Annotated in this window: 211 protein-coding genes and 4 pseudogenes (1 of these 215 only partly in view); 87 read left to right on the top strand and 128 right to left on the bottom strand. The window is 71.1% G+C overall.

From position 1 onward, the window contains the following. A pseudogene (locus CHC05_RS43500) lies at nt 1-138 on the top strand (IS701 family transposase); the annotation flags it as partial. Nucleotides 139-313: 175 nt separating this feature from the next. On the opposite strand, the gene CHC05_RS29990 reads toward CHC05_RS43500, so the two are convergent. Both CHC05_RS29990 and CHC05_RS29985 read right to left on the bottom strand, forming a co-directional pair. Further along, on the bottom strand, nt 314-586 hold the full coding sequence (locus CHC05_RS29990; RefSeq protein ID WP_089253954.1) for a hypothetical protein: 273 nt from the start codon (nt 584-586) through the stop codon (nt 314-316). Nucleotides 587-615: 29 nt separating this feature from the next. After that, nucleotides 616-1,029, bottom strand: coding sequence for a hypothetical protein (locus CHC05_RS29985; RefSeq protein ID WP_089253953.1), 414 nt, complete (start codon nt 1,027-1,029; stop codon nt 616-618). A gap of 165 nt (nt 1,030-1,194) precedes the next feature. On the opposite strand from CHC05_RS29985, the gene CHC05_RS29980 reads away from it, so the two are divergent. The 5 genes from CHC05_RS29980 to CHC05_RS29960 all read left to right on the top strand — a co-directional run bounded on the left by CHC05_RS29980 (nt 1,195) and on the right by CHC05_RS29960 (nt 5,822). Then, nucleotides 1,195-2,472 (top strand): ABC transporter substrate-binding protein, encoded by a 1,278-nt coding sequence (locus tag CHC05_RS29980; RefSeq protein ID WP_089253952.1) that lies wholly within the window; start codon nt 1,195-1,197, stop codon nt 2,470-2,472. After that, nucleotides 2,469-3,416 carry a carbohydrate ABC transporter permease gene (locus CHC05_RS29975; RefSeq protein ID WP_089253951.1) on the top strand — a complete coding sequence of 316 codons (948 nt, stop codon included), beginning with the start codon at nt 2,469-2,471 and terminating at the stop codon, nt 3,414-3,416. The genes CHC05_RS29980 and CHC05_RS29975 overlap by 4 nt, the downstream gene beginning before the upstream one ends. Beyond that, a complete protein-coding gene (locus CHC05_RS29970; protein WP_089253950.1) occupies nt 3,416-4,255 on the top strand; it encodes a carbohydrate ABC transporter permease in 840 nt (279 codons plus the stop codon). The genes CHC05_RS29975 and CHC05_RS29970 overlap by 1 nt, the downstream gene beginning before the upstream one ends. A gap of 8 nt (nt 4,256-4,263) precedes the next feature. After that, nucleotides 4,264-5,457: an ABC transporter ATP-binding protein gene (locus CHC05_RS29965; protein ID WP_089253949.1), complete on the top strand. Its 1,194-nt coding sequence runs from the start codon at nt 4,264-4,266 to the stop codon at nt 5,455-5,457. A gap of 77 nt (nt 5,458-5,534) precedes the next feature. Next, a complete protein-coding gene (locus tag CHC05_RS29960) occupies nt 5,535-5,822 on the top strand; it encodes a muconolactone Delta-isomerase family protein (protein WP_089253978.1) in 288 nt (95 codons plus the stop codon). Here the strand turns inward: CHC05_RS29960 and CHC05_RS43165 are convergent. Next, a complete protein-coding gene (locus CHC05_RS43165; RefSeq protein WP_089253948.1) occupies nt 5,785-6,711 on the bottom strand; it encodes a LysR family transcriptional regulator in 927 nt (308 codons plus the stop codon). The genes CHC05_RS29960 and CHC05_RS43165 overlap by 38 nt on opposite strands. Nucleotides 6,712-6,804: 93 nt before the next feature. Here CHC05_RS43165 and CHC05_RS29950 point away from each other — a divergent pair, with 93 nt between their 5' ends. Further along, nucleotides 6,805-7,167, top strand: coding sequence for a YybH family protein (locus CHC05_RS29950; protein WP_245871283.1), 363 nt, complete (start codon nt 6,805-6,807; stop codon nt 7,165-7,167). Here CHC05_RS29950 and CHC05_RS29945 read toward each other — a convergent pair. Next, entirely contained in the window at nt 7,160-8,170 is a 1,011-nt protein-coding gene (locus CHC05_RS29945; protein WP_089253947.1) for a TerC family protein, read from the bottom strand. The two genes, CHC05_RS29950 and CHC05_RS29945, sit on opposite strands and share 8 nt — an antisense overlap. Before the next feature lie 51 nt (nt 8,171-8,221). Next, nucleotides 8,222-9,511, bottom strand: a complete 1,290-nt coding sequence (locus CHC05_RS29940; RefSeq protein ID WP_179266438.1) for a hemolysin family protein — start codon at nt 9,509-9,511, stop codon at nt 8,222-8,224. Nucleotides 9,512-9,603: 92 nt separating this feature from the next. Here CHC05_RS29940 and CHC05_RS29935 point away from each other — a divergent pair, with 92 nt between their 5' ends. Next, on the top strand, nt 9,604-10,317 hold the full coding sequence (locus tag CHC05_RS29935; RefSeq protein WP_089253945.1) for a hypothetical protein: 714 nt from the start codon (nt 9,604-9,606) through the stop codon (nt 10,315-10,317). Here the strand turns inward: CHC05_RS29935 and CHC05_RS29930 are convergent. After that, nucleotides 10,297-11,364 (bottom strand): hypothetical protein, encoded by a 1,068-nt coding sequence (locus tag CHC05_RS29930; protein WP_089253944.1) that lies wholly within the window; start codon nt 11,362-11,364, stop codon nt 10,297-10,299. The two genes, CHC05_RS29935 and CHC05_RS29930, sit on opposite strands and share 21 nt — an antisense overlap. 3 nt (nt 11,365-11,367) lie before the next feature. Next, nucleotides 11,368-11,667, bottom strand: coding sequence for a hypothetical protein (locus CHC05_RS29925; RefSeq protein WP_089253943.1), 300 nt, complete (start codon nt 11,665-11,667; stop codon nt 11,368-11,370). 58 nt (nt 11,668-11,725) lie between these two features. Here CHC05_RS29925 and CHC05_RS29920 point away from each other — a divergent pair, with 58 nt between their 5' ends. Continuing rightward, on the top strand, nt 11,726-11,971 hold the full coding sequence (locus tag CHC05_RS29920) for an NUDIX domain-containing protein (RefSeq protein ID WP_218824712.1): 246 nt from the start codon (nt 11,726-11,728) through the stop codon (nt 11,969-11,971). Nucleotides 11,972-11,982: 11 nt separating this feature from the next. Here CHC05_RS29920 and CHC05_RS29915 read toward each other — a convergent pair whose 3' ends face one another. The 9 genes from CHC05_RS29915 to CHC05_RS29875 form a co-directional block, all read right to left on the bottom strand. After that, nucleotides 11,983-14,847 (bottom strand): LuxR C-terminal-related transcriptional regulator, encoded by a 2,865-nt coding sequence (locus tag CHC05_RS29915; protein WP_245871282.1) that lies wholly within the window; start codon nt 14,845-14,847, stop codon nt 11,983-11,985. Next, entirely contained in the window at nt 14,844-15,425 is a 582-nt protein-coding gene (locus tag CHC05_RS29910) for an RNA polymerase sigma factor (protein ID WP_179266437.1), read from the bottom strand. The genes CHC05_RS29915 and CHC05_RS29910 overlap by 4 nt, the downstream gene beginning before the upstream one ends. Next, nucleotides 15,415-15,687 (bottom strand): hypothetical protein, encoded by a 273-nt coding sequence (locus CHC05_RS29905; protein WP_089253940.1) that lies wholly within the window; start codon nt 15,685-15,687, stop codon nt 15,415-15,417. Before CHC05_RS29905 ends, CHC05_RS29910 begins: the two co-directional genes overlap by 11 nt. 124 nt (nt 15,688-15,811) lie before the next feature. Continuing rightward, entirely contained in the window at nt 15,812-16,516 is a 705-nt protein-coding gene (locus CHC05_RS29900) for a hypothetical protein (protein WP_089253939.1), read from the bottom strand. Further along, complete coding sequence (locus CHC05_RS29895; RefSeq protein WP_144022832.1) at nt 16,513-17,388, bottom strand: hypothetical protein; 876 nt, start codon at nt 17,386-17,388, stop codon at nt 16,513-16,515. Before CHC05_RS29895 ends, CHC05_RS29900 begins: the two co-directional genes overlap by 4 nt. An 86-nt stretch (nt 17,389-17,474) precedes the next feature. Further along, nucleotides 17,475-19,958 (bottom strand): ATP-binding protein, encoded by a 2,484-nt coding sequence (locus CHC05_RS29890; RefSeq protein ID WP_179266436.1) that lies wholly within the window; start codon nt 19,956-19,958, stop codon nt 17,475-17,477. A gap of 55 nt (nt 19,959-20,013) precedes the next feature. Next, nucleotides 20,014-20,589 (bottom strand): hypothetical protein, encoded by a 576-nt coding sequence (locus CHC05_RS29885; RefSeq protein WP_089253936.1) that lies wholly within the window; start codon nt 20,587-20,589, stop codon nt 20,014-20,016. Then, nucleotides 20,589-22,244: a serine/threonine-protein kinase gene (locus tag CHC05_RS29880; protein WP_179266435.1), complete on the bottom strand. Its 1,656-nt coding sequence runs from the start codon at nt 22,242-22,244 to the stop codon at nt 20,589-20,591. The genes CHC05_RS29885 and CHC05_RS29880 overlap by 1 nt, the downstream gene beginning before the upstream one ends. 102 nt (nt 22,245-22,346) lie before the next feature. Next, the gene (locus CHC05_RS29875; protein WP_089253934.1) at nt 22,347-23,669 is read right to left on the bottom strand and encodes a glycosyltransferase family 4 protein; all 1,323 of its coding nucleotides are present in this window, start codon (nt 23,667-23,669) and stop codon (nt 22,347-22,349) included. A gap of 241 nt (nt 23,670-23,910) precedes the next feature. Between CHC05_RS29875 and CHC05_RS29870 the strand changes: the two genes are divergently transcribed. Both CHC05_RS29870 and CHC05_RS29865 read left to right on the top strand, forming a co-directional pair. Then, nucleotides 23,911-26,562 carry an MGH1-like glycoside hydrolase domain-containing protein gene (locus CHC05_RS29870; RefSeq protein WP_089253933.1) on the top strand — a complete coding sequence of 884 codons (2,652 nt, stop codon included), beginning with the start codon at nt 23,911-23,913 and terminating at the stop codon, nt 26,560-26,562. Between the two features lie 16 nt (nt 26,563-26,578). Continuing rightward, the gene (locus CHC05_RS29865) at nt 26,579-27,562 is read left to right on the top strand and encodes an MBL fold metallo-hydrolase (RefSeq protein ID WP_089253932.1); all 984 of its coding nucleotides are present in this window, start codon (nt 26,579-26,581) and stop codon (nt 27,560-27,562) included. Here CHC05_RS29865 and CHC05_RS29860 read toward each other — a convergent pair. Together CHC05_RS29860 and CHC05_RS29855 are read right to left on the bottom strand one after the other, a co-directional pair. Further along, on the bottom strand, nt 27,559-27,777 hold the full coding sequence (locus CHC05_RS29860) for a hypothetical protein (protein ID WP_089253931.1): 219 nt from the start codon (nt 27,775-27,777) through the stop codon (nt 27,559-27,561). The two genes, CHC05_RS29865 and CHC05_RS29860, sit on opposite strands and share 4 nt — an antisense overlap. Nucleotides 27,778-27,817: 40 nt before the next feature. After that, the gene (locus CHC05_RS29855; RefSeq protein ID WP_089253975.1) at nt 27,818-28,402 is read right to left on the bottom strand and encodes a nucleotidyltransferase family protein; all 585 of its coding nucleotides are present in this window, start codon (nt 28,400-28,402) and stop codon (nt 27,818-27,820) included. Between the two features lie 201 nt (nt 28,403-28,603). On the opposite strand from CHC05_RS29855, the gene CHC05_RS29850 reads away from it, so the two are divergent. Then, the gene (locus CHC05_RS29850; RefSeq protein ID WP_089253930.1) at nt 28,604-29,296 is read left to right on the top strand and encodes a DUF6193 family natural product biosynthesis protein; all 693 of its coding nucleotides are present in this window, start codon (nt 28,604-28,606) and stop codon (nt 29,294-29,296) included. 13 nt (nt 29,297-29,309) lie between these two features. On the opposite strand, the gene CHC05_RS29845 is transcribed toward CHC05_RS29850, so the two are convergent. The 8 genes from CHC05_RS29845 to murD form a co-directional block, all read right to left on the bottom strand. Next, the gene (locus CHC05_RS29845; RefSeq protein WP_089253929.1) at nt 29,310-30,974 is read right to left on the bottom strand and encodes a bifunctional 3'-5' exonuclease/DNA polymerase; all 1,665 of its coding nucleotides are present in this window, start codon (nt 30,972-30,974) and stop codon (nt 29,310-29,312) included. 29 nt (nt 30,975-31,003) lie between these two features. Then, a complete protein-coding gene (locus CHC05_RS29840) occupies nt 31,004-31,957 on the bottom strand; it encodes a carbohydrate ABC transporter permease (RefSeq protein WP_089253928.1) in 954 nt (317 codons plus the stop codon). A 9-nt stretch (nt 31,958-31,966) separates the two neighbouring features. Then, complete coding sequence (locus CHC05_RS29835; RefSeq protein ID WP_089253927.1) at nt 31,967-32,908, bottom strand: carbohydrate ABC transporter permease; 942 nt, start codon at nt 32,906-32,908, stop codon at nt 31,967-31,969. 14 nt (nt 32,909-32,922) lie between these two features. After that, nucleotides 32,923-34,350, bottom strand: a complete 1,428-nt coding sequence (gene ngcE, locus CHC05_RS29830) for an N-acetylglucosamine/diacetylchitobiose ABC transporter substrate-binding protein (RefSeq protein WP_089253926.1) — start codon at nt 34,348-34,350, stop codon at nt 32,923-32,925. Nucleotides 34,351-34,378: 28 nt separating this feature from the next. Further along, on the bottom strand, nt 34,379-35,146 hold the full coding sequence (locus CHC05_RS29825) for a sugar isomerase domain-containing protein (protein ID WP_089253925.1): 768 nt from the start codon (nt 35,144-35,146) through the stop codon (nt 34,379-34,381). Beyond that, nucleotides 35,143-36,069 carry a MurR/RpiR family transcriptional regulator gene (locus CHC05_RS29820; protein ID WP_089253924.1) on the bottom strand — a complete coding sequence of 309 codons (927 nt, stop codon included), beginning with the start codon at nt 36,067-36,069 and terminating at the stop codon, nt 35,143-35,145. The genes CHC05_RS29825 and CHC05_RS29820 overlap by 4 nt, the downstream gene beginning before the upstream one ends. A 166-nt stretch (nt 36,070-36,235) precedes the next feature. After that, on the bottom strand, nt 36,236-37,534 hold the full coding sequence (locus tag CHC05_RS29815) for an aspartate aminotransferase family protein (protein ID WP_089253923.1): 1,299 nt from the start codon (nt 37,532-37,534) through the stop codon (nt 36,236-36,238). Between the two features lie 38 nt (nt 37,535-37,572). Next, nucleotides 37,573-38,910 (bottom strand): UDP-N-acetylmuramoyl-L-alanine--D-glutamate ligase, encoded by a 1,338-nt coding sequence (gene murD / locus CHC05_RS29810; RefSeq protein ID WP_089253922.1) that lies wholly within the window; start codon nt 38,908-38,910, stop codon nt 37,573-37,575. A 58-nt stretch (nt 38,911-38,968) separates the two neighbouring features. Between murD and CHC05_RS29805 the strand changes: the two genes are divergently transcribed. Continuing rightward, nucleotides 38,969-40,309, top strand: coding sequence for a MurL-like N-terminal domain-containing (locus CHC05_RS29805; RefSeq protein ID WP_089253921.1), 1,341 nt, complete (start codon nt 38,969-38,971; stop codon nt 40,307-40,309). A gap of 7 nt (nt 40,310-40,316) precedes the next feature. Here CHC05_RS29805 and argG read toward each other — a convergent pair whose 3' ends face one another. The 3 genes from argG to CHC05_RS29790 are packed head-to-tail and all read right to left on the bottom strand — an operon-like array spanning nt 40,317 to nt 43,250. Next, a complete protein-coding gene (gene argG, locus CHC05_RS29800; protein WP_089253920.1) occupies nt 40,317-41,768 on the bottom strand; it encodes an argininosuccinate synthase in 1,452 nt (483 codons plus the stop codon). Nucleotides 41,769-41,808: 40 nt separating this feature from the next. Continuing rightward, on the bottom strand, nt 41,809-42,615 hold the full coding sequence (locus CHC05_RS29795; RefSeq protein WP_089253974.1) for a TrmH family RNA methyltransferase: 807 nt from the start codon (nt 42,613-42,615) through the stop codon (nt 41,809-41,811). Nucleotides 42,616-42,638: 23 nt separating this feature from the next. After that, nucleotides 42,639-43,250, bottom strand: coding sequence for a TetR/AcrR family transcriptional regulator (locus CHC05_RS29790; RefSeq protein WP_089253919.1), 612 nt, complete (start codon nt 43,248-43,250; stop codon nt 42,639-42,641). Between the two features lie 105 nt (nt 43,251-43,355). On the opposite strand from CHC05_RS29790, the gene CHC05_RS29785 reads away from it, so the two are divergent. After that, nucleotides 43,356-44,273 carry an NADP-dependent oxidoreductase gene (locus tag CHC05_RS29785; protein ID WP_089253918.1) on the top strand — a complete coding sequence of 306 codons (918 nt, stop codon included), beginning with the start codon at nt 43,356-43,358 and terminating at the stop codon, nt 44,271-44,273. Further along, nucleotides 44,273-44,956, top strand: a complete 684-nt coding sequence (locus CHC05_RS29780) for an SDR family NAD(P)-dependent oxidoreductase (RefSeq protein ID WP_089253917.1) — start codon at nt 44,273-44,275, stop codon at nt 44,954-44,956. Before CHC05_RS29785 ends, CHC05_RS29780 begins: the two co-directional genes overlap by 1 nt. Before the next feature lie 63 nt (nt 44,957-45,019). On the opposite strand, the gene CHC05_RS29775 is transcribed toward CHC05_RS29780, so the two are convergent. From CHC05_RS29775 to CHC05_RS29765, 3 genes are all read right to left on the bottom strand, one after another. Continuing rightward, a complete protein-coding gene (locus tag CHC05_RS29775; protein ID WP_089253916.1) occupies nt 45,020-47,296 on the bottom strand; it encodes a hypothetical protein in 2,277 nt (758 codons plus the stop codon). Nucleotides 47,297-47,511: 215 nt separating this feature from the next. Next, nucleotides 47,512-48,624, bottom strand: coding sequence for an SPFH domain-containing protein (locus CHC05_RS29770; protein ID WP_089253915.1), 1,113 nt, complete (start codon nt 48,622-48,624; stop codon nt 47,512-47,514). Nucleotides 48,625-48,626: 2 nt separating this feature from the next. Continuing rightward, nucleotides 48,627-49,100: an NfeD family protein gene (locus CHC05_RS29765; RefSeq protein ID WP_089253914.1), complete on the bottom strand. Its 474-nt coding sequence runs from the start codon at nt 49,098-49,100 to the stop codon at nt 48,627-48,629. 129 nt (nt 49,101-49,229) lie between these two features. Between CHC05_RS29765 and CHC05_RS29760 the strand changes: the two genes are divergently transcribed. Next, complete coding sequence (locus CHC05_RS29760) at nt 49,230-50,573, top strand: serine hydrolase domain-containing protein (RefSeq protein ID WP_089253913.1); 1,344 nt, start codon at nt 49,230-49,232, stop codon at nt 50,571-50,573. Here the strand turns inward: CHC05_RS29760 and CHC05_RS29755 are convergent. Then, nucleotides 50,570-51,376 carry a DUF3097 domain-containing protein gene (locus CHC05_RS29755; RefSeq protein WP_089253912.1) on the bottom strand — a complete coding sequence of 269 codons (807 nt, stop codon included), beginning with the start codon at nt 51,374-51,376 and terminating at the stop codon, nt 50,570-50,572. The two genes, CHC05_RS29760 and CHC05_RS29755, sit on opposite strands and share 4 nt — an antisense overlap. Nucleotides 51,377-51,538: 162 nt before the next feature. On the opposite strand from CHC05_RS29755, the gene CHC05_RS29750 reads away from it, so the two are divergent. After that, complete coding sequence (locus CHC05_RS29750; protein ID WP_089253911.1) at nt 51,539-52,321, top strand: hypothetical protein; 783 nt, start codon at nt 51,539-51,541, stop codon at nt 52,319-52,321. Nucleotides 52,322-52,493: 172 nt separating this feature from the next. Here the strand turns inward: CHC05_RS29750 and CHC05_RS29745 are convergent, their stop codons facing one another. The 6 genes from CHC05_RS29745 to CHC05_RS29720 all read right to left on the bottom strand — a co-directional run bounded on the left by CHC05_RS29745 (nt 52,494) and on the right by CHC05_RS29720 (nt 56,587). After that, nucleotides 52,494-52,982 (bottom strand): hypothetical protein, encoded by a 489-nt coding sequence (locus CHC05_RS29745; RefSeq protein ID WP_089253910.1) that lies wholly within the window; start codon nt 52,980-52,982, stop codon nt 52,494-52,496. A 280-nt stretch (nt 52,983-53,262) separates the two neighbouring features. Then, on the bottom strand, nt 53,263-54,015 hold the full coding sequence (locus CHC05_RS29740; RefSeq protein ID WP_089253909.1) for a maleylpyruvate isomerase family mycothiol-dependent enzyme: 753 nt from the start codon (nt 54,013-54,015) through the stop codon (nt 53,263-53,265). A gap of 117 nt (nt 54,016-54,132) precedes the next feature. Then, complete coding sequence (locus tag CHC05_RS29735) at nt 54,133-55,107, bottom strand: NAD(P)-dependent alcohol dehydrogenase (protein ID WP_089253908.1); 975 nt, start codon at nt 55,105-55,107, stop codon at nt 54,133-54,135. Beyond that, complete coding sequence (locus CHC05_RS29730; RefSeq protein ID WP_089253907.1) at nt 55,104-55,328, bottom strand: helix-turn-helix transcriptional regulator; 225 nt, start codon at nt 55,326-55,328, stop codon at nt 55,104-55,106. Before CHC05_RS29730 ends, CHC05_RS29735 begins: the two co-directional genes overlap by 4 nt. Then, entirely contained in the window at nt 55,322-55,750 is a 429-nt protein-coding gene (locus CHC05_RS29725) for a hypothetical protein (RefSeq protein ID WP_089253906.1), read from the bottom strand. Before CHC05_RS29725 ends, CHC05_RS29730 begins: the two co-directional genes overlap by 7 nt. A gap of 93 nt (nt 55,751-55,843) precedes the next feature. Beyond that, nucleotides 55,844-56,587 (bottom strand): SDR family NAD(P)-dependent oxidoreductase, encoded by a 744-nt coding sequence (locus tag CHC05_RS29720; RefSeq protein WP_089253905.1) that lies wholly within the window; start codon nt 56,585-56,587, stop codon nt 55,844-55,846. Nucleotides 56,588-56,714: 127 nt separating this feature from the next. Here CHC05_RS29720 and CHC05_RS29715 point away from each other — a divergent pair, with 127 nt between their 5' ends. Beyond that, nucleotides 56,715-57,689: an aldo/keto reductase gene (locus CHC05_RS29715; protein WP_089253973.1), complete on the top strand. Its 975-nt coding sequence runs from the start codon at nt 56,715-56,717 to the stop codon at nt 57,687-57,689. Here the strand turns inward: CHC05_RS29715 and CHC05_RS29710 are convergent. From CHC05_RS29710 to CHC05_RS29690, 5 genes are all read right to left on the bottom strand, one after another. After that, the gene (locus tag CHC05_RS29710) at nt 57,686-58,771 is read right to left on the bottom strand and encodes a WD40/YVTN/BNR-like repeat-containing protein (protein WP_089253904.1); all 1,086 of its coding nucleotides are present in this window, start codon (nt 58,769-58,771) and stop codon (nt 57,686-57,688) included. The genes CHC05_RS29715 and CHC05_RS29710 overlap by 4 nt on opposite strands. Then, nucleotides 58,764-59,267, bottom strand: coding sequence for an RNA polymerase sigma factor (locus CHC05_RS29705; protein ID WP_245871281.1), 504 nt, complete (start codon nt 59,265-59,267; stop codon nt 58,764-58,766). Before CHC05_RS29705 ends, CHC05_RS29710 begins: the two co-directional genes overlap by 8 nt. Before the next feature lie 63 nt (nt 59,268-59,330). Beyond that, nucleotides 59,331-59,972: a hypothetical protein gene (locus CHC05_RS29700; protein WP_089253903.1), complete on the bottom strand. Its 642-nt coding sequence runs from the start codon at nt 59,970-59,972 to the stop codon at nt 59,331-59,333. Nucleotides 59,973-60,016: 44 nt separating this feature from the next. Further along, complete coding sequence (locus CHC05_RS29695) at nt 60,017-60,724, bottom strand: transglutaminase domain-containing protein (protein ID WP_089253902.1); 708 nt, start codon at nt 60,722-60,724, stop codon at nt 60,017-60,019. Nucleotides 60,725-60,731: 7 nt separating this feature from the next. Continuing rightward, nucleotides 60,732-61,658, bottom strand: coding sequence for a carbohydrate kinase family protein (locus CHC05_RS29690; protein ID WP_089253901.1), 927 nt, complete (start codon nt 61,656-61,658; stop codon nt 60,732-60,734). Nucleotides 61,659-61,902: 244 nt separating this feature from the next. Here CHC05_RS29690 and CHC05_RS29685 point away from each other — a divergent pair, with 244 nt between their 5' ends. Continuing rightward, complete coding sequence (locus CHC05_RS29685; RefSeq protein WP_089253971.1) at nt 61,903-62,961, top strand: lytic polysaccharide monooxygenase auxiliary activity family 9 protein; 1,059 nt, start codon at nt 61,903-61,905, stop codon at nt 62,959-62,961. A 33-nt stretch (nt 62,962-62,994) separates the two neighbouring features. Here CHC05_RS29685 and CHC05_RS29680 read toward each other — a convergent pair whose 3' ends face one another. From CHC05_RS29680 to CHC05_RS29660, 5 genes are all read right to left on the bottom strand, one after another. Beyond that, entirely contained in the window at nt 62,995-63,882 is an 888-nt protein-coding gene (locus tag CHC05_RS29680) for an MBL fold metallo-hydrolase (RefSeq protein WP_089253900.1), read from the bottom strand. After that, the gene (locus tag CHC05_RS29675) at nt 63,879-64,298 is read right to left on the bottom strand and encodes a thioesterase family protein (RefSeq protein WP_089253899.1); all 420 of its coding nucleotides are present in this window, start codon (nt 64,296-64,298) and stop codon (nt 63,879-63,881) included. The genes CHC05_RS29680 and CHC05_RS29675 overlap by 4 nt, the downstream gene beginning before the upstream one ends. A 75-nt stretch (nt 64,299-64,373) precedes the next feature. Continuing rightward, nucleotides 64,374-65,759 (bottom strand): PH domain-containing protein, encoded by a 1,386-nt coding sequence (locus CHC05_RS29670; protein ID WP_089253898.1) that lies wholly within the window; start codon nt 65,757-65,759, stop codon nt 64,374-64,376. A gap of 4 nt (nt 65,760-65,763) precedes the next feature. Next, a complete protein-coding gene (locus CHC05_RS29665; protein WP_425426862.1) occupies nt 65,764-66,153 on the bottom strand; it encodes a PH domain-containing protein in 390 nt (129 codons plus the stop codon). A 141-nt stretch (nt 66,154-66,294) separates the two neighbouring features. Next, nucleotides 66,295-66,492, bottom strand: a complete 198-nt coding sequence (locus CHC05_RS29660; RefSeq protein WP_089253896.1) for a hypothetical protein — start codon at nt 66,490-66,492, stop codon at nt 66,295-66,297. 255 nt (nt 66,493-66,747) lie between these two features. On the opposite strand from CHC05_RS29660, the gene CHC05_RS29655 reads away from it, so the two are divergent. The 3 genes from CHC05_RS29655 (at nt 66,748) to CHC05_RS29645 (ending at nt 69,826) form a co-directional block, all read left to right on the top strand. Further along, a complete protein-coding gene (locus CHC05_RS29655) occupies nt 66,748-67,899 on the top strand; it encodes an AAA family ATPase (RefSeq protein WP_425426860.1) in 1,152 nt (383 codons plus the stop codon). A gap of 77 nt (nt 67,900-67,976) precedes the next feature. Beyond that, the gene (locus CHC05_RS29650) at nt 67,977-68,879 is read left to right on the top strand and encodes a DUF58 domain-containing protein (RefSeq protein WP_245871287.1); all 903 of its coding nucleotides are present in this window, start codon (nt 67,977-67,979) and stop codon (nt 68,877-68,879) included. After that, nucleotides 68,876-69,826: a VWA domain-containing protein gene (locus tag CHC05_RS29645; RefSeq protein WP_089253895.1), complete on the top strand. Its 951-nt coding sequence runs from the start codon at nt 68,876-68,878 to the stop codon at nt 69,824-69,826. The genes CHC05_RS29650 and CHC05_RS29645 overlap by 4 nt, the downstream gene beginning before the upstream one ends. A gap of 254 nt (nt 69,827-70,080) precedes the next feature. On the opposite strand, the gene CHC05_RS29640 is transcribed toward CHC05_RS29645, so the two are convergent. The 4 genes and pseudogenes from CHC05_RS29640 to CHC05_RS43160 all read right to left on the bottom strand — a co-directional run bounded on the left by CHC05_RS29640 (nt 70,081) and on the right by CHC05_RS43160 (nt 74,906). Then, nucleotides 70,081-71,430, bottom strand: coding sequence for an acyltransferase family protein (locus CHC05_RS29640; RefSeq protein WP_089253894.1), 1,350 nt, complete (start codon nt 71,428-71,430; stop codon nt 70,081-70,083). Continuing rightward, nucleotides 71,427-72,163: pseudogene (locus tag CHC05_RS29635) on the bottom strand (alpha/beta hydrolase). The gene CHC05_RS29640 and the pseudogene CHC05_RS29635 overlap by 4 nt, the downstream one beginning before the upstream one ends. A gap of 224 nt (nt 72,164-72,387) precedes the next feature. Further along, nucleotides 72,388-73,053, bottom strand: a complete 666-nt coding sequence (locus CHC05_RS29630) for a response regulator (RefSeq protein WP_089253893.1) — start codon at nt 73,051-73,053, stop codon at nt 72,388-72,390. Then, complete coding sequence (locus CHC05_RS43160) at nt 73,050-74,906, bottom strand: histidine kinase (protein ID WP_281257741.1); 1,857 nt, start codon at nt 74,904-74,906, stop codon at nt 73,050-73,052. The genes CHC05_RS29630 and CHC05_RS43160 overlap by 4 nt, the downstream gene beginning before the upstream one ends. Before the next feature lie 168 nt (nt 74,907-75,074). On the opposite strand from CHC05_RS43160, the gene CHC05_RS29620 reads away from it, so the two are divergent. The 8 genes from CHC05_RS29620 to fxsT all read left to right on the top strand — a co-directional run bounded on the left by CHC05_RS29620 (nt 75,075) and on the right by fxsT (nt 86,769). Continuing rightward, nucleotides 75,075-75,779 (top strand): beta-ketoacyl-ACP reductase, encoded by a 705-nt coding sequence (locus CHC05_RS29620; protein WP_089253892.1) that lies wholly within the window; start codon nt 75,075-75,077, stop codon nt 75,777-75,779. 39 nt (nt 75,780-75,818) lie between these two features. Further along, on the top strand, nt 75,819-76,601 hold the full coding sequence (gene fabI / locus CHC05_RS29615) for an enoyl-ACP reductase FabI (RefSeq protein ID WP_089253891.1): 783 nt from the start codon (nt 75,819-75,821) through the stop codon (nt 76,599-76,601). A gap of 22 nt (nt 76,602-76,623) precedes the next feature. Further along, complete coding sequence (locus CHC05_RS29610) at nt 76,624-77,661, top strand: ferrochelatase (protein WP_144022831.1); 1,038 nt, start codon at nt 76,624-76,626, stop codon at nt 77,659-77,661. Between the two features lie 2 nt (nt 77,662-77,663). Further along, complete coding sequence (locus CHC05_RS29605; RefSeq protein ID WP_089253889.1) at nt 77,664-78,443, top strand: HAD-IIA family hydrolase; 780 nt, start codon at nt 77,664-77,666, stop codon at nt 78,441-78,443. A 217-nt stretch (nt 78,444-78,660) separates the two neighbouring features. Next, complete coding sequence (locus CHC05_RS29600) at nt 78,661-78,975, top strand: CU044_2847 family protein (protein WP_089253888.1); 315 nt, start codon at nt 78,661-78,663, stop codon at nt 78,973-78,975. Between the two features lie 8 nt (nt 78,976-78,983). Beyond that, on the top strand, nt 78,984-81,377 hold the full coding sequence (locus CHC05_RS29595; protein WP_179266434.1) for a VMAP-C domain-containing protein: 2,394 nt from the start codon (nt 78,984-78,986) through the stop codon (nt 81,375-81,377). Beyond that, nucleotides 81,374-82,393 carry an AAA family ATPase gene (locus CHC05_RS29590; protein ID WP_089253886.1) on the top strand — a complete coding sequence of 340 codons (1,020 nt, stop codon included), beginning with the start codon at nt 81,374-81,376 and terminating at the stop codon, nt 82,391-82,393. The genes CHC05_RS29595 and CHC05_RS29590 overlap by 4 nt, the downstream gene beginning before the upstream one ends. After that, entirely contained in the window at nt 82,390-86,769 is a 4,380-nt protein-coding gene (gene fxsT / locus CHC05_RS29585; protein WP_089253885.1) for an FxSxx-COOH system tetratricopeptide repeat protein, read from the top strand. Before CHC05_RS29590 ends, fxsT begins: the two co-directional genes overlap by 4 nt. Here fxsT and CHC05_RS29580 read toward each other — a convergent pair. The 4 genes from CHC05_RS29580 to CHC05_RS29565 form a co-directional block, all read right to left on the bottom strand. Next, entirely contained in the window at nt 86,766-88,046 is a 1,281-nt protein-coding gene (locus CHC05_RS29580) for an aKG-HExxH-type peptide beta-hydroxylase (protein ID WP_089253884.1), read from the bottom strand. The genes fxsT and CHC05_RS29580 overlap by 4 nt on opposite strands. Next, on the bottom strand, nt 88,043-89,185 hold the full coding sequence (locus CHC05_RS29575) for an FxsB family cyclophane-forming radical SAM/SPASM peptide maturase (RefSeq protein WP_245871279.1): 1,143 nt from the start codon (nt 89,183-89,185) through the stop codon (nt 88,043-88,045). Before CHC05_RS29575 ends, CHC05_RS29580 begins: the two co-directional genes overlap by 4 nt. 29 nt (nt 89,186-89,214) lie before the next feature. Further along, entirely contained in the window at nt 89,215-89,412 is a 198-nt protein-coding gene (gene fxsA, locus CHC05_RS29570) for an FxSxx-COOH cyclophane-containing RiPP peptide (RefSeq protein ID WP_144022830.1), read from the bottom strand. 174 nt (nt 89,413-89,586) lie between these two features. After that, the gene (locus tag CHC05_RS29565; protein ID WP_089253881.1) at nt 89,587-91,068 is read right to left on the bottom strand and encodes an aminopeptidase P family protein; all 1,482 of its coding nucleotides are present in this window, start codon (nt 91,066-91,068) and stop codon (nt 89,587-89,589) included. A 142-nt stretch (nt 91,069-91,210) separates the two neighbouring features. On the opposite strand from CHC05_RS29565, the gene asnB reads away from it, so the two are divergent. From asnB to CHC05_RS29540, 5 genes are read left to right on the top strand one after another with little or no spacing between them, the layout of a single operon-like run. Next, a complete protein-coding gene (gene asnB / locus CHC05_RS29560; protein ID WP_089253968.1) occupies nt 91,211-93,154 on the top strand; it encodes an asparagine synthase (glutamine-hydrolyzing) in 1,944 nt (647 codons plus the stop codon). 58 nt (nt 93,155-93,212) lie between these two features. Then, the gene (locus CHC05_RS29555) at nt 93,213-94,940 is read left to right on the top strand and encodes a RyR domain-containing protein (RefSeq protein WP_089253880.1); all 1,728 of its coding nucleotides are present in this window, start codon (nt 93,213-93,215) and stop codon (nt 94,938-94,940) included. A gap of 9 nt (nt 94,941-94,949) precedes the next feature. Further along, nucleotides 94,950-95,417, top strand: coding sequence for a hypothetical protein (locus CHC05_RS29550; protein WP_089253879.1), 468 nt, complete (start codon nt 94,950-94,952; stop codon nt 95,415-95,417). Nucleotides 95,418-95,477: 60 nt separating this feature from the next. Beyond that, on the top strand, nt 95,478-96,056 hold the full coding sequence (locus CHC05_RS29545; protein ID WP_089253878.1) for a LemA family protein: 579 nt from the start codon (nt 95,478-95,480) through the stop codon (nt 96,054-96,056). After that, nucleotides 96,057-97,943, top strand: a complete 1,887-nt coding sequence (locus CHC05_RS29540) for a DUF2207 family protein (RefSeq protein WP_089253877.1) — start codon at nt 96,057-96,059, stop codon at nt 97,941-97,943. 219 nt (nt 97,944-98,162) lie between these two features. On the opposite strand, the gene CHC05_RS29535 is transcribed toward CHC05_RS29540, so the two are convergent. The 3 genes from CHC05_RS29535 to CHC05_RS29525 form a co-directional block, all read right to left on the bottom strand. Continuing rightward, entirely contained in the window at nt 98,163-99,302 is a 1,140-nt protein-coding gene (locus tag CHC05_RS29535; protein ID WP_179266433.1) for a winged helix-turn-helix domain-containing protein, read from the bottom strand. A gap of 422 nt (nt 99,303-99,724) precedes the next feature. Further along, entirely contained in the window at nt 99,725-102,337 is a 2,613-nt protein-coding gene (pulA, locus tag CHC05_RS29530) for a pullulanase-type alpha-1,6-glucosidase (protein ID WP_089253875.1), read from the bottom strand. A 39-nt stretch (nt 102,338-102,376) separates the two neighbouring features. Beyond that, on the bottom strand, nt 102,377-102,766 hold the full coding sequence (locus tag CHC05_RS29525; protein WP_089253874.1) for a hypothetical protein: 390 nt from the start codon (nt 102,764-102,766) through the stop codon (nt 102,377-102,379). A gap of 62 nt (nt 102,767-102,828) precedes the next feature. Between CHC05_RS29525 and CHC05_RS29520 the strand changes: the two genes are divergently transcribed. Continuing rightward, complete coding sequence (locus CHC05_RS29520) at nt 102,829-104,046, top strand: serpin family protein (RefSeq protein ID WP_089253873.1); 1,218 nt, start codon at nt 102,829-102,831, stop codon at nt 104,044-104,046. Nucleotides 104,047-104,753: 707 nt separating this feature from the next. Here the strand turns inward: CHC05_RS29520 and CHC05_RS40945 are convergent. From CHC05_RS40945 to CHC05_RS29505, 4 genes are all read right to left on the bottom strand, one after another. Further along, on the bottom strand, nt 104,754-105,281 hold the full coding sequence (locus CHC05_RS40945) for a HEPN domain-containing protein (protein WP_245871278.1): 528 nt from the start codon (nt 105,279-105,281) through the stop codon (nt 104,754-104,756). Beyond that, a complete protein-coding gene (locus tag CHC05_RS29515; protein ID WP_179266432.1) occupies nt 105,278-106,423 on the bottom strand; it encodes a DUF262 domain-containing protein in 1,146 nt (381 codons plus the stop codon). The genes CHC05_RS40945 and CHC05_RS29515 overlap by 4 nt, the downstream gene beginning before the upstream one ends. A 268-nt stretch (nt 106,424-106,691) precedes the next feature. Beyond that, a complete protein-coding gene (locus tag CHC05_RS29510; RefSeq protein WP_089253967.1) occupies nt 106,692-107,954 on the bottom strand; it encodes an alpha/beta fold hydrolase in 1,263 nt (420 codons plus the stop codon). Nucleotides 107,955-107,964: 10 nt separating this feature from the next. Continuing rightward, nucleotides 107,965-108,621 carry a hypothetical protein gene (locus CHC05_RS29505; protein ID WP_089253871.1) on the bottom strand — a complete coding sequence of 219 codons (657 nt, stop codon included), beginning with the start codon at nt 108,619-108,621 and terminating at the stop codon, nt 107,965-107,967. A gap of 18 nt (nt 108,622-108,639) precedes the next feature. Here CHC05_RS29505 and CHC05_RS41735 point away from each other — a divergent pair, with 18 nt between their 5' ends. After that, the gene (locus CHC05_RS41735; protein WP_179266431.1) at nt 108,640-108,789 is read left to right on the top strand and encodes a hypothetical protein; all 150 of its coding nucleotides are present in this window, start codon (nt 108,640-108,642) and stop codon (nt 108,787-108,789) included. Here the strand turns inward: CHC05_RS41735 and CHC05_RS29500 are convergent. Next, nucleotides 108,782-109,270, bottom strand: coding sequence for a hypothetical protein (locus tag CHC05_RS29500; protein ID WP_089253870.1), 489 nt, complete (start codon nt 109,268-109,270; stop codon nt 108,782-108,784). The two genes, CHC05_RS41735 and CHC05_RS29500, sit on opposite strands and share 8 nt — an antisense overlap. Nucleotides 109,271-109,305: 35 nt before the next feature. Further along, nucleotides 109,306-109,665 (bottom strand): VOC family protein, encoded by a 360-nt coding sequence (locus CHC05_RS29495; RefSeq protein ID WP_089253966.1) that lies wholly within the window; start codon nt 109,663-109,665, stop codon nt 109,306-109,308. A 139-nt stretch (nt 109,666-109,804) separates the two neighbouring features. On the opposite strand from CHC05_RS29495, the gene CHC05_RS29490 reads away from it, so the two are divergent. Then, complete coding sequence (locus CHC05_RS29490) at nt 109,805-112,579, top strand: aconitate hydratase (protein ID WP_089253869.1); 2,775 nt, start codon at nt 109,805-109,807, stop codon at nt 112,577-112,579. Between the two features lie 56 nt (nt 112,580-112,635). Next, nucleotides 112,636-112,881 (top strand): DUF2630 family protein, encoded by a 246-nt coding sequence (locus CHC05_RS29485; RefSeq protein WP_089253868.1) that lies wholly within the window; start codon nt 112,636-112,638, stop codon nt 112,879-112,881. Here the strand turns inward: CHC05_RS29485 and CHC05_RS29480 are convergent, their stop codons facing one another. From CHC05_RS29480 to CHC05_RS29470, 3 genes are read right to left on the bottom strand one after another with little or no spacing between them, the layout of a single operon-like run. After that, nucleotides 112,882-113,394, bottom strand: coding sequence for a pyridoxamine 5'-phosphate oxidase family protein (locus CHC05_RS29480; protein ID WP_089253965.1), 513 nt, complete (start codon nt 113,392-113,394; stop codon nt 112,882-112,884). Between the two features lie 58 nt (nt 113,395-113,452). Then, nucleotides 113,453-115,114, bottom strand: a complete 1,662-nt coding sequence (locus tag CHC05_RS29475) for a lipase family alpha/beta hydrolase (protein WP_089253867.1) — start codon at nt 115,112-115,114, stop codon at nt 113,453-113,455. Continuing rightward, nucleotides 115,111-115,569, bottom strand: a complete 459-nt coding sequence (locus CHC05_RS29470) for a hypothetical protein (protein WP_144022828.1) — start codon at nt 115,567-115,569, stop codon at nt 115,111-115,113. Before CHC05_RS29470 ends, CHC05_RS29475 begins: the two co-directional genes overlap by 4 nt. 350 nt (nt 115,570-115,919) lie before the next feature. Here CHC05_RS29470 and CHC05_RS29465 point away from each other — a divergent pair, with 350 nt between their 5' ends. From CHC05_RS29465 to CHC05_RS29455, 3 genes are all read left to right on the top strand, one after another. Continuing rightward, nucleotides 115,920-116,444 (top strand): helix-turn-helix transcriptional regulator, encoded by a 525-nt coding sequence (locus CHC05_RS29465; protein ID WP_089253865.1) that lies wholly within the window; start codon nt 115,920-115,922, stop codon nt 116,442-116,444. Nucleotides 116,445-116,508: 64 nt separating this feature from the next. Beyond that, nucleotides 116,509-117,198: a hypothetical protein gene (locus CHC05_RS29460; protein ID WP_089253864.1), complete on the top strand. Its 690-nt coding sequence runs from the start codon at nt 116,509-116,511 to the stop codon at nt 117,196-117,198. Between the two features lie 20 nt (nt 117,199-117,218). Beyond that, nucleotides 117,219-118,133 carry a tetratricopeptide repeat protein gene (locus tag CHC05_RS29455; protein WP_089253863.1) on the top strand — a complete coding sequence of 305 codons (915 nt, stop codon included), beginning with the start codon at nt 117,219-117,221 and terminating at the stop codon, nt 118,131-118,133. A 13-nt stretch (nt 118,134-118,146) separates the two neighbouring features. Here CHC05_RS29455 and CHC05_RS29450 read toward each other — a convergent pair whose 3' ends face one another. The 10 genes from CHC05_RS29450 to CHC05_RS29405 all read right to left on the bottom strand — a co-directional run bounded on the left by CHC05_RS29450 (nt 118,147) and on the right by CHC05_RS29405 (nt 126,955). After that, nucleotides 118,147-118,725 (bottom strand): hypothetical protein, encoded by a 579-nt coding sequence (locus tag CHC05_RS29450; protein WP_144022826.1) that lies wholly within the window; start codon nt 118,723-118,725, stop codon nt 118,147-118,149. Between the two features lie 94 nt (nt 118,726-118,819). Then, nucleotides 118,820-120,445 carry a thiamine pyrophosphate-binding protein gene (locus CHC05_RS29445; RefSeq protein WP_089253861.1) on the bottom strand — a complete coding sequence of 542 codons (1,626 nt, stop codon included), beginning with the start codon at nt 120,443-120,445 and terminating at the stop codon, nt 118,820-118,822. Beyond that, nucleotides 120,445-121,218, bottom strand: a complete 774-nt coding sequence (locus tag CHC05_RS29440; RefSeq protein WP_089253860.1) for a cyclase family protein — start codon at nt 121,216-121,218, stop codon at nt 120,445-120,447. Before CHC05_RS29440 ends, CHC05_RS29445 begins: the two co-directional genes overlap by 1 nt. 58 nt (nt 121,219-121,276) lie before the next feature. Beyond that, nucleotides 121,277-122,014, bottom strand: coding sequence for an SAM-dependent methyltransferase (locus CHC05_RS29435; RefSeq protein ID WP_089253859.1), 738 nt, complete (start codon nt 122,012-122,014; stop codon nt 121,277-121,279). A 121-nt stretch (nt 122,015-122,135) separates the two neighbouring features. Beyond that, nucleotides 122,136-123,065 carry a serine protein kinase RIO gene (locus CHC05_RS29430; protein ID WP_089253858.1) on the bottom strand — a complete coding sequence of 310 codons (930 nt, stop codon included), beginning with the start codon at nt 123,063-123,065 and terminating at the stop codon, nt 122,136-122,138. A 179-nt stretch (nt 123,066-123,244) separates the two neighbouring features. Next, on the bottom strand, nt 123,245-123,889 hold the full coding sequence (locus tag CHC05_RS29425; protein ID WP_089253857.1) for an HAD family hydrolase: 645 nt from the start codon (nt 123,887-123,889) through the stop codon (nt 123,245-123,247). Between the two features lie 122 nt (nt 123,890-124,011). Next, nucleotides 124,012-124,707: an ABC transporter permease gene (locus CHC05_RS29420; RefSeq protein ID WP_089253856.1), complete on the bottom strand. Its 696-nt coding sequence runs from the start codon at nt 124,705-124,707 to the stop codon at nt 124,012-124,014. After that, nucleotides 124,704-125,582 (bottom strand): ABC transporter ATP-binding protein, encoded by an 879-nt coding sequence (locus CHC05_RS29415; RefSeq protein ID WP_089253855.1) that lies wholly within the window; start codon nt 125,580-125,582, stop codon nt 124,704-124,706. The genes CHC05_RS29420 and CHC05_RS29415 overlap by 4 nt, the downstream gene beginning before the upstream one ends. Before the next feature lie 70 nt (nt 125,583-125,652). Then, nucleotides 125,653-126,012 carry a GntR family transcriptional regulator gene (locus CHC05_RS29410; RefSeq protein ID WP_089253854.1) on the bottom strand — a complete coding sequence of 120 codons (360 nt, stop codon included), beginning with the start codon at nt 126,010-126,012 and terminating at the stop codon, nt 125,653-125,655. Between the two features lie 91 nt (nt 126,013-126,103). Continuing rightward, nucleotides 126,104-126,955, bottom strand: a complete 852-nt coding sequence (locus CHC05_RS29405; RefSeq protein WP_089253853.1) for a carbon-nitrogen hydrolase family protein — start codon at nt 126,953-126,955, stop codon at nt 126,104-126,106. A gap of 29 nt (nt 126,956-126,984) precedes the next feature. Between CHC05_RS29405 and CHC05_RS29400 the strand changes: the two genes are divergently transcribed. From CHC05_RS29400 to CHC05_RS29360, 9 genes are all read left to right on the top strand, one after another. Continuing rightward, a complete protein-coding gene (locus CHC05_RS29400) occupies nt 126,985-127,779 on the top strand; it encodes a thioesterase family protein (protein ID WP_089253852.1) in 795 nt (264 codons plus the stop codon). 62 nt (nt 127,780-127,841) lie between these two features. After that, nucleotides 127,842-128,420, top strand: coding sequence for a TetR/AcrR family transcriptional regulator (locus CHC05_RS29395; protein WP_089253851.1), 579 nt, complete (start codon nt 127,842-127,844; stop codon nt 128,418-128,420). 104 nt (nt 128,421-128,524) lie between these two features. Continuing rightward, nucleotides 128,525-129,439, top strand: a complete 915-nt coding sequence (locus CHC05_RS29390; RefSeq protein WP_089253850.1) for a TIGR04222 domain-containing membrane protein — start codon at nt 128,525-128,527, stop codon at nt 129,437-129,439. Next, nucleotides 129,436-130,359: a TIGR04222 domain-containing membrane protein gene (locus tag CHC05_RS41730; protein ID WP_179266430.1), complete on the top strand. Its 924-nt coding sequence runs from the start codon at nt 129,436-129,438 to the stop codon at nt 130,357-130,359. Before CHC05_RS29390 ends, CHC05_RS41730 begins: the two co-directional genes overlap by 4 nt. Further along, nucleotides 130,356-131,171, top strand: coding sequence for an MbnB/TglH/ChrH family RiPP precursor modification enzyme (locus CHC05_RS29380; protein ID WP_089253848.1), 816 nt, complete (start codon nt 130,356-130,358; stop codon nt 131,169-131,171). The genes CHC05_RS41730 and CHC05_RS29380 overlap by 4 nt, the downstream gene beginning before the upstream one ends. Continuing rightward, nucleotides 131,168-131,608: an SCO6045 C-terminal-like domain-containing protein gene (locus tag CHC05_RS29375; RefSeq protein ID WP_089253847.1), complete on the top strand. Its 441-nt coding sequence runs from the start codon at nt 131,168-131,170 to the stop codon at nt 131,606-131,608. The genes CHC05_RS29380 and CHC05_RS29375 overlap by 4 nt, the downstream gene beginning before the upstream one ends. Then, nucleotides 131,581-132,198, top strand: coding sequence for an ABC transporter ATP-binding protein (locus tag CHC05_RS29370; protein ID WP_089253846.1), 618 nt, complete (start codon nt 131,581-131,583; stop codon nt 132,196-132,198). The genes CHC05_RS29375 and CHC05_RS29370 overlap by 28 nt, the downstream gene beginning before the upstream one ends. Then, entirely contained in the window at nt 132,195-133,598 is a 1,404-nt protein-coding gene (locus CHC05_RS29365) for a DUF6297 family protein (RefSeq protein ID WP_089253845.1), read from the top strand. The genes CHC05_RS29370 and CHC05_RS29365 overlap by 4 nt, the downstream gene beginning before the upstream one ends. 3 nt (nt 133,599-133,601) lie before the next feature. Continuing rightward, nucleotides 133,602-133,892, top strand: coding sequence for a hypothetical protein (locus CHC05_RS29360; protein ID WP_144022825.1), 291 nt, complete (start codon nt 133,602-133,604; stop codon nt 133,890-133,892). A 7-nt stretch (nt 133,893-133,899) separates the two neighbouring features. Here the strand turns inward: CHC05_RS29360 and mug are convergent, their stop codons facing one another. The 3 genes from mug to CHC05_RS29345 are packed head-to-tail and all read right to left on the bottom strand — an operon-like array spanning nt 133,900 to nt 135,805. Beyond that, nucleotides 133,900-134,475 carry a G/U mismatch-specific DNA glycosylase gene (gene mug / locus CHC05_RS29355; RefSeq protein ID WP_089253843.1) on the bottom strand — a complete coding sequence of 192 codons (576 nt, stop codon included), beginning with the start codon at nt 134,473-134,475 and terminating at the stop codon, nt 133,900-133,902. Next, a complete protein-coding gene (locus CHC05_RS29350; RefSeq protein WP_089253842.1) occupies nt 134,472-135,233 on the bottom strand; it encodes an SDR family oxidoreductase in 762 nt (253 codons plus the stop codon). The genes mug and CHC05_RS29350 overlap by 4 nt, the downstream gene beginning before the upstream one ends. A 41-nt stretch (nt 135,234-135,274) precedes the next feature. Then, nucleotides 135,275-135,805 carry a helix-turn-helix domain-containing protein gene (locus CHC05_RS29345; RefSeq protein WP_089253841.1) on the bottom strand — a complete coding sequence of 177 codons (531 nt, stop codon included), beginning with the start codon at nt 135,803-135,805 and terminating at the stop codon, nt 135,275-135,277. Between the two features lie 53 nt (nt 135,806-135,858). Between CHC05_RS29345 and CHC05_RS29340 the strand changes: the two genes are divergently transcribed. Beyond that, entirely contained in the window at nt 135,859-136,695 is an 837-nt protein-coding gene (locus CHC05_RS29340) for an alpha/beta fold hydrolase (RefSeq protein ID WP_089253840.1), read from the top strand. On the opposite strand, the gene CHC05_RS29335 is transcribed toward CHC05_RS29340, so the two are convergent. After that, nucleotides 136,681-137,460 (bottom strand): helix-turn-helix domain-containing protein, encoded by a 780-nt coding sequence (locus CHC05_RS29335; protein WP_089253839.1) that lies wholly within the window; start codon nt 137,458-137,460, stop codon nt 136,681-136,683. The two genes, CHC05_RS29340 and CHC05_RS29335, sit on opposite strands and share 15 nt — an antisense overlap. A 118-nt stretch (nt 137,461-137,578) precedes the next feature. On the opposite strand from CHC05_RS29335, the gene CHC05_RS29330 reads away from it, so the two are divergent. Continuing rightward, nucleotides 137,579-137,950 carry a nuclear transport factor 2 family protein gene (locus CHC05_RS29330; RefSeq protein WP_089253838.1) on the top strand — a complete coding sequence of 124 codons (372 nt, stop codon included), beginning with the start codon at nt 137,579-137,581 and terminating at the stop codon, nt 137,948-137,950. On the opposite strand, the gene CHC05_RS29325 is transcribed toward CHC05_RS29330, so the two are convergent. Further along, nucleotides 137,937-138,590: a DNA alkylation repair protein gene (locus tag CHC05_RS29325; protein ID WP_089253837.1), complete on the bottom strand. Its 654-nt coding sequence runs from the start codon at nt 138,588-138,590 to the stop codon at nt 137,937-137,939. The two genes, CHC05_RS29330 and CHC05_RS29325, sit on opposite strands and share 14 nt — an antisense overlap. A gap of 74 nt (nt 138,591-138,664) precedes the next feature. On the opposite strand from CHC05_RS29325, the gene CHC05_RS29320 reads away from it, so the two are divergent. Together CHC05_RS29320 and CHC05_RS29315 are read left to right on the top strand one after the other, a co-directional pair. Beyond that, nucleotides 138,665-139,036, top strand: coding sequence for a VOC family protein (locus CHC05_RS29320; RefSeq protein WP_089253836.1), 372 nt, complete (start codon nt 138,665-138,667; stop codon nt 139,034-139,036). A 2-nt stretch (nt 139,037-139,038) separates the two neighbouring features. After that, a complete protein-coding gene (locus CHC05_RS29315; protein ID WP_089253835.1) occupies nt 139,039-139,830 on the top strand; it encodes a methyltransferase domain-containing protein in 792 nt (263 codons plus the stop codon). Nucleotides 139,831-140,053: 223 nt separating this feature from the next. Here CHC05_RS29315 and CHC05_RS43155 read toward each other — a convergent pair whose 3' ends face one another. After that, nucleotides 140,054-143,494, bottom strand: coding sequence for a tetratricopeptide repeat protein (locus CHC05_RS43155; protein ID WP_144022824.1), 3,441 nt, complete (start codon nt 143,492-143,494; stop codon nt 140,054-140,056). A 141-nt stretch (nt 143,495-143,635) separates the two neighbouring features. Here CHC05_RS43155 and CHC05_RS41720 point away from each other — a divergent pair, with 141 nt between their 5' ends. Next, nucleotides 143,636-143,797 (top strand): hypothetical protein, encoded by a 162-nt coding sequence (locus CHC05_RS41720; RefSeq protein WP_179266429.1) that lies wholly within the window; start codon nt 143,636-143,638, stop codon nt 143,795-143,797. 605 nt (nt 143,798-144,402) lie between these two features. Here CHC05_RS41720 and CHC05_RS29305 read toward each other — a convergent pair. From CHC05_RS29305 to CHC05_RS29295, 3 genes are all read right to left on the bottom strand, one after another. After that, on the bottom strand, nt 144,403-146,337 hold the full coding sequence (locus tag CHC05_RS29305; RefSeq protein ID WP_089253834.1) for an ABC transporter ATP-binding protein: 1,935 nt from the start codon (nt 146,335-146,337) through the stop codon (nt 144,403-144,405). 107 nt (nt 146,338-146,444) lie between these two features. Continuing rightward, on the bottom strand, nt 146,445-147,197 hold the full coding sequence (locus tag CHC05_RS29300) for an enoyl-CoA hydratase/isomerase family protein (RefSeq protein WP_089253833.1): 753 nt from the start codon (nt 147,195-147,197) through the stop codon (nt 146,445-146,447). A 46-nt stretch (nt 147,198-147,243) separates the two neighbouring features. Continuing rightward, on the bottom strand, nt 147,244-147,471 hold the full coding sequence (locus CHC05_RS29295) for a helix-turn-helix domain-containing protein (RefSeq protein WP_089253832.1): 228 nt from the start codon (nt 147,469-147,471) through the stop codon (nt 147,244-147,246). A 139-nt stretch (nt 147,472-147,610) separates the two neighbouring features. Between CHC05_RS29295 and CHC05_RS29290 the strand changes: the two genes are divergently transcribed. Continuing rightward, the gene (locus CHC05_RS29290; protein WP_089253831.1) at nt 147,611-148,924 is read left to right on the top strand and encodes a hypothetical protein; all 1,314 of its coding nucleotides are present in this window, start codon (nt 147,611-147,613) and stop codon (nt 148,922-148,924) included. A 3-nt stretch (nt 148,925-148,927) separates the two neighbouring features. Here the strand turns inward: CHC05_RS29290 and CHC05_RS29285 are convergent, their stop codons facing one another. Then, complete coding sequence (locus CHC05_RS29285) at nt 148,928-150,532, bottom strand: ABC-F family ATP-binding cassette domain-containing protein (protein WP_089253830.1); 1,605 nt, start codon at nt 150,530-150,532, stop codon at nt 148,928-148,930. A 373-nt stretch (nt 150,533-150,905) separates the two neighbouring features. Here CHC05_RS29285 and ypfJ point away from each other — a divergent pair, with 373 nt between their 5' ends. Further along, nucleotides 150,906-151,814, top strand: a complete 909-nt coding sequence (ypfJ, locus tag CHC05_RS29280; RefSeq protein WP_089253829.1) for a KPN_02809 family neutral zinc metallopeptidase — start codon at nt 150,906-150,908, stop codon at nt 151,812-151,814. 6 nt (nt 151,815-151,820) lie between these two features. On the opposite strand, the gene CHC05_RS29275 is transcribed toward ypfJ, so the two are convergent. Beyond that, nucleotides 151,821-152,240, bottom strand: a complete 420-nt coding sequence (locus tag CHC05_RS29275; protein ID WP_089253828.1) for an Rv0361 family membrane protein — start codon at nt 152,238-152,240, stop codon at nt 151,821-151,823. A 182-nt stretch (nt 152,241-152,422) separates the two neighbouring features. Further along, the gene (locus CHC05_RS29270; protein ID WP_089253827.1) at nt 152,423-153,076 is read right to left on the bottom strand and encodes an acVLRF1 family peptidyl-tRNA hydrolase; all 654 of its coding nucleotides are present in this window, start codon (nt 153,074-153,076) and stop codon (nt 152,423-152,425) included. 32 nt (nt 153,077-153,108) lie between these two features. Here CHC05_RS29270 and CHC05_RS29265 point away from each other — a divergent pair, with 32 nt between their 5' ends. Beyond that, on the top strand, nt 153,109-153,768 hold the full coding sequence (locus CHC05_RS29265) for a DNA alkylation repair protein (RefSeq protein ID WP_089253826.1): 660 nt from the start codon (nt 153,109-153,111) through the stop codon (nt 153,766-153,768). On the opposite strand, the gene CHC05_RS29260 is transcribed toward CHC05_RS29265, so the two are convergent. After that, nucleotides 153,765-154,133, bottom strand: coding sequence for a winged helix-turn-helix transcriptional regulator (locus CHC05_RS29260; RefSeq protein ID WP_245871277.1), 369 nt, complete (start codon nt 154,131-154,133; stop codon nt 153,765-153,767). The genes CHC05_RS29265 and CHC05_RS29260 overlap by 4 nt on opposite strands. Before the next feature lie 89 nt (nt 154,134-154,222). Here CHC05_RS29260 and CHC05_RS29255 point away from each other — a divergent pair, with 89 nt between their 5' ends. Next, nucleotides 154,223-155,323, top strand: coding sequence for an NAD(P)/FAD-dependent oxidoreductase (locus CHC05_RS29255; RefSeq protein WP_245871276.1), 1,101 nt, complete (start codon nt 154,223-154,225; stop codon nt 155,321-155,323). A gap of 3 nt (nt 155,324-155,326) precedes the next feature. On the opposite strand, the gene CHC05_RS29250 is transcribed toward CHC05_RS29255, so the two are convergent. Beyond that, complete coding sequence (locus tag CHC05_RS29250) at nt 155,327-155,953, bottom strand: LysE family transporter (protein ID WP_089253824.1); 627 nt, start codon at nt 155,951-155,953, stop codon at nt 155,327-155,329. Nucleotides 155,954-156,172: 219 nt separating this feature from the next. Here CHC05_RS29250 and CHC05_RS29245 point away from each other — a divergent pair, with 219 nt between their 5' ends. Then, the gene (locus CHC05_RS29245) at nt 156,173-156,502 is read left to right on the top strand and encodes an HPF/RaiA family ribosome-associated protein (protein WP_089253823.1); all 330 of its coding nucleotides are present in this window, start codon (nt 156,173-156,175) and stop codon (nt 156,500-156,502) included. A 48-nt stretch (nt 156,503-156,550) separates the two neighbouring features. On the opposite strand, the gene CHC05_RS29240 is transcribed toward CHC05_RS29245, so the two are convergent. The 3 genes from CHC05_RS29240 to CHC05_RS29230 all read right to left on the bottom strand — a co-directional run bounded on the left by CHC05_RS29240 (nt 156,551) and on the right by CHC05_RS29230 (nt 159,397). Continuing rightward, nucleotides 156,551-156,934 (bottom strand): DUF6069 family protein, encoded by a 384-nt coding sequence (locus CHC05_RS29240; RefSeq protein WP_089253822.1) that lies wholly within the window; start codon nt 156,932-156,934, stop codon nt 156,551-156,553. Next, nucleotides 156,931-157,887, bottom strand: coding sequence for an RNA polymerase subunit sigma-70 (locus CHC05_RS29235; protein WP_089253821.1), 957 nt, complete (start codon nt 157,885-157,887; stop codon nt 156,931-156,933). Before CHC05_RS29235 ends, CHC05_RS29240 begins: the two co-directional genes overlap by 4 nt. A 64-nt stretch (nt 157,888-157,951) precedes the next feature. Then, nucleotides 157,952-159,397: a DHA2 family efflux MFS transporter permease subunit gene (locus CHC05_RS29230; protein ID WP_089253820.1), complete on the bottom strand. Its 1,446-nt coding sequence runs from the start codon at nt 159,395-159,397 to the stop codon at nt 157,952-157,954. Nucleotides 159,398-159,484: 87 nt separating this feature from the next. On the opposite strand from CHC05_RS29230, the gene CHC05_RS29225 reads away from it, so the two are divergent. Then, nucleotides 159,485-160,222 (top strand): TetR/AcrR family transcriptional regulator C-terminal domain-containing protein, encoded by a 738-nt coding sequence (locus CHC05_RS29225; protein WP_218824711.1) that lies wholly within the window; start codon nt 159,485-159,487, stop codon nt 160,220-160,222. On the opposite strand, the gene CHC05_RS29220 is transcribed toward CHC05_RS29225, so the two are convergent. From CHC05_RS29220 to CHC05_RS29185, 8 genes are read right to left on the bottom strand one after another with little or no spacing between them, the layout of a single operon-like run. Continuing rightward, on the bottom strand, nt 160,192-160,542 hold the full coding sequence (locus tag CHC05_RS29220) for a metal-sulfur cluster assembly factor (RefSeq protein ID WP_218824710.1): 351 nt from the start codon (nt 160,540-160,542) through the stop codon (nt 160,192-160,194). The two genes, CHC05_RS29225 and CHC05_RS29220, sit on opposite strands and share 31 nt — an antisense overlap. Next, nucleotides 160,539-160,997: a Fe-S cluster assembly sulfur transfer protein SufU gene (gene sufU / locus CHC05_RS29215; protein ID WP_089253818.1), complete on the bottom strand. Its 459-nt coding sequence runs from the start codon at nt 160,995-160,997 to the stop codon at nt 160,539-160,541. Before sufU ends, CHC05_RS29220 begins: the two co-directional genes overlap by 4 nt. After that, nucleotides 160,997-162,274 carry a cysteine desulfurase gene (locus tag CHC05_RS29210; RefSeq protein ID WP_089253817.1) on the bottom strand — a complete coding sequence of 426 codons (1,278 nt, stop codon included), beginning with the start codon at nt 162,272-162,274 and terminating at the stop codon, nt 160,997-160,999. Before CHC05_RS29210 ends, sufU begins: the two co-directional genes overlap by 1 nt. 25 nt (nt 162,275-162,299) lie before the next feature. Then, nucleotides 162,300-163,073 carry a Fe-S cluster assembly ATPase SufC gene (gene sufC / locus CHC05_RS29205; RefSeq protein ID WP_089253816.1) on the bottom strand — a complete coding sequence of 258 codons (774 nt, stop codon included), beginning with the start codon at nt 163,071-163,073 and terminating at the stop codon, nt 162,300-162,302. Next, entirely contained in the window at nt 163,070-163,405 is a 336-nt protein-coding gene (locus tag CHC05_RS29200; RefSeq protein ID WP_089253815.1) for a non-heme iron oxygenase ferredoxin subunit, read from the bottom strand. Before CHC05_RS29200 ends, sufC begins: the two co-directional genes overlap by 4 nt. Next, nucleotides 163,402-164,568, bottom strand: coding sequence for a Fe-S cluster assembly protein SufD (gene sufD, locus CHC05_RS29195; protein ID WP_089253814.1), 1,167 nt, complete (start codon nt 164,566-164,568; stop codon nt 163,402-163,404). The genes CHC05_RS29200 and sufD overlap by 4 nt, the downstream gene beginning before the upstream one ends. Next, nucleotides 164,569-166,002, bottom strand: a complete 1,434-nt coding sequence (sufB, locus tag CHC05_RS29190) for a Fe-S cluster assembly protein SufB (protein WP_089253813.1) — start codon at nt 166,000-166,002, stop codon at nt 164,569-164,571. Beyond that, nucleotides 165,999-166,715, bottom strand: a complete 717-nt coding sequence (locus tag CHC05_RS29185; RefSeq protein ID WP_089253963.1) for a helix-turn-helix transcriptional regulator — start codon at nt 166,713-166,715, stop codon at nt 165,999-166,001. Before CHC05_RS29185 ends, sufB begins: the two co-directional genes overlap by 4 nt. 142 nt (nt 166,716-166,857) lie before the next feature. On the opposite strand from CHC05_RS29185, the gene CHC05_RS29180 reads away from it, so the two are divergent. Then, a complete protein-coding gene (locus CHC05_RS29180) occupies nt 166,858-167,925 on the top strand; it encodes a COX15/CtaA family protein (RefSeq protein ID WP_245871275.1) in 1,068 nt (355 codons plus the stop codon). Nucleotides 167,926-168,654: 729 nt separating this feature from the next. Here CHC05_RS29180 and CHC05_RS29175 read toward each other — a convergent pair. After that, a complete protein-coding gene (locus tag CHC05_RS29175; RefSeq protein WP_089253811.1) occupies nt 168,655-168,987 on the bottom strand; it encodes a hypothetical protein in 333 nt (110 codons plus the stop codon). Between the two features lie 237 nt (nt 168,988-169,224). Beyond that, nucleotides 169,225-170,163, bottom strand: coding sequence for a heme o synthase (locus CHC05_RS29170; protein WP_425426859.1), 939 nt, complete (start codon nt 170,161-170,163; stop codon nt 169,225-169,227). A gap of 335 nt (nt 170,164-170,498) precedes the next feature. Between CHC05_RS29170 and tkt the strand changes: the two genes are divergently transcribed. The 6 genes and pseudogenes from tkt (at nt 170,499) to pgl (ending at nt 178,785) form a co-directional block, all read left to right on the top strand. Then, nucleotides 170,499-172,541 (top strand): transketolase, encoded by a 2,043-nt coding sequence (gene tkt, locus CHC05_RS29165; RefSeq protein WP_218824714.1) that lies wholly within the window; start codon nt 170,499-170,501, stop codon nt 172,539-172,541. Nucleotides 172,542-172,555: 14 nt separating this feature from the next. After that, nucleotides 172,556-173,668, top strand: coding sequence for a transaldolase (gene tal / locus CHC05_RS29160; RefSeq protein ID WP_089253808.1), 1,113 nt, complete (start codon nt 172,556-172,558; stop codon nt 173,666-173,668). After that, complete coding sequence (locus CHC05_RS29155; RefSeq protein WP_144022823.1) at nt 173,665-175,365, top strand: glucose-6-phosphate isomerase; 1,701 nt, start codon at nt 173,665-173,667, stop codon at nt 175,363-175,365. The genes tal and CHC05_RS29155 overlap by 4 nt, the downstream gene beginning before the upstream one ends. Before the next feature lie 5 nt (nt 175,366-175,370). Next, on the top strand, nt 175,371-176,888 hold the full coding sequence (gene zwf / locus CHC05_RS29150; RefSeq protein WP_089253807.1) for a glucose-6-phosphate dehydrogenase: 1,518 nt from the start codon (nt 175,371-175,373) through the stop codon (nt 176,886-176,888). Further along, nucleotides 176,885-177,856, top strand: a pseudogene (locus CHC05_RS29145) (glucose-6-phosphate dehydrogenase assembly protein OpcA); the annotation flags it as partial. The gene zwf and the pseudogene CHC05_RS29145, both read left to right, overlap by 4 nt. Before the next feature lie 155 nt (nt 177,857-178,011). Next, the gene (gene pgl, locus CHC05_RS29140; protein ID WP_089253805.1) at nt 178,012-178,785 is read left to right on the top strand and encodes a 6-phosphogluconolactonase; all 774 of its coding nucleotides are present in this window, start codon (nt 178,012-178,014) and stop codon (nt 178,783-178,785) included. 31 nt (nt 178,786-178,816) lie between these two features. On the opposite strand, the gene CHC05_RS29135 is transcribed toward pgl, so the two are convergent. The 11 genes from CHC05_RS29135 to CHC05_RS29080 form a co-directional block, all read right to left on the bottom strand. Continuing rightward, nucleotides 178,817-180,358, bottom strand: coding sequence for a hypothetical protein (locus CHC05_RS29135; protein WP_144022822.1), 1,542 nt, complete (start codon nt 180,356-180,358; stop codon nt 178,817-178,819). 385 nt (nt 180,359-180,743) lie between these two features. Next, nucleotides 180,744-181,184 carry an RNA polymerase-binding protein RbpA gene (locus CHC05_RS29125; protein WP_425426858.1) on the bottom strand — a complete coding sequence of 147 codons (441 nt, stop codon included), beginning with the start codon at nt 181,182-181,184 and terminating at the stop codon, nt 180,744-180,746. Nucleotides 181,185-181,246: 62 nt separating this feature from the next. Further along, on the bottom strand, nt 181,247-181,501 hold the full coding sequence (gene secG / locus CHC05_RS29120; RefSeq protein WP_089253801.1) for a preprotein translocase subunit SecG: 255 nt from the start codon (nt 181,499-181,501) through the stop codon (nt 181,247-181,249). 85 nt (nt 181,502-181,586) lie between these two features. After that, nucleotides 181,587-182,378, bottom strand: coding sequence for a triose-phosphate isomerase (tpiA, locus tag CHC05_RS29115; protein WP_089253800.1), 792 nt, complete (start codon nt 182,376-182,378; stop codon nt 181,587-181,589). After that, a complete protein-coding gene (locus CHC05_RS29110; protein ID WP_089253799.1) occupies nt 182,378-183,574 on the bottom strand; it encodes a phosphoglycerate kinase in 1,197 nt (398 codons plus the stop codon). Before CHC05_RS29110 ends, tpiA begins: the two co-directional genes overlap by 1 nt. Before the next feature lie 5 nt (nt 183,575-183,579). Next, on the bottom strand, nt 183,580-184,584 hold the full coding sequence (gap, locus tag CHC05_RS29105) for a type I glyceraldehyde-3-phosphate dehydrogenase (RefSeq protein ID WP_089253798.1): 1,005 nt from the start codon (nt 184,582-184,584) through the stop codon (nt 183,580-183,582). Between the two features lie 144 nt (nt 184,585-184,728). Next, entirely contained in the window at nt 184,729-185,709 is a 981-nt protein-coding gene (gene whiA, locus CHC05_RS29100; protein ID WP_089253797.1) for a DNA-binding protein WhiA, read from the bottom strand. A 59-nt stretch (nt 185,710-185,768) separates the two neighbouring features. After that, complete coding sequence (locus CHC05_RS29095) at nt 185,769-186,716, bottom strand: gluconeogenesis factor YvcK family protein (protein WP_089253796.1); 948 nt, start codon at nt 186,714-186,716, stop codon at nt 185,769-185,771. Next, nucleotides 186,716-187,609: an RNase adapter RapZ gene (gene rapZ / locus CHC05_RS29090; RefSeq protein WP_179266428.1), complete on the bottom strand. Its 894-nt coding sequence runs from the start codon at nt 187,607-187,609 to the stop codon at nt 186,716-186,718. Before rapZ ends, CHC05_RS29095 begins: the two co-directional genes overlap by 1 nt. Before the next feature lie 11 nt (nt 187,610-187,620). Continuing rightward, nucleotides 187,621-189,654, bottom strand: a complete 2,034-nt coding sequence (uvrC, locus tag CHC05_RS29085) for an excinuclease ABC subunit UvrC (protein WP_089253795.1) — start codon at nt 189,652-189,654, stop codon at nt 187,621-187,623. Between the two features lie 68 nt (nt 189,655-189,722). Beyond that, nucleotides 189,723-190,196: a Rieske (2Fe-2S) protein gene (locus tag CHC05_RS29080; protein ID WP_089253794.1), complete on the bottom strand. Its 474-nt coding sequence runs from the start codon at nt 190,194-190,196 to the stop codon at nt 189,723-189,725. A gap of 136 nt (nt 190,197-190,332) precedes the next feature. Between CHC05_RS29080 and CHC05_RS29075 the strand changes: the two genes are divergently transcribed. Together CHC05_RS29075 and CHC05_RS43150 are read left to right on the top strand one after the other, a co-directional pair. Beyond that, nucleotides 190,333-191,289: an aminoglycoside phosphotransferase family protein gene (locus CHC05_RS29075; protein ID WP_245871285.1), complete on the top strand. Its 957-nt coding sequence runs from the start codon at nt 190,333-190,335 to the stop codon at nt 191,287-191,289. Nucleotides 191,290-191,338: 49 nt separating this feature from the next. Further along, nucleotides 191,339-191,470 (top strand): hypothetical protein, encoded by a 132-nt coding sequence (locus CHC05_RS43150; RefSeq protein WP_281257739.1) that lies wholly within the window; start codon nt 191,339-191,341, stop codon nt 191,468-191,470. A gap of 1,476 nt (nt 191,471-192,946) precedes the next feature. On the opposite strand, the pseudogene uvrA reads toward CHC05_RS43150, so the two are convergent. After that, nucleotides 192,947-195,892, bottom strand: a pseudogene (uvrA, locus tag CHC05_RS29070) (excinuclease ABC subunit UvrA); the annotation flags it as partial. A 242-nt stretch (nt 195,893-196,134) separates the two neighbouring features. On the opposite strand from uvrA, the gene CHC05_RS29065 reads away from it, so the two are divergent. After that, nucleotides 196,135-197,409 carry a GGDEF domain-containing phosphodiesterase gene (locus CHC05_RS29065; protein WP_144022821.1) on the top strand — a complete coding sequence of 425 codons (1,275 nt, stop codon included), beginning with the start codon at nt 196,135-196,137 and terminating at the stop codon, nt 197,407-197,409. Here the strand turns inward: CHC05_RS29065 and CHC05_RS29060 are convergent. Beyond that, nucleotides 197,406-198,263 (bottom strand): oxidoreductase, encoded by an 858-nt coding sequence (locus CHC05_RS29060; RefSeq protein WP_089253791.1) that lies wholly within the window; start codon nt 198,261-198,263, stop codon nt 197,406-197,408. The two genes, CHC05_RS29065 and CHC05_RS29060, sit on opposite strands and share 4 nt — an antisense overlap. Nucleotides 198,264-198,365: 102 nt before the next feature. Between CHC05_RS29060 and CHC05_RS29055 the strand changes: the two genes are divergently transcribed. The 9 genes from CHC05_RS29055 (at nt 198,366) to ptsP (ending at nt 206,735) form a co-directional block, all read left to right on the top strand. Next, complete coding sequence (locus CHC05_RS29055) at nt 198,366-199,187, top strand: helix-turn-helix transcriptional regulator (protein ID WP_089253790.1); 822 nt, start codon at nt 198,366-198,368, stop codon at nt 199,185-199,187. Between the two features lie 118 nt (nt 199,188-199,305). Beyond that, complete coding sequence (locus CHC05_RS29050) at nt 199,306-200,067, top strand: DeoR/GlpR family DNA-binding transcription regulator (RefSeq protein WP_089253789.1); 762 nt, start codon at nt 199,306-199,308, stop codon at nt 200,065-200,067. Continuing rightward, complete coding sequence (locus CHC05_RS29045; RefSeq protein ID WP_089253788.1) at nt 200,064-201,107, top strand: 1-phosphofructokinase family hexose kinase; 1,044 nt, start codon at nt 200,064-200,066, stop codon at nt 201,105-201,107. The genes CHC05_RS29050 and CHC05_RS29045 overlap by 4 nt, the downstream gene beginning before the upstream one ends. Before the next feature lie 34 nt (nt 201,108-201,141). Beyond that, nucleotides 201,142-202,368 carry a PTS transporter subunit EIIC gene (locus CHC05_RS29040; RefSeq protein ID WP_179266427.1) on the top strand — a complete coding sequence of 409 codons (1,227 nt, stop codon included), beginning with the start codon at nt 201,142-201,144 and terminating at the stop codon, nt 202,366-202,368. 263 nt (nt 202,369-202,631) lie between these two features. Further along, nucleotides 202,632-202,940, top strand: coding sequence for a PTS sugar transporter subunit IIBC family protein (locus CHC05_RS29035; protein WP_089253787.1), 309 nt, complete (start codon nt 202,632-202,634; stop codon nt 202,938-202,940). Beyond that, nucleotides 202,933-203,385 carry a PTS mannitol transporter subunit IIA gene (locus tag CHC05_RS29030; RefSeq protein ID WP_089253786.1) on the top strand — a complete coding sequence of 151 codons (453 nt, stop codon included), beginning with the start codon at nt 202,933-202,935 and terminating at the stop codon, nt 203,383-203,385. Before CHC05_RS29035 ends, CHC05_RS29030 begins: the two co-directional genes overlap by 8 nt. Continuing rightward, nucleotides 203,382-204,416, top strand: coding sequence for a zinc-dependent dehydrogenase (locus CHC05_RS29025; protein ID WP_089253785.1), 1,035 nt, complete (start codon nt 203,382-203,384; stop codon nt 204,414-204,416). The genes CHC05_RS29030 and CHC05_RS29025 overlap by 4 nt, the downstream gene beginning before the upstream one ends. Before the next feature lie 14 nt (nt 204,417-204,430). Further along, nucleotides 204,431-204,718 carry an HPr family phosphocarrier protein gene (locus CHC05_RS29020; RefSeq protein ID WP_089253784.1) on the top strand — a complete coding sequence of 96 codons (288 nt, stop codon included), beginning with the start codon at nt 204,431-204,433 and terminating at the stop codon, nt 204,716-204,718. Nucleotides 204,719-205,088: 370 nt separating this feature from the next. Continuing rightward, on the top strand, nt 205,089-206,735 hold the full coding sequence (gene ptsP, locus CHC05_RS29015) for a phosphoenolpyruvate--protein phosphotransferase (protein WP_089253783.1): 1,647 nt from the start codon (nt 205,089-205,091) through the stop codon (nt 206,733-206,735). A gap of 295 nt (nt 206,736-207,030) precedes the next feature. Here ptsP and CHC05_RS29010 read toward each other — a convergent pair whose 3' ends face one another. The 4 genes from CHC05_RS29010 to CHC05_RS28995 are packed head-to-tail and all read right to left on the bottom strand — an operon-like array spanning nt 207,031 to nt 209,170. Continuing rightward, entirely contained in the window at nt 207,031-207,462 is a 432-nt protein-coding gene (locus CHC05_RS29010) for a GNAT family N-acetyltransferase (protein ID WP_089253782.1), read from the bottom strand. Further along, nucleotides 207,455-207,877, bottom strand: coding sequence for an RpiB/LacA/LacB family sugar-phosphate isomerase (locus CHC05_RS29005; protein WP_089253781.1), 423 nt, complete (start codon nt 207,875-207,877; stop codon nt 207,455-207,457). Before CHC05_RS29005 ends, CHC05_RS29010 begins: the two co-directional genes overlap by 8 nt. Nucleotides 207,878-207,887: 10 nt before the next feature. Further along, nucleotides 207,888-208,616 carry a tyrosine-protein phosphatase gene (locus CHC05_RS29000; protein ID WP_089253780.1) on the bottom strand — a complete coding sequence of 243 codons (729 nt, stop codon included), beginning with the start codon at nt 208,614-208,616 and terminating at the stop codon, nt 207,888-207,890. Further along, entirely contained in the window at nt 208,613-209,170 is a 558-nt protein-coding gene (locus tag CHC05_RS28995) for a dihydrofolate reductase family protein (RefSeq protein WP_089253779.1), read from the bottom strand. Before CHC05_RS28995 ends, CHC05_RS29000 begins: the two co-directional genes overlap by 4 nt. A gap of 303 nt (nt 209,171-209,473) precedes the next feature. On the opposite strand from CHC05_RS28995, the gene CHC05_RS28990 reads away from it, so the two are divergent. Beyond that, the gene (locus CHC05_RS28990) at nt 209,474-210,571 is read left to right on the top strand and encodes a glycosyltransferase (RefSeq protein WP_089253778.1); all 1,098 of its coding nucleotides are present in this window, start codon (nt 209,474-209,476) and stop codon (nt 210,569-210,571) included. A gap of 348 nt (nt 210,572-210,919) precedes the next feature. Here CHC05_RS28990 and CHC05_RS28985 read toward each other — a convergent pair whose 3' ends face one another. Both CHC05_RS28985 and CHC05_RS28980 read right to left on the bottom strand, forming a co-directional pair. Then, a complete protein-coding gene (locus CHC05_RS28985; protein ID WP_089253777.1) occupies nt 210,920-211,195 on the bottom strand; it encodes a hypothetical protein in 276 nt (91 codons plus the stop codon). Nucleotides 211,196-211,229: 34 nt separating this feature from the next. Then, complete coding sequence (locus tag CHC05_RS28980; RefSeq protein WP_089253776.1) at nt 211,230-211,637, bottom strand: VOC family protein; 408 nt, start codon at nt 211,635-211,637, stop codon at nt 211,230-211,232. Nucleotides 211,638-211,753: 116 nt separating this feature from the next. Between CHC05_RS28980 and CHC05_RS28975 the strand changes: the two genes are divergently transcribed. After that, on the top strand, nt 211,754-212,545 hold the full coding sequence (locus CHC05_RS28975) for a maleylpyruvate isomerase family mycothiol-dependent enzyme (protein WP_179266426.1): 792 nt from the start codon (nt 211,754-211,756) through the stop codon (nt 212,543-212,545). Beyond that, nucleotides 212,546-212,728 (top strand): epoxide hydrolase N-terminal domain-containing protein, encoded by a 183-nt coding sequence (locus CHC05_RS43305; RefSeq protein WP_342745688.1) that lies wholly within the window; start codon nt 212,546-212,548, stop codon nt 212,726-212,728. Here the strand turns inward: CHC05_RS43305 and CHC05_RS28970 are convergent. The 3 genes from CHC05_RS28970 to CHC05_RS28960 form a co-directional block, all read right to left on the bottom strand. Continuing rightward, the gene (locus CHC05_RS28970) at nt 212,688-213,362 is read right to left on the bottom strand and encodes an excalibur calcium-binding domain-containing protein (RefSeq protein WP_218824708.1); all 675 of its coding nucleotides are present in this window, start codon (nt 213,360-213,362) and stop codon (nt 212,688-212,690) included. The two genes, CHC05_RS43305 and CHC05_RS28970, sit on opposite strands and share 41 nt — an antisense overlap. 187 nt (nt 213,363-213,549) lie before the next feature. After that, nucleotides 213,550-213,975 (bottom strand): PIN domain nuclease, encoded by a 426-nt coding sequence (locus CHC05_RS28965; protein ID WP_089253774.1) that lies wholly within the window; start codon nt 213,973-213,975, stop codon nt 213,550-213,552. Next, nucleotides 213,972-214,181: a type II toxin-antitoxin system VapB family antitoxin gene (locus CHC05_RS28960; protein WP_089253773.1), complete on the bottom strand. Its 210-nt coding sequence runs from the start codon at nt 214,179-214,181 to the stop codon at nt 213,972-213,974. Before CHC05_RS28960 ends, CHC05_RS28965 begins: the two co-directional genes overlap by 4 nt. A gap of 142 nt (nt 214,182-214,323) precedes the next feature. Here CHC05_RS28960 and CHC05_RS28955 point away from each other — a divergent pair, with 142 nt between their 5' ends. The 3 genes from CHC05_RS28955 to gsmA form a co-directional block, all read left to right on the top strand. Next, nucleotides 214,324-215,808 carry a PhoX family protein gene (locus CHC05_RS28955; protein ID WP_089253772.1) on the top strand — a complete coding sequence of 495 codons (1,485 nt, stop codon included), beginning with the start codon at nt 214,324-214,326 and terminating at the stop codon, nt 215,806-215,808. Nucleotides 215,809-215,845: 37 nt separating this feature from the next. After that, the gene (locus CHC05_RS28950) at nt 215,846-217,516 is read left to right on the top strand and encodes a CocE/NonD family hydrolase (protein ID WP_089253771.1); all 1,671 of its coding nucleotides are present in this window, start codon (nt 215,846-215,848) and stop codon (nt 217,514-217,516) included. Nucleotides 217,517-217,631: 115 nt separating this feature from the next. Next, on the top strand, nt 217,632-217,891 hold the start of the coding sequence (gene gsmA / locus CHC05_RS28945; protein ID WP_089253770.1) for a sporangiospore maturation cell wall hydrolase GsmA. The gene runs 844 nt beyond the window's last position; the window shows 260 of its 1,104 coding nt (coding positions 1-260); its start codon is at nt 217,632-217,634; the stop codon falls past the right edge of the window.

Raw genomic sequence — 217,891 nt, 5'->3', positions numbered from 1 at the left:
GGCCTGGACCAGTACCAGGCCCGGGACTGGCGGGCGTGGTACGCCCACATCACCCTGTCCATGGCCACCCACGCCCTACTCGTCGTCGCGAAATCCCTTGCCACACAAGCAAACCCAGCCTCGCGCAGGACATGCTGATCGCGCTGACCGTACCCGAGGTCCGGCGCCTGCTCCTGGCATTCACCCTGACGCGTCCCACCACCCCCGACCACGTCCTGGCCTGGTCCTACTTCCGACGACGCCGCCAATGGCAAGCCCGCGTCAGCCACTACCACCGGCGCGGACAGATACCGCCATAAGTGCCGTTGCAGTACTAGGCCCGCCGCACGATTGCCACTGCGACCCCGGCCAGCTCGTCCATGTCCGGCTCGAAGCCGGCCGCGATGTCCGGGTGCAGGCCGGCCTTGGTCTCGTCCAGCAACCGCCGGCAGACGACGTCGAACGACTCGCCCCGGTACGACGCCTGGACCCGCTCCGTCGCCGCCTGCAGGGCGGAGCTCAACTGTTCCTGCAGCGGCCCGCGAAGCTTGCGCTGGACGGGGTCGTGGGGGTCCGGTTCGAGCGTGACATGAGGTTCCGCGGCCATACCGGTCAGATGCCCAGGGCGGTGACGGGTCAAACGCCCAGCGCCGCCACCCGGACCAGGTAGGACGGCTCGTCGGCGGGCTCCTCGCGATAGCTGATCGACCGGATCTGCCGCTCGTCCGCGTACAGCGTCACGTCGGCGAGCACCCCGAGATGCGTACCGGTCAGGCGTCCCCGCTTGTCGCTCAACACGTCGGCGACCCCGGCCAGGAACCGCGGCGCGGAGCCCACGTGCGAGGCGGAACCGCGCACGACGACCTCCAGTGACACCGCGGCACGCGACGGGGTCCAGCCGCTCTGTTGCGCCGCGGCCAGCGCCGCCAGCAGCAACGCGCGGACGCGTTCGGCCTGGCGATGGCCGGCGGAGAGGATCGACAGGGTCTCGGTCTTCTGTGGCGGCAGGCCGCGCACCTCGAAGGCGAGGGCCTGGGTGGTCTCCTGCACGGCACTACCTCCGCGGGTCGGGCGGGGGCGACACGTTACGTAAGGCGACCGTACCGTGTCGTGCCGTCGTCCACGAGGTGTACAGCGGTCCAGGTTTGCTTTCCCCGCCGCCGGGGCATGGTCCGAGATCGGCGAACCGCAATGGCGCGGGAACGGAGGCCGGATATGGCGGAACGATCTGGGGGAATCAGCAGGCGACGGTGGGGGGCGGCCGCGCTCGCCGCGGTGGCGCTGCTCGGGCCGGCAGCGGCCTGCGGCAGTGGCGGCGACGGTGGCGCGCCGGAGATCAACGTCTACTATGCACCGGAGGAGAACTTCCAGCAGGTCGTCGACGACTGCAACCAGCAGGCGCAGGGCCGCTACCGGATGGTCTACCAGGTGCTGCCGCGCGGCGCCGACGAGCAGCGCGTGCAGATGGTGCGCCGGCTCGCGGCCGAGGACGACGGCATGGACGTGCTCGGGCTCGACGTGACATGGACGGCGGAGTTCGCGAGCGCGAAGTGGATCCGCGAGTGGACCGGCAAGGAGAAGGACGAGGCGTCGCAGGGCACCCTGCAGCAGCCGTTGGAGTCGGCGTCCTACGAGGACAAACTCTACGCGGCGCCGAAGAACACCAACACGCAGCTGCTCTGGTACCGCAGCGACCTCGTGCCGGACCCGCCGAAGACCTGGGACGAGATGATCAAGATGTCCCAGGACCTGAAGAGCCAGGGCAAGCCGTACGAGATCGACACCATGGGAGCGCAGTACGAGGGCCTCGTGGTGCTCTACAACAACATGGTCGCCAGCAGCGGCGGGAAGATGCTGAGCGACGACGGCGCGAAGGTCGAGTTCGACCAGGGTGCCGTCGACGCGCTCGGCACGCTCCAGAAGTTCGCGTCGGCCGGCGTCACGAACCCGTCCTTCACCAACACCCAGGAGGACGGCGCCCGGCTGCAGTTCCAGAGCGGCGACGGCGCGTTCCAGCTCAACTACCCGTTCGTCTGGCCGGCCCTGCAGGAGGGCGCGCCGGACCTCAAGGACAAGGTCAAGTGGGCACGTTATCCGGGCATCGACGCCGGCACGCCCAGCAAGGTGACGATCGGCGGTTACAGCCTGGCGGTCTCCTCGTACTCGAAGCATCCGGCCGAGGCGTACGAAGCGGCGCTCTGCCTGCGCTCCCCGGAGCACCAGCTGTTCTCGGCGATCAACGACGGTGTGCCGCCGACCATCGAGTCCGTCTACGACGACCCGAAGATGGACGAGGCGTACCCGTTCAAGGCCGACATCCTGGCCCAGGTCAAGGACGGCGCGAACCGGCCGATCACCCCGGCCTACCAGAACCTGTCCACGGTGCTCTCCGCGACGCTGTCGCCGCCGGCCGACATCAAGCCGGACCAGGACGCCAAGGACCTGCGCGGCTCGATCCAGGACGCGCTCGAGTCGAAGGGTGTCCTCCCGTGACCGCTACCGCCGAGAAACCAACGACGCATCGGGTACGCGCGGCGAAGAAGGCCAAGACCCGGCTCAGCGAGGGCAAGAAGCAGGAGCGGAAGCTCGGCTGGCTGCTCTGCGCGCCGGCGGCGATCGTGATGATCGCGGTCACCGCGTACCCGATCCTCTATTCGGTCTGGCTCTCGTTCCAGCGCTTCGACCTCAAGTTCCCGGACCAGCGCGAGTTCATCGGGCTCGGCAACTACGTGACCGTGTTGAGCAACCAGTACTGGTGGACCGCGTTCGGCATCACCACGCTGATCACGGTCGTCACGGTGGCGGTCGAGCTCGTGCTGGGCATGGCGCTGGCCTGGGTGATGTTCAAGACGCTGGTCGGGCGCGGGATCGTCCGCACGGCGGCGCTGATCCCGTACGGCATCGTGACGGTGGTCGCGGCGTTCTCGTGGAAGTACGCGTGGACACCCGACACCGGCTATCTCGCGAACCTGTTCACGGACGGCGCGCCGCTGACCGAGCGGGCCAGCTCGCTGGCGATCATCATGCTCGCCGAGATCTGGAAGACGACGCCGTTCATGGCGCTGCTGCTGATGGCCGGCCTCGCGCTGGTGCCCGAGGACCTGCTCAAGGCCGCCTCGATGGACGGCGCCACCGGGTGGCAGCGGTTCACGAAGGTGATGCTGCCGGTGATGAAGCCCGCGATCCTGGTCGCGCTGCTGTTCCGTACCCTCGACGCCTTCCGGGTCTTCGACAACATCTACGTGCTGACCGCCGGGGCCAACAACACCTCGTCGGTCTCGATGCTGGCCTACAACAACCTGATCCGCGGGCTCAACCTCGGCATCGGGTCGACCATGTCTGTGCTGATCTTTCTCGCGGTGGCCGTGATCGCGTTCGTCTTCGTGAAGCTCTTCGGCACCGCCGCACCCGGCAGCGAAGAGGAGGGCCGGCGCTGATGGCCGTCATCGACCAAACTGCCCGCGCGAGGTGGCGGTGGAGCCTGATCGACCTCGTGGTGATCGTGTTCGCACTGATTCCCGTCCTGTGGATAACGTCGCTGTCGTTCAAGACCCCGGGGACGATCACCGACGGGAACTTCATTCCGCGGGAGTGGACGCTCGAGAACTACCGGAACATCTTCAGCACCGACCAGTTCGTACGCGCACTGGTCAACTCGATCGGCATCGGGTTGATCTCGACGCTGGTGGCGGTGGTGCTCGGGACGATGGCCGCGTACGCGATCGCCCGGCTCGACTTCCCCGGCAAGAAGCTGCTGATCGGCATCTCGCTGCTGATCGCGATGTTCCCGCAGGTGTCGCTGGTGTCGCCGCTGTTCGAGATCGAGCGTTCGATCGGCCTGTTCGACACCTGGCCCGGCCTGATCCTGCCCTACATCACCTTCGGGCTGCCGCTGGCGATCTACACGCTGTCCGCGTTCTTCCGGCAGATACCGTGGGACCTGGAGAAGGCGGCCAAGATGGACGGCGCGACGCAGGGCGAGGCGTTCCGCCGGGTGATCGCGCCGCTGGCCGCGCCGGGCGTGTTCACCACCGCGATCCTGGTGTTCATCTTCTGCTGGAACGACTTCCTGTTCGCCATCTCGCTGACCTCGACCGAGCGCTCGCGCACGGTCCCGGCCGCGCTGTCGTTCTTCCAGGGCGCCTCGCAGTTCGAAGACCCGACCGGTGCGATCTCCGCGGCGGCCGTGATCATCACCGTCCCGATCATCCTGTTCGTGCTGTTCTTCCAGCGGCGCATCGTGTCCGGCCTGACCTCCGGCGCCGTGAAGGGTTAGGGGTAGACGTGGCAGACATCGTTCTCGACAAGGTGACCAAGGCGTTCCCCGACGGCACGCTCGCGGTGCAGGAGCTCAACCTGGAGATCGCCGACGGGGAGTTCGTTATCCTGGTCGGCCCCTCGGGCTGCGGCAAGTCGACGACGCTCAACATGATCGCCGGATTGGAGGACATCACCTCCGGCGAGCTGCGGATCGACGGGCAACGGGTCAACGACAAGGCGCCGCGGGACCGGGACATCGCGATGGTGTTCCAGTCGTACGCGCTCTATCCGAACATGACCGTCCGGGAGAACATGGCGTTCCCGTTGAAACTGGCCAAGCTGTCCCGCGAAGAGATCGACCGAAAGGTCGACGAGGCCGCGAAGGTGCTGGAGCTCACGGCGCTGTTGGACCGCAAGCCGGCCAACCTGTCCGGCGGCCAGCGGCAGCGGGTGGCGATGGGCCGGGCGATCGTCCGCTCGCCCAAGGCGTTCCTGATGGACGAGCCACTGTCCAACCTGGACGCCAAGCTGCGGGTCCAGATGCGCACCGTGGTGTCCCGGCTCCAGAAGCGGCTCGGCACCACGACGGTCTACGTCACCCACGACCAGACCGAGGCGATGACCCTCGGCGACCGGGTCGTGATCATGCGGGCCGGCGCGGTGCAGCAGGTGGGCGAGCCGCAGGAGCTTTACGACCACCCGATCAACCTGTTCGTCGCGGGCTTCATCGGCTCACCGTCGATGAACTTCTTCCCGGCGTCGGTGTCGTCGGGCCGCCTCACCACGCCGCTCGGCGAGTTTCCGCTGGGCGAGCAGATGCGCGGCGAGATCTCCTCGGGCGAGCTGATCGTGGGCATCCGGCCGGAGCACTTCGAGGACGCGTCGCTGATCGAGGACTCGATCCGGGAGCGGGGAGCCGAGTTCTCCGCGACCGCGGACCTCGTGGAGTCGATGGGCTCCGACAAGTACGTCTATTTCACCGTCGAGGGCGAGAAGGCGTCGGCGGCCGAGCTCGAGGAGCTGGCGGCCGACGTGGGCAGCGGTGACCTGCCGTCGGGCGGCTCGAACCTCGTGTGCCGCTTCTCGGCCGACTCCCGGGTCAAGGAGGGCGACCCTGCCCAGATCTGGGTCAACCTGGAGAAGATCCACCTCTTCGACCCGTCGAACGGCCGCAACATCACGCTGCATGAGGGCCGGGCATCCGGCGTGACCGCCTGACCGAAGCAAGGGTCCCTGCTCAGCGGTTTCCGCGTGGGAAGGGACCCTTGCTCTACCCGCGACGTAGCGTCGTGGGCGTGGAGTTCTTCGTCGAGATGGTGACCACCGTCCCGCCCGGCACGTCGGACGACGAGGTCGCCGAGATGCGGGCCCGCGAGAGCGCCCGGGCCGCCGAGCTCGCCGCGCAGGGGCATCTCCGGCGGCTGTGGCGACCGCCCTTGAAGCCCGGCGAGTGGCGGACCTGGGGGCTGTTCAGCGCGGCCGGGCCGGACGAGCTCGAGGCCGTGCTGGCGTCGATGCCGTTGCGGGTGTGGCGGCACGACACGGTCACCCCGCTGACGCCTCACCCGAGCGACCCGGGCTGAACGGGTCGTCCGCCGGCAACCAGGTGGCGGGATCGAGCGGGCCCACGTCGCGGGTCAGTGCCTCGACGACGGCGCGGACCGCGGCGCGGTCGTCGGCCCGGCGGGAGACCAGCGCCCACGTCCAGCAGGGTGTCGGCCGGACCACCGGCCGCCGGACCAGGTCGGGCGGCAGTGTGGTCGTCTGGCCCTTGGGCGAGTTGACGACCGGGCCGCCGAGCCGCCGCACCTGGTCGAAGAAGGCGGGGCCGGTGATGCCGCCGTCGTCGATGTGCACGAGTCGCGCTCCGGTCGCCAGGGCGAGCTCCTCCGCGTAGCGGTTCCAGGACGACCAGGTGGCGGCGTCGGCGTCCGCCAGGACCACGGTGTCGGCCGCGCGGACGGGTGCCGGGTCGGCGCCCGGCGCGACCGCGTAGAGCAGGTCCGCGCCGACCAAGCGGGCGTCGAGGTCGTGTGCGGCCAGGTCGGCGGCCGACACCCAGCAGATCGCGAGGTCGATGCTGCCGTCGGCGACGCGCCCGGCCTGGGCGTGCGACGGCAGGACCCAGGCGTCGACGTGCACCTGCGCCACGCCGGAGACGCGTTCGGCCAGGTCGGTCGGCCGCCAGTTGACGTAGCCGAGCCGCAGCGGCGCCGGCGTGCCCGCCGCGGACCGGCGCAGCTCGTCGGCCTGGTCGAGCAGCGCCCGGGTGCGGGGCAGGAGGGCCTCCCCCGCGGCGGTCAGCGCGACGGAGCGGCGGTCGCGGTCGAAGAGGCGTACGCCCAGGTCCCGCTCCAGTGCCTTGATCTGCTGGGAGAGCGACGGGCCGGCGATCCGGAGGCGGGCGGCGGCTCGGCCGAAGTTCAGCTCGTCGGCAACCGCGACAAAATACCGCAACTGGCGCAACTCCACCCCTACCACGCTAGCGCGCTGGGAGGCTGTGCCTAACAGCAGTGAGCCAGGCGGTCGTGCCGGGTGCGGGTCGGCTGGGTCAAGATGTGGGGCATGACGACCGAGACCGAGATCCTGCGTAGCGTCCTCGACCAGTGGAAGTCGGCCGTGGACGCGCACGAGCCCGAGCGCGTCGGCGCCTTGTTCACCGAGGACGCGATCTTCCAGGGTCTGCACCCGTACAGCGTCGGCCCGGCCGGCGTCGCCACGTACTACGCGGCCCAGCCGCTCGGGATGTCACCCGCGTACGAGATCCGGGAGACCCGCCGCCTCGCCGACGACACCGTGCTGGGCTACCTGAGCGTCGACTTCTCGTTCGTCGACCGGCCGACCCTGAACCTCTCCCTCTGCGTCATCGTGCGCCGGACCGCCGACGACTGGCGGATCGCGCACTACCAGGTGTCGAAGCTCAGCTAGCGTCCGGCTTCTCCGGCCCCTCGCGGCGCGCCCGGACCGAGCCCGCGTGCGCCTTCTTGCTCGGGTCGCGGCGCACCGCGATCAGGCTCGCCACCGTCGTGACGATCAGGACCGCCGCGATGACGACCAGCGAGAGGTTGGTCGAGATCTCCCAGACGCTCTCGGAGATGTCGACGTGCGCCCAGTGCAGGGCCAGCTTCACGCCGATGAAGGCGAGGATGATGGCGAGGCCGGTCGACAGGTAGACGAGCCGGTCCAGCAGGCCCTTCACGAGGAAGAACAGGGCGCGCAGGCCGAGCAGGGCGAAGGCGTTGGCGGTGAAGACGATGTACGTCTCCTCGGTCACGCCGAACACCGCCGGGATCGAGTCGAGGGCGAACAGCAGGTCGGTGCTGCCGATCGCGATGAGCACGACGAACAGCGGGGTGGCCACGCGCCGGCCGTCGTCCTTGGTGAACAGCTTGCCGCCGCGGTACTCGTCGGTCACCGGGACCAGCCGGCGGGTCGCCCGGATCAATGCGTTGTCGCCGACGTCCGGATCCTCGTCGCGATGCCGGTAGAGCTGGACCGCCGTGTAGATCAGCAGCAGCCCGAACACCAGGAACATGAACGAGAACAGGTTCAGCAGGGTCGCGCCGAGGACGATGAAGACCACGCGGAAGGCGAGCGCGAGCACGATGCCGAAGGTCAGCACGCGTTGCTGGTGTGCGGCCGGCACCGCGAACGTCGACATGATGATCACGAAGACGAACAGGTTGTCGACCGAGAGGCTCTTCTCGACCAGGTAGCCGGCGAAGTACTGGGTGCCGAGCTCCCACCCCGAGATCGACGCGAAGATCACACCGAACACGACCGCGACCGCGATGTAGAAGACCGACCAGGCGACGGCTTCCTTGAAGTGCACGGCGTGCGGCTTGAGCGTTCCGATGATCAGGTCAAGGGCGAGCAGCCCGAGGATGACCAGGATCGTGAGCGTCCACCCGAGGGCGGTGACGTGGAGCATTGACCGTCCTTCCGTAGCCGTGCAGCCGTGACCTGCCGTGACCAGCAGTGATCAGCGTTGAGCTTGCCCTACCGTGTCCACCCGCGCCCGGACGCGGACCCGGGTGATCGCCCTCCCGGTCACCTCGACGACCTCCGCGGTGTGCCCGGGTAGCTCCACCGTCTCGCCCGGTTCCTTCGGGATGTGGCCGAGCCGGGACAGCAGCAGCCCGGCGATCGTCGTGTAGTCGCGCGGCTCCTCGTCGCCCAGGTCGACACCGATGTCGGGCAGGTCGTGGATCGGGTACGTGCCGACCAGCAGCAGATCGCCCTCGGCGGTCCGGACGACGGCCTGCACGTCGCGGTCGGTCTCGTCGTAGATCTCGCCGACGATCTCCTCCACCAGGTCCTCCATGGTGACGATCCCGTCGACCGCGCCCCGCTCGTCGACCACGACGGCGAACTGCTGGCGCTGCTGGCGAAGCTGGCGGATCGCGTCGGTCACCTTGAGCGTCTCCGGCAGGAACACGGCCGGGTGTGCGCTGCCGGAGACGGCGCCCGCACTGTCGACCAGGTCGCGGATGTGCACCACGCCGAGCACGTCGTCGAGCCCGGTCGGCCCGACCACCGGCGCCCGCGACTGCCCGGCCTTGACGATGTCGCGCAGCGCCTGGCTCGCGGGCGTGTCGGCGGCCAGCGTGAACACCTGCCCGCGCGGGGTGAGCACCTCGCGCAGCACCCGGTCCGCGACCTCGAACGCGCCACTGATGATCATCCGCTGGTCGGCCGGGATCGTCTGCTGCGCGGCGACCATGTCACGCAGCTCCTCGGTGCTGACCTCCTCGCGCCCGGCCTCCGGGTCGCCGCCGGTCAGCCGGACCACCAGGTCGCTGGTCTTGCCGAGCAGCCATACCAGCGGTCGGGAGAACGTGGATAGCACGTCGAGCGGCCGGGCCACCATCAGCGCCCACCCCTCGGCCCGCTGCATGGCGATCCGCTTGGGCGCGAGCTCGCCGAACACGAGGGTGAAGAACGTCAGCACGATGGTCACGAGCACGATCGCCACGGGCTCGGCCGCATCGTCGAGGAAGCCGAGCGGCTCGATGAGCGGCTGCGCCAGCGAGACGGCCGCGGCCGCCGAGGCCAGGAAGCCGGCCAACGTTATCCCGATCTGGATGGTCGCGAGGAACCGGTTGGGGTCGTCGGCCAGCCGGGCCAGCACCCGCCCACCGCGCGAGCTGCGTTCGAGCCGCCGGATCTGGCTCTCCCGCAACGACACGAGCGCCATCTCGCTGCCGGCGAAGACCGCGTTCACCAACACCAGCACGAGTACGAGCGCGACCTGCACCCCATAGCCCCCCACGGGCGTCCCCTCCGAAGATCGACGTGTAGACGAACAGAGTCCCATGCCCAGCTGAGAGAGCGACAAAACCGACGCGACGCTAGGCTCGCTGCGTGTTCACGCTCGTGGAGAAGCTGGCGGAGATTCTCGCGAACTACGGCCTGCGGTTCCTCGATCATCGGCGTACGGTGCGCGACTCCGACGTGGCACGCCGGCTGCTCGACATCGTGGTGTTGCTCCAGGACCTGTGCCTGCGCGGCGACCAGCTGTTGGCTCAGGCCCGGCGGTTTGCCGACGGCGTGGCCGACCAGGCCACGGAGACCGAGTTCGGGCGGCTGCTCGACGAACAGGTCATCACCATCGTCGACCTGCGCGACTCGATCGTGGCCGCACGCGCCCTGCTGACGAGCATCGACGCAGAGCTCTACCTGCGCCTGTCGCCGTTCCTGGACGGGAAGTCGGGCCTGCTGACGCGGTGGGCCCAGCAGCGGAAGCTGAGCACGTACTCGACCACGACGCTGTTCTTCCTGCCGACGGCGGCGATCGACCGCGTCGCCGCGGGTTCCGAGACCGAGACCGAGGCCGACCGGGCCGACTACGTGCGGGCCCTGGCGCTCACGTTGCGCGAGACCCGGTCGGTCGAGGTCCGCGACATCCGCGTGGTGGGCGCCGACGAGGCCGGGCGGCTGCGGCGCGACGTCGAGGACGCTGACGCCGAGCTGGCCCGGGCGCGCGAACTGTGCGCCCGGATGGCGTCGTCGGTGGAGCAGGCCGTCGGCGCCGAGGCGATGGCGGCGCTGCGCCGGTCACTCGTCCGCGATGCGTGAGCGTCGGTAGAGCTCCGGGTCGCGGGGATAACGACCCACCCGCGCCATGGCGTACGCCCCGATGCCGGTGGCGTGCAACGTGATGCGCCGCATTCCGAGCAGGACCGCGACCTGCTCGATGTTGAACATCAGGCGCTGGAAGACACCGCCGCCCGTACCCGCCGGAACCCTGACCTCGTCGATCGCCAGCTCGCCGTCGGAGTACGTGAAGCGGGCCTGCAGGAACGCGCGTCCGACCCGCAGGTCGATGCTTCCACCGCCCTCCGGGTAGAGGGACACGTCGGCGTTGGCGTCGACGAAGCCGCGGGTGAGGGTGGCATGGAAGGTGCCCGGTGCGACGGGCACCCACCGCCGCCAGGCGGAGACGAACTGCTCGTCGAGGCCGACCACGGTGAGGCCGGGTGCCAGGCGTTCGAAGTCGGCCACCACGACGGCGGCGGCGTCGGGTCGTTCGTCGCGCACCGCGGGCAGCGTCGACGGAAGCTCCGGCAACCGGGCCGCCTCGGCCGACAGATCGTCCCACCACGGATCCGTGCGCCAGGGCGGCAGCGGGGCCCAGTCCTCGACGGCCCGCCAACCCCGGTCCCACCAACCGACCGCCGCCACCGGCCGCAGGCCGAACCGGGCCGCGCCGACGATGACGCAGCGCAGGAGCAGGAAGGCCGCGCCGAGTGCGGCGTAGTCGACGCTGCCCGACCCCGTGCGGCTGCCGTGGGCCTCGGCGTCGCGGAGCATCTCGGTATCGGCGACGAGGTGCGGCATGTCGCCGACGACGTACCGCATGCGGGTGTCGAGCACCGCTTGCGGCTCTTCGGGTTGGAACACGACGTCGGTGCCGACGATGATGAGCGGGCGGTCGCCGACCGCGAACTCGAGCGCGGGCGCGCCGTCGGGCGCCCAGATGCGGCGGACCCCTCGCACGTCCGCGGCGTGGAGCTGGACGCTGTCGCCGAGGGCCGGCACGAGGATCGTGACCCGATCGCCCGAGACGCTGGCCCTGACCTCGGGCACGAACGCCAGCGCGGCGACGATCTCCTCGGCGTCCACGGCTCAGTCGGGGCAGATCGCCATGATCACGGCGGTGACCTCGTCCTCCGGCACCTCGAAGAGCACCGCCCCGGTCTCGGGATCGACCACCGCGCGATAGGCGATCGACTCGTTGCCCGCGACCGGCCCGTTGCCCAGGAACACGGTGCAATCCGGGGCCGGCTTGGGCGCGTGGGCGGCCGGAATCTCGCCGGGCAACACCACCAGCGCCGCCAACACCCCCAACGCGGCGACCGTCCGCCCGGGATGCCGGGCGGACCGCCGGCCGGTGACGTCCTCCCGATCCAGATCGATCAAGGTCATCCGGCCACTGTAGGCGGTTACCGTTGCCCCCATAGGCCCCGTCGTATCGGTCAAGGGCGTGATCCGGCTGCCGGCGGGCTTCCTGTTGCTGCGCAACGACCGCGGCGAGTGGGAGCTACCGGGCGGGCGGCCGGAAACAGGCGAAAGCCTGCGGGTGGCCCTGGTCCGCGAGATCCACGAGGAAACGGGCCTGTGGGCGACCGTCGGACCGCACGTCGACACCTGGCTCTACCGGACCGTCCGCCCACCCCGCCACCGTCGCCCCGCAGCGCTACCCGGCCGGCGCGACAACAATGTCGCTTAACCCCGGCCTCCTCAGACCCCGGAGGCGCCGGTCTTCGAAGGTCGGTCCGGTTCGCGTCTGGCAACGCCGATTTTGGCGTAGACCCGTTGCAGGTGGTTCTCGACCGTGCGGGTCGACAGGAACAGCTCGTCGGCGATCGTCCGGCTGGAGAGGCCGGACGCGGCCAGCCGGGCGATCTGCCGCTCCCGGTCATCGAGCGCCGGCCGGGACATGCCCAGGGCGGGCGTACGCAGCATGTCGCAATAGCTGAGCAAGTCGGCCGCCAACCGCTTGGCCGCACCAGCCTGCTGCGCGGTCCGCGTCTGCCGAAGGAGCTCCGCAGCACTCGTGGCCGCCTCGGCCGCGTACACCCAGAGCCCCTTCGCCTTGAACAAGTCGGCGGCGACGAGGAGGTCGGGCCCGGACCGGCCGGCGGCGGCCTTGGCGTGCAGCGACATGATCTCGGGCAAGTCGCCGTCGAGGGTCGCGGCCAACTCGCCGAGCCGCCCGGCAACACTCTGCTCGGGATCATGCTCTTCGGGCCAGCCGATCGGTTCGGAAGCGCGACCGAGCCGTACGAGATCGTGCAGCGCCGCCACCTCGTGACCCGCGAGGCCGTCGATCCGAAGCTGCCAGACCAGGGTGCGCAGCACCTGGGCGGCGCCCGGAAAGTCGTCGGCGGAGGAGAGCACGGCGGCCCGGGCCTGCTCGCGCCACGGGTAGAAGATCGCCATGTTCGACGCGCGCGCCGCGTCGGAATCGGCCATCGCGGCCTGGGCCTCGTCGACCTCGCCGCGCATGGCATGGGCATGCGCCCGCTCGGCGTGCGCCAGCCCGGCGTAGATCCGGCTGGTCGCCAGGAAAGCGCAGGCCTGCACGCTGGTGCGTAGGGCCTCGCCGGTCTGACCGCGCAACCTGGCTGCTTGGGCGCGCAGGATCGACAGGAACCCGGAGCCGAGCCGGAAATCGCCGGTGTCGGCCAGGTCGGCCAGCTCGTCGAGGACGACCGCGTCGATACCGGCCAGGTCGCCGGCGATCGCCAGCCGGGTGCCCTGGGCCAGCTCCAGTGCGAACTGGATGTAGGGCATGTCGGTACGCCACAGCTGCGCGTCGGCGAGGACTGCGGTCGCCGTACGCTCGCTGGCCCGCAGCTCCCCTTTGACTGCCTGGAGATGGGCGAACGCACACAGGGCGAGAGCCCGCGCCGCGACCGGGCTGGCCGGACGGTCGAGGACCGCGCGGGCCAGGCGTAGCGCCTCCGCTGTCTCCAGGTTGTGCAAGCGCATGACGGCCTCGGCGGAACGAACCCTGGACTCGTCGGCGGGGTCGTCGAGCGCTTTGGTCTCTATGGTCAGGTCGTCGGGCGTCGACTCGCTGCCAAGACCCCAGTAGTTGACCAGGCCGCGAACGACCAGCCAACGGGCCCGGAAAGATCGTCTGGAGAGCTCCTCGACAGAGTCGAGCACCGCGAGCGCTTCGTGTTGCTGGTCGCCGAACATCAACATCGTGGCCAGCAGCTCGGCCGCGCCGAACCCGCCGCCCGCGTCGAACGCGGCCCTGGCCAGCCGGGTGGCCAGCGGCAGGTCGAAGCCAGCGAACGCCTGCGCCCCGGCCATCAGCAGCTGCATCGGGTCCTGCGCGGTGCCGGACTCGAGCCGCCAGACCGCGACCCGCAACAGGTCGTCGCGGCGCCGGGCGCCGACCGCCTCGACCAGGTCGGCGAGCTGCGCCTCGAGCCGGCGCTGGCGCGTTACAGGGCACCGTCGGCGCACCACCTCGCCGTAGAGCGGATGAGTGAGCCGGACATTGGCACGTCGGTCGCTCTGCACCACCCGGATGAGGCCGCGTTCCTCGGCCAACTCCACATCGGCCGCGTTCGTCGCGCTCACGAGTAGGTCGACTCCGATGGGCTCGCCCAGCGCGGCCAGCTCGACGACCGTGCGCAGGCCTGGTGTGAGCTGGCCGATCCGCATGTCGATCAGGTCGGTCAGGCTGGGCGCCAGCTCGACGCGGCCCGTCCACCGGTGGACACCGAAGGACTCCACGAAATCGCCGGCCTCCTTGGCCGCAAGCACGACCTCGCGGAGCAGCAACGGGTTGCCCTCAGACAGACGCCACAACCGCTCGGCGCTGGTGGACTCGACGTCACCTCCCAGGAGCTGTCCCAACATCCGACGCACGTCGTCGACCGACAGCGCCTCCAGCTCCGACAGGTCGACCAGGTCGTCCATCCACAGTGCGCGAATCGGAGCCGGCACCTCCTCCCCGCTGCGCACCGTTCCCACGACGGTCGCGCCCTCGTCCCGGGCCATGAGGTAGACCAGCGCGGCCGACGATGGGTCCAGCAGGTGGGCATCATCGATGGCGAGCACGATCGGCCGACCGGCGGCCTGCTGGTTGAGCGCTTCGACCGCCCAGCGCAGCAGGCCGGCGGCCGTCAATCCGGGCGGCTGCTCGCTCGGCAACACCTGTGCGAGGCCGCCCAGCGGCAGAGAAGCAGTCGCGATGTTGGCCGACGCCGTCCAGATCGCCAGCCGGTCGGTGGAGAGGGCGGCGACACTCTCCCGGAGCAGGCGTGACTTGCCGATACCCGCCTTGCCGCTGAAGATGAGCCCGATCCCCGTTCCGTTGGCGGCGGCCGACAGCAGGCGGTTGAACTCCCTGGCGCGGCCGATAAACCGCCACGGGGGGATCGGGGAAAGCAGCGCGCTGTCGAAGCCGCCGGCGGCCGCGTTCGATTTCGACGTGGACTGGTCCCGGACCCATTGGCCGAAGCGCGCGAGTCCCGCTTCGACATCGTACGGCGGCTCCGACTCCGCCAGCCGGAGCCGGAGCAACCCGTACAGGTCGGCAAGCTCGACCGCGCCTGAACTGTCCGTCGAATCCTCGTGGGTCATCCCGCCGCCCCGCCCTCGAGATCGTCGCCGTCCAACGTTCCGAAGACCGTCTTTCCATTGCCGACCTCGTCGTTCAGCCGCTGCATGCCGCGGCGGTAATGGTCACGCACCGTCGTCGCTTTGATGCCGAGGCAGTCCGCGATCTCCGCGGTCTTCCACTCGTGGGCCCGCAGCCAGAACACGTGCTGTTGCGTAGGCGGCATTCCCTCGATCACCCGCCAGCAGCGGTCGAGCATCTCGCCGGCGAGGATCCGTCGGGCCTCGGCGGGGACCGATCGTTCCTCGTACAGCAATGTGAACTGGTCGGGTTCGATCAGGAACTCCCTGCGACGCCAACGGAACCGGTCGACGATCTTGTGCCGCAACGTGCCGAACAACCAGGCTCGCTGCTGATCGGCGGACAGGCCACCGACCCGATCCCACGCACACCACATGGCTTGGAAGGCGTCCTGCACCAGATCTTCGGCCGCGGCCCGGTCGCCTCCGGAACCCAACAGCGCCTCCCGCAAGAGCTTCGGAGAAGTACTCCGGAACAGGTCCTCGACCTGCCGCAGCGCGGCGCCCCGTTCATAGGTCACGAGGTGCCGACCGCGGACCCTCGACGATCGGCGGGCAGGCGTCGCCAACCCAGACCTGGATCGCCGGACCGGCCACGCTCTTCTCCTGCAGGATCACGCTGCCTCCGGGCGCCTTCGTCAGTAAGCGATCAAGCGTCACGCGGCGCTGCCACTCGGCCAGCAGCCGATACACCAGTCCGACAACAGCGAGCAGCACGAAGAAAGCCGCTGTGCAACCCGCGGGCTGCACCAGCGCCGGCAGCACCCCGTCCGCGTCATCCATGCATTCTCATCGGATCACCGGCCGAGAGCGTCGACTCGGCGCACCCTAACGAGGGACACGGCCTTCGACCGACAAGCCTCCTGGAGGGCGGTCTCGCGGAGGCGTCGCCGCGCGTCTTGTCGCGTCAGACGACGAGCATGGCCTTGATGGTGTCGTCGACCTTGTTGTCGTCCAAGCGGCGTGGGACCAGGCGGCCGTGGTCCGTCGCGTCTCGGCCGAACGCGTACAGGTCGCCGTTTCGGCGTGCGAGCACCAGGTCGTCCGTGTCGCCGGCCGTTTCCGCCGAACCCTCCGACGTGTAGTGCACGACCGTGACCAGGGCCGACCGCTCGCTCGCCGACACCACCTCGGCCGCTTCGCCGCCCTTCTCGTAGTCACCCCGGGGCAGCCATTCGACCAGCTGGTCCAGCGCGTCGTCCGCGGGGAACAGGCCCAGGTCGTGGACACCCAGAGCGTCGATCCGGACCAGCAGCGACACAGGCTCCGGCTGCGGGAGCAGCAGCATGCGCCACGGCTCACCCGGGGACGTGCCCGAGACGCGGGCGTCCAGGACCGTGCGGGCCCGTTGTTGGAAGGCCACCGCGATCCCGAGATCACCTCGGACCTGTAGCTGTTCGTCTCCGTCGCTCGCGACCAGGAGCTCGCGGGCCGCCAGCGAGCGGACCGCCTCCGCCAGCACCTCGTCGGACGGGCGGGCCTCCAGGAAGTCGACGACCGCGTCGACCGCGGTCAGCTCCGCCGACGTGTACGCACCCAACAGGACCGGGCCGGTGTCGACCAGGTCGACCACGGACGAGACCAGGTCACCAGGTACTTGTGCGGTCGTCACGACAACCCCATCTCCGCGAGCAGCGACTCGGGGCCGCGGCGATCGCTGTCTCGGCCGCGGATCGCGGCCGCTGTTCCGGACGTGGTCTCCGAGACCCACACGTTGGAGTTTCCGAACAGGCCCCGGCCGGCGCCGTTGGACATCGAGCGGCCGAGCTCGTCCACCGGATCGTCGCGCTCCGGTGGCGGGAACATGACCGCCAGGTCGACCGACGCCGACGTGACGTCGTCGCCTTCCTCCAGTCGTTTCAATGCGCTGCTCAGCGACGTCGCCACCGCGGGTGGGACGCTCTGCGGCATCGCCACGTCCGGGGACAGGTACATGGGACGGCGCTCGGTCTTGCGGGACAGTCCCCACGGCCCGACGTTCGAGCGCGTGATCTTGTACGTGAAGTAGTCCATCAGGTGGCGCAGGTCGTCCAGGCTCGGCAGCTTCTTCTTGCCGAACGCGGCCGGTGTCTTCTCGAGCTGGACCCAGGTGCCCTGTGCCGTGCGGCCGTGCAGCTTCTCGCGTACCACCGAGCCGCGCATGCCGATGTCCGGCCACTTCTTCTTGTCGATCTGCTTGTGGTGGCTGGAGATCCGCTCGCGGGCGCCCTTGGAGTGCCGCCAGTCCTCGTACAGCTGCGGGTTGTCGACCAGCACGTGGCCGCCGCAGAGGACGTCGTGGAGTTGCGGCACCTGCATGCCGTGCTTCTCGAGATCGACCAGGACGGTGGCCTCTTCGGGGCTGAGCCGCCGGGCCGCTGCCGCGAGACCGCGCCGATACTCGTTGGTTCGGGACGTCAGTTCGATCAGCAGGCGTACGCGGGTGCGCACCTGTTCGGTCTCGGCACCGCTCAGGGTGCCACCCGTGCTTTCCACAGTGGACATGACGCGTCCTCCCCCCGGGGCGCCCGTCTTCCCTGACCGTAACCCGGGACCAGGACCACCGACCCAGGCTTGGCCTTTCGTCCGGTTTATGCCGAATCCAGCCCCAACGCGAAGCGCACTGCCGAGCCCAGGTCGTCCGTGCTCCCGCGGGCCCAGGCCGCCGTGAACGACGCCTCGCCGAGCTCGGTGCGCATCGCCGGCATGCCACCGTTCGCACTGGGCCACTCCGGCGCGAACGACCGGAGCCAGACCGCGGTCGACGCGCTGCGCAGCGTCCGTGCCGCCGCCGTCAGGCGGACCGCCCGGGCCGGGTGCCCCTGCCGGACGCAGATGTCGGCCATCGCGTCCAGCCAGAACGCCATGCTCCCGCGGTCGCCCGCCTCCGCGGAATGGGTGATGCCCTCCCGCAGGTACGCCTCGGCACCGTCGACGTCGCCGGTGGTGATCGCCGTGACCGCGAGGCTGTAGAGGTCGACGACGGCGCCGAGCCGGTCGTGCGACCGTTCCGCGATCTCCAGCCCCTGTTCGAAGATCCGCGCGGCGACGTCGGTGTCGCCCTCGCTGAGCGAGATGTTGCCCATCCGGCTGTAGTACAGCGAGTTCACCCACTCCTTGCCGAACCGCTCGCCCAGCAGCCGGGTCTCCTCCAGCAGCTCGCGCGCGCGGGCGTTGTGGCCGTGGCGCATGGCGATCGAGCCGAGCAGGCCGCTGACCGCCGGCACGTCGGCGTGGTCGCCGAGCGCCAACAGCAGCGCCCGTGCCCTGGTCAGGTCGGCCTCGCTGCGCTCCAGGTCGCCGCCGACGAACGCCATCGCGCCGGTGCCCACGAGCAGTCGGGCGGTCTCGTGCTCGGAGAGGTCGCGCGCCTCGTCGACCACCTGGTCGAGATAACGAACGCCCTCCTCGACGTGCCCGTGCAGCCACCAGAAGACCCAGAGCATCCAGGAGAGCTGGATCGCCCGGCCGTACTCCCGGCTGTCGATCAGCCAGTTCATCGACGCGTTGACGTTGTCGTGCTCGGTCTCGAGGCGCTGCAGGGCCGAGTTCTCCGAGCCCAGCAACGGCTCCAGCCGCTCGGCGAGGGCCACGAAGTAGGCCGCGACCTTGGCGTGCGCGTCGTGCCACTCACCCGTGTCCCGCAGCTGCTCCAGGGCGTACTCGCGGATGCTGTCAAACATCCGGAACCGGGGCTCACCTTCTCCCGCCTCCTGTTTGACCAAACTGGACTCGACCAGCACGTCGAGCAGCTCGATCTCCTCCGGCCCGCAGATCGCCTCGACGGCGGCCAGGTCGAACCCGCCCGCGAACACGCCGAGGATGCAGAAGAGCCGTTGCTGGTCCGGCGTCAGCAGGTCGTGGCTCCACGCGATGGTGTTGCGCAGCGTGCGTTGCCGGACCGGCAGGTCGCGGGCGCCGCCGCTGAGCGTGCCGACACCCTTGCGCAGCCGCCCGAGCAGCGCCGGCGGGGGCAGCACCCGGACCTTCGCCGCCGCGAGCTCGATGGCCAACGGCAGCCCGTCCAGCCGCCGGCAGATCTCGATCACCGCCTGCGTGTTCTCGGGTGTCAGCGTGAAGTCGCGCTTCGCCGCGCGGGCCCGGTCGACGAACAGCCGGACGGCGCCCGTACGCGCGTCGCTGTAGTCGCTGTTCGGGTCCGGCAGTGGCAACGGCGGCACCTCGACGGTGTACTCGCCGGTCAGCCGCAGCGCGGCCCGGCTGGTCGCCAGCGCGGTGACCCCGGGCGCGGCGGAGAGCAGCCGGCTGATCACCGGAGCGGCCTCGGCCACCTGCTCGAAGTTGTCGATCACCAGCAGCAGGGTGCGGCTCCGCAGGTACGCCTCGACGTCCTCGATCGGCGGGCGGCCGGCCGTGGTGTGCAGACCCAGGGCCTGGGCCAGGGCCGCGCCGACCAGGTCCGGTGTGGTCACCGTGGACAGCTCGACGAACCGGACCCCGTCCGGGTACGCGCCGGCGAGCATCCCGGCCAGCTCCGTGGCGAGCCGGGTCTTGCCCACCCCGCCCGGCCCGGTCAGCGTCACCAACCGCACGTCCGGGTCGGTGAGCAGCTTGCGCAACTGGGCGATCTCCGCGTCCCGGCCGAGGATCGGGCTGGCCGGGGCCGGCACGGTCGCCACCTGCTGGGCCGGCTCGGGCTCCGGCGCCGCGAAACGCTCGCTGAGCAGCAGCGCGATGTCGTCGCGGATCATGTGGCGCAGTTCGCCGGCCGTGCCGAAGACCCGGTAGGACACCCGCTGGTCCAGCTTGATCCGCTCCAGCAGCAGCGCCAGCCGGGGGTCGCGGTCCGGTGCGGGCTGCTTGACGTAGACCAGCTTGGGGAGGTCGGCGGCGAGCTCGAACTCGTCCGCGACGCCTGGCGGCTCGCCGAAGCCCTGCCAGTAGATGCCGACGAACAGGTGGCTCTCGCGCAGGTAGGCGCGGTTGATGTCGCGGCGCGGGTGCGGTCGGGCGGCGCTCTCCGCCATCACGGGGATCAGCCGCAACCCCAGCACCGCGTCGCGCACGGCCTGGCGCTCGGGGGCGAGCTCGTCGATCGCGGAGCTGACGAACACCCGAAGCCGGTCATCGGGCGTTCTGATGGGATTTGCCCCCGTCACCCTGCCAAATCTAGTCCGTCCGGAGGTACGCGCGGCCCCGAGGCGACAAGCGGTAGCCGACGAGCAGGCTCTCGGTCAGGCCGAGCGCCTTGAGCTTGCGCACGTCGATCTTGAACGACGGGGTGTCGCGCCCGACCGACGCGGCGAGGTCGGGCGCCCGTACCCCCGGCTGGTCCCGGATCAGGCCCAGGGTCGTCGCCGTCCACGGGCCGCGCGGGCTGGCCTGGTCGAGCCGGGCCAGCCGGGCGTCGATGGTGGCCCGCGCGGTGGCGTCGAGGTCGGCGTCGGCGGCCAGCACGCTGCGCGGGTCGGGCGTGTCGAGGCGGCGGAAGCGCAGCAGGTAGAGCCGGCCCTCGCCGGCGGGCACGTCGGCCAGCAGCGCCGCGATCGTCGGGAAGCCGGCGGCGCGGGCGTCGGCGGCGCGCAGCCGGGACGGGCTCACCGGCTCGACCGCGACCATCTCCACCATGCCCTGGCCGGTGCGGTAGTGGCCGCCGACGACCACCTGCGGCCGGCGCCAGCGCCGCAGGGCGGCGGTGATCGTCCCGTCCGCGATGCCGTCGCGGAGCCGCTGTTCGAAGCGCATCAGACCGGCGGCCGGAAGCCGACCCGGATGACCCGCACCACGGCGGGGTCCCAGTCGAGCACGGGACAGGCCCAGGTGATCACGTACGCCCGCGACCCGACGTTGTGGAGGAACCGGATCACCCGCTGCGTCGTGCCGGCGCCGTCCAGGAAGTCGAACTGCCACTCGGCGCCGCCGTCGAACAGGTCGGAACCGTCGATGGTCGCCTCGGCGTAGCCGACCAGCCGACCCGACCGCTGCTCGAGCTGTGCCTGCCGCTGCCAGTAGCCGACCGGGTCGGCCTGCGGTGCCGGCAGTTCCTCGACGCTCATCAGGCGTTCCATGTCCGGGTCGTAGAGGCAGGTGGTGCCCGCGGCCTCGGTGTAGGCGCGCCAGCCGATCGGCGCCGGGAACCGGTAGCCGAACGGCGACGAGTACCAGGTAAGGCCCGACGTGAGCCCGTACTTCTCGTCGGCCGGCAGCGGCGTCTCGCGGACCGTGTCGGTGACCGCGTCCGCCGGGGCCTGGCAGGGCAGGAGGCCGCCACCGGCACCGGCCGCGCGCGTCGTGGACGACGGCCCGGTCGAGCGGACGGCCGTCGGGTCGCCGCCAGGTCGGTTGAGCGCCCAGGCGGTGCCGGCCAGCAGCAGGGCCGCCAGAACGCCGGCGCCGGCCACGGCCACGCGGCGGCGACCGGAGCCGCCGAGTCGCTCGGTCGGGCCCCGGCCGAACCACGTGGTCGCCCGCGGCCGCCCGTCGGGGTCGAGTGCGACGGTGGGCGCCGAGGACGGGTCGACCTGTTGCGTGGTCGCGCTCTCGGGCCGGCGCGGGCGGGGCAGCCGGCGCGGCCGCGGTTTGACGGTGGGGTCGAGGACCCGGCGCAGCAGGCGGTCGACGTCGTCGGCGGTCAGCCGCTGCCGAGGGTCCTTGCGCAGCAGGCCGGTCAGCACCGGGCGCAGCGGCCCGGCCAGCTTGGCCGGATCCGGCGGGCTGGTGGCCAGTGCGGTCAGGGTGGCCAGCGTCGTGCGCCGGAAGAACGGCGACCGACCCTCGACGGCCGCGTAGAGCGTCGCGCCGAGCGACCACATGTCGGCCTCGGGGGTCGAGGTGCCGTCGCTGGCCCGCTCGGGTGCCACATATTGCGGCGAGCCCATCACCATGCCCTGGCGGGTGACCGAGCTGTCGCCGTCGAACGTGGCGAGCCCGAAGTCCGTCAGCACCACCCGGCCGTCGTCCTCGCTGATCAGCACGTTGTGCGGCTTGACGTCGCGGTGCAGCACGCCGCGGGAGTGCGCGGCGCAGAGCGCGTCGAGGATCTTGAGGCCGATCGCGGCGGCCCGTTCCGGCGCGAGCGGCCCCTCGCTCTCGATCACCTCGTGCAGCGAGCGGGAGCGCACGTATTCCATGACGATCCACGGGCTGCCCTGCGCGTAGACCACGTCGTAGATCTGGACGACGTTGGGATGGCTGAGCCGGGCGGCGGTGCGCGCCTCACGCAGCGTGCGCTGGCCGAGCTCCGCCCGCTCGGCCGCGCTCATCCACTCGGGCGGCTGGACCTCCTTGACCGCGACGTCGCGGTGCAGCATCTCGTCGCGGGCCAGCCAGACACGACCCATCCCCCCGCTGCCCACGGATTCGAGCAGCCGGTAACGCTCGGCGATCAGTGTCCGCTGCAACCGTCCGATCCCTGTTGGTCCGCGCATCCACCATAGTGACCGGAGCCGAGTTGATGAAGCCCCGATCGATGGAGTGATTGTCCCGCGGATGGGACCGTAGCGCTACGCGAGGAGGTTACCCGCGGGTACGACCAGCTTCGGCTGCCCGTACGCGAGCCGGGCCGCCGCCTCCCGGGTGAGGAACTCCTGCGACTCGCGCATCGCGGCACCGTACGCGTCGGCGGTGCGCTCGGCGATCGTCGACCAGCCGTAGCGCTTGGCCACCATGGTCCGGGCCTTCTTGGCCACCTTGCGGGCGAACCGCGAGTCGCCGAGCAGCGAGTCGACGGCGCCGGCGAGCGCGTCCGGGTCGCTGTGCGGGAAGGTCACGCCGGTGACGCCCGACTCGACGATCTCGGCCAGGCCGCCGGTGGCCGCGACGGCCAGCGGGGCGCCCGCGGCGGCCGCCTCCAGCGCGACCATGCCGAACGGCTCGTAGAGGCTCGGCACCACGGTCGTGTCGGTCGCGGCGAGCAGCGCCGGCAGGGTGGCCTCGCTCTGGAAGCCGACGAAGCTGACCTTGTCCGGGATGCCCAGCCGGTGCGTCTCGGACTCGAGCTCACCGCGGAACGGGCCGTCGCCGGCGATGACCACGCGCAGCCCCGGGTGGTCGGCGGCCAGCTTCGGCACCGCCCGGATAATGTGCTGCACGCCCTTCTCGTAGACGAGACGGCCGGCGAACCCGACCAGCGGGCCGTCACCGGCGAACTGCTTGCGGGCGGTCGCGACCGCGCGCGGCCCGGCCCGCCAGACCCGGTCGTTGACCCCGTTGGGAATCACCTCGACGCGGTCGGGCGGCAGTTCGAGGAGGCGGGAGACCTCCCATTTCATGTACGACGAGCAGACGAGGATCTTGCACGCCTCGCGGGCCAGCCACCACTCGACGCTGTGGATGCAGCGGTTCATCTCGTCCGGCAGCCAGCCCTGGTGCCGGCCGGCCTCGGTGGCGTGGATGGTGGCGACCAGCGGCAGGTCGAGGTGCTCCTTGAGGGTCACGGCGGTGTGCGTGACCAGCCAGTCGTGGGCGTGGATGACGTCGTACTCGCCGCTCTCGGCCGCGCGCAGGGCCGCCCGGGTCAGCGTGTGGTTGAACGCCATCGTCCAGGCCAGCAGCGACGGTGTGGCCAGCGGGAAGTTCGGCGGGTCCTCGGGCGCACGGACGATCCGTACCCCCTCCTGGTATTCCTCCAGGGGCGCGCCGGCCGCGTGCCGGGTAACCACCGTGACCTCGTGGCCGGCCCGGGCGAGCGAGGTGGCCAGGGAGTGCACGTGCCGACCGAGACCACCCACCACCACCGGCGGGTACTCCCACGACAGCATCAGGACACGCCTGATGCCCGAACCGGTGATCGGCTCGTCGTCGAGAACGTCGGCGGTGCGTTTCATGGCCCGGCCCCCTCGCGTAAACCCTGGACATACGGCGATAGGCACCCGAGCGGGTGCCGGCGTGCCAACTGGGTCTTTTGGGAGCCTAGGGCAATCAGCGGCAAAGACCCCTCAATGCCGCGAAATATGTCGTTTACCGGCGCGCCATGCGGCAGGATGCGGTCCGCCACCAATGACCACAAAGGAAACACGCCCGCCGCAGAATGGCCGATGAACAACGACGCAAGGGAAGATCGTTGACATGGAGGTGACCCCCGAGGTGCTGGCCGAACAGGCGCGGCTCGCGGAGGCCGACAGCGGGGTGCGGCCGTGGCGCTCGTGGGGGCCGTACCTGTCCGAGCGGGCCTGGGGCACGGTCCGCGAGGACTACAGCGAGCACGGCACCGCCTGGGACTACTTCCCGCACGACCACGCCCGGTCCCGCACCTACCGGTGGAACGAGGACGGGATGGGCGGGATCTGCGACGACCGGCAGACGTTCTGCTTCGCGCTCGGCCTGTGGAACGGCGTCGACCCGATCCTCAAGGAACGGATGTTCGGCCTGGGCGGCGACGGCGGCAACCACGGCGAGGACGTGAAGGAATACTGGTGGTACGAGGAGTCGACTCCCACCCATTCGCTCCTGCGCTGGCGCTACCACTACCCACAGGCGGCGTTTCCCTATGACCGGCTGGTCGCGGTCAACGCGTTGCGGCGCCGCGACGAGCCTGAATACGAGTTGGTGGACACCGGGGTGTTCGCCGACGACCGGTTCTGGGCGGTGACGGTCGAGTACGCCAAGGCCTCCCCGACCGACATGTGCGTGCGCGTGACCGTGGCCAACCGGGGTCCCGAGGCGGCGACGCTGCACGTGCTGCCCACGCTGTGGTTCCGGAACACGTGGTCGTGGGGGCTGCCCGGTCGTTCGGACGTGCCGGTGCTGGCCGCCGACGGCACCAACCGTCTGGTGGGCAAGCACTGGGTCATGGGCGAGCTCGTGCTCGAAGGCGACGGGGAGCCCGAGCCGCTGCTGTGCGACAACGAGTCCAACGCGCAGCGGCTCTGGGGTCTGGCCGGCGGCACCGCGTACCCGAAGGACGGCATCAACGACCACGTGACCCAGGGCGCGGCGACGGTCAACCCGGCGGGGACGGGCACGAAGGGCTCGCTGCACTACGTGCTCGACGTGCCGGCGCGCTCGTCGGCCACGATCAAGCTGCGGCTGAGCTCGACCGCGGTGCCCGGCGCTCCGGCCGCCGCGCCCTCATTGGACCTCGGCGCCGACCACGACGCGGTGTTCGCCGCGCGGCGGGCCGAGGCCGACGAGTTCTACGCCGCGCTGACCCCTGCCGGTGCCTCCGCTGACGAGGGGGCCGTGCTGCGGGCCGCGATCGCCGGTCTGCTGTGGGGCAAGCAGTTCTACCACTTCGACGTGCGGCAGTGGCTCGACGGCGACCCCGGGTCGCCGGCACCGCCGACCGGGCGCCGGCACGGGCGCAACAGCGCGTGGCGCCACATGACCAACTTCGACGTCATCTCCATGCCGGACCCGTGGGAGTACCCGTGGTTCGCGGCCTGGGACCTCGCGTTCCACTGCGTCACCCTGGCCCGCGTCGACCCCGCGTTCGCCAAGCAGCAGCTGCTCCTGCTGCTCCGCGAGTGGTACATGCACCCCAACGGCCAGATCCCCGCGTACGAGTGGGCGTTCGGCGACGTGAACCCGCCGGTGCACGCCTGGGCCGCGCTCCGGGTGTTCGAGATCGACGGCGGGCGCGACGTCGACTTCCTCGCGCGGGCGATGCACAAGCTGCTGCTCAACTTCACCTGGTGGGTCAACCGCAAGGACGTCACCGGCAACAACGTGTTCGAGGGCGGCTTTCTCGGGCTAGATAACGTCGGCCCGTTCGACCGCTCGGCCGCGCTGCCGGTCGCCGGCGTGCTCGAGCAGTCCGACGGCACCGGCTGGATGGCCATGTACGCGCTGAACCTGCTCGACATGGCGCTGACGCTGGCGGTGAAGGAGCCGGCGTACGAGGACATCGCCACGAAGTTCTTCGAGCACTTCGCCTACATCGCATCGGCGGCGTACGAGCAGGGGCTGTGGGATCCCGACGACGCGTTCTTCTACGACGTGCTCCGGCTGCCGGACGGCTCCCGGGTGCCGCTGAAGGTGCGCTCGGTGGTCGGGCTGCTGCCGCTGGCGGCGACCGCGTCGATGTCGGCCATGATGATCAACCGGCTGCCCGAGCTCACCCTGCGGCTGCGCTGGTTCCTGCACAACCGGCCGGAGTACGGCCTGGTCGTCGGCACCCGCCGCCGGTCCGGTGACGGCCGGCAGCAGCGGCTGCTGGCGATGGTCGCGCCGGACCAGCTCGTGCGGATGCTGGCCCGGATGTTCGACGAGTCCGAGTTCCTGTCGCCGTACGGCCTGCGCACGTTATCCCGGCAGCACCTGGACAAGCCGTTCACGGTCTCGCTGGGCGGGCAGGAGTTCACGGTCGGCTACGAGCCCGCCGAGTCGACCAGCGGGCTGTTCGGCGGCAACTCCAACTGGCGCGGCCCGATCTGGCTGCCGACGAACTTCCTGCTGATCGGGGCGCTGCGCGAGTTCGGGTCCTTCTTCGGCTCCGATCTGCTGGTCGAGTACCCCACCGGGTCCGGGTCGAAGCTGCCGCTGCACGAGATCGCCGACGACCTGTCGCGGAGGGTGATCGGCCTGTTCACCCGGGACCGCAACGGGCGACGGGCGATCTACGGCGCGTGCGAGCTGTTCCAGACTCACCCCGACTGGCGGGACCTGATCTCGTTCCCGGAGTACTTCCACGGCGACAACGGGGCCGGCCTCGGCGCCTGGCACCAGACCGGCTGGACGGCGCTGGTAGCTGACCTGATCCTGACCGTGCGACGGCCGTAACGGGCATTATGAGGAGATGGAGGCTTCCGTCGCGTTGCGTCCGGTCGACGGCGTGCACGTCACGACGTTGATCGACAACTACACCGACGTGCTCCTACCCGACGAGGGCCCGATCAAGCGGTGGGGCGCGATCGGCACCGGTGGCCGCGCGGCGCCGGTGCCCGACTCGATCTCGGTCAGCGGGCAGACGGGCGACGGCCTGCGCGCCGAGCACGGCTTCTCGGCGCTCGTGGAGCTCCGGGTCGCCGGGGGCGTGCGGCGGATCCTGTTCGACGCCGGCGTCACCCCGGACGGCCTGATCGGCAACCTCGACCGTCTCCAGCTTCGGCCCGACTCGTTCGAGGCGATCGTGTTCAGCCACGGGCACTTCGACCACGTGATGGGGCTCGACGGCCTGGTGCGCCGGCTCGGCACGTCGAACATGCCCGTCTACCTGCACCCCGACTTCTGGCGGCAGCGGCGGCTCGTGTCCGGGCCCGACCGCGCGTTCGAGCTGCCTGTGCCGTCCCGCTCGGCGATCGAGGGAGTGGGCTTTTCGATCATCGAGGGCCGGCAGCCGTCGTACCTGTTGGACGGGATGTTGCTGGTCACCGGTGAGGTCGACCGGACCGTGCCGTTCGAGCAGGGCCTGCCCAACCACGAGGCGTACGTGTCGGGCGCGTGGCAGCCGGACCCGCTGATCCACGACGACCAGGCGCTCGTGCTGCACGTCGCGGGAAAGGGCCTGGTCATCCTGACCGGCTGCGGGCACGCCGGGGTGGTCAACATCGTCCGGTACGCGCGCCGGCTGACGGGCGTCGACCAGGTCTACGCGGTGCTGGGCGGCTTCCACCTCCGCGCGGGCCCGGTGGTCGCCGAGACGGTGGCCGCCCTGGCCGACCTGTCGCCCGGGCTGCTGGTGCCGTCGCACTGCACGTCGTGGACCGCGCAGCAGGCCCTGGCGGCGGCGATGCCGTCCGCGACCAGGCCGAACACCGTCGGCACGCGGTTCGAGCTCTAGTTCTTGCTCTGCTCGTCCTCGTCGCTGTCCGAGCCGTGGTCGCCTTCGATGGCGCTGACGATGGCGCCGGTGATGTCGCCCGCCGGGACCGCGATCTCCTCGCCCTCCGAGACGTCGTCCTCGGAGAGGTTGGGCTCGGGCCCGGTCGCGGCGCCGGCGAAACCGAACTCGTTCGGCTCGTTGGGCTCTTCGTCTCGTTCTTCGGGTTCACCCATGCCTCCTCCCTACCCCGGGTGGGGCGGTTGGATGCACGGTTCAGTCGTTCTTGGCCCGGTCGAGCCCGTAGAGGGTGAGCGCGTCGGGGTTGTCGAGGTGGTTGCCGTCGGCGACCGCGTCACAGGCGATGTCGACGATCTCGTCCTTGTGGGCCAGGAGATATGGACGGGCCCCGACGTCGGATTTGGCCAGCGTGGCCACGCCGGCCCAGTGCCGGCGCCCGAGCAGCATCGGATAGCTGCGCAGCCCGTCGTAGGTGGCGCAGACCAACGCACCCGGGTGCGGCAGCAGGGCGACGCGCCGGGCAGCCTCGACGGTCACCCCCGGCATGTCGACCGTGAGCACGAGCGCGGCGTCGGCCTCGTCGTCCTTCAGTGCTTCGAGCCCCTTGCGGAGACTGGACCCGAGCCCGGTCCCCCACGCCTTGTCGACCACGACGGTGGCACCGGTGAGCCGGGCCGCGGTGCGCACCTGGTTGGCCGCGGCGCCCAGCACCACGACCAACGGCGCACAGCCGACCTCGGCGGCGAGCTCACACACCGAGTCGACCAGGAGCGCATCACCCTGCCTGAGCAACGCCTCCGGGCCTCCGATGCGCCGACCGCCACCGGCAGCAACCACAATCCCCGCGATCCGTCCCACGCCAGCCTCCGCACGGCGACCGAATCGATACGCCTTGCAGTCTCACCATGCACACGCGTCACACGCACCCCACCAGTCGCCTATCCGACCGCACCCCGCCACCGCTGGCCGGCGGAACGGCCCGTAGACACCTCAAGACGGTCGAGCTGGAGGAGCCAAGCAGGTGGTGGGCATCATGGAGTGATGGGTGAGGTGGCTGGTGCGTGGGCTGAAGCTGCCCACTGGTATCCGGACGTCGTGGCGGCCGGCGGGCTGAGTCAGGCGTGGCAGGCCGAGCTCGATCGCCTGCGCACACCGTCGTGGGTGCGGCCGCGGATCGTGGACAACCCGCGCAGCGCGACTGTCGAGCGGGGTGACCGGCGGGCGGACCTGTTGCTGAGCCCGCGACGCCGGCAGTTCTATCTCGCGCTGCGGGCGGGTCAGCCGACCGCGCTGCAGGGATTCGCCCCGGACCTCACGACCACGGCCGGCGCGGCTCGGCAATGGGTGTCCGGCGAACGACCCGGCCAGGTCGCGGCGGCCTGGCCCTGGCTGGGCTCGGTGGCGCTCGCCGAAGCGCGGGAGCGTGGCGACCGCCGCGCCGCACGCTGGCTGTGGCTCCACGAGAACCACTGCGCGGACCAGGTGGCTACGCGGCTGGGAGGCTTCGTCGCGCTGGCGTTCCACGAGCCGCGGCTGCGCGCGCTGTACCCGTACACCAGCCACTGGAACCTGTCCTTCAGCACGACGAGCCAGTGGCCGTTCACCCGGGACCATCCGGTGGTGGCGCCGGGCGCGGACGCCGGGCGCTACGTGGTCGGTACCCGGGACGGCCGGGTACACGACGAGACCGACGCGGCGGGCGCCCTGCGGCTCGTCCTGGCCGAATGGGACTGACGTAGGGCTGCTGTCATTTGGCCTCCGCGTAGCACTCGACCGCTACCGCTTCCATGGGAAAACGGACCTCCGTCTCGCCGAACAGGGTCGCCGTGGCTCGGGCGCCGGCCGCGCGCACCGCCTCGACCACTGACTCCGCCTGGTCGGCCGGGCAGTGGACCAGGACCTCGTCGTGTTGGAAGAGGACCAGCTCCGCCGGTGTGCCGGCCAGCGCCGTGCGGAGCGTCGCCAGCAGGGCCAGCGCCCACTCGGCCGCCGTGGCCTGGATGACGAAGTTGCGGGTGAAGCGGCCCCGCGCGCGGGAGCGGCCCGCGTCGGGGGTGTCGCCCGCCGTGTAGCCCGACTCCGCCAGCGAGACCGAGACCGACGACGGCGGGCACGTGCGGCCCAGCCACGACCGCACCAGGCCGCCGCCCTCGCCCGTGCGGGCCGCGCTCTCGACGTAGTCGAACGCCGTCGGGTAGTGGGTGCGGAGCGCCGCCAAGGCCGGGATGGCCGCGCCGCCGGTCTGGCCGTACATGGCGCCCAGCATGGCCACCTTGGCCTTGGCCCGGTCGCCGTCGAAGGCGTCGTTGGCCAGCGCCGCATAGAGGTCACCGGCCCGGCCCGCGGCGGCCAGGCGGGCGTCGCCCGAGACCGCCGCCAGCACACGCGGCTCGAGCTGGGCCGCATCCGCGACCACCAGGCGCCAGCCCGGGTCGGCGATCACCGCGCGCCGGACCACCTTCGGGATCTGCAGCGCTCCCCCGCCCCGGCTCGCCCAGCGGCCGGAGACCACCCCGCCCGGCACGTATTCGGCGCGGAAGCGGCCCTCGTGGACCCAGGCGTCGCGCCACGCCCAGCCGTGGGCCGTCCAGATGCGGAACAGCTCCTTGTAGGCCAGGACCGGGCGGACGGCCGGGTGGTCCACCCGTTGCAGGGTCCACGACCGGGTGTTGGGGATGTCGACCCCGGCCCGGTGGAACGCCTTGAGCAGCTCGCCTGGCGACTCCGGGTGGAACGAGCGCACACCGAACGCCGACGCGATCTCGGCGGTCAGGGCGACCAGCCGCGCGGGCGGCCCACCGACCGCCGACGGTGCCCCGAGCAGCTCGCGCAGCAACGCGTCGTGCACGTCGGCCCGCCATGGCAACCCGGCGATGCCCATCTCAGCCGCGACCAGGGCACCCGCCGACTCCGCCGCGACCAGCAGGCGGAACCGCCCGGGCGGCGACGGCACAGCCGCCATTCGGGCCCGTTGGTCCGCGTACACGGTGACGAGGTCGTCGAGAGAGACCGGAGAACCGGCCACCGGCGCCGCGAACAGCTCGCCCTGGCCGGCACCTGGTGGCGCGGCCGCGACCGGCAACGGGTCGGGCGGCACCGGCGTGCCACGCAGCCGCGCCAGCGCGGCGCCGACCGAACGCGGCGCGCCCCACGAGCCGGCCGAGCCCAGCAGCAGCGCCTCGGTCAGCTCGATGTCGTGGCAGCGCGAGACCCGCACCCCGGCGGCGAGCAGACCCGGATAGACCGCGAGAGTCGAGGGCCAGACCCAGCGCGGTCGGGCCGACGACTCCCAGGACGCCACCGCCGAGGCCAGCGACGGCGCGGTCACGGCAGGACCGGTTGGGCGACCCCCGTCGTCGAGCGGCAGGAGCCGACCCGACCCGCCCTCCCCCGGAACCGCCGCGACCAGCACGAGGTCATCTAACCCCAGGGGTACGACAACTACTTCGTGATGCTGCCCGTCAGGCCGGCCTGGACCTGGCGCTGGAAGATGATGTAGACCGCGAGCACCGGGAGCATCGCCATCGTCAGGCCGGCGAACATGCCCGACCAGTCGGAGCGGTAGCCCTGGTTCACCGACAGGTCGATGAGCGCCTGCGCGATCGGTGCCTTCTTGTCCTCGCCGCTCTGGGGCTGCATCAGCAGGACGGGCAGGTACCACTGGTTCCACTGCCCGATGACGTTGAAGATGCCGATGCTGATGAGGCCCGGCTTGGCCATCGGCAGCATCACGCGGAAGAACAGCGTCGAGTGCGAGCAGCCGTCGACCAGGCCCGCCTCCGCGACCGTCGAGGGCAGCGTGCGGAAGAACGAGTGCATGAAGAAGACGGTGAACGACAGCGACCAGGCGACGTAGACCAGGATCAGCATCACGTACTGGTTGTGCCCGAGGAACGGCACGATCCGGCCCATGTTGTCGATGCCCTTGTAGAGGGGCACAGCGGCCATGTAGACGGGCAGCGTCAGGCCGGCCAGGAACAGGTAGTAGATGATCCGGTTGCCGGGAAACTCGTAGCGGGCCAGCACGTACGCGGCCATCGAGCCCAGCAGCATCGTGAAGAAGACGCCGCCGCCCACGATGATGACCGTGTCGAGGAAGACGTCGGTGAAATGGCCGTTGCTCCAGGCCCGGGAGAAGTTGTCCCAGTGCAGGCCGTCCGGGATCATCGACAGCGGGTTCTTGATGATCTCCGCGTCGGTCTTGAACGACGACATGACGACCCACAACAGCGGCAGCACCACCATGGCGCCCCACACGAGCAGGAACAGGTGGGAGAAGCCGCTGACCGCGACGTCGCCGACCGACGAACCCTGTTTCCCGGACCGACCGCGACCCGACGGCGCCGGCTGCACCCCGACCGTTCCGGTCGACGGAGGTGTAGTAGTCGTGCTCATGCCGGACTCCTAGTACTCGATCCGCTCGCGGCGGGTGACCCGAAGCTGCACGGCGGCAAGCAGGAGGGTGAAGATGCCGAGGGCGACCGCGATCGCGCAGGCGTATCCGAACTGGCCCTTGTTGAAGGCCGTGAAGTTGATGACCGACGCGAACACCTCGCTCGCGTGGTCGGGCCCGCCCTGGCTCGGCGTCATGACGTAGACCAGGGCGTACATGTCGAGCGCGATGAAGCCCAGATAGACCCAGGCCACCGAGACCGAGTCACGCAGCAGCGGCAGGGTGATCCGGAAGAACGTCTTGACCCGGGTGGCCCCGTCGAGCGTCGCGGCCTCGAAGATGTCCTTCGGGATGGACTGCATGGCGGCGGAGAACAGCACCATGTAGAAACCGGTGCCACCCCAGACCGCGATCAACAACAACCACCAGAGCACGGTGGGTACGCCGAGGAACGGCGAGGGGTCGGCGACGAACTGCAGGGGCTTCTCGGGGTCGACCAGGCCGATCTTCATCAGCAACCCGTTGAGCAGGCCCTGCTCGTCGCCGCGGTAGATGGCCTGCCACATGATGGCGACCAGCACCAGCGAGAGCACCTGCGGGAAGAAGAAGACGACCTTGTAGACGTGGGAGCCCCAGACGCCGCGGACCCCGGCCCTGCTCCCGCGGCCGCCCACATTGAGCAGGAACGCGAAGAGCAGGGCCAGCGCGATCGTGAAGACCGGCACGGTGACCAGGAAGAAAACGCTGTGCCAGAAGGCTTTCCGGATCAGCTCGTCCTTGACGAGCCGGACGTAGTTGTCCAGCCCGACGAACTCCTGTGTGTCGGAGTAGCCGCCCCAGTTCGTCAGCGAGTATCCGATGTCCTGCGCGTAGGGCCACAGCACGTAGAACACGTACAGAAGCACCGGCAGGAACAGAAAGCTCGTGACGAAGCGGGCTTTACCGTGCCGCATCTCGACTATCCGTTCTAGGCGTCGCGGGTGAACTTCTTGATGGAGCTGTCGCCGGCCACCTTGTCCGTGGCCGCCTGGAGCGTATCGGCGAACTTGGCGGCGGTCATGCGGCCGGCCATCAGCTCACCGATCGCGTTCTGCTCGGCCTTGTCGACGTCGGCGTACCAGTCGGGGTGCTTGAAGGAGACCAGGTCGCCCGAGGCCTTCTTCATGACCTCGCCGGCCGACACCAGCGCGGTCGAGTTGGTGACCTTGTCGCCCGAGCCGATCCGCGAGGAGAGCGAGCTCGTCAGCTCGGCGAACTTGCCGGCGCCCTCGACGGAGAACATGGCCCGGAGGAACTCCATGCCAGCCGCCGCGTTGGCCGCCTTCTTCGGGACGATCCAGTTCTCGCCGGAGCCGGCGAAGACCGCACCCTTGGCCTTGTCGTTCGCGCTGACGCCCCAGAAGTTGGCGAGCTTCATCTGGAAGCCCGCCGGGATCGTCTGGCGCATCTCGTTCTCCAGCCAGGTGCCACACGGCAGTAGAGCGGCCTTGCCGTCGAGGAACGCCTGCTGCGACTCGGTGTGGCTGAGCGTCGCGCTGCCGGGCAGGGTGTAACCGTCCTTGACCAGCTTCTCGGTCGCCTCGAGCGCGGCCATGACCTCGGGGGTCTTCCAGCAGCCGGGCTTGAGGTTGTCGATGTCGACGACCGCGGACTTGCCACCGGACTGCCAGATCCAGCTCATGATGGCCCAGCGCATGTAGTACGGGTACTTGCCCGCGAACGCGAACGGCGCGGTGCCGGCCGCCTTGATCTTCGGCGCGAGCGTGAAGAACTCGTCGAAGGTCGTCGGGACGGTCCAGCTGTTCTTGTCGAACAGCGCCTGGTTGTACCACATGCCGAAGACGGTGTACGCGTAGTTGAGCACGAACACCTTGCCGTCGAACGTGCCGTCGTTGACGGTGCCCGGCAGCAGCGTGTCGCGCACCTTCGTGTTCGGGTCGTCCCAGCTCGGCGCGTCCAGCAGCGGCGTGAGCTCGGTCAGCGCGCCCTCGTTGACCAGCGTGTCGAGCGCCATGATGTCGGCGCCGGCGTTGTTGATCAGGTCGGCGGGCGTGGTGCTGAACTTCGGCTGCTGCTCGGTCTTGATCTTCTGCGTCGAGCTCAGGTTGACGGTGACGCCGGCGTGCTTCTTGTTGAACACGGTCACGTCGAACTTCGCGTACGCGTCGCCGAGGCCGCCGTTGAAGACGACGACGTCGACCTTGCCGGAGTCGGCGACACCCAACGGGTTGTCGTCGGTCTTGGCCCCGGTGTCGGCCTTGTCATCCCCCGTGGAACTGCCGGCGCATGCGGAGAGCAGGCCGACGGCAGGGGTGGCGAGCAGACCGGCGGCCGCCGTACCGCGCAGCAGCGAGCGGCGACTGAGGTCCGACGTGCTGTCGGGGAGTTGCGACATCTTGTCTCCTCGATTCAATCGATCGGGGTCATGCGGTACGCCGGAGACGCCCGGCATACCGCGATTCGAGGGCGTGGTTGTGCGCGTCCCCACCGGGGACGTTGGCGGAGAGGTAGATAGGGGGAACCTCTCCGAGTTGGTGGAACCGTCGCACGACCTCGGCCGTCAACAGCTGCGCCAACAGCGCGGCGGTGACGGACGAGACCGCACAGACCGTGCCGCCGTCGTGCGTCGGCAGCAGTGCGTCGCCGTACGGCGCGCCGTTGTCCAGCACGACGTCAGCGAGGTCGGACAACCGCCGACCCGACGGGTGGCGCGGTGCCACCCGGGTTGTGTGCGCCACCGAGGTGACCGCGATCAGCTGGTGGCCGCGTTCTTTCACGAGCGAGGCCAGTTCGACGACCGAACCGTTGATCCCGGACTGCGAGGCCACCACGAACACGTCCTGTGGCTGCGGCCGGGCCAGCTCGTAGATCTGGTGCGCGATGCCGGGGTCACGCTCGAGCTTGGGGTCGCCGAGCACGTCACGGTGGGCGTCGCCGTGCAGCACCAGGTCGTGGATGTCGAGCCGGTTGGTCGGCACCAGACCGCCGGCCCGGCCGACCAGGTCGGCGGCGAACGCGGCGGAGTGGCCGGCACCGAACGCCTGGAGCACTCCCCCGTCGCGCAGGCTGTCGGCGATCAGGTCCGCGGCGCGGGCCAGGTCGTCGGTCTGGGCGTCGAGCAGACCGTCGAGCAGTGGGCGTACGGCGTCGGCGTAGCCCCGGGCGGAGACCCCCGCGATGGCCGGTGTCATGCCGCCCCCTTGGCCGTCTTGTGTCCGTCGACCGCCTGCGCGGTGCGCTGGAACGACGCGTGCGCCCGGTCGTGCGTGCGCTGCGCGACCGCGATGTAGAGCAGGTCGAGCACGACCAGCTGGGGGTGCCGCGCGGAGAGCGCGTCGGGCCGGAACGTGGTCGCCTGCGCGGCGGTCAGCAGCACGATGTCGGCGAGCTCCGCGAGCGGCGACCGCGGGAAGCTGGTCAGCGCGATCGTGGTCGCGCCCCGGCTGCCCGCCTCGGCCAGCATCTCGATGGTCTCGCGGGTGGCGCCGCTGTGGCTGACGCCGAGGGCCACGTCGCCGGGGCGCAGCAGTGCGGCGCTGGCCAGTCCGTTGTGCACGTCGGTCCAGGCCCAGGCGGCGACGCCGATGCGGTGGAGGCTGAACTGCATCTCCTCGCCGACCAGCGCGCTGCCGCTGGCGCCGAAGATGTCGACGCGGGTGGCGGCGGCGATCGCGTCGGCGGCCCGCTCGACCTCGGCCAGGTCGAGCAGCGCGGCGGTGTCGTGCATGGCCCGGGTGTCGGCGGCCATGATCTGGCCGAGCACCCGGTCGAGCGGGTCGGTCGGCTGGATCTCCCGCCCGATGTCGAACGTCCAGCCGGCCGAGCGGGCCCGGCCGGTCTCGGCGGCGATGCCCAGCCGGAGGTCGGCGTAGCCGTCGAAGCCGAGCGCCCGGCAGAACCGGGTGATCGTCGCGGGCGAGGTGCCACTGCGCTCGGCCAGCTCGACGATCGTCGCCCGGGCGGCGGCGGCCGGGTCGGCGAGCACCTGCTCGGCCACCCGCTGCAGCGCACCGGTGAACTCGGGAAGTCCCGCACGCACCCGGAGCAGGACCCCGTCGGCGGGCGAGGCATCGACGACCGCGGTCGCGGTCGAGTCGGCCTCGCGCTCGATCATGGGGCCCGCCTTTCAAAAAAGAGTGTTAACTGTTAGTGGTAAAAGTTCTTACTGAAGGCCCCTCTGTGTCAAGACTTTGGGTGAAGTTTTCAAACTGTTACGCGGCGATACGCACGCGAAACCCCGCCGGCAGCCTGCACCGGCGGGGTTCTCGAAGCGGTAACGATCAGGCGGCGGATGTCTCCCGAATGGCGTTGACCAGGATGTTCAGGGCCTCGCGGGCCTCCTCCTCGGTCAGCGTCAACGCCGGGCCCATGCGGAGCACGTTGTTGTAGAGACCGCCCTTGCCGACCAGCAGACCGCCGGCGCGGCAGGCCTCGAAGACCCGTACCGTCGCCGGCACGTCGGGCACGGTCGTGCCCGGCTGGACGAACTCGATGGCCAACATCAGGCCCCGGCCGCGGATCTCGCCGACGATCGGGTTGTCACCGACCTGTTCCGTCAGGCCGTCCCGGAGGATCGCGCCGACCCGGGCCGCGTTGCCCTGGAGGTCGTGGTCGAGCACGTAGTCGACGACGGCGTTGCCGGCCGCGGTCGAGATCGGGTTGCCGCCGAACGTGGAGAACGAGATCGCCGGCACGTTGTTGACCACGTCGGCCCGGCCGACCACGCCGGCCAGCGCGAAACCGTTGCCGACGCCCTTGGCGAAGGTGAGCAGGTCGGGCACGACACCGTGGGCCTGGTAGCCCCAGAAATGCTCGCCCGTGCGCCCCCAGCCGGTCTGCACCTCGTCGGAGATGAGCAGGATGCCCGTCTCGTCCAGCACCTTCTTCAGCGCGCCGAACAGCCCGTCGGGGCCGGCGACGAAACCACCCACGCCCTGGACCGGCTCGGCGATCAGCGCGGCCACGTCGCCCGCGGTCTGGGTCGCGAGCACCTCACGCAGGTCGTCGACGGCGGCGTCGACCTGCTCCTCGCTGCCCAGCCGGGACAGCAGGCCGCGCAGCCGGTCACCGGAGTGCAGCCAGCTCACCTGGAGCGGGTTGAGCGAGCTCGACGACCAGCCGCGGTGGCCGGTGATGCCCATGGCCGCGTACGACCGGCCGTGGTAGCTGTTACGCACCGCCAGGATCTGGTTGGACCGCCGATGGTTGGTGGCCATCAGCAGGGCCGCCTCGTTGGCCTCGGTGCCCGAGTTCGTGAAGAACACCCGGGCGTCCGGAATGCCGGACAGGCGGGCGATCTTCTCGGCCAGCTCGACCTGCGCGCGGATCAGGTAGAGCGTCGAGGTGTGCGCCACCCCGGTGCGGAGCTGGCGTTCCACGGCCTCGGTGATCTCCGGGATGTCGTAGCCGACCATCGTGGTCAGCACGCCGCCGAAGAAGTCGAGGTAGGTGCGGCCGTCGGAGCAGGTCACATGCCGCCCCGAGCCGGAGACGATCTCCAGCGGCTCGGCGTAGTAGAGCGGCATCCAGCTCGGCAGCACGGCCTTGTGCCGCGCCAGCAGGTCGTCGGTGCTCGTCATCCTCACGGTCTAGCACACCTGGGACCCTGGTGGGCTTTCTACGCCGGCGCGGAATCCCTGATCGCCTCGGCGTACACCTCGCTGCGGTGCTCGTAGTTGCGGAACCGGCCGTAGCTGGGCGCTCCCGGTGACATCAGCACGACGCCGCCGGGCGCGGTCAGCTCGCGGGCGCGGTGGACCGCGGCCACCAGGTCGTCGACCACCTCGGCGTGCACGTGCTCGAGGCCCTTGAGGGCGTCGACGATGCGCGGGCCGCTGTCGGGGACGGCCAGCACGGTGATCGCGCCGAGGGCCTCGAGGTGGTCGCGCAGCACGGTGTAGTCCACGCCGCGGTCGTTGCCGCCGACGATCAAGGTCAACGGCTTGCCGACGTACGCGTCGATGGCGTGTGTGGTCGCATGGGGGCTCGTCGCGAGGGTGTCGTCGACGAAGGTGATGCCGGAGGGATCGCTGATCTCGGTCAACCGGTGCGGCAACGGCTGGAAGCTCGCGGCGGCCGCGCGCAGGTCGTCGGCCCGCGCGACGCAGTCGATGCCGAGGGCGGTCAGCACGGCCAGCGCGACGCAGAGGTTGCCCGCGTTGTGGCGGCCGGGCAGGTTGAGCGCCGACCGCTCGAACAGCGTGGTGCCGTCGGGCGCTTTTACGTGGTCGCCATCGATGTGGAAGCCAGCGGGGTCGTTGGCCGGGATCGCACCGGGCAGGTCCCGCACCCTTGGCGCGAGGCGCGGGTCGGCCGCGTTGTAAATGATCGCTTTCGGTCCGTGGGCGACGAGGTTGAGCTTGTCCCGGTAGTACTCCTCCTCGCCGCCGTGCGCGTCGAGGTGCTCGGGGAACAGCGCGGTGACCGCGGTGACCGCGGGCGAGACCGTCAGGTCGCTGCACTGGTAGCTGGACAGCTCCAGCACGTACTGGTCGGCGTCACCGGGCAGGTCGAGCACCGGCACGCCGATGTTGCCGCCATAGAGGTTGGGCCGACCGAGCGCCGCCAGCAGGTGGCTGACCAGGCTCGACGTCGTGCTCTTGCCCTTGCTGCCGGTGACTCCGACGGTGCGGTCGGCGTGGTCGGCCAGCCACAGCGCGGTGCCCTGCGTGACCGTTACGCCGGCTTCGCGCAGCTTGACCATCCACGGATGCGTCTGCGGGATGCCCGGCGACCGGACCACGACGTCGGCCTCCGCGAGCGCCTCGTAACGGTCGGTGAGCGGCGCCGCGGCGGCCAGCTCGCCCTCCCAGGGCAGACTGAGGAAGTTGCCGCTGTCGTCCACGGCGACCAGGTCGGCCGGGTGGTGTGCGGCGACCGCGACGACGGCGGCCCGGCCCTCGCGCCCGGTGCCCCACACGGCGACCCGGCGTCCCCGGAGGTCGGCCAGCCTCATCAGAGTGCTCCTCGTGGTGTCGAAGGGCCCGGTAGCGGGCGCCGAACTAGTATGGCGTGTGCTCAACGACCAGCTCGGCCAGATGGCGGTGTTCCGCTTCCCGTCCGCGTCGTTCGACCCCGACACCGGTGTCGCGACCCTCTCCTACGAGCTCGACGGGCCGGCCGGAGCGCTGTCGTTCACCGAGACCGTCACCCTTCCGGTGCCGTCCTCGCCCCCGTCCGAGGCGCGGCTCGCCGCCGTCCGGCGGGTGCTCTCGCTGCTGCACCTGGTCGCCGGGGTCAGCTACTACAAGGCGGCCGCTCCCCCGCGGATCGAGCTGCCCGCGCCGGTGTCCGACGCGGTGGTCGAATACGTGACCGCGCTCTACACCAAGGGGCTCGCGGAGTACGCGTACCGCAACGACCTGCCGCACGTGCTGTCGCTGGTGCCGGAGTCGGCGGGCGTGGCGGCGCCGCTGCCGGCGGCGCCGGAGCTGACCGAGGGACGGCCGCTGTCGGCGGTCGGCGGCGGCAAGGACTCGATCGTCAGCCTGGAGACGCTGCGGGCCGGCGGGTTCGACCCGGTGCCGTTCTCCGTCAACCCCAACCGGATCATCGAGGCGGTCAACGCGGCCTCGGGCGTGCCGGCGCTGGCCGCCCGGCGCAAGCTCGACCCGCGGCTGCTGGAGCTCAACGCGTCCGGTGCGCTCAACGGGCACATCCCGGTCACCGCGATCAACTCGCTGATCGCCGTCGCCACGGCCGTGCTGCACGGGCTCGGGCCGGTGGTGATGTCCAACGAGCGCTCGGCTTCCGACCCCAACCTGATCTGGAACGGTCACGAGGTCAACCACCAGTGGTCGAAGGGCGTCGAGGCCGAGGGCCTGCTGCGGGCCGCGCTGGCCGCGCACGCCGGGCTGGTCGACCCGTACTTCTCGCTGCTGCGGACGCTCTCCGAGCTGCACATCGCCAAGCTGTTCGCGGGCTTCACCGGCTACGACGACGTGGTGACGAGCTGCAACCAGGCGTTCAAGCTGCGCGACGCGACCGCCCGCTGGTGCGGGCACTGCCCGAAGTGCCGGTTCGTCTTCCTGGCCATGGCCCCGTTCATGTCGCCCGAGCGGCTGGCCAACATCTTCGGCCTGGACCTGTTCGCCGACCCCGCGCAGATCCCCGGCTACCTGGAGATCCTCGGCATCGACGGGCACAAGCCGTTCGAGTGCGTCGGCGAGGTCGAGGAGTCGCTGGTCGCCCTCGGCCTGCTGTCCCGCCAGCCGGCGTGGTCCGGGTCGCCGGTGGTGACCGCCCTGGTCGCGGCCGTGCCGTCCGAGGCCTGGTCGGCGGCGTCCGACACCGAGGTCTTCACGCCGGGCGGCCCGCACTTCGTGCCGGAGACGTACGCGAAGCTGCTCCCCTAGCCCTCGCTCAGTCGACGCCGAGCTCCATCGCGGCGCGGTCGAGGGGCTCGTCACCGGCGGAGGAGACGCCCCGGGAGGCGATGGCTTCCGCGCCGCCCTCTGGCATCGCACCGATCAGCCCGGTCGAGGCCGCCTGCGCGGCGCCGATCATCCGCGCCGGGGTCGCGCCGCCGACCAGACCCAGGGTGGCATACTGCTCCAGCTTCGCCCGCGAGTCGGCGATGTCCAGGTTGCGCATGGTGAGCTGGCCGATGCGGTCCGACGGGCCGAACGCCGAGTCCTCGGTGCGCTCCATCGACAGCTTCTCGGGGTGGTAGCTGAACGCCGGCCCGGTGGTGTCCAGGATCGAGTAGTCCTCGCCCCGGCGCAGCCGCAACGTCACCTCGCCGGTGACCGCCGCGCCGACCCAGCGCTGCAACGACTCGCGCAGCATCAGCGCCTGCGGGTCCAGCCAGCGCCCCTCGTACATCAGCCGACCGAGGCGGCGACCCTCGTTGTGGTAGTTCGCCAGGGTGTCCTCGTTGTGGATGGCGTTGACCAGCCGCTCGTACGCGGCGTGCAGCAGCGCCATGCCGGGCGCCTCGTAGATGCCCCGGCTCTTGGCCTCGATGATCCGGTTCTCGATCTGGTCCGACATGCCCAGGCCGTGTCGGCCGCCGATGGCGTTGGCCTCCAGCACCAGGTCGACGGGACTGCCGAACTCCTTGCCGTTGATCGTCACCGGGCGACCCTGGTCGAAGCCGACCGTGACGTCCTCGGTCGGGATCTCCACGGACAGGTCCCAGTGCCGGACTCCCATGATCGGGTTGACCGTCTCGATGCCGGTATCGAGGTGCTCGAGAGTCTTCGCCTCGTGCGTGGCGCCCCAGATGTTGGCGTCGGTGGAGTACGCCTTCTCGGTGCTGTCCCGGTACGGCAGGCCGCGTTCGAGCAGCCACTCCGACATCTCCTTGCGCCCACCGAGCTCGGTGACGAAGTCGTTGTCGAGCCACGGCTTGTAGATGCGCAGCTGCGGGTTGGCCAGCAGGCCGTACCGGTAGAACCGCTCGATGTCGTTGCCCTTGAAGGTCGAGCCGTCGCCCCAGATCTGCACGTCGTCGAAGATCATCGCCCGCACCAGCAGGGTCCCGGTCACGGCCCGGCCCAACGGGGTGGTGTTGAAGTACGCCCGCCCGCCCGAGCGGATGTGGAATGCCCCGCAGGTCAGCGCGGCCAGGCCCTCCTCGACCAGGGCGGCGCGGCAGTCGACCAGCCGGGCGACCTCGGCGCCGTAGCTGAGCGCGCGGCCGGGCACCGAGGCGATGTCGGGCTCGTCGTACTGGCCGATGTCGGCGGTGTAGGCGCACGGAACGGCGCCCTTGTCGCGCATCCAGGCAACCGCGACAGAGGTGTCGAGGCCGCCGGAGAAGGCGATGCCGACGCGTTCGCCCGTGGGCAGGGAGGTGAGAACCTTGGACACGGGGAAGATTATTCACCAGGGCGCATGGTCATGCAAGCAGCTACGGTACGTCGTCGCGGCCGAGTTCCCAGAAGGCCACCGCGGCAGCGGCGGCGACGTTCAACGAGTCCACTCCACGGCGCATCGGGATCGCGACCCGCACATCGCTGGCCCGGATCGCGGCCGGGGTGATGCCCGGACCCTCGGCGCCGAGCATCAGGGCGGCCTTGCCCCGCTGCTCGGGGGTGAGCCGCTGCAGTGGGACGGCGTCGGCGCCCGGGGTCATCGCGATCACGGTGAAGCCGGCGTCCTGGACTTTTTCGAGGCCGCGTGGCCACGGGGTGAGGGTGGCGTACGGGACCGCGAAGACCTCGCCCATGCTGACCCGGACGCTGCGCCGGTAGAGCGGGTCGGCGCAGGTGGGCGAGAGCAGCACGGCGTCGATGCCGAGGGCCGCCGCGCCGCGGAAGATGGCACCGACGTTGGTGTGGTTGTTGACGTCCTCCAGCACGGCCAGCCTTCGCGCGCCGGCCAGGATCGTGCCCAGGTCGGGCAGCGGGCGGCGGTGGAAGCTGGCCAACACGCCCCGGTGCACGTGGAAGCCGGTCGCCTGTTCGAGCACGGCCTGGCCGGCCGCGTACACGGGTGCGGTGTCGATCAGGTCGCCGAGCTGGTCGACCCGCTTCTCGTCGACGAGGTAGCTCCGCGGGCGGTAGCCGGCGCGTAACGCGCGCCGCAGCACGAGCTCGCCCTCGGCGATGAACAGGCCGTGCGGGGGCTCCCAGCGGGTACGCAGCTCGACGTCGGTCAGCGCGCGGTAGTCGGCGAGCCGCTCGTCGCCAGGTTCGGTGATCACGGTGACCGGCACGCCGGCCATTCTCCCCGGCCCGGTCAGCCCCCTGTCAGGCGGTCGGCGAGCTGGCGCGGCGGCGCCGGTGTTTTCGGCGGGCGGAGGCCGTCGAGGACGTAGCCCAGGTGCCGGCCCCAGGCGTCCGGCGCGCTGGCCGCCGTCCGCTCGACCAGGCCCGCGTTGGCCATCAGGATCAGCACCACGTCGGCGTGGTCGACCTCGGCGCGGATCACGCCGGCCTGGCGCGCGCGGTCGATCAGCGCGGTCAGGCAGTCGAACGCGACGTCCCGCAGGTCGTCCAGCTCGTCCACTTCGGACATCCGCGCGGTCAGCAGCTCGGCGAGCGCCCGGTCGCGGGCCTGCAGCTCGCACAGGTACCGCAGGTGACCCGCGAACGCGAGCCACGGATCGGGGTCGGCGAGGGCGGCGCGGGCCGTGGCGACGACCTCGCGCAGCGGCTCGACGAAGACCGCGCCGACCAGGTCGCGGCGGCGCGGGAAACGCCGGTAGAGGGTGGCGTTGCCGACCCGCGCGCGCCGCGCGATGTCGTCCAGCGGCGCATCGAGACCGCGCGCGGCGAAGACCGCGCGGGCGGCGTCGAGGAGTTGGCGGCGATTGCGCTCGGCGTCGGCCCGCAGGCTCCCGGGAGACATGGTCGATACCTTACGACGGTAACCGGGGGTTGATCTCTGGTCGTGCTAGCGTCGCAGAAGGAGCTAAGCAGGGACAATCCCCCAGTTAGGTGAGGTGGTCTCGCGATGGCACGAGCACTGGCGGTCGCCGGCCGCGACCGGTCCCCCGCGGTTGTCGAGGTGACGGTGCCCAACCCCGGCCCCGGACAGATCAGGGTGGCGGTGGAGGCGGCCTCGGTCAACGGCATCGACGTGGCCGCCGGCGCCGGCGCCTTCTGGGAGTCCGAGCCGCACCGGTTCCCCGTCGTCCTGGGCCGCGACTTCGCCGGCACCGTCGAGCGGGTCGGCCCCGGCGTGGCCACCATCCGCCCGCGCGACCGGGTGGCCGGGGTGATCACGGGTACCTCGATGGCCCGCGGCGCGCTGGCCGACACCATCGTCTTCGACGCCCGCCGCGTGACCACGCTGCCGCCGGGCATCAGCGAGGAGCAGGCGGCCGCCGCCGGGCTGGCCGCCGTCACCGCCAAGGCCCTCGTGGACACGCTCAAGCTGACCGAGGACGACACCGTGCTCGTCACCGGCGCGACCGGCGGCGTCGGCGCGTTCGCCGTGCAACTGGCCCGCGCTGTCGGTGCCACCGTGTACGCCACGGCCCGCCCCGGCGAGCCGACCGAGTTCGTCCGCGGCCTCGGGGCCAACGAGACCGTCGACTACACCGACGGCTTCGCGGCACCGCCCGGGTTGACGGCGGTCGTGCACGCCGCGGGTGACGCGACCATGCTGGCCGCGCTGCTGCCGGCGGGCGGCCGGATGTCGTCGGCCCTCGGCGCCGACGCGGGCTCGGTCGGGCGGAAGGACATCACCGTGACGCCGGTGGTGCCGACCGCGACGCCGGAGACCGTGGGCACCATCCTGGACTCGATCGCCGCCGGAACCCTGCGGGTGCCGATCACCCACACGTACCCGATGTCCGAAGCGGCCCAGGCGCTCGCCGACTTCGGCAGCCACAAGCTGGGCAAGCTCGTGGTGGACACGCGGCGCTAGTGGGAACGGTCGTCATCGTCGGGGCCGGTCCCGGGTTGGGGCTGTCCGTCGCCAAGGTCTTCGGCGAGCAGGGGTTCGAGATCGCCCTGATCGCCCGCCGGGCGGCCACGTTGGACGATCTGGTGGAGCAGCTCGCGGACGCCGGGATCGCGGCGGCGGGCTATCCGGCCGACATCATGGACCGGCCGAGCCTGGTGCGGGCGTTCCGCGACATCGCCGCCAACCACGAGCCGGTCGAGGTGCTGGAGTTCTCGCCCGCGCCGCGCGGACCAGAGAAGGGGCTGGTGCTGGCCGGGCCGCTCGACGTCAGCGTGGCCAACGTGCAGCCCCACCTCGACTTCTACGTGCACGGCGCGATCACCGCGACCGGCCAGGTGCTGCCCGACATGCTCGAACGCGGCAGCGGCACGCTGCTGTACACAACCGGGCCCGGCTCGGTCCGGCCGACGCCCTCGATGGGCAACGTCGCCCTTGCCTGCGCCGCCCTGCGCAACTGGGTGCTCAACCTGCACGACGCACTGGCCGGCAAGGGGGTCTACGCGGCGCACGTGCCGCTCTCGTTCGAGGCCGACGAGGTCGATCCGGACCGGGTCGCGCCGCACTACTGGGACATCCACATCGGCGGCGAAGGTGGCGAGCATCCGCTGACCGGCGCGATTCTGCGGGCGAAGCGCCTCAGCTGACACGAAGGCGGGCACAGCCGGCGCCGGGTGGGCGGCGGGCGGCTGTGCCCGGGTCCTCGTCGGTCAGTCCTTGCCGTCGCGCTTGAAGCCCCAGCGCCGGCGGCGGTCGCCTTCCGGTTCGGGCGGCGGCGCCGGGGCGTCCGCGGTGGTGGCGCCCACCCGCAGGCGGCGCTTGCCCGGGCCGCGCGGTGCCTTCTCGTCCTTGGCCGGCGTGGCCGTCCCCTGCGGCCGGCCGGCATCGGGCCGGGCCGAATCCTTGGCCGGGTCGGCCGGCTCGCGCCCGTCCGGTCGCCGGTCCCCGTGGGCCGCGTGCTGGCTGCCCTGCCGGGACCACTCCGAGGGCCTGGACGAGTCGGACGTGTGGCGGTTCACCCCGTCGGTCTGACTGCGGCCGGCGTCGCCCGACTGCCTGCTCGCCGCGTCGGCCCGGTCCGCGAGGCCGGCCTGGCCCGACTGCGTGCTCGCCGGGTCGGGCTGCTTGCCACGGCGCGAGCGCTTGTCCTTCGCCGCCTGCTTGGCCTCGGCCGCCTGCTTGGCCTCCGTCGCCTTCCGGTCCTTCTCCGCCTGCTTGGCCTCCGCCGCCTTGTTCGCCGCTGCCTGCTTGGCGTCGGCCGCCTGCCTCTTGGCTTCCGCCCGCTTGGCGGCGCGGGCGCGGCGCTTGCTGGGCGGCTTCTGCTCCTTGCGGGCCCGGCGCGGCCGGATCTCCGCGAGCTCCAGGGGCGGGCCGGCCCGTTCCGCCAGGTCGGCCTCACGGCCGGCGCGGACGGCGCGCAGGGTGCTGCCGGACTTCCAGGCGATGCCCAGGCCGGCGGCGATCATCAGCAGCGCGCCGGCCGTGTGGAACGGCGACATCCACAGGCCCGCGATGCCGACCATCGGACCACAGAGGACGAGCATCAGGCCGTCGCCCCGGGTGAACATGCGGGACCGGAACACCGCCCAGCCCATCGCCATCCAGCCGGCGCTGTAGAGAGCGCCGCAGGACAGCGTCAGCGTCTTCGCGCTCAGGCCCCAGATCGGAGTGGCCGGCGGCACCGCGGCGAACATCAGCATCGAGACGCCGCCGAGCAGGCCGAGCATGAGGCCGAGCAGCGCGGTGCCGCGGACGCGTACCGCCGCCAGGATCCCGACCAGGCAGATCATCGCGAGCATGCCGAGCCACACGCTGGTCACCCAGGCGATCAGCCGGAAGGGCTCGGCACCGCTCAGGTAGTGCGCCGGTCCGCCGCGGACCATGGCGCCGATCGACGCGGCGCCCGCCACCACGCCGGCGACCGGCAGGCTCCAGATCATCCGCCGCGCGGCCGCCCGGACCAGGGCGGCCCAGCGGGCGTTGGTGATGGGTCCGTCCGGAGCGGCCGGCTCGAGCTCCGGCAGCAGCTTGATGCCGACGTCCAGCAGGCTGGTCACGTCGATCTTCTTTTGCTTCTTCTTCTTTCCCTTGTCGTCCTTGGCCTCGGTGTCCGCGTCGGCCGGGTCCGGGCGGGTGGTCCAGATGCGCTGCGTCTGGATCGGGCTGCCGAGCTTGGGCAGCACGGCGGTGTCCTCGACGCCCATCCCGTCGCCTTCGTACGTCGGGGTGCCGGTCGGCGCGGTCGGCCGCAACGCGGACCGCTCGCCGTCGCGCAACTTCACCCGTAGGCCGTCGCCGTCGTCGTGTCGATCGTCCGAGCTGTCCGACCCCAGCCAGGGCGCGAGGCCGGTGATCGGGGAACGGTCGTCCGGGCTCTCCTTCGACCCGAGCGCGCCCCAGGCGGACAACCCGCTCACGGACTCCAGCGAGCCGGACCGGTCCCGCCAGCGGTCAGCGACGTCGGGCGCGCTGCCGACGCTCGGAGCGTCGGCGCTTGCCCGCCGAGCGCCGTACGAGCCGGCCGGTTCCCGGCGGGACTGTGCCTGCTCGGCGCGGTCCGCCGGGGTGGAAGGCCCGCCGTTGGCCGCGGGGCGGTCCGCGGTGGGCTCCACGCGGGAACGCCCGGTCGCCACGCTCTTCGCCGGGTCGCGGTCCCGCCGGTGTTCGTCAGCTTGGGCCTTGGCGCCGGCCGCGTGGGAGACGGGGCGCGGCTCGTCGGCAGCCCGGCCGAACTGCCACCAGCGGCGCCCACCGCGGGCGGGCATCGTGGGTCGGACCACGGTCCGGTCGGCGTCGGAACGGGTGCGCGCGTCCATCGGCCGGGCGACGACCGAGCCGGCCGGGTCGTCCGGCCGGTCGCCGGGCTCGCCTGGCTTGACCGCGACCGGCTCCGCCGGTGTCTCCGCGGGCTCGCCCGGCTTGCTCGGCGGCGCGGAACGGTCCCGGTCGGACCCCGCGCCGGCGGAGTGCTTCGCCACGTGACCCATCGCCGTCACCTCGATTCTCGGCGGAACGGACCACGGTCCTCCGGCGACGGAACGCGCATGGCGCCCGTGACCCTAGGGTGACCGTGCGTTACCTACGCGAATCTTGACAGCTTCCGAGACCACCTCGCGTTGGATCGGCGAAACCGTGAGGAACTTTCAGTAGACACGCGAAAGGGCCCCTTCGGGCGTACCAGAAGAGGCCCTTTCTTGTGGTTCTAACCGCGTTCGCGGTCGCGTTCCTCGCCGAGCACCGTGGACGGTGGCACGGGGTCGCCGGCCGTGATCCCCGGCGTCTGCGGCGGGAGACCGGGCGAGCTCGACACCTGCTCCTCCGCCTGGCGCACCTCGTGGTTGACCTCGGCCGCCGCCTCCGCCGCGGCCCGGGCGGCCTCGTTGGCCTCGCGCTCGACCGCGCTGGAGTCGACACCCTGCGTCGGCTGGTCACCGACCATGTTGGCCAGCCCGCCCAGCGCGCCGCCCATGCCCTCGAGGGCCTTGGTCAGCTCGGTCGGCACGATCCAGACCTTGTTGGCGGTGCCGTTGGCGATCTGCGGCAGCGCCTGGAGGTATTGGTAGGCCAGCACCTTCTGGCTCGGGTTGGCCGTGTGGATCGCGTCGAACACCGTGCGGATCGCCTTGGCCTGGCCCTCCGCCTGGAGGATCCGGGACTGCCGGTCACCGTCGGCACGGAGCACCGCGGCCTGCTTCTCACCCTCGGCCGTGAGGATCTGCGCCTGCTTGTGGCCCTCGGCGTTGAGGATCGCGGCCCGGCGATCACGCTCGGCGCGCATCTGCTTCTCCATGGAGTCGCGGATGCTCGGCGGCGGCTCGATGGCCTTGATCTCCACCCGGGTGACCTTGATGCCCCAGCGCCCGGTGGTCTCGTCGAGCACACCGGACAGGTGGCGGTTGATCTCCTCGCGGCTGGTCAGCGCCTTCTCCAGGTCGAGCGAGCCGATGACGTTGCGGAGCGTGGTCACCGTGAGCTGCTCGATCGCCTGCAGGAAGTTGGCGATCTCGTAGGTCGCCCGGACCGGGTCGACGACCCGGAAGTAGAGCACCGTGTCGATCGAGACGACCAGGTTGTCGGACGTGATCACCGGCTGGGGCGGGAAGCTGACGACCTGCTCCCGCATGTCGACCTTGGTGCGTACCGCGTCGATGAAGGGCACCAGGAGGTTGAGGCCCGGCGACAGGGTCCGCTTGTATTTGCCGAGCCGCTCCATGACGTCCATCCGCTGCTGCGGAACGATCCGCACCGAGCGCACGATCGTGATGATCGCGACGAGCACGATCGCCGCTACCACGACCGCAATGGCAATTTCCATCCCTAATCCACCTTTTCCCCGGGTTTGTCCGTATCTGCTACGTCATCCCGCCAGACCATGGCGGTCGCGCCCTTGACCTCGATCACGCGTACGCGTTCGCCAGGGGCGAACACCTGGTGGGCGTCGTACGCCCGGGCCCGCCAGGTCTCTCCGTCGATCTTGACGACGCCCTGGTCGGCGTCGACCTGCTCGAGCACCAGGGCGCTCGAACCCTCGATGGCCTCCAGCCCGATCGGCTCGGAGTTCGTCTCGAGCGCGGAGAGCCGGTGCCGTTGGATGATCGGGCGGACCGCGAACACGGTCAGGCCCGAGACAGCGGCGAAGACAATCGCCTGCACGATCGCGGGTGCTCCCAGTGCGGCAGCGGCTCCCGCCGCGAGCGCACCCACCGAGATCATCAACAGGAACAGGGTCGCGGTGAACATCTCCGCCACCGCGAGTACCACTCCGAGAACGACCCAGAGAACGACATCCACACATCGATCGTGTCACGGCGGCGCACCCATTGCGACTGCGCAACGGTCGCACGACGGTAACGTCGGGTCTGGAGAAGCAGTTGACCCTCCGGAACCGCCCCGCGCCCCAGCCCGAGGAGCCCACTCGAGATGACGTCGTTGCTTCCGGAGACCGCCCGCTCCGTCGATGCCGCGGTCGCCCGCGCCCAGGCGACCGGCCAGGTCCCGTCGATCTCGCTCGGAGTGGTCCGCGACGGCGAGCTCGTGCACGTCGCGACCGCCGGCGGTGCCGCCTCGCCGCAGGACGCCAGACCGGGTCCGGACACGCGCTACCGGATCGGCTCGATCTCGAAGACGATGACCGCGACGCTGGTGCTCCAGCTCCGCGACGAGGGCCGGCTGGCGCTGGACGACCTGCTCTACCGGCACCTGCCGGGCACGCCGGTCGGCATGGTCACGCTTCGCCAGTTGCTCGGGCACGCGGCGGGCCTGCAGCGCGAGCCCGAGGGCAAGTGGTGGGAGCGGCACGAGGGCGACGACATCGACGCGCTGCTGGCCGGCCTCACCCCCGACAAGGTGGCGTTCCCGCCGCATCGGACCTATCACTACTCCAACCTGGCGTACGGGCTGCTCGGCGCCGTGCTGCGCCGGGTGACCGGTGAGGACTGGACGACGCTGCTCACCAAGCGGCTGTTCGACCCGCTGGGGATGCGCGCCACGACGTACGACCCGGTCGAGCCGTTCGCGCGCGGCTACGTCGTACACCCGTGGTCGTCGACCCTGCGCGAGGAACCGCGGACCGACACCGGCGCGATGGCGCCCGCCGGTCAGCTCTGGTCCACCGTGGCCGACCTGGCCCACTGGGCGGCGTTCCTCGCGGCGCCCCGCCCCGAGGTGCTCGCCGCCGACACGCTGGCCGAGATGTGCGCGCCCGTCATCATCAGCGACCTGGAGGCGTGGACCGCCGGGCACGGCCTTGGTCTGGAGCTCTACCGCGTCGGGGAGCGGGTGTACGTGGGCCACGGCGGCTCGATGCCCGGCTACGTCGCCTGTCTCGCGGTGCACCGCCGGTCGCGCACCGGTGTGGTCGGCTTCGCCAACGCGTACAGCTTCCGGCAGGGCTCGATCGGTGCGTTGGGTCGGGAGGTGCTGACCGACGTGCTCGACCGCGAGCCGGAACTGCCGGCGCCGTGGCGCCCGGCCGGCGCGCCTCCGCCGCCGCTGGCCCCGCTGACGGGCCGTTGGTGGTGGATGGGCATCGAGTACGACCTGGCGTGGGACGACGCGGCCGGTGAGCTGGTGCTGTCGCAGCTGCGGGTCGGCGCGCCGAAGGCGACCCGGTTCGCTTCCGAGGGCACGGATCGGTGGCGCGGGCGGGGCGGGCCCAACGACGGCGAGGTGCTGACGGTGCGGCGGGACGAGCACGGGGTTCCGGTGGCGCTGGAGATCGCGACGTTCATCTACACGCGACACCCGGATCGGCTGGGGCCCTAGTTTTCCGTGGTCACGAAGTCGATCAGGCGCTCCATCGAGTTGACGAGCGGGGTCTCGACGTCCTTGTAGGACCGGACCGTGCTGAGGATGCGACGCCACATGTCGGCCGGTTCGGCCACGCCTAGGGCCGCGCAGATGCCCTCTTTCCACGGGCGTCCCGGTGGCACCACCGGCCAGGCCCGGATGCCGATCGCGGCGGGTTTCACGGCCTGCCAGATGTCGACGTACGGGTGGCCCGTGACCAGCACGTGCGGCGAGGTCACCTTGGCGACGATGCGGCTCTCCTTCGAGCCGGGCACCAGGTGGTCGACCAGCACGCCGAGCCGGCTACCCGGGCCGGGGCCGAACGCGGCGACCTCGTGCTCCAGCTCGTCGATGCCGTCCAGAGGTTCGACGACCACGCCCTCGATGCGGAGGTCGTCGCCCCAGATGCGCTCGACCAGGGCGGCGTCGTGGATGCCCTCGACCCAGATGCGGCTGGCTCGGGCGACGCGGGCGGTGACGCCTTGCACCGCTGTCGAGCCGCTGGCGGTCCGGGTTCGGGTCTGCTGTCGCGGCGTTGCGGCGGCTGGCTTTCGGAGGGTCACCGGCTGCCCGTCGAGCAGGAAGGCGGCAGGCAGCAGCGGGAAGTTGCGGCGCTTGCCGAACCGGTCCTCCAGCACGACCGCGCCCATCTCGAACCCGACCACGGCGCCGCAGAAGCCGGAGTCGGCGTCCTCGACGACCAGGTCCGGTTCGGCGTCGACCTCGGGCGTCACCTTGCGGCGGCGCCAGTTGCCCGCGAGCACGTCCTCCCCATACATGAATCCGGACGTTAGCCGCCCGGGTGTCGCCGCTCCCGCCCGACGCGCCGTCTCGACCGGTTCCCGCCGGACTGTCCAGCTCGGGCGGGTGTGGTGTTCCTCGCGGGTGCTGGAGGTCGCGCGATCGAGACAGCGGGGCGGTCAGCACGTACCCTTTCCTGCATGTCCACCGCAGCGGGTGCCACCACCCTCGCGACGCGCCGGTCTAGCCGGCTCGTCACCTGGGTGCGGTCGTGGCGCGCCGGCCTGGTGCCCTACGACGAGGTAGCCGAAGAGGTCGCCCGCGACGAGGAGCACCTCGTCGCCGACGCACCCGGCGCCTGGACCGATGTCTCCCTGCGCGAGGGCCTGACGGCGTTCTCCAAACTGACCCCCGACCAGATCCGCCTCGTGCTGCCGGTGCCCGGCGACCCGCGCGGCCTGCCCGGCCCCGGCGAGTTCACCGGCGCCGCACTGGTCGCGGGCGAAGCCGTGATCGCGGGCGACCTGGGGCTGATCCCCGAGGTACGCACGCACACCTCCGGCTCCGGCGTGACCTTCGAGACGGTGCTGTGGCGCTGCTTCGCGCTGCCCGCCGGCGCCCCGCCACCCGCGCCCGTCTCGGTCGCCGAGGCGGAGAGCGAGCTCAACCTGCTGCTGGCCGAGGCCACCAACACCCTCGCCCGGCTCGACATCGCACAGTGGCGCCCGGAACTGGCCGGTGCCCTGGCCGCGATCCGCAAGCCGGACAGCGCCAACGAGCTGCCGCCGGGCTTCGACCCCCGCTCGCGCCGGCTGTTCGCCCGCGCCAGCGTGCTCGACCGGGTGCTGGCCCTGGCCGACGAGGTAGCCCCGGGCGGCGCGGTCAACGGCTTCGAGGTCCAGGCCCGCGACGCGGCCCTACGCCCCCTGGCCGCCGCCTGCCGCGGCGCCCTCGTAGCCGCCTGCAACGCCCCGCTGATCTAGCAGGAACGCAGACAGCCGCCCGCAACGCCCCGCCCGTCCCGCAGGCGTGCGCGTAGCCGCCTATCACGCCCCGCCCGTGCGGCGGGCGCGCCACGCAGCCGCCAGAGGCCCGCGATGCCCCGCCCATCCCGCACGCGTGCGCGTAGCCGCGTGCGAGCGCCCGCTCATCTAGCTAGCGGACCCCGCGGACTCGTTGGACGAGTGCGCTGAGTCGGCGGTAGGTGCGGCCTTCTGCTCCCAGGTCGCCGTCGCCCTCGTTGGTGAGTGGGGTCTCGACTCCCGTGGTGCCCTGCACGAACAGGCCTTGCGGCGAGACCACGTGGAAGAACCCGTCGCGTGGCCGCTCATCGTCGAACCGCAGGAACCACAGACCCGGTTGTGCCGGCAGGCGCCTCTTCAGCTTCGCGACCTCCTCCTCGTCGTATCCGGTGCCGATGAACTCGACCGTCAGCCGGTCGACGGCCCGTGGTGGTAATGACCCCGTGACGACGTCGGTCGGCCGGAGCACCACGCCGATCATCGGAAATCTGTCGTCAGCGACCTCCCCCTCGAACGTCCGGGTAATCACCACGTCGACCACCCGCGCCACCACCACCGCGGTCGACGCCCGCGCCCCCTCGTCGAGGTCGCGGTAGTGCCGCGCCGACGCACCCGCATCCACATCGAACGTTTGATAGAACGCCAGGTCACCAGATCGCCGCAGGTCGAGCTCGCCTGCTCCCGGCCCGGCGGACCCACTTGGCGGGGGCGAGCCCGCAGAGCCGGACTGCGCCGATGCCTCAAACGGCACTGTCGCATCACCCGAACCCGCACCGCAGCCGGCGGCGAAGCCTGTCAACAGCAGCCCACATATGCCTCCCGCGGCGATCCGGCCGAAGTCCGTCAGCACCATCCCCATCACGGTTGGACCCGGCTGACGAGGATGGGGTTCCGCCAACTCCCTACTGGGTGGCGATGGTGATGCAGCTGTGTAGCTCTGCCAGCGCCTCCGGCGCCCCCGCGACCGTCACCTCGGCGCCGACCTGGCGGTGCCACACCCAGCGCAACAGCTCCGCCGGTGGGCCGCTGATCGTGACCTCGGCGTCGGGGGCATCACCGTCTTCGACGGCGAACGTGGCCGGGCCTGTGCGGACGCGCCAGGCCGCCCCGTCGGTGTGGACGGCGAAGAGCCGCCCCGGTGACGGATCGAGGGTCGTCTTGAAGGCCTCGCTCCACTCCCCGACGGAATAGGCGACGAAGACCTTGAGCAACTCGTCGACTCCGTCGACGGCCAGGTCGTCGGGGATCGGTGCGACCGGTTGCCCCGCGCCCAGCTCGGCGTCGATGCGGTGGACGACCGTCTCCTGCGCCATCCGGCGGATCCAGAAGCCGACGGTCTGGTCCGGCGCGTACCAGGAGCCGGCCCGGTCCGTCGGCGCGTGCGACTCGAGCTCGTGGCGTAGCTCGGCATAACCGCGGTCGAGCAGCGATAGCGGCTCTTCGGCGGCTAGCTCGGCCGGTGGCCACTGCGCCGGCTCGGCACCGTCGCGGATGGCGAGGGTCTTGTGGAGATAGACCTCGCCGACGTGCCGGGTCAGGTCGGCGACCGTCCACCCAGGACAGGTCGGCACCGCTCCGGCCGGGTCGAGCTGAGCGACCGTGCGCAGCCGGCCGAAATCGGCGGCCAGGCATTCGAGGTAGCGGGAGTTCTCCATGCCCGGCAGTCCATCACAGGGGTACGACATCAACCGCCGCCGTCGCGGCCGCGACGTTGACAAGGGTCCTTTCCGCTGCGAAAAGCGTTAACAAGGGACCCTTGCTTCGCCCGCGGGCTAGATCGTTACGACTACCTTGCCCGCGGGGTGGCCCTGGGCCAGGTAGCGGATCGCGTCGGGTGCCTCGGCCAGCGGGTATACCCGGTCGATGACCGGCTTGACCTTGCCCGCCTCGATCAGAGTCGTCACCTCGTCGAGCGACTCCGAACGTTCCCGGCCGACCACTCCCCGCACCCGCGGCCCCGTCGACATCGACACGAACGGCGCCCGCAGCTGTCGCGTGTAGCCGCCGAGCAAGCCGCCCGCGTCATGACCGCCGCCGGCCAGCACCACGATCCCGGCCGGCACGACCGCTCGGCGCAGCAGGGACAGCGGGCGGCAGCCCGCGGTGTCGATGACGGCGTCGTACACCGCGCCGTCGCGGTCCACCTCGGCCGACGTGTAGTCGATGACGTCGACCGCGCCCAACGAACGGACCAGGTCGGCCTTGCCGCGACCACATACCCCGGTCACCACGGCACCGAGAGCGACGGCGATCTGGACCGCGTACGCGCCGATGCCGCCCGCCGCCCCGATCACCATCACCCGCTGGCCGGGCTTCACCGCGGCCACGTCGCGGACGCCCGCCAGCGCGGTGACGGCCGAGATCGGCACGGCGGCGGCCTGGGCGAAAGAAAGGCTGGCGGGCTTGCGGGCCAGCAGCTTGACCGGCACGGCCGCGAACTCCGCGTAGCTGCCGGACCCGGTCGTCCCGTACACCTCGTCGCCTGGGGCAAACGAGGTCACCCCGGGGCCGACCGCCGAGACCACGCCCGCCAGGGCCCGACCGCGGACCGCCACCTTCGGCCGCCTGAGACCGAAAGCGGCCCGAGCCGCGTACGGCTGCCCGGTCATGTTGATCCACACTCCCGGATCGACCCCGGCCGCGCGCACCGAGACCACGACGGAGCCTGGGCCGGCCTCCGGGGAGGCCACCGAGCGGAGGGACAGGACGTCGGCCGGGCCGTACACGGATTGCGCGATCGCTTTCATGAAGGCTCCTCGGGGTATTGGAAGACGTCGTCGAGTGGCACCTTGAACACGCGGGCGATGCGGAACGCCATCTCCAGGGAGGGCGAGTAACGGCCCTGCTCGATGGCGATGAGGGTCTGGCGGGTCACGCCGATCCGGTCGGCGAGGTCGGCCTGGGTCATCTCGTCGTGCTCGAACCGCAGGGCGCGAATGCGGTTGGTCACGCGGGTCGGCTTCACCACTCGGGCACGCCGGCCCGGTAGACGATCACCTTGGCGATGCCGCCGACCACGGCGGAGAGCACGAAGCCCAGGTAGATCACGTTGGCGATCCAGAACGGCGCCCACTCGGCCATCGCCATCAGCATCGCGGCGACCGCGCCGATCACCATGAACGGCTGGGCGATGTGATCGCCGAGGCGGCTGATCTCGCGGTCGCGGTCGTCCTTGACCTGCGACGCACGCGGGTTGGCGATCGCGAACAGGATCTCCGCGACGATCGCGGCGGCGATGCCGGCGCCGACGGTCCACAGCAGCGGGGCGGCATAGTCCACCTCCGCCAGCGGCAGACCGTCGGCGCGGCCGAGCACCACGACCAGGTAGACGCCGTAGCCGACGACGGCCACGACGAGTCCGATCCAGGCCCGTCTCTCTTCGAGGGTCATCGACCCACTCCTTCGCGGCGGGGGTGTACAAAATCTTTGACACCACGAAGGTAGCGAATCTTTTACCTCATGTCTACAAAGTTTTACACCAGCTCAGATAGTGAACCCACCGTCGACGTTGACCGTCGCGCCCGTGATGTAGCGGCCGCCAGCACCAGCCAGGAACGCCACCGCCGCCGCGATGTCGGCCGGCTCGGCATAGTGCCCCAACGCGGTCAGCCCGTTGACCGCCGAAGCGTTCGGCCCGTCAGCCGGGTTGAGCTCGGTGTCAGTCGGCCCCGGGTTGACCAGGTTCACGGTGATCGCCCGCGGCCCCAGCTCACGCCCGAGCGCCTTGGTCAATCCGATCAGGGCGGTCTTGCTCATCGCGTAGAGGGCGAACCCCGGGAACACCGCCCGCTCCGCCACGTTGCTGCCGATGTTGATGATCCGCCCGCCGGCCGCCATGTGCCGAACGGCGGCCTGCGTCGCCAGGAACGGCGCCCGGACGTTGACCGCGACGGTCCGCTCGAACTCGGCCATCCCGAGCTCCCCGAACGGGCCGAGCAGGAACGCACCGGCGTTGTTGACCAGGATGTCCAGCCGGCCCAGCAACAAGGCGACCCGGTCCACGGCGGCTACCAACGCGGTCGCGTCGGCACTGTCGACCTGGACGGCGACCGCTCGCCCGCCCGCCGCCACGATCCGCTCGACTATCTCGTCCGCCCGCCGCTGGTCCTGCTGGAACGTCAGCGCCACCGCCGCGCCCTCCCCCGCCAGCCGCAGCGCCACCGCCGCGCCGATACCCCGTCCGCCGCCGGTGACCAGGGCGACCTTGCCGTCAAGTGTGTTGTCCATGGGGAAGAGCTTGATCGAGAACGACGCACCAGTCTGGCGCCGATCGGACGCCGCGTTCCAGGGTGATCTGCTTCTCAATCAGGCCAAATCGGTCGTACGCGCCACCCCGCGGGTGTGGGCTTTGAAGATGCGGACCACGACACTTGGCCGGTCCGGGCTGGCGGTCTCGCGCATCGCGTTCGGCACCTGGCAGCTCGGCGGCGACTGGGGCAGCTTCGACGAGTCGGGGGTGATCGCGACCATCCGACGGGCGTACGAGCTGGGCATCAACCTGTTCGACAGCGCACAGGGGTACGGGTACGGCACCGCCGAACAGGTGCTCGGCCGCGCGCTGCGGTCGGAGCTCCGGGCCGACCGGGAGTCGATCGTGCTGGCCACCAAGGGCGGCATCGACCCGGCCGGCAAACGGACCCGCGACGCACGCCCCGCCCACCTGCGCTCCGGCGTCGAGTCCAGCCTGCGGGCGCTCGGCGTCGACTACATCGACCTGTACCAGGTGCACTGGCCGGACCCGGCGACGCCGGCCGAGCAGACCGCGACCGCGCTGCAGGAGCTGGTCGACGAGGGCAAGATCCGGCATGTCGGGGTGTCCAACTACGACGTCGCGGAGCTGAGCGCGTTCGAGGCGGTGCGGCCCGTGGAGACGCTGCAGTCGCCGCTGCACCTGTTCCAGCGGGAGATCCAGGACGAGATCCTGCCGTACGCCCGGCGCCTCGACATCGGGATCCTCGCCTACAGCCCGCTCGGCAGCGGCCTGCTCACCGGCGCGCTGAACGCGTCGACCCGGTTCGACGAGGACGACTGGCGGGCCAAGTCGAGCGCGTTCTCCGGCAACACGTTCATCAAGAACCTGGAGATCGTCGACCACCTGGCCATGTTCGCGGCCCGCCGGTCGATGACCGTCGCCCAGCTCGCCGTCGCGTGGGTGCTCGCCCAGGAGGGCGTACACGTGGCGATCGTCGGTGCCCGGCACGCCCGCAACATCGAGGCGGCCGCCGAAGCGGCCGACCTCACCCTGACCGAGGACGACCTGGCCGAGATCGACAAGATCACCCAGGGGGCGACGCCCGCGCTGGGCAACACCCCCGAGGGGCCGCGCTAGGGCACCTCCTCGAACTCGTAGCCGTCCTCCGAGACCCACGTCCGGGGGTCGGCGCCGACCGTCGACGCGACGTACGCACCGTCGATCGACGTGTCGAAGGCGACCCCGCCGAGGTCGGTGAAGCCGGGTACGGAGAAGGTCCGGCCGGCGTCCGTGCTGAGGAACACGCCGCCCGGCGTCGACAGCCACAGGATGCCGGAGCGCGTGGCGAGCAGCCGCCCGTCGCCCGGCCCGCGCCGGACCGTCGCCGTCCTGGTCCAGGTCGCGCCCCCGTCGCGGCTCGAGAACACCTCGAACGCGTCGTCGCCGCCGTAGAGGGCGTACAGGTCGACGCCGTTGGCGCTCGTGACGTCGAGGAACCCGTCGTCGCGCGGCAGACGCTGGACCTGCCACGAGCGGCCGAAGTCACCACTCACCGCGGTCGACAGGCCGCGGCCGCCGTCCTCCTCGAAACCCACCATCCACATGGCCCCGCCCCCGTCGAACGACCGCGCCTCCTTCAACGGTTGCGCCGCCGCGACGGGCGCGAGCACTCCCCTTCCCGGCCGGACGACCAGGACCTGGGAGCCGTCGACGTACGCCAACTGGTCCGTCTGGGTCGTCGCACGGCTCTCGAAGGTGGCCTCGAACCACGTCCGTCCCGCGTCGACAGTCATCCACCGGTTGGTAGCGGTCGCGACGACGACGGTCGTGTTGGCCGCCGAGACGACCTGGCGGTCCGCGCCGTCCGGCCCGGGCGGAGGCACCAGCGACCAGCTCGCGCCGCGGTCGGCGGAGACAGCGAAGTGCGCGCGGCACCCTCCGGTGTCGCAGGTCTCCGTGAGCTGGTAGAGGTGCCAGATGTCCCCCGCGACGACCAGCGTCGTGGCAGTGCCCCGGTAGGACGCCCGGTCGGGCGGCGGGCTCGCGGTGCCGCCGGCCAGGCCGACCGCCACGCCTCCACCCGCGAGCGCCACCACCGTCGCGGTCAGCGCGCCCAGCCACCGGCGCCGCCGCCGGGCCCGCCGGAGCACCTCCTCGAAGCGGGGCTTGAACACCTGCCGGGTCTCCTCGCCGAGACCCACGAGGTCGAGGTCAGGCACGGCTCTCCTCCTTGTCACCGAGCCGGGCGGCCAGCGCCCGGCGGCCGCGCATCAGGCGGGACTTGACCGCGTCGACGCTGCACCCCTGCGCCAGCGCCACCTCGGCGATCGCCAGGTCGGCGATGTAGTGCAGGACCAGGCACTCGCGTACGGGCCGGGGCAGCTCCTGCAGCGCGGCCGCCAGGGCGACCCGGTCCGGCGAGATCGGCGGCGTGCTCTCCGGCCGGCGCAAGCGTCCGGAGTGGACGATGCGGTCGAGCAGCAGCCGGCGCCGGAACCGGGTGCGGGCGATGTTCATCGCGACCGTCCGCAGCCACGCCTCCGGGCTGGCCACCTCGCGGAGCCGGGCCGGCCGGCTCAGTGCCCGGGCGAACGCCTCGTGCACCACGTCCTCCGCCTCGGCGAAGTCACCCGTGAGCCCGTAGAGCACGGCCACGAGGCGACCCGCCGAGGCCGCGTAGATCGCGCGGAGATCCGTCTCCCCGTCCACGGTCACCTCGATTCACCGTCGTCGTCATCTAGTCAGACCATCGACGGCGGGCGGAGGTGGCGGGTCAGTTCATTGTTCCGCCGCCCGGCGGGCGCGGGCCGCCGCCAGCGCCCGCTCCATGTCGTCGTCCGCGTCGGCGTCGGCGATGCCCTCCTCGAAGTACTCGCGCGACGTCCCGTGCAGCAACAGGACGATGACGGCGGCCGAGGCCAGCATCAGTACGAGCTCGATCAGCTGCTGGGTCAGCGGGTACCAGCGCGGCACGATGCGCCACCGCAGCGGGCCGCCGGACAGGTCGCTGGCGACGAACAGGATCTGGCCCATCAGCGACGCCGACAACAGACCCACCGTCGCCCACCGGGCCCCGCTGAGCGGACCCCGTAGCGCCAGCAGCACCGGCACGAGCAGGGCGGCGAGGAGAACGCCGGCGACGATGCTGTAACCCAGCACGTCCCGCGTCTCGTACACGGCGGTCTGCACCTCGCCGACGAGCGCGCCGAACTGCTGCTCGGCCTCGTCCACGTGCGGCGTGACGATCACCGCGACCAGGGCCCGGACCACCGAGACGAGCGCGATGGCGACGAGCGTCCAGGACGCGATCCGGACCAGCCGGGGCCGGGGCGCGACCGCCACGCTGCGGCAGCGGGGGCACAGGACGCGGCCGCCGGAGTCGGTCCAACGGTGCCAGCCCAGCCGACAGAAGAGTGCCATGACCGCAGATTGTCGCCAACCGGCCCGCGGGGCGCGTCCACCGATCAGGTCGTCGCCAGCACCAGCCGCGGTGCGCGGATCCGGTGGTCGCTGGCGTAACGCTCGACCAGCTCCCGCGCTGCCACCGCGTCGCCCCGCGAAACCGAGACCAGCAGGGCCGCCAGGTCGTCGATCACGTCGAGACCGTCGACCAGGTCGGGACCCATCGGACCCCACTCGTCGGTGAGCCGCACCTCGGTGCCGTTGACGTGGGCGAGGTCGCGCAGCACCGCGTCCCGCAGGGCCGCCCCGCCGCCGAAGCGGGCCGCGTCGAGCGTTCCGGCCCGGTAGGCGAGCCAGGCGTCGCCGGGGAACACGAAACCGGTGGCGCCCGGCACGCGTGGGTCGGTCGTCAGCCAGCGCCGACCGTCGTGATAGGACACCACGACGTGCGCGGCGTCGCCGAGGTAGGGCGCGAACCCGACGCGGGATCGGGCCGGCAGGCTGCGGTGGCGCAGCGCCGCGACCATCAGCAGAGCCGCCGACCGGCAGGTGCCGCCGACCGGACGGCCCCGCGGGACCCGGAGCCCCTGCCCCGGATACCGCGCCTGGTCGGCGTCGAGCAGGTCGACGAGCCGGGCGTGGTCGGCACCGGGCGTGCCGGCGCCGCCGACGACGTTGCGCACCACTATCCCGAGCGCCTCCACGTCGGCGGGCAGGTGGTCCAACAGCGCCGCGTGGCGCCCGGGGTCGGTCGCGTAGGTCTGCGTCACCCGTCGATCATGCGCCGAAGCGCTCGGCCACCTCCGCGCGGGTCGGCATGGCCACCGCGCCACCCGGCCGCTCGCAGACCAGCCCGGCCACCTGGAGCGCGTAGGAGACCAGCCGGGTCCAGCCGTCCACAGTGCTCGGCGAACCGTCGGCCAGCAGCCCGGCGATCAGCGCCGCCATCACCGAGTCGCCGGCGCCGGTCGCGTCGACCGCCTCGACCACCGGGGCCGGCAGCTCGACCCGCTCGTCGCCGAACGCGACCAGCGCGCCCGCCGCACCGCGGGTGATCACGACCGCGCCCGCACCGAGGGAGAGCAGGTCGCCGGCCACCGACGACAGCGACAACCCGGGATAGAGCACCGCGGCGTCGGCGTGGCTCAGCTTGACCAGGTCGGCGGTCCCGCAGAACTCGTCCACCACCGACCGGAAGTCGTCGACGTCGGCCGGCGTCGGCAGCAGGGTCGGCCGCACGTTGGGATCGAAGACGCGCAGGCCGCCGGCGGCCGACCAGGCCGACCGGGCGGCGCGGAGGAACTCGGGGTGCAGCAGCACGATGGAGCCGCAGTAGACGACGCCCGAGCCGGCCAGCAGGTCCGGCGGCACCTCGGTCAGCAGCGAGTACGAGGGCGGCGAGCCGTAGAAGCGGAACTCGGGGTCGGCGCCGTTGAAGGTGACCACGGCCAGCGTGGTCGGCACCGGCACCCGCACCACCGCGCGGTCGCCGACCCCGGCGCGGGTGAGGAAGTCGAGGATCCGCGTACCCAGGGCGTCGTCGCCCAGCGAGCCCGCGAACGACACCTCGCCGCCCAGGCGGGCCACCCCGACCGAGACGTTGAACGGCGCGCCGCCGATCGCCTGCCGGAACACCCGCTCGCCGGCCACCTCGCCGTCGAGCAGGTCGATCAACGCCTCACCGAGCACCACCGCGTATGCCATGGGGTGCATCTTCGCAAGCCCGCCCTTGCCGGCGTACCCCCCGTCGTGGTCCGATATTCACGCCGGGCAATACACGCGGATGGCGCCGCCCACCACACGGGTGCACAGGTGGGTCAGCGCGCGCCGCGGCATGCTCGCGAGCCCGCGCTCCCCGAGTCGACTCCGGCGCGCCAGACGCGCCGACTCCCCGAGGAGCAATCCCGTGAGACTCATCCGCAGGGCCGCGGTGTTCGGTGCCGCCGCCATGCTCGCCGCCGGCCTCGTGTCGGTGGTCAGCCAGCTGCCCGCCCAGGGACACGGCACGCCGATGTCACCGGGCAGCCGCACGTTCCTGTGCTGGAAGGACGGCCTGTCGCAGCAGGGCGACATCCAGCCGCACAACCCGGCCTGCACCGCGGCCGTCCAGCAGGGCGGGACGAACCCGCTCTACAACTGGTTCAGCGTGCTGCGCTCGGACGCCGCCGGCCGGACGGTCGGCCTCATCGCCGACGGTCAGCTGTGCAGCGGCGGCAACGCCACCTTCGCCGCGTACAACCAGGCCCGCAACGACTGGCCGTTGACCCACCTGACGGCCGGCGCGCGGTTCGACTTCAAGTACAGCAACTGGGCACACCACCCGGGCACGTTCTACTTCTACGTGACCAAGGACAGCTGGAGCCCGACCCGGGCGCTGGCCTGGAACGACCTGGAGTCGACGCCGTTCCTCACGGTGACCAACCCGCCGCAGAACGGTGGACCGGGCACCAACGAGGGGCACTACTACTTCAGCGGCAACCTGCCGTCCAACAAGAGCGGGCGGCACCTGATCTACTCGCGCTGGGTGCGCTCCGACAGCAACGAGAACTTCTTCGGCTGCTCGGACGTCACCTTCGACGGCGGCAACGGGCAGGTCACCGGCGTCGGCCCGGGCAGCGAGAACCCGACCGACCCGGGCGGCCCCACGCCGACAACGGGCCCCACGCCGACCCCGACCGCTGGGCCGACCACGCCCGCACCGAGCGGCGACTGCATGGCGGTCTACAAGATCATCGGTTCGTGGAACGGCGGCTTCCAGGCCGAGGTCGAGATCATGAACCACAGCACGCGGACGTACGGCGGCTGGACCGCCTCGTGGGCCTGGCCGTCCGGGCAGACGCTCGCGCAGGTCTGGAACGGCACGTCGACGGTCTCGGGGACGAACGTGACCGTACGCAACGCGAGCTGGAACGGCTCGGTCGCGCCGAACGGCCGGACGACGTTCGGGTTCCTCGGCACGCACAGCGGCACCAACACGCTGCCGGCGGTCACCTGCGTCGGTTCGTGACGTGCGTGAAGGGGGGCGCCGGGGCGCTCCCCTTCACTCCCCGTCGAGCAGCGTGTAGGCGCGCTTGACAGCCACGTGGGCCGCCGCGCCGAACGGGGCGCGGCGGGCCAGGTCGTCGACCCGGGCCCGCTCGGCGTGACCGTTGCGGATCAACCACTCGAGTTCCGTGAGCTCCTCGTGCTGGCCCGTGACGAAGCCCTGGCCGACCGGTGCGCCGTGCCCCGGCACCACCACCGTCTCCGGCGTGGTGAGCCGCAGCAGCGCCGCGACCGTGCCGGGCCATTCCAGCGGGTACGCGTCGCCGAAATCGGGTGGCCCGCTCTCCTCGACCAGGTCACCGGCGATCACGACGTCGGCGTCGGGGACGTGCGCGACCAGGTCGCCGGCCGTGTGCCCGCGACCGAAGTGGGACAGCACGACGACGCGCCCACCCAGGTCGAGCGCGGCCTCGGTCAGGACGATCTCGTTGGGCGGCAGCACGGCCACGCGGGCCACCTCGTCGGCCAGCTCCGGATGGGAACCCGCGCGGACGGCTTCCCAGGCGGTGCGGCGGGCCGTCTCCTCGTGGCCGAGCAAGCGCGCGGTCTCCTCGTGCGCCCAGATCCGGGTGTGCGCGGCCGCGTCGGCGCCGGGGTCGCCGAAGGTCGGGAACGAGTCGCCCGCCGGCTCCTGCCGGGCCAACGTCGCGTTGCCGAACGCGTGGTCGAAGTGGTGGTGCGTGTTGACGATGGCCCACGGCGCGCGCGTCACCCGCCGCGCCGCGGCCAGCAGCTCGGCGGCCTGCGCGCCCGTCGACAGCGTGTCGACCAGCACGGCGGCCTCGTCACCGACCACCAGCGTCACGTTGACGTCGAACACCGGGTAGCGCAGCACGAAGACCCGGTCGGCGATCTCGACGAACGCCGGTGTGGACGAGCTCATGAGCCGTCGACGGCCCGCTCGACGAACCGGCTCCGGTCGAGGAAGATCCGCTCGACCCGGCCCTCGGCGACGATCGCCGTGCCCTCGCGGCCCGGGCCGTCGGTGACGGTGACCTCGAAGAGGAGCTTGCGACCGTCGACTTTGGCCAGTTGCGCCACCGCGAACACCGTGCGGCCGATCGCTGTCGGTAGTCGGTGGTCGAGCTCGACCCGCGTGCCCACCGTGGTCATGCCGGTCGGCATGCGGGTCGCCGTCGCGGCGACGGTCGCGGCCTCGACCAACGCGAGCACCCGCGGCGTCGCGAGCACCGGCACGTCGCCGGAGCCGAGCGCCTGCGCGGTGTCGGAGTCGGTGACGGTCAGCTCCACCCGCGCGCTCAAGCCCGGCGCGAAGGGCGCTTCCGTTTGCTGCTCCATGACCCACAGAGTAGGCGCTCCGCAACGCTCAGGCTACGAGCCCCGCCAACCTGTGGATAACCATGGATGGGCTGCTCATGTGCTGGGCAGCGGGGCGGTCCCCGGGTCCAGCGCCGGTGCCGGAACCACCACCGGGCCGCGGTCCGGAGCCGCCAACCGGGCCACCCGCCCGCGCTCGGCGAGCTCGGCGGCCAGCCACCAGGCCTCGGCCAGGTCCCGGTCGCGCAGCGCCGCCGAGCGCCCCCGCGCCGTGTCCGCGTAGACGGTGGCGACACCGAGCAGGCGTTGCAGCGGGCCCTGGACCACCCGGACGCTCTGGATCCGGGCAAACGGGACCATCATCACAGTCCGGGTCAGCAGCCCCTCCCGCGTCGCGACGATCTTGTCCGTCAGCGCCACGCCGAGCTTGGGCCGGGCCAGCGGGTGGAACCAGCGCGTCCGTTCCGGTGGCGGCTGGAACGTCAGCGCGCCGAGCACCACGCCGGGCAGCACCGACGCGGCCACCCGCTCGGCCACGTCGGCCGTACCCACCGGAAGCAATCGGTCTGTCTCGTTGCCGTTGCCGTTGTCCTGGCCGGCCACGCCGGCGACGTCGAGGGTCAGCCGCAGCCAGCCCTGGGAGCGCCAGAGCAGCGGCCAGGTCGCGGTCACCCCCTGCACCCGGTCGACCGGCACGGTCTGCGAACGGGTCTCGACCAGCCCGAACCGCAGCCGCAGGGCCGTGTCGTCGCGCGACAGCCGGAAGTTCCAGTCGCTCAGGATCCGCCGGACCGGCTGCAGCAGCACACCGGCGATCGCGGTCAGCGTGCTCGCCACGCCGATGAACGACCAGGACGGGTCGAACCCGAACTGCAGCACGACGAACGCCACACCGATTGGCAACGACAGGGCCTGCGGGGTGAGGAGCTGGCTGATCACCAGGTCCCGGTTCTGCACGGCGAGGAGCAACGGACCATCACCGGGTACGCGCACCGGCGCCACACCGGCGACCTCGGTCGCACCGTCGGCCGGCGCCACCGGCCGCCCCGCGATCGCCAACAGCCGGTCCCGCAGGGCCGCCGCGTCCGCCAAAGACAGGTAGGCCAGCGGCGCCTCGGTCTTCCCGCCGCCGACCACCTCGAGCCGAAGCTCGGCGAGCCCGGTGAGCTGGGCCAACAGCGGCCGGACCACCTCGACGGACTGGAGCCGCTCCAGCGGGATCGCCCGGGTGCGCCGCCACAGCAGGCCCTCATAGACCCGAAGCTCGTGGCCGACCACGTGGTAGCCGGTGTTGTACCAGCTCACCACCGACATGATGATCGCGCCGACGAGCAGCACCAGCACCATCAGGGCGAACCAGCCGATGCCGACCTGGCCCAGCGTCTGCCAGGACAGTGCCACGACGATCACCACGAGCGCCTTGGCGCTGCGCAGCAACGGGCTCAGGGGGTGGAGCCGGCGCCGCGGTTCGTCGATGACCACCGCCCTACAGCCCTTCGGCCCGGTCTTCGCCGAGCGCGGTCAGCCGGTCACGCAGCCGGGACGCCTCGGCGGGGCGCAGGCCCGGCACCCGGGCGTCGCTCGCCGCGGCGGCGGTGTGCAGCTGCACGGTGGCCAGGTCGAAGACGCGCTCCAGCGGGCCGGCGCTGACGTCGACGAACTGCATCCGCGCGTACGGCACGATCGACAACCGCCGGACCACCAGCCCGTGGCGCACCAGCAGGTCGTGGTCGCGCTCGGCGTACCCCCAGGCGCGCACCGCTCTGAAGATCGACCAGAACCGCCACAGCATCAGCACCAGGACGGCGCCGAAGGCCAGCCCGAGCGGCCAGAGGCCGAAGATGCCCCAGAGGATGCCGAGCGGCACCAGCAGCATGGCCGCCATCGCGCCCCACCGGATCAGCTCGACCCAGATCAGGTCACGCGAGACCGGCTGCCAGTCGACGGTGTCGGGCCAGGGCTCCAGGGGGCTGGTCGGCCCGGCAGCGGCGATATCCACCCCTATGAGGGTAGGGGATCACCGGAAGGGCGCCACCTCACGGAGGAAGCCGCGACGGTCGAGAAAATCGGCCAGGCTCTCGCGGTGCTCCTCGCAGGCGAGCCAGACCTTGCGCCGCTCGGGCGGATGGATCTTCGGGTTGTTCCAGCGGACCTCGTAAAGCGCCTCACGCCGGCAGCCTTTGGCGGAGCAAACAGGCTCGATCTCGGCGTCCACCGGACTCAGTCTACGGCTGGCGCGAAGAGAGTTAGGGCCGGGCGACCACGGGGGAAGTCGCCCGGCGTGGAGGAATCGTACACGTGACGTTCCCCTCTTTGTCTACCCGTGTATCCCGGGACGTCGCCGTGAGCCGAATCCGGTTCTGCGCGCACGCCGCGCCGGTCGGCATGGAAGGCTTGTACCGCGCTCCCAGGTTCGCACCTCATGATGTGACCGAGCGCCGCCGACACGAGACGCGACTGTGGAGGACCCGTGGCCCAGCCGACCGCACCCGACGCCCCGCAACCCGACGCCCCCAACGGCGCCGGGCCGGTCATGCCGACCGGCGGGCAGCCGGGTGACCCGCCGGCGACCACCCCGGCCCAGGACGCCACGCTGCTCGAGAAGGCGCTCTTCGAGGTCAAGCGGGTGATCGTCGGCCAGGACCGGATGGTCGAGCGGATGTTCGTCGCGCTCCTGGCCCGCGGCCACTGCCTGCTCGAAGGCGTACCCGGTGTCGCGAAGACCCTTGCCGTCGAGACGCTCGCGACCGTCGTCGGCGGCACCTTCGCCCGGGTCCAGTTCACCCCCGACCTGGTGCCCGCCGACCTGGTCGGCACCCGGATCTACCGCCAGTCGAGCGAGAAGTTCGACGTGGAGCTCGGGCCGGTGTTCGTCAACTTCCTGCTGGCCGACGAGATCAACCGGGCGCCGGCCAAGGTGCAGTCGGCCCTGCTCGAGGTGATGTCCGAGCAGCAGGTGTCGATCGGCGGCGAGACCCACCGGGTGCCCAACCCGTTCCTGGTGATGGCCACCCAGAACCCGATCGAGCAGGAGGGCGTCTACCCGCTGCCCGAGGCGCAGCGCGACCGCTTCCTGATGAAGATCCTGGTCGGCTACCCGTCCGACGCCGAGGAACGCGAGATCGTCTACCGGATGGGCGTCAAGCCGCCCGAGCCGGCCGTCGTGTTCAGCCCGTCCGACCTGGTCTCGCTGCAGGCCAAGGCCGACGGCGTGTTCGTGCACAACGCGCTGGTCGACTACACGGTGCGGCTGGTGCTGGCCACCCGCAACCCGGCCGAGTCCGGGGTGCCGGACCTGGCGCAGCTGATTCAATACGGCGCCTCGCCGCGGGCTTCGCTCGGCATCGTCCGGGCCTCCCGAGCGCTGGCGCTGCTGCGCGGCCGCGACTACGTGCTGCCGCAGGACGTGCAGGACATCGCGCCGGACATCCTGCGGCACCGGTTGGTGCTCAGCTACGACGCGCTGGCCGACGACGTGCCGGCCGACCACATCGTGGCGCGGCTGATGACCGCGGTGCCGATGCCGTCGGTCGCGCCGCGGCAGCAGGCCACTCCGACCCCTGGCCCGGCGCAGCAACCGCCGCAGCAGACCACCGGCGCCTGGCCGGGCCGCCTGCCGTGACCGTCGACCCGCCCCGCCTCGGGTCCGGGCGCGAAGCCCGGATCGCCGGCACCGGTCAGGCCGGCACCGGCGGCGGCGTGGCGACCGCGCGGGCCGAGCAGGTGCTGTCCCGGCTCCAGTTGCTGATCACCCGCAAGCTGGACGGGCTGCTCCAGGGCGACTACATCGGCCTGCTGCCGGGTCCGGGCACGGAGCCGGGCGAGTCCCGGGAGTACCGGCCCGGCGACGACGTGCGCCGGATGGACTGGCCGGTGACCGCGCGGACCACTGTGCCGCACACCCGGCAGACCGTGGCCGACCGCGAGCTGGAGACCTGGCTGGCCATCGACCTGTCGGCCAGCCTGTCGTTCGGCACCGCGCAGATGCTCAAGAGCGACCTGGTCGTGGCGGCCGCGGCGGCGGTCACCCACCTGACCGTGCGGGCCGGCAACCGGATCGGCGCGGTCGTCGGCACCGGCGGCGGCCACACCGCGCGACTGCCGGCCCGCCCCGGGCGCAAGGAGGCGCAGGGGCTGCTGCGCGCGATCGCGCGTACACCCATCAAACCGGGCCGGACCGACCTGGGCGCCCTGGTCGACATGCTCAACCGCCCACCGCGCCGCCGGGGTCTGGCCGTGGTGATCTCCGACTTCATGGCGCCGCCGGCCGACTGGGGCCGGCCCTTGCGCAAGCTGGCCGTGCGGCACGACGTGCTGGCGATCGAGGTGGTCGACCCGCGCGAGCTCGAGCTGCCCGACGTCGGCGTGCTGGTGATCGCCGACCCGGAGACCGGCGCGCTGCACGAGGTCTACACGGGCGACGCCAAGCTCCGCGCCCGTTATGCGTCCGGTGCCGCGGCCCAACGCTCCGCCATCGCCTACGAACTGCGCGCGGCGGGTGCCCAGCACCTGCGGCTGCGTACCGACTCCGACTGGCTCCTCGACATCGTCAGGTTCGTCGCCGCACAGCGACACGCACGCACCCGGGGTACGACACGATGATCCGCTTCCTGCAACCGTGGTGGCTGCTGGCCATCGTGCCGGTGCTCCTGGTCGCCGGCGCCTACGTCTGGCGTCAGCTGCGCCGGCGCGACTACGCGATCCGGTTCACCAACGTCGAGCTGCTCAAGTCGCTGGCGCCGCGCGGTCTCGGCTGGCGCAAGCACGTCTCGGCGGCGGCGCTGCTGCTGAGCCTGCTCGGGCTCGCGCTGGCGATGGCGCGGCCGTCGATCGACCGCGAGCTGCCGCTGGAGCGGGCGACCATCATGCTGGCCATCGACGTGTCGCTGTCGATGGAGGCCAGCGACGTGGCGCCGACCCGCCTGGAGGCCGCGCAGGTGGCGGCGAAGCAGTTCGTCCAGGAGCTGCCGCCGACGTACAACCTGGGTCTGGTGTCGTTCGCGAAGTCGGCCAACGTGCTGGTGCCGCCGACCAAGGACCGCTCCGCGGTCAGCGCGGCGATCGACGGGCTGACGCTGGCCGAGGCGACCGCGACGGGTGAAGCGGTCTTCACGTCGCTGGACGCGATCCGCTCGGTGCCGGCGGACGGTGCCAACGAGCTGCCGCCGGCCCGGATCGTGCTGCTCTCCGACGGCTTCCGCACGGCGGGCCGGCCGATGGAGGAGGCCGCCAGCGCGGCGCAGGCGGCGAACGTGCCGGTGTCGACGATCGCGTTCGGCACCGACAACGGCACGGTCGACATCGGCGGCCAGCTCCAGCGGGTGCCGGTCGACCGGCTGGCGCTGGCCCAGCTCGCCGAGTCGACGAGTGGTTTCTTCTACGAGGCCGCGAGCGCGGCCGAGCTCAAGCGGGTGTACGAGGACATGGGCAGCTCGATCGGCCACCGGGTGGAGCCACGCGAGGTCACCCACTGGTACGCGGGTTTCGCGCTGCTCTTCGGCCTGATCGCGGCGGGCCTGAGCCTCGTCTGGTCGTCGCGGTTGCCTTAACTCTCAGTTGGTGTTGTTGACGAGCATGGCGATCACGAACACCCAGAGGGCGGCGAGGGTGAAGCCCAGCGGGGCCACGTAACGACGGTTCATCACGGCTCTCCGATGCGAGTTGGCGGGGCTTGTGCGGAATCGCGGCGGGGGAGAGTCGCAGCCGGACGGCGTCACGCGTACGCCGAGCACGCATGGATGCGGGCGCGGCGCGGCGGGGTGCCGGCAGGCGGAGGTCTGGCTGTCGTGCGGTCGCGGCTGAGTCAGCGGGACCGGACGGCGGCCCGGCTGCGACTCGGAGGATCGCTGTCTCGCACGGCGATCACCTCCAGACGTCGGCCGGGCACACGAACCAACGGTGATTCTATAACCCGGCTCCCGGCCGCGCGGCATTGGCCGGAAGGTTGGCCACCGACCGTCCGAATTGGTCGCGCCGGCTGGCCGGCCGCCGACCGGGCCCCGGCGATGCGGACGACCAGCACCAGAGCGGCCGCGAACAGGGGAAGCCAGGCGAGCCGGGCGGCGGCCCAGCCGTAGTCGTCCGGCTCGGCCAGCAGCCCCGGTCGCCGCCCGACGAACCACGCGAGCGCGACCGTGACGGAGATCATGGTCGCCTGGTGCCAGAGGTAGACGGGCAGCGCGGCGCCGTTGAGCGCCCGCACGGCGCGGTGGCCGCCGAGGCGGCGCAGCCATGGCATCAGCAGCAGGACGGCACCGGCCTGGGCGACGGCCAGCGCGATGGCGGCGAGCGAGGGCGGGTCCAGGTTGGAGCGTCCTTCGCCGGGCACACCGACGGCACTGGCGGGATAGTCGGCGAATCCGACGAGCGCGACCACCGCGGCCGCGCCACCGACGAGGAGCAGCCAGCCGGTGCGCCGCCGCTGTCCGAGGCGGCCGTGGGCGAGCGCGACGCCGAGCACGAACGGGACGGTCCAGGCGGCGATCAGGGTGGTGGGCAGGAAGCCGTGGCCGAGGTCGGCGGCGAGCACGACCGCGGTGGCCCCGGCGGCGAGCGGCACCGGGCCGAACCTGCGAACCAGGCGGGCGATCGGGGTGACGAGGGCCGTCAATGCCAGGAAGGGCAACAGGAACCACAATGGACTGACGACGAGCTTGCCGACGGTACGCAAGGTCTCCTCGGGCACGCCGGCGAGCGCGCCGGCGGTGAGCGCGAGGGCGAGCAGCCCGAGCAGGGAGCCCACCGGAATCAGGAGGATCACCAATCGGCGCGGCACCCGGAGCTTCCGCCGCCCGCCCGTGCCGGTCCCGCGCGCGGTCAGCGCCCGCGACCGGGCCGGTGCTCTTGGCACCCCTTGCGGTTCGCCGCCCGGAGCCCGCGACGCCTCCGGCCCGCTGGTCGGGGTTGCCGGCTGACGGCTGCGGCGGGCGGATGAGACCGCGGCGGCGTAGCCGCCTGCCAGGAAGAACAGGCCCAGCGTCTGGAGTAGCCAGCTCACCGGTTGGGCGGCGGGCAGCGCGGCCAGTGGGCTGTGCACGTGCAGGGCGCCGTCGTCGCCGACGACCAGGGCGGTGACCAGCCAGTGACCGATTACGACGCCGGCGATCGCGAGGGCGCGGACGGCGTCGATGGCGGCGTCGCGGCGGGTGTTCACCGGGTCACCACCGCGGCGATGGCGGACAGGCTGGCCGTACCCGGGGAGAAGTAGTAGTCGTGCCCCTCGACGCCCGTGGTGGGTAGCGCGGTGGCGCCGAACGACGGGGTCGCCGGGCGGGTGCCCAGGCCCAGCCCGAGCAGTCGCACCTGTGGGATCCGGCGGATCCAGTCCGTGGGTGCGAGGGCCGCGTAGACCGCCGCGCGGGTGTGCAGTGCCGCCACGTCGTCGGCGCCCATCCCCGGCGCGCCGACTGCGACCAGCGACGTCACCTGCGGCGGCACGGTGCGCGCGGCCAGGCCGACGACGATCGCGCCGTAGCTGTGGCCGATCAGGGTGATCCGTGCGGACGGACGGCGGGCGGCCAACTCGCGAACGCCGCCAGGTTGCGCGCGCCCGCCTTGGCGCGGACCTCGCGGGCGGCTTCCAAGCCGACGCCTTCCGGCGGGTCGTAGCCGAGCCAGGCGATCACCGCGACGTTGCCGTCGCCTGGCGAGGCGGCGGCGTACAGCGAGCGGGCCTGGGTCGCCGGCGCTCGCCGGGCGACCCCGCCGAGGCCGTCGGTGAACGTCGCCAGCGTCGTGTCGACGCCCGGCACCACGACCGCGATCCGGTCCGCGGTGGCCAGGTCGCCGACCACCTCGACCGCGGTGCCGTCGCCGCGGGGGTCGAACGCGAGGAAATCCCGACCCGACCGGGCCCAGCCCGCGTACGCCCCACCCGCCGCACGCATCGCGGCCGCGGCCGCCGGGTACGCCAGCGCGGGCGTCGGACCGGCCGCCGGCGCGGCGACGGCCGGGGCGGACGTCGGCACCAGCAGGCCGGCACCGAGCGTCGCGGCCACGCCGCCGAGGAGAAGTGTCCGTCGCATCATGCGCCGAACGATGCCGGTGTGGACGGTGCCGAATCGTCGTACCGGGGCGGGATCTTGCTCGTGCTACCTGGGGATGACCGGGGCTACTCCCCCACGGCCACGAGACCGGTCTCGTAGGCGAAGACCACCGCCTGGGCGCGGTCGCGCAGGGCGAGCTTGGCCAGGATCCGGCCGACATGTGTCTTGACGGTCTGCTCGGCCACCACGAGGTCCGCGGCTATCTCCTGATTGGACCGGCCGCGCGCGATCAGCCGCAGCACCTCGGTCTCCCGCGGGGTGAGAGCGGCCAGCGCGGTCGGTCGCGGCCGGGCCGGCCCGGGGCGGGCGGCGAACTCCTCGATCAGCCGCCGGGTCACCGACGGCGCCAGCAGGGCCTCGCCGCCGGCCACCACCCGCACCGCGTTGACGAGGTCGGCGGCGGGGGCGTCTTTCAACAGGAAGCCGCTGGCGCCGGCCCGCAGGGCCTCGTAGACGTAGTCGTCGAGGTCGAAGGTGGTCAGCATGAGCACCCGGGGCGGGCTGCCGACCGGGCGGCCGTCGAGCAGCTGCCGGGTGGCGGCGAGGCCGTCGAGCACGGGCATGCGGATGTCCATCAGCACCACGTCGGGGTCGAGCCGGCGGGTCTCCGCGACCGCCTGCGCCCCGTCGGCCGCCGCGCCGACGACCAGCATGTCGGCCTGCGCCGCGAGCAGCGCCCCGAACCCCTCGCGGACCATCGCCTGGTCGTCGGCGATGAGCACCTTGATCACACGACCTGCCCTTCTGGCGTGCCGCCGCGCAGCGCGGTCGGCAACGTCGCCGCGACCGCGAACCCACCGAACACCGTAGGACCGGCCTCGAACGTCCCGCCGAGCAGCGTCGCCCGCTCCCGCATGCCGGCGATGCCGTGCCCTTCGCCCGCGGGAACCGGCACACCGGCGGCGCCCGCCACCCCCGAACCCGCCACCAAGCCCGATTCCGATTCGGCCGCGGGGCCCGAACCCGCCACCTCGCCCGAATCCGCCGCCGGGCCCAAGCCCGCCGCCGGGCCCGAGCCCGCAGCCAGCCCCGAACCCACCGCCTCGCCCGAATCCGCAGCCGCGCCCGATCCCACTGCGAGGCCCGAACCCGCAGCCAGCCCCGAACCCGCCGCCTCGCCCGAATCCGCAGCCAGGCCCGAACCCACCGCCTCGCCCGAACCCACCGCCTCGCCCGAACCCACCGCCTCGCCCGAACCCGCAGGCGCGCCCGAGCCCGCCGCCAGGCCCGAGCCCACTGCAAGGCCCGAACCCGCAGGCGCGCCCGAATCCGCTGCTGGGCCCGAGCCCGCTGCCAGGCTCGAACCCGCAGCTGCGCCCGAGCCCGCCGCCAGGCTTGAACCCGCCACCACGCCCGAGCTCACTCCCAGACCCGAACCCGCTGCCATGGCCGGACCCGGCGCTGCGCCCGAACCCGCTGCCGCGCCGGAGCCCGAACCCGGGCCCGCCACCGCCGCCGCTGGATCCGCGACGGCGTCTGGGCTAGACGGGGCGTCGTTCTCCACCCGGATCGCGATCGCGTCGTCGGCGTGGGTGACAGCGACCCGGACCGGTGCGCCCGCCGCGTGGCGGGCCGCGTTGGCCAGCGCTTCCTGCACGATCCGGTAGGCAGCCAGCGCGACGGGCCCGTCGACCCCCGAAGGCATAACGCCGTGCAGGGTGACCGGCACTCCCGCCCGGCAGGCCGCCTGGACCAGGTCGGCGATCTCGGCCAGGCCCGGCTGGGGCGCGGTCAGGGCCGGTGACTGCTCGCTGCGCAGCACCCCCAGCAGCCGGCGCATGTCGACCATCGCCGCCCGGGCCGAGCCCGCGATCGACGCGAACTCCAAGCGCACCGGATCGTCGAGCTCCGGTAGTCGGAACGGCGCCGTCTCGGCCTGCACTGCGATCATCGACATGTGGTGGGCGACCACGTCGTGCATCTCGCGGGCGATCCGGGTGCGCTCCTCGAGCACCGCCCGCCGGGCCTTCTCCAGCTCGGACTGCTCCTCCTGCTCGGCGAGCTGGTGGGTGAGCGCGCGGGAGCGCTGGCGCTGGCGCCGGATCTGGTCACCGAAGATCAGCACGATCACGAACAGAACGGAGACGCCCCAGGCGTTGGCCGAGTTGACGTAGAGAAAGACCGGGATCAGGGTCAGCAGCCCGGCCCAGGCGACGACACCGGCGTCGGCCCGCAGGGCGAGCGAGAGCAGCACGATCAGGAAGAAGACGATCTGCACGGGGTTCCACGGCCACGCCTCGGACGCCGGGGCGTTCATCGTGCCGAAGAACAGCATGACGAACGAGAGCCGCCAGGCCCAGAGCGGGCGGTGGTAGGCGAGCAGGACCGGCAGCGTGGTCGCGTAGGCGAGCATCAGGGCGAACTGGTTGTCGATGTGCCGGGCACCGGTGAGATATTGCGCCGCGGCCGCGCCCAGGCCGGTCACCGCGAGCAGCACCAGCGGCACCATCAACGAGCGCCAGCGCTGCCATAGGCGCTCCCACCTGGGCCGCAGCGGCCGGCGCTGGGCCGGTGGCGGGAAGTCCTTCCCGATCAGCACCCGGCGCAGGTCAGCCAGGCTGCCGCGGGAGACGCTCTCGTTCACCATCCGGAGGCTACGCGGGGGGTACGACAGGACGCGTGCCGCTGGAGAGCCATCCGAGATGTCATACCCAGGTACGAGAATCAGGACCGGGCGAGGCGAATTAGCCGTACCCCCGGGTAGGCCGTAATGTCCCATCCGTTGAGGCAGTTGGCAGTGGGGAGAACTGAGATGGCGCGCACGGTGCTGGTGACCGGCGGAAACCGCGGCATCGGCAAGGCCATCGCGCTGGCCTTCGCCGCGCAGGGCGACAAGGTGGCGGTGACGCACCGGGGCACGGGCGCGCCCGAAGGGGTCCTCGGTGTCAAATGCGACATCACCGACTCCAACTCGGTCGACGAGGCGTTCTCCCAGGTCGAGCAGGAGCTCGGCCCGGTCGAGGTGCTGGTCGCCAACGCCGGCATCACCGCCGACACGCTGCTGCTGCGGATGAGCGAGGAGCAGTTCACCAGCGTCGTCGACACCAACCTGGCCGGCGCGTTCCGGGTCGCCAAGCGCGCCTCGAAGACGATGCTGCGCGCCCGGTTCGGCCGCATGATCTTCATCTCATCGGTGGTCGGGCTGTCCGGCAACCCGGGCCAGGTCAACTACGCGTCCAGCAAGGCCGGGCTGGTCGGCATGGCCCGGTCGATCACCCGTGAGCTGGGCACCCGCAACATCACCGCCAACGTGGTCGCGCCCGGTTACATCACCACCGACATGACCGACGGGCTGCCCGACGACCTGAAGAAGAAATACGTCGAGTCGATCCCCGCCGGCCGCTTCGGCGCGGTCGACGACATCGCCGCCGCGGTCACGTTCCTGGCCAGCGACAACGCCGGCTACATCTCGGGCGCCGTGATCCCGGTCGACGGCGGCCTCGGCATGGGCCACTGACAACCCGACCAGAGCGAACAAGAACAGAGAGGCTGCACCGTGGCAGGACTGCTGGAGGGCAAGCGCCTCCTCGTCACCGGCGTGATCACCGACCAGTCGATCGCCTTCTCGGTGGCGAAGCTGGCCCAGGAGAACGGCGCGACCGTGGTCCTGACCGGCTTCGGCCGGATGTCCCTGGTCGAGCGCATCGCCAAGCGGCTGCCCGCCGAGGCGCCGGTGATCGAGCTCGACGTGACCAACCAGGAGCACCTGGACACGCTGGCCGAGAAGGTCGGCAAGCACATGGACGGCATCGACGGCCTCGTCCACTCGATCGGCTTCGCGCCGGCCAGCGCCCTCGGCGGCAACTTCCTGGAGACCACCTGGGAAGACGTGGCCACCGCGCTGCACGTCTCGACCTACTCCTACAAGTCCCTGGCCATGGCCGCCCTGCCGTTGATGCAGCGGGGTTCCTCGGTGGTCGGCCTCACCTTCGACGCGACCAAGGCCTGGCCGGTCTACGACTGGATGGGCGTGGCCAAGGCGGGCCTGGAGTCGGCGTCCCGCTACCTGGCGTTGCACCTGGGCAAGCAGGGCATCCGGAGCAACCTGGTGTCGGCGGGGCCGCTGCGCACGATGGCGGCCAAGTCGATCCCGGGCTTCGAGCAGTTCGAGGACGCCTGGACCAACCGGGCACCGCTCGGCTGGGACCTGAGCGACCAGGAGCCGGCGGCCAAGGCCGTCCTGGCGCTGATCTCCGACTGGTTCCCCGCCACGACGGGCGAGATCATCCACGTCGATGGTGGATATCACGCGCTGGGAGCCGAGGCGACGACCGTCTGACCGGGCAAGGCACAATCGTCTGATGCCGTACGACGCATTGGTCCTGGTTTCGTTCGGCGGCCCGGAACGCCCGGAAGACGTCATTCCGTTCCTGGAAAACGTCACCCGGGGACGGGGCATCCCCCCGGAGCGCCTCGCCGCGGTCGCCGAGCACTACTACCACTTCGGCGGCGTGTCGCCGATCAACCAGCAGAACCGCGACCTGTTGGCCGCGATCCGCGCTGACTTCGCGGCCAACGGTCTGGACCTGCCGGTCTACTGGGGCAACCGCAACTGGGACCCGATGCTGGCCGACACGGTCGCCACGATGAAGGCCGACGGCATCACGCACGCGCTGGCCTTCGTGACCAGCGCGTACGGCGGCTACTCGTCGTGCCGGCAATATCTCGAGGACCTGACGAAGGCCCGGGCGGCTGTCGGCACCGGCGCCCCGGTGATCGAGAAGCTGCGGCACTACGCCGACCACCCGGGCTTCGTCGAGCCGCACGCCGACGCGGTCCGGTCCGCGCTGGGCACGCTCGACCCGGCCAAGCGCGCCACCACCCGCCTGGTCTTCACGGCGCACTCGATCCCGACCTCGATGGCGACCACCGCCGGCCCGCCGCCGGTGGCCCCGCCGGGCCGCTACGTCGCCCAGCTCCGCGAGACCGCCGCCCTGGTGGCCGCCGCCGCCGCGCCGGACCTGCCGTGGGACCTGGTGTGGCAGAGCCGCTCCGGCCCGCCGCAGGTGCCGTGGCTGGAGCCGGACGTCAACGACCACCTCGCCGCGCTCGCCGACACCGGGGTGACGGGGGTCGTGGTCAGCCCGATCGGCTTCGTCTCCGACCACCTCGAGGTCATCTGGGACCTCGACAACGAGGCCGCGGCGACGGCCAAGAACCGCAACCTCGACTACGTACGCGCCGCGACCCCTGGCACCGACCCCCGCTTCGTGACGATGGTCCGCGAGCTGGTCCAGGAACGGATCGCCGCCACCGGCCCGCAGGACCGGCTCGGTACGCTTCCCGCCTGGGACGTCTGCCCAGCCGACTGCTGCACGCCACCAGCCAGGAGACCGTGATCATGACCGAGCGCAAGCCGATCGAGAGCTGGCTGACCGACATGGACGGCGTGCTCATCCACGAGGGCCAGCCGGTCCCGGGCGCGCCCGAGTTCGTGCGCCGGATGCGCGCGAGCGGCAAGCCGTTCCTGGTGCTGACCAACAACTCGATCTACACGGCCCGCGACCTCCAGGCCCGCCTGGCCCGGATGGACCTGCTCGTGCCCGAGGAGTCCATCTGGACGGCGGCGCTCGCGACGGCCCAGTTCCTGAGCGATCAACGCCCGGGCGGCTCCGCATACGTGATCGGCGAGGCCGGCCTGACGACGGCGATGCACGCGGTCGGCTACGTCCTGTCCGACTACGCGCCCGACTACGTGGTCCTGGGCGAGACCCGCACCTACAGCTTCGAGGCCATCACCAGGGCGGTCCGGCTGATCAACGACGGCGCCCGCTTCATCTGCACCAACCCGGACCCGACGGGCCCGTCGACCGAGGGCGCCCTGCCGGCGGCCGGCTCGGTGGCGGCGATGATCGAAAAAGCCACGAACGTGAAGCCGTACTTCGTGGGCAAGCCCAACCCGATGATGATGCGGTCGGCCCTGAACACGATCAACGGCCACTCGGAGACCACAGCCATGATCGGCGACCGCATGGACACCGACATCCTGTGTGGACTGGAAGCCGGCCTGGAGACGATCCTGGTCCTGACCGGCATCAGCACCCGCGAAGAGGCGGAACGCTACCCGTACCGCCCGAGCCGCATCATCGAATCGGTAGCCGACCTGATCGACGAGCTTTAAGAGGCTGCTCTTTAGCGGCTGAGTCGGATTGGTGACTGCCGCACAAGCCCTGCCCTCAAAGGATATTCACTGCCCGTACGCCTTCGGCCACCAGTCGGAGGATACGGAGTCGTGAATGAACGGCCATATAATCGCGTGGCCATCCGGGCACGCAACGTTGCGCCGCTCGATGCGATCCTTTGCGAAGGGACGGGCACCAATGCGGCAGGTTGTTCCTTTGCGACTATCCTCCGGCGGCCAGATCTGGGTCGACGTCGGTGAGGAACACGGCGTCGTCCGCGTCGGCACGAGTGCGGGTGAGGCCTTGGCCAAAGCGGCGTCGTCCGTCGTCGAGGTGTTTGACGACATCCGCGACACCGCCGACGACGCGTTGCGCACGATGATCGCGATGGAGTCGGCCCCGTCGAAGATCGAGATCGTGTTCGGCGTCACCGTGACGGCGGAGGCGAACGCGGTCATCGCGAAGGCCGGCGCCCAGGCCAACATGACGGTCACCGTCGCGTGGGAACGGAACCCGGGCGGGGAGTCTTGACCGCTGCCGTGGATACACAGCCCTCGGCCGGCGCGTGGCAGGTGCGGATCTCCGACCAGCACGGCCAGGTTCTCGGCTGCGGCGTCCTCGTGTCCCACCGCGACGTGATCACGTGCGCCCACGTGCTGTCCACCCAGAAAAAGCGGCCCACCGGCCCGTTCGTCCTCCATTTCCCGCGGTCGGCGACAGCCACCGACACCGTCGCGGAGGTCGTCCAGGACGGCTGGGTTCCGATCGGCCCCAACGGCCAGGGAGACATCGCCGTCCTCCGCTTCGCCACGTCGCTGGCCGCCGACGTCGCCCCCGCGACCCTGGGCAAGGGACGCGACAAGCAGGGCCGGTCCGCCAAGGTCTTCGGCCACCCGCGGGGCGTCGACCACGGCGTGTGGAGCGACGGCCGGATCGCCGACACGGTCGGCCCCGCCAACGAGCTCGTGCAGCTCTCCGGCGGGATGGCGAGGCACAACGAACGGATCGAGCGGGGCTTCAGCGGCGGCGGCGTCCTGGTCGGCGACCGCGTCGTGGGCATCGTGGTGAGCAGCGTGACCGGGTCGGAGCGGGTCGCCGCGTTCATGATCCCGATGGAGGTCGTCGCCGGGCGCTGGAGCCCGTTGGCCCGGATGCTGGACGACCACAATGGAGGATTGGTCACCCCCGCCGCCGCACACCACGTGCTCGGTCAGCTCGACGGCTCGGAGGCGCTGCTCCACCACCAGGAACGGATCGTCGCGCTCCTGCCGGCCGACGTCCGCGCGGAGATCGGGCCACCTCCACACTCCCTGGCGCACATCGTGGACAGTTGCCGTACCCGACAGGACCTGCGCCGCTTCGCCGACCTCGTCAAGTACTTCGAGGGACCCACCGCGCTCGCGGAGGCGCTGGAGACCGCGCTCGACCGCCACGGCGTGCCGCGCGAGACCCCGTCCGCGGAGACGCCCGACGTGCTGACGGCCAACCAGGTGCGCAACCTCACGGACGCCCTCGCGCACATGCGTTATTTCCTGGACCTCGCGACCCGGCGGGTCTACTTCGAGACCTTTGCCCGGCGGGTACGCGACAAGCTCCACCGCGAGGTCACCCTGGCGGTGTCGAACGACGTCTACGCCGACGCGAGAAACCTGATCGAGGTCTGCCTGCCGATCGCCGGGTCGCTCCGGCTGTTCGTCGACGGCATCCCACCGGCGGATCGCACGCAGGGCACGGGCTTCGGCGAGCTCATGCTCGTCGTCGAGCAGATCTGCATCGAACGCATCCTGACCGACGGCGAGCGGGACGAGCTCGTCGCCCAGGCGAGCACCGCACCCGACGACGTGCTCAACGCCGCACAGCGGGCCTGCGTCGACCCGTTCGAGTCGGTGGCCACCGCCGACCGGACCCAGGCCGACCAGTTGGTCCGGCGGATCGAGTCGCTGTCGAGCCGCGCCGACCAGCTTCCGCGGATCATCCAGTTCACCGAACATCTCGCGGCGTCGCTGCCGGAGCTGCGCAGCGCGCTGCACGACTGGGGCGACCGGGTGAGCGCCCGGCTCGGGGCGCACTACGTCGACGTGGCGACGCTGCGGCGGTCGGTGCCGTCGCTGACGGTCCCGCTGGAGCGGCCGGTGATGAGCGTGCAGCTCGTGCCCGACTCCATCGACCGCAGCCAGTTCCTGCTCGCCATCGTCCTCGACCGCGGCGGCGCCGCGCGCCGGCAACTCGTCGCCAGCGACCAGCCGCAACCGCTCGACGAGCTCATCCGGAAGGTCGACGCCACGATCGACCGGGCGCTCGAGATCGTCGACTACGACGACACCTTCATGATCGAGGTGGCCGTGCCCCGCTCGTTGGTCACCGAGCCGGTCGACACCTGGCCGATCACGGACAACTTCCTCGAGGACCAGATCGGCCGCCGTTTCCCGGTGGTGCTGCGGAGCCTCGAACGGATGCGGGAGCCGAAGGTCCGGTCCCAGTGGCGGAAGAAGTGGAAGCTCGCGCAGGCGCAACGCGATCCGGACCCGAGCGCGATGCACTTTCTCGGCCACGCGAGCACCGACACCCCGCTGATGGTCCGTGAGACCCTCCGCGGCGACGAGAAGCTGCTCCTCGCCATGGGTGGGCCACCGGCCAGACAACCCGACAAACCTGCCCCGGACGCGTACGCGGCCGCGCTGTCTGCCGGCATCGCCTATCTGCTCTGGGTGCGTGACCCCGAACTCGAGGGGACGATGCGGACGCGGCTCGAGGAAGCGCTCGCCGAGCGCCCCGTGCGCGCGCTCGTCGACGTCGTGGCTGCCTGGCGGGCCGCCGACGCGGCCGACGACCCACTCGCAGCCGAGCTCACCTTGATGGTCTGCGACGAAGAACGCACGCCGACCCCGTCCAGCGGCCCTGACCTGAACGCCCCCACCAGGAGGAGATCATGACCGATAACGGCTCGGCGTGGCACATCTACCGGGGTGAGGGCCAGCAGCACACCGACTTCGACCGCCTGCCTCCCCCGCCGCCGTGGCGGGAGTTCGACGGCGAGATCATCGCGACCGGCGACGAGCCGCGGCACCCGGTCCGCGACGCGCGGCCCGGCACCGCGATCCGCGCGGAGACGTACCGGCCGGAGAGGAGCGTCGTCGAGAAGGTGAACGCGGCTCTCTATCTGCGGCGCCCGCTGCTCGTCACCGGCCAGCCCGGCACCGGCAAGTCCACGCTCGCCTCCAGCATCGCCTGGGAGCTCGGGTTGGGTCCGGTGCTCTCCTGGTCGATCACGAGCCGGTCCAACCTGCAGGACAGCCTCTACCGGTACGACGCCGTGGGCCGCCTGCAGGACGCCAACCTCCGCCGCCTCTCCCCGGACGCGGGCCCGCCGACCACCTCGGCCGGGCCGTTCATCACCCTGGGGCCGCTGGGCACCGCCCTGGTCGCCCGCGACAAGCCCCGCGTGCTGCTCGTCGACGAGTTCGACAAGGGCGACATCGATCTCGCGAACGACCTGCTCAACATCCTCGAAGAGGGCCAGTTCACCATCCCCGAGCTGGTCCGGGAGGAGGGAGCGGAGCCCGTCGCCCTGACGACCGAGGACGGCGACACGGTTCTGGTACGCGGCGGCCACGTGCGGACCCGGGCCTTCCCGATCATCATCATCACCAGCAACGGCGAGCGGGTGTTTCCTCGGGCCTTCCTCCGTCGTTGCCAGGAGGTGACCATTCCGCTCCCGGGCGAGGAGAAGCTCAAGGAGATCGTCCGCACCCAGCTCGGAGCCGACACCCTCGCCGCCACGGAGCAGCTCTGCGTGGACTTCACCACCGCCCGGGACGCCGCCGGCGGCCTGCCCACCGACCTGCTCCTCAATGCCGCCTACCTGTACACCGCCGGCGGCGACGGCGATGACGGAAAGCGGATGATGGCCGGCAGCCTCATCCGAGAGGCGCGATCGGGGCAGTCGTGAGCGGCGACGAGCTGATCGACCGCGCGATCGGCCTCCTGCGGCAGGCGGACCACGATGCCACGCCAGACAGCGTCGCGGACCTGATCTGGTTCGCCGGCCACCTCCGCCCACGGCGCGCCGAAGAAGCACCGCAGGGTGACGACGACGGCGGCCCGACAGACGCCGCGGACCCGTCGTCGCTCGGCGACGAGGCCGCCGGCGGCGTCGAGGCCGGGCCGCCCGTCGAGCCGGTGACCGACGACGAGCGGGAGCCGGACGACGACGAGCCGGCGGTCTTCATTCCGGCCCAGACCACTCCGCTCGAGCCCGCGCCGCAGGTCGCGATCCAGGTGCCGCGGGACCAGCCGGAACCGTCGCAGGTACCGCTGCGCGTGCCCGCCGCGCCCGCGCTCGCCCGCCTCGGCATGGCGCGCGCCCTGCGACCGCTCAAACAGCAGGTCCGGGGCAAGGGGGTCGGGACGCTGGACGCGGACGCCACCGCCCGCCAGGCCGCACAGACCGACCTGCTCGTGCCGATCTTCGCGCCCCGCGCCGAGCGCTGGCTCGACGTCGCGGTGGTCGTCGACCTCGCGCCGTCCATGGTGGTCTCGGACCAGACCGTGCACGACCTCGTGGCGATCCTGAACGACCTGGGCGCGTTCCGGGACGTCCGGGTCTGGTTCGTCGACAGCACGAGCGAGGACAGCCAGCCACGGGTCCGAGCCGGTGGCCCCGACACGCCGTGGCACGACCCGCGCGAGATCGTCGACCCCTCCGGCCGCCGGGCGATCGTCGTCGTGGCCGACTGCCTGGGCGCCGGCTGGCGGGACGGGCGGATGGGAGACATCCTCGACGCGTGGGCGAGGTCCGCGCCCGTCGCGGTCGTCCAGCCGCTGCCGCAACGCCGCTGGGAGGGATCGGGACTGTCCACCCGCGAGGTGACGCTCCGCGGGGATCGACCCGGCGCACCCAACCGGCACCTGTCGGTGGAGTTCGACGACCTGTTCTTCGCCGACTTCGAGACCGAGCCGGACGAGTTGGCCGCGCTGGGCAGCGTTATCCCGGTGATCGAGCTCGCGGAGCGCTGGCTGGCCAGTTGGGCCATGTTGGTCTCGGGCGAGGGGTCCCAACGGCTGCCGGGCCGGGCGGCGTTCACCGGCCTCATGCGCGGCATCCCCGACCCGCAGGACGACCGGGCGCAGACGCCGCCCGACGTCGTGGCGCGATTCGTCGCCGAGGCATCGCCGGACGCATACGAGTTGGCGAAACTACTGGCCGCCGCGGGGCCCCTTACGCTCCCGGTAATTCGGCTGATCAAAGAAGCGAAGTTGCCGTTATCGCCGCCGAGCACAGTGCCGGAAGTCTTTCTGGGAAACCTGCTGGAAATAGTGAACGGAAGTTCAGGCGCCGACCCGCCCGAAACCACCTATGACTTCCTGCCCGGCGTACGCGAAGAACTGGTTGCCAAGCTCGGCCGCGCCGACGCCCTGGGCGTGCTGACCGAGGTCTCCCGCTATCTCGTCCAGCGCTGGGGAGCTGACCTGGACTTCCTCGCACTGCTCGAGATGGACCGCGCTGTCGGCGAACTCGACGAGCGCAGCCTGGCGTTCGCCAAGATCACTATTGACGTGCTGAAGTCGATCGGGGGAACCTACCGCGACAAGGCCCTCCGCCTGGAGAAACAGATCAATCAGGCAACAGATGGAAGCGCCGAAACCGATCTCATAAATGGCTCCCCACCTGGGGATATATCCAGTTCTACAGCCACCGTCGACACTGGAGCCACCGGCCCGCCGACTCACCCATCTGTGGTAGAAAACAGTAGTGAATCTGGCCATTCCCCAGGTGAGGACGCTAAGGTGATCGAATCCCAGCAGACGTCCTCCGCGACGAGAAGCCGCAAGACGCCGATCGGTTGGAAGTCGATCCCGCCGCAGAACGCCAATTTCGTCGGCCGTGACGATATGCTGGCTAGTTTGCGCAACATGCTCGTCAATCGCAGCCAGACGGCGATCTTGCTGCCGCGGGCACTATACGGTTTGGGCGGCGTCGGGAAGACGCAGTTGGCGGGTGAATACGTCCACCGGCACCGGGAAGACTACGACCTGGTGTGGTGGGTGGCGGCGGAAGACCCGGCCGAGGTCCGGCGCTCCCTTGTCGACCTGGCCGACGAGCTCAACATCCCGGTCACCAACGACACGTCCGAGACCATCCGCCGTGTTCGCGACACGCTGGCCGGCCGCAAGCCCTATCCGCATTGGCTGATCGTGTTCGACAACGTCGGCGAGCCGTCGACCATCCGTGACCTGCTGCCCGACCCGCGCAACGGGCACGTGCTCGTGACGACCCGCGATCGTGGCTGGGAGACCGAGGGCCGGGCCGTCGAGGTCGGCAGCTTCGACCGCAGCGAGAGCGTGACGCTCCTGCGCGCCCGGGCGAGCACCGGCGAGGCCGAGGCCGACGAGATCGCCGAGCGCCTGCAGGACCTGCCCATCTCGCTGGCGCAGGCCGCCGCCTGGCTCAAGGAGACCGGCCAGCCGGCTTCGGCTTACCTCGAGCTGTTCAACGAGGAGCTGGAGCGCCGCCCCGACGAGCAGCGCCCCGAATATCCGCGCGAGGCCGCGGCGGCGATGAACATCGCGTTCGAGCAGCTCCGCAGCGTCTCCAAGCTCGCCGCACAGCTGCTGCAGCTCGGGTCCTACTTCGGCCCGGAATGGATCTCCCTCGACATGCTCCACCGGGGGCGACTGGCCACCAAGTTCTCCAAGAGCCTCGGCCAGGTGCTCCGCGACCAGGCGCCGCTGGTCCGCACGGTGCGCGACATCAACCGGCTGGAGCTCGCCCGCTACGACAGCCGCAACACCCGGTTCCAGATCCACCGGCTCGTCCAGACGATGGTCCAGGCCGACATGACCCAGGAACTGCGCGACGAGGTCCGCCAGACGGTGCAGGAGATGCTCGCCTACGCCAACCCCGGCAACCCTGACCTGATCGACGAGGACGAGCGACGCAAGCACGCACAGCTCTCCGCGCACATCGTCGCCTCGGGCGTGGTCCAGTCCGACGACGACGAACACCGCCAGGTCGTGCTCGACCAGATCCGTTACCGCTATCTGATCGGTGACTTCGAGTCGAGCAACGCGCTCGCGACCCAGGCCGTCCAGATCTGGGAGAGCCACGGCAACCGGGAAGACGTCTTCACGCTGATCGCCCGGCGACACGGCGCCAACGCGATCCGGGCCCTCGGTTTCCCCTCGCAGGCCCTGCGCATCAACCACGAGCTGCGTTCGTTGTTCCGGGACACGCTCGGGGCCAGCCACGAGCACACGCTGGCCACGGTCAACACCTACGCGGCCGACCTGCGCGCGTTGGGCCGGTTCGCCGAGGCCCGCGACCTGGACGACGAGAACTACCAGACGCAGCTCGTCGTGCTGGGTTCCGAAGACCGGGCGACGTTGCGGTCCGCCAGCAACCTCGGCGTCGACCTCCGCATGGTCGGTGACTACGACCAGGCGCTCGACCTCGACGAGGAGACCGCCGCGACCGCGCGCCGGATGTTCGGTCCCGAGGACCGGATGGCCCTGGTGTGCTCGTCCAACGTGGCTCGCGACCTCTACTCGCTCGGTCGGTTCGACGAGGCACTGCGCCGCCAGTCCGAAGAGCTACCGTTGCTCGACCGCGCGCTCGGTGTCGACGACCTCTTCGTGCTGCTCGCCCGCCGCACGATCGTCATGAGCATGCGCAAGCTCGGTCAGGTCAACAAGGCCGCCGAGGACGCGAAGGCGCTGCGGCTGGCCTTCCGCAACCGGCTCGGTGACAACCACCCGGAGACGTTGCTCGTCAACCAGACGCTGCTCAACGCGCTCCGCGACAACTCCGAGGTGGCCGAGGCGGTCCGGATCGGCCAGGAGACGCTCGAGGTCTACCGCGAGCGCCTTCCGGAGCACCCGTTCTACTACGTGTGCTGTGCCAACCACGCGATCGTGCTGCGCCAGGCCGGCCGCGTCCGCGAAGCGCGGAAGCTCAACGAGGAGGCCTTCGAAGGGCTGAGCCGCCAGCTCGGCGAGAAGCACCCCTACACGCTGTGCTGCGCGACCAACCTGGCCAGCGACCTCGACGCGCTCAACGAGAACGCCGCGGCCTGCGAGCTGTCGGCACGGACGTTGCAGCACTCCCGCGAGGTGCGTGGTGAGGACCACCCATACACGCTGGCCTGTGCCGTCAACCACGCGGTCGACCTGATCGCGACCGGCGAGCGCGCCGAAGGCGAGACCCTGCGCGCCGACACGATCGACAAGATGCGCCGCATGCCCAACATCGGCCCGGCCCATCCCGACACCCTGTTGGCCATGGACGGCCGCCGCATCAACTGCGACATCGAGCCACCACCGGTCTAGTCCAGCCCGCGATGTCGCCGCCAAGCCACGCGCTTGGCGGCGACACGCGTTTCGGCCTCGGCCACGAGTGACCGGGGCACGCTGACCGAGCCCAGCCGGTCGACGGCGGCCGCCATCCCCGCCACGAACCGGCGTCCCGCTGGTGTCAGCTCGTCCGTCGGGCCGATCCCTTCGACGGCCGCGGTCACGTCTGCCCGCGCCCGGGCGAACTGCTTCGGCGCCTCGGGGAACCCGTCCGAACCGGTGTAGAGGGCACGCCAGGTGTCCGCGACGCCGAGGAAGGCGTAGATGCCCTGCAGCAGGCCCGCCAGGGGCCGAGGGTCGGTGCGCCACGGTGCGAACCAGGTCGCCTCACCGGAGTACGCGCACAACGGCTCGATGTCCATCACCGCGGTGAGCTTCGAATGCTGGATCTCGTGGACCAGCGTCGTCGCGAACTCGGCGTGGGACAGCGGGAGATCCAACCCGACGGCCCCGACGGCCTCCCGCGCGGTCGCGCTGCGGGCCGCCTGGAGGTCGGGTTTGCGCAACGGTACGACCGTCCGCAACGCGACACTCAGCTCCGCCGCCCGTTCGGGCAGGTGCCGCGCGACGAGTTGCCAGGTGGCCGCGAACGCCTGCTGCCAACGGGCGACCGTCGGGCTGGTGAGCCGCGGGCTGGCCTCGATGTGGTAGCTGTCGCGGCCCGGATCGAGGTCGTCGATCGGCACCGCGACCGCGGGCGGACCGGGCGCCCGCAGCACGCGCAGCGGTTGCCAGCCCGGCGTGTGGAGCGCGGCCTCGCGCCCGTCGACCCAGATGCCGTCGGACCCGCTGACGAACTTCACCTGGGCCTGGTGCCCGGTCGCCAACCGCATCAGGCCGAGGGTCGGCAACAGCACCGTGCCGGAATGGACCCGACCCAGCAGCTCGGCCGCGATGCCCGCACGGTGGGCCGCCACCGCGGCGTACGGCACGATCCGGTCAAGCTGCCGCTCGACCGTCCACGGCTCCGCCCCGCCGGCGATCAGGCCCAGGGTCGAGCCGCACCAGCTCCCGAACATCGGTGTGTCGACCAGGGCCGCCACCGAGCGGGGGTCGTGCCGGTCCGCCTCACCGAGCACGGCGAGCGCGTGCCGATGCTCGGCGGTCAGCCCGGGCGACCGTTCCGTGATCAGCTTCAGGAGCAGGAGCCGGCGGCTCCGTTGGCCCAGCAGCAGGTCGCCGACGAGGGCGGGGCCGCCCAGCCCGGTGGCGAGGGCGTCGAGGTCCGCTTCGGCCAGTCGATGGGTTCTCATCCGCGCGTCACCCGCTCGACGTCCTTTCGCACCCGCGCGCCCACGTGGTCGATGAACCGAATCAGGTCGGCGCAGTAGACCGACGGGTTCCGGAAGCCGGCTCCTGGCCGGTAGCGATGGGCGTAATGGCCGCCGCCGCACACCCGTACGAGTCGGCACCGCTGGCAGTCCGGCGAGAGCGCGGCCGTCCCGATCTGCCGGGCGACGACGCCCGGGTGGCGCAGCGCGGCGTCGAACGGGTCGGTCTCGACGTGCAGGCCGGTCGCCGCGGCGCCCTCGTAGGCCGACTTCAGCGCGTCCACCTGCTCGACCGCCCCGTCGCTCTCGACGACGACCAGCGCCGCCGGGCCGAGCCCGACCTGCTCCGACCGGCCCTGCCCGCCGAGCTGGAGCAGCACCACGGACTCGAACAGGCGCACCACGGTCTCCCGTCGGGGTGCGTCGTACCAACGGTCGAACGCGGCGATCAACCAGTCAGCGTGCGGCGCGCCGGGCGGGCTCGCCCAGTTGGCGTGTGGCAGCAGGAAGTCGATCACCGGCGGCTCGTAGGCGATCAGGGCCTCGTACGCCGCGACGGGATCGGATCGCACGTCGACCGTGCACAGCAGTCCCGCGTACGCGGTGCGGTAACGGTCGTCGCGCAGCAGGGCGAGCGCCCGGACCGCCGCGGCGTGGCTCCCCCGGCCGTCCGGCCCCTGCCGGTGCAGGTCGTGCGTCCGCTCGTCGCCGTCGACGCTGACGGCGACCCGAACGCCGAGGTCGTGCAACACCGCGAGGGTCGGCTCGGTCAGCAGCACACCGTTGGTCTGCAGGCTGACGCGCACCCCGCACGGCACGGTGGCGCGCAGGTCCTCGACGATCTCCCGGATGGTGTCGACCCCGGCCAGCAAGGGCTCGCCGCCGTGCAGCACCACGTGCACCGGGTCGAGCCCGTGCGCGGACACGTGTTCGGCGATGCGGGCCACCGCCTGCCGCCAGACCCGCGACGGCATCTGATGCGGCCGCGTGCGCCAGGACTGGTCGGCCAGGTGGTAGACGTAGCAGTAGTCGCAGGCCAGGTTGCACCGCTGGTGGATCTTGAGCACGAACTCACGAAAGGCGGTCGGTCGCCAGCCCCGCGCCCAGAACTCGTCGAACATCCCTGCTGCGTTCTTGGGCCATTCCGAGTTCATTCCCCAAGAGCGCTCTGGAACGCGGCGAATACGCTGCGATTCTGGTCGGTGGCCTCGGCGACAAACCGACGGAACGTCTCGGCGAATGCGGATTCCTCCGCGCCCAACAAATCCGCGAGTTGGACGTCGGTGACATCGACAAGGCCCGGCTGCCGCACGGGGTCAGGGGTCTGCTGGCTTCCTGCGAGTGTCATGCCGCTGGCCTCCGGTGCCGATCTAGCCGACTCAGCCTGGCAATCGGCCACATCGCCGATCCACCATTACGACTTTACGCTACCGGCACCGGAAATCGGCAGTGTCCAGCTTGCAGGCCACGTCCTGATTGCAGACATAGACCGCCATGCGAACGATCGGGTAAATAGGGCATGTCACGCGCCCGGTAGGCGGGGGCCCGCGGCGCGCTGGGTGTCGAGCCATTCTTCGACCGCCGCTGACGTGCGCGGGAGGCCCGCCGACATCACCCGGCTGCCTGTCGCCGTCACCAGGACGTCGTCCTCGATGCGGACGCCGATGCCGCGGAGCTCCGCCGGCACCAGCTCGTCCTCCGCCTGGAAGTAGAGGCCCGGCTCGACCGTCAGCACGTAGTTCTCGCCCACCACCCCGTCGCGGTAGTTTTCCTTCCGCGCGTTCGAGCAGTCGTGCACGTCGATGCCCAGCATGTGGCCGAAGCTGTGCAGCGTCCAGCGGCGGTAGACCGTCGACTCCGGCGACATCGCCTCGTCGACGCTGACCGGGAGCACGCCCAGGTCGGCCAGGCCCTCGGCCAGCACCCGCATGCAGGTCAGGTGGATGTCCTCGAACTTCACGCCCGGCTTGATCAGGTCGATGCCGGCCTGCTGCGAGCGGTGGACGATGTCGTACACGTCGCGCTGCAACGGGGTGAAGCGGCCCGAGACCGGGACCGTCCGGGTCACGTCCGCCGTGTACAGGCTCCGCGCCTCGACGCCCATGTCCATCAGGAGCAGCTCGCCCGGCGTCGTCACGCCCGAGTTGGTGATCCAGTGCAGGGTCGTGGCGTGCCGGCCGGCCCCGACGATCGAGCTGTAGCCGACATCGTTGCCCTCGTAGCGGGCCCGCACTCCGAACACGCCCTCGATCAGGCGCTCGCGCACACCGCGGTCGGCCGGCAGGATCCGGGCGACGTCCTCGAAGCCCCGGACCGTCGAGTCGATCGCCTCCTGGAGCTGCTCGATCTCCCACGGGTCCTTGACCAGCTTCAGCTCGGAGATCGCGGTCGCCAGCTCCTGGTCGCGCGTACGCCCGTCTCGCGCTTTTTGATCCTTCTCGTCCCGTTCGGTCCAGGGCCGCACCGCCGCGTCGACCTCCGGGTCGAAGCCCCGCAGCACCCGGGTGCGCCGCGGGGCGCAGTCGCCCAGCACGCGCTCGAGATCCGTCAGCACGGTGGTGTCGACACCGAGCGCGGCCGACTTCTCCGTCAGCGTCGCCCGCCGGCCCACCCACAGCTCACCGTCGCGGCTGCGGAAGAAGTCGTCCGTCTCGCGCGAGTTGCGGGGCTTCGTGTAGAGCACCGCGTCGTGGCCGTCGCCGACCGGGTGCAGGACGAGCACGCTGTCCGGGTCGAGGTCACCGGTCAGGTACGCGAAGTCGCTGCCGGCCCGGAACGGGTAGTCCGTGTCGTTGGCCCGGGTCTTCTCGCGGCCCGTGGGGATGATCAACGTCTCACCGGGGAACCGCGCGGAGATCGCCTCGCGGCGGGCGGCATAACGCGAAACCGCTGGCGACGGCTGCACCGCGAGCGAGTCCTCCGCCCAGCCGGTGCGCATGAACTCCAGGAACTTCGGCGGGAACGCCGGGTCGTGGGCCTCGACCTTCGCGGTGCTCTCACTCATCACCGGCTCGGTTGTTTCGTCACCAAACACCGCAGACGCCTCCCCATCGATCGCGTTCCCGGAGGAGACGCTACCTCGCCACGCCACCCGAATCCGATGGGAGGCGGCCGGGCGTCGGGCGACCCGTGAAAAGATGGCCGCCATGTGCGGAATCCTGGCCTTCTTCAGCGCGCACGGCGCGGCCGGCGCCCACGCGGACGCGATCGCCGGAGCGTTGGAGAGCCTTCACCACCGTGGTCCCGACGAGACCGGGGTGGAGGTGATCGGCAACGACGCGGTCTTCGCCCACAAGCGGCTCTCGATCATCGACGTGGCGTTCAGCCACGAGCCGCTCCCCTACGCGGGCGGGCGCTACCTGCTGACCTTCAACGGCGAGATCTACAACTACATCGAGCTGCGGGAGGAGCTGGCCCGCGACTACGGCGCCACGTTCGCCACGCAGGGTGACGGTGAGGTGATCGCCGCCGGCTACCACTTCTGGGGCGAGAAGGTGCTCACCCGCCTGCGCGGGATGTTCGCCTTCGTCATCTGGGACCGCCAGGAGCGCCGGGCGTTCGGCGCCCGCGACTACTTCGGCATCAAGCCGCTGCACTACCTTCAGACCGTCGACGGCGTCTACCTCGCGTCGGAGAAGAAGGCGCTGCTGCCGTTCGCGCCCGCCGCCCACGCCGGCGACGCCGGTGTCGACACCGCCAACCTGTCGCACTACCTGACGCTGCAGTACGTGCCCGAGCCCGGCACCCTGCACCAGGGCATCTCCCGGATCGGCTCCGGCGAGTGCCTGAGCTGGACGCCCGGCTACCCGATCGAGGTCCGGCGCTGGTACCGCCCGGTCTTCAACCCGGCGCCGGTGCCCGACCAGGAGCGGCTGTTCGCCGAGATCCGCGAGACCCTGCGCGAGAGCGTGCGGCTGCACATGCGGTCCGACGTGCCGGTCGGCTCGTTCCTGTCCAGCGGCATCGACAGCACGGCGGTGGTCGCGCTCGCACGGCAGTTCAACCCCAACATCCTGACCTTCACCGTCGGGTACGACGTCCCGGGCTACTCGGAGATCGAGGTCGCCCAGGAGTCGGCGCGGCACCTCGAGGTCACCACGATCCCGACCAAGATCGGCCCGCAGGACATGATGGACGCGCTCCCGCGGATCATCTGGCACCTGGACGACCCGGTGGCCGACCCGGCGCTGGTGCCGCTCTACTTCGTGGCCCAGAAGGCCGCCGAGCACGTCACCGTGGTGCTGTCCGGCGAGGGCGCCGACGAGTTCTTCGGCGGCTACACGATCTACCGCGAGCCGCTGTCGCTGTCGGCGGTCAACGGCCTGCCCGACCAGATGCAGAAGGGCCTCCGGGCCGTCTCCAAGGTCATCCCGCAGGGCGTGAAGGGCAAGAGCTTCCTGGAGCGCGGCACGACGCCGCTGGAGGAGCGCTACTACGGCAACGCGCGGATGTTCACCGAGGAGGAGAAGCAGGGCCTCCTGCGGCGGTACGACCCGGCGGTGCGCTACACCGACGTCACCGCGCCGATCTACGCGGAGGTCCCCGACCTCGACGACGTGACGAAGATGCAGTACATCGACCTCTACACCTGGCTGCGCGGCGACATCCTGGTCAAGGCCGACCGGATCTCGATGGCGCACTCGCTGGAGGTCCGGGTGCCGTTCCTGGACCGCGAGGTCTTCGACGTGGCGTCCCGGATCCCGGTCGAGCTCAAGCTCCCCCCGCGCTCCGACGCCACCAAGTGGGCGATGCGCCAGGCCCTCCAGGGCGTCGTACCCCCGGCGATCGTCAACCGCAAGAAGCTCGGCTTCCCGACCCCGACCCGCGTCTGGCTGGCCGGCGAGATGTACGAGTGGGCCCGCTGGATCATCGCCAACTCGGCCGCCGGCGAGCTGATCGACCTGAACTACGCCCTGCGCCTGCTCGACGAGCACAAGAAGGGCGAGGTCGACAACTCCCGCAAGGTCTGGACGGTCCTGATCTTCTGCATCTGGCACGCCATCTTCGTGGCGCGCACGCTCGACCCGGGCATCACCCGCAACCAGTCGGCCCTGCTCACCAAGCCGGTGGTCGGCTCGATGGTGGCCTGACCTGCTAGTGCACGAAGTGGACAGTTCGGCCCGCCATATCGACGGATAACATGAGCGAATGGCGGGCCGGAGCGGTGGGGGGTTCGGTGATCTGCCCCGGACCCCGGTCGCTCCGGTGCTGTGGCTGGCGTTCGCGATCCTCGCCGTCATCTCGTTCGGCTGCGGGCTGATCGGGCTCGAGCAATATCTCCGTGAGAACCCCGACCTCGGCTACAGCGGCCAGCCGCTCGACATCCTCTATTACGCCCTCCAGCTGTTCGTGCTCGGCTCTCCCCCGCTCGACGCCGGCGGGCCGTTCCCGGCAATTCTCGACTTCGCCCGGTTCGCCGCGCCGACCGTCACCGCGTACGCGCTGATCGAGGCCAGCCGGTTGCTCTTCGCCTCCGAGATCCGGAAGCTGCGGGCCCGCACCGCGCGGGGGCACGTGATCGTCGTGGGCGACACCCTGGTGGCCACCACGCTGGCCCGGCGGCTGCGGCAGGCCGGCGACCAGGTGGTCACCGTGCCCAGCAAGGCGACCGAGGCCGGTCCGGCGCCCCGGGTCGCCGGCGCCGCCCGCGACCCCGACATCCTGCGCGCGGCCAGCGTCGGGCGCGCCCGCGCCGTCTACGCCTGCACCGACGACAGCGCCGCCAACACCGCGATCGCCCTGGCGGCGGCCCGGCCGCGCCGCAACGGGTCGGCCCTCGCCGTGTACGCGCAGGTCGCCGACCCGGAGGTGTGCGCCGCGCTGCAGGCCCGGCTGCTGAGCGCACCGACCAGGCGGGGCAGGCGGCTCGACTTCTTCAACATCGACGACCTGGCCGCCCGGCACCTGGTGGCGCGCGAGCCGCTGACGCTGCCGGGCGCGCGACCGCCGACGATCGCGATCCTCGGCGCCACCGCGTTCGGCCGCGCGGTCCTCGTGGAGCTCGCCCGACAATGGCGCATCCGGGACCCCGCCGCCGAGCCACTGCCGATCGAGATCGTCGACCCGACCGCGGGGGCGGCGGTGACCCACCTGACCGAGCGGTACCCGTTCCTGACCCGGGTCTGCAAGATCACGCCGCACGACTACGACCTCGAACGGCTGCTCGCCACGCCGTCGGACGGGCCGGTCCCGGACCGCGTGTTCATCTGCTACGACGACGAGCAGCAGGCGCTCAAGGCCGCCCTCACCGCCGAGCAGGTCTGGCCCGGCGAGCCCGGCTCGGTGGTCGTCCGGCTCGACCGGCTGGCCAGCCTCCGGGAGGCGTTCGACGGCGGCGACCGGGTGCTCGACGAGCTGTCCGGCACGCTGCGGCTGTTCGGCGTCGTGCACGCGGCCTGCGACCCCGCGCTGATCGGCGACGACCTGGTCGAGCGGCTGGCCCGGGTGATCCACGAGCGCTACGTGCTGGACCTGACCGGCCGCGGCGCCAGCGGGCCCGCCCTGGTGCCGTGGGACGACCTGCCCGACCGGCTGCGGCTGACCAACCGGGCCCAGGCCGAGGACATCGGCCGCAAGCTGCGCGCGATCGGCTGCACGCTGTCGCCGCGGGTCGGGCCGGGGCGCGAGCACGTGCTGGCCGACGCGGAGGTCGAGCGGCTGGCGGTGATGGAGCACGAACGCTGGCGCCAGGACCGGGTCGGCCAGGGCTGGCGCTTCGCCGCCGAACGCGACGACGAGCACAAACTGCACCCGGCGATGGCGGCCTGGCCGGCGCTGCGCGACGAGATGCGTACCCGCAATCTCGACGAGATAAGGCAGTTGCCGGCTATTCTCGCGGATGCCGGCTTCCGCATCGTCCGGCTCCGCACCCCCTAGGAGACGGGCATGCCGCGCATCGGTGTCACTGGACACGTGCGGCTCGCCGAGGGCACTGCCGAGCTGGTGTACGCGGCGCTCACCGCGACCCTCGCGGCGCACGGTCCCGTGCACGGCGTGACCTGCCTCGCCGACGGCGCCGACCAGCTCTTCGCCCGCGCGGTGGCCGCGCTCGGCGGCACGTACGAGGTGGTCCTCCCGGCCGCCGACTACCGCACCGTGGTCAGCGACGTGAAGTCCTTCGACGACCTGCTCGGCAAGGCCGTCCGCGTCGACTACCTGCCGTTCGCGACGTCCGGCCCGGAGGCCTACTTCGCCGCCAGCGACGAGCTCCTGCGCCGCGTCGACCACCTCGTCGCGGTCTGGGACGGCGCACCGTCCGACGTGGTCAGCAGCACCGCCAACGTGGTCCGCACCGCCCGCGCCAACGGCCTGCCGGTGACCGTGATCTGGCCGGCCGGGGCGCGGCGCGCCTGAATTCTGTCCGGTCCCTGACACGTTTGCCTGTCGTTCATCGAATCCGGTTCACCATGCGCCATGAACCTCAGTCCGCTGCTCATCGCGACCATCGTGGTCGCCGTCCTCGTCGTCCTGGTCGCGTTCTGGGCGATCCGCACGTTCAACGTGCTGATCCGCCAGCGCAACCAGGTCCGCGCGTCCTGGGCGCAGATCGACGTGCAGCTCAAGCGCCGGCACGACCTGGTGCCGAACCTGGTCGAAACCGTCAAGGGGTACGCCGGACACGAGCGCGCCACGCTCGACGCCGTGGTCGCCGCCCGGGCCGGTGCGATGGCCGCCGGTGCCGATCCGTCGGTCGAGCACCGCGCCGCCGCCGAGGGTGTGCTGACCCAGACGCTCGGCCGGCTGTTCGCGCTAGCCGAGGCGTACCCGGATCTCAAGGCGAACCAGAACTTCCTCGCCCTCCAGAACGAGCTCGCCAACACCGAGGACAAGATCGCGTACGCCCGGCAGTTCTACAACACGGCCGTCCAGTCCCTCGACAACACCGCCCACTCGTTCCCGAGCCTGGTCGTCGCGGGTGTCACCGGGATCAGGCCGCCGGCCTACTTCCAGGCGTCGGGCGCCGAGCAGGCTCCGGTCCAGGTCCGTTTCTGAATGTCCCTCACCATCGCGATTGCCGTCGCGGTCCTGGCGACGGCGGCCTGGGTCGGGCTGTTCGGCCTGATCCTGCTGATCACCCGGTCGTTCGCGCCGTCACCGGCGCCGGCCACCATGGACCTCGGCCCGGAGCCGCCGGCCGTGGTCAACCTGCTCGCCAACCGGTGGACCCGGCCGGACGAGGACGCCGCGGAGGCGACCCTGCTCGACCTGGCCGGCCGCCGCTACTACGAGATCCGCCAGCCCGGGGACGACCCGGTGCACAGCACGATCCACCTGCCGTCGCGCCCGCCGTCCGGCCCGCCGCTGCTGCCCTTCGAGGAGCGGCTCCTGTCCCGGATCCGGGCGGCGGCGGTCGGCGGTGTGGTGCCGCTGACGGCGCTGACGTTCCGGGACGCATCGCAGGCGCGCGGTTGGCGCCGGCGGTTCGACGCCGAGGTCGTCGCGCACGCCCGCCGGCTCGGCCTGTCCCGACGCCGGATCAGCAAGGCCCAGATCTCGCTGCTGTCGCTGGCCGGGGTGGTGCCGGCGCTCGCGATCGGGTTCGCGCTCCTCCTGCAGATCGAGCGCAACGCGGCGCCCGAGGACAAGGGCGGCGGCTACGTCGCCATGTTCTTCTCCCTCCTCGTCGTGACGTCCACCTGCGGCCTGATCGCCGGCCGCTACCGGGGCGAGCGATCCACCCCGCTGGGCCGCCAGGTCGCGGCCCGCTGGCTGGGCGTCCGGGACTGGCTGGCCGGCCACGACGCGTTCGGCGACCTGCCGCCGGCCGCGGTGATGGTCTGGGACCGCTACCTCGGGTACGGGGCCGCCGTCCACGTCGCCCACGCCGCGACCGCCGCGCTGGACCTGGGGATGGGCTCGAAGTACCTCGTCTGGTCCTCGTACGGCGATCATTGGCGCCGGGTCAAGGTGCGCTACCCCCGGATGCTGTCCCGGTACGGCATGACCACCGGCCAACTGGTCAAGGGCGGCCTGATCCGGCTGGCCCTGGGCTTCGTGGCCGCCCTGGTCAGCCGCAGCTTCCCGGACGTGACGCCGGACCAGGCCGGCGCGTTCGACACTTCGTGGGGCGGCGCGGACATCTCGGCCGTCGCGTCACCGACCCGCCTGACCACGGCGCTGCTGGCCACGCTGTTGATCGGCTGGGGCCTCTACCGCATCGTCCGCGCGGCGGTTGACCACAACACCCCGGTGGAGATCACCGGTGAGGTGCTCTGGATCGAGACCTGGCGCTCGGCGTCGCAGGGCGAGGACAGCCCGTCCGTGCCGTACCTGCACTACCTCGCGGTCGACGACGGCACCGCGGACCGCACGACGGCCTGGGGCCTGCCGTCGGACTGGTGGTCGCGATCGTCACCCGGCGACGTGGTCCGCGTCGGAGTGCGCCGCTGGAGCCGCCGGGTGGTCGCCCTGACGGTGCTGAAGGAAGGCGGCGGGCGCTCGCTGCACCGGGGCTTCGACACCACGGACAACACCGACAACCTGGTCCTGGAGGCGTTGGGCGAGCGGAAGAGGCCGCTCCCGGTCGCGGTGCGCACGCAGGCGGCGGCCGACGTGCTGACCGTCGAGGACATGGCCCGGGCGGTAGGCGCACCGATCCAGATCCGCGCGATAGGCCCGATCAACGCGTTGTACGAGACGTCGGACGGCAAACCGGTCGCGATGATCCAGCTGCAGCGCGGCCCGTTGGCGAAGATGTTCTGGGCAGCGGCGAAGCGCGGCACCCCGGTCCCGGGCATCCGCGACGAGGCCTTCATGACCGACCAAGGCGGCGCCATCCGCAAGGCCGACGCGGTCGTGGTCCTGGTCCTCCACAAGGGCGGCCGGGCGGCGGCCCCCCACCTGCCGTGGCTCCTGGGCCAGATCGCCACCCACCTCTGACGCCCCCGATCTGCCGGGACTGCGGCACGGACCCTGGCTTCAGGGTCCGTGCCGAATGCCGCGATTGGTCCCTCACGGAGGTCCACCTACCGCCGCGGCGCCGAGCCGGTGAAGAACCACCACCAATCTGCTCCGGCCAGAGTGCCTAAGGCGAGGTTTGGCTCGTTGGACGGCTGTGGCGGTCGGAGACGAACTCCGTGGGTCTGACTCGGGCACACGTCACTGCCCAGTGGCGTCGATGAGGACGATGCCGGCCAGCTCCTCCGACCAAGGACGCTCGATAACTCCGTCGCGTTGGTCAAAGGCCAACAAAACCTCGTCCGGTGGTTCTGTGGCGGGCGCAGGTCCCAGGTCCAACTCCAGTTCGTCGAAATGCTCCACCTGGTCGCCATAGCGCTCGTTCAGGCCGCGTCGATTCGCGAGCTCAGCCGTCCACATGCGTCCAAACGCTTCGAGCACACCTTCAGTAAGCGTCGCCAGCGGGTCCCGACACACAAGCCGGTGCCACGGCGTCGCGGCGCCGAGTACGGTCGCCGCGTCGAAGATCCGTTCGTTGGCAAGCCTCGTCGCTGTATCAGCCAAGACAATCGCGCAGCCCCACAGGTCGGGGTCATCCAGTCCGTGCGGACAGGAACCTAGCTGACCGCGACTCGGCACCGACAGCCCATCGTTGTACACACAGTAGATTCCTGCGATGCCGTCGCGCAGGCAGCGTTCTCGAAAGGCATCGATTTGACGCGGGAAACGGGAACGCAGACTATCCGCGGCCGGTTGATCGAGCGCCACTCTCGCGGAGCGTGGATCAACACGCTTCGCCTGCACCCGGAATCCGACGTATCCGTCATGTCCCCGGATCCACCACTCCCAGTCCGCGCCGTTGTCGGCCTCCTGCTTCGTGTTGAAGCGGTGGATATGGATGCTTCCCCGGAAGGTAACCGCGAGACGAAGAAGGACGTTGTCCGTGAACGTCGTCTCACCTGGCACCAAGCCGACTGACCGTCCGTCACGCATCCGCTTCGCGACATCGACGGAAATGGAGCGAAAGGCAGGGCAGAAGACCACGTCCGATGCAAGACTGGATGCCCTGATCTTGCCTTCGGGGGTAAGGGCCCAGAAGCCCCGCCCAGAGGAAGCCATCGGTTCAAGAAATCCTTGGCCTACCAAGGCCATGCGGACAAACGACGCCCGGTTCTTCCAGACGACGTCGCTTCCACTGGGTCGTCGCCGCGTGTCGTCGCCGTGCAGCAGGAGCCCGAGCCGGAGTTCGATTAGATCCAGGACTTCCTTCCGCCGGGCCTTGCCGCCCAGTGCCGCCAGTGCGGTTAGGATTCCCGTCTCGATTCTGCTGTCTGCGATCATATCGGCCTCTGCGAGGGCCAAGTTTGAACCGGAGGTCGCGCACAGGCCGCGCGGCGAGGTAAACCATCTGCTTGGAACGCCTGCGACCGCGATCTGAACTGACTGCGGCCAACCACCAACGCGCGATATCCCGCCACTATTTGGGGACCTCATCCCGCATCCGATACATCGACTCGATCGAGGAGCCCACCAAATTTCTGATCGGACGGCGTTCCACCCCACATAGTTCGGCGGCGACACGGCTCCTTCGAGCATGCTCGTCGCGCTGCTGCACATTGTCCAGACCTCACCAGAGCCACGGTTTCCGGACCGCGAGAAGGTCGCGTTGCCGCAGCCTGCGCTTCGGGCCCGAACCGAAAAGTTGGTGGTGTATGCGTTCGATCTTGCGTACATGCCAAGCGGGGTCTTAGGACGGCGGGTCCCTACCGCCGCCGCGCCGAGCCGGTGAACACCACGACCGAACGGGCGGGGATCGTGAAGATGCCCGTCGCCGGGTCGAAGGCCGCGCTGGCCAGGACCGGGTCGTCGCCCGCCCGTTGGTGCGGGTGCAGCACGAAGTCGCCGCCCCGCAGGTCGGGCAGTTTCTGCGTCACTGTCGCTGGCGCCGCGTTGAAGACCACCACCAGCTCTCCCACGCCGCTCAGCCGCATGGTGATCACGCCGGGTGTCTCGCCTGGGCCGGACAGCGGGAACGAGACCCGGTCCTGCACCTCGACCGCCGTGTCCAGGCCGAACAGGGGTGAGTCGCGGCGGATTCGGAGGAGCTCCAGGTAGCGCTCTACCGTCCACTCCACCACCTCCGCTGGCGGGACCAGCGACGGGTTCGCCAGCAGTGGGGCGGCCCACGGCCACTTGTCCTGGTTGTCCCACGACGGTGGCAGGCCCAGGCCGAAGCCGTTGCCCTCCGCCGGGTCCCAGCGGATCGCGTTGAACCAGTCGCCCGAGTCGAATGAGTTGCGGTCCAGGGACTTCGAGCGCAGGCGTTCCGAGCCCGCCGCTACGAAGCCCATGCCCTGGCCCAGCACCGTGAACGACAGGGCCAGCAGCTGCATCCGCGCGCGGTCGATGGGCGTGATGGTCGTCGGCAGCTTGAACGCCAGCGTGTCGTAGAGGATCTCGTTGTCGTGCGCGTCCACATAGGTCACGCACTCCCCCGGCGCCGCGCAGTAGCCGGCCGGCGAGCCGTTGTAGAGGTAGTCGCCGCCGGACACGATCGCGCCGCTGGCCGCCACGAAGCAGTAAGACGCCAGGTTGCCGGTCAGCCCGATCTTGATCAGGTCCTGCTGGTGGCGCAGCAGGGCCCGCTGCTGCTCCGGCGGGCCGTTGACCGCGTCCTCGTTGGAATCCGTAAAGAGGCCCGACGCGTATCCCTGCGATCTTGGATTGGTCTCGAAAGCCTGTCCCCCGCGGACCGCGTCGCGCAACCGGTCGTTGAAGGTGCCGATGCCCGTGCCCGCGAGCTGGTGCTGGCTGGCCTGGGTGAAGCGCTGGTTGCCGGCCACCTCGCCGAAGTCCCAACCCTCGCCGTAGATCAGGATCGCCCGGCCGTCGACGCCGTCGCGCTGGGGGGTGAGCCGGTCCAGCGCGGTGCGGACCGCCTCGATGTTGGCCTTCGGGTGGTGGGCCATCAGGTCGAACCGGAAGCCGTCGACCTTGTAGTCGACCGCCCAGCGCAGCACCGAGTCGACCACCAGCTTGCCCATCATCGTGTGCTCCGGCGCGGTGTTGGCGCAGCAGGTCGAGTCCGCTACCCGGCCGTCGGCGAGCAGGCGGTGGTAGTAGCCCGGGACGATCCGGTCGAGCACCGCGTGCGGGTTGACCCCGCCGGCGACGGTGTGGTTGTAGACCACGTCCATCACCACCCGCAGGCCCGCACCGTTGAGGGCGGCGACCATCTCGCGGAACTCGGTGGTCCGGCCCGGGCCGTCGGGGTCGGTGGCATAACTGCCCTCGGGTACGGAGTAGTGCAGCGGGTCGTACCCCCAGTTGTAGCCGTCCTTGTCCCTGATCTTGGCGATCGCCGCCTGCTGAGCCTTTGAGTCGGAGGGCAGCGCGGCGAGATCCGTCTCCGGCGTGGCCTGCTCCTCGCGGCGCTCCGGCACCGTCGCGAAGTCGAATGCCGGCAGAAGGTGCAAATGCGTCACTCCGGCGTCGGCCAGCTTTCGCAAATGCCGCATTCCGGCGCTATTGGGTGTGCCGAACGCCGCGAACGTGCCCCGCCGCTGCTCCGGCACGCTCCGGTCGTAGATCGAGAAGTCCCGCACGGAGACCTCGTGCACCTGGGCGCGGGCCGGCGCGACCGCGGGCGGCTTGCGCAGCGTCGCCCAGTCGGCCGGGATCAGCAGCGGGTCGAGCAGGTTCGCCACGACGCTGTGGGTGGAGTTGGCGGTGAGGGCGACCGAGTACGGGTCGGTGACGCTCATCGTCTCGATCCGCTGGGTCGCCGGGTGGAAGACCTCGACCCGGAACCGGTAGCGGCGCCCCGTCCAGCCCCAGTCGCCGTCGACCCGCCAGACGCCGGTGTGGTCGTCGCGCCACATGGGCTGGGTCTCGCCGTCGTCGTCCCACTCAAGGGCGACGGTCCGCGCGGTCGGGGCCCAGACCGAGATCGTCACGCCGCCGTCGTCGTGGAAACGGCAACCGAGATCGGCGTGTACGGCGTCCGCGTACAGATCGTCGAGGACTCCGGGGAGTTGGGCGCCGGTGACCACCAGCAGCCAGCCGCCGTCGTCGCGGGCGGTGACGGCGACCTGGCCGCGCAACGCGTACTTGATCGTGTCCTCGTCGGCCTCGACCGTGAAAGCGGCGTGGTCGGCGAGGTGCGGCCATTTCTGGCGTTGCGCGGTGCTGAGCCCGGACGGTTTCGGCCGCAGCGACAGCGTCTCGTGCGGCCCGGTCAGGGCCCCGTCGATGATCTCCAGCGCGGCGTCGGGCGAGAAGACCAGGTCACAGCGGCGGTCGCCGACAGGCCCCTCGAAACGCCAGACGACCGTGGACCGGTCGATCCAGTGGGCCCGCTGCCGGGTCAGATCCATCCGAGGATCCTCTCATCACCGTCTCGCATCACCGCCCTCTCAGGCGGCGTGGATGACGGTGCAGATGGCCGGCCCTTCGTCGGTGGTCCGGATCAGGTACACGTAGCGCTCGCCGGGCACGCACTGACCGCCGCTGTCGAGAAACTCCCATTCGACGGTGACGAGCGCGAGCGCGTGGCTGATCCGCTGCACGTCGTCGATCTTGGCGTGGGCGGCGATGAGCTGCCGGTCCTGGTAGTCGGGCGCCGCGCCGATGAAGGACAGCGCCACCGAGGCAGGCGAGGAGAAGGTGAACGTGTACGCGTCGGCGACGACGCTGCCCGGGAGGGCGTAACAGCCGGCGATGGCGGGTACGTCGCCGGCGGTCAACGCGGACCCGTACCGGTCGAAGAAGTCGGACAGGACGTCAAGGTCGGTCTTGGCGTTCACGGCTGTGGTAGTTGCCGCTGGCGTGTCAGCGCAAACCCGGTGCGGCTGGCAGAGTGGGTCGCATGACTACCGCCGTCGACCTGCGTGCACCTTTGGCGCGGTATGCGTCCTTGCTGCACGGGCCGGCGGGCGCTACCCACCACGTGGCTTCGCCCCTCGGCGCGTGGCTGCTGGCCGCGCTGTGCGCGCCGGTCGGGTCCGCCGAGCTCGAGGAGGCGCTCGGCGTCGACCTGGCCAGCGCCCAGGCGGTGGCGTCCGCCCTGCTGGACGACCCGCACCCGGCGGTCCTGTCTGCGGCGGCACTGTGGCTGGCGGGGCCACCGACTTCGGCGACGGACGCTTGGCTGGCGGCGCTCCCGACGACGGTCACGACGGGCCCGATGCCGTCACAGTCGCTGGCCGACGCGTGGGCCGACGAGCACACCCTCGGCCTGATCAAGAAGATGCCGCTGACCCTCACGCCGGACACTGTGCTGCTGTTGGCCACGGCGCTGGCCACGAAGGTCTCCTGGGTTCAGCCATTCACGCTGGCGCCGTCGTCCCGGCTGGGCGCTGCCAGCCCATGGCGCGGTGCGGTCTCTCAGGTGCTGGAGATGCCTGGTCGCGGGCACGAGGCGTTCATCGTCCGGGTGCCGGCGTTGGGGGATGTCGCGGTGCACACGGCGTACGCGGCGGAGGGATTGCGCGTGACGTCGGTGATCGGGCCGTCGGGGGCTGAGGCGGTCTCGGTGCTGGGCGCCGCTTACGAGATCGCGGTCGCGGCGGCGACGCGGGGCTCGCTCGATCGGCGGTCGCTGTTCGACCTGCCACTGGGCGAAGGTCCGGCGTGGACTCTTACTGAGGAGCCGGTCCAGACGGCTGCTGGTGGTGGCCGCGAAGAGGTGCACCGGGTGGTGCTGCCGGCCTGGTCGGCAGAGAGCAAGCACGACCTGGACCGCCCGGAACTAGGCATCCCGGCCGCGGCCACGGGCGCGAAGCGGGCCCTCGGGACGCCTGGCGCGAGGCACTCGGCGGCCCAGTCGGCGATGGCGCGGTACAGCCGGGTCGGCTTCGAGGCAGCGGCCGTGTCGTCGATGGCGGTGGCGGTCGGGTTCCCTATCCCCCAGGACGGCTTGCGCCGGACGGCCGAGGTGCGCTTCGACCGCCCGTACGCGGTGGTAGCGGTAGCAGACCGCCCGTGGCAGGACGGCTGGCAACCAAACACCTCCGAAGGCTCGGCCTGGCTGGGCCTACCCGTTTTTTCGGCATGGGTGTCCGAGCCCGGTGAGGCCCTGTCATAGGCCAGCGCCTGACCGCCCGGGTCGGACCATAAAGCGCGATTGATCCAACCGTTCAGCCCCGCATACTGGACCGCTAACGTGGAAGGCCACTCGTCAGCTCGCCCATACGTCAGCGGCCCCTCGGCAGATCGCTTGGTCCAGTCCCACTGGCGCGGTGTTTGCTATCGGCATAGGTTTCCGCGCCATATCGGAGAGGGTCGAGTCCACCCACTTGGTTTGAGCAGGGCCCTCTACCAGTCAGCAGTTTCGGTAGAACGCCTCTACTAGCCAACGGCCGCGCGGTGCGGAAGTGTTGATCGAAGATCGCCCGGCGCCGTTTACCGACCGACCGGACTCGATCATAATCGACTAGGCCAGCCTTGTTGAGCGCGATAGTGACGGACCTCAGGCGGTGATGACCTCGAGAAGCGTTGGACGAGCGCTGATCTAACTGGCTCACGAAGTGCGCAAGCCATGTGGCGGTGGCCATCGGATCAGTTGGGTCGCACAGCATCGCAGTTGCGTCCAGAAGAAACACCAGCGCGTGCGGATTGATCAAACGGGATAGAATCAGGAGAAGTGCCCAGAAGATCCACCAGTCTCTGAAACCATCATCTTGAGATTCTGTCGATCACCGCAGCTGAGGTCGAACCGCTTCCCAACAGTGCCGCTGTACGTGGTGGGCGTTTCCTGGGCGTGCTCGAACGTCGTTGATAGCGGTGATTTTGCTAGGTCCGCTGTACGGGAACCTTAGTGGCTTGTTCAGAAAAGCAAACAAGGAGCCACTCAACAATCGCCTCGACGACTTCGAAGTATTCCCAAGCTCGCTTGCGTGATAGCCCCTGCTGCTTACCATGAGCAACGCCGTTGCGAATGCCAACGAGCGAGTTTAGGCTTGTTCGCCTTTCCTCCTCAGCAAGAAAGCCGTCAAGCCTTTCAGCCCAAACCCCGTTGAATCTTCGAACCATTTTCGTTAGGGCATCAGCGTTAAGATTCGGCATACGGTCGATCCAGGAGTGGGCAAACTGCTGAGCGAAACCCCACGAATTCTTCGAACAGTAGTCTCTGAGAATTACGGCGACCGCTTGTTCAAGATAACCCGATACCCGCAAACACAGGTATTGACCGAGATCTGCGGCCAACTCTGGATCATCAACGGAACGCGGGTCCGCCCTGATGTACAGTTCCTCGAGCTCCTTCTTGAGGCGATCAACCTCAGACCGCGCACCAGTCGAGTGGATTGGTCGAGATCTCATGTGATCTCTTCAAAGGCATCCTTAGCGAGGCGAAGTCGACGCTGGACGCGATCTTCGTCCGCGGTTGCACGAGCTATTGCGCTTACAAACTCGTAATTCTGAAGGAGCCGCTCCCTGACCCCAACGGCGCCCGTCTCATCATTAACAGGACCTCTGCTAATCCGGGAGCTCATACCAATGAGAACCGCGTCTGCGAACGCCGCGTTGATCTGGTTCTCCGGCCGCAAGGCCTTTCGACCAAGCGTGCGGGCCAAGGCGTCGCAGGTTGACTCGAATACCCGACGCAACTTGTTGACGTCAAGGTTTTCAAGGTTGCGGTGGTTGGAAAGGAATGTATTCAGAAATACCTTCAAGGGCCTCCGATAGCTTCCCTCCTCCTCATGAAACGCCAGAAAGCGCAAGATGAGCTCTTGGTCCTTCAAGCGCTCGGACACCGGCCCATAGATCTCTCGCCATGACGGGTGCGAGTTGAGTTCCCTTAGCAGCTCTACAAGGGAGCCATGAAACAAGGCTACGCGGATTTCCTGCGGGTAAAGATTGGTGCCACCCGTGTTAAGGCGCTCAAACAGGGAGTAGACACTTTCATCTCCCCCCAACTGTGCGTTGTACTTGACTACAGTGGCGTGAATGAAGGTGTTATCGAGCAAGCGTCGCTGCTCGTCTTCAAGCGTCGAGTACGTAAGATCTTTTAGATTATCTGTAACGTTCTCAAGCTTGAAATCCACCTTTGGATTGATCTTCCCAGCGTAGAAACGCTGCAGGGTCCGTAGCCGCTGCTGCCCGTCGAGCACGAGCAGCTGTTTATTTGCTTGTTGTACCAAAAAGATCCCCGGAACAGGGAAACCGAGCAGCAGTGATTCGATGAATCGGTCCATTTGAGGCTTCTTCCAGACAAAGTTTCGCTGGAAGCCCGACAAGTCTGACTCAGAATCGATCGCCGGGTCGAAATTTGGAACAACGATGTCACTAACATTTAAGCGACGGACAAGACCGTGGACATCGAAATCTGTACCAAAGTACGACATCGGCTCTAACTCCGGAATCGGAGTATCTTGATCGTCTCCGCCAACTACACCCTCATCTGCAAACTCTTCGTTCGCGATAACTCGAAGTTCGACGTCGTTCTGTTGCTTGTCTGACATTGGCATCCTCGGGGCCGGCGCGTAAGCCGAGCCTAGTGTGGGAAGTTCTCCGTGGACAGTGACGGGTGGACTGTTTCCGGCCGTCTGACGCGCTGGTCAGCGACTATATGCGCAGCTGAACGGCTTCGTCCAAATCAGCCGTCCTCCGTCTCGGGGACGGCCTGCGGACATGATCCGCGCTGCCTAGGGGTTCGGCGTTGAAGGCCGAGCCTCCCGAGACGGCGTCGCGCGCGCCACTGGACGGGCAGCTCTCGATGATCTGGGCTCATTAGATGCGGCCGGCGGCCATGTCCATGAGGCGGGATAGGACCTTGCCCCGGGAGACCGCTCCGCCGTCGTGCTCGTATTCGTTTGTCACCCACGCTCGGGTGTTGCCCACGGCGGCGGCTGTTGCCAACGACAGGTCCGCGTCCACGTACATGTCGTCGAAGTAGACGACCGCCGCCACCGGGACCTCGTTCGACGACAGGCGGGTCGGGTCGTAGAGGTCTGGCCAGTCGTCCGCCTCGGCCAGCAGGTCCGCGGCGCCGGCGAACGGGCGGAGCGCGGCGATGTCCTGGAACATCCAGGGGTACATCATCTCGCCCGTGAAGAGGAGCGGGGTCGCGTCTGTGGCGAACTCCGGCCGCTCCTGGATCGCGCGTTCGGCTGCCCAGCGCGTCGGGCGGCCTGATTGGCCGTAGCAGTATTCCTGCAACGCGAACAACGGCGAGTCGATGAAGCCCGTGCGAGTCATCACCTCGTGCAGGAACAGGTCCGAGAGATCAGAGCCGTGCCACGCGTCGTCCAGTAGCCAGTGCAGGCGTTCGTAGCCGTCTCCCATGCCGAAGGCGTTGCCCAGGACGCGGAAGCGGTTGACCGTCAGACGGTCCCCGTCCGGCAGCAGGACCGGCGTCGACGCCAGGTGGTCGGCAATTCGCGACACCGCGGCCACATCGGAGGGATAGCGCGCGTAGTACGCCGCGTTCTTCGCCGCCACCCGCGGGTACGTGCAGGCGTAGACGTCGTCCGCCGTCGCGGACAGGCCGGGCAGCCCGCCCGTCACGTAGCACGACCGCAGGCCCTCCGGCGCCAAACTCAGGTAGGTCATGGTGACGAAGCCGCCGTAGCTCTGGCCGAGGGTCTCCCACCGAGAGTCGCCCAACAACGAGCGGCGGATCAGCTCCGCGTCCCGGACGATGCTGTCCGCGCGGAAGAACCGGATGTAGGCCGCCAGAGAAGCGGCGCTCATGTCGCGCACCGTGCGCCCGCTCAGCGGGGTGCTCCGGCCCGTGCCCCGCTGGTCCAGCAACAGCACCCGGTGGGTCTTCAGCGCCTGGCCCAGCCAGCTTCCGGAAGGGCCGGACGGCCGCGGCGACTTCGCTCCCGGGCCGCCCTGCAGGAAGAGCAACCACGGCAGGTCGTCGCCGGCGCGGTCGGTGGCCACCACCTCGCGCGCGAAGACCGAGATCGTCTCGCCGGAAGGAGCAGCATGGTCCAGGGGGACCGTAAACGTGTGGTCGGTCAGCACCAGGCCGGGAATGCGCGTCACCTGACCCAAGCTACGTGATCTCCACGGCGATCTCCTCGCCGAGTTGGCCGCCGCCCTCCAGCAGCAGCTCGTCGCCGCTCCAGAAGCGGCCCGGGTCGTACCAGTTGGGGCGTCGGCCCGCCGGTAGCAGGCCCATCGCCTCGTATGTCACCGCGACCACCTCCGCGCAGTAGGCCGTCTCCAGCCGGGCGTCGGGCGGCGAACCGGCCGCCTGGGCGTCGCCGGCGAAGAACCCGGTACGCAGGTCCGGCACCCGGCCCCGGGCCCAGCGCCACGCCAGCCTGGCCGTCGACGGGAACGGCGTGCCGTCCAGGCGGGCGATCGTGCGCAGCACCGCATTTTCCATCTCCGCCGACACCGGCGTCTGGAGTTGCCGCAACCAGGCCCGCTGGCCGTAGCGACGGGCCCAGACCAGCACCGCGTCGCGCAGGTTGTGCAGCTGCACGCCGCGCTGGAAGGTGCCCGTCCAGTGGTCCCGCAGCGAGCGACCCAGTTCCGCGTGCCACATCAGGGCCGGCAGGTCTTCGATCACCACCGACATGCCGACGTGGTTGACCGGGCTGTTGGTGGCCAGCCGGATCGCCCGGTCCGGCACGGAGCTGCCGCGGAAGAGCCACACATCGCCGGTCCGGGTCAGCTCGACCGCCGCGTCCAGGGTGATGGCCATGCCTCTACCCTATGTGGAATGCGATGGTGGAAGGTGCTGGGCGTTGCCGGGCTGGTCGGAGTGGCCGCGACCGGGGTGGTGGTGGCGCGGGCCGAGCGTAAGCGCCGGAACTACACGCCGGACGAGATCAAGACGAAGTTGAGAGAGAAAGCTAAGGCGGTCAGCTGACCGCCGGCAGCTCCTCGAGCTCGCTCGCGCCCTTGCGCTGCACGGCGCTCGGGTCACAGACCAGGGTCACCCGGTACGACAGCGCGACGTTGGACAGGATCTCGCCACGGATCCACAGGCAGACGCCGACGCCCTCGTCGTCACCCGGGTGCTCGTAGAACTCGACCTCGGGTGCCGACAGCCCGCCGAGCAGGCCCTGCGTGCCGCGCTCCGTCGGGGCGACCTGCAGCACGCCGGCCGTGACCTGCACCTCGACGCTCTCCAGCTGGTCGGCGTCGTACCAGTGGGTGTCCGGCAGGAAGAGCCGCGTGTCGACCGCGCGCTTGGCGTACGCGCCGCCCATCAGACCGGTCTCTTCGTCGGGCTCGTCGCCGAGGTAGGCCACGCCCGCGTAGTCGGTGCGCAGGACGCGCTCTTCCGTCTCGAAGTCCGTCACCAGGACGTCGATGCGGGGCTGCGGCTGAAGGTGCACGTCGGTCACGCGCCGCACCTTAGCACCGGCCGGACACGCGCCGTTCACGCGGTGGGTTCGAGGAACTCCAGGCGGTTGCCGTGCGGGTCGAACGCGTGGAACCGGCGAAAGCCGGGCAACTCGTCGTTGGCCCACGTCACCTCGTGCCCAACGGCGGTCAAACGCGCAGCCAACGAGTCCAGATCCCGCCAGATCAACCCAGGATGGGCCTTTCGCGCGGGTACGAACGGCTCCTCCACGCCCAGGTGCAGCTCGATCCCGTCGTGGCCGACGAACCAGCAACCACCCCGACCGGCCAGCGCGGCGGGCTTCGGCTTCTCGGCGAGACCGAGCAGACCGGAGTAGAACGAACGCAGGACATCTTCGGTGCCCCTGGGGCACGCGATCTGCACGTGATGGATCATGCGGATCAGCATGACCCCGGGTTGACCACAAAACAAGACGGACGTACGGTTTACTTGCGTGCGGTTAGCCGAACCTAAGCCCGGCGAGCGCAGCCTGCTGCGAAAGACTGATGCGAAACAGGCGGAGAAGGAGTAAGACGTGGCGAGCCTCGACACCTTCGGTGCGAAGAGCCAGCTGCGCGTCAACGACGCGAGCTACGAAATTTTCAAGATCACGACGGTCGACGGGCACGAGCGGTTGCCCTACAGCCTCAAGATCCTGCTGGAGAACCTGCTCCGGACCGAGGACGGCGCCAACATCACCGCCGACCACATCCGGGCGCTGGCCGGCTGGGACGAGAGCTCCGACCCGAGCGTCGAGATCCAGTTCACCCCCGCCCGGGTGCTGATGCAGGACTTCACCGGCGTGCCCTGCGTGGTCGACCTGGCCACCATGCGCGAGGCGGTCAAGGAGCTCGGCGGCGACGCGACCAAGGTCAACCCGTTGGCGCCGGCCGAGCTGGTCATCGACCACTCGGTGATCGCCGACCTGTTCGGCCGCGAGGACGCGTTCGCGCGCAACGTGGAGCTCGAATACCAGCGCAACCGCGAGCGCTACCAGTTCCTGCGCTGGGGCCAGACCGCGTTCAACGAGTTCAAGGTCGTCCCGCCGGGCACCGGCATCGTGCACCAGGTCAACATCGAATACCTGGCTCGTACGATCATGGAGCGCAACGGTCAGGCGTACCCGGACACGGTCGTCGGCACCGACTCGCACACCACGATGGTCAACGGCCTCGGCGTCGTCGGCTGGGGCGTGGGTGGCATCGAGGCCGAGGCCGCGATGCTCGGCCAGCCGGTCTCCATGCTGATCCCGCGGGTCGTCGGCTTCAAGCTCTCCGGCGAGATGCCGGCCGGCACGACCGCGACCGACCTGGTCCTGACGATCACCGAGATGCTGCGCAAGCACGGCGTCGTCGGCAAGTTCGTCGAGTTCTACGGCCCGGGCGTCTCCGCGGTGCCGCTGGCCAACCGGGCGACGATCGGCAACATGAGCCCGGAGTACGGCTCGACCATCGCGATCTTCCCGATCGACTCCGAGACGATCAACTACCTCGAGCTGACCGGTCGCGACGCGCAGCAGGTCGCGCTCGTCGAGGCGTACGCCAAGGAGCAGGGCCTCTGGCACGACCCGGAGCGCGAGCCCGCGTACTCGGAGCGCCTCGAACTGGATCTCGCCACGATCGAGCCGTCGCTGGCCGGCCCGAAGCGCCCGCAGGACCGGGTGCCGCTGGGCAGCGCCAAGCCGATCTTCCGCTCGGTGCTCACCGACTACGTGTCGACGAGCGGCCCGGCCGACGAGGCGTCCGAGGAGTCGTTCCCGGCCAGCGACCCGCCGGCCAACGACCACGACGACCCGGCCGACCAGCCGGCTGACTACGAGTCGGCGGCGCGCGGTGCCAACGGCCGCAGCTCGAAGCCGGTCAAGGTCGTCGGTGACGACGGCACCGAGTTCGAGCTCGACCACGGCGCGGTCGTTATCGCCGCGATCACCTCCTGCACGAACACGTCCAACCCGCAGGTGATGATCGGCGCGGCGCTGCTGGCCCGCAACGCGGTCGACAAGGGCCTCAACCGCAAGCCGTGGGTCAAGACCACGCTGGCGCCGGGCTCCAAGGTCGTCATGGACTACTACGAGCGCGCCGGCCTCACGCCGTACCTGGAGAAGCTCGGTTTCCACCTCGTCGGCTACGGCTGCACGACGTGCATCGGCAACTCCGGCCCGCTGCCCGAGACGATCTCGGCGGCTGTGTCCGAGCACGACCTGTCGGTGGTCTCGGTGCTGTCCGGCAACCGCAACTTCGAGGGCCGGATCAACCCCGACGTCAAGATGAACTACCTGGCGTCGCCGCCGCTGGTGGTCGCGTACGCGCTCGCCGGCAGCATGGACATCGACCTGGTCAACGAGCCGATCGGCGTCGGTGCCGACGGCGAGCAGGTCTACCTGCGCGACATCTGGCCGTCGGCGGCCGAGATCGAAGAGGTCATCGGCCGGGCCATCGCGAGCGAGATGTTCACGCGGGACTACGCCGACGTGTTCGCCGGTGACGAGGCGTGGCAGAGCCTGCCGACGCCGAGCGGTGACACGTTCTCCTGGGACGCCTCGTCCACGTACGTGCGGAAGCCCCCGTACTTCGAGGGCATGGCCCGCGAACCGCAGCCGGTCTCGGACATCTCCGGTGCGCGGGTGCTGGCCAAGCTCGGCGACTCGGTGACGACGGACCACATCTCGCCGGCCGGCGCGATCAAGGTCGACTCGCCGGCGGGCAAGTACCTGGCTTCGCACGGGGTGGCCAAGCACGAGTTCAACTCGTACGGGTCGCGGCGCGGCAACCACGAGGTGATGATCCGCGGCACCTTCGCCAACATCCGGCTGCGTAACCAGCTCGTGCCGGGCGTCGAGGGTGGCGTGACGGTCAACCACCTCGATGGTTCACAGACGACGATCTACGAGGCTTCCGAGGCGTACGCGGCGGCTTCGATTCCGTTGGTCGTGCTGGCCGGCAAGGAGTACGGGTCGGGCTCGTCGCGCGACTGGGCCGCCAAGGGCACGATGCTCCTGGGCGTGCGTGCGGTGATCGCCGAGTCGTACGAGCGGATCCACCGTTCGAACCTGATCGGCATGGGCGTGCTCCCGCTGCAGTACCCGGCGGGCCAGACGGCCGAGTCGCTGGGCCTGACCGGCACGGAGACCTTCTCGTTCACGGGCGTCGAGGCGCTCAACGACGGGTCGACCCCGCGCACGGTCGCGGTGACGACCGACACGGGCGTCTCGTTCGACGCGGTTGTGCGCATCGACACGCCTGGGGAGGCCGATTACTACCGGCACGGTGGCATCCTGCAGTTCGTGTTGCGCAAGATGCTGGAGAGCTGATTTGTCATAGGGCCCCCTGCACCGCAGGGGGCCCTTCTCTGTGCAAGGCTCGATGCATGGACGACAAGACCGTGCTGACCCGGATCAACGACCTGGTCCAGGAGGAACACCAACTCCGCACCCAGGTGCAATCCGGCCAGATCTCCTCGGACGACGAGCGCACCCGGCTGCGCCAGCTCGAAGAGTCCCTCGACCAGTGCTGGGACCTGCTCCGCCGGCGCCGGGCCGCCCGCGCGGCGGGCGCCGACCCGGACTCGATCAACGCGGAGCCGGTCTCCGAGGTCGAGGGCTACCTCCAGTAACTAGAACTCCCAGCTCGTCGCGCCGTGCGGTTCGGCAGTTGCCACGCCGACCGCGCGGCGCAACGCGAGGCGGTAGAGGTGCCAGGGCGGTGGGCCGGCGCTGGGGGCGCTGAACGGGGCCGTGAACACGTCACCGTCGGCCTCTGCCGGCCAGCCGCCGCTGTTGTAGACCTCGGCCAGGCGGGCGACGGTCTCGGGGTCGGTGACCCGCTCGGCCGTACCCTCCAGCGTCAGGTCGATGCCGGTCAGCCGGACCGACACGCTGCAGGTCGGGTTCTCGGCGAGGTTGCGTGACTTGCGGGTGCCGGGGCCACTGGTGAAATAGAGCGCGTCGTCCACCCACACCGCCCCGACGCCGGCGGAGTGCGGCCGGCCGTCGGGCCGGACCGTGGCGACGAAGAACGTCAGGTCGGCCGTGGGCGTCTCGCTCACGAGCGCGTCACGTGGGCGGCTCCACGGCAGCGCGGGATGGCCGTACCGGTCGAGGTTGCGAGTCGTGCTCGGCGAGGTCATGGTGTCCTTCATACCCATAGGTCGAACGGGCAGGCGCCGATTTCGACGAGCCTCGCCGTCAATCCGCGGTCGCCACGTAGTAGGCGGTCCGGACCTTGCGCTTCGTCAGCCCGCCGGTCGCTTTGCCGGTGCGGACCGTCCAGGTCTTGCTCGACCGGTCGATGCCGGGGCTGTTCTGCTTCGCCCACACCGCCTCGCCGTTGTCGCAGCGGTAGAAGCCCGCGAGGTCCGGGTCGCTCTCCTGCGCGTCCCAACTCCCGCCGTTCCGTAGCCGGCACCGCGTGCCGGAGTCGAGATCCAGTCGGATCGGCAACGGGGTGCCGCTGTATCTGGCCGGGCCGCTCGGCTGCATCGCGCCGACCGAGCCTTCCATCCACAGCCGGGCGACGGTGCGGCCCATCGGGTCCTGCAGGCAGAGCATCGAGTCGCCGCCGGCCTCCACCCAGCAGGCGTCCGCCGCGGCCGCGCTCGGGCTGCAGTAGTAGATGTCGCCCTTCCGGGCCGACGGGCTGGCGCTGTTGAAGCTGCAGTCCAACCCGCCGGCATCCGGCGCGTCCACCGCGGTCCAACCGGGGGCCACCCGGCCGGCGGAGGTCACCGGTTTCAGGTCGCGGACCGTCGTGCCCGGGTCGAGCAGGTCGAGGTACTCCTTCAGCGCCTCGGCCGCCTGGTCCAACGCCCCGCCGTGGCTGGTGACCTTGGTATGGCTGCACTCGGCCGTCATCGCGGCCACGCCCAGGTAGACCACCAACGCCGGCGTGAGCCGGTCCGCCAGCAGCCCGTCCAGGGCGTTCTCGTCCACCTTCAGCTCGGCGATGATTTCCAGCGTCGCGCCGATGGCACCGCCCCCGCCGGCGGCGGTAAGCGTCCGGATCATCGAGTCGTTGGTGGTCGTACACGTGGCGTTCCTGAGGCGGATCTTCTGGCCCTTCGGCCAGTCCGCCTTCCGCCGCATCTGGAGGTAGCCGTGCTGGCTGTCCACGGACACGATGCCGTCGCTGCTGAGCGGGACGTCGTACACGTGGAAGGGGCCGAACGTGCGTTTGACGGTGATGTCACCGGCGATGGTGGTCACTCCCGCCGCCACCGGCAGGAACGGGGGCAGCACGCCGGCGCAGCCCTTGGCCGGCCCCGCGCCGTCCCGGTGCTGCCCCAGGCAGACCTGGGCGTCGGAGCCGATCGGCGGAATGAGCTTGCCGCCAACGCTCCGCTGCAAGATCTCCGCCACCCTGGTATTGCCGAACGGACTGCCGAGATACGGGGTGTCGAAGGTGACCAGCCCACCGATCCGGTCCGTGGTCTTGACATCCCGGGCGGCGTAGAGCGACGCGAGCCCACCCATCGAATGGCCGACGAGAACAACCTTGCGGTCGCCACCGCGCTTCTTCGCGAACGCATCGGACACCGCGGCGATGTAGTCCGCCAGGCAGCCCGCGACCAGCACGTGCGCCGCCCAGGTCGTGCTGTTGGTGCCGTAGTCGAAGTAGAAGGGCTGGATGCGCTTGCCGGTGCGCTCCGCCAACGCCTTCCCGGTGCCTGTCAACGCGTTGCCGTCAGCCGTCCAGCCGTGGACGAAGATGACGGGCCTCCGACCGGCGGACTGGTTCGCGGACGGTTTGGTGGAGTTGCCGCTGCAGCCGGCGGCCCGGGCTGCGGCGGAGGGGACGGTCAGCAGGCCCGCGGCCAGCAGCAGCGCGGTCAGCGCTCCGGGGAGCCTCATGCGTTCGGCCTCCCGTCCACCAGCTTCCACTCGTCGCCGACGTGCAGCAGCGTGAAGGTCCAGCGCGGGCTCGTGGCGGCGGGTGGAGTTGCCACCGTGCCCTGGACCTGCGCCGTCCGGCCGTCGAGATAGGTGAAGGTGGCGAGGTCGAAGCTGATCGAGCCCAATGAGGCCAGCTGCTCGGCAGCGGCCGGTTCCAGCGCCTGCCCGGACGGCATGGCCAGCACCGCGCGAATTCGCGCCTCGTCACCGGAGGTCAACTGCTCGGACAACGCGGCGGCGCGCGGGCTGTCGAGGGGTTGGGCGCTGGGCGTGCCGGTGGCGGTGTTCGAGGCTGCGGCCGGAGGCTTTTCGGAGTCTCGAAACACGGTCCAACCCGCGACGGCGAGCCCGGTCAGCAGAAACACTCCCGCTAGCGCCAGCCATCCCGCCCGCCGGCTGAGCCCGAATGGCACCGAATCACCTCAGTGCATTTCTTCGAGCTGGTTGAAAGCCATCGCTACGTCCTTAATCAGCACCTCCCGCGAATTCCAGAAGGTGCGTTGATGATCGGATCAGCCGCTAATCAAGACAGGAGTTGCCTGCTCAAGTAGACGAGAGGGCCGTTGGTCCCACCATCGGCCGATCGTTTCCCGTTGGTGGCCGCATTAGCCTGTAAACGAGTGCTGTTCGCGAGTAAATGATATTCCTAAATGGCGCCAGTCTGCCTCGTCGGGCAGCCGCAACCCGGCTGACGCGAGCGATCCCTCGGCCGCATCTGCCGTCGACGAGGCACGCCGGCACCGTCGGGCATTAGGCTGCTGGGATGTCCGCCCCCGCCATCGCCACGCTCGTCGGCTTCCTGCGGCTCCCCCGGGTTCGTCGCCGGATCGTGGTGGGTGCGGCTCTGGCCGGATGTTTCGTCTGGATGATGGTGGTGGTCGGGCTGGCGTTCGCGCTGATCGAGCGGGGCGTCGACCAGTGGTGGGCCATCCTCGTGTTCGGGCTGGCCGTCCTCGTCGTCGCGGTCGCGGTCGCCGGTGGGTTCCGCCGCGCACCGGCTGCCGCCGCTCTCCCGACGCCCGCCACGCGACCCGCTCCGGTCCCCGTCGTGGTCGCACCGTCCGGCCTCACTCGGGTGCCGGTCGAGCCGCTCAGCCCGCGCGAGCGCGAGGTGCTGGCCCAGCTCGCGGCCGGGCGGTCCAACCGCGAGATCGCCGCGGCGCTGTTCGTGGCGCCCGGGACCGTCAAGGCCCACCTCAACCACATCTTCCAGAAGCTCGACGCCTCGACCCGGTTGCAGGCGGTCGCCCACGCGCGGGAGGCCGGGCTGCTGGTGGGCGACGATTAAACCCCACTAAACCTGCCATTCGGCAGACGCCAGCGCCGCGCGACGGTGCCTAGCGTGGCGCCTCGTGACGACCACCGCACCCACCACCGTCCTGCCGGCGCGCGCCGCCGGCCCGCTCCCGATCGCCTTGGCCGCGACCTTCACCACCGTCGTCGAGGGTCTATCGCTGGCCGAGTTCCTGCCCGCACCCGTGGCATTCCTCGTCGGCGCCGCCTGGGGCGTCGGCATCGCCCTCCTGGCCCGCCGGCTCAGCCGCACCGCCATGCTCGCCGCGCGGCTCGAAGACGGGCTGGTGGTGCTCGGGACAATCGCCATGGCCCTGTTCGCGTTCGGCGGTTTCGCCGGCCTGCTGGTGCTCAACGGAGCGATGGACAGCTCCTCGCTCACCGGCGAGACACTCGTGGCCATGTTCATGCCCAGCATCCCGGTCGCGATCGCGGCGAACGTACCCACCGAGCTGCTCGTCGTGCCGGGCCTGCTGGTGCTCGGCTGGCGCACCGGAATCCGCCGAACCCTCATCCTGGCCGCGTCCGCGCTGTACCTCCTGCATCGCGTCTGGACCTACCTGGTCTTCGCCTCCGGACGCCTGGACTTCGCCGCGGCGGAACACTCGACCACCCCGCTGACCGCGGCCGAGCGCGCCCAGCACCTGGAGCAGCTCCACCTCGACGATCCCCGATGGATCCTGAACCTGGTCATCTTCGGCTTGTTCCTCGGCGCGGCGCACTTCCCCCGGAGCACACGGCGGCCTTAGCTACAGTCTCGGTCGTGTCGATGACAGGAACGCTGGCGATCGCGAAGGTGCTGGCTCATTGCGGGGGCTCGCCCAAGGCCGCGGTGACCTACCTGGTGCGAGCGGTGGCCGCCGACCCATGCACCGCCGAGCCGTGGTCGGCGCTGGAGGACCTCAGGCGAGCGCTGCCCGACGAGGTCTCGGCGGTCGTCGCCGCGGCGACGACGGTCGGACCCGTGGTGGCCCGGGCCTACCTGTCCTTCGTGGACGGTGACATGGACGAAGCGGCGATATCGCTGGGCTCGGTCACCGGCTTCCAGCCGGAGATCCCGTGGGCGGACGCACCCTGGTTCGGAGACGAGCGGTTCCTCGGCACGGTGTCCGCGGCGGCGTTCGCCGAGGGCACGATGCGCATCCGGGACCACGACCGGGACCTACGGACCGACGCGGTACGCGCGAACCTGACCCCATGGCTGACGGCGATCGACGTGGTCTGCGGCCGCGACCCGGACCCGGACGCGATGGCCCGCATGGCCATTCTGCTGCGAGCCTGCGACCGGACCGACGCCTCGTTCGCGCTGTGCGACCGGGCCGACGCCGTGCGGCGGTTGGCGTTCACCGAGGTCGTCCGCGCCGGCACGTGGCGGCACCTCGGCAACCGCCCGGAAACCGCGGCCGCGTTCCGGCGTGCCCTGGCCCTCGATCCGACCAACTGGTCGCTGCACCTCGACCTCGCCGACCTGGCGGCCGAGGAGGGCGACTTCGCCGAGGCCGCCGCCCTGGCCACGCGCGGCGAGGAGTTGGAACCGGACGACGTCACGATGCGCGCGGCCGCCGCCGCGTACCGGGCCCGCTCGACGGGATCGGCCGCCGATCTGGAAGCGTTCACCGAGTTGGCCCCACAGGTGCCCGACGACTACCGCCAGACCCTCCTCGGCTACGCCAACCGCACCTAGGAGCGCCGCAGCGCTATTTCTCGTTCGCGTCCGTCGACGACCGCACTGCCAGCTGCTGTGCCGCATCGAGGCGCTCGTACCACGCCGGCGGCCAAGATGATGTGGACGCGTCACCTTCGAGGCCGAGATCTTTTCGAGCGTGGCGATAGAACACCGCGCGCTCTCGTTCGTATTCGGCGAGCGCGGCCGCCCATCCCTCCTGGCCGGTGAGAACGCCGCGCGCATAGAACTCGAGCTGCCACACGCTTTGATGCCATGCCCGGGCCGCGTCGATGGTGGCCGGGGTCCCCAGGAGCAGCACGGACTCCCAGCGGGCGGTCCGCTCACCGGCCGCTGCCGCGAGCTCGACCCGCCCGCGGGCGAGCGGCACCGCATCAGATGAATGCTGCAGACCTCGTGTCTTGGCCATGCCGGTGGAGATGTGCACCATCCGCTTCACCGCGTTGCAGTACTCCGTGTACGACTGCAGCCGCGCCGCGTCCCAACGAACTCGTTGATCTCGACGCCAGCGCGCGCGTTCACCGAGGTTCGTCAAAGTAAAGGTCAACAGGCCACCTACGACGACACCGATCAAGGCAGCGAACTCCTGCATCGTCACTCCCGCGAGGCCGACCCGTCGACGGTCCTGTCCGTCGGACTCCAGTGAAGCTCGCCAGGTCAACAACCGGCCGTAGGAGAGCAGGCCGTCAATGGCCCTTGAAGGCCTCCGCGAGCCACCACGAGCCGCCGTCCGACACGATTTTGGCGTCGACCACGAGCGGGCCCGTCGGTGCCGATTCGAGCCAGTCGGTGACGCCGCTCAGGTCGGCGGCGCTCCGGACGGTCAGGCCCCGCGCTCCGAAGCCGGTCGCCAGCGCCGCTATGTCCGTGTCCGGGAAGGTCACCGTGCCGAGGTCGGTGTCCGAGCCGAAGTGGTGCACCTCGGCACCGTAGGCCGCGTCGTTGTAGACCACGCACAGCAGCGGGATGCCCAGGCGCACCGCGGTCTCCAGCTCCGCGACCGACATCAGGAAGCCGCCGTCGCCGGCCGCGAGGACCGGGAGCCGGTCGGGGCGGGCCAGGGCGGCGCCGATCGCCGTGGCCAAGCCCAGCCCGATCGACTGGAAGGCCTGCGTGAAACAGAAACCGAACTCGTCGGGCACGCCGAGGTACGCGCTCGGGTAGCCCATGAAGTTCCCCGAGTCGATCGAGACGACGCGGGCGGCCGGGAGCATCGTGTCCAGCGACCGGCTCAGCACCCGCGGGTCGATGCGGTCGCCGGTCGACAGGTCGTCGGTCGGCTCGTCGTTCCATCGGCCGCGGGAGGCGATGTCGTCGGCCACCGACGAAAGACGGTAACCGGGCGTGGCGTCCCCGAACGACTCCAGCACCGCCGCGGCCGTGGCGCCGCTGTCGCCGACCACGCCCAGGTCGATCGGCCGGTGCGTGCCGAGCGCGGCCGCGTCGACGTCGACCTGCACCACCTTCGCGTCGGCCCCGATCAGGCGACCGTGCCGCATCGTCCACATGTTGAGCGCGCACCCGAACCCGACGATCAGGTCGGCCTCCGAGATCAGCCGGGCCACCGTGGGAGAGGCGAAACCGCCGGAGATGCCGAGGGCGTACGGGTCGTCGTGGAACAGCCCGTTCGCCACCGCCGAGGTGGCCAGCAGCGAGCCGGTGGCCGCTCCGAGCCGCCGCAGCGCCGGTCCGGCCTCGCGGGCACCCCGGCCGGCCACGATGACGGGCCGCCGGGCCTGCCGGAACAAAGCGGCCAGCGCGGCCACGTCCGCCAAAGACGGAGCAACGGGCGCTGGACGTGGATCCGGCCCGACCTCGACCGCGGACGCCGGGAGGGACTGCACCGACAACGGCAGGTTCAGCACCACCGTCCGCCGCTCGTCTCGCGCCGTCCGCCACGCCAGGACCGTGTCCTCCACCGCCGACTCACCACTATGGACACGCGCGGCGACGGCGCCGAGGCTCCGGGCGTACCCCATCTGGTCCATGGCGAAGTTCGACGTGGCGCCGCCGGCCTCCGCGGCCAGCACCACCAGCGGCGTGCGGCTCTTCGCCGCCTCACAAATGCCCGTGGCCGCGTTGGTCAGCCCGCAACCCTGGTGCACGGACAGGAGCGCGACCTGACCGGACATCCGGGCGTACGCGTCGGCCATCGTCGCCGCGCCGCCCTCGTGCCGGGTGGCCGTGAACGGGACACCGTTGGCCCGCAAGGCATTCGTCACGTGGAAGTTGCCGCTGCCGACCACGCCGAAGCAGTGCCCGACGCCGAGCGTGGCCAGCGTGCGGCCGACCACGTCGGCGACGGTGGGCACTACTGGCCGTCCACGAGCGCCAGCACGCGGGTCGGGCTGCCGGTGCCGCCGACGATGGGCAGCGGGGCGACGACGATCAGCGCGCCGGTCGGCGGAAGCTGCGCGAGGTTCTGCAGCGAGGTGATGCCGTACTTGTCGTTGCCCAACAGGTGGAAGTGCGCCGGGAACGGCGGTTCGAGCCCGCCCGCGTTGCCCGCGTCGATGCCGACCGTCTCGACACCGAACCCCGAGATGGGCGTCTTCGCGAGCCACTCGGCGCAGGCCGCCGTGATGCCGGGCGTGTGCGAGCCGTTCTCGTCGGCGTTGATGAACTGCTCCTGGGAGTGCGCGTAGCGATCCCAGCCGGTCCGGTAGAGCAGCCACGTGCCGGGGGCGAGCTCGCCGTGCTCGGCGATCCACGCCTCGATGTGGTGCACCTCGAGCAGGAAGTCGGGGTCGGCCGACGCCTCGGCGGTGAAGTCCATGACGGCCGCCGGACCGACGAGCCGCGCGGGCGGGATCTGCGAGACGTCGTGCCCCTCCCGGCCACTGATCCAGTGCACGGGCGCGTCGAGGTGCGTACCGATGTGCTCACCAGTCCGGATGTTGTGGTGCTTCCAGAACGGCCCCGGGGTGTCGTACGCGCTGACCTGCTCGAGACTGAAGTCGACCAGGTTCGCGAACGGCTCCGGCAGGCGCAACGTCGGCGTGCTCGACGACAACGGGTTGGTGAGGTCGACGACCCGGATCGAGCCGGATCCCAGTGCGGCGACCAGATCTACGACAGATGTCATGACACACGTCCTTAGATGATCGTTCCGGTCCTGGGCGACATCCTGCCACCACGCGCCGTCAGTCGACCGTCCGCCGAAGGACCAGAGTCAGGAATCCCCACGTGTCACGGTAGGTCCGCAGCCATTCGGTTCGACGGATGCCCGCCAGGGCGAGCGCGTCGGCGCTGTCGGGGTCGTCCGGATGGTCCAGCGCCCAGTCGGCCAGCGTGCCCCAGCAGGCCCATTCGTAGTCGTCGAGTTCGCCGCGGCTGCTGACGTGCCCATGGACGGGTGTCCAGCCGGCTTCGGCGACGAGGTCCATCGTGGTCGCCAGGTCGGCGAAGTCACCGAGCATCTCCACAGCCTCCGGGGAGGGCGGGCGATCCCAGAACCCGTCGCCGATCACGACGCGACCACCGGGTGCCAGGTGAGCACGCGCCGCCGCGAGCGTCGGCAGCAGACCACCGAACGCGTGCGCGGCGCCGACGCTGAGCACGACGTCGAACGTCCGCCCGGGGGCGAAGTCCTCCGCCTTGCCGAGATGGACGTCGAGCCGTTCCTGGACGCCACGGTCGGTCGCGGCCCGCCGGGCATGGTCGAGAGCGTCGGCCGAGATGTCGACACCATCCGCGCGTACGCCGGGCCCGGCTTCGAGGGCACGCAGGAGCCACTCGCCGGTGCCGCACCCGAGGTCGAGCACCCGCTCGTCCCCGCGCGGCAGGGCGTGCCCCAAAAGCCGGCGCACCGACCCGTCGTCGAGCGGCGCCTTGATCGGGTGGTGGGCATGGGCGATCTGGGAAGCCTTCTCGCGGTTCACCGGTGCGGCCTTTCAGAGCGGCGTCGGGCGGGCTCCGTCGGTTCTTGGCGACCCGATCGGGGTGGGCGCGGGGCGGGCCGCTTCCCCGGCGTGCGGGAAGCGGCCCGGCCACCATCGGGGGTCAACGGACGCCGGCCTCGTCGAGCAGGCGGCGGGTGACCTCGTTCGGGTCGTGTACCAGGCCGCGCGCCGCGAACCAGGTCGTGACGTTCTTGACGTCGCGGGCCAGCAGGGCCGGCCCGTTCGGGTTCGCGACCACGTCGACCACCTGGGGCAGATCGATCACCACGAGGCGGTCGGCATGGACCAGCAGGTTGTACGGCGACAGGTCGCCGTGTGCCAGGCCCGCGCGGGCCAGCACCGTCAGCGCGTCCATCAGCTGGTCCCAGAGCGCCTTCGTCTCGACCGGTGACGGGCGTAGCTGCGCCAGGCGCGGCGCGGCCAATCCCTCCTCGGCGTCGCCGATGAACTCCAGCATCAGCTCGGTGCCGCGGAGCTGGATCGGGTACGGGACGGAGATCGCGCCGTACGACGTGGCGACCTCCCAGAGACGGGACAGCGCGTCGAACTCCGCCGCCGCCCACTGGCCCGCGATCAGCTGCCGGCCGAACGCCGTGCGGCCGGCCATCGCGCGGTTCTCCCGGGAGCGCCGCATCCGGCGCCCTTCGAGGTAGCCGGCGTCGCGGTGGAACATCCGGTGTTCCGGCTCCCGGTAGCGCTTGGCCGCGAGCAGGCAGCTGCGGTCGGTGTCCGGGATACCGCGCCGGACCAGGAAGACGTCGGCTTCCTTGCCGGTCTTGAGAATGCCTAGTTCGACGTCGACAGCGGCCAGGTCCGTAACTACCCACGAGGGGCGGGGCAGCGGGCCGTGCACGGCGTCGTCCCATGTCGACCAGGCGTCGCCAGTCGAAGGGGTGTCGGTGTCGGCGTTGGTGTCGAAGGCGACGGGCGTCTGGTGACGCGCGCGCTTCAGGAACTGCGGATCGTCGTCGTCGAAACGACGTTTGCCAGAACGGCCGCGAGGGGCCGGCTCGAACTCGTGCTCACGCAACGGAGGAACTCCTGAGTCAAGAAGGAAGAGGGCAGCGAAAAGTTCGCGACAACGACAGCCACAGAACTCACCCCTTCCGACTCGACGACCGGGCAGCGCACGTCACGGCGCGGCCAGGTCTGGTTCCTGGTCCAACTAGATCGCGAGTCTCCCGGCACCACGCCGGGAGCGCAAGTGAATTATCCGGCGAGGACGGCGGCCATCGCTGGCAGGAACCCGCCGGCCGTGGCGGTCGGCTCGAAGCGCGACTCCATCCAGCGGCGGCCGCGGTGCAGCCAGACGCTGGGCAGGCCCATCTCGGCGGCGGCGCCGATGTCGGTCTCCGGGCTGTCGCCGACCACCCAGGCTCCGCTGAGCCGCATGCGTACCCGTTCCGCCGCCAGGGTGAAGATCCTGGGGTTGGGTTTGCTGACCCCGACCTCCTCGGAGATCACCCAGTCGGCCACGTAGCGGTCGAGGCCCGTACGCCGGATTGTGGTGTCTTCCTGTCGGGTGGCGCCGTTGGTCACGACCACCGGCACCCAGCCGGCGTCGTCGGCGATCCGCAGCGCGCACGCGACCAACGGGTCGAGCCGGCTGTTGGCGACCACGCCCTCGCGCATCTCGTCGACCAGGTCCACCGACGAGGTGGTCAGCCGGTAGCGGTCGCGGATCGCGTCGGCGACGTCCCACCGGTCGGTCAGCCCGTCGGCGTCGACCGACATCAGCCAGTCGAGGTCAGGTGACGGGGCCCCGATCCCGTCCAGGAAGCGTTCGGCCCAGCCGCGGAAGGCGCCGGTCCGGTCCAGAACGGTGTTGTCCAGGTCGAGGAACATGAGGGGCACTCGCGCACAGTACGGGACGAGGCCGATCCCTCAAAACCCCAGCAATGTAAACAATCTTGGGCCGGACACGGCGATCGCCGGCCCGCGTGGTGCGGACCGGCGATCGCCTGGTGGGAGACCCTTCAGGCGTTGGCCCTTCGGATCGCCGCCATCCCCCCGAGGGCGGCCAGCCCGGCCACCAGAGCGGGCCAGCCCACCAGCAGGCTGATCTGGTGTTGGGTGCTCAGCCAGTGCCAGACGTCGCCCCACCAGCCCTGCCAGGTGACCAGCGCGGCGAGCAGGCCGAACACCACGATCGTCGCGGCGAGGGTGGCGAACAGGCCGTTGGTGCCGAAGCGCACGTACCAGACCGCCGCGAAGATGCAGAGGAAGTTCAGGAACAGGAACGGCACCGCGTAGACCAGGATCTGCAACAGTCCATTGGAGACATCGATGTACGGGATCCGGAAGAAGTGCAAGCCGATGCCGAACCCGCCGGTGCCGCCCTCGATCAGGTTGAGCAGATAGAGCAGCACGCCGTAGAGCAGCGCCTGTGTCAGGTTGACCAGCGTGGTGGCCAGGTAGAAGGTGCGCCGCGTGACGCCCATGCCGAGCGCGAACGGGAACACCTGGCTGATCGAGACGCCCGCGATGATCGCCGAGACCACGTAGAGGCTGGACAGGCCGCCGGTGCTGGTCTTGCCGGGCGACGCCTCGTCGATCGAGGCGAAGATCAGGATGTTGATCAGCAGCGAGGCGGTCATGATGCCCCACGGCCAGAGGAGCTGGTTCACCCAGGCGACGGTGTGCATCCGGGCGACGTCGACGATGCGGTTCATCGGTCGGTCTTCCTTTCCATGGTCAGGCGCACGACCGCCTGCTGGAGCGACACCGGCTGCAGGTCGATGCTCAGCTTCTTGGCCCGCATCCGCTCCGCGTTGTCGAACGAGCCCCGCAGGGTCACCCGGACCACCCCGCCGAGCTGCTCGCGGTGCAGGACCTGGCGGCCCGTGGCGAACTCGTCGATCGCCTCGGCCGGACCGGTCGCGTCCATCACCTCGCCGCGCAGCTCGTCGGTGTCGGCGTCGAGCACCAACTTGCCCCGGTCGAGCAGCAGCACCTGCTCGATGAGGTCGGCGACCTCGTCGATCAGGTGCGTGGAGAGCACGACGGTGCGCGGGTGCTCGGCGTAGTCCGCCAGCAGCCGGTCGTAGAAGAGCTGGCGGGCCACGGCATCGAGGCCCAGGTACGGCTCGTCGAAGAAGGTCAGCGGTGCCCGCGCCGCCAGGCCGATGGTGACGCCCAGCGCGGAGGTCATGCCTCGGGAGAGCTTGCGCACGTCGCGCTTGCGGGGCAGGTTGAAGTCGTCCACAAGGGACTGCGCGAAGTCCTCGTCCCAGTTGGGGAACAGGTGACGGGCCAGGCTGAGCACGTGCTTCACCTTGTACGCCGTCGGGTACTTCTGGCTCTCCTTGATGAACACGACCTTCATGAGCGCACGTTCGTTCTCGTACGGGTGCTCCCCGAAGAGCTCCAACGAGCCGGACGTGGCGCCCGTCTGGCCGGTGATCAGCTGCATCAGCGTGGTCTTGCCCGCGCCGTTGCGGCCGAGCAGGCCGTAGATCGCGTTCTCCTCGAGCGTGAAGCTGACGTCGTCGAGTGCGGTCACGTCCCGGTACCGCTTCGTCAGGCCGCTAGCCGCCACGACGGTCATGCCGCCACCTCCCTTCGGTCGGCGGGACAAGACCGCAGACGGCTGAGTTGCCTGCGCTCGCTTCGCTCGCTCACCGCTGTTCCTCCCACGTCTCGATCAGTTTCTTGAGCTCCTCGGTGCCGATGCCCAACTTGCGGGCCTCGTCGACGAGCGGGCGCACGTACTGCGTTGCGAAGTCGAGCCGGCGACGCTCCCGGAGCGTTTCGCGGGCCCCCGTTGCCACGAACATTCCGATCCCCCGGCGTTTGTAGAGGATTCCGTCATCGACCAGGCGGTTGATTCCCTTGGCGGCGGTCGCCGGATTGATCCGGTGGAACGCCGCCAGTTCGTTGGTGGACGGCACCTGGGTCTCCTCCGCGAGCGTCCCGTCGATGATCGAGTTCTCGATCAGCTCCGCGATCTGGACGAAGATCGGCCGGTCGTCATCCATGGCTCGTCGGTTCATTACTCATGTAACTAACCATGCAACCGACGAACCCGGGATGTCAAGTGGTGCCGGTCACAGGTGTCGGAAACGCGGCTCAGCGGGCCGTGAGGATGCGGCGTCCGCCCAGCTCACGGCGGTCACGCAGCATCGTGTGAGCGGCCCGGACCCGGGCCAGCTCGGTGGGGTCGAGGGTCGCGACGACGACCGATTCCCCTTCATCGGGAGCGCGGCCCACCGGCCGGCCCTCCGGGTCGTAGACGGCCGCGCCGCCGTTGAACGACCAGTCGGCGTCCCCACCCACGGAGTTGGCGAAGACGACGTACATCGTGTTGTCGAGCGCGCGGGCGGCGTAGTAGACGTCGCGCCGGTGCGCCGAGCCGACCACGTAGCCACTCGGCGCGAGGTAGCCGTGCGCGCCGTCGTCGGCGGCCGCCCGGCCGTGCTCGGGGAAACAGCCGTCGTAACAGATGCCCAGACCCAACCGCCAGTCGTCGACCAGCAGCGTGGCGCCGGTCGTGCCGGGGGTGAACAGCGCGTTCTCCTCGGGACCCCAGAGCAGTTGCTTGTCGTACGCGGCGACAGCGTCACCAACACGGTCGACCACGACGGCCGAGCAGGTGCGCCGGCCGTCCGCGTGCCGGACGGAGGCGCCCACGACGACCACGCTGCCGCTGTCACGCGCCGCTGACCGCAACGCGTCGAGCCGGCCGTCGTCGATCTCCCCCGTGGCCGCCGCCGGCAGGTCGGTCGCCACCGGGTCTTCGTGCAAGGTCGGCGGGTGGTACGCGCACAGGAAGAGCTCCGGCAGGACGACCAGCCGGGCGCCGGCGTCGGCGGCCTGCCCGACGAGCCGGGCGGCGACCGCGGCGTTGTGGGCGACGTCCCCGGGCACCGGTGTCGCCTGGACCGCGGCGACGGTCAACTCGGTCGCCGGCGGGGTGTCCACGGCGGCATCGTACGACGAGAATCGTTCTTGTGGAGGACGCCTTCTACTGGCCGACCGGCGACCCGTCCCGGTTCGAGTCGACCGCGCTCACCCAAGGGCCGTGGGGTGCCGGCCTGCAGCACGCCGGCCCGCCGTCGGCGTTGTTGGCCCGGGCCGTCGAAGCGCTGCCCAGCACCCTGTCCGGCGAGCCCCACCTGGCCCGGCTGACCGTCGACATCCTCGGCGCCGTGCCGGTCGAGGAGCTGACCGTCACGGCGTCCGTCGTCCGGCCCGGCCGGTCGGTCGAGCTGGTCGAGGCGTCGGCCGCGGCCGGCGGCCGGACCGTGCTCACCGCGCGGGGCTGGCGGATCCGGCGCACTCCCCTCGACCTGCCCCGCCAGGCCCAGCCGCGCACCGAGCCGGCGCCGATGCGGCCGGCCGCGGCGAGCATCTTCGGCGACCCGGCCTGGCAGACCGGCTATCTCGGCGCGGTCGAGTGGCGGTTCATCTCCGGGCACTTCGAGAAGCCGGGGCCGGCGCTGGTCTGGGCCCGACCGAGGGTGCCGCTGGTCGCCGGTGAGCCGATGTCGCCCATGCAACGGCTGGTCGCGGTCGCCGACTCCGGCAACGGGCTCAGCCGGGTGCTCGACATGGCCACGTGGTGGTTCATCAACACCGACCTGACGCTGCACCTGCACCGGCCGCCGGTCGGCGAGTGGATCTGCGTGCGGGCCCGCACGACCCTGTCCGAGGGCGGCACCGGGCTGGCGACGACGCTTCTCTACGACGACCGCGGCGCGGTGGGGCAGGGTGCCCAGGCGCTGCTGGTCGGGCCGCGACCGTGACCGTGACACGCAAGCCGTACGTACGGATTGCATCGCCGGGGGCCACCTGACACGATCGACACGTGCCCCGCGTGAGCCAGAACCAGCTCGACGCCCGCCGCCACGAGATCCTGGCCGCGGCGCGTGCGGCTTTCGCGCGCTACGGCTACGAGGGTGCCACGGTCCGCCGGCTCGAAGAGGAAACCGGGCTGTCCCGGGGTGCGATCTTCCACCATTTCCGTGACAAGGACTCCCTGTTCCTCGCCGTCGCCGAGGACGACGCGGCCGCGATGGTCGCCACCGTCGCCCGCAACGGCCTCGTCCAGGTGATGCGCGACCTGCTCGACCAGGCGGCCTCGCCGGACACCACCGGCTGGCTCGGCAGCCAGCTCGAGGTCTCCCGGCGGCTGCGCACCGACCCGGAGTTCGCCAAGCGCTGGGCGGTGCATTCGGCCGCGATCGCCGAGGCCACCCGCGACCGGCTGGCCCGCCAGCGCGCCGCCGGCGTGCTCCGCGACGACGTCGACCTCGACGTGCTGGCCCAGTTCCTGGAGCTCGCGTACGACGGCCTGGTCCTGCACCTGGCGATGGGCCGCCCGGCCGGCGACCTCGGCAAGGTGCTCGATCTGGTCGAAGAAGCCGTTCGCCGCGCGACCGCCTAGCAGTTACTTCGCCGTTACCTCAACCGCCCGTGCGCGGTCTTATGCACGGTGGCGTGGCGACTCCACAATGGGCACAAACGTCCTGCGACATCGGGGGGCCCGCGATGACACTGGCCGCGTCCGGCGACACCTGGGGCATTGCCGGCCCCACCTTCCTCGGGATCTACGTCGCGCTGGTGGTCGCCGCCATCATCGCCACGGCGATCATCCGCTCGGTGCTCTCGCGAGGGCCGGCCGGTCCGGGCTTCCCGAGCCTGCACCCGGAGCAGGCCGCCTTCCTCAACGGCGGGGCGCTGCTGGCCGCGTACACGGCGCTGGGTGGCCTGCGTCGTGGTGGCGCGATCGGGGCCAACCCCGACCGCACGCTCGTGCCGACCGGCCCGCTGCCGGCCGGCTCGACACCGCTGGACACCGCGGTCTACAACGCGGCCGGCAAGCGGCTGCGGACCCGGCAACTGACCACCGACCCGTGGGTCTCGAGCGCGCTCGACGACATCCGGGGCAGTCTCGAGAACGCCGGGCTGCTGCCGACCCGTGGACAGCGCCGGGCGTCGCGACTGGCCGCCCTGGTGCTGCTGCCGGTGGTCCTGCTCGGTGTCGCGCGGATCTCCGACGGCCTCGCCAACGACCGTCCGGTCGGTTTCCTCATCCTGCTCGTCATCGTGTCCGGCATCTGGATGCTGGTCAGCCTGACCCGCGCGCCGCAGCGCACCAAGGCGGGCAAGCGGGCCCTCACCGGTCTTCGTGGAACCCACCACCACCTGGCGCCCGGGCAGGCACCGAGCTACGCGACCTACGGCGCGGGCGCGGCGGCGATGGGCGTCGCCCTGTTCGGCGCGTCCACGCTGTTCCTGCTCGACCCGGCGTTCGCCGCCGAGGCCGACATCAACCGGGCGACCAGCGGCGGACCGTCGAGCGACGTCGGCTCGTCCTGCGGTTCCAGCAGCTCGTGCGGGAGCGGCAGCTCCTGCGGGGGTGGCGGAGGCGGCTGCGGCGGCGGCGGTGGGTGCGGCGGATGAACGCCTACGTCGCGCTCTACCTTGCCCTCGGCGCGGCGGACGTCGGCCTGACCGCCTTCGTGCGCTACTGGGTCGCCCGCGGGCCGGTCGACGAGCCACACCACGATCGGCTCCGCCCGCACGAGGTGGCCTACCTCAACGGCGGCCCCAAGCTCGCGCTGATCGCGACCGTTGGCGGCCTGCGCCGGGCCGGCGCGATCGGCACCCGACCGGACCGCACGCTGGCCCAGACCGGTCCGCTGCGGAGGGGTGCTCCTTCGTTGGACAAGGCGGTCTACGGCGCCGCCGGCATGCACCGGCACGTGCGTGACCTGGGCCACGACCCGTGGGTGGCGCGCTCGCTCGGCAAGGTGCGGCGCAGCCTGGAGCGCGCGGGGCTCATTCCGACCCGGCGGGACCGGCGGCAGGTGCGGCTCGCCGCCCTCCTGGTCGTGCCGGTCCTCGCGTACGGCGGCGCACGCATCCAGATCGGCCTGCGGCACGACCGGCCGGTGCTCTGGCTGGTGCTGATCAGCGCGGTCCTGCTCACCTGGCTGGTCTGGAGCCTGCGCGAGCTGCCCGCCACGACCAGGGCCGGCCGGCAGGCGTTGCGGGAGCTCCGGTCCCGGCACAGCCACCTCGCGCCGGACCACACCCCGAGCTATCCGACGTACGACGCCAAGACCGCGGCCATGGGCATCGCGCTGTTCGGCGCGTCCTCGCTGTACCAGGTCGACGCGGCGTTCGCCGACGACGTCGAGGTGCACCAGATGCGGGTCGAGACGTTGATCGGCCCGACCGGCGCGGTCGGCAGCGGCTTCGCCAGCCACGACTTCGGCTCGTCAGGCTGCGGTGGCTCGTCAGGCTGCGGTGGTGGCGGCGGCGGAGGCTGCGGCGGTGGCGGTGGCGGGGGTTGCGGCGGCGGAGGTGGCGGGTCGTGACCGACTACGGCGTGGGGATCGGCTGGCGGCCCGAGATCGCCGGGTTCGTCGCCGAGCTGCCCGGCCTGCGGTTCGTCGAGGTCGTCGCCGAGTCGGTGCACGACCACGGGCCGGTGCCGCAGGGGCTGGCGGATCTGCGGGCCAAGGGCGTCGCCGTGGTGCCGCACGGGGTCAAGCTCTCCCTCGGCGGCGCCGAGCCGGTCGACCCGGCCCGGGTCACCCACCTGGCCGCGGTCGCCGAGCGGCTCGACGCTCCGCTGGTCAGTGAGCACATCGCGTTCGTACGCGCGGGCGGGGTCGAGGCCGGTCACCTCCTGCCGCTGCCCCGGAGCCGCGAGGCGGTCGACGCGGTGGTCGCCAACGTCGCGCGTACGCGGGCCGAACTGCCCGTCCCGATCGCCCTGGAGCCGATCGCGGCGATCTTCGACTGGCCCGACGACGAGCTGACCGAGGCGCAGTTCCTGACCGAGATCCTGGACCGCACCGAGGCGCTGCTGCTGCTCGACATCGCCAACGTCTACGCGAACGCCCGCAACCGGGGCACCGACCCGCTCGCCCTGCTGGACGCCCTGCCGTTGGACCGGATCGCCTACTGCCACGTCGCCGGTGGCGCCGAGGCCGGTGGGATCTACCACGACACGCACACCCACGCGGTGCCCGAGCCGGTGCTGGAGCTGGTAGCCGAGCTGTGCGCCCGCCGACGGCCACCGGCGCTGCTGCTGGAGCGCGACGGCGCGTACCCCGCCGCCGACACCCTGCGCGCCGAGCTCGACGCGATCGCGGCCGCGTCCGGCTACCCGGCGGTCACGTGACCGGCGACCTCGCGGCCCGCCAGGCGGCGCTGGTCGCCACACTGGCCTCGGGCGCGCCCGTACCGCCGGGATTCGACCCTCGGCTCGTCGGGGTGGCCCGGGACGCCCTGCTGCGCAAGCGGGCCGGCGACGTCGCGCGGGCGTGGCCGATGCTCGCGGCGGCCCAGGGTGACCAGTGGCAGGCGGTGTTCGCCGCCTGGGCGGCGCGGCGGCCGACCAACGGCTCGCTGCGTGACGGGTGGGACCTGGCCCGGTCGCTGGCCCCGCTGACGGGCACGGCCGCGGCGGAGCTCGCCGCTCGGGAAGCGGCCTGGCGGTACGACGGCCAGAGCGCCCCGGTCGCGCGCGGGCGGCTGTCCGGATGGGCCCGGCGCCGGCGATTTGATCCACTCTGGGAGAGTGGACGGCTGTGGACGCGCTTACGGTCGAAGGGCTGACCCGTCGGTTCGGCAACCTCGTGGTGCTCGACGCGGTGAGCTTCGCCGTCGCGCCGGGTCAGGTCGGTGTCGTGCTGGGCGCCAACGGCTCCGGCAAGACGACGCTGCTGCGCTGCGTGATCGGCGCCGACCGGCCGGACGAGGGCGTGGTCCGGATCGGCGCGAAGCGGATCTACGAGACGGACGCGTGGGCCCGTTCGATCATGGCCGCGGCCCTGGACGACATCGACTTCTTCCCTGATCTGTCCGTTTATGAGCATTTGGCCCTGCTCGCGTACGCGCACGGCGACGGCGGCGACCCGGTCGACGAAGTGCTGGTCGAGCTCGGCCTGGAGCGGGCCCGCGACCAGTTGCCGATCACCCTGTCCAGCGGCCAGCGGCGCCGCCTCGCGCTGGCGTCGTGCCTGGTCCGGCCGCGCAAGGTGCTGATACTGGACGAGCCCGAGCAGCGCCTCGACGTCGCCGGCCGGGCCTGGCTGACCGACCGCCTCCGGCGCGAGAAGGCGGCCGGCACGGCGGTGCTGATGGCGTCGCACGACGCGGAGCTGATCGACGCGGTCGCCGACGTCCGGATCGGCATCGGCGGGTGACGACGACTGCCCTGGTGCCCCCGCCCGGGGCGGCGCCACCACCGTCCGGCGAGCTGAAGGCGCGGCTGCGCCGGGCGCGCCGCAAACACCGCGACCGGTCGATCGGCGACCTGCTCACCGACCTCTACATGATCGGTTTCCTGATCGCGATCTACGGCTGGGCGGCCATCGACTCGGCCGGCGACTTCCTGCACCGCCAGGTGGCCGCGGCGCCGGCCGACCCGGGCGCCCGCTACTGGATCGGCGTCGGCGCCGGGATCGCCCTGGCCGGCTTCGTCTGGCAGGGCCTGACCGCGGTCGGCCCGCTCCAGATCGGCCCGGCCGTGCAGAGCTGGCTGGCCAGCACGCCGCTGTCCCGGCGGGCGCTGCTCGCGCCGCGATTCGCCGGGCTGGTGCTGGCGGGTTCGTTCGGTGCGGCGCTGCTGGGCGCGGCGGCCGCGGCCGTCGGGCGGTCCGGCGGTTACGTCTGGGCGGGCCTGGCCGGGCTCGCCTGGGGGACCGCGTTCACGGCTGGTGCGGCGGCCGTGCAGGCCGGTGTCGCTCGTCGTTGGCCCGCAGCGGTGCTGTCCGGCGTCGGTGGCCTGCTGGTCCTGGCCGTGGTGCTGGCGCACGGGCTGTGGGACCGGTCGCCCGCCACCCCCGGGACGTCCTTGTTGCCCGCGGTCGCGCTGGCCGGCGTACTCCCGGCGGTGGTGCTGTTGGTCCTGGCGGTCCGGGCCCTCCCCCGGATCGACCGGGCCTCGCTGTCGACCGGCGCCCGCTTCGCCTCGGCGGCGTCGTCGGCGATCCTGCTGCTCGACCCGTCGATGCTGGCGGCGGTGGTGGAGAACCAGCGCTGGCGCGCGGTCGGCCGGGTCCGCAGCCGCCGTTTCCTCCCCGGCCCGCGGTGGTGGGTGCTGCTGCAGGCGGACCTCCGCCGGGTCGCGCGCACCCGAGCCGCGCTGGCCTGGTGGGCGGTCCTGGTGCTCGCGGTGTACGCCGTAGCGATCGCGCTGCCAGCGGTGGCCGGCGCGGTCCAGGTGATCGCGGCGTACCTGGCGGCGGACCGTTTCGCCGGCGGCCTGCGCGGCATCTCCCGCTCGGCCGGCCTGCGACGCGCGATGGGCGGCAGCGACGCGTCGCTGAAGCTGATCCACCTGGTCGTACCCGCGCTGGCCGCGACCCTGTGGTGGCTCGCGACAGTGCCGGCGGTCGGCGCGGGACCACTCTGGCTGGCCGTGCTGCTCGTGGCCGGCGTTGCCGCCACGGTCTACCGCGCGGCGACCCGAGGCCCGATGGTCTACGGCGGCTCGGTCGCCGAGACCCCGATGGGCGTGGTCCCGGTCGACCTGATCCGCCAGGTCGTCCGCGGCCCGGACGTGCTTTTCGTGCTGGTAGCCGTCCAGGTTTTGGTGAGGTGAGCTGTGGTTCCTTCAGACGTGCAGGCCGTGCTCGAGGAGTTCGCCGCGCGGATCGATGCGCTGGCCCCGGCCTCCGGCCCGCCACTCACGGTCGCGGTGAGCCTGAGCCCGGCGGCTGCCGAGGCGTTGGCCGAGGCACTGCGCTCCTACCACGACCCACGCGACCACGGCCGCTGCGGCTCGTGCGACACAGGCCTCGTGGACGAGACCTTCACGTGCACCTCGTGCGGCCAACCGGCAGGCCTGTTCGGCCAACTGGTCCGCGAACGCCTGGCCCGCCACCGCGCGGACTGACCTGGCGTCAATGTTGTTGTTCGCTGGCCGCGCGAAGGTGGGCGAACTCGCGGGCCAGGTCGGCGATCTGGAAGTGGGCGTTGAGGCCGCTCGGGTTGGGCAGGATCCAGACGCGGGACGGGCCGGCGGGGTCGTCCTGAGGGCCGATCTTCGCCTTCGGGCGGCGAAAGGCCGCCCGGTAGGCCGTCACGCCGAGGATCGCGATCCAGTGCGGGCGCCACTGTTCGGCCTTGGCCGCGAGCGCCACTCCCCCGGCCACGAGCTCGGCAGGGGTGAGCTCGTCGGCGCGGGCACTGGCGCGGTCGACGATGTTCGTGATGCCGAGGCCGGCGTCCAGAAGGGACAGTTGCTCCGCCGGGTCGAGTTGGTGGTCCGTGAAGCCCGCGCGGTGCAGGGCCGGCCAGAAGCGGTTGCCCGGGCGGGCGAAGTGGTGGCCGGTCGCGGCCGAGTACAGCCCCGGGTTGATGCCGCAGAACAGCACCCGCAGCTCGGGCGCGATCACGTCCGGCAGGGTCAGGTGCACCGCGGCGGCCAGGTCGGCCTTGGTGGGGCGGTTGGGGCGCTCGGGGCGGTCGGGCTTCACAGGGCGCGGATCAGGCCACCGTCGATGGCGATCGACGAACCGGTCACATAGGACGCTGCCGGTGACAGCACGAAGGCGGCGGCCCGACCGAACTCGGCGGCGTCGCCGATCCGGCGCAGGGGCACGTCATCGCCGGCGCCCTCGCGGGGGCGGGTCGGGTCGGCGGGGTCGCCGTAGTTGGCCCGGGTGCGGTCCGTCAGGAACCGGCCGGGCAGCAGGCTGACCACACGTACGCCGCGCGGGCCGAGCTCGTCGGCCATGTCCTTGGCCACCCCGACCAGGCCCGGGCGGAAGCCGTTGGAGATGCCGAGGTTGGTGATCGGCGTGCGGGCCGACGAGGACAGCACCAGCGCGATGGCGCCACCGGGTCGCAGGGCGGCGGCGACCACCCGCGCGGTGCGCACGGCACCCAGGAACACCGTCTCGAACGACTCACGCCACTGACCGTCGGAGGCGCCCAGGGCGGTGCCGGCCGGCGGACCGCCAACGGAGAGCAGCGCGCCGTCGAGCCGGCCGAAGGCGTCGTGGGCCAGCGCGACCAGGTGGTCAGCGCAGTCGTCGTGGGCCAGGTCGGCCACCACGCCGCGCGCCTTGTCGGGGCCGCCGAGCTCCGCGACCGCCTCCTCGACATGGTCCGGATGCCGGGAGGAGACGACCACCCTGGCTCCGTCGGCCACCAGGCACCGCGCGGTCGCGAGGCCAAGGCCTCGGGTGCCGCCGGTCAGCACGTACACGCGATCGGCGAGCCCAAGGTCCATGTCTGGATCCTGCCGCACCCCGTCGCGGGCCACAACGCGGGCTAGTCGCCGGAGATCGGGAACAGGATCGGGCTGAGCAGGTGGGGGCGGCGGCCGTCGGCCGGTGGGTTGCCGACGCGGGGCGCCAGGGCCGCCCGCATCGCTTCGACCAGGTCGGCCCGTTCCGCGTCGGACAGCCAGATCGCGTGCTGCCGGAAGCCGACCAGGTCGGCGGCCGGGTCGGCATCGGCCGTGTCGAGGTAGCCGTCGAACTCCGCGATCAGGGTCGCCATCGCGGCGGCGAAGGCCTGTCGCAGCTCGGCGGGGGTCGCCGCCGCCGCCCGGTCGGGCGGGATCGTGGCCCGCTCCCGGTGGAGCCGGTAGCTGCGCTCGACGAAGCCGCGTACCCGATGCTCGCCCGCGACCTCGATGATGCCGGCGTCGGCCAGCACCGCGACGTGCCGGTAGACCGTCGCCTTGGAGACGTCGGGCATCCGATCGACGAGCTGGGCCGTGGTCACCACCCGCCCGCCGGACAGGGCGTGCACGATCCGCAACCGGACCGGGTGCACGAGCAGCTCGACGGTGTCCATCAGCGAATTGTCTCACACTTGACACTGTTCGCAATCGTGCGAACATTAGGCGCATGACCAACCTCTGGCTCGACCACGATCCGCGCGGCTCCGGGCCGACCGTCGTCTTCCTGCCCGGCGCCGGGCTCGTCGGCCTCGACTTCCGGGCGGCTCAGCGGTTGAGCGCGCCGGCGGTGATCTACGACCGGGCGGGCACCGGCTGGAGCGAGCAGGTCGCGCTCCCCCGCAGCGCCACGGCCGTCGCCGAGGAACTGCACACGGCGCTCATCGGCAAGGGCATCAGCGGCCCGGTGATCCTGGCCGGGCACTCCCTGGGCGCGTTCTACGCCCGCCGCTACGCGCAGCTCTTCCCCACCGAGGTCGCCGGCCTGCTGCTGATCGACCCGGGCCACGAGGACATCTTCGACTTCCTTCCCGCCGAGGCCCGCGACCTGGATGCCGAGATCAAGCGGCAGACCACCGACCTGCCGGACCTGACCGACGCGCAGGTGGCCGCCGCCCGCGGCCAGTACGCGCAGCTCTACGCCGCCTGGCCCGACGACGAGCGGGAGGCACTGGTCGACTACCACCTCACACACTGGCGGACCGCGATCGACGAGACCCGCAACTTCGACACCGAGATCTACGAGGAGGTACGGGCCGGGGGCGCGCCGCCGGACGTACCCCTGCTGGTGTTGACCGCCGGTGCCCGCAACCCGGTCTGGGAACAGTTCGCAAACGCGGACCTGGTGACCCGCGCCCACGCGGGCATCGACGCCATGCACCGCGCGATGGCCGCGGCCGTGCCGCGCGGCGAGCACCGCGTCGTGCCGGGTGCGTCGCACGGCTTCCTGCAGAGCCAGCACCCGGAGGCGATCGCCGACGCGGTCGCCGCCCTACGGGTGGCTTAGGGCGCGGAGGGCTTCGGCGGTGGTCGGGTCCGCCGGGAAGAAGGCCTCGACGGCCAGGCCCGCGACGGTGACGTCCAGCGGCGTGCCGAACAGGGTGGTGGTGCTGAAGAAGGACAGGTCGCGGTAGCGCAAGGGAACCACGATGCCCGCGGCCGGTCCCGTGGTCGCCGTGCCGCCCGGATAGCCGCGCAACTCCTCCAGCAGCTCGTACAAGGCGTCGTCGTTGGTCGTCGTCGCCTGTTGCCGCAACCGGACCAGCAGGTGCGCGCGCCACTCCGGCAGGTTGCGGATGCGCGGTGCCATGCCGTCGGGGTGGAGGATGAGCCGCAACACGTTGACCGGCGGCGTCAGCAGGTGCGGCGCCGCGCCCTCGGTGAACAGCGCGATCGCCGGATTGGCCTCGACCAGGTGCCAGTGCTGGTCGACGAGCGCCGCCGGGTACGGGCTGTGTCCGTCGAGAATCTGGCGCACCGCCGCCCGTACCGGAGCCAGTTCCGGGTCGTCGAGCTCATGCCGGGGGTACGCGGGCGCGTGGCCGCCGGCGAGCAGGATCGTGTTGCGGTCCGCCAGCGGGATGTCGAGCTGTTCCGCCAGGCGCAGGATCAGCTCCGGGCTCGGCCGCGAGCGCCCGGTCTCCACGAAGCTCAGGTGCCGGGTCGAGATGCCCGTCTCGATCGACAGGTCGAGCTGGCTCATCCGGCGGCTCTGGCGCCACTCCCGCAGCAGCTCGCCGACGGGCCGCCGCGGCCTGGTCACGGTCGTCACACCACCGACGTTAACGACCGTGCGCGCGCCCGGACCATTACCTCCGAGGTAATCGACACGGCACCGCCGCCCCGGCAACCATCTCCTCCAGAACGGCACCGACGAAGAGGAGATTTCGATGGCAACGACGTACGACGAGCTGGCGGAGCGCTACATCGCGGTCTGGAACGAGACCGATCCGACCAAACGGCGCCAGGACATCGACGACCTGTTCGCGCCCGACGGCCGTTACGTCGACCCGCTGGCGGTGGCCGAGGGCCCAGCCGCGATCGACGCGACGGTCGCCGCGGTGCAGGGCCAGTTCCCCGGGATGACGTTCCGCCTGGCCGGCCCGGTCGACGGCCACCACAACCAGGCGAGGTTCACGTGGGAGCTGGGCCCGGCCGGCGCCGAGGCACCGATCGTGGGTTTCGACGTGGCGACCACGGGCGACGACGGCCGGCTGACCCAGGTGCTGGGCTTCCTGGACCGGGTCCCTAACGCCGGCTGAGGTAGTGGGCGCGCTGCTGCGGTTCGAGATGCTCGATCGCGAACCGCAGCACCACCCTCGGCGCGGTGGGCGCGTGCCGGTCGAGAAAGGCCAGCAGCCGGTCGCGGTCGTGCTTGCCGGCCTCACGCAACAACCCACCGACCGCGGTCCGCACGAACTCGTGCGGGTCGTCGACCAGGATCTCGGCGAGGGCGAACGTGTCGTCGACCTCGCCGGCCCGCACGAAGGTCAGGGTGGCGAAGATGGCGATGCGGCGCTCCCACCACCGCGGCGAGCGGGCCAGCTCGTAGAGGACGTCCCGGGGCGTGTCGAGCAGATAGCCGCCGACCACCTGGTGCGCGCTGAGGTCGACGAGGTCCCACGTGTCGATCCGGTCGGTCCGGCGCAGGTAGAGCGCGAACAGCTCCGCACGCAGGGCCTCGGAAGCCTTCCGGTGTACGGCCTGGTTGCCCATGATCCGCAGCGCACCGACCCGCACCAGATGGACGTCGGAGTCCAACAGCCGATCGAGCTCGGCGACGGGCAGGTCACCGAACCGCTTGGCGAGCGCGAACACGTCACCCATCCGCACGCTGTCGCGCCCGGCCGGCGGTCGAAGGGCTTGGACCTGCTCGGCGAACACGGCGGCGGTGAGCTCCATCCGACCAGCTTGGTCGCTCACCGCAATCCTGTCGACGGTGGCGCCGTCCGAGCGGCATCAGTAGCGTTCGCCGGGTGAGCCACCTCGTGGAGATCGTGCTGGACTGCCGTCACGCGGCAAGCCTGGCCCGGTTCTGGGAGGTCGCGCTCGGTTGGCGGATCCGCCCCTACGACGAGGCCGAGATCGCGCGGCTCGCCACCCTGGGCCTGACCCCGGAGACCGATCCGACGGTGGCCATCGACTCGCCGGACGGTTCGCTGGTCTTCTTCCTCCAGGAGGTCCCGGAGCCGAAGACCGGAAAGAACCGCATGCACGTCGACGTCCGGCTCCGGGACGAGGCCCACCTGGCCCACCTCCTGCGCCTGGGCGCGACCGTGGTGTCCGAGCACGAGGGCTGGCAGGTCCTCGCGGACCCGGAAGGCAACGAGTTCTGCGCAAGAATGTGACCATGAGCGATCGCCGGTACCTGCTGGACAACGCGCGGGTCGAGGCAGGTGAGCGGTTCACCTGGCTCGCGGAGCTGTTCGACGGAGTCACCCGTGGGCACGCCGACTGGCTCGGGCTGAGCCCGGGCTGGCGGTGCTGGGACGTCGGGGCCGGCGGCCCCAGCATTCCCGAGGCGCTCGCCGCCGCCGTCGGACCGACCGGTTACGTCCTCGCCACCGACATCAACCCGACCTGGTTGAACGCGACCGGCGGCTACGAGGTGCGCCAGCACGACGTCGTCGCCGACCCGCCGCCGCAGCCGGGCACGTTCGACCTCGTGCACGCGCGGCTCGTGCTCGTGCACGTACCGGACCGAGCCCGGGCGCTGACCAACATGGTGGCGGCGCTGCGCCCCGGCGGCTGGCTGCTGGTCGAGGACGCCGACACCGAACTGCAGCCACTGGCCTGCCTCGACGAGGTCGGCCCGGCCCAGCAACGGGCCAACCGCCTGCGGCGCGCCGTCCGAGAGCTGATGACCCGCCGCGGCGCCGACCTGCGCTACGGCCGCACGCTGCCGCAGGCGTTGCGCGCGGCGGGCCTGACGGATGTCGCGGCGACCGGCTGTTTCCCCGTGGGCGGCGTTGCCTGCGACCGGCTGGAGGCCGCGACGGTGCGCATGGTCCGCGCCGAACTGCTCGCCGCAGGCCTGGCCGACGACACCGAGATCGACACACACCTGGCCGCCATCGACGCCGGCGAGCTCGATCTAACCCTCGCCCCGCTGATCTCGGCGTGGGGACGCCGCGCGGACTGACTAATTGGACATGAACGTGGAAAGCCTCCGCGCGGCCGGCAAGGTGGCACCGAAAGCCCACACGAACGTGTTGAGCCGTAGGCCCTAGCGCGGTGCGGATGATCGGCCACGGGAACCGGCTGTGACTGCTCCGTTGTCGTGAGCGATTCAGCCGCCGCCATCGCGTGCGCTGGGGCGGTTCAAGTCGGGGTGGTTCGGGCCAAGCACCGCGTCTGGTCGGCCACTAGCTGCTGGAGCGCGGTGACCGGGAAGGCGGCGTCCTCAGCTTGCCCCTCCAGTAGGCGAGGTCCGCACGGGTCGCGAGTGTGTCTGGGTGGTCGCGGCCGAGCGCCCGCACCTGGTCGGTCAGCAATTGCTCGAACCCATTGGCCGCACCTGCCGCGTCCCCAGCCTCACCCCGCCAGGTAGCGAGTTCACCGCGGGTGGCAAGGGTGTCAGGGTGGTCGCGGCCGAGCGCCTGCACCTGGTCGGTCAGCAGCTGCTCGAGCGCAGTGGCTGCACCTGCCGCGTCTCCAGCCTCGCCCCGCCAGTAGGCGAGGTCGTTGCGCGCGGTGAATGTATCGGGGTGGTGGGGGCCGAGCGCCCGCAGCCGGTCAGCCGCTAGTTGTTCGACTGCGGCGGCCGCACCGGCCGCGTCCCCGGCCTTCCCCCTGAAGGTTGCGAGTTCACCTCGGGTGGCGAGGGTGTCGGGGTGGTCGGGGCCGAGCACCCGCGCCTGACCGGCCACTAGCTGCTCGAGAGCGGCGGCCGCACCGGCCGCGTCCCCGGCCTCACTCCGCCAGCGGGCGAGGTTGGCCCGGGTGCCCAGGGTGTGGGGGTGGTTGGGGCCGAGCACCCGCACCAGGTCGGCCAGTACATGCTCGAACTCGGTGGCCGCACCGGCCGCGTCTCCAGCCTCACCCCGCCAGTGGGCGAGGTTGTTGCGCGCGGTGAGGGTATCGGCGTGGTCAGGGCCGAGCACCCGCACCTGGTCGGCCACTAGCTGCTCGAGCGCGGCGGCCGCACCGGCCGGGTCCCCGGCCTCACCCCGCCAGGAGGCGAAGTTGGCGCGGGTGGCGAGGTTGTTGCGCGCTGCGAGGTGGTCGGCTTGGTCTGGCCCGAACACCTGCGCCTGGTCGGTAAGCAGCTGCTCGCGCCCGGTGGCCGCACCGGCCGGGTCTTCAGCCTCACCTCGCCAGTAGGCGAGGTTGTGGCGTGCGGTGAGGGTATCGGGGTGGTCGGGGCCAAGCACCCGCATCCGGTCAGCCACCAGCTGCTCGAACGCGGCGGCCGCACCGGCCGGGTCCCCGGCCTCACCCCGCCAATGGGCGAGATTGTTGCGCGCGGTGAGGGTATCGGGGTCGTCGGGGCCGAGCACCCGCATCCGGTCAGCGACCAACTGCTCAACCGCGGCGGCCGCACCAGCCGCGTCCCTGGCCTCACCCCGCCAATGGGCGAGGTCGGCACGGGTGGCGAGAATGTCCGGGTGGTCGGGGCCAAGCACCCGTAGCCGGTCAGCGACCAACTGCGCCAGCGCGGCGGCCGCACCAGCCGCGTCCCCGGCCTCACCCCGCCAGTGGGCGAGGTTGTTGCGTGCGGTGAGGGTGTGCGGGTGGTCGGGGCCGAGCACCCGCACCAGGTCGGCCAGGAGCTGCTCGAGCGCGGTCGCCGCGCCGGCCGCGTCCCCGGCCTTACCCCGCCAGCGGGCCAGGTTGTTGCGCGCGGTGAGGGTGTGCGGGTGGTCGGGGCCGAGCACCCGTAGCCGGTCGGTCAGTACCTGCTCGAACGCGGCACCCGCACCGGCCGGATTCCCGGCCTCACCCCGCCAATGGGCGAGATTGTTGCGCGCGGTGAGGGTATCGGCGTCGTCGGGGCCGAGCACCCGCACCAGGTCGGCCAGGAGCTGTTCGAACGCGGCGGCCGCACCTGCCGCGTCCCCAGCCGCACCCAGCCAGTGGGCGAGGTTGTTGCGGGTGCTAAGGGTGTCTGGGTCGTCTGGCTCGAGCACCCGCACCTGGTCGGCCAGCAGCCGCTCGTACGCGGTAGCCGCGCCGGTCGGGTCTCCGGCATTGCCGAGGCTGTTGTGTGCTCGGTGCAGCACGGCGTGGGTGTAAGGGGCAAGGAGGGTGTCGCCGCCGTGCCGGTAGACGGCGGTGGCGGTGGTGCGAAAGGCTTGCCCGAGGACGGGGTCGCGTTCGACGGAGGGCCAGGCTTCGAGCAGGGCGTCGGCGACGGTCCAGGCGAGATCGGCGACAGGATCGTCAATGACGGTGTCGTCGGCGGTGGTAGCGCTGCGGATGACGTGGTCGCGGACGACGCGCTGGACCAAGCCGTGCACCGTAATGGTGGGCCCAGCGTCGGTGATCAGGTTGAATCGGTGCAGCACCCGCAGCCCGGAGCGGATGGTCGCAGCGTCCAAGCTGGCGGGATTGGCGGTCTGGCCACTGAGGGTGTGGGCGTACCTGAGCCAGTTGGCGGCGGCGGTGGTGGTGAACATCGACGCCGGGATGCCGGCAGGGTCACACACGCTGGCCAGGCGCAGGACGGGGGTGGCCAGTCCGACGGGCCGGACTTGGTCGGCTGCCTGCACGGACAGGGACACGGTGGCGGCGACAGTGCGGGTGTAGTCGTCAGGCAGCGCGTCGACGGGTGGCGCCAGCTCATCCAACTGCAGGCCGCGTACGGTGAGCCGCCGCTGGTACTCGGTGCAATCGACATTCTCGTCGATGAGGTAGGCGGTGGCGTGCGCGAGAGCCAGCGGCAGGTGGTGCAGCGCATCGGCGAGCCCGTCGAGGTCATCGGCTAGGTGCGGGTGGTCGGTCAGCCGAGCCCGTAGGTAGGTGACGGATTCGGCTCCGGTGAACACGCCGACGGGAACAAGACGGCGGCCCGTCGCGGCCAGCGCCGAACTGCGCTGCTGGGTGGTAATCACTGCGCGCCCGGTGGGCCTGATCGGTGGCCAGAGGCTTTTGAGGTCAGCGGCGGCGCGGAGGTCGTCGAAAACGATCAGCCAGCGACGATCGGTGCTGCTAAGCCAGGCATGGAATCGGGCGGCGTCGGTGTCAGTGTCGGTGCCGTCCGCCCCGCGCAGCGCCAGATCGACCGCCGCCTGGGCGTAGCTCGCGGTGATCGCCTGGCGGGACGTCGCGGAGATCCACACCAGCAGGTCCAGTTGCCCGCTGTCGTAAAGGTGCTTGGCCAGGTGGACCGCGAGCTGCGTCTTGCCGACCCCGCCCATGCCGGACAACAGCTGAGTAGACGCCGCCGGGCCTGCCGGGCCGGTCAGCACCGCAGTGCCACCGTTGCCGGTTGCGTGGGCCAGCTCCTCGAGCACCTCGCGAGGCTGGAAGCAGTCCGCCAAGCCCGGCACCAGCCCCACCTGCCGCGGCCCGCCGACGGCCCGCGCGTTGCGTTGGCCTGGATAGGCCTGGTCGTAGCGGGCTCGCCACACCAGCATGTCCACCTCCTCCAGCGGCAGTGGCCGCCTGCGAGAGCTGGCGTAACTGGCGCAAGCGTCGATGAACGCCTCGACCGTGGCCCACCGCGGCGCGGAATCGCTGTCGGCCGTCACACCGGCCAGCGCAGCCCGACTCACGCTGTGCTCGCACCGGTCGGCGTGTTCCTTGAGCATGGTCTTGGTCGGTGAACCCGCCAGCTCGAGTAGGCGAAGCAGCTGGTCACGCATCACGTCACGCCTTCATGCCGGTGCCGGACCAACTGTCGGCGCCGGATCGGCAGCCGTCCAGAATCCAGACCTGGACGGGGCTGGACGCCTGCGGCCACACCGTGGACCACGTCGTTGTTCGCCCTTGTTGGGAGGTCACCCATGTGGTCCACGATCGTCTCCGCGGTCCTCGTCGGCTGGAGCTGGTTGCCCGAGGTCACCATCGGGCTCAAGTTCGCCACCGCCTTGATCGTCTTTGTCCTCACCGTTCCCTTGTTCGTGCGCCGTGTCCGCCGGTGGCTGCGACGGCCCGTCCGCCGATAAAGGACACGCGAGCTTCAACAGATACCCGACCACGACATGCCATCGCTAATGACAACGATGTATGTCGCTCTCAGGAGCGACCGAAGCGTGCGCGCCCAAGCGGACGCTCACCGTTTCGAGCGCTGACTTCGCGCTGGTCGGAGATCCCACTACTACGAGTGAGCCGATTTGGGCTGGTAGCTCACTGGGGAAAGTCTCTCGCGCGTCGATCCATTGTGGAGTCGGTTGATCGGGCAGTAGACCGTCGGTATTCCTGTCTGCGGGACTCACCAACTTTCGTGATTGCGGCGACTATCGGTCGCAGTTGGCTGCACGCTGAGGCTGACCCTTCCCCTGACGAGCGCGGGTACCGCCAAACATGCAAAGTGCGTGTCACGCATGGCCGCCGGGTTCCAAGAGACATTGGCGGCCTTCCACACATCGACATCGCTCGGGTTTCCGTGATCGACGTAATGCGCGGATACGGCGCGCGTAGCTGGCCAAACGCGACGGCGCGCCCACGACCGCCAAGTCGGGGTTGATCGAGTCCCGTTCCCCATGTTTGGCGTGACCCGCCCAGGATTCGGGGCTGCGCCGGGTGGTTTTCGGCTGGGCCGCGGCAGGGTTCAGTCGCGGGCTGCGGCGGGGTCTCGGGCCGTGACGATTACCTCTGGGTCTTCGTCCGTGTAGGGGGTTGGGGAGTCGGCTACCGCGAACTGTGTCCGGTACAGCTCCGAATAGAGGCCTTCAGCGGCGACCAGGTCTTCGTGGCGGCCCTGTTCGACGATGTGGCCGTGGTCGAGGACCAGGATCTGGTCGGCCTCGCGGACCGTCGACAGGCGGTGGGCGATGACCAGGGCCGTGCGGCCCGACAGGGCCGTCGACAGGGCGCGTTGGACGGCGGCCTCCGACTCTGAGTCGAGGTGGGCTGTGGCCTCGTCGAGGATGACCACCGATGGGGCCTTGAGCAGTAGGCGGGCGATGGCGATGCGTTGTTTCTCGCCGCCCGAGAAGCGGTAGCCGCGTTCGCCGACCATCGTTTCCAGGCCGTCCGGGAGGTCGCGGACCAGGTCGGCGATCTGCGCGCCCTCGAGGGCCGCCCAGATGTCGTCGTCGGTGGCGTCCGGTTTCGCGTAGCGCAGGTTTTCGGCGATCGTCTCGTGGAACAGGTGCGCGTCCTGGGTGACCACCCCGATCGAGTCGCGGAGCGAGTCGAGGGTCGCTTCGCGGACATCGACGCCGCCGACCAGGACAGAGCCGCCGGTCACGTCGTAGACCCGGGACACCAGCATCGACGTCGTCGACTTGCCTGCGCCGGACGGGCCGACCAGGGCGACCATCTGGCCCGGTGACACCGAGAACGAGATGCCGTGCAGCACCGGGTCGGAGACCGTGCGGTCGAGGACGGCGACGTCTTCGAGGGAGGCCAGCGACACCTCCGCCGCCGACGGGTAGCGGAACGAGACGTCGCGGAACTCGACCGAGCCCGCGTCGCGCGGGATGGCGACCGCGTCGGGCCGTTCGGTGATCGCCGGCGTCAGGTCGAGCACCTCGAAGACCCGGTCGAAGGAGACCAGCGCGCCCATCACGTCGACCCGGACGTTGGACAGGGCGGTGAGCGGGCCGTAGAGCCGGGTCAGCAGCAGCGCGAGCGTGACCACCGTGCCGGCGCTGACGGCACCGGTCACCGCGTAGTAGCCGCCCAGGCCGTAGGTCAGCGCCTGGGCCAGCGAGGCCACCAGCAGCATCGCGACGAAGAAGGTGCGGGAGAACATGGCCTGTTGGATGCCGATGTCGCGGACGCGCTCGGCCCGCTCGCCGAACCGTCGGGCCTCGAGCTCGGGCCGGCCGAACAGCTTGACCAGCAGCGCGCCGGAGACGCCGAACCGCTCGGTCATCGTGGCGTTCATCTTGGCGTCTAGGTTGTATGACTCCTTCGTGATCGCGGCCAGCTTCCGCCCGACGCGGCGGGCCGGGATGATGAACATCGGAAGCAGCGCGAGGGACAGCAGGGTGATCTGCCAGGAGAGGGTGAACATCACGACCGCGGTGAGCACCAGCTGGATCGTGTTGCTGACCACGCCGGAGAGCGTGGAGGTGAACGCGCGCTGCGCGCCGAGCACGTCGTTGTTGAGCCGGCTGACCAGCGCGCCGGTCTGCGTGCGGGTGAAGAACGCCAGGGGCATCCGTTGGACGTGGTCATAGACCCGGGTGCGCAGGTCGAGGATGATGCCCTCGCCGATGCGCGCCGAATACCACCGCTGGGCGAGCGAGAGCAGCGCGTCGACCACCGCCAGGATCGCGATCAGCACCGCGATGCGGACGATCTCGGCGGCCGCGCCCGAGCCGCCGCGGGTGATCGTGTTGACCACCCGGCCGGCCAGGATCGGTGTCGCCACGCCGATGGCCGCGCCGATCACCACCGTCAGCAGGAAGACGGACATGTCGAGGCGGTATGGCCGGGCGAATCGCATGATCCGTCGCCACGTGCCCCGGGCGAGCTTGTGGGTCGCGATGGAGTCGCGGTCGCGCTCGGCGCGCAGCATCGTCCACGCGTTCATTCCGCCTGGCGGAGTCACCCCGTGCCCCCTAGCTGTCGGTTGACGGGGTCAGTCTCCCCGACGGGTACGACAACATTGGGGGTAATCCGGATCTTCCCGGGGAGCCCTTACTCCGCGAGCCCGGCCAGATCGCGCAGCCGGCGCACCTGCGCCTCGCGCTCGGCCGCGAGCTGCTCCGGCCAGGTCCGCGAAGCGGCACCGGACAACAGCGCCTTCATCTCCACGACGGCGTCGCGCGGCGCGGCGAGCACGGCGGCGACCAAGTCCGAAACGGCAGAGTCCAGATCAGCACGGGGTACGACCACCGTGGCCAGACCGAGCCGCAGCGCCTCCTCCGCCCCGATCCGCCGAGCCGTCAGACAGATCTCCAACGCCCGGGCGTACCCGACGAGCTCCACCAGCCGCTTCGACCCGGCCAGGTCAGGGATCAACCCCAGCGTTATCTCGGCCATGGTCAGCCGGGCGTCGTCGGCGAGCACCCGCAGGTCACAGGCGAGCGCGAGCTGGAACCCCGCGCCGATCGCGTGCCCCTGCACCGCGGCCACCGAGACGATGTCGGGCCGGTGCAGCCAGGTGAAGCCCTCCTGGGCGGGCTTGATCCGGTCAGCCGCAGAAGACGGCGGCAACGACGTGAGCTCGGCGATGAACCCGGGCCCACCCGAGGAGACGTCAAGACCGGAGGAAAAGGCCCGCCCCTCGCCCCGCACCACGACGACGCGCACGTCGCCGGGAAGCGAGCGGCCGATCTCGCGCAAAGCGGCCCAGGTTTCCGGCGTCTGCGCGTTGAGCACGTCGGGCCGGCGCAACGTCACGGTCGCGACCGGCCCGGCGTGGTTGAGCTCTACCCCGCTGGTGGTCATCGCGGGCAACGATCCACGACCTGCGGGAGACCGGGAGGGATGGGGTTCAGGACTTCTTGCGACGGCGGGCACCGCCGCGCTGGCGAAGCTGAACACCCGACTCCGTCAGGACCCGGTGGACGAAACCGTAGGAACGACCGGTCGAGGCCGCGAGGGCGCGGATGCTCTCACCGGAGGTGTACCGCTTGACCAGGTCTTTGGCCAGCGTCTGCCGCTCGGCCCCGACGATCCGGCGACCCTTCTCAGTGCTGGTGGCTGTGCCGGTGGCTGCCATGTTGATTCCTCACGTCCCAGACTGTGCGGTTTCATGCGGTCCCACCTATTAGACCGCCTAGGACGATCATGCGCTAGATATCAACTCTTCGCCAACCGACACGCACGGTACTGTCGGCAACCCGATACCGTGATGGCCCGTGACTCCTGAGGAGGCTCGAGCCGCCCATCGGGACGAGCGAACCGACCTTGCCGGGTGGCTCGTTCTGGCCGCCGTCGGCGCCCTCGCGACGTGGCTCGCGGTGCGTTTCGGGGCGCGCCTCGGCACCGCCGGAGCACCCTTCCTCGGCTCGTACGCGCTCACGATCTCGCTGGCCAGCGTGCTTGCGCCGACCGTCGCCGCCGCGGTGGTGGCAGCGGCCTACCGGGGGTGGTGGGAGCGCATGAAATGGCCGCTCGCGCTGCTTTCCGGGTGGCTCGTGGCGGTGCTCTGGATGGTGTCGCTCGCCGTCGTGAACGGCCGTGACGGACTCACCAGCCCATTGATGGTTCCCGATGACTATCTGGCCGACGCCACCCGAGTGGGTGACCATCCTCTTCACTATCTGCGGGGTTACACCACCGAAGGGATGATCCCTTCCGTGGTCGCCCGCGGCCATCCACCGGGGCCGATCCTTCTGCTATGGGCGTTGACGCGCATCGGTATCACGGACCGTATCGGTCTTGGGCTCCTGCTGACCGCCGTCGGGGCGGCCGTCGTACCCCTCGTGCTGTTCGCGGTTCGCGGTGTTTGCGGTGATCTGGCGGCCCGCCGGTACCTGCCGCTGCTGGTCCTCGCCCCGTACGCGGTCTGGTTGGCCGGCGGGGTCGAGGGTGTGGTCGCGGTCCTCGGCGCGGCCATGATCGCGGCGGGCGTGCACGCCTCCGACGAGCGCCGCACCGGCATCCGCGCCGGGATCTGGGCCAGCGTGACCGGGCTGCTGCTCGGCGTCGCCGCCCTGTTCGCGTACGGCGCGCCCTGGCTGGGCCTGGCCGCGGCGTTCCTCTACTTCGCCCGGCGCCGGGTCGCGCTGAACCTGTTCACCGGCCTGGGCGCGCTGATCCCCGTGGTCGTCGCGGAGCGGCTCGGCTTCAACTGGGTCGACGGGCTGATGGACGCCCGCCACGATTTCGCCGTACGCGTCGAACCGCACCGGTCCGTGCTCTGGTGGAGTGGGATCAGCCTGGTCGTGCTGCTGTTGGCGGCCGGGCCGGCGCTCTATGCCAGTTTGCGCAAGTCGCGCAATACGCCGGGCTGGCCCTTCCTGGTCGCGGCCGGCATCGGCGTGCTGTTCACCTTGGTCACCGGCCTGGCCCGGGGCGGGGCCGAGACCTCCTGGCTGCCGTTCTTCCCCTGGCTGACGATGGCCGCGGTGGCACCGCGCCACCAGGGCGGCGAGACCGTGCCGACCCCGTTGCTGCTGGTCGCGGCCGGCGCGGTCACCGCCATCGTGATCAAAACGATCTTGACCTAAGGATCAGGCGAGCTCGACGAGCTCCAGCAGGTCGTCGCTCCAGGCGTCCTCGTCGCCGTCCGGCAGCAGGATCGCGCGGTCGGGCTTGAGCGCCAGCACGGCACCCGGGTCGTGCGTGACCAGCACGATCGCGCCCGGGTAGCGGGCGATCGCGTCGAGCACCTGCTCCCGGCTGACCGGGTCGAGGTTGTTGGTCGGCTCGTCGAGCAGCAGCACGTTGGCGCCCGAGCAGACCAGCGTGGCCAGCGCCAGCCGGGTCTTCTCGCCACCGGAGAGCACGCCCGCGGGCTTGCTCACGTCGTCGCCGCTGAACAGGAACGCGCCCAGGATCCGGCGCAGGTCGCCGTCGGTCTGGTCGGCCGCCGCCGAGCGCATGTGCTCGAGCACCGTGCGGTCGACGTCGAGCGTCTCGTGCTCCTGCGCGTAGTAGCCCAGCCGCAGCCCGTGCCCGGCGACGACCTCACCGGTGTCGGGCGTCAGGACCCCGGCCAGCATCCGCAGCAGGGTCGTCTTGCCGGCACCGTTGAGGCCCAGAATGGCGACCCTGGAGCCCTTGTCGACGGCCACGTCGACGTCGGTGAAGATCTCCAGCGAGCCGTAGGACTTCGACAGACCGGCAGCGGTCAAGGGGGTACGCCCGCAGGGCGCCGGCTCCGGGAAGCGCACCTTGGCCACCCGGTCGCCGACCCGCTGGTCCTCGAGCCCGGAGAGCAGCTTCTCGGCCCGCTTCGCCATGTTCTGCGCGGCGGTCGCCTTGGTCGCCTTGGCGCGCATCTTGTCGGCCTGCGCCTTCAGGGCGCCGGCCTTCTTCTCCGCGTTGGCCCGCTCCCGACGGCGGCGCCGCTCGTCGGTCTCGCGCTGTTCGAGATAGGTCTTCCAACCCACGTTGTACGTGTCGACGACGGACCGGTTGGCGTCGAGGTACCAGACCTTGTTGACCACCGCGTCGAGCAGCGAGACGTCGTGGCTGATCACGATCAGGCCGCCCTTGTGCTGGGCCATGTAGCCGCGCAGCCAGACGATCGAGTCGGCGTCGAGGTGGTTGGTGGGCTCGTCGAGCAGCAGGATGCCCGCGCCCTCCTCACCCGCGTCGCGGAACAGGATCCGGGCGAGCTCGATCCGGCGGCGCTGGCCACCGGAGAGCGTGCCGATGGTCTGGGCCAGCACCCGGTCGGGCAGCCCGAGGTTCGCGCAGATCCGGGCGGCCTCGGCCTCGGCCGCGTACCCGCCGAGCGAGGCGAACCGCTCCTCGAGCGAGCCGTACCGGCGGACCAGTGCGTCGGTCGGGTCCTCGGCGAGCTTGGCCTCGACGACCTGCATCTCGCTGAGCAAGGTGTCCAGGCCGCGCGCGGACAGCACCCGGTCGCGAGCGGTGACCTCGAGGTCGCCGGTGCGCGGGTCCTGCGGCAGGTAGCCGACGACGCTGGTGCGCTCGACCTGGCCCGAGTACGGGTTGCCCTCGCCGGCCAGCACCTTCAGCGTGGTGGTCTTGCCGGCGCCGTTGCGGCCGACGAGGCCGATCCGGTCGCCAGGCTGCACCCGCAGGGTGGTGTCGGACAGCAGGATCCGCGCTCCGGCGCGCAGTTCCAGCCCGGTGACAGTGATCATCAGAAACGCTCTCTCTGTGAGGAAGGCTGACTAGGGCCTGTCTCGTGGATCAGGGTGGTGCCGCGGCGAGGTCCGGGCGGCGTCCGGGCGTGCGCGGAGGTGGGTCGGATACCGGTGTTGTATCCGGCCCGGCTCCGCGTGCGGTCGGTCGTCGTCTGGACCTCGCCGCGGCACCACCCTGATCCACGAGACAGGCCCTAAGGGCACACGAAAGCGCCGATCGGGGAGTTTCCCGTCGGCGCCGGGGCTGGTCAGTCTTCGCAGAGCAGCACGGCGTGAAGTGTACCGGCTGCCCGGAAGAACCCCCACCGGATTAACGGTGAAGATCATCGGGTACATCCCGCCGCGTCCACATGCGTCGATTGGATGGGTGATGGAACTCAACGAACGCGCCGATGTCGACACCAGCCAGATCGAGGACCGGCGGGGCGGTGGCGGCGGAGGTGGTGGGGGCGGCGGCTTCCCGATCCCCATCCCGACCAGCGGCGGTGGCATCGTCGGCCTGATCGTCACCCTGATCGCCGTGCTGGTCGGCGGCGGCTTCGGTGTGAACGCGATCACGGGGGACGACGCGCCGGCCGACAACGGGGCTATCGAGCAGAGCTGTGACGCGGCCGACAAGCTGCAGAAGCTCGACTGCCGCAACGCCCTCTACGTCAACTCGATCCAGTCGTGGTGGGCCAAGCGGCTGCCGGAGAGCTTCGGCGAGCAGTACCAGCCCGCGCCGACGGTCTTCTTCGACCAGGCGGTGCAGACAGGGTGCGGGGCGGCCGACTCGGGCGTCGGGCCGTTCTACTGCCCCGCCGACCACAAAGTCTTCATCGACCTGACCTTCTACCAGGTGCTCGCCGACCAGCTCGGTGCCAAGGGCGAGTTCGCCCAGCCGTACGTGTTGGCCCACGAGTACGGGCACCACGTGCAGTCGCTGATCGGCACCGAGGCCGACATGCGCCGCCAACAGGAGCGCGACCCCGACAACGCCAACGAGCTGTCGGTGAAGCTGGAGCTGCAGGCCGACTGCTACGCCGGTGCGTGGGCGAAGAACGCGACCCAGACGGCCGACGCCGACGGCGACCCGATCTTCAAGAGCATCACCGACCAGGACATCAAGGAAGGCCTGGACACGGCGGCCGCGATCGGCGACGACACCCTCCAGAAGCAGGCCGGCCAGGAGGTCAACCCCGACGGGTTCACCCACGGCACGTCGGCGCAGCGCCAGCAGTGGTTCCGCACCGGCTACGACACGGGCGACCCGAAGGCCTGCAACACCTTCGGGTCGTGAGCGGGCTCAGCCGGTGGAGTCGAGCGGGTTGCCGCAGACCCGCCACGTGCCCCGGTCGTCGGTGACCCGCAGCTCGTACGGCGTGCTCGCGCCGACCGGGTCCAGCAGCTCCGCCGTGACGGTGGCGTCGCTGGGCCCGGTCGCCGCGACGCCGTCGATCCGGTAGCTCGACACCGCCGGCCGGCCGCCGATCCCCGCGACGAAGTCGTCGCGCTCGACCCGTTCGCGCGTCTCGTTGCACAGCTGGTCGTAGGCGCCGCCGATGTTGCCGGCCGCGAGCCGGGTCAGGAACGAGTCGGCGGCCAGCCGGGCACCCTGCTCGGGATCGCGGTGGCCACGGAAGAGAAAGAAGCCGCCGACCACGAGGCCGGCGACCAGCAGCACGGCCGTCAGGATGCCGGCCCGCCGGGCCTCGTCCGAAACCATGGCGGGAGGGTACCGCCTAGGGGGTGTCTCGTGGGTCAGGGTGGTGCTGCGGCGAGGTCCAGGGGGCGTCCGGGCGTGCGCGGGGACCGGTCGGATACCGGTGTTGTATCCGGCCGGTCCCCGCGTGCGGCCGGTCGTCGCCTGGACCCGGCGCAGTGCCGCCCTGGCCCACGAGACACCCCCTAAGAGTCGGGGTCGCGTACCAGGATCGATACCGCGCGCGCGGCGGCCACCGCGTCGACCAGGACGGCGTGGCGAGGATCGGTGACGTCGAGCAGCCGGTCCGCGCGCAGCGGGAGCAGCGGCGCCAGCCGCGGGTCGGCGAGAATCGCGTCCACCGTGCGCCGGTCGCCGCCGCAGACGAGGGCGGCCAGCTCCCCCGTCGCCGGCAGCAGCAGCCGCGCGGCCAGGTCGGCCGCGTCCTTGGCGGCGGCCTTGGCCTGGTTGTCCCGCCGGCGGGCGAACCGTTGCTGCGACCAGCCGCCGGCGGCGGTGCGGCTCTGCACGTACGAGCTGTCCACCTTGGACGTCACCAGCCTTGTGCCGTCGGCCACTCCGACCGCGACCGCCGCCTTGCGGGCCAGCAGCAGACCGAGGTGGCGAGGCGCCCGGGCGGTCTCGACGAAGTCGGCCAGGTCGTCCGCGAACGGCGCGCCCGGTGGCGGGTGCAGCTCCGCGGTGGCGCCGTCGAACGCGGCGAGCAGCAGACCGTCGTCGGTGGGCCGCTGGGCGTACGCGCCGTGTCGCTCGCGGAAGCCCTCGACCCAGCGGCTCAGCCGGTCGGGGTCGACGTCGACCCAGCGCCCGCCACCCGCGGCCGGTCGGCTGGTGGTCATTCCGCGACGGTACGGCACGCCACAATGTCCGGATGACCGAGCCGGTGCTGGACCGCCTGACCCCGCTGTTCGAGGCCGACCGCGACCCGGAGCGGGCCGCCGGGATGCGGGCGTACATGCGCGACCAGTTCGAGTTCCTGGGCATCGCGTCGCCCAGGCAGCGGGCGCTGGCCCGGCAGGCGACCGCCGGCGCCGCCAAGCCGACCCGGGACGGGCTGATCGCGCTGGCCGACGCCTGCTGGGCCAGGCCGGAACGGGAGTACCAGTACTTCGCCTGCGACTACCTGCGCCGGCACGTGGCGGTGCTGGGCGGCCTGGACGCGTTGCCCGCCGTGCGGAGGTTGATCACGACCAAGCCCTGGTGGGACACGGTCGACCTGCTGGCCGCCCGGGTGGTCGGGCCGATGGTGAGTCAGCACGGCGGGGTCATGGACGCCTGGATCGACGACGACAACCTCTGGGTGGTCAGAACGGCCCTGCTCCACCAGCTCTTCTACAAGCGCGACACCGACGCGGACCGGCTGTTCGACTACTGCGCGCGGCAGAAAGGGCACACCGATTTCTTCGTACGCAAGGCGATCGGCTGGGCCCTACGGGAGTACGCGAAGACCGACCCGGCGGCGGTACGCGCGTTCGTGGCAGCGACCGACCTGTCCGGCCTCTCGAGACGCGAGGCGCTGAAGAACCTTTAGCAGGAGGTCGGCGGCTCGGGCAGGTGCGTCTCGGCCCACTCGGCGATCAGGGTGAGCGCCGGCAGGAGCCCCTCCCCGGCCTCGGTCAGCGAGTAGGTGACGGACACCGGCGGTCCCGCGTCGACCTCGCGTGTCACCAGCCCCAGCTCGCACAGCTCGGCCAGCCGGTCGGAGAGCACCGAGTCGCTCACCCCGCCGACGAGGCGGGACAGCTCGCGGAACCCGGCCGGGCCGGTGCTGAGGCTGCCCACCACCAGGCCTGACCAGCGCTTGCCGAGGAAGCTGAAGGCGCGGGCCAGCGCGACATCCCCGCGGGTGCACCGCTCCCGGATGTCCTCGCTGTGACGTACCGCGCTTTCGGTCACCACGCAATGCTAGCGCGCGAGAGGTCGCTAGTATTTCCGAAGCAGCTAGCCGCGCAATGGTCGCTAGCCTTTTCACGGAGGTAACACTGGTGACGAACACCGAGGTCAAGCGCCCTTCCGTCGTCGTCCTCGGCGGCGGCTACGGCGGCTTGAACACCGCCAAGGCGCTGGACGACGTCGCGGACGTCACGCTCGTCGACCCGTCGGGCGCGTTCCACCACAACGTCGCGTCCTGGCGCGCCCTGGTCGACCCGTCCTGGATCGACCGGATCTTCCTGCCGCTCGACCGGCTCCTGCACCACGGCCGGTTCGTCCGCGACCGGGCCGTCGCCGTCGACGGCCGCACGGTCACCCTGGAGTCCGGCATCGAGCTGACCCCCGACTACCTCGTGCTGGCGACCGGCTCGCAGTACCCGTTCCCCGCCAAGGCCGGCGGCACCGACCAGCAGAGCGCCAAGGACCGGCTGCAGGCGGCGCACGACGAGCTGCTCGGCGCCCGCCGGGCCCTGATCGTCGGCGCCGGCCCGTCCGGGCTGGAGCTGGCCGGCGAGATCAAGGCGTTCTTCCCCGACAAGGACGTCACCGTCGTCGACGTCAACGCGGACATCATGCACGGCCCGTTCGAGCAGGAGCTGCGCGACGAGCTCAAGCGGCAGCTCGACAAGCTGGGTGTCCGGCTCGTGCTGGGCAGCCCGTTGACCGCCCTGCCGGACGGCCCGCCCGCCACCGCGACCCCGATCGCCGTGACCACCGAGAGCGGCGAGACGGTCGAGGCCGACATCTGGTTCCGCGCCTTCGGCGTCCGCCCGGCGACCGACTACCTGCGTGGCGACCTGGCCGCGGTCCGCGACGAGCGCGGCTACCTCCCGGTCGACGCGCACCTGCGGATCAAGGGCGGAGACGGCGTGTACGCCCTCGGCGACATCAGCACCGCCGACCGCGACACCGCCGGCGCCGCCACCCGCCAGGCCGCCGTGGTCGCGGCCAACATCCGGTCCGCCATCGACGGCGGCGACGCGACGGAGGCGTACGAGGCGGGTCCGGTCATGATCATCGTGCCGCTCGGGCCCGAAGGCGGGGCCACCCAGCTCCCCACCGGCGTGGGCGGCCCCGAGGAAGCCTCGGCGATCAAGGGCAGCGCGATGCTGGTCGACATGTACGCGAAGCACTTCGACGCGCCGCAGCGCTAAGACCTAGCCGGCCACCAACACGACGGCCAGCACGACGATCAGCAGGCTGGACGCGAGGGCGGTGCAGAGCCGCCCTCGCGGCCCGGTCAGCAGCCGGCCGACCAGGCTGCCACCGGAGGCGATCAGCAGCTGCCAACTCGCCGAGGCGATGAAGGCGGCCAGCACGAACACCACCTCGCCGCCCGCGGTGAGCTCGTCGCCGGCCTGCCGGGCCAGCACCAGCGCCGCGAAGTAGACGATGGTCATCGGGTTGAGCAGCGTCAGGGCGAGAATGCCGCCGTACGCGCGCCAGGGCGTGCCCAGGCCCACGCCCGACCTGGCCGCCCGCGCCGGATCCCGGTGATGGCGCACCGCGGCGATCGCGGTGTGTGCGGCCAGCACCAGCAGCACGACGAAGGCGACCCAGCGCAGCGGGGTGGCGACCGGCTCGATGACCCCCGCGAGAGCGGCACCACCGAGCACCGCGACCGCGGCGTAGAGCCCGTCGGCGGTGGCCACGCCCAGCGCGGCCGAGGCACCGACCCGGAACGACGTGCGGGCGGTCAGCCCGATGATCAGAATGGCGATCGCACCGACCGGGATCGCGACACCGTAGCCGGCCAGCAGGCCGGCGATGAAGGCGTCGGTCATAGCGGATCAGCCGCGATCGACACCGACCAGGAGCCACGCTGCTGCCGGCGACCGGCGAGGGCCGTCGCGACAGAGACCTGGGACCTGGTGGATGCGATCACCCGCACATCATCGGGTACGGACACCGGCCCGCGCATCCGCATTTCAGCACGGCGGTTTCGCCGTGGCCCGGGCCGGGGAACACCACGGTTGATCGTTTGAACCGTTCGAGGAGGTCAGATGAGTGGCGTCGCCAACCCGGCCACGGTCGAGCAATGCCTGCGCGTGGGTGCCGGATTCACCCAGGGCGACCGGGCGTGGATCGCGCAACAGTTCGAGCCGCTGGACGCGCGCCTCGCGTCGTTCGACGCCGACGCGACCGAGCTGGAGATCTCCGTCAAGGACCGCCAGTCCCCCGGCCAGAAGGTCACGCTGGAGTGCTGGACCCGCGACGTCGACAAGATCGTCACGACCTCGACCGAGGACGACCTGCACGCCGCGGTGATGGACGTGCGTGACGACCTGCGCCGCCGCCTCACCGATGCCAAGGGGCGGCGCAGCCCCAGGTGACCGGCCTCGCCAAGGTCGCCCGGCCGGGCGACCTTGGCAGGAGGAACGTCACCGCCCCGCCTCAGCGGATCGGAGGCCACGCGCGAGGGCAGGCACCACCACCGCGGCGGCGACGAGGTGCAGCACGAGGAGCGCGATCGTGGTGGCGCCGCTCCCCCCGGCGACGAACGGTGGCACCAACGAGATCGCGGTAAGCGACACCGCCGTCCACAGGAACCGCTCGGTGGGGCGAGCGCTCCACCGGAGCAGGGCGACCGCGAGGACCACGCCGACGAGCGAGCAGAAGCCCGTCACCACGGCGAACCCCGCCAACGGGATCGTCTCGCCACCGTCGGGGATCTCGAAGTCGACGCCGACCGCCCGGGCGAGCGCGGCGGCGAGCGTGACGGCCAGGACCGCGCCGAGCGCGGCGACCACGCCGACCCGGATCATGTCAGCCGCTCCGGCAGCCCCAGCCGCGGGAACCGGTCGGCGTGGAACGTCGTGAGCTCGGCGATCGCGCCGCCGGTGACGCGCAGGACGTCGAGCGTCAGCGGCAGGTACGCGCTCTCCGACTCCCGCCAGAGATAGAAGGCGACGGCGGGCTGCCGGTTCACCCAGGTGGCCACGGTGCGCAGGGGTCCGAGGTCCAGGAAGCCGCTCTCGGTCCAGTCCTTGACCACCGCGGCGCGGCCGACGTGCAGGCCGGGCGTCGGCGGCATCGAGCAGCGAACATCGTCCCGCAGCAGGGCGGCGAGCCGGTCGAGGTCTTTGGCCACGCTCGCCTCGGTGAAGCGGCGCACGAGCTCGCGGGTTCCCGCGTCCTGCGAGCCGCCGGTCCACTCGTGCCTCCGTGCGGGCAGGTGCTCCCGCATGCCGGCGCGGGCCCGCTGCAGCGCGCTGTTCACGGAGTTGACGGAGTCGCCGAGCAGGTCCGCGACGTCCTTCGCCGGCCAGCCGAGCACGTCCCGCAGGATCAGCACGGCCCGTGGGCGCGGTGCGAGGTGCTGGACCGCGACCACGTACGCCAGCTCGATCGTCTCCCGTGCGACCGCGGCGTTCTCGGGCTCGTCCGCGCCGCCCGCCGGCACCTCGTCGAGCAGCCGGTCCGGGTAGGGCTGCAACCAGCGCACCTCGCCGCCGGCCGCCGGCTCCGGGCGGCTTCGCGCCAGCAGGTCCAGGCAGGCGTTCGTGGCGATCCGGTAGAGCCAGGCCCGGAACGTCGACCGCCCCGCGCAGGTCTCCCGCCGGCGCCACGCCCGCAGGAAGGTCTCCTGCACGGTGTCCTCGGCGTCCTCGAAGGACCCGAGCATCCGGTAGCAGTGCACGTGCAGCTCCCGCCGGTGCCGCTCCGCCAACCCCGCGAACGCCGGCTCGTCGACCTCGGTCAGCCCACCCACACCCATCGCGTCATCCTTCCGTCCCGTCGTGCCCTCTCCTAGGTATGACGGCCGCGGGCGCGACAACTCATCACTCCGGCCGGGCGACCCGGGGCAGCAGGAAGCTCAGCGCGAAGGTCAGGGCCAGCAGGCCGGTCACCGCCCAGAGCACCGACTCGATCGCGCCCGGGACGCCGGCCGGGCCGGTGGCGCGGTTGAAGAACAGGGTGCCGAGGGTGGCCACGCCGAGCGCGCCGGCGAACTGCTGGGCCGCGTTGAGGGCGCCGGAGGCCGAGCCGCTCTCCCCGGGCGAGACGCCGGCCAGGATGATGTCGAAGAACGGCGCCATCGCGAGGCCCATGCCGATGCCGAACAGGGCGAGGGCCGGGGCCAGCCGCCACGACGACACCTCCGCCGAGAGGTGCACCGTGGCGAGGAAGGCGAGCACCGCCAGCGCCATCACGGTCACGCCGGCCTGGAGCGCCACCCGGCCGTGCTTCCGGGCGAACCCGCCGGCGGCCGACAGGCCGAAGCCGGCGACCACGCCGATCGCCTGCGGCACGGTGGTCAGGCCCGTGCGCAGGGGCGAGAAGCCGAGGCCGAGCTGCAGGTAGAGGCTCAGGGTCAGCGAGAAGCCCAGCATGCCGGCGAAGTAGGCCGTGCCCGCCACCAGGCCACCGGTGAAGGCCCGCTTGCGGAACAGGGTCGGGACCACCAGCGGGTCGAGCCCGCGGCGTTGGCGGCGGACCTCGTACCAGCCGAACAGGCCGAAGATCCCCAACGCCGCAGCCATCGAGGCGAACGTCCAGGCCGGCCAGCCCAGCTCGCGGCCCTGGACGATCGGGTAGACCAGCAGGAACATCGCGGCCGATACCAGGCCGACGCCCACGAGGTCGAGCCGGGGCGAAGCGGTGTCCCGGGACGCCGGCAGGAAGCGCAGCGCGAGCACCAGGCCGAGCAGCCCGATCGGCAGGTTGACCAGGAAGATCATGCGCCAGCCGAGGCCGAACAGGTCGGCGTCGACCAGCCAGCCGGCGAGGATCGGGCCACCGACCGCCGACAGGCCCATCACCGGCCCGAACAGGCCGAACGCGGCGCCGACCTGGCTCGGCGGGAACATCTCCTTGATCAGACCGAGGCCCTGCGGCAGCAGGACGGCGCCGAACAGGCCCTGCAGGACCCGGGCGGTGACCAGCGTCCCCTCGCCCTGGGCGACGGCGCACAGCAGCGAGGCCGCGACGAAGCCGCCCGTGCCGACCAGGAACATCCGGCGGCGGCCGTAGAGGTCGCCCAGGCGGCCGCCGGTGACCAGGCCGACCGCCATGGCCAGCGTGTAGCCGGCGGCGAGCCACTGGATGGTGCTCTCGGGCGCGCCGAGGTCGGCCCGGATGGTCGGGCCCGCGATGGTCGTGACCAGCGCGTCCAGCAGGTCCATGACCTCGGCGGTGAGGATCGCGAACAGGGCGACCCAGCGCCAGCGGTACGCGGGTGGGTCGGCGGTGGGCGCCGCTACAGCGGCGGTGGCGGCGACGGACATCGGCACTCCCGAAAGCGAACAGCGTTCGAACCTGGACGAACACTGTTCTACGCTCGAACAGTGTTCGCGTCAAGTACGATGTTCGACGTGACCGAGGTCCTCCCGACTCCGCCCTGGAAGAAGCCCCGCCGGCCGGCCGCGCCGAGCCGTGAGCCGCTGACCGCCGACAAGATCGTCGACGCGGCGCTGAAGGTGCTCGACACCGAAGGGCTCGACGCGGTGAGCATGCGGCGGGTCGCCGACGAGCTGCACACGGGCGCGGCGTCGCTCTACGCGCACGTCGCCAACAAGGAGGAGCTGCTCGACCTGGTCCGGGAGCGGGTGCTCAGCGAGGTGCGGCTGCCGGAGCCTGACCCGGCACGCTGGCAGGACCAGATCCGGGAGCTGGCGTTCGAGATCCAGCGGGCGCACGCCCAGCACCGCGACATCGCCCGGCTGAGCCTGGGCAACATCCCGGTGGGCTACCACGCCCTGCGGGTCGGCGAGTGCATGCTGGCGATCATGTTGGCCGGCGGGGTGCCGTCGAACGTGGCCGCGCTGGCCACCGACCGGCTGTCCCTCTACATCGCCGCCGACTCGTACGAGGGTGCGCTGATCGTCTCGCGCTACAAGCTCGACTCACCCGAGGCGAGCGAGCACTTCCAGGCGCACCTGTCGGAGATCCACGAGTACTACAAGACGCTGCCGCAGGACCGGTTTCCCAGCCTGCGGCAGCATGTCGACGAGCTGATCCAGGCCGACAGCGACGAACGCTTCGCGTTCGGCCTGGACATGTTGATCAGAAGTTTGGAGACCTACACGTTGAAGCCGAGCGACCGGAGCTGATCCCGACCCTCGTCGGTGATCTTGTCGGGGCCCCACGGCGGCAGCCACACCCAGTTGATCCGGAAGTCGCTGACGATGCCGCCGCCCGGGCCGGTCGTCAGGGCCGCGCGGGTCTGGTCCTCGATCACGTCGGTCAGCGGGCAGGCCGCCGACGTCAGCGTCATGTCCAGCGTGGCGACGTTCTCCTCGTCGACGTGCACGCCGTAGACCAGGCCGAGGTCGACGACGTTGATGCCGAGCTCCGGGTCGACGACGTCCTTCATCGCCTCTTCGATGACGTCGACGGACGCCTTCGCGGGGCTCACGGTCTCTTCACTCATGCCTTCACCTCGGGTCCCACCGTCACGCCGGCGCGTACCGCCGCGTCCTTGAACGCCATCCAGGGCAGCAGCGCGCACTTCACGCGCGCCGGATAACGTGCCACTCCGGAGAACGCCACGCCGTCACCCAACAATTCCTCGTCCGGCTCGACCTGGCCGCGACCCTGCATCAGCTCGACGAACGCGTCGTGGACCTTGAACGCCTCGTCGACCGGCAGGGTGGCCAGCAGGTCGTGCAGGACACTCGCCGAGGCCTGGCTGATCGAGCAGCCCATCCCCTCGTACGAGACGTCCGCCAGCTTGTCGCCGGCCACGGCGACCCGGATCGTCACCTCGTCACCACAGGTCGGGTTGACGTGGTGCGCCTCACCGCCGAACGGCTCCCGGAGCCCGCGACCGTGCGGCCGCTTGTAGTGCTCCAGGATGATCTCCTGGTATAGCTGGTCGAACTGCATCAGCCGAACACCTTTCGCACCCGCTCGAGCCCTCGCACGAGCGCGTCGACCTCCTCGGTCGTCGTGTAGACGTAGAACGACGCGCGGGTGGTCGCGGGCACTCCGTAGCGCACGCAGACCGGCCGCGCGCAGTGGTGGCCGACCCGCACCTCCACACCCTCGTCGTCGAGCACCTGGCCGACGTCGTGGGGGTGGATGCCCTCCAGCGCGAACGAGATCGTGCCGCCGCGCCCCTCGGGCACGCCCGGGCCGAAGATCCGCAGCGTGGGCACGGAAGCCAGCGCTTCCAGCGCGTACGCCGTGATCTCCTGCTCGTGGGCCTGCACCGCGGCCATGCCGATGTCGGTCAGGTAGTCGATCGCGGCGCCCAGGCCGACCGCCTCGACGATCGGCGGGGTGCCCGCCTCGAACCGGGCCGGAGCCGGCGCGAACGTCGACTTCTCCATCGTCACGGTCTCGATCATCGAGCCGCCACCGAGCACCGGCGGCATCGCCTCGAGCAGCTCGGCCCGGCCCCAGAGCACGCCGATGCCGGTCGGCCCGAGCATCTTGTGCCCGGTGAACGCGATGAAGTCGACACCCAGGGCCTGCACGTCGACCGGGAAGTGCGGCACCGACTGCGAGCCGTCGAGCAGCACCAGCGCGCCGACCTCGTGCGCCCGGGCGACGATCCGCGCCGGGTCGTTGATCGTGCCCAGGATGTTGGACATGTGCACGATCGAGACGAGCTTGGTGCGCTCGTTGACCAGGGTGTCGAGCTCCGACTCGTCGAGCCGGCCCTCGTCGGTGACCGCGAACCAGCGCAGGGTCGCGCCGGTGCGCTCGCACAGCAGCTGCCACGGGACGATGTTGGAGTGGTGCTCCATCTCGGAGATCACCACTTCGTCGCCGGGGCCGAGGCGGAACCGGGGATCACTCCCCGGGGTCGCCGAGGCGTTCGAGAAGGCGTACGCGAGCAGGTTGATCGCTTCGGTGGAGTTCTTGCCGAACACCACCTCGGACGCGGCCGGCGCGTTGACGAACGCCGCCACCTTCTCGCGCGCGCCCTCGTAGGCGAGCGTCGCCTCGGTGCCCAGCGTGTGCACCGAGCGCGACACGTTGCCGTTGTGCCGCTCGTGGTGCGCCCGCATGACATCGAGCACCTGGCGGGGTTTCTGGGACGTGTTGGCGCTGTCCAGATAGACCAGCGGGTGGCCGTTGACCTCTCGACCGAGGATCGGGAAGTCGGCACGCAACGCGGCGACGTCGAACGTCGACGGGATCGCGAGAGACGTCATGACTGGGCAGCCCTTCGTGCGTCGATCAGGCGGTGGCCGGACCGGTTTCCGCCAGGTAGCGCGCGTAGCCCTCGGCCTCGAGCTTCTCCGCCAGCTCCGGACCGCCCTCTTCGACGATCCGCCCGCCGGCGAAGACGTGCACGTAGTCGGGAGTGATGTAGCGCAGGATCCGGGTGTAGTGCGTGATCAGCAGGACGCCGGTCTCGCCGGTCTCCCGGACCCGGTTGACGCCCTCGCTGACCACGCGCAGGGCGTCGATGTCGAGGCCGGAGTCGGTCTCGTCGAGGATCGCCGTCTTCGGCTTGAGCAGCTCGAGCTGGACGATCTCGTGCCGCTTCTTCTCACCGCCGGAGAAGCCCTCGTTGACGTTGCGCTGGGCGAACGCCGGGTCCATCTGGAGCCGCTCCATCGCGCCGCGCAGCTCGCCGGCCCAGGTGCGCAGCTTCGGCGCCTCGCCGTCGATCGCGGTCTTCGCGGTGCGCAGGAAGTTGGCGACCGAGACGCCGGGCACCTCGACCGGGTACTGCATCGCGAGGAACAGGCCGGCGCGGGCGCGCTCGTCGACGGTCATCGACAGCACGTCGGCCCCGTCCAGCGTCACCGAGCCGCCGGTGATCTCGTACTTCGGGTGGCCGGCGATCGAGTAGGCCAGCGTCGACTTACCCGAGCCGTTGGGGCCCATGATCGCGTGCGTCTCCCCGGCGCGGACCGTGAGGTCGACGCCCGCCAGGATCGGCTTGAGCTGGCCGTCGGGCAGCTTGACCGAGACCCTCAGGTCGCGGATCTCCAGAACGCTCATGCGGGCATTACTCCATTGCTCGGCGTGAGGGCGACGAAGACCTCGCCGTCACGGACTTCGACTGGGTAGACAGGAACGGGTTCGGTCGCCGGCAGGCCCGTGGGCTCGCCGGTGCGCAGGTCGAAACGGGAACCGTGCAGCCAGCACTCGAGCGTGCAGCCGTCGACCTCGCCCTCGGACAGGGCGACCGCGGCGTGCGAGCACTCGTCGTAGGCGACGTAGAAGTTGTCGTCCTCACCGTGCACCACCGCGAGCTCCAGGTCGTCGACGACGGCCCGGATCGCCGTGCCCTTGGGCACGTCCTCGACGGAGCACAGGCGGACGAGGCTCACTGCTGGCCCTTCGCGAGCCGGGCCTCGATGGCGTCGCCGAGGCGGTCGCGCAGCGACTCGGCCGGGATCTTCTGCAGCAGCTCGGCGAAGAAGCCGCGGACGACCAGCTTGCGCGCCTCGGTCTCCGGGATGCCCCGGGCCATCAGGTAGAACAGCTGCTCGTCGTCGAACCGGCCGGTCGCGCTCGCGTGCCCGGCACCGACGATCTCGCCGGTCTCGATCTCCAGGTTGGGGACCGAGTCGGCGCGGGCACCGTCGCTGAGCACCAGGTTGCGGTTGATCTCGTAGGTGTCCGTGCCGGTCGCCGCCACCTGGATCAGCACGTCGCCGACCCAGACGGTGTGCGCGCCGTCGCCCTGCAGCGCGCCGCGGTAGCCGACGTAGCTGCGGCAGTCCGGGATGCTGTGGTCGACGAGCTGGCGGTGCTCCAGGTGCTGGTCGCCGTCGGCGAAGTAGAGCCCGTAGAGCTCCGCGTCGCCGCCGCGGCCCGCGTAGTCGACGCTCGTGTACTGCCGCACCAGGTCGCCGCCGAGGCTGACCTGCACGTGGGTGACCCGGGCGTCCCGGCCGAGCCGGAACTTGATGTGCTGGGCCTGCACCGCGTCGGACGCCCAGTCGGCCACGGTGACCAGCGTGAGCTGGGCGCCGTCGGCGACGTCGACCTCGACGTTGTCGGCCAGCGTGGTCGAACCGACCTGCTCGACGACCAACGTCGCCTTGGCGAAGCGGCCGACCTCGATCACCGTGTGCGCGTACGCGATCCCGGCGCCGCCGCCGATCACCCGTACCGTCGCCGGCTCGGCGACCTCGGCCTCCGGCGCGACCGCGATCAGCGTCGCACCGGTCGCGCCGCCGAAGCCGAGCGCGCTGACCCGGTCGAACGGGACCAGCACGCGGCCGATCCGCTCGTCGCCCTTGGCCAGCTCCGACACGGTGATGCCGGCCGGCAGGCCGTCGTGCTCGAAGCGCAGGGTCGTCTCCGCCGCCGGGTTGCCGGTCGCGAGACCGCGCATCCGCTTCAGCGGCGTGAAGCGCCACTCCTCTTCGAGGCCCGTCAGGGCCGGGAAGTCGGCGACGTCGGCCGAGCGCAGGCTCTGCGCCTTGGTCTTGGGCACGCTCGACGTCTTGGGCGGGGTTACCGCCACCTCGGTTTCCGTGGGCATTTAGCCGACGGCCCCTTCCATCTGCAGTTCGATGAGCCGGTTGAGCTCCAGGGCGTATTCCATCGGGAGTTCCTTGGCGATCGGCTCGATGAAGCCGCGGACGATCATCGCCATCGCCTCGTCCTCGGTCAGGCCCCGGCTCATCAGGTAGAAGAGCTGGTCCTCGCTGACCTTGGAGACGGTCGCCTCGTGACCCATCGCCACGTCGTCCTCGCGGATGTCCACATAGGGGTACGTGTCGGAACGGGAGATCGTGTCGACCAGGAGCGCGTCGCACTTGACGGTGCTCTTGGAGTGCGACGAGCCCTCCAGCACCTGCACGAGGCCGCGGTAGGAGGTGCGGCCACCGCCGCGCGCGATCGACTTGGAGATGATAGTGCTGCTGGTGTGCGGCGCGGCGTGCACCATCTTGGCGCCGGCGTCCTGGTGCTGGCCCTCGCCGGCCATCGCGACCGAGAGCACCTCGCCCTTGGCGTGCTCGCCCATCATCCAGACGGCGGGGTATTTCATCGTGACCTTGGAGCCGATGTTGCCGTCGATCCACTCCATGGTCGCGCCCTCGTGCGCCACGGCGCGCTTGGTGACCAGGTTGTAGACGTTGTTCGACCAGTTCTGGATGGTCGTGTAACGGCAGCGGGCGCCCTTCTTCACGATGATCTCGACGACCGCGCTGTGCAGCGAGTCGGACGAATAGATGGGCGCGGTGCAGCCCTCGACGTAGTGCACGTAGGCACCCTCGTCGACGATGATCAGCGTGCGCTCGAACTGGCCCATGTTTTCCGTGTTGATCCGGAAGTAGGCCTGGAGCGGGATCTCCACGTGCACGCCCGGCGGCACGTAGATGAAGGAGCCACCCGACCACACCGAGGTGTTGAGCGCCGCGAACTTGTTGTCGCCGACCGGGATCACCGAGCCGAAGTATTCCTTGAACAGCTCCGGGTGCTCGCGCAGGCCCGTGTCGGTGTCGAGGAAGATGACGCCCTGCTCCTCGAGGTCCTCACGGATCTTGTGGTAGACCACCTCGGACTCGTACTGCGCCGCCACACCGGCGACCAGCCGCTGCTTCTCGGCCTCCGGGATGCCCAGCTTGTCGTACGTGTTCTTGATGTCGGCGGGCAGGTCGTCCCAGCTCGCCGCCTGCTTCTCCGTCGAGCGCACAAAGTATTTAATGTTGTCGAAGTCGATCCCGCCGAGGTCGGCGCCCCAGTCGGGCATCGGCTTGCGGCCGAACAGCCGCAGGCCCTTGAGGCGCAGGTCGAGCATCCACTCGGGCTCGTTCTTCTTGGCGGAGATGTCACGCACCACCGCCTCGTTGAGCCCGCGCTGCGCCGTGGCGCCGGCGGTGTCGGAGTCGGCCCACCCGTACTGGTAGTTGGCCAGGGCAGCGAGGTGCTCCTCCTGGGTCACAACGGGTTGGACGATCTGCTCGGTCATTTATCTGTCCTCACAGTTCCTGTCGGGGTGCCTTGCTGAGCCGGGATATGCGTTGTGCATACCCCGTCACCGTGTGCGATGGTGGCCAGACGCTGGACGTGGGTGCCGACCAGGCGGGAAATAACCGCCGTCTCGGCCTCGCACAGCTCGGGAAACTCGGCCGCCACGTGGGCCACGGGGCAGTGGTGCTGACACAGCTGCCCTCCGGTGGCGATCGTGGAAGCGTTGGCAGCGTAGCCCTCGGCGGTCAGCGCCTCGGCGAGTGCCTCCGCGCGCGCGATGGGGTCGTCGCCGGCGCCTTCCATGGCCTCGCGGCAGCGGCTCTCCAGCGCGGACACCTGGTCGGCCGCGAACGCGTCGACGGCGCCCTCACCACCGTGCGTGGCGATCCACCGCATCGCGGCGGTGGCCATGTTGTCGTAGGTGTGGCGCCCGCAGCGCAGCCGCGCCGCGTCGGTGAGCGTGAAGACCTTGGCCGGGCGGCCGCGCCCCCGACCGGCCCGCACCGGGCGCTGCCGGCTGACCACGTCGCCGTCGGTCAGCAGCGCGTCGAGGTGCTTGCGGATGGCGGCCGGGCTGAGCTGGAGCGCGTCGCCGAGCTCGGCGGCGGTGGCGGTGCCCCGCTCCAGCAGGAGCGCCAGCACGCGGTCGCGGGTGCGCCGATCCGCGGGGACGGACCGGGAACCGGTCGTCTCCGCCTGCGGAGGCAGCATCGCGACGTATTTCACTACCACAACGTTACGTATTTCCACCGCTGGGAGCAAACTGGCACGCCAGTGATCGACATCACCGCCTCGGTGCGGCGGCGCGGGGGCGACGGCCGATCTCTCTCCTACGTTACGTAGGATCTCGCGGGTGATCCCCCTGCTCCGCCGTCTGGCGCTGGCCAACATCATCGCGAACGTCGCCATCGTCGTCACCGGTGGGGCCGTCCGGCTGACCGGTTCCGGCCTCGGGTGCCCGACCTGGCCCCGGTGCACCGACGCCTCGTACGTGCCGAACGGCGAGATGGGCATCCACGGGGTCATCGAGTTCAGCAACCGGATGCTCGGCTGGGTGGTCGGCGCGGTCGCCCTGGCCACCCTGATCGCCGCGTTCGTGCACCACCGCCGCGAGCGCACGGTCGGCAGCCGCAGGCTCAACCGGCTGGCGCTGGGCGTGTTCCTGGGCATCCCCGCGCAGGGTGTGGTGGGCGGGATCACCGTGCTCACCAACCTCAACCCGTGGGTGGTCGGTCTGCACTTCCTGGCCTCGATCGGCGTGCTGGCCGCGGCGTACGCGCTCTGGCGCCGCACCGTGGACGGTCCCGGCCCGCGCCGCACCGTCGTGCCCAGCCCGCTCCGGCAGCTCGTCTGGGTGCTGACCGTCGTCTCGCTGGCCGTCGTCGCGCTCGGCGTGATCGTGACCGGCTCGGGGCCGCACGCCGGCGACGTCGACGCGCACCGCACCGGCCTCGACCCGGAGACGATCTCCCAGGTGCACGCGGACGTCGTCTTCCTGCTGCTCGGCCTCACGCTGGCGGTGTGGTTCGCCGCCCGCGCGACCGGCGCCCGGCGCACCGCCCGGGCCGCCCTGGTCCTGCTCGCGATCGAGCTGAGCCAGGGCGTGATCGGCTTCGTGCAGTACTTCACCGGGCTGCCGGAGATCCTGGTCGGCCTGCACATGCTCGGCGCCTGCCTGGTCTGGCTGGCGACGCTCAGCGTGCTCTGGTCAACCCGCGGCGTGGGCGACGGCGGCGGCGAAGCGCTCGGGAGCACCGCCGCTGGTGCCGAAGAAGAGCGAGGGCTCGGTGAGCTCCAGCTCGATCAGGACGGGCGCACCGCTGTCGTCGGGCACCAGGTCGACCCGCGCGTAGAGGAGCCGGTCCCGGCCGCCCGGAACGGCGTCCAGGGCGCGCTCGGCGACGGCCAGCTGCGCGGCTGACGCCTCCGCCGGGTCGATCCGCTCCTCCTTGTAGAGCCCGCTGACGCCCTCGTCGGGGCCGCTGAGCATGGCGCCCTTGCGGGCGGCGTGGCTGAACCGCAGCCCGGTGCCGTCGTTGAGGTAGACCAGCGCGGTCTCACCAGCCGCCTCGATCGCCGCCATGAACGGCTGGATCAGGGCGGTACGGCCGGCGTCGCTGAGTCGCTTCAGGTGCTCGTTGAACGCGGTGCCCTCCTCCCGCATCCGGTAGCGGCCCGCGTCGACGCTGCCGGCGCCGATGGCGGGCTTGATGACGGCGTCCGTCGGCAGGTCGTAGAGGAACCAACCACCGGGCTCGACGACGGTCGTCGGGATGACCGGGACGCCGGCCTCCGCCAGCTCGCTCAGGTAGCGCTTGTCCGTGTTCCAGACGACGACGTCGGCCGGGTTGGCGAGGTTGGTGAGCCGGCCGGCCCAGGAGACGAACTCCGCGTGGCGCGGGGCGTAGTCCCAGGGAGACCGCAGCACGACGAGGTCGTACGCGGCCCAGTCGACCGTGGGGTCGTCCCAGACGACCGGCTCGGCGGCGACCCCGCGGGCCGCCAGCGGTGCCAGCACCAGCCGGTCGTCGTCCTCGAGGTCAGGAATTTGATCGCAGGTAACAAGAGCGACCCGGGATGTCTCCCGGGTCGCCGCCTGGTCGTGGGTGGATGTGGTGGTGGTCAACTAACCGCTTTCTGGTGGTGTGGGTCAGCGCGAGAGTGTGCGCCGGGCCATCGACCGCCACAGGTCGTTGCTCGGCCGCATCTGGTCCATGAGCTCGCGCTCCCACTCGTTCTCGATCGCGACCCCCGCGCTCTCACACGCCGCACGGGCCACGTCAGTGCCATCCGCGAACTGGTCCGCCCAGGTGCCGTCCTCGCCGACGAGGACGATCCGGGCGCCACGCTTGCCGACGTATTCGATGACCGCCCTGGCGCCGCCGTGTCCGGCGGCGAACGACCGGATGCCGTGCACCAGACCCTCGGGGGTCGTGGCGGCGGGCTGTTCGGTCGTCAGCGTCGTATCGGAACCATCTGCCATGCCGGAGAGCGTAAGCACGCCTACCGGAATCCGCGTGCCATCCGATCGTGTTTTGTGACTCCTGTCATCGGCTGATTTAAGAGAGGCCACAGGAAATTTGAACGACCAAAGCGAGACATATCCGGTTAAATTCGGATGACATCTCGGACAACTGCCATCCCCCGTCCGTGGGCGCCGCGCAGATCGGTCTTTTCCCGCGATTCACGGCCCAACCGCCCATATCGGGCCGGCGCCCGATCAGAGCAGCGCGTCGATCGCGACCGCGACGCACACGATCGTCAGGTACGTGATCGACCAGTGGAACAGCCGCATCGGCTTGAGCGGTTCGCCCCGCTTCGACCGGCCCACCAGCCGGTACGCCTCGATGAGGAAGAACACGCCGCTGACGAGTGCCGTGACGCCGTAGAGCGGGCCCAGCCCGAGCGGCCAGGCGGCCACCGAGGTGGCCACGGTCAGCCAGGTGAACAGCACGATCTCGCGGTTGACCCGGGCGGCGGAGCGCACCACGGGCAGCATCGGGATGCCGGCGCGCGCGTAGTCGTCCTTGTATTTGATGGCCAGCGCGTAGAAGTGCGGCATCTGCCAGAAGAAGACCACCCCGAACAGCGCCCAGGCGAGCGGCGACAGGCCGCCGGTGACGGCCGCCCAGCCGATCAGCACCGGAGCGGCACCGCAGGCGCCGCCCCAGAACGTGTTCTGCGGCGTGGTCCGTTTGAGCCAGAGCGTGTAGACGAGGTCGTAGTAGGCGATCGCGCCCGCGGTCAGCGCGGCGGCGAGCCAGTTGGTGAACCCGGCCATCAGGCCCACCGAGACCACCGCCAGCACCAGCCCGAACACCAGCACGCTGCGCGGGGCGAGGGCGTGCGTGGGCAGCGGGCGCCGCTTGGTGCGGCGCATCAGCTGGTCGATGTCGCGGTCGATGTAGCAGTTGAGGGCGTTGGCGGCGCCCGCGGCCAGCGTGCCACCGACCAGCACCACGACCATCGTGCCGACCGGTGGGATGCCACCGGCCGCGAGCATCATCGCCGGCACCGTGGTGACCAGGAGCAACTCGATGATCCGCGGCTTGGTCAACGCGACGTAGGCACGGACTAAGGCGAGCGGGTCGCGTCGCGGCGGCACCGGGACCGGGCCCGGCACCAGGGTCGGCGACGGGCGCTCCGTGACCATGCTCAAGGCCGTGTCCACCTTCCTCGGCGCTTCGTCGTCAAGCCGCGACCGGCGACGGTCAACAAGCCGATCGACAGCGTACGCGGCGCGTATCCGCGCTGATCGGCGACCCGACGCGGTGCGGCGAGAACCACCCGAGGAGTGTCTGTCCGCCCACAACACACGCCGCAGGGCGAGATCCGGCGGCACGTGTTTAGCACGGGTCGCTAGGGTCAGAGGTGAGGGACCGGAAACACTCGCCGAGGAGCGCATACATCGTGCCTGCCAGCAACTCAGAGCAAGCCTCATTCACCTGGTCCGAGCTGGACCGCAAGGCGGTCGACACGATCCGCGTCCTCGCGATGGACGCGGTCGAGAAGGCCGGCAACGGCCACCCCGGCACCGCCATGAGTCTCGCGCCCGCCGCGTACCTGCTGTTCAACAAGGTGATGCGGCACGACCCGACCGACCCGCACTGGGTCGGCCGCGACCGCTTCGTGCTGTCCGCGGGCCACAGCAGCCTGACGCTCTACATCCAGCTCTACCTGACGGGCTACGGCCTCGGGCTGGAAGACCTGCGGTCGCTGCGCCAGTGGGGCTCGCTGACCCCGGGCCACCCCGAGCACGGCCACACCAAGGGTGTCGAGACGACCACCGGCCCGCTGGGCCAGGGCATCGGCAACGCCGTGGGCATGGCCATGGCCGCCCGCCGGGAGAAGGGCCTGTTCGACCCCGAGAGCCCGCTCTTCGACCACCACGTCTACACGATCGTCTCCGACGGTGACATCGAAGAGGGCATCAGCCACGAGGTGAGCGCGCTCGCCGGGCACCAGCGGTTGGGCAACCTCGTGGCGATCTGGGACGACAACGAGATCTCGATCGAGGACGACACCCGGATCGCCAAGAGCGAGGACGTCGCGGCCCGCTACACGGCGTACGGCTGGCACGTCCAGACCGTCGACTTCCGCAGCGGCCACGCCGACGAGGGCGACTACCGCGAGGACCCCGAGGCGCTCTGGCGGGCGATCGAGGCCGCGAAGGCCGTCACCGACCGGCCGTCGTTCATCGCGCTGCGCACGATCATCGGGTGGCCCGCGCCCAACAAGCAGAACACCGGCAAGATCCACGGCTCGGCGCTCGGTGCCGACGAGGTCGCCGCCACCAAGAAGGTCCTCGGCTTCGACCCGGCCCAGAGCTTCGAGGTCTCCGCCGAGGTGCTCGAGCACACCCGCGAGGCGGTCGCCCGCGGCCAGGCCGCGCACGCCGAGTGGGACAAGGCCTTCGCCGTCTGGTCGGCCGACCACGCCGACAGCCGCGCGCTGTTCGACCGGCTGTTCGCCCGCGAGCTGCCGGCGGGGTGGACCGACGCGCTGCCGGTGTGGCCGGCCGACGCCAAGGGCATCGCGACCCGGGCGGCCTCGGGCAAGATCCTGGAGGCCCTCGCGCCGGTGCTGCCGGAGCTCTGGGGCGGCTCGGCCGACCTGGCCGAGAGCAACAACACCACCATGAAGGGCGAGCCGTCCTTCGTGCCCGCCGAGCACGCCACCAAGGAGTTCCCGGGCGACGAGTACGGCCGGACGCTGCACTTCGGCATCCGCGAGCACGGCATGGGCGCGATCCTCAACGGCATCGTGCTGCACGGCGCGACCCGCCCGTACGGTGGCACGTTCCTGGTGTTCAGCGACTACATGCGGCCGTCGGTGCGGCTGGCGGCGCTGATGAAGCTGCCCGTCACGTACGTCTGGACGCACGACTCCATCGGCCTCGGCGAGGACGGCCCGACGCACCAGCCGATCGAGCACCTGACCGCGCTGCGGGCCATCCCGGGCCTCGACGTGGTCCGCCCGGCCGACGCCAACGAGACCGCCTGGGCGTGGCGCATGGCGATGGAGCACATCGACCGCCCCACCGCGCTCGCGCTGACCCGGCAGGCGCTGCCGACGATCGACCGTGACCGCTACGCGCCCGCCGACGGCGTGGCCCGGGGCGGCTACATCCTGTCCGAGGCGTCCAACGGCCAGCCCGAGGTGATCCTCATCGGCACCGGCTCCGAGGTGCAGCTCTGCCTGACCGCCCAGGAGCGGCTGGAGGCCGACGGCACCCCGACCCGGGTCGTCTCGATGCCCTGCCAGGAATGGTTCCGGGCGCAGGACGAGGCCTACCGGCAGAGCGTGCTGCCGCACGCCGTCAAGGCCCGGGTCAGCGTCGAGGCCGGCATCGCCATGTCCTGGCGCGACATCGTCGGCGACCTCGGCGAGAGCGTCAGCATCGAGCACTACGGCGCCAGCGCGCCGCACACGGTGCTCTTCGAACAGTTCGGATTCACCGCCGACAACGTCGTGGCGAAGGCACACGCCTCGCTCGCGAAGGTCGGCACCATCACCGGCACCACCACGGGCAACTGAGGGAGCGAAGGATCATGACCGACCGCCTGGCCGAGCTTGCCGCCGCGGGCGTCGCCATCTGGCTCGACGACCTGTCCCGCGTCCGGCTGAGCACCGGCACCCTTGACCAGTTGCGTCGCGAGCAGCACGTCGTGGGCGTGACGACCAACCCGACGATCTTCGCGAAGGCGCTCTCCGACGCCGACGCCTACGACGGTCAGGTCCGCGACCTGGCCACCCGCGGCGTCTCGACGGAAGAGGCCGTCCGCATGCTCACCGCGTACGACGTGCGTTGGGCGTGCGACGTGCTACGGCCCGCCTACGACGCCTCCGACGGCGTCGACGGCCGCGTCTCGCTCGAGGTCGACCCCCGGCTCGCCCGGGAGACCGCGAAGACCATCGCCGAGGCCAAGGGCCTCTGGTGGCTGATCGACCGGCCGAACGCGTTCATCAAGATCCCGGCGACCGAGGAGGGCCTGCCGGCGATCACCGCGGCGCTGGCCGCCGGCATCAGCGTCAACGTCACGCTGATCTTCTCGCTCGACCGCTACAGCCAGGTGATGGACGCGTACCTGGCCGGCATGGAGCAGGCCAAGGCCAACGGCCACGACCTGACCAACCTGGCGTCCGTGGCGTCGTTCTTCGTCTCCCGCTTCGACACCGAGATCGACAAGCGGCTGGAGAAGATCGGCTCCGACGAGGCCAAGGCGCTGCGGGGCAAGGGCGCGGTCGCCAACGCGCGGCTGGCCTACGAGCGCTACTCCGAGGTCTTCGCCGGGCCGCGCTGGCAGGCGCTGGCCGACGCGGGCGCCAAGCCGCAGCGGCCGCTCTGGGCCTCGACGTCGACCAAGAACCCGGACTACCCGGACACGCTCTACGTGGTCGACCTGATCGCGCCGGGCGTCGTCAACACCATGCCGGAGCCGGTGATCCACGCCTGGGCCGACCACGGCGAGACCCAGGCCGACACCGTCACCGGCAACTACGACGACGCCAAGCAGGTCATGGCCGACCTGGCGCGGGTGGGCATCGACCTCGACGACGTGTTCGACACGCTGGAGCGCGAGGGCGTCGAGAAGTTCTCGGCGAGCTGGCAGGAGCTGATCGACGGCGTCGACGCGTCCCTGAAGGCGGCCGCGAAGGCATGAGCACCTTCGGATTCGGTTCCGACGGAGTTCCGGAGAACGGCGACGACACCGGTCCGGCATTCGCCGACGGTGTCGTCGCCGCCGCCGGCATCGCCGTCTACGGCGCCGGCAGCACCGACGCGGCGGCCGCCCGCGCCGCGCTGGTCGACGCCGACGTGCCGGCCAAGCTGGTCGCCAAGGACGCCGCGCTCTGGGGTCCCGACGCGGAGGCCGAGGCGAAGATCCGGCTGGGCTGGGTCGACACCTTCCGCCGCAGCCGCGAGCTGCTGCCGCGGCTGGCCGAGCTCCGCACCGAGCTGGCGGACCTCGACCACGTGGTGCTGGCCGGCATGGGCGGCTCGTCGCTCGCGCCGGAGGTGATCACCCGCACGCTCGGCGTCGAGCTGACCGTCCTGGACACCACCGACCCGGCCCAGATCCGGGCGGCGCTGGCCGACCGGCTGGAGCGCACGCTCGTGGTGGTGTCCAGCAAGTCCGGCGGCACGGTCGAGACCGACAGCCACCGGCGGGCGTACTGGCAGGCGTTCCTCGACTCCGGCATGTCCGAGGCCGAGGTCGGCCGCCACTTCGTCATGGTCACCGACCCGGGCTCGCCGCTGGAGACCACCGCCCGTGAGCTGGGCGCCCAGGTGTTCCTGGCCGACTCCGAGGTCGGCGGCCGCTACTCGGCGCTGACCGCGTTCGGCGTCGTGCCCTCCGCCCTGGCCGGCGTCGACGTCGCCGAGCTGTTCGACCAGGCCGAGGACCTGCTCGCCGCGCTGCCCGAGGAGAGCGGCAACCCCGGCCTCGCGCTGGGCGCCGCGCTCGGGGCCGCCGCGCACGCGGGTCGCGACAAGGTGGCGCTGGTCTCCGACGGCACCGGCATCGTCGGCCTCGGCGACTGGGCCGAGCAGCTCATCGCCGAGTCGACCGGCAAGGACGGCAAGGGCATCCTGCCGGTGGTGATCGAGACCCCGGACAGCCCCGGCGCGCACGGCACCGACGTGCTCACGGTCACGGTCGGCGGCGCCCAGCCGCCGTTCGCCGTGCCCGGCGGCGGCGTCCGGCCCGACCTCGCCGTCAACGGCCCGCTCGGCGCGCAGTTCCTGCTCTGGGAGTTCGCCACCGCGATCGCCGGCCGCGTGATCGGCATCGACCCGTTCAACCAGCCCAACGTGACCGAGTCGAAGAACAACACGACCCGGATCCTCGCCGAGGGCCTCCCGGCCGAGTCGCCGTCGTTCGCCGAGGGCGCGATCGAGGTGTACGGCGGCGGCGGCGACAGCCTCGCGGCGGTGCTCGGCGCACTCGTGGATGGCATCGACCCGCACGGCTACCTGGCCGTGCTGGCCTTCCTCGACCGGTTCGGCGACGCCCGGGCCGAGCAGGCCCGCGGGCTGCTGGCCACCGCCTCCGGCCGACCGGTGACGTTCGGCTGGGGACCCCGCTACCTGCACTCGACCGGCCAGTACCACAAGGGCGGTCCGCAGGTCGGCTCGTTCCTCCAGATCACCGGCGCGGTCACCGAGGACCTCGCGATCGCCGGGAAGCCGTACACCTTCGGCGACCTGCAGGCCGCCCAGGCGGCCGGTGACCGCAAGGCGATGACCGACCGGGGACGACCCGTCGTCCACCTGCACCTCACCGACCGGGCGGCCGGCCTCGATCAACTGCTGCGCGCGTTGGCAAGCCTGCCCGCCAGCAAGGATTCACACTAGGAGCTGTGGTGAACCCGCTGCGCGATCCCCAGGATCGCCGCCTCCCGAGGATCCCGGAGCCGTGTGCTCTGGTGATCTTCGGCGTGACCGGCGACCTGTCTCGCAAGAAGCTGTTGCCGGCCATCTACGACCTGGCCAACCGGGGGCTGCTGCCGCCCGGGTTCGTGGTGCTCGGGTTCGCCCGGCGCGACTGGGGCGACGGCGACTTCGAGACCGTGGCGATGAACGCGGTCAAGAAGGGGGCCCGCACCCCGTGGCGTGAAGAGGTGTGGGCCCGGCTGGCCGGCAGCATCAAGTTCGTGCCGGGCGCGTTCGACGACGACGAGGCGTTCGACCAGCTCGCGTCGACCCTCGACGAGCTGCGCGACTCGCACGGCATCGCCGGCAACGCGGCGTTCTACTTCGCGATCCCGCCACCGGCCTTCCCGATAGTGCTCAAGCAGCTCGCGCGCACCGGGATGGCCGACAACGCCAAGTCCGGCGGGTGGCGCCGGGTCGTGGTGGAGAAGCCGTTCGGCAACGACCTGGCCTCGGCGAAGGCGCTCAACGGCCTGGTCGACGACGTGTTCACCCGCAAGGACGTCTTCCGGATCGACCACTACCTGGGCAAGGAGACGGTCCAGAACATCCTGGCCCTGCGGTTCGCCAACAACCTGTTCGAGCCGCTGTGGAACAGCAAATACGTCGACTCGGTGCAGATCACTATGGCCGAGGACGTCGGCATCGGCACCCGGGCCGGCTTCTACGACGCCGCCGGCGCCGCCCGCGACGTGCTCCAGAACCACCTGCTCCAGCTGATGACGCTGGTCGCGATGGAGGAGCCCACCAGCTTCGACGCCGCCGAGATCAGCACCGAGAAGCTCAAGGTGCTGCGGGCGATAAAGGTGCCCGGCGACATCCGCGACGAGACGGTCCGCGGGCAATACCTTCCTGGCTGGGTCGGCGGCGAGCGGGCGGTCGGCTACCTCGAGGAGAAGGACGTGCCGTCCGACTCCACCACGGAGACGTACGTGGCGGTGAAGCTCGGCGTGCAGAACCGCCGCTGGGCCGGCGTGCCTTTCTACCTGCGCTGTGGCAAGCGGCTCCCCCGCCGGGTCACCGAGCTGGCGATCATCTTCAAGAAGGCGCCGCACCTGCCGTTCAACCCGCACGACATCGAGATGCTCGGCGCCAACCAGCTCGTCGTGCGGGTGCAGCCCGACGAGGGCGTGGTGCTCAAGTTCGGCTCCAAGGTGCCCGGCACGACCATGGAGGTACGCGACATCGCCATGGACTTCGAGTACGGCGCCGCGTTCACGGAGTCGAGCCCGGAGGCGTACGAGCGGCTGGTGCTCGACGTGCTGGTCGGCGACCGCACGCTGTTCCCGGACGCGGCCGAGGTCGAGCAGAGCTGGCGGGTCATCGACCCGCTGGAGGACGCCTGGGACGGCACGACCCCCGAGCCCTACCGGGCCGGCGAATGGGGCCCCCACGCGGCCGACGAACTGCTGCGCCGCGACGGCCGGCACTGGAGGCGGGCATGATCGGACTCTGGGACACCACCGGCAACGAGGTCGTCAAGGCGCTCGCCACCGAGCGGCGCTCCGCGGGCGGCGTGGCCAGCGGGATGGCGCTGACCCTGATCGTCGTCGTCGACGAGAAGCGGGTCCGCGAGGCCGAGGCGGCCGCGACCATCGCCGCCTCGATGCACCCGTGTCGCCTGCTGATGGTGGTCCGCGCCGACGTCGAGCGGCCGAGCAACCGGCTCGACGCCGAGGTGGTCGTCGGCGGCCGGCTCGGCCCGTGCGAGGCCGTGGTCATGCGGATGTACGGCCGGCTCGCGCTGCACGCCGAGTCGGTGGTCATGCCGCTGCTCGTGCCCGACGTGCCGGTGGTCACCTGGTGGCACGGCGAGCCGCCGGAGCGGATCGCCAACGACTTCCTCGGCGTGGTCGCCGACCGCCGGATCACCGACGTCTCGCAGACCGAGGATCCGGTCGCCGCCCTGCGCCAGCGGGCCCGCGACTACGCGCCCGGCGACACCGACCTCGCCTGGACCCGGATCACCCCGTGGCGCACCCTGGTCGCGTCGGCCTTCGACACCACCGAGCAGCGACTGGTCGGCGCCCGGATCGAGGCGCCGAAGAAGGACCCGACCGCGGCGCTGATGTCCGGGTGGCTGGCCTCCCGGCTCGACATCAAGCCGCGGTGGGAAGACACCGACGCGTACCGGATCATGCACTCGGTCTGCCTGGTCGCCGCCAACAACGACGAGCTCTCGCTCGTCCGCGACCAGGACGTCGCGACGTTCATGCGGACCAACCAGGCGGAGCGGTTGCTGCCGCTGGTCCGCCGGCCGCTGGGCGAGGAACTGGCGGAGGAGCTGCGCAGGCTCGACCCCGACCAGGTGTACGCCGCGGCGCTGAGCGCGATGACCGGCGAGACCGGTCTCGACACGCGCCCGGCCCACCGCGTACACGTCTGGAAGGACCCGATGACCGCCGGCCACGCGCCCGGTCTCGGCCCCGGCATCGTCGGCGGCGGCCCGCCCACCCAGGTGGAGGACATGCCGCCGCGCACCGGCGACCGGGTCCGCCCGGCCTCGGCCGGCGCCGGCACGGCCCAGGGCTCGGCGCCGACCACGCCATCCTCCGGGAGCACCGACGCATGAGCGAGACCAGCGTCATCGTCCACTCCGACCCCGACGTCCTGGCGCACTCGGTAGCGGCCCGGCTGGTGGTCACCCTGATCGACGCCCAGGCCGAACGCGGCGCGGCGTCGTGGGTGCTCACCGGCGGCCGCATCGCCGGCGCGGTGCACCGCGCGGTCCGCGACTTCCCGGCCAGCGACGCGGTCGACTGGACGCGCGTCGACTTCTGGTGGGGCGACGAGCGGTTCCTGCCGGCCGGCCACCCGGACCGCAACGAGACCCAGGCGCGCGAGCAGCTCCTCGACGCGCTCCGGGTGCCGGCGGCCCGCGTGCACGCGATGCCACCCTCGGACGGCCCGGACGGCAACGACCCGGAAGCGGCCGCGGCCCGCTATGCCCAGGAGCTGGCCCGGGCGGCCCGCCCCGGCACGGCCCCGCTCCCCCACTTCGACGTGCTGATGCTGGGCGTGGGTGAGGACGGCCACGTGGCGTCGGTCTTCCCGGAGCACCCGGTGGCCTACGAGACGCGCCCGGTGAGCGCGGTGCGGGGCAGCCCGAAACCGCCACCGGTGCGCACGACGCTGACCCTGCCCACGATCAACACCGCCGACCAGGTCTGGCTGGTGGCCGCCGGCCCCGACAAGGCCGGCGCGGTCGGCATGGCGTTGACCGGGGCAGGCCCGGTGCAGCTGCCGGCGGCCGGGGTGCACGGCGTCAACCGCACGATCTGGCAGCTCGACAGCGCCGCCGCCACGCAGGTCCGCCGAACCTTCCGCAGCGTCCGCAGCTGACAATACGGGCGCTCGCGCCTGCGCCCGTGTTCTACGCTCTGTCCGCGCGGTGCCATCTCGCCACGGCGGCTTCGCCACCGGCGCGGCGGCGGCCGGCGGCCCGCTGGCGCCGCACGAGACCGCGCTGGCCGCACGGGCCGGTGTACCGGCGACCCGGGCCGCGCTGTTCGCCTGGTACCTCGGCGAGGCCGGCCAGGCGGAGTTGGGCGCGCTGCTGGACAGCGGCGCCTACCGCGTGGACCTCCCCGAGCAGGCCGCCCTGCTGACCGTGGCCTGGCTGCTGCGGGCGGGAGACCGCGCCCGCGCGCTCGCGGTGCTCGACGAGATCGGTGCGTACGCGGACCGGCTCGACTTCGCACCCGTTCCCGCCGCCACCTCGGCCCTGCGGGATCCGGCCGTGGCGTGGCGACAGCCGGCCGGCGCGGCGGGCGCGACGTTGGCGGCCCGGCTGGAGAACCCGCGCGTCGCGGCCATGCGGGAGGCCCTGACGGTCTGGAACCCGTTCGCCGACGAACTGCTCGAGCTCTGGCTGGCGGCCGGCGACGACGCGGTCCCGCCCGGCTGGGTCGAGCGGGCGGGCGCGCTGCTCGACCGCTACCGGGTGCTCGCGGTGCGGCGCGGTCTGGTCGACCAGGCGGTCGCGACGATGCTGGCGAAGCGTGGGCGCCCCGGCTCGGCCGGGCACGCGGCGCTGCGGTCCGCTCAGACCCGGCACGCGGGCCTGCCGGCGCATCACGAGCTGGGCCGGGTCGTGCGGGCCCGGCTCGACGCGTACGACCCGGCGGGCGGGATCGACGACGTCGACGCGATCTGTGCGCCGGTCACGGCCGGCGAGGCGGCCACGCACGGGGTGCCGGCCGGCACGCCGGTCCCCGAGCCGATCCGGCGGATCGTCCGGCGGGCGACCGCGGGCACCGTGGCCGAGCTCGTGGCGGCGGGCGTCCTCCCGAGTGCCGAGGTGCTCGCACAGTTGGTGCCGCAGATCAGCGGCACCGTCAGCGCGAGCGGCTACCCCGATGCCGCGCTGCGGGCGCTGGCCGCCGCGACCTACCGGGCGTTCCGGCGCCGCCGCTCGTTGCTGTTGCTCGACCTCCAGCACCAGGTGCGGTTGTTCGAGCTGCCCTGGATGGCCGCGCTGCGCCCGCACCGGGCGGTCGGCGACGACGAGCGCCACGACGCGCGGGAGACCCTGCGCCGGCTCGGCGAGCTGGCGTTGGAGCGGTTCCCCGCCACGCTGCTGCCCAACCCGCTGGTCGTCGAGCTCGCCGCGCTCGGCCGGACGGCCGGCGAAGCGCTCCCGTGGGTGGCGGAGCTCGCGGCCGACATCTTCATGGGCCGGTTCTCGGCCACGTTCGCCCACGCCGCCCGGCTCGCCGGCGACCTGCTGGCGGGTAGCCTCTACGCCCGCTACTACGACATCGACTACGCGGCGCTGCCCCCGCCGGCCGAGTCGAACCGCGAGCTGGCGCCGTTCGACGAGCTCTGCCACCGGCGGGCCGGTCCGGAACACCGCGGCTGGTCGGTGGCGGGCAACGGCATGGTGATCGAGCAGGCGCAGATCCTGACCACGCACAACCTCGCGACCTTGGCCGGTCCGCTGGCGGTCGTGCCGGCCGAGGGCTGGGCGAGCCTGGCGCGGCGCGCGTTCGCGACGGTGGTGCGGCTGGCCGGACAGCTCGACGACAATCCCCGCCCCCTACGCACGGTCAAGGACATCGCGTACGCCTGGCGGCAGATGATCTTTTTCTTGTCACTCTCGGAGAGCGTGGACCCACGGACCGTGCTCGGTCAGTTGCGCGAGGACCTGGCGGCGGCACCCGGGCCGGTCCGCGAGCGGCTGGCGCCCGCACTGACCGGCCTCGGGTACGTCGCGCACGGCGGCCGCTTCGACGGCGACCGCACCCCGGCCGGGGTCGTCGGCTCCTGGGCTGGACGACGACCCACCACTGGCTGCTGGGCTAGACCCCGCCGCGGCGTTGGCGCAGGTTCGCCAGCGCCTCGGCGAGGATGGCCGCGCCGTCCGCGTCGGTGCGCCGTTCCTTCACGTACGCCAGGTGGGTCTTGTAGGGCTCCGGGCGTTGCCGGCCGGGCGGGTTCGCGGCGTCCAGGCCGGCGGGTTGCCCGCAGCGCGGGCAGTCCCAGGTCGCCGGAGGGGCCACCTCGGCGGCGAGGGAGATCTCTACGGTGTGGTCGTTGGCGCACCAGTAGGTCACCGGGCGCCGCGGTGCGGGCTCGCACCGCTCGCTGGGGCGGATCGGGCCGGAACCGACCCTGGTGCCACGGATTGCGCTGCCGCTGGGCACGGTATGTCGCTCCTGTCGTCGTGCGGGGTCGGCCGCGGGGAATGCGGCTTCGCGACGCGGTGAAGCGGAACAGACGTGAGCTGGAAATACATTCATGCGCGGCCCGGAACCTGGTCCGGACCGCGCACGATTTTACGACTATTTGGTCGGGATCGGTGCTAGCTGGCGACGGCGAGTTTGAGCCAGAGGCCCAGACCCACGATGCACGCGAACCAGACGATGCCCACCAGAATGGTGTAACGGTCGAGGTTCTTCTCGGCGATGGACGAGCCGGCGAGGTTCGTGCTGACGCCGCCGCCGAACATGCTGGACAGGCCGCCGCCCTTGCCGCGGTGCAGGAGGACCAGCATCGTCAGCAGCACGCTCGTGATGATCAGCAACACGATCAACGTGTAGGCGAATGCGATCGGCATGGCGGTGGGTTGTCCTCTCGACGTGACGCGACTTCGCAAGGATAGCGGCCGGGTCCGCGTGGTGCGGACCCGGCCACCCATGCCTTTACTTCTTGATGTGCTCCGGGAACCGGACGATCTGCACGAACTCGTCGGCGTCGATGCTCGCGCCGCCGACCAGGGCACCGTCCACGTCCGGCATCTCCATGATCTGGGCCACATTGGCCGCCTTCACGGAGCCGCCGTACAGGATGCGGGTGGTCTCGGCCGTCTCGGTGTCGAACCGCTCGGCAAGGCGGCTACGGACCGCGCCGCAGACCTCCTGCGCGTCGTCCGGGGTCGCGGTCTTGCCGGTGCCGATCGCCCAGACCGGCTCGTACGCGATCACAACTTTGCGGACCTGCTCGGCCTTGAGACCGTCGAGGCCGGCGTCGAGTTGTGCGACGCAGTGCCCCACGTGCGCGGCCGACTCGCGGACCTCGAGCCCCTCACCGATGCAGAAGATCGGGGTGAGCTCGTAGGTCAGCGCCGCCTGCACCTTCGAGTTGACCACCTGGTCGTCCTCGTGGTGGTACTGCCGGCGCTCGGAGTGCCCGACCACGACGTAGGAGCAGCCGAGCTTGGCCAGCAGCGGGCCCGAGATGTCGCCCGTGTAGGCGCCACCCTTGTGCGGCGAGAGGTCCTGCGCGCCGTACCCGATCAGCAGCTTGTCGCCGTCGACCAGGGTCTGCACGCTGCGCAGGTCGGTGAACGGCGGGATCACCACCGTCTCGACGTCGGTCAGCTGCTGCTCGTTGAGGCTGAAGGCCAGCTTCTGCACGAGCGCGATGGCCTCGAGGTGGTTGAGGTTCATCTTCCAGTTGCCGGCCATCAGCGGCCGGCGCGACTGCGGCGCCATCAGGACTCCAGAGCGGCGATGCCGGGAAGGCGCTTGCCCTCCAGGTATTCCAGCGAGGCTCCCCCGCCGGTCGAGATGTGGCCGAACGCGTCCTCGTCGAGGCCGAGCGCGCGCACCGCGGCCGCGGAGTCGCCACCGCCGACGACCGTGAGGCCGTCGACCTTCATGATCGCCTCGGCCACGCCCCGGGTGCCGGCCGCGAACGGCGCCAGCTCGAACACGCCCATCGGGCCGTTCCAGAACACCGTGTGGGCGTCGGCGAGAGCTCCGGCGAACGCGGCGACGCTGGCGGGGCCGATGTCGAGCCCGAGCCGGTCGGCCGGGATCGCGTCGGCGGCCACCACGTCGTGGTCGGCGTCGGCCGAGAACTCGGTCGCGGCCACCACGTCGGTCGGCAGGACGATCTTGTCGCCACCGCGGGCCAGCAGGTCGCGGCAGGTGTCGAGCATGTCCTCCTCGAGCAGGGACTTGCCGATCTCGTGGCCCTGCGCCTTGAGGAACGTGAAGCACATGCCGCCGCCGACCAGGAGCTTGTCGACCTTGGGGAGCAGCGCCTCGATGACGGCGAGCTTGTCGGAGACCTTCGCGCCGCCGAGCACCACCGCGTACGGCCGCTCGGGGCTCTCGGTCAGCCGGGCCAGCACCTCGACCTCGCGCAGCACCAGGCCACCCGCGAAGTGCGGGAGCCGGGCCGGCACGTCGAAGACGCTCGCGTGCTTGCGGTGCACGGCACCGAACGCGTCGTCGACGTACGCCTCGGCGAACGCGGCGAGCTGGTCGGCGAACACGCCCCGCTCGGCGTCGTCCTTGCTGGTCTCGCCCGCGTTGAAGCGCAGGTTCTCGAGCAGCAGCACCTGGCCGCCGCCGAGGGACGCGACCTTCTCGGTGGCATCCGGGCCGACGGTGTCGGTGGCGAAGTGGATCTCGCCGCCGAGCAGCTCACCGAACCGCTTCGCGACCGGCGCGAGGGTGTACTTCGGGTCGGGCGCGCCCTTCGGGCGGCCCAGGTGGGACATGACGATCACCGCGGCGCCCGCATCGCGGAGCGCCTCGACGGTCGGCAGGACTGCCCGGATGCGGCCGTCGTCGGCGATCACACCGGGGTTGTTCTTCTCGAAGGGGACGTTCAGGTCGGCGCGCACCAGGACGCGCCGACCCGCGACTCCCTCCGCAAGGAGATCGTCAAGCGTCTTCATGATGGTCAGAGCGAGGCCCCGACGAGCTTGACCAGGTCGACCAGGCGGTTCGAGTAGCCCCACTCGTTGTCGTACCAGCCGACGACCTTGACCTGGTTGCCGATCACCTTGGTCAGGCCCGAGTCGAAGATGCACGACGCCGGGTCGGTGACGATGTCGCTGGAGACGATCTCGTCCTCGGTGTAGGTCAGGTAGCCGTTGAGCGCACCCGCGGCGGCTTCCTTCATCGCGTTGTTGACCTCTTCGACCGAGGTCTCGCGGCCCACGTTGACGGTGAGGTCGGTGGCCGAGCCGGTCGGGATCGGCACGCGCAGCGCGTAGCCGTCGAGCTTGCCCTTGAGCTCCGGCAGCACGAGGCCGATCGCCTTGGCGGCACCGGTCGAGGTCGGCACGATGTTCAGCGCGGCGGCCCGGGCCCGGCGGAGGTCCTTGTGCGGGCCGTCCTGCAGGTTCTGGTCCTGGGTGTACGCGTGGATCGTGGTCATCAGGCCGTGCTCGATCGTGAAGGTGTCGTTGAGAACCTTCGCCATCGGCGCGAGGCAGTTCGTGGTGCACGAGGCGTTCGAGATGATCGTGTGCTTCGCGGGGTCGTAGAGGTTGTCGTTGACACCCATGACGACCGTGAAGTCCTCGTGCTTCGCCGGCGCGGAGATGATGACCTTCTTGGCACCGCCGTCGACGTGCGCGCGGGCCTTGGTGCCGTCGGTGAACAGGCCGGTCGACTCGATCACGACGTCGGCGCCCAGGTCGCCCCAGGGCAGCTTGCCCGGGTCGCGCTCGGCGAACACCTTGAACGTCTGGCTGCCGACCGAGATCTCGTCGGAGGTCGCCTTCACCTCGTACGGGAGCCGGCCCAGGATCGAGTCGTACTTCAGCAGGTGGGCGAGGGTGGCGTTGTCGGTGAGGTCGTTGGCGCCGACAAGCTGGACGTCCGCCCCGGAGGCGAGGACGGCCCGGAAGAAGTTGCGGCCGATGCGGCCGAAGCCGTTGATGCCAACCCGGATGGTCACAGGTTTCATCTCCTTGATGAATGAGATTGCCGGCCGCCGCGATCTCCGCGTACGCCGGCCGGTGTTAGAACCGGTTGCCGGCCCCGTCGCCGTACCTGACGACCCTATCTGAGACGCGTCTTGCCTGGCGCGGCAGGTAGCTCGTCAGACCACCAGCATGTCGGGCGTCACAGCGGCTTCCGTGTCCGGAATGCCCAGATCGCGGGCCCGCTTGTCGGCGAGCGCGAGCAGGCGCCGGATCCGGCCGGCGATCGCGTCCTTGGTCAGCGGCGGGTCGGCCAGGGCGCCCAGCTCCTCCAGGGAGGCCTGGCGGTGGTCGAGCCGCAGCTTGCCGGCCGAGGTCAGGTGGTTGGGCGCGTCGTCGGCGAGGATCTCCAGCGCCCGGGTGACCCGGGCCGCCGCGGCCACCGCCGCGCGCGCCGAGCGGCGCAGGTTGGCGTCGTCGAAGTTGGCCAGGCGGTTGGCGGTCGCCCGCACCTCGCGCCGGACCCGGCGCTCCTCCCAGGCCAGCACGCTGCTGTGCGCGCCGATCCGGGTGAGCAGCGCGGAGATCGCGTCGCCGTCCTTGACCACGACCCGGTCGACGCCGCGGACCTCGCGGGCCTTGGCGGTGATGCCGATCCTCCGGGCGGCGCCGACCAGCGCCAGCGCCGACTCCGGGCCCGGGCAGGTGATCTCCAGCGCGCTGGAGCGGCCGGGCTCGGTCAGCGAGCCGTGCGCCATGAACGCGCCCCGCCAGGCCGCCACCGAGCAGCAGACGTTGCCGGAGACGACGTGCTGCGGCAGGCCCCGGACGGGACGGCCGCGGACGTCGAGCAGGCCGGTCTGGCGGGCCAGGATCTCGCCGTCCTTGACCACGCGCACGATGTAGTGGCTGGCCTTGCGCAGGCCGCCGGAGGCCAGCACGTGGATCTCACTCGGGTAGCCGTAGACCTCGGCGATCTCCCGGCGCAGCCGGCGCGCGACCGCCCCGGTGTCGAGCTCGGCCTCGACCACCACCCGGCCCGAGACGATATGCAGGCCGCCGGCGAACCGGAGCAGCGCGGCCATCTCGGCCCGCCGGCAACACGGTTTGGGCACGTCGACCCGGCTCAGCTCGTCCTTGACCGCGGCGGTCATCGCCATAACTAATCGTCACCTCGCGTGCCGGTTCTCCGGCCCGAAGCCGGTGGGTTCTCACGTGCTTAACGACTGGCACCCAGGACAGGCACCAGGGCCGCCCCGAGGGCCTCGGGATCATGTCGGGGACTCCCGTCGGCGACCGCCACCGGGGCGAGCACCAGCCGCGCACCCAGCGATTCTGCCGCACGACGGACGGGTTCGGGGTCACCGACGGCGGTCCCGTCGGCGAGAACCGTGTCGACTTTCAGCTCCGGCAGGTACCAGCGCAGCGCGGCCAGGTGATCAGCAGCCGACAGGCCCCACGTCTCGGGCTCGGCGGCCAGGTTGAGCGTCACCAGGCGGCGCGCCCGGCTGGCCACGATCGCGGCGGCCAGCTCGGGCACCAGCAGGTGCGGGATCACGCTGGTGTACCAACTGCCCGGACCGAAGATCAACCAGTCGGCTTGCTCGACCGCCGCCACCGCCTCGGGACACGCCGGAGGGTCGGCCGGAGTGAGCCGGACCGCCTCGACATGGCCGGGCGCGACCGCGACCGCGTGCTGCCCGACGACGGTGAGCAGCATGCCCGGCCTTCTGGGGTCCGCACCCCGGATGTCGGCCTCGATGCCCACCGCCTTGACCGCCATCGGCAGCACCCGGCCGGAGGCGTCGACCATCCGCGCCGCGTGATCCAAAGCGGACACCGGGTCGCCGAGCTGTTCCATCAGGCCGACGAGTACCAGATTTCCGACAGTGTGGCCGTCGAGCGGGCTGTGGTCGCGGCCGTCCGGCGCGAACCGGTGCTGGAAGAGCTCGGCGGTCTGCCTCGTGTCGGGGCGGTCGGCGGCCAGCGCGGCCAGCGCCTGGCGCAGGTCGCCCGGGGGCAGCGCGGACCGTTCGGACCGCAGCCGGCCGCTGGACCCGCCGTCGTCGGCGACCGTCACCACGGCGGTGATGTCGTGGCCCTGCCCCCGCAGGGCACGCAGCGAGGCGGACAGGCCGTGGCCGCCTCCGAACGCGACGACGCGCATCACTCGCGCCCCAGGTCACGGTGCTGGGCGGAGGCCGACAGCCGGGACTCGCGCAGGCGGGTCGCCAGCTCCTCGGCGATCGCGACGCTGCGGTGCTTGCCGCCCGTGCAGCCCACGGCCACGGTCAGGTAGCGCTTGCCCTCGCGCTCGAAGCCGGGCGCGGTGCCGAGGATCAGCCGGGCGTACGTGTCGACGAACGGCACCGCGCCGTGCTGGCCGAGCACGTAGTCGCTGACCGCCTCGTCGCGGCCGGTCTGGTCGCGCAGCTCCGGCACCCAGAACGGGTTGGGCAGGAAGCGCGCGTCGAGCACGAAGTCGGCGTCGGGCGGCAGGCCGTATTTGAAGCCGAAGCTGAGCACGGTCACCCGCAGGCGCCGGGCGTCTTCGCCGCCGAACATCTCCTCGACGCGGCGGCGGAGCTGGTTGACGTTGAGGTGGCTGGTGTCGATGATCACGTCGGCCTGCTCGCGGGCCTCCTCGAGCAGCTTGCGCTCGGCGGCGATCCCGTCTGCCAGCCGGCCGTCGCCCTGCAGCGGGTGCGAGCGACGGACGCTCTCGAAGCGCCGGATCAGCACGTCGTCGGCGGCGTCGAGGAACACCACGTGCGGGTTGAAGCCACGCTCCTTGAGCGCGTGCACCGCGCCCGTCAGGTCGGCGGAGAACGCGCGGCTGCGCACGTCGAGCACCATGGCCGTGAGCCGGGCCGGGCTGCCGGCGGCGTAGGCCAGCTCGGCCATCTCCAGCATCAGCGCCTGCGGCAGGTTGTCGACGACGTAGAAGCCGACGTTCTCCAGCGCGCGCGCCACCGTGCTCCGGCCGCCGCCCGAGACGCCGGTGACGATCACGAGCGTCGTGTCGGACCGGTCCAGCTCGTCGTGCTCGCGCTCACCCACGACGCGAAATCCTAGGCATCGCGGTAAACATCGGACTCATCGCCCTCTTCCGTCCCGGGCGCCGCCTCCGGCGCCGCCGTCTCTGGTGTCGTCTCCGTTTCCTGTGTCGACTCCGCCGGCGTCGCCGGATCGCCGCCCAGGGCTGCCTTGATCGCCTCGGCGGTGACCCGGCCGATGCCCGGCACCGAGGAGATCTCGTCGACCGAGGCCGCGGTCAGGCGCTTGACCGAGCCGAAGTGCCGCAGCAGCGTCTTGCGGCGGATCTCGCCCAGCCCCGGGATGCTGTCGAGCTGGGACACGGTCATCCGCTTGGAACGGCGCTGCCGGTGGAACGTGATGGCGAAGCGGTGCGCCTCGTCGCGTACGCGTTGCAGCAGGTAGAGACCCTCGGACGTGCGCGGCATGATGACCGGGAACTGATCGTCGGGGACCCACACCTCTTCGAGGCGCTTGGCCAGGCCGCACAGCGCGATGTCGTCGATGCCCAGGTCGCGCAGGACCGCGGCGGACGCCCGCACCTGGGGCTCGCCACCGTCGACCACGACGAGCTGCGGCGGGTACGCGAACTTGCGCGGCTTGCCCGTGCGCGGGTCGATGCCGGGCCGGTCGGGATCGATCTCCATCTCGTCGCCGAGCTCGCCGGTCTCGGCCCGGGCGTCGAGGTAACGGGCGAACCTGCGGCGCAACACCTCGGAGATCGCGGACAGGTCGTCGGTCGCACCCCTGATGACGAAGTGCCGATATTCACTCTTGCGGGCTAACCCGTCTTCGAAGACGACCATGCTGGCGACGACGTCGGTGCCCTGGATCTGCGAGATGTCGTAGCACTCGATGCGCAGCGGCGCCGTGTCCATGTTGAGCGCCTCGGCGATCTCCTCCAGCGCCTGGCTGCGGGTCGTGAGGTCGGCGCTGCGCTTGAGCTTGTGCCGGGTCAGCGCCTCCTGCGCGTTGCGGGCCACCGTCTCGAGCAGGGCCTTCTTGTCGCCCCGCTGCGGCACCCGCATCGTGACCCGGCTGCCCCGGTGCTGGCTGAGCCAGTCGGCGAGCGCGTCGACGTCGGCCGGGACCGCCGGCACCAGCAGCTCGCGCGGCACGTCGGTCTCGCCCTGCTCGCCGCCGTAGACCTGCGAGCAGAAGTGGTGCACCAGGTCGCCGGTGCTCAGGTCTTCGGTCTTCTCCACCACCCAGCCGCGCTGGCCGCGAACCCGGCCGCCGCGGACGTGGAACACCTGGACGGCCGCTTCGAGGGGGTCCTCCGCGAAGGCGACCACGTCGGCGTCGGTGCCGTCGCCGAGCACGACGGTCTGCTTCTCCATGGCCCGGCGGAGGGCGGCGACGTCGTCGCGGAGGCGGGCGGCCCGCTCGAACTCGAGCTGCTCGCTGGCCTCGAGCATCTCGCGCTCCAGCCGGCGTACCAACGTGTCGGTCTTGCCCGCCATGAAGTCGACGAAGTCGTCGACGATCTGCCGGTGCTCGGCGGCGGACACGGAGCCGACGCAGGGCGCCGAGCACTTGCCGATGTAGCCCAGCAGGCACGGCCGGCCGATCTGGCCGGCCCGCTTGAAGACGCCCTTGGAGCAGGTGCGCGCCGGGAAGACCCGGAGCAGCAGGTCGAGCGTCTCGCGGATGGCCCAGGCGTGTGAGTAGGGGCCGAAGTAGCGGACGCCCTTGCGCTTGGCGCCCCGCATCACCTGGAGCCGGGGGAACTCCTCGTCGAGCGTGACGGCCAGGTAGGGGTAGGACTTGTCGTCGCGGTAGCGGACGTTGAACCGCGGGTCGTATTCCTTGATCCAGGTGTATTCCTGCTGGAGCGCCTCGACCTCGGTGCCGACGGTGATCCAGTCGACGGAGGTCGCCGTGGTGACCATCTGGCGGGTGCGCTGGTGCAGCCCGAACGGATCGGCGAAGTAGGAGTTGAGGCGGCTGCGCAGGCTCTTGGCCTTGCCGACGTAGATGACCCGGCCGGTCGCGTCCCGGAACCGGTAGACGCCCGGAAGGTCCGGAATCGAGCCCGATGGGGGCCGGTAGGTCGACGGGTCAGCCACGGTGGAAAGCGTATCGCTCGCCTGTGACAAGATCCTTTGATCTTGGTGGCCGACCCGCCGGCCCTCCGTCAAGCCAGGACGATGTCGTCGCCCTTGACCGTGACCTGGCGCTCCGTCAGGGCCCGGGTGGCCGGCCCGTTACGCGGCTCGCCGGTGTCCAGCGAGAACTTGCTGCCGTGGCAACTGCAGTTGATCGTGCCACTGTCGACGCTGGCGATCGGGCAACCCTGGTGGGTGCAGACCGCCCGGAACCCGTGGAACTGCCCCGCGGTCGGCTGCGTCACCACCATCTCGGTCGCCGCGAAGATCGCGCCGCCTCCGACCGGCACGTCGGCCACCTTGCCCACGACCTCGCCGCCACCAGTGTCGCCGCTCGGCTCCTCCGCCTGGTCGGTGGGTTCCGGGTTGCTGCCACCGTTGGTGGCGGCCCCGGACCCGGCCGGGTCGTCACTGCCACAGGCCGCCAGCACGGACACGGCCCCCACCGCTCCCACGCCGGCCAGCAGCGTGCGCCGGCTGGTCACCGCCTCTTCCCTACTCATCCGCTATGCCTCTCCTCGGCCGCACGGTCGGTTGAATGTTTGACTTCCCCGCCAACCCATACGCAGGTCGGCGGCCCCCGGTTCATCACGCGCGGGTCAGGACATTTGGTTCGAGGCACGATACTGATTGAAGCTTGTGCCCTGCTGGGAGGCGGTCGAGATAGAGATACACGTCGCGTCGCTCGCGCTTTTGCCGCCGACGCTGCCCGTGGTCCGTCAACTCGGTCGGTTGGCCGAGGCCGAGCCGTGGTTGGCGTCGCTGCCGGCCCTGATCTCGGAGGTCCGCGACGAGTTCGGCCTGTCGCTGTCTCCGCCGGTGCACGGTGGCTCGTGCAGCTGGGTCGCACCGGCGGCGCTGCCGGACGGCGCCCCGGTGATCGTGAAGATCGGGTGGCCACACCGGGAGATGCTCGGCGAGCCCGCAGCGCTGCGACGTTGGGCGGGCCACGGCGCCGTGCGGTTGCTGGCGGAGGACCCTGTCCGGCACGCGCTCCTCCTGGAGCGATGTGTGCCCGGGGAGCCGCTGGGCTCAGCGGGCCTGGACGCGGCCTCCGCCCTGCGGGCGGGTTGCGGCGTCCTTCGGCAGTTGTGGAACGTGCCGCCTGCGGGGACCTTCGAGGAGTTGGGCACGGTCACCGCCGAGTGGGCGGACCTGGTCGAGGAGCGAATGGCCGTCGTGCGGCCGGGCTACGACCCGGGACTGGTAGCCGAGGGCGCCCGCCTGCTCCGCGAGTTGCCGGCGTCGGCCGACCGCACGGTCCTGCTGCACGGCGACTTCAACCCGGGCAACATCCTCTCCGGGCGGTCGGGGACCTGGCTCGCGATCGACCCGAAACCGATGACGGGAGACCCGGCGTACGACCCGTGGCCGCTGCTGGAACAGATCGACGACCCGTTCTCGACGTCTGACCCGGCCCGGGAGCTCCGCTCCCGCATCGCGCTGCTGGCCGCCGAGCTGTCGATATCCGGCGACCGCATCGCCCAGTGGTCCGCAGCCCGCCGAGTCGAAACGGCCCTGTGGGCAGCACACCACGGCAACGTCGAGGGCGGCGCGGCCATCATGCGCGAGGCCCGAACGCTGGCGAACCTATGAGCAAACAGGCTAGGTCGAGTACGGCGGACGCTGGTTCTGGGCCTACGACGTGATCATCGGCGAGGCGGGCCACGTAGCCACGGAGGCCATCACGCGGCTGATCGACGACAAGCTGCCACCGACCCCACACCCCGACCGGCACTGGCTCTTCGGCATGGAAGGCGGCCCGTCAACGCTCTGACCGCGGCGCCTCATCAGGTCGCACGGGAGGGGAATGTCGCTCCGCACAGGGTCCGCCCGCGCGTTCACGCAGAGACGAAGGCGTGTTCTGCGGACCGTACGTGTTGTTGCACGTACGGACATGCAACAACACGTAGGTCCTGGCAGATGCTGCGGCCGGGATGGCCGACACATCCCGACATCGACGGCAGGGCCACGCATACCGCCGTCATCGGCAATGCGCGACCTGGGCCGGCACGGCAGGCGTGGCCGAGTCCTTGTCCGCGGACCCACGTCTCCACCGTCGACCCGATCCGGGCGCTGCGCCCAACCCCCTGACCGCACGCCCGCACGGCAGCCGCAGATGCCGATCGAGGCACCAAGCCCACGGCCCAAAGCCAGGCCGACGTCCCGGCCTCCGAACCCTCCCCAGCGCGTCGCGAGTCGCAGCCCTCAACCGGATGCGGGACGCGATGCCCAACTACCACCGGCCGCGCGCCGCCGATCCGGGCGCCAAGCGCTTACCCGCCGGGCGGTAGTGGGCGCTCACTCACCTGCGGTTGGTAAGCGCTTACTAACCGCAGGTCGTGAGGCCCCAACTGCAGCCGCAGATCGCGAGCTAGGTGGGAAGCCCACGATCCGAAGCCACGCCACGTCTCCGCCTTCGAACCAGCGCGGGCGCGGGGCCAACGATCACAAACCGCGCGCCCGCTCGGCAGGCCGCCGAGCCCGACGATTCCCCAGCGCGTCGCGCGTGTCCCCAGCGCGTCGCGCGTGCCAACCCTCGAACCGAAATGGACGCGAAGCCCGACCGCCCTTAGCCGCGCGCCAGCCGGCAACACCGATCCGGGCGCCGAACCCGACGATCCCCAGGCCGTCGCGCGCGAATCGATATGGACGCGAAGCCCGATCGCCCTTGGCCGCGCGCTCGCGCTGTGGCCGGCAACCCCGATCCGGCGCCAGGCCCCAACCACCCGTGACCGCACGCCCCCGACCCGGGCGCCGAACCCGACGATCCCAGCGCGTCGCGCGTACCAACCCTCGAACCGAAATGGACGCGAAGCCGGACCGCCCTTGGCCGCGCGCTTGCACGGCGGCCGACAACCCCGATCCGGCGCCAGGCCCCAACCACCCCTGACCGCGCGCCCCCGATCCGGGCGCCGAGCCCAACGACTCCCTAGCCGCGCGTCCGCGTCGTGGCCTTCGAGCCGGTCCGGGCGCGGGGTGCTGCGGCCTTCTTCGCCGGCTTCTCCTCCGCCGCCGGCGTGGGCTTGGACCGGGTGGTGCTTGTTGTCTTGGCCGCCTTCGCGGCCGTTGTCTTGGCCGTCGTGGCCTTGGCTGCGGCGGTCTTGGTTGCCTTTGCCGCGGTGGTCTTCGCCGCCGTGGCCGGCTTCGGCTTCGTCGCCCGGCCGTTGCCCGCTGCGGCCTTGCCGTTGGTGGCCGTCCCCGCGTCCGCCTTGCCGTTGGCCCCCGCGGCCGCGCCTGCCTTGCCGTTGCCGGCACCCGCGGGCTTGCCGTTGCCGGCCCCGGCTGCTTTGCCGTTGGTGCCGTTGGCCTTCGCTGCTCGCGCGGTGGCCTTCTCTGAGCCCTTGGCCGGGCCCGTCAGTTCCAGCGTGTGGCGTAGGAACTGGCCCGTCGCGCTCTCCGGGACCTCGGCGATCTCCTCGGGGGTACCGGCCGCCAGGACCAGGCCGCCGCGGTGGCCGCCGGACGGGCCCATGTCGATGATCCAGTCGGCGGTTTTGATGACGTCGAGGTTGTGTTCGATGACGATGACCGTGTTGCCCTTGTCGACCAGGCTCTCCAGGACCTTGAGCAGCTTCCTTATGTCTTCGAAGTGCAGGCCTGTGGTGGGCTCGTCGAGGACGTAGACCGTGCGGCCGGTCGAGCGCTTCTGTAGCTCCGACGCCAGCTTGACCCGCTGGGCCTCGCCGCCCGAGAGGGTGGGGGCCGGCTGGCCCAGGCGGACGTAGCCCAGGCCCACGTCGACCAGCGTCTTCAAGTGGCGGTGGATCGCCGGGATGGCCTCGAAGAAGGTCGACGCCTCCTCGATCGGCATCTCCAGGACCTCGGAGATCGTGCGGCCCTTGTAGTGCACCTCGAGCGTCTCGCGGTTGTAGCGGGCGCCCTTGCAGACCTCGCACGGCACGTACACGTCCGGGAGGAAGTTCATCTCGATCTTGATTGTGCCGTCGCCCGCGCAGTTCTCGCAGCGGCCGCCCTTGACGTTGAAGGAGAACCGGCCCGGGCCGTAGCCGCGGACCTTCGCCTCGGTGGTCTCGGCGAACAGCTTGCGGATGTTGTCGAAGACGCCCGTGTAGGTCGCGGGGTTGGAGCGTGGTGTGCGGCCGATCGGCGACTGGTCGACGCCGACCACCTTGTCGAGGTCGTCGAGGCCGGTGACCCGCAGGTGTCGGCCCGGCACGAGGCGCGCGCCGTTGAGCTGGTTGGCCAGCACCGTGTAGAGGATGTCGTTGACCAGCGTCGACTTGCCCGAGCCGCTGACGCCCGTGACCGCGATGAACTGGCCCAGCGGGAACGGCACCGTCAGGTTCTTGAGGTTGTGCTCGCGCGCGCCGACCACGACCAGCTCGCGACCGGGCGTGGCCGGCCGGCGGATCATCGGGGTCGGGATCTGCCGGCGGCCTGACAGGTAGGCGCCGGTCACCGAGGTCTCGTTCTTCAGCAGGTCCTCGAAGGAGCCACTGTGGACGATCTCGCCACCGTGCTCGCCCGCGCCCGGGCCGATGTCGACGACCCAGTCGGCCGTGCGGATCGTGTCTTCGTCGTGCTCGACCACGATCAGCGTGTTGCCGAGCCGGCGCAGCCGGACCAGCGTCTCGATCAGCCGATGGTTGTCGCGCTGGTGCAGGCCGATCGACGGCTCGTCGAGCACGTAGAGCACGCCGACCAGGCCCGAGCCGATCTGGGTGGCCAGCCGGATGCGCTGCGCCTCGCCGCCGGACAGGGTGCCGGCCGGCCGGTCGAGCGACAGGTAGTCGAGACCCACGTCGACCAGGAACCGCAGCCGGGCGTTGATCTCCTTGAGCACCCGCTCGGCGATCAGCTTCTGCCGGTCGTTGAGCACCATCGCGCCGAGCAGCTCGGCGCAGTCGCCGACGGACATGCCGGTGACCTCGGCGATGTTCTTGCCGTCGATGGTGACCGCGAGCACCTCGGGCTTGAGCCGCGCGCCGCCACAGACCGGGCACGGCACGTCGCGCATGTAGCCCTCGTATTTGTCGCGCGACCACTCGGACTCGGTGTCACCGTGCCGGCGCTCGATCCACTGGATCGCACCCTCGAAGCCCGTGTAGTAGGAGCGCTCGCGACCGTACTTGTTGCGGTAGCGGACGTGCACCTGGTCGTTGGAGCCGTAGAGGATCGTCTTCTGCGCCCGGTTGGACAGGGCGCGCCACGGCGTGTCGAGGTCGAAGTGCTCGGCGTCGCCCAGCGCCTGCAGCAGACGCAGGAAGTATTCGAGTGTCTGGCTGGTCGACCACGGCTGGATCGCGCCCTCGCGCAGCGTGCGCTCGGGGTCGGGGACCACGAGCTCGGGGTCGACCTCTTTCTTGGTGCCGATGCCGGTGCACTCCGGGCAGGCGCCGTAGGGAGAGTTGAACGAGAACACCCGGGGCTCGAGGTCTTCGATCGCCAGCGGGTGGTCGTTGGGGCAGGCCAGGTGCTCGGAGAAGATGCGCTCGCGGGCCGGCGAGTCGTCGGGCTCGTCGACGAACTCGAGCAGCACCACACCGGCGGCCAGCCGCAGCGCGGTCTCGATCGAGTCGGTCATCCGCTGCTTGGCGGACGCCTTCACCGCGAGCCGGTCGACGACCACCTCGATGGTGTGCTTCTCCTGCTTCTTGAGCTTGGGCGGCTCGGTCAACGGGTGCACGACGCCGTCGACGCGGGCCCGCGCGAAGCCCTTGGACTGGAGCTCGGCGAACAGGTCGACGTATTCGCCCTTGCGGCCGCGGACCACCGGCGCGAGCACCTGGAAGCGGGTGCCCTCGGGCATCGCGAGCACCCGGTCGACGATCTGCTGCGGGCTCTGCCGGGCGATCGGCTCGCCACAGACCGGACAGTGCGGCTCGCCGACCCGCGCGTAGAGCAGCCGCAGGTAGTCGTAGACCTCGGTGATGGTGCCGACCGTCGAGCGCGGGTTGCGCGAGGTCGACTTCTGGTCGATCGAGACGGCCGGGCTGAGGCCCTCGATGAAGTCGACGTCGGGCTTGTCCATCTGGCCGAGGAACTGCCGAGCGTACGAAGACAGCGACTCTACGTAACGTCGCTGACCCTCTGCGAAGATCGTGTCGAATGCGAGGCTCGACTTGCCGGACCCGGACAGCCCGGTGAACACGATCATGGCGTCGCGGGGCAAATCCAGGTTGACGTCACGCAGGTTGTGCTCCCGCGCGCCGCGCACGATCAGTCGGTCGGCCACAGCCCAACCCACTCCTGACATGATGAAAGACCTGCAGAATCTCTGCCGTGGCAACTTTAGCCGCGGGGTATGACACTTTTTGGAGCCGAGGCATTCCCCCGATCAGGGGAGATGTCAGGGGCCGGTGATTTCGGTCATTTTGGGTACCCGATTTGCCCCGCCCATCACGTACGGTGGGGCGTCCGGTAATCACAGTGCGCAGGGCCGTCGGCTGGGACGACCCACGTGCTCAGGGGGAAATTGTGACAGCGGACCTGACGACGCGTGTGCCCACTCCGCCGACGATGGTCGAGCCGACTACTCTGTGTAATCACCTTGCGACGCTCTCTGACGAGCGTGGAACCAGGTACGCGGTCGCCCGGTTCGCGATCTACGACTACCGCGAGATCCGCACCACCCTGGGCTCCGCCGCGGCCACCGAGCTCCTCGACCGGATCGGCACCCGGATCAGGTCGCGCCTCGGCCCGAGCGACATGTTGGCGGTGCTGCCGGACGGCAACATGTTGCTCGCGCTGGACAGCCCCGACGGGCTCGAGAAGCGCATGCACGAGCTCGTCGCGCAGGGCAGCGGCTGGACTCCGACCGTGTACGGCCAGCTCAGCGCCGGTGCCGCTGCGGCCCGCCCCGGCGACGACGGCGAGACCGTGCTCTCCCGCGCCAGCCTCGCCCTGGAGGACGCGAGCCGGCGCGCCCCGGGCGCCGTCACCGTCTGCCGCGGCCCGATGGACGTCGAGGCCCACCAGCGGGTCTCGCTCGACATAGACCTCCGGCGGGCCGTCGAGGCCGACCGGCTCACCGTGCACTACCAGCCCGTGGTCGCGCTCGACGGCGGCCGGATCGTGGGGCACGAGGCGCTGGCCCGGTGGCCCGACCAGGAACGCGGCTGGGTGTCGCCGGACGCGTTCATCGCCGCCGCCGAGCGCAACGGCCTGATCGGTGACATCGGCCTGCGCGTGCTCCGCCGGGCGTTGCGCGACAAGCGCCGCTACGGCAGCTACCGCAACACCTGGCTCTCGGTCAACGTCAGCGTCATGCAGCTCGAGGACGAGGCCTTCGCCGGCCAGGTGCTGCGCGCCCTCGACGAGGAGGGCATCCCCGGCGACGAGCTGCGCATCGAGGTCACGGAGTCGGCGCTGCTGGCGTCGGCCCGCTCCCGCGCCCAACTCATCGAGCTGCGCCGGGCCGGCATCCGGGTGCTGGTCGACGACTTCGGCACCGGGTTCTCGTCGCTGGCGAGCGTCCGCCGGCTGCCGATCGACGGCATCAAGATCTCCCGGGAGCTGCTCCACGACGACGAGCCGGGACTGCCCGACCCGACGGTGGTACGGGCGGTCCGCCTGCTCGCCGCCGGCGCCGGAGTCACCGACATCATCGCCGAGGGGGTCGAGAACGCCCTGGAGGTACGGACGCTCGCCGCGCTCGGCATGCCGTACGCCCAGGGCTTCCATCTCGGTCGTCCGGCGCCGGCGTCCCGCGCGCTACGCTGGCCGGGCACCCCGCTGGTCTCCCCCAACTAGCCCGCGATCCCGTCGAGCTCGGCGACCGCGTCGGCGGGCAGCACGAGGTCGGCGGCGGCCAGGTTCTCCCGCAGGTGCGCCACGGACGACGTACCCGGGATGACCGCCATGGTCTTCGACCGCTGGAGCAGCCAGGCCAGCGCGACCTGCTGCGGCGACGCGCCCAACCGCTCCGCCACGGCGGACAGCGTCGTGCTCTGCAGGGGCGAGAAGCCGCCCAGCGGGAAGAAGCCGACGAACGCGATGCCCTCCGCGGCGACCACGTCGACCAGCGGATCGTCGACGCGCTTCACGAGGTTGTAGAGGTTCTGCACCGCCACGACCGGCGCGATCGACTGCGCCTCGCGGAGCTGGCCGACCGTGACGCCGCTGAGCCCCAGGTGCCGGATCAGACCCTGCTCCCGCAGCTCGGCCAGCGCGCCGAAGGGCTCGGCCAGCGGATCGTCCCGGGTCTCCTCGACGCCACCGACCCGCAGGTTCACCAGGTCGAGCGCGTCGACTCCGAGGTTGCGCAGGTTGTCGTACACCTGGGCCTTGAGGTCCTCGGGATGCAGCGACTGGATCCAGGCGCCGTCCGGCATGCGCCGGGAGCCCACCTTGGTCGCGATGACCAGATTCTCCGGGTACGGGTGGAGAGCTTCCCGGACGAGCCGGTTGACCACTACGGGGCCGTAGTAGTCACTCGTGTCGATGTGAGTGACACCGCGCGCGACCGCCTCCCGGAGCACCGCGACCGCCTCGTCGTGATCGCGCGGCGGTCCGAACGCGCCGCGTCCGGCCAGCTGCATCGCGCCGTAACCCATGCGGCTGATGGTGAGGTCGTCGGCCAGGTGGAGGGTGGTTGAAGTCGTCATGCGGCCACGGTGCCGCGATCCGCCGTCGACAGGCAGAGTCGCGCTGTTCCTGGGTGTGGCAGGGCCACCCGGGGCGTCCCGGACGCGCCTATCGTCGATGGCATGGAGACCGGCAACGCCCTCGGCGACTTCCTGCGCGCGCACCGCGAACGGGTCACGCCCGCCGAGGTCGGCCTCGGTCCCGGCGTGGGCGTCCGGCGGGTGCCGGGGCTGCGCCGCGAAGAGGTGGCGATGCTCGCCGGGATCAGCTCCGACTACTACCTGCGGCTGGAGCAGGGCCGCGACCGGCGCCCGTCCGTGCAAGTGCTCGACGCGCTCGCCCGGGTATTGGGGCTCGACGCGGATGCCACCGCGTACATGATCAGTCTCAGCCAGCCGACGTCCCGGTCCGTCGCGGCCCGCTCCGCGCCGCCCGTCGTTCCGGAGAGCATCCGGTACTTCCTCGACGCGCAGACCGTGCCCGCGTTCGTGCAGACCCGCTGGCTCGACGTGCTGGCCGCCAACCGGATGGCGCTGGCCCTCACGCCGAGCCTGGCTCCTGGCGTCAACCGGCTGCGCCAGGTCTTCCTCGACCCGGCCGAGCGGACCTTCCACCGGGACTGGGCCGAGGCGGTGGCCCATGTCGTCGCCGGGCTGCGCGCCGACGCGACCGGGCACGGCGACGACCCGGTGCTGGCCGCGCTGGTCGGTGAGCTGTCGCTGAAGAGCCAGGAGTTCCGCGAGCTCTGGGCCCGGCACGACGTGCGCCGGCCCGAGGGCCGGTTCAGCCTGATGCGCCATCCCGAGGTCGGCGACCTCGATCTGTTCGCGGAGAAGCTGGCCATCGCCGGCGCGGACGGCCTGGTGCTCGGTGTCTATCACGCCGAACCCGGGAGCGAGTCGGCCCGCTCACTGGCGTTGCTGGGGTCGCTCGCGGCCTCCTAGTTGTCGCTTCACCGTTGCCCCGGCCGTACCCCACGGTTCGGGGCATTTCCATGTCTTGACTTCCCACAGACTCAAGCGTAAACAGAAACAAAACAAAGTGATACGGAGGCAAAGCAACATGTACGCGGAGGAGCGGCAAGAGGAGATCCTGCGGCTCGCCCGTGCTCAGGGGCGGGTCGACGTCGCCGCGCTGGCCGAGGACCTCCAGGTCACCGCGGAGACGGTCCGCCGCGACCTGACCGTGTTGGAGCGGGCCGGCGTGCTCCGCCGGGTGCACGGTGGCGCGATCCCGGTCGAGCGGATCGGGTTCGAGCCGGCCCTCGCCGCCCGCGACTCCGTGCTGATCGCCGAGAAGGAGCGCATCGCGAAGGCGGCCCTGGCCGAGCTTCCCGACGAGGGCGCGGTCATTCTCGACGCGGGCAGCACCACGGCCCGGCTCGCCCAGGCCCTGCCGACCGACCGCGAACTGTCCGTCGTGGTCAACTCGCCGGTGCTGGCCACGGTGCTGGGCACCCGGGCCAACCTCACCGTGTTGCTGCTGGGCGGCCGCGTCCGCGGCAAGACCCTCGCCACCGTCGACGACTGGGCGCTGCGCCCGCTCGCCGACATGTACGTGGACGTCGCGTTCATGGGCACCAACGGCTGCTCGGTCGAACGCGGCCTGACCACCCCCGACCCGGCCGAGGCGACGGTCAAGCGGGCGATGATCGCCGCGGCCCGCCGGGTGGTGCTGCTCGCCGACCACACCAAGGTCGGCAACGACTACCTGGCCCGCTTCGGCACGCTCACCGACCTCGACGTGCTAATCACCGACAGCGGCCTCGACGACGAACTGGCGGGCGACGTCGAGGCGGCCGGCGTCCGCGTGGTCCGCGCATGATCGTCACCGTCACCCTCAACCCGAGCCTGGACCGAGCGGTCGAGATCGACTCGCTGGCCCGGGGCGACGTCATCCGGGCCCGTTCCGGCCGCCTCGACCCCGGTGGAAAAGGTGTCAACGTGTCCCGGGCCCTGCTCGCCAACGGCGTGCCATCACGGGCGGTCCTGCCGTGCGGCGGCGACGAGGGCGCCCAACTGGTGCGCCTGCTGGCCGAGGAGGGCGTCGACCTGGTCGCCGTCCCGATCGGCGGCCACACCCGCTCGAACATCACCCTCGCCGAACCCGACGGCACGGTGACCAAGGTCAACGAGCCTGGGCCTTCGTTGTCCGCGGTCGAGTTCGACGCGGTGACCGGCCAGGCGTTGGCCGCGGCCGGGACCGCTGGGTGGGTGGTGGTCTGCGGGAGTCTGCCGCCGGGTGTCTCGCCGGAGGCGTTCGGCCGGCTGTGCCGGCGGATCGTCGCGGCGGGGGTGCGGCTCGCGGTCGACACGAGCGGGCCGGCCTTGCGGGCGGCCGCGGAGGCGGGCGCCCACCTGGTCAAGCCCAACCGCGAAGAACTGTCCGAAGTGGTCGGCCATCCGTTGGCCGACCGGTCGGACGTGGTCTCGGCCGCCGATCTCGTACGCGGCTGGGGCGCCGGCGCGGTCCTCGCCAGCCTGGGAGCCGAGGGCGCCATCCTGGTCACCGCGGACACCGTCGTCAGCGGCGCCGCGGTGGTCCCGTCCCCCCGCAGCACGGTCGGCGCCGGCGACGCGCTGCTGGCGGGCTTCCTGGCCGCCCTCAGCCGCACGGAAGCGGCAACCACCGATGACGCCAACGCGGCCTCCGCCGTCGGCAACGGCGGTGCTCCGGACGGCGACGGCCGGGTCGGCGCCAGCAGGCCTGATCTCGTGGCCGCCCTTGCTGAAGGGCTGGCGTGGGGTGCCGCGGCGGTCAGTCTGCCCGGTAGCCGCATGCCGCGTCCCGCTGATCTGCGGCGGGACGCTGTTGTGATCCATCCCGATTCCGATCTCGTCCGGGGCCTGGCACCGCGAGGCTGACGGACCCCTCCCCCACCCCCGAAGGGAGCGTTCGGTGACAACGACCGAGGAAACCGGCTACACGCCGGCGGTGCAGGGCACCGGATTCCGTGCCACCGTGCAGCGGTTCGGCGGCAATCTGGCCGCGATGATCATGCCGAACATCGGCGCGTTCATCGCTTGGGGCCTGATTACCGCGCTGTTCATACCTACCGGCTGGATACCGAACGACGACTTCGGTCAGCTGGTCAACCCCATGATCTTCTTCCTGTTGCCCATCCTGATCGGCTACACCGGTGGCCGGCTGGTGCACGGGCAGCGCGGCGCCGTGGTCGGTGCCGTCGCCACCGTCGGTGTCGCGGTCGGTGCCGGCGCCGTGATGGGCACCGAGCTCGAGAACGCGTCGCCGATGTTCCTCGGCGCGATGATCATCGGTCCGGCCACCGCGTGGCTGCTCAAGCAGTTCGACACCTTGGTCGAGGACCGGATCCGGCCCGGGTTCGAGATGCTCGTCAACAACTTCTCCGCCGGCATCATCGGCGGCGGGATGGCGCTGCTCGGCGCGTGGGCCATCGGCCCGATCATGCGGGCCGTCACCAACGGGGCCGGCGACGCCGTCAACTGGCTGGTCGACCGCAACCTGTTGCCGCTGGCCTCCGTACTCGTCGAGCCCGCCAAGGTGTTGTTCCTCAACAACGCCATCAACCACGGCGTGTTCGGTCCGCTCGGGGTGGCCGAGGCCGCCGAGACCGGCAAGTCCGTGTTGTTCATGATCGAGTCGAACCCGGGGCCCGGCCTCGGCCTGCTGCTCGCGTTCTTCTTCTTCGGGCCGCGCAACCTGCGGGCCACCACGCCGGCCGCAATGATCATCCAGTTCCTCGGCGGCATTCACGAGATCTACTTCCCGTACGTGCTGATGAAGCCCCGCCTGATCATCGCCATGATCGCCGGTGGCGCGGCCGGCGTCGGCACCTTCATGATCACTGGCGCCGGGCTCACCGCGACGCCGTCGCCGGGCAGCATCTTCGCCTACTTCGCGGTGACGCCGCGCGGCGGCTACGTACCCATGCTGCTCGGTGTCGTGATCGCCGCCGGGGTGACGTTCGCGGTCGCCGCGATGCTGCTCGGCTTCGGCCGCCTCGAACCCAAAGAGGACCCGACGGTGGCCGACGGAGACGCGGCCGTCGTACCCCCGGATGCCGATCCGCAGCCCGGCACCCAGCCGGAACCGGCCCGCGAGCCCGCGGTCGCCGGAGCCGTCCCCGAACAACGCACCCCGTGACGAACCGACCCGCAAGCCCGCGGTCGCGGAGCCGTCCCCCGACAACGCACCCCGCGACCGTCCCGAACCGACCCGCGAGCCCGCGGTCGCGGAGCCGTCCCCCGACAACGCACCCCGCGACCGTCCCGAACCGACCCGCGAGCCCGCGGTCGCGGCGCCTGGCGCCGACCCGACAACGCAACCGATGACCGTCAGGAAGGGACCCTTCCTATGCGGAAAGCGATAACAAGGGTCCCTTCCTTCATCCCCCGAGAGGCATCGTCATGGCCAACATCAAGGGCAGCGACATCCACAAGGTCGTCGTGGCCTGCGACGCCGGCATGGGCAGCAGCGTCATGCTCGCCAGCCAGCTCCGGCGCCAGCTCAAGAAGCACCAGGTCACCGTCGAGCACACCCCGGTCAACTCGATCCCGGCCGACGCCGACGTCGTGGTCTGCCACGCCGGCCTGGTCGCCCGCGCCCGGGGCAGCGCGCCCGACACGGTGATCGTGCCGGTCCAGGTGTTCATCGGCGACCCGGCGGTGACGCGACTGGTGAAGGCCGTCGAGTCCGGCGGCGAGCTCGATGGCTGAGGGCCTGGGCGCGCTGCTCGAACCGGCCGCCATCCGGCTCGCCGAGACGGCCGCCGACCGGGACGCGGCCATCCGCCGCTGCGGCGAGGTGCTGGTCGAGGTGGGCGCGGTCGCTCCCGCGTACGTGGCCGCCATGCTCGACCGGGAGCAGTCCGTCTCGACGTACGTCGGCGAAGGTGTGGCGATCCCGCACGGCACCCTGGCCGGCAAGGAGACCGTGCTGCGCGACGCGTTGGCCGTGCTGCGCTTCCCGGACGGCGTCGACTGGGGTGGCCAGCCGGTCACCGTGTGCGTCGCCATCGCGGCCCGCGGCGACGGGCACGTCGAGGTGCTCGGCGAGCTCGCCCAGATCCTGCTCGACCCCGACCGGGCCGCGGCGCTGCGTGCGGCCACCGACCAGGACACGGTCTACGACCTGTTGACCCCGATCGAGGAGACCGCATGAAGGTCGTGCGCTTCCACGCGCCCGGCGACGTACGGATCGAGGACGCCCCCGAGCCCACCCGCACCGGTGGCGACGTGCTGATCCGGGTGCACAACTGCTCGACGTGCGGCACCGACGTCAAGATCTTCAAGTTCGGGCACCACCACATCCGGCCGCCCCGGGTGATGGGCCACGAGATCGCCGGTGAGGTGGTCGACGGCGGCGACACCGGCTGGCGCGCCGGCGACCGGGTACAGGTGATCGCGGCGATCCCCTGTGGACGATGCGGCGAGTGCCGGCGCGGTCGGATGACGGTCTGCCCCAACCAGGAGTCGATGGGCTACCACTACGACGGTGGTTTCGCGGAGCTGATGCTCGTACCCGCCAAGGTGCTCGCCGTCGACGGCCTCAACCGGATCCCTCCGGGCATCGGGTACGCGGAAGCGTCCGTCGCCGAACCCCTGGCGTGTGTCCTTAACGGACAGACGCTGGCCCGGGTGGGCGAGGGCGACGACGTCGTGGTGATGGGCGCCGGCCCGATCGGCTGCCTGCACGTGCGACTCGCCCGGGCGCGGGGCGCCGCGAGGGTGTTCCTGGTCGACCTCAACCGCGAGCGGCTGTCGCTTTCCGCCGACCGGGTCCGGCCGGACGCCGCGATCTGCGGTGCCGACACGGACGTGGTCGACGAGGTACGCAAGCTCACCGACGGCAGAGGCGCCGACGTCGTGATCACCGCCGCCGCGTCGAAGGCGGCGCAGGAGCAGGCGTTCGCCCTCTGCGCCCGGCAGGCGCGGATCAGCTTCTTCGGCGGGCTGCCCAAGGACGACCCGGTGATCCGGGTGGACAGCAACCTGGTGCACTACCAGGAGCTGACCATCGTCGGGGCCAACGGCTCCAGCCCGGCGCACAACCGGCAGGCACTGGACCTGATCGCGTCCGGCGCGGTCCCGGTAGCCGACCTGATCACCCACCGCCTGCCCGTGACAGAGGCGCTGGACGCCTTCGACATCGTCGCGCGCGGCGCGGCCATCAAGGTCACCATCGAGCCCTGAGGGGGTTACCCGCTATGCCGTCCCGCACCGTGACCGTCGGCTCGCGTACCGGCCTGCACGCCCGCCCGGCCGCCCTGTTCGTGGCCGCCGCCGGCTCCGCTCCCGTGCCGGTGAAGATCAATGTGGAGGGGCGCAAGCCCGTACCCGCCAACAGCATGCTCTCCGTCCTGTCCCTCGGTGCCAAGTGCGGTACCGCCGTGACCATCTCGGCGGAGGGCGACGGCGCGGACGCCGTCCTGGACGACCTGGCGACGCTGCTGGCCCGCGACCTGGACGCGGACGAGGGTGGTTCCGATGGCTGAGGCGGTTGGCCCACCGGAGGGCGGACCGGTCAGGCCGCCCGCGGGCGGACCCGGCGGGCCACCTACGGCCAGGCGCGCAGAGCCGCCTGCGGGCGGACCAGGGCCGCGCACCGCCAGACACCCTGACCCACCTGCGGGCGGACCCGGTGGGCCACCTATGGCCAGACGCGGAGAGCCGCCTGCCGGCGGACCCGGCGGGCCGCGGGTGGGCGGACCGGGCGGTCTGGGTGGATCGCGCGTGGGCGGGCCCGGTGGGCCGACCGACGGAGGACCCGGTGGGCGACCTGCCCGCGAGCCGGTTCGGCAGCCGTCTCGTGGACCGGGCGCTGCGCAGCAGGCTGGCCAATCCGGTGGCGGGCAAGCCGCTCGGGTGGCGCGCGAGCCCGGTGCGGAGCCGCTGCGCGGCATCGGCGTCTCGCCCGGGTTCGCCGCGGGTCCGGTCTGCCGGGCCGGCGCGGCCCCGACGATGCCCGCGCCACGCGACGTCGCCGACGTGGAGGCCGAGCTGGCCGGTGCGGCTGCCGCGTTGCGTGCGGTCGCGGCCGAGCTTGCCCGGCGCGCGGACGCCACGCGCGACGCCACTGCCGCCGAGATCCTTCGGGCCCAGGTGATGATGGCCGAGGACCCGGTGCTCGACGAGGCGGTGGCCGACGCGATCCGGGCCGGCTCCGACGCGCCCCACGCGATCGATGCCGCGTTCGCGGTGCACCGACAGGCTTTCCTGGAGGCCGGCGGCTACCTGGCCGAGCGGGTGGCCGACCTCGACGATCTCCGCGACCGCGCGGTGGCCGTGTCGAGCGGGGCGCCGATGCCGGGCATCCCGTCACCGGGGTACCCGTTCGTGCTCGTCGCGACCGACCTCGCCCCCGCCGACACGGCCGGCCTGGACCCCGAGCTGGTGCTCGCGCTGGTCACCGAGGCCGGCGGACCGACCAGCCACACCGCGATCCTGGCCCGCTCGCTGGGCATCCCGGCCGTGGTCCGCTGCGGTGGTGCGACCGGCCTCCGCGACGGGATGGTGGTCGCGGTGGACGGCGCCGCCGGTGCGGTGCGGGTGGGCGTCGACGAGGCGACGGTCGCCGACACCCGGCGGCGGGAGCAGGAACGCCGGGCCCGCGCCGCCGCGTCGACGGGCCCCGGCCGCACCGCCGACGGCTGGGCGGTCGAGCTGCTCGCCAACGTGGGCTCGGCGGTCGACCCGGTGACCGGCGCCGAGGGTGTGGGCCTCTTCCGGACGGAGCTGCTCTATCTGGACCGCGAGAAGGCACCCGGACACGACGAACAGGTCGACGCGTACGCGGCCGTCTTCGACGCCCTGGGCGGCCGCAAGGTGGTGGTGCGCACCCTGGATGCCGGTGCCGACAAGCCGCTGCCGTTCCTGGACCAGTCCGGCGAGCCGAACCCGGCGTTGGGCGTCCGCGGCGTGCGGCTGGCCCGTCGCGACCCGGCACTCCTAGACGGGCAACTCGCGGCGATAGCGGCGGCCGCGGCCCGGACCGGTGCCACGGCCTGGGTGATGGCGCCGATGATCGCGACCCCGGCCGAGGCCCGTGACTTCGTTATCCGAGCCCGCGCGGCGGGCCTGCCGTCGGCCGGCGTGATGGTCGAGATCCCGGCCGCGGCGTTGCGGATACGCGCGCTGCTGCGCGAGGTCGACTTCGTGTCGATCGGAACGAACGACCTGAGCCAGTACACGTTCGCTGCCGACCGGATGCTGGGCGATCTCGCCGAGCTCCTGGACCCGTGGCAGCCGGCCCTGCTGGACCTGATCGCGACCTGCGCCCGCGCCGGCCGCGCGGCAGGCAAGCCGGTGGGCATCTGCGGCGAGGCGGCGGCCGACCCGGGCCTGGCCCCGGTGTTCGCCGGGCTGGGAATCAGCAGCCTGTCGATGCCGGCCCGAGCGATCCCCGCGGTACGGGACGCCCTGGCCGCACACACCAAAGCCGACTGCGAACGCCTGGCCACCGCGGTCCTCGCCGCCGAAGACCCAACCACCGCCCGCGCGGTCGCGACCTGACCCTGCGAGAGCGACGGCGGGCGCCAACGGGTTAGTCGCCTCGTCGGGGTCGGCCCGGCCACGCGGGGTGTGGTTGTTTGGTTTCTGGCCTTGCCCACGGCGGGGCTGGCAGCGGAGCGGTCCCCGGCGGGAGCGACGGTCGCGCCCCAAGCGGACCCGGGACAGCCTGCTCCTGGGTTCGAGGAATGTGGGCTCGCCCAAGGCGGGGCTGGCAGCGGAGCGAAGCGGAGCGGTCCCCGGCGACGGTCGCGCCCCAGGCGGACCCGGGACAGCTTGGTCCTGGTTCGAAGGTGACCTAAGGCAGGTCGCGGGTAAGCACAACCCTGTCTTGGCCTGGGCCGCTGTAATCCGTGATCAGGCAGGCGGTGAAGCCGATGCGTTCGTGGAAGCGGATCGATTCGGTGTTGGCGGCGCCGGTGATCGCTTTGAGGCGGGTGGCTCCGCGGGCTCGGGCCGCTGCGGCGAACGCGGTGTGCAGGTGGCGGCCGAGGCCGCTGCCGCGGCTGCGTTGGTGGACCGCTACCGCGTGGATGTAGCCGACGTGGGCCGGTGCGACGAAGCCGAACAGGTAGCCGTCGACGTCGCCCGAGACGAACGCCGTGTCGCCGAACTCGCGGACGAACATCGGGTGGTGGAGGTGGCGGACGTCGCGGTCGCCCCAGTACGCCGGTAGGTCGGCCAGGATCGCCGCCAGGTCGTTGGGGGTCGCGCGGCGTAGGTCAGTCATCGAGGGCACCGAGCCTTGCGATGTTCGCGGCCTCGTCGGGGTCCGGGCCGGGCGTGTCGAGGAACGCCGCGAGGACCTCGACGGCTACGTCCGGGGCCAGGCGTTTGAGGCTCATCGCCAGGACGTTCGCGTCGTTCCACTTGCGAGCGCCGGAGGCGATCCAGGGGTCCCAGGCCAGCGCGGCACGGACGCCGGAGATCTTGTTGGCGGCGATGGCCGTGCCGGTGCCGGTCCAGCACAGCACGACGCCGAGGTCGGCGGTGCCTTTGGCGACCGCCTGGCCGACCGCGGCCCCGATGTCCGGCCACTGCCGGTCGCCGGTCACGTCGACGACCTCGATGCCCCGGTCGGCGAGGGCCTGCTGCACGGCACGCGTGGTCTCGTTCGCGTCGTCCGCTCCGTACGAAACCCGCATGACGACCACCCTACGGGTCGAGCAGGGTGGCCCTCAGGCCGGCCAGCAGGGCGGCGTCGACGGCGAGGCGGTCGCGGGCATAGTCGTGCACCGATCCGTAGGTCGCCGCCAGCTCCTTCAGTGTCAACCGCATCGCGTCGGGCGGGGCCAAGCCGTAGCCCGGCCAGGTGATCGCCGGGTTGGCCGGGTTGGCTTCCCAGTCGGCGATGAACTTCGCGGTGGCCAGCTCCGTCAGCGCGTAGTCGGCGACGATGTCGTCGTCGCTGACGTCGATCAGCGCGAGCACGAGCGCGGCCAGCAGGCCCGTGCGGTCCTTGCCCGCGGCGCAGTGGATGACGACCGGGACGCTTCCCGCGGCGGCGATCACGGCCAGGGCCTGCCCGATCTCGACCGCGCCGTCGGCCAGCACCTCGGCGTTGCGGTCGGCGAGGAAGCGGACCGGCTCGACCTGGGGCGCCACCGTCGCCTGCCGGCACGGGCGGTGCTCGATGGAGAGGTTGTAGTAGGCGAGGCCGTCGTAGTCGGGCACCCGGCCACGGCGGGCGACCTCCTCGGAGTAGCGCAGATCGATCACGGTGCGTACGCCGAGCGCCTGGAATTTCACCCAGTCGGCGCCGGCGAGCTTGCCCAGCCCGTCGGACCGGTAGAACCGACCCCAGCGGACGGTGCGGCCCTCCGATGTGGAGTACCCGCCGACGTCGCGGAAGTTGTGCAGCCGGTCGAAGGCGACGTGCCTCACCGGGACACCGAGAACCGCAGTGAGGTACGCGTGCCGACCTCGACCACCCGCGTCGTACGCAGGCCGAGCGTGGCCAGGTCGGCATCGGGTTCGAACAGCCGCCGGCCGCCGCCGAGGAGGACCGGCATGATGTCGAGCCTGAGCTCGTCGACCAGGCCACGGGTGAGCAGTTGGTGGCCGAGGTCGACGCCGCCGACGACGGTTACGTCCCGGTCGCCCGCCGCGCTCTTGGCCTTGGCGACCGCCGCCTCGACGCCGTCGGTGACGAACGTGAAGGTCAGCCCACCGGCCTCGCGCGGGTGGGTGGGCGGCGGCTCGTGGGTGACGACGAAGATCGGGACCTGGAACTCGTACGTGCCGGCGTAGCCGTCGGGGTCACCCATCGCGAACGTCCGGCGGCCCATCAGGACGGCTCCGGTCTCGTCGATCATCTCGGTCATGTAGTGGGTCGGGCGCAGTTCGGCGAGGTCCGGATAGAGCGCGCTGGCGCTGCCGTCGGCGTCCTCGACGTAGCCGTCGACCGACACGGTCATACCGAAGATCACCCTGGCCATGGGCTCGAACCTACCAGCGGGGGCGGTGGCCGCCGGGCTCTGCGCCGGCGCTGGCCTCGTGATATTGGCCGCCGCGCGATGCCGGTCTCGAGGATCCGGTCGCCTGTGCGTCGGGTCGATCAGTCGCGGCACGACCGGACGTTGGCGCGCGGGCCGTCTGCGGTCGCGGCCGCCAACCGTCCGCGGCGCGCGGCCGGCCTGGCGTCTGGTGGTCGCCGCACGGTGTCGGTCGGCGACGGGTCGTGACATCGCGGACTAGGGTCGTTTCTGTACGTGGCACGGCCGAGGAGATGAGGACCACCCGTGCGGATCCTGTTCGTCGCAGCCCCGCTGATCGGTCACCTCTACCCGATGATCCCGCTCGCCGAGGCCCTGCGCGCCGCGGGTCACGACGTGCTCGTCGCCTCCGGGGGCGACGCCTCGGCTCGGCCGCCCGCCGGGTTCCCGGTCGAGGACGTGGCCGGTCCGTTCAACTTCGGCCGGATCGCGCTCGGCACCATGCTCAGCCGGCCGAAGTTGTTGGTGCGCGAGCTCGCCGGCCGGGCCGGCACGGACGCCGTCGGGCACATCTTCGGCGCGGTCAACGACCGCTTCGTCGGCGCTACCACCGAGCTCGTCGGGCGCTGGCGCCCGGACGTGGTCGTCCACGAGCCGCTGGCCGGCGCCGGCGCGGTCGCCGCCGCGCGGCACGACGTGCCGGCCGTGCTGCACGGCAACACGCTGTTCGACGACGCGCTGCTGCTGACGGTGACCACCGCGAAGATGCGGCCCCGGGTCGACGTGCCGGCCAGCGCCGCGGTGCTCCGGATCAGCCCCGACAGCCTCGTGCCCGGCGCCAGCGGTCAGCCCATGCGGCCTGTCGGGTACGGCGGCGGCGCCACCCTGCCCTCCTCTCTCCGCGAGCCGGCCAGCCGGCCCCGGGTCCTGGTCAGCCACAGCACCATCGCCGGCCCGGGGTCGACCGCGGTGCTGGATCGGATCGTCCGCCTCGCGCCGTCGGTGGACGCCGAGTTCGTGCTGATCCGCGCCGCGGACCGGTTGGCCGGCCGGACCCTGCCGCCCAACGTCCGGGCGATCGGCTGGGCGCCGCTCCCCGAGGCGCTGGAGACGGCCAGCGCGATCGTCCACCACGGCGGCGCGGGCACCATCTTCGCCGCGCTGGCGGCCGGCGTGCCGCAGCTCGTCACGCCCGGGCCCGGCGACCGCGCGCACAACGCCCAGCTGGTCGCCGACCGGGGCGCGGGCCTCGCGGTGCCGATGAAGCGGATCGACGCCGACGCCGTGCGGCGCCTGGTCGAGGACGCGTCGCTGCGCACCGCCTCGACCGAGGTCGCCACGGAGATCGCGGCCATGCCCGCACCCACCGAGATCGCGGCCACGGTCTTCGCCAAGTTCGCCTGACCCCCGACGGGCCACGGTTTCAGCGCCGCACCGACCAGGTCGTCACCCTCGGCGATCACCGCCCGGTCCTGGCAGCCTGAGCCCGCTCGAAGGCCCACGCCATCCGGTTGGGGCGCGACGTGGCCGCCCGTCGGCGATCGCCGCCGGTCCTAGCAGCCTGGTGCCGCTCGAAGGCCAACGCCATCCGGTCGGCCCGCGGCGGGGGCCACCCCTCGGCGACCGCCGCCGGTCCTAGCAGGCTGGTCCCGCTCGAAGGCCAACGCCGTCCGCTTGGCCCGCGACGGGGCCGCCCCTCAACGACCTGGCGGCGAGGTCACAGCACACCGGACCCGATCAGCGTCATCTTCGTCATTCCCACCATCCTGGTTCGTCGTCGTCGATCTGGTTTCTGCGATCCGTGCCTTGCTGCCAGGCCCGTGACTCAGCCCGGTCTTGTTCCCAGGCGGCCGGGTGCGCTCGGCGCAGGCGCTCGAGCTGATCCTGTGCGCGAGCGAAGAACGCGTCGCGCTCGAGTCGATCCGTCGCAGCCAGGAGCAGCGTCTGCATCGTGATGCCCCGCGCACGGGCGAGCGCCGCCAATCGATCCGCGAGCGCGCTGTCGACCTCGATCGTCGTGGAACTCATGCGCGCCAGACTGCCGCTCCGTGCACCGGACCGGCTACTGATTACGCCCGGCTAGGACGTCTCGGTAGTGCGGGTTGTACATGAGCCCCAGGATGTTGTCGAAAGGGTCCGTGACCGTTGCCGTGACGAAGCCCTTGCCGCGGTCGCGCGGCGCCTCGCGGAGGGTCGCTCCGAGCTCGACCAGCCGGGCCACCTCGCCCTCGATGTCGTCGGTGTGCCAGTAGGCGACCACCCCGCCGGCGGTGGTCGGGACACCCTCCGGCGCGAACGCGCGGTTGACCAGGCCCAACTCCTGCTGATAGTCGCCGAAGCGGAACTCGATGTAGCCGCCCGGCACCTCGAAGTAGGGCTCGACGCCCAGCACCTTCGCGTACCACGCGCTGGCCGCGGCCAGGTCGTCGGTCCAGTAGTTGATCGTCGCGAAACCCCGAAGCATCCCCATGCCCCTCTCATCGGTGATGAACACGACGCTATCGGCGACCTCTGACACTTTCCGCCGCCGCCGCGACGCGGCATAGGCTCGGTGCGAACCCCCCTCGCGTTTGGAGCAGAACTTCGATGGCATCCCAAGCCGACCGCGTCATCGCGGTGCTACGTGCCGGCCACGACGACCTGACCGCCACGGTCGCCGCGTTCACCGCGGACGACCTCGCCAAGCCCTCCGGCGCCAGTGACTGGGACGTCTCCCAGGTGCTCAGCCACCTGGGCAGCGGCGCCGAGATCAACCTGGCGATCCTCGAGGCCGGGATCACCGGCAGCACCCCGCCCGACGGCGAGTTCAACAAGGGCGTCTGGGCCAAGTGGGACAACGCGACCCGCCAGAAGCGCGCCGAGTGGGTCGTCACCGCCAACGAGGCGCTGGTCAAGCGCTTCGAGGCCCTCGACGACCAGGAGCGTGCGGCGGTCCGGATCACGTACGCCTGGATGCCGGCACCGGTCGACGTCGCCGCCGCCGGGACCATGCGGTTGAACGAGTTCGCCCTGCACGCCTGGGACGTCGCGGTCGGCTTCGATCCGGCCGCCACCGTGGACGCCGCCTCCGCGTCCCTGCTGCTCGGCCAGGCCGCGCACATGTTCGGTTGGCTCGCCAAGCCGGAGCAGCTGGACGGCAAGACCGCGACCCTGGCCGTCGAGATCACCGACGTACCCGAGACCTTCGGGCTCACGCTCGGCCCGGAGGTCGCGCTCACCGCGACGCCGGAAAACCCCGACGGCTCCCTGCGGCTGCCCGCCGAGACCTGGCTGCGGCTGGTCACCGGCCGGCTCAAGCCCGAGTTCACGCCGGCTTCGGTCAAGCTCGACGGCCCGCTGACCATCGACGACCTGCGCCGGGTGTTCCCCGGCTTCTGAGTGCGCCACTCCCAGGCAGCACTCGACGACCTGCGCCGCCGGCTCCGCGCCACCCGATGGCCGGAACCGGCGCCGCCGGACGAGGACGCCTGGGCGCAGGGAGCACCGCTGGACTACACGAACCTGATGGCTGTGGCGGCGGCTAACCGACCTTCTTCCACGTGCCGCAGCCGTTGGTCTTGAAGTCCTGTCCCCTGGTGATCGTCACCCGCGGCAGACCGCCCGACGGCAGGTCGTTCTCGATGATTTCCGATCCGTTGGTGCCTGACTTCACGATCGCCCAGTAGCACATACCGGAGATCGGCCGCGTCACCTTGTAGGTGCCGGCCGGGACGTCCTCACTCACCGTCCAGATTCCGTCCTCGATCGTTGGCACCGGCTTCGGTGCAGGCTTGGCCGGTTTCATCGGCGCTGGCGTGGCGGCAACGCATGCCTGTCCGTCCTCATCGAGGTCGAGTGCGCGTGAGTAGCCAGGATCGCCAGCGCGGAGTGGAAGCGCACCAGCACGTTCGGCTTCGGCACAGGTGCCAAAGGGTCCACGAGTCGTGGCGACGACGTCTTCGACCGCCCCTGCCGACGCCGCAGGTTCGGCTGCGGCAGGTTGCTGGCTTACCGGATTTTCATCAGAGCTGAGTGCCGCGACGCCGAACCCGCCGCAGCACAAAGCGAATAGCAGGACGCCACCAACGATCCAGGGCGCCTTGTTGTGCCGCTTCCTCGTCGGCATGATGGGCGGCCCGTAATACGGAACGCCGCCAGGCGGAGTCGGAAAGGCTGGACCGTGACCCTGCGGGGGTTGCGGCGGCTGATAGGTCACGCTGGATGCTCCGGGTTCCGGGATCGCGGTCGGATCAACGCGGCCAGGCATCTCGATCCCATGAATGCCCGGGTGTGGTCACCGTGAAATCTGACTAAAAGGGATAAAGCTCGCGGCGACTCGCGCGTTGGACGGACGACGGAAACCGCTGACCGTGTGGCCTAACCCGGAAGCGACGGCTGTGACCTCAAGCGATCGAGCCGGGGGTGGCGATCCAGACCGCCGGCTGGCCCGTGACGGAGATGACCTCGTCGAAGTCGTGGTCGTAGTGCACCAGCGCCAGGCCGTTGAGCTCGGCCGTCGCGGCCAGCAGCAGGTCGACGACCCCGGCCGAACGGTGGCTACCGCGCGCGGTCATGGCGGCCTGCACCTCGGCGGCCCGGAGAAAGACCCGTTCCGGTATCGGGATCCACGTGAAGGTCACGCCGAGCAGTTCCACGAGCTCTTCCCGGTCGGCCTTGGACCGGGCACTGTAGAGCACCTCCATCTCGGTCAGCGGACAGATGCCCAGCACCCCGGCGGTGATCTGGGGCTGCCACCGCTGCCGCACGGAGCCGTCGCGCAGCAGCCGGATCACCGCGCTGGTGTCGATCAGGAACCGCGCCGGCGTCATTCGCGGTAGGCGGACTTGTCGAGCAGATCGTCGAACGCTCCGGCCTCGCCGAGCTCGGCCAGCCGGGCCAGCGCCTTGGCCCGCCGAAGCTGGTTGGCCGTCTCCCGTAGGGCGGTGTTGACCGTGTCTTTCTTCGTCTTGGTGCCGAGCAGCGCTGAAGCCTCGGCCAACGCCTCGTCGTCGACGTCGATGAGCACCTTGGTCACGGCACACCACCCTCGTATATACAGAACCGAAGGCCAGTATATACAGGAAGAGGTGGACGGGAGGTTAACTCCTGGCCAACCAGCGGTTGCGCGCCCGGCTGGGCCTCGTGAGGATCGATGGATTCCGACAAAGGAGTCCTCGATGTCTGATCTCGATCGTCGCACGTTGTTGCGGGGTGCCGCGGCCGCGGCCGGTGGTGTCGCGCTCGGCGGGCCGTTCCTCGGGTTCGTCAACCGTGACGCGGCCTCCGCCCACCCCACGGCGCCTCTTGTCGACAACATCGCCGACCTGCGGGACGGCAAGGTACGGCTGCACGTGCCCGCCGGCTTCCAGTACCGCTCCTTCCACGACACCGAGTCGCCGATCACCCTCGACGACGGCACCGCGCTCCCCGGGCGGCACGACGGCATGGGCGCCTTCCGCGACAAGGGCGACAAGAGCGGCAAAGGCAGGGACGACATCGTCCTCATCCGCAACCACGAGGTCAACAACCCCGGACCCGCGTTCGGGCCGCGTACGCCCTACGACCCCATGGCCCGCGGCGGCACCACGACCGTCCACGTCTCCCCGCGCGGCGAGGTGCGCCGCGCGTACACCAGCGTCAACGGCACCATGATGAACTGCTCCGGCGGGCGGATGCCCTGGGGCAGCTGGGTGACCTGCGAGGAGACCGTCAACGGGCCGGACGTCGGCCCGGACTTCACCAACGTCTCCAACATCCCCTTGACCAAGCCACACGGGTACGTGTTCGAGGTGCCCGTGCGCGGCGAGGCCACCGGCGAGCCGATCACCGCGGCCGGGCGGTTCACCCACGAGGCGGTGGCCTACGACCCGCACTCCGGCTACCTCTACCTGACCGAGGACAGCTTCGAGTTCCCGTCCGGTTTCTTCCGCTACAAACCGCGCAAGGACCCGATGCGGCTCGGCTACCTCGACAACCGGGGCCGGCTGCAGATGCTGGCCGTGCGCAAGCGGCCCAACATCCACCTGGAGGCGAACCAGCAGCGCGGGGCCACGTACGACGTGAAGTGGGTCGACATCGACGACCCCTCGCCGACGTTCCCCTACACGCCCGGGGAGACCGCGCCGACCACCAACGACGACGCGACCATCCACGTGCCCAAGCAGGGTTGGGAGCGGGGCGCGGCCTACTTCTCCAGACTCGAGGGCGCCGTGTACGACGACGGTGTCATCTACTTCACCTCCACCCAGGGTGGCGGCGAGGCGGAGACCGAGCTCGGGCCCCACGCCACCGGCGGCTACGGCAACGGGCACGGGCAGATCTGGGCCTACTACCCGAAGCACGAGGTGCTCCGCGCCGTCTACCAGTCGCCGGGTCCGGACACTCTGGACTTCCCCGACAACGTCACCACCAGCCCCCGCGGCACGCTGGTGGTCTGCGAGGACAACACCAACGACAACTACCTGCGTGGGCTGGGCCGCAACGGCCAGCTGTTCGACATCGCGCTCAACCGCCTGAAGTCGGCGGCCGGCACGGACCGGAGCAACGACGAGTTCGCCGGCTCCACGTTCAGCCCCGACGGCGGCACGCTGTTCGTCAACATCCAGGCCAGCGCCGGGATGACGTTCGCGATCTGGGGAGACTGGCGCCGGATCGGCGTCTGACGAGCCAAAACGGGCGGCGGCTGGGTACGGTGGGATCGTGCTCGCCCAGGTCGCGACCTTCGCCGCCGCCCGTGCGCTCCGCCTGCCCCCGGCCGTGCCGGGCCGGGTGACCGCCCACCGACATCAGCGGGTACGCGCCCGCGACGGTGTCGCGCTGGTGACCGACCACTACGCGACGGACGTGCCCGACGCCGGCACCGTGCTGATCCGCACACCTTATGGACGCGGTGGCGTGGTCACCCTGCTCGGGCGGCTGATCGCCGAGCGCGGGCTGCACACGGTGATCCAGTCCTGCCGCGGCACGTACGGGTCGGGCGGCAGCTTCGAGCCGATGCTGCACGAGCGCACCGACGGCATCGACACGGTCGACTGGCTGCGCCGGCAGCCCTGGTACAACGGGCACCTGGGGATGTTCGGCTCCAGCTACCAGGGCTTCGCCCAGTGGGCCGTGGCGCCCTACATCGGCGACGAGCTCCGCGCGATGGTGCTGGTCTGCACGACCTCGTCGGCCCGCGACTCCACGTACGCCGGTGAGTCCTTCTCCCTCGACACCGCGCTGACCTGGGCCGAGTTGCTCGCCGCCGAGGGGCAGCCGTTCCTCACCCGGCAGCGCGAGCTCAAGCGCGGCCAGCCGAAGCTGATGCGCGGGCTGGCCACCCTGCCGCTGGACACGGCCGACCAGGTCGCGGTGGGCGCGCCCGTCCGGTTCTTCCAGGAGTGGCTGCGCGAGGTCGAGCCGGACGCGGCGTACTGGGCGGACCGGCGGTTCGACTCCACCGTGGGCGAGGTGCGCGCGCCGATCGCGATGATCACCGGTTGGCACGACATCTTCCTGCCCGCGCAGCTGCGCGACTACGCGGCGCTGAAGGCCGCGGGCGCCGACCCGTACCTGATGATCGGGCCCTGGACACACGGCAGTCCCGGGCTGCTCGGCGCCTGGATGCGCGAGGGGCTGGCTTTCCTGTGCGAGCGGATGCCTCGCGGCGCCCTGGCGGCGGAGGCCCTGCGATCCCAGGCGCCGAAGCCGAACACGAACGCGAACGTACGCCTGCACGTAACCAACTCTGGCTGGCGCGACGTGCCCGAATGGCCACCGCCCGGCCGCACCGGGGAGATCTTCCTGCGGCCCGACGGCGGCCTGGGCCCGAGCCCCGAACCGGCCGCCGGCGAGCCGTCGCGCTTCTACTACGACCCGGCCGACCCGACCCCGTCCGCCGGCGGTGCGGTGCTGGCCGCCAACAAGGCCGGGCGCGTCGACAACGCCGCCGTGGAGCGCCGCGCCGACGTGCTGGTCTTCACCAGCGACCCGGTGGAGGAACCGCTGGACCTCGTCGGCGAGGTCGAGGCGACCATCTACACGCACGGCGAGCCGGAGTTCTTCGACGTGTTCGTGCGGCTGTGCGACGTGGATCCCCGGGGCCGGTCCTGGAACATCTGCGACGGGCTCGTGCGGGTCGCGCCGGGCCGGTTCCGGCGGGACGCCGACGGCGTGACCGAGGTGCGCGTGCCGATGTACCCGACCGCGTACCGGTTCGCGCCCGGGCACCGGCTGCGCGTGCAGGTGGCCGGCGGCGCGCACCCCCGGTGGGCGCGCAACCCGGGCACCGGCGAGCCGCTCGGCAGCGCGGTGACGCTGCGCGGCGGGCAGCGCTGGGTGTTCCACGACGAGGCGCGGCCCTCGGCGGTCCGGTTCACGGTCGCACCCTGAGCCCGCCTTTTCGCGAATTTCTCTCTTTTCCCACCGACCCCATTTCCGGCAAATAGCCTGAATTGACCGATGGCGGCGTGGATCGCCACCGGTCAGGTCGGAAGGGGGACCGACGATGAAGTCTGCTCTGATGCGTGCGCTGACCGCCGGCGTGCTGGCCAGCGCCGCCGCGGTCGCCCTGCTGCCGGGCATAGCCGCCGCCGCGCCGACCGCCACCGTGGTCGCCGGTGGCCCGCTCAACCTCCGCACCGGACCGTCCACGGCGGACGCCCGGGCCGGCTCGGTCGCCGACGGCACGAAGGTGACCGCGGTCTGCCAGGAGTTCGGCGAACAGATCAAGGGCACGGAGCGGGCGACGCCGTACTGGGACCGGCT

It is taken from the genome of Asanoa hainanensis, from assembly GCF_900188485.1.
GTDB lineage: Bacteria > Actinomycetota > Actinomycetes > Mycobacteriales > Micromonosporaceae > Asanoa > Asanoa hainanensis.
The sequence above is the reverse complement of the archived record's forward strand: the minus strand, read 5'-3'. Positions and strand labels throughout refer to the sequence as shown.

Bases quoted from the DNA above. Each gene is read 5' to 3' on its own strand.
- CHC05_RS29990 (WP_089253954.1), bottom strand. From the start codon at position 586: ATGGCCGCGGAACCTCATGTCACGCTCGAACCGGACCCCCACGACCCC.
- CHC05_RS29980 (WP_089253952.1), top strand. From the start codon at position 1,195: ATGGCGGAACGATCTGGGGGAATCAGCAGGCGACGGTGGGGGGCGGCC.
- CHC05_RS29970 (WP_089253950.1), top strand. From the start codon at position 3,416: ATGGCCGTCATCGACCAAACTGCCCGCGCGAGGTGGCGGTGGAGCCTG.
- CHC05_RS29950 (WP_245871283.1), top strand. From the start codon at position 6,805: ATGACGACCGAGACCGAGATCCTGCGTAGCGTCCTCGACCAGTGGAAG.
- CHC05_RS29945 (WP_089253947.1), bottom strand. From the start codon at position 8,170: ATGCTCCACGTCACCGCCCTCGGGTGGACGCTCACGATCCTGGTCATC.
- CHC05_RS29925 (WP_089253943.1), bottom strand. From the start codon at position 11,667: ATGACCTTGATCGATCTGGATCGGGAGGACGTCACCGGCCGGCGGTCC.
- CHC05_RS29915 (WP_245871282.1), bottom strand. From the start codon at position 14,847: ATGACCCACGAGGATTCGACGGACAGTTCAGGCGCGGTCGAGCTTGCC.
- CHC05_RS29905 (WP_089253940.1), bottom strand. From the start codon at position 15,687: ATGGATGACGCGGACGGGGTGCTGCCGGCGCTGGTGCAGCCCGCGGGT.
- CHC05_RS29895 (WP_144022832.1), bottom strand. From the start codon at position 17,388: ATGTCCACTGTGGAAAGCACGGGTGGCACCCTGAGCGGTGCCGAGACC.
- CHC05_RS29885 (WP_089253936.1), bottom strand. From the start codon at position 20,589: ATGCGCTTCGAACAGCGGCTCCGCGACGGCATCGCGGACGGGACGATC.
- CHC05_RS29875 (WP_089253934.1), bottom strand. From the start codon at position 23,669: ATGAAACGCACCGCCGACGTTCTCGACGACGAGCCGATCACCGGTTCG.
- CHC05_RS29870 (WP_089253933.1), top strand. From the start codon at position 23,911: ATGGAGGTGACCCCCGAGGTGCTGGCCGAACAGGCGCGGCTCGCGGAG.
- CHC05_RS29865 (WP_089253932.1), top strand. From the start codon at position 26,579: ATGGAGGCTTCCGTCGCGTTGCGTCCGGTCGACGGCGTGCACGTCACG.
- CHC05_RS29860 (WP_089253931.1), bottom strand. From the start codon at position 27,777: ATGGGTGAACCCGAAGAACGAGACGAAGAGCCCAACGAGCCGAACGAG.
- CHC05_RS29850 (WP_089253930.1), top strand. From the start codon at position 28,604: ATGGGTGAGGTGGCTGGTGCGTGGGCTGAAGCTGCCCACTGGTATCCG.
- CHC05_RS29840 (WP_089253928.1), bottom strand. From the start codon at position 31,957: ATGAGCACGACTACTACACCTCCGTCGACCGGAACGGTCGGGGTGCAG.
- CHC05_RS29835 (WP_089253927.1), bottom strand. From the start codon at position 32,908: ATGCGGCACGGTAAAGCCCGCTTCGTCACGAGCTTTCTGTTCCTGCCG.
- ngcE (WP_089253926.1), bottom strand. From the start codon at position 34,350: ATGTCGCAACTCCCCGACAGCACGTCGGACCTCAGTCGCCGCTCGCTG.
- CHC05_RS29825 (WP_089253925.1), bottom strand. From the start codon at position 35,146: ATGACACCGGCCATCGCGGGGGTCTCCGCCCGGGGCTACGCCGACGCC.
- CHC05_RS29820 (WP_089253924.1), bottom strand. From the start codon at position 36,069: ATGATCGAGCGCGAGGCCGACTCGACCGCGACCGCGGTCGTCGATGCC.
- CHC05_RS29815 (WP_089253923.1), bottom strand. From the start codon at position 37,534: ATGACGAGCACCGACGACCTGCTGGCGCGGCACAAGGCCGTGCTGCCG.
- murD (WP_089253922.1), bottom strand. From the start codon at position 38,910: ATGAGGCTGGCCGACCTCCGGGGACGCCGGGTCGCCGTGTGGGGCACC.
- CHC05_RS29790 (WP_089253919.1), bottom strand. From the start codon at position 43,250: ATGTCTCCCGGGAGCCTGCGGGCCGACGCCGAGCGCAATCGCCGCCAA.
- CHC05_RS29785 (WP_089253918.1), top strand. From the start codon at position 43,356: ATGGCACGAGCACTGGCGGTCGCCGGCCGCGACCGGTCCCCCGCGGTT.
- CHC05_RS29775 (WP_089253916.1), bottom strand. From the start codon at position 47,296: ATGGGTCACGTGGCGAAGCACTCCGCCGGCGCGGGGTCCGACCGGGAC.
- CHC05_RS29770 (WP_089253915.1), bottom strand. From the start codon at position 48,624: ATGGAAATTGCCATTGCGGTCGTGGTAGCGGCGATCGTGCTCGTCGCG.
- CHC05_RS29760 (WP_089253913.1), top strand. From the start codon at position 49,230: ATGACGTCGTTGCTTCCGGAGACCGCCCGCTCCGTCGATGCCGCGGTC.
- CHC05_RS29755 (WP_089253912.1), bottom strand. From the start codon at position 51,376: ATGTATGGGGAGGACGTGCTCGCGGGCAACTGGCGCCGCCGCAAGGTG.
- CHC05_RS29750 (WP_089253911.1), top strand. From the start codon at position 51,539: ATGTCCACCGCAGCGGGTGCCACCACCCTCGCGACGCGCCGGTCTAGC.
- CHC05_RS29740 (WP_089253909.1), bottom strand. From the start codon at position 54,015: ATGGAGAACTCCCGCTACCTCGAATGCCTGGCCGCCGATTTCGGCCGG.
- CHC05_RS29735 (WP_089253908.1), bottom strand. From the start codon at position 55,107: ATGAAAGCGATCGCGCAATCCGTGTACGGCCCGGCCGACGTCCTGTCC.
- CHC05_RS29725 (WP_089253906.1), bottom strand. From the start codon at position 55,750: ATGACCCTCGAAGAGAGACGGGCCTGGATCGGACTCGTCGTGGCCGTC.
- CHC05_RS29720 (WP_089253905.1), bottom strand. From the start codon at position 56,587: ATGGACAACACACTTGACGGCAAGGTCGCCCTGGTCACCGGCGGCGGA.
- CHC05_RS29715 (WP_089253973.1), top strand. From the start codon at position 56,715: ATGCGGACCACGACACTTGGCCGGTCCGGGCTGGCGGTCTCGCGCATC.
- CHC05_RS29700 (WP_089253903.1), bottom strand. From the start codon at position 59,972: ATGGCACTCTTCTGTCGGCTGGGCTGGCACCGTTGGACCGACTCCGGC.
- CHC05_RS29690 (WP_089253901.1), bottom strand. From the start codon at position 61,658: ATGGCATACGCGGTGGTGCTCGGTGAGGCGTTGATCGACCTGCTCGAC.
- CHC05_RS29685 (WP_089253971.1), top strand. From the start codon at position 61,903: ATGCTCGCCGCCGGCCTCGTGTCGGTGGTCAGCCAGCTGCCCGCCCAG.
- CHC05_RS29680 (WP_089253900.1), bottom strand. From the start codon at position 63,882: ATGAGCTCGTCCACACCGGCGTTCGTCGAGATCGCCGACCGGGTCTTC.
- CHC05_RS29675 (WP_089253899.1), bottom strand. From the start codon at position 64,298: ATGGAGCAGCAAACGGAAGCGCCCTTCGCGCCGGGCTTGAGCGCGCGG.
- CHC05_RS29665 (WP_425426862.1), bottom strand. From the start codon at position 66,153: ATGCTGCTGGTGCCGCTCGGCATCCTCTGGGGCATCTTCGGCCTCTGG.
- CHC05_RS29645 (WP_089253895.1), top strand. From the start codon at position 68,876: ATGATCCGCTTCCTGCAACCGTGGTGGCTGCTGGCCATCGTGCCGGTG.
- CHC05_RS29620 (WP_089253892.1), top strand. From the start codon at position 75,075: ATGGCGCGCACGGTGCTGGTGACCGGCGGAAACCGCGGCATCGGCAAG.
- CHC05_RS29610 (WP_144022831.1), top strand. From the start codon at position 76,624: ATGCCGTACGACGCATTGGTCCTGGTTTCGTTCGGCGGCCCGGAACGC.
- CHC05_RS29605 (WP_089253889.1), top strand. From the start codon at position 77,664: ATGACCGAGCGCAAGCCGATCGAGAGCTGGCTGACCGACATGGACGGC.
- CHC05_RS29590 (WP_089253886.1), top strand. From the start codon at position 81,374: ATGACCGATAACGGCTCGGCGTGGCACATCTACCGGGGTGAGGGCCAG.
- CHC05_RS29580 (WP_089253884.1), bottom strand. From the start codon at position 88,046: ATGAGAACCCATCGACTGGCCGAAGCGGACCTCGACGCCCTCGCCACC.
- CHC05_RS29575 (WP_245871279.1), bottom strand. From the start codon at position 89,185: ATGTTCGACGAGTTCTGGGCGCGGGGCTGGCGACCGACCGCCTTTCGT.
- fxsA (WP_144022830.1), bottom strand. From the start codon at position 89,412: ATGACACTCGCAGGAAGCCAGCAGACCCCTGACCCCGTGCGGCAGCCG.
- CHC05_RS29565 (WP_089253881.1), bottom strand. From the start codon at position 91,068: ATGAGTGAGAGCACCGCGAAGGTCGAGGCCCACGACCCGGCGTTCCCG.
- asnB (WP_089253968.1), top strand. From the start codon at position 91,211: ATGTGCGGAATCCTGGCCTTCTTCAGCGCGCACGGCGCGGCCGGCGCC.
- CHC05_RS29555 (WP_089253880.1), top strand. From the start codon at position 93,213: ATGGCGGGCCGGAGCGGTGGGGGGTTCGGTGATCTGCCCCGGACCCCG.
- CHC05_RS29550 (WP_089253879.1), top strand. From the start codon at position 94,950: ATGCCGCGCATCGGTGTCACTGGACACGTGCGGCTCGCCGAGGGCACT.
- CHC05_RS29545 (WP_089253878.1), top strand. From the start codon at position 95,478: ATGAACCTCAGTCCGCTGCTCATCGCGACCATCGTGGTCGCCGTCCTC.
- CHC05_RS29540 (WP_089253877.1), top strand. From the start codon at position 96,057: ATGTCCCTCACCATCGCGATTGCCGTCGCGGTCCTGGCGACGGCGGCC.
- CHC05_RS29535 (WP_179266433.1), bottom strand. From the start codon at position 99,302: ATGATCGCAGACAGCAGAATCGAGACGGGAATCCTAACCGCACTGGCG.
- pulA (WP_089253875.1), bottom strand. From the start codon at position 102,337: ATGGATCTGACCCGGCAGCGGGCCCACTGGATCGACCGGTCCACGGTC.
- CHC05_RS29520 (WP_089253873.1), top strand. From the start codon at position 102,829: ATGACTACCGCCGTCGACCTGCGTGCACCTTTGGCGCGGTATGCGTCC.
- CHC05_RS40945 (WP_245871278.1), bottom strand. From the start codon at position 105,281: ATGAGATCTCGACCAATCCACTCGACTGGTGCGCGGTCTGAGGTTGAT.
- CHC05_RS29515 (WP_179266432.1), bottom strand. From the start codon at position 106,423: ATGTCAGACAAGCAACAGAACGACGTCGAACTTCGAGTTATCGCGAAC.
- CHC05_RS29505 (WP_089253871.1), bottom strand. From the start codon at position 108,621: ATGGCCATCACCCTGGACGCGGCGGTCGAGCTGACCCGGACCGGCGAT.
- CHC05_RS41735 (WP_179266431.1), top strand. From the start codon at position 108,640: ATGCGATGGTGGAAGGTGCTGGGCGTTGCCGGGCTGGTCGGAGTGGCC.
- CHC05_RS29495 (WP_089253966.1), bottom strand. From the start codon at position 109,665: ATGATCCATCACGTGCAGATCGCGTGCCCCAGGGGCACCGAAGATGTC.
- CHC05_RS29485 (WP_089253868.1), top strand. From the start codon at position 112,636: ATGGACGACAAGACCGTGCTGACCCGGATCAACGACCTGGTCCAGGAG.
- CHC05_RS29480 (WP_089253965.1), bottom strand. From the start codon at position 113,394: ATGACCTCGCCGAGCACGACTCGCAACCTCGACCGGTACGGCCATCCC.
- CHC05_RS29475 (WP_089253867.1), bottom strand. From the start codon at position 115,114: ATGAGGCTCCCCGGAGCGCTGACCGCGCTGCTGCTGGCCGCGGGCCTG.
- CHC05_RS29465 (WP_089253865.1), top strand. From the start codon at position 115,920: ATGTCCGCCCCCGCCATCGCCACGCTCGTCGGCTTCCTGCGGCTCCCC.
- CHC05_RS29455 (WP_089253863.1), top strand. From the start codon at position 117,219: ATGACAGGAACGCTGGCGATCGCGAAGGTGCTGGCTCATTGCGGGGGC.
- CHC05_RS29450 (WP_144022826.1), bottom strand. From the start codon at position 118,725: ATGCAGGAGTTCGCTGCCTTGATCGGTGTCGTCGTAGGTGGCCTGTTG.
- CHC05_RS29440 (WP_089253860.1), bottom strand. From the start codon at position 121,218: ATGACATCTGTCGTAGATCTGGTCGCCGCACTGGGATCCGGCTCGATC.
- CHC05_RS29420 (WP_089253856.1), bottom strand. From the start codon at position 124,707: ATGAACCGCATCGTCGACGTCGCCCGGATGCACACCGTCGCCTGGGTG.
- CHC05_RS29415 (WP_089253855.1), bottom strand. From the start codon at position 125,582: ATGACCGTCGTGGCGGCTAGCGGCCTGACGAAGCGGTACCGGGACGTG.
- CHC05_RS29410 (WP_089253854.1), bottom strand. From the start codon at position 126,012: ATGGATGACGACCGGCCGATCTTCGTCCAGATCGCGGAGCTGATCGAG.
- CHC05_RS29390 (WP_089253850.1), top strand. From the start codon at position 128,525: ATGACACTGGCCGCGTCCGGCGACACCTGGGGCATTGCCGGCCCCACC.
- CHC05_RS41730 (WP_179266430.1), top strand. From the start codon at position 129,436: ATGAACGCCTACGTCGCGCTCTACCTTGCCCTCGGCGCGGCGGACGTC.
- CHC05_RS29350 (WP_089253842.1), bottom strand. From the start codon at position 135,233: ATGGACCTTGGGCTCGCCGATCGCGTGTACGTGCTGACCGGCGGCACC.
- CHC05_RS29345 (WP_089253841.1), bottom strand. From the start codon at position 135,805: ATGGACACCGTCGAGCTGCTCGTGCACCCGGTCCGGTTGCGGATCGTG.
- CHC05_RS29340 (WP_089253840.1), top strand. From the start codon at position 135,859: ATGACCAACCTCTGGCTCGACCACGATCCGCGCGGCTCCGGGCCGACC.
- CHC05_RS29330 (WP_089253838.1), top strand. From the start codon at position 137,579: ATGGCAACGACGTACGACGAGCTGGCGGAGCGCTACATCGCGGTCTGG.
- CHC05_RS29325 (WP_089253837.1), bottom strand. From the start codon at position 138,590: ATGGAGCTCACCGCCGCCGTGTTCGCCGAGCAGGTCCAAGCCCTTCGA.
- CHC05_RS29315 (WP_089253835.1), top strand. From the start codon at position 139,039: ATGAGCGATCGCCGGTACCTGCTGGACAACGCGCGGGTCGAGGCAGGT.
- CHC05_RS43155 (WP_144022824.1), bottom strand. From the start codon at position 143,494: ATGCGTGACCAGCTGCTTCGCCTACTCGAGCTGGCGGGTTCACCGACC.
- CHC05_RS41720 (WP_179266429.1), top strand. From the start codon at position 143,636: ATGTGGTCCACGATCGTCTCCGCGGTCCTCGTCGGCTGGAGCTGGTTG.
- CHC05_RS29305 (WP_089253834.1), bottom strand. From the start codon at position 146,337: ATGAACGCGTGGACGATGCTGCGCGCCGAGCGCGACCGCGACTCCATC.
- CHC05_RS29300 (WP_089253833.1), bottom strand. From the start codon at position 147,197: ATGACCACCAGCGGGGTAGAGCTCAACCACGCCGGGCCGGTCGCGACC.
- CHC05_RS29295 (WP_089253832.1), bottom strand. From the start codon at position 147,471: ATGGCAGCCACCGGCACAGCCACCAGCACTGAGAAGGGTCGCCGGATC.
- CHC05_RS29285 (WP_089253830.1), bottom strand. From the start codon at position 150,532: ATGATCACTGTCACCGGGCTGGAACTGCGCGCCGGAGCGCGGATCCTG.
- ypfJ (WP_089253829.1), top strand. From the start codon at position 150,906: ATGGAACTCAACGAACGCGCCGATGTCGACACCAGCCAGATCGAGGAC.
- CHC05_RS29275 (WP_089253828.1), bottom strand. From the start codon at position 152,240: ATGGTTTCGGACGAGGCCCGGCGGGCCGGCATCCTGACGGCCGTGCTG.
- CHC05_RS29270 (WP_089253827.1), bottom strand. From the start codon at position 153,076: ATGACCACCAGCCGACCGGCCGCGGGTGGCGGGCGCTGGGTCGACGTC.
- CHC05_RS29265 (WP_089253826.1), top strand. From the start codon at position 153,109: ATGACCGAGCCGGTGCTGGACCGCCTGACCCCGCTGTTCGAGGCCGAC.
- CHC05_RS29250 (WP_089253824.1), bottom strand. From the start codon at position 155,953: ATGACCGACGCCTTCATCGCCGGCCTGCTGGCCGGCTACGGTGTCGCG.
- CHC05_RS29245 (WP_089253823.1), top strand. From the start codon at position 156,173: ATGAGTGGCGTCGCCAACCCGGCCACGGTCGAGCAATGCCTGCGCGTG.
- CHC05_RS29240 (WP_089253822.1), bottom strand. From the start codon at position 156,934: ATGATCCGGGTCGGCGTGGTCGCCGCGCTCGGCGCGGTCCTGGCCGTC.
- CHC05_RS29235 (WP_089253821.1), bottom strand. From the start codon at position 157,887: ATGGGTGTGGGTGGGCTGACCGAGGTCGACGAGCCGGCGTTCGCGGGG.
- CHC05_RS29230 (WP_089253820.1), bottom strand. From the start codon at position 159,397: ATGTCCGTCGCCGCCACCGCCGCTGTAGCGGCGCCCACCGCCGACCCA.
- CHC05_RS29220 (WP_218824710.1), bottom strand. From the start codon at position 160,542: ATGAGTGAAGAGACCGTGAGCCCCGCGAAGGCGTCCGTCGACGTCATC.
- sufU (WP_089253818.1), bottom strand. From the start codon at position 160,997: ATGCAGTTCGACCAGCTATACCAGGAGATCATCCTGGAGCACTACAAG.
- CHC05_RS29210 (WP_089253817.1), bottom strand. From the start codon at position 162,274: ATGACGTCTCTCGCGATCCCGTCGACGTTCGACGTCGCCGCGTTGCGT.
- sufC (WP_089253816.1), bottom strand. From the start codon at position 163,073: ATGAGCGTTCTGGAGATCCGCGACCTGAGGGTCTCGGTCAAGCTGCCC.
- sufD (WP_089253814.1), bottom strand. From the start codon at position 164,568: ATGCCCACGGAAACCGAGGTGGCGGTAACCCCGCCCAAGACGTCGAGC.
- sufB (WP_089253813.1), bottom strand. From the start codon at position 166,002: ATGACCGAGCAGATCGTCCAACCCGTTGTGACCCAGGAGGAGCACCTC.
- CHC05_RS29185 (WP_089253963.1), bottom strand. From the start codon at position 166,715: ATGCTGCCTCCGCAGGCGGAGACGACCGGTTCCCGGTCCGTCCCCGCG.
- CHC05_RS29175 (WP_089253811.1), bottom strand. From the start codon at position 168,987: ATGGCAGATGGTTCCGATACGACGCTGACGACCGAACAGCCCGCCGCC.
- tkt (WP_218824714.1), top strand. From the start codon at position 170,499: ATGGACGCGGTCGAGAAGGCCGGCAACGGCCACCCCGGCACCGCCATG.
- tal (WP_089253808.1), top strand. From the start codon at position 172,556: ATGACCGACCGCCTGGCCGAGCTTGCCGCCGCGGGCGTCGCCATCTGG.
- CHC05_RS29155 (WP_144022823.1), top strand. From the start codon at position 173,665: ATGAGCACCTTCGGATTCGGTTCCGACGGAGTTCCGGAGAACGGCGAC.
- pgl (WP_089253805.1), top strand. From the start codon at position 178,012: ATGAGCGAGACCAGCGTCATCGTCCACTCCGACCCCGACGTCCTGGCG.
- CHC05_RS29125 (WP_425426858.1), bottom strand. From the start codon at position 181,184: ATGAATGTATTTCCAGCTCACGTCTGTTCCGCTTCACCGCGTCGCGAA.
- secG (WP_089253801.1), bottom strand. From the start codon at position 181,501: ATGCCGATCGCATTCGCCTACACGTTGATCGTGTTGCTGATCATCACG.
- tpiA (WP_089253800.1), bottom strand. From the start codon at position 182,378: ATGGCGCCGCAGTCGCGCCGGCCGCTGATGGCCGGCAACTGGAAGATG.
- CHC05_RS29110 (WP_089253799.1), bottom strand. From the start codon at position 183,574: ATGAAGACGCTTGACGATCTCCTTGCGGAGGGAGTCGCGGGTCGGCGC.
- whiA (WP_089253797.1), bottom strand. From the start codon at position 185,709: ATGGCGATGACCGCCGCGGTCAAGGACGAGCTGAGCCGGGTCGACGTG.
- CHC05_RS29095 (WP_089253796.1), bottom strand. From the start codon at position 186,716: ATGCGCGTCGTCGCGTTCGGAGGCGGCCACGGCCTGTCCGCCTCGCTG.
- CHC05_RS29080 (WP_089253794.1), bottom strand. From the start codon at position 190,196: ATGAGTAGGGAAGAGGCGGTGACCAGCCGGCGCACGCTGCTGGCCGGC.
- CHC05_RS29060 (WP_089253791.1), bottom strand. From the start codon at position 198,263: ATGACGACTTCAACCACCCTCCACCTGGCCGACGACCTCACCATCAGC.
- CHC05_RS29055 (WP_089253790.1), top strand. From the start codon at position 198,366: ATGGAGACCGGCAACGCCCTCGGCGACTTCCTGCGCGCGCACCGCGAA.
- CHC05_RS29050 (WP_089253789.1), top strand. From the start codon at position 199,306: ATGTACGCGGAGGAGCGGCAAGAGGAGATCCTGCGGCTCGCCCGTGCT.
- CHC05_RS29045 (WP_089253788.1), top strand. From the start codon at position 200,064: ATGATCGTCACCGTCACCCTCAACCCGAGCCTGGACCGAGCGGTCGAG.
- CHC05_RS29035 (WP_089253787.1), top strand. From the start codon at position 202,632: ATGGCCAACATCAAGGGCAGCGACATCCACAAGGTCGTCGTGGCCTGC.
- CHC05_RS29030 (WP_089253786.1), top strand. From the start codon at position 202,933: ATGGCTGAGGGCCTGGGCGCGCTGCTCGAACCGGCCGCCATCCGGCTC.
- CHC05_RS29025 (WP_089253785.1), top strand. From the start codon at position 203,382: ATGAAGGTCGTGCGCTTCCACGCGCCCGGCGACGTACGGATCGAGGAC.
- CHC05_RS29020 (WP_089253784.1), top strand. From the start codon at position 204,431: ATGCCGTCCCGCACCGTGACCGTCGGCTCGCGTACCGGCCTGCACGCC.
- CHC05_RS29010 (WP_089253782.1), bottom strand. From the start codon at position 207,462: ATGACTGACCTACGCCGCGCGACCCCCAACGACCTGGCGGCGATCCTG.
- CHC05_RS29005 (WP_089253781.1), bottom strand. From the start codon at position 207,877: ATGCGGGTTTCGTACGGAGCGGACGACGCGAACGAGACCACGCGTGCC.
- CHC05_RS28995 (WP_089253779.1), bottom strand. From the start codon at position 209,170: ATGGCCAGGGTGATCTTCGGTATGACCGTGTCGGTCGACGGCTACGTC.
- CHC05_RS28985 (WP_089253777.1), bottom strand. From the start codon at position 211,195: ATGAGTTCCACGACGATCGAGGTCGACAGCGCGCTCGCGGATCGATTG.
- CHC05_RS28980 (WP_089253776.1), bottom strand. From the start codon at position 211,637: ATGGGGATGCTTCGGGGTTTCGCGACGATCAACTACTGGACCGACGAC.
- CHC05_RS28975 (WP_179266426.1), top strand. From the start codon at position 211,754: ATGGCATCCCAAGCCGACCGCGTCATCGCGGTGCTACGTGCCGGCCAC.
- CHC05_RS28965 (WP_089253774.1), bottom strand. From the start codon at position 213,975: ATGACGCCGGCGCGGTTCCTGATCGACACCAGCGCGGTGATCCGGCTG.
- CHC05_RS28955 (WP_089253772.1), top strand. From the start codon at position 214,324: ATGTCTGATCTCGATCGTCGCACGTTGTTGCGGGGTGCCGCGGCCGCG.